Origin of the sequence: Bradyrhizobium sp. 192 (genome assembly GCF_023100965.1) — a bacterium.
GTDB classification, from domain to species: domain Bacteria; phylum Pseudomonadota; class Alphaproteobacteria; order Rhizobiales; family Xanthobacteraceae; genus Bradyrhizobium; species Bradyrhizobium symbiodeficiens.
Genome location: NZ_CP064690.1, coordinates 2,343,150 through 2,573,835 on the forward strand (window position 1 = coordinate 2,343,150; position 230,686 = coordinate 2,573,835).

Below are 230,686 nucleotides of genomic sequence, written 5' to 3' on the forward strand. Positions count from 1 at the left end.
CCGCATATTTTGATTCGGGGACGAGCGATGCGTGGCGGCCTGTTTTGGTTGAATGATAAGCAGTGGGCGCGGATAGAACCTCACCTGCCGACGGGACTGACCGGACCGGATCGGGACGACGATCGGCGCATTATCAGCGGCTTCATTCAGATGCTGCAATCGGGTGCGCGGTGGCGCGATTGTCCCCCTGAATACGGGCCTTACACGACGATCTACAATCGCTTCAATCGTTGGGCAAAGCGCGGACGATGGTGCGCGATCTTTGAAGCGCTGGCCAAGCCCGGCAAAGATGCCGTCGCGCTTTCGCTCGACTCGACCTCGATTAAAGCTCACCGGTGTGCCTCCGGCGGAAAAGGGGGGAGCACAATCAAGCAATCGGCCGCTCGCGAGGCGGCCGCACGACAAAACTCCATGCGCTGAGCGATGCCAGGCGGAACGACGATTACCCGCCCAAGGCGAAAGCGGTCGTCCCTGAGCGTCGACGGGCTGAGGCGGGATCGGGGCAGCAGCACGCCATGGATCGCGACGGCGGCGCCGATCTCGATGTGTGCACCCGGGGCCGCACCGACAGTCTTGATGAGCGGCGCGGCGCCGCCGGCGCACGATCCCTTCCGAAAGGGTCCGCGCTCGAGGCCGAAGATGGAAACCGGCCCAGGCGGCGGGCAGACGAACACGAGATCGCCGACGACGACTTGCCGACCGATTGGCACGCCTACCCGGTCTATTTGACGAACGAGAAGAAGCTGGCGCCACGCTCGGTGCAAGTGACCGTCGCGGCGCTTCGATTTCTCTACCGCGCCACGCTCGGCCTCGATTGGGATTTCGACCAGATCATTCAGTGCGCCAAAGGCGCCAAAGACACTGGCCTTCATTCTCAGCCCTGAGGAGGTGCTGCATCGCCAAGCCGACCGACCGTCAGCCCAAAACCGCCGCCGCATGACCGGCCCGTCCGTCACCAAAATTTGGCGATAGCTCATTTCCGGAGCCGGCTCTGCGATCGGGGTTGAAGTCTACGTAGCGTCAGGTTGTACAGTCCGAATCATACATGCGGTGAAGCTTCATGATCGGAAGGAGAGGCTTCAATGTCCTAAGAGCGCAGGTGCGTTTGAGTATTGATTGTGCAGGCACGGCCGGCTGGTTGTAGCTAATGTGAGGACATTGAACTGAAGACGAAGAGAGTTTGCAAGGGAACTTCTCAAACCCCGGACGCCTTCCAACAGCAATGGGGCGGCCCAGTTTCGATCGCGGTGTGGCCGCATGCCCTTCTTGCCTGGAAGGGGGGAGGCGGCACCATGGCTTTTTGGACCGTGCGAGTATTTGGTTTCGTTGGTTTAAGGTTTGGCGATAGCTCAGCTGTTGCCCAGGAATCCGGGGCGCTCTTCTGCGGCAATGCACGAGCTCGGAGCGCGCGCGATAACGGTCCCTTGTTGTTCAATTGGCGATCTTGACGTCTAGCTTTTCGCGCCGGTGTCGCTGCCAGGCGGCTTGAAGAGTCGTCTCATCTAGTAGGAGAGTGGTGTGGAACCGATCTATAACGATCCGGACTATTGGATGCGCTGGCACGCCGAGCTGCAGGAGCTGCAGAGTGCGCGGCAAGAGGCGGATCAAGCTGGCTTCGAGCAGCAATTGGGCGAGCTGCAACTCCGCTCTCCTGAGGAGAGTTCGGGGGGTAGTTCCCCCGACACTCCAGCCGCACGGTCGCATGAAAACATCCAGCGTACGGACGTTGGTGGTTCGATGCGAATGCCGCCAAGGTCCAATCTGCGGAGCAATGCGTTCAGCAGCGCGCGTCACAGCGTCGATGTTCCGCACGCTCATCTTGGTTCGGCTGCAAATAATTACCGGTCTGACTTGCGGGAGGGGCCATTCAGCAGCATGCGCTACGCAGCGCCCTCGGAGGAACAACCTACGGCGCGGACGAAGGACAACAAGCCCCGTGGACTGTTCTCTCGGGTCAAATCAGGACTAAGCAAAGTCTTTGGAGGAAGCCACCGTGAGAAGTGGTCCGGCGGCCCAGCGTTTGATGTCGTCTCCTCGGAGCTTCGCATGGACTTTGCAAAGCGCAGTCGTCCGTCCGAGGCAGACCTGGAGCTGATTGAAGAGTTCAAGACGGCATTGGGCAGCGCGAACCGTACCGCGAAGACGATCGATAATTATGTGATGGCTCTTCGAAAGTTCAGCGAATTCCTCCAACCCAAAGGCGTCACTCTGAACGACCTGCTTGGCAATGCTGAGCTGCTGACAGCCTATAAAGATGAATTTAATAAGGTGGCGAGCGCCAATAGCAGGCACCATGTGGGGCCAGCCTTGAATGCACTCCAGAATTTCCAGGCTGGAAATCCCATATCCGCCCCAGCCTGGGTGGGTACGCGAGCGCAACCGATGCACCCCGAGGACGAGCGGATGATCGGCCAGTTCGTGGAAAACGTCAAAAGCTACAGAGTTGCTCCCGATGGCACCAGAGGCCGCGGGACTGGAACGGTTCCCCCTGATACGATCAGGAACAATATGATAGCGCTCAACGGGTTTGCTCGTTGGCTCCGAGCGCAGAACAAGGATCCCCTGGCTCCTCGGGCGTTCAACGAGCCAAGGTCGCTCGCCGTCGACATCGACGAGTACGTCGAAGCTGGCGGCGATCATGATGATCGCCTCAGCGTGGCATTGTCTCATCTTCGCAGGATCGGGGCTGACGGGCTCCAAGCTGTCGGCGCCGGGCCCCGCCTGATGGGGCGCCAAACATTGGCGGCTCATCCGGAGGACGTCTCCATTATCGATGACTTTTTGACGGACGCTCTATCCAAGCTTGGATCCGACGCGACTCGCAAGGAGAAACACGACGCTTCGACGAAGGCGTCCAGCCTACGCTCTTTTAGTGATTGGCTTCGAAGAGAGGGCAGGCCGAGCATCATGGACCGCATCGAGGGCAATGCTGAGCAGCAGCGGTCATTGAGCGCAGATCATTCGGCGTACCAGAAAGCCACAAAGCCGGGCGCCCCACTCAATCTCTTTCGACAATACCTGGGTCTCGAGACCAGGCGACACAGACAACGACCTCGTGCTTATGACGACGACGCCAGCCTGATCGCGAGCCTGGCTAACGAAGAGCTGAGAAACCTCGACCCAGCTTCCGAACAGAGAAGAAAAATAATTCAACAGACTGCTTCGATCCGACGCAAGTTCAGTGATTGGCTCCGCACAGAGGGTAGGGAGAGCATCGCGAGTCGAATCAACGGCAATAGTGAGCAGCAGCGCTCGCTGGGCGCAGACCTCCGGGCTTTCAGGGAAGCCACAGGGAGAGTTGATAGCGTGGGTCTCAAGAAGCTCAAGCAGTATCTGCTACTCGTTGAGGCAAACAGAGCGCTGGGTGTGAGCTTCCCTGAGCAGAGGGCTGGGTCGAACTCAACCTCAACCTGGGCGCGAGATTTGCCGACTCCGCCGTCCGAAAGTGAGTGGCCGCCGCTGCTAGGTCCGTTTGGGCAGGCCGGCTTGCAGGAACCGGCTAGGTCGAGCTCGACCTGGTCCCCGCGCGTGCCGTCCGACTTCGATCCAAGTGAGTGGCCGGCGCCGCAAGGCCCGGTTGGACCGACCGGTTGGCAGGACCCGGCCGGCTCGAGCTTCACCTGGTCTCCACGAGTGCCGTCCGGCTTCGAGTGGCCAACTCCGGAGGGCGCGCCAGCTCGGTCCTCAGACATCTACCGCGATTTGACTTCTTTCGCTGATCTGCCGTCCACACCGCAGGAAATGCGTGACGACGCCCAGTCAAGGCCGGTGCTCAGCCCGACCGGCAGACCGCCGTTCTTCATCGGTCCATCAGGCAAGCCGCAAGAGCTCGAGGAGATCGGATATCTCGTCGGCGAGGATTGGCAGCATGGCTCACAGGCGGTGCCGGACTTCCTGCTCGATGTACTGGACAATAGAATGCTGTTGCCGAGTTCGCGAATGGCTCCCCAGCCGGTCTCTATCAACGGTGAGACCTACTCCATCGCATTGGGGCCGCGAGGACGCCGCGACGCCCAACTGATCCATCACCCTGGCCCATCCTCGGTTCCTGATGCCCGGATCGGCGCTTCGACGGCGAGTGCCTCTGCCGGCGACCGCAGCGGACGGGTGCTCGGAGCCAGGGAATGGCTGGGTGACGCGCATATCCAGCGGGACTACGAGCTCCTGTCGCAGGAGTTGCGGCAAAGCAATCCAAACCTCGCCGCCCGGACCCGGTTCGTCGATCCTCTCATCGCCTTTCAGGTGGGCCATGGTACGGAGGGCGACGCCCTGAACGCATTCCATCGCATTGTCAACGATCTGAATGGCAACGATACGGCCGACTTCCTGTTCTTGCCGGTGAGTGATGCGAGCGCTACGGACCTCCTTGACCGCGGCTCCCATTGGTCGTTTCTGCTGGTAGATCGCCGCGATCGCGACAGGCCGGTTGCCTATCACTACGACTCCTTAGAGCCATACAATGCCGGACCTGCAGAAACGCTCGCAGCGCGGGTGGGAGCCGATTTGCGAGATGCCCTCATACGCGAGCAGAGGAACGGCTATGATTGCGGTGTCTTTGTGGTCGATGGTACCCGGGAGCTGGTCAGACGGCTCGCGGGAAGACGGCAGGCAGATCTGAACCTCCTCAACCTCGTCGTCGACCGGCAGGCATTGCAAAACCGACTAAGGGGCTGATGTCGGCTTCAACTGAATAGCGCGCGCAGCTGGTTGAAGGGGTTGAAGTGCAACTTCGCCCCGATTGAAGGTCTGCAATCGGCCCGTTCGCAGAGCATGATGGTGTCTCACAACGAGAGCGGAGCCGGAGCTAGCCCGTCTTATTCGCCGGCGTGCTGAGAGGTTGGCGAGCGTGGCGTAAAGCGCTGATGCGGCGTAGGATGTCGTCCGTGAAGTTTCCCGCAACGCGCTGGTTCAAGCGTAGTGCGGCTGGCGGATGATGCACCGGAGCCTCTGCATCAGGGCCGCAAAAGCCGTTCGAACCAGCGCAGCAAAAGGTGGAAGTTGAAGCCGGCGGCGGCAAGGACGGGGTTGATTCGGTCGCGGGCGCGGCCCTTGAGGTGGTTGCGGCTCATGCGGTGTTCGGCCTTGAGGTGACCGATCACCGGCTCGACCGCGGCGCGGCGCTTCATCTCGCGGCGGATGGATGGTCTTGGTGACGCGGCGGACAGAGCTGACCCCGGTTGTTTGGACAGCGCCCCGCGGGATTTAAGTGGATTCCTGCCGGGTTATGCTGAACGCGGGGCCTTACGATTTTGTCGTTGCGTCGGGAGGGCGTAGCCCGACCAGAGCGACGACAAAATCGTCGGCGACGGTCATGCGACCATCACCATAGCTTGCGTGCCGAAGTAAGCCTCGTCGGGCGTGCGCCCGTCAAGGCTCGAGTGAGGGCCTCCCTGATTGTAGAAGGCCAGATACTTGGCAATTGACGCTCGCGCCTCGGACACGCTGTCGTAGGCGCGGAGATAAACTTCTTCGTATTTGACCGTGCGCCAGAGCCGCTCGACAAACACGTTGTCGCGCCAGGCGCCCTTGCCGTCCATGCTGATGGCGATCTTCGCGTCCAGCAGCACATCGGTGAACTCGAGGCGGGTGAACCTGGCTGCCCTGGTCCGTGTTGAAAATCTCGGGCCTGCCGTGCTTCGCCAACGCCTCCTGGACCGCTTCGACGCAGAAGGCCGCCTCCATTGTGATCGAGGCGCGATGGGCCAGGACCCGTCGGCTGAACACATCGACGACCGCCGCGAGATAGACGAAGCCACGCCGCATCGGAATGTAGGTGATGTCCATTGCCCACGCCTGGTCGGGCCCCTCGATCTTCAATCCGCGCAACAGGTACGGGTAGATCTTGTGACCCGGTGCCGGCTTGCTCGTGTTCGGGCGACGATAGACCGCCTCGATCCCCATGCGCTTCATCAGCGTCGCGATGTGGCGGCGACCGGCGTATACGCCCTCCCGCCGCAGCAACGATCGCAGCATACGCGCTCCCGCGAAGGGATAATCGAGATGCAGCTCATCGAGCCGACGCATCAAGGCAAGGTCCTCGGCCGAAACTGGCCGAGGTTCATAGTAGACCGTGCTGCGAGCCAGCTTCAGGACCTTCGCCTGGCGCACGATAGAAAGATCATGACCGCGGTCGATCATCGCTTTGCGCTCAGCAGGCCCGCCTTGGTGAGCGCGCCGGACAAAAAATCGTTTTCCAACGCCAGCTCGCTGATCTTGGCATGTAACGCCTTCAAATCGACCGGCGTCTCGGCCGATGCCTTGTCATGCCCAAACACGCCGGCGGCGCCTTCCAGGAGCTGGTTTTTCCAGATCGTGATCTGGTTCGGATGAACATCAACCAGTTGCGCCAGCTCCGCCAGCGTCTTGTCGCCTTTGACCGCAGCCAAAGCAACCTTCGCCTTGAATGCCGGAGAATGCGTCCGGCGGCTCTTCTTCGTCATCTTCGCTCCTGATTCGCGGCAAGAATCCTCGCCGCTGTCAGGCAGAAAATCCACTCAAGCTACTGTCCGAATTTGCGGAGCCAGCTCTCTTGCCGTGGGGCCGTCCGCGTAGCGCGGGGGGAAAGTGAACTGGATCCCATTGTCGGTGAGAACCGTGTGGATCTTGTAGGGGACAGCCGCGATCAGAGCTTCGAGGAAGGTCGAGGCCGAGGTCCTTCCCGTCTTCCTGACCAGTTGCACGAAGGCGACTTTGCTGGTGCGATCGATAGCGACATAGAGGTAGAGCTTGCCTTCAGCGGTCTGGAGCTCAGCAATGTCGATGTGGAAATAGCCGATCGGATAAGCCTCTAATTTTTTCTTCGGAGGCTTGCTGCCTCCGACCTCCGGCAATCGGCTGATCCCGTGGCGCTGGAGACAGCGATGCAGGGATGATCGCGTCAGATGCGGGATGGTCGGCTGGAGCGCATAGAGGCAATCGTCGAGCGGCAATAGCGTATGCCGCCGGAAAGCGACGATGATCGCCTCCTCCTCGATGGAAAGCACGGTCGATTTGGCTTCTTTGGGGCCTGTCGGGAGATCGGCGACGGTCTCGCGCTCCCTCCACTTCGCGACAGTCTTCTGGTTGATCCCATAGCGCTTGGCGAGCACTCTCAGGCTCTCTTGACTATTTTGTATTGCTCGACGGACCGCCTCCGTCGTCGTGGCGCAGCCGTGTAAAACTTGTCCCATAGCGCATCCTTCGAATCGTGCGATAAGAATGCACCATCAAAACTTGGGACTAAACTCCTAGGCCAGACGTGTTGCACCCCACAGTATTCCTCTGACGGGGCTCTCGAAGGTCGACCGCTGCTCTCATCGGCCGTGATTGGCTCAATGGCTACCCAGATCCATCACAGCTGGTGCGGAGCGTGCGGCTGCACCTGTTGCGTAGCATGGTTCCGATATTCCGATCCTGCCTTATTGAGGACGATCTGATGGCGTTAACGCCGGATGCTGATGGCCTATTCCAGTTCAGCATTTGAGTTCGAGAGTTCAAGTCCTCGTGCGGGTTTTCCGGGTAAAAGAGAGCACATGCCTATGAGGGACACGATGAAGCACATCAAACGGTCGTTGCGCGTGCTCGGTGGACTTGCTGTCGTCGTCGGCGTCTCTTCCGTGCTCGGATCGAACTATGTGCGATCGGAAGCCCTCAATGGCTTTGGCTCTGCAGCGACGGGCGGCCTTGGAGGCGAGGTAGTTCAGGTCAGATCAACCAAAGCTCTGAAGTATGAGTTGTGTCGTTCGTACAGCTTCGGGCGCTGCAATGACAATAGTCCGCGCGAGATTCAGGTAGCCGGAACCATAGACTTTACCGGTACGGAAGGGCAAGGCGAGGGGCAGGGTTGCCAATACGGCCGTGCTTGTTCGGCACCGTATAAAAGTGAGTCCCTTCTCCTTATAGATGGCAACGATGCGCATTGCGACGGCAAGGAGAAGACATTGGTCGGCTTCGACAGGGCCGGCAAGCACCCGCTGGAGATTGGCTCAAACAAGACGGTGATCGGCGTTGGCCCGAGCGCGACAATCAAAGGGAAGGGGCTGCGCCTAAATGGGGTCAGCAACGTCGTTATTCGCAACCTGACCATCAGTGATATCAATCAAGGCATGATATTTGCCGGCGATGCTATTGCAATTGCACGAGCCGACCTGGTTTGGATCGATCACAACCGGTTTCATAATATCGGGCGGCAGATGATTGCCGGCGGCCTTGGCCCTACGACGAATATTACGATTTCCTGGAACGACTTCGATGGCAGCGATACCTATTCCTCCTATTGTAACGGGGAGCACTATTGGAATCTCCTTTTTCTTGGTGTCCCGCAGACGATCACCATCGCAAATAACTATTTCCATGAGATCTCAGGGCGGGCGCCGCACATTGACGGTGCCCAGGCTATTATTCATCTCCTCAACAATTACTTCCACAACACGAATGCGCAACAGAGCGGCGGATTCTTCCATGCAGTGGATGCTGGACCATCTGTGCAAGTGCTGATCGAGGGCAACTACTTTGACAACATTGAAACACCTGTAAAGACTGGTAGTGGACATATCTTTGGCTTGTTGGGCAAATCCAGCCGGACCGTGCAGAACATCTGCCTTACCGTGCTCGGACGTCGGTGCATCGAGAACATCGCGAGCCCAGTGCCGCGGATCAATGGCTTTCGCCTGGATGAAGCCGTAGTTCAATCGTTTGGAGCTCTTCCAGGGTCATCTATTCCTCTTCCATTTCCAGCCGATGCTGTTTCGGCAGTGATCACGGCCAAGGCAGGTCCCGGACACCTTGAGAGCCGGTGATGGTCCGTTCGCAGAGGCGGCTCGAGACTGGCCGATTGCCGCAAACTGTTAAGCGGAGTGCGCATACTGGACGAGAACAGCGCGCAAGGCTGGCTGCCCGACGTTGCACGAGGACCGTATGGCCTTTCTCTTCGAGTGCCGAGCGGTACATTTTCTATCGACTATGCGCCCTATACCTTTCGCGGCCGGCCCGGGTGGGTTGGAAAGAGGGTGGGGGGTGGCATCGAGTTCCTGGCAAACTGTTCGACTCAAACCCGGTCCCGTACCTGAGGGACGTTCACAGCTCCGTTTTCCAACTGGCATGGTGCTTGCTCGAGAGTACCCGTAGCGCGAGGCTCGCCTACGAAACCTAGTCACACGCGCCCTAGTCCGCTTGAAGAATCCGCAAAGCTTGGAAATATTCGCAATGAAACAAACGGCTTCGACCGAGAGGGTCATTCCACTGACCGACGTCGTCAAGCGCGCAGCGCGCATCGGTGTTGAAATCGGAAATATTAAGCTCTCGGGTGATTTACCGAGCCAAACCATCGCTGAGATCACCAGCTTGCTGCTCGAACACAAGGTGATCTTCTTCCGCGATCAGGGGCATCTTGATGACGCGGAGCAGGAGCGATTTGCTGCTTGTTTGGGAAGGCTGGTGCCGCATCCGACACTCGGTACGGTCAATGGAACGGCCTCGATCATCGAGCTTGATTCCGCGCGCGGAGGTAGCCGGGCCGATGTATGGCACGCCGATGGAACCTTTCTCGCGGCGTATCCTAGACTTGCGGTGCTGCGAGCCATTGTGGTCCCATCGTCCGGTGGCGATACGATTTGGTCGAACGCTGTGGCCGCCTATCTGGATCTGCCGCGGCCGCTCCAACGGCTTGCCGACGAACTCTGGACCGTTCACAGCAACGCCTTCGACTACGCTGGGACCTGCCGTGTTCGCGAAATCGACCAGAAGCATTTTGATGAGGTCTTTACCAAAACGATCTATGAGACGGAGCACCCGGTGGTCCGTGTACATCCCGAGACCAGCGAGCGCGCCCTGGTGCTCGGCGATCTGGTGCAAAGGTTTATTGGTATCCCAAAACGCGACGGTCAGAAGCTGTTTGATCTATTCCAGTCTCATATCACGGCACCCGAAAACACCGTACGTTGGAGCTGGAAAGAAGGCGATGTCGCGATCTGGGATAACCGCGCAACGCAGCATTATGCGGTCAACGATTACGGTGACCAGCATCGCGTCGTTCATCGTGCCACAATCGATGGTGACGCGCCCGTCAGCGTCGACGGTCGAAGCAGTGTAACGCGCCTCAAGACGACGAAGCACCCGTCCACGAAGGTTGCCTAGCAAGGCTCGGCAAAATTCACCGATCATGCACTGCTCTTATCGCATGTTCGCGCGAATAGATGTTTGAGAAGAGAAGTGAACCCAGCAGAACGCCACGCACAATTGGATGGGAGGGCTAACGCGCCGCAGACTCGGGAGGCGACCTCCTTGCTGGAGTAAGATGCTAAAGCTCGTCTCGACCGACGAAAATGAGTCAGCATTCGAGTGGCGCAAGTCATCCGGCCGCGTCCGGTCGATTTGCCGCCGAAGGGGGGCACGTGTCCGCCGAGCTCGCGCATTGCCTTTCGGCCAGCGCCACGACCGTCGGACAGATATAGCGATTGCCGTAGTTGGGTAGCTTTGGCATCTGTGTCGCGGTTCCGCTTACCACACCTCTTCGGCGTGAACTAAGCTCCGAGGGCACGATTTCGGCCTGTCATGGCAGAGTACGAGCTCGGGCGCGATTCTGACGAGCTGCACCAGCAATCATCCGAAAGCAATGTCGCTGCCGCAAGCTCTGCACTCGATTGAACAAATGAGCATGGGAGATCATTCCGCGGCCGGAGGGTATAGCTCTTGCGCAAGTACGACGTCGGCCTATCGCTCGTAGACCGAAGCAGCAAAGGCTCTAACCTACCATTCCCAACAGCATGCTACGTTGGATATCAAGGCTCAATTTACGCGGTACCCGGCTTCGCGTCAGGAGCAAAGCGGATACCAAAATCGCCGTGATGGGTGGCCCATACCGTTGAAAAGGGCGAGTGGGACATCGACTACATGCCGCTCCGCGCAGTCCTCAGAGCCTAGAAGAATACCGACGTAGATACCAAGATATTCAGGGCGTGTCCTGTTTGCGGCGTGTAGGTAATGCTTGTCGGGTGATTGATGTACGTCAGTCCTACGGTTGTATATATCCCGGGCGCCAGATGCGCCGTATACAGTCCCGAAATTGCTGTGCTGTCCCGGTGCGCCAGCTGCTCTTTCGCCAATGCAGCGTCCACCGCGAAATCGCTCCAGATGGTGTTGTTGACAACAAGACTCATCTGATCAGTGGGCCGGCTGTCAAACAGGCCCTTCGCATACAGGCGAAGCTCGTAGTACTGACTAGCCCTATTTAGGTCAGGCGGAGCGTACATCACAGAGAACCCGCCATAGATTCCGCGAGATGCCGAGCCATGGACGGCAGACTGCCAGAATTGCCTATCCGCAGCTACATAGTAGACGCTGTTCGCCTTGGCCGTCGGTTGCGTCGGATGCTGTAGGTCCGTGTAGCTGCTGTTGTTAAAGCCCACGCCAGCCCGCAGCCAAGTCTCGGGTACGCCGGGAGTAGGCTTGTTCTTATAGCAAACTTCATCAAGCAAAAGAATGCCCGCGTCGCGCGTGCTCCAGTTCAAGCCAGTGGGATTTTCGCTTACATGCGTATATTGACCGGCTGGACTAAGCGAGCGCTGGATTGAGAGCTTGTTATATAAGCGATCGTCAAAATTGTACTTCAGATTAAGAGCCGGCGTTGGCGCCCAATTGTTGCTCATGCCTGCTTGGAACAGCATCTTCGACGACGGTCCAAAAACTTTTTCTCCGGCACCCGCAAACTCATGTTGGTTCCTGAGGTAACCCACTTTGAGTTCGATCTTCCTTTCGAACAACGTTTGATAGTAGGAAACTGCACTGATTCCCAGTCGGTCTGGCCCGGCGCTCTTCCATGTCCAATATTGATGCTCGGATCCCACGACGATCTGACCGTCTGGAATTCCAAACCGAGCGAGGTCATAGGTCACGATCATAGAGTTGACCGTACTAAATGTCGGATTCTGGCCGACATATTGTTGATTGGCGATGGTGCTTCTGGTGGCATTACCGACTTGATTGTTGACAAACGTGTTTAGGGTCCAGCCAGCGAATCCAATCCCGAAATCCGAAAGCTCGGATCTGACAGAAGCTGTATCCTGACCTATCGTGTCCGCAGGACCAGGCCCAGTGAACGCCGCACCTTTTTCGCGGAGCTTCTCGAATTTTGCGAATCGGTCAATCTGCTTTTGACTTCTGCTCTTGGCGGTGTCCACCTCACTGTCGGGCGTTGTACTAGACATAGCTGCTTTTGGCAGCGAGTTCCCAGAAAGGCGCGCCGCTGCTTTGGGCCGGGCGCTTCGGAAGGTTACAGCCGGATTCGCGATTGTTTGGCTTCTTGCCTCAGCGAGCTCATCGGGGCTGTGACTTCTAGGGCCAGAGTTATCACCACCTTCTGCCGCCGCCGAACTGCCGGCAAGACTAGCTATCAGGGAAAGGAGAATACGCCCTCTTGGCTTCGCACTTGGTCGAGAGATGAAAGCAACTACGCCAGCCGAGTATGCCCGCATGGATACTGGCGCTATACCGCAACGATGCATAGTGATTTCCACGTCCGTCGATTTGAATAAAGTGCACTTCCACCTGACGGCCTAGAGCGGTTCGCGATCCTTGTGCTCGGCGGTCTAGGTGACGCTTGAGGCCAGGCGGCATCTCTATGCCAACGAGACCCGCTCAGCCTTCCGCGCTATCACCCTGCTGGCGCAGCTTGACCAACGTGGTGGTACCCAGCGCGACACAACCCAGCCGCTCGATCGCTAATCGAATGCAAGCATCTGCTGCACCATGTCGACACGGAGAGTGGCCTGCTCGATGTGAGCGTTCGCTAGGATTGGCGGCCGGCGCACGGAGCCGAGGGATTCTCACGACAAATCCGCTGCCACGACGAAAAGCAATGTTCTTCAACAGAGAGCCGCCCAGTAGTTGAGCTCGCATAACAACACGCCGGACCCGAGAAACGCCGCCCGCAGCTCGGTCCATGGGATGAAGCACAGGCGAGCAGAAGGGGCTAACATCTTTTGACGCCCGTAAGCTCGCTGAGGCCGGCACAAGGCCTTGATTGGCTCTCATGGGAAGATGGAGAGCGCGATTGGAGGCGTTTTGATAGCTGCGGGACCAGACAGAACATCCATCAGCTCCATTGGATTTGCCGGAACTATATCGCATCGCGACTTCTTCCTTGATGTGGCCCGAGCGAGTTTCACCGGCACTGACTGGCATGTGTCCGTCATCTCCATCAATTGCTAGGTCTGGTAGTTGACCGGGCGCGGGACGTCGGCCGTCGCTGTGCGAATCGTAGGTATCGTGCCGCTCGGCGCGGACCGTCCCGGCGTCAGGGACGAACTCCGGTATGGCAGCATCGAGGGGGCAAGTCGGGAAGGTCGCTTCGATCCCGGTTGCGCGCGTGTCGCGCCGGCGCTGGTCCTTTTGTGCTCTTTGGTCTAGCTCATCGCGTCGACCAGTTGCTGCTCTGGATTGCACGCGGCGGTCCGTAGCGATCCCGGTCGAGCGGCGAGCATGCACATCAATACGATCCGTCGTGCATCCACGAAGCGCTCCTCTTTGCTGGGAGTTCGTATCCAGCGTAGACCGCAGGCTGATTGCGGTATCCCGGGCTGCCAGCGCTTGAGCCAGGTCGAGATATCTTCGTACATCCGGACGAACTCGATCAGGTTTTCGATACCGAAGTCGCTGAACGCCTAGATCTCATCTTCTCCGACGCGGTAGACCCAGATGAAGCCGTCCTCGATCGCCATTTTGTTGGCGACGTCCCGCAGCCAGTCGTCGTCCCGGTCGAGGTCCGCGGCCACACGGGCAATGGTGGTGATGTGATGAACTTTGTCGGTCGCGCCGTTTGAGCGGACAGCGTTGCAGTCGGGAACGTCCAATTCCCGGCAGCCAACTCGCCTAGCTGCTCTTCGCGGCTAGGGCCGGGTCGGCTCTCGTCGCGCAGCTGCACACGGAGTCCTTTATGAATTTGGCGCTGTACGTGAGTGCACCAGGTGAGCGAAATTCGTTACCCGGGCTTCTGGGCGCGTGACGGAACGTAATGCGTTCATACGATTAGCGCTCGTTGGCTGGTCTTAACAGAGCGGCGCGCCAAGATAAGCATCGAATGCGGCCGCCACAGCGCGAGCTAGAAAACGATGCTCCTGCCTCACGCGGATGAATCCCTTTTCCACCTCCACGATCCCATCCTCGACGAGCATTGCCAAGCGGGGTGAACCGAGGAACGGGACCGGGTCAAATCCATGAGTAATGCAAATTGCCGGCACGTCGACCTCGAAATCGCACATCAGCCGCTCGATGATTGCGGCCCGGACGTGGTCTTCGAGGCTGAGAGAGTAACCCTTTGCCGTCGCCAGACGGCCGGCTTTGATTTGGCCGCTGTAAGAACCCGCTGCAACTTCGTTCTGGACGTAACCGTCGCCAAGGCGGCCGATCGCCGACGGGCCGAAGCCGATGACTTTATGGCAGGTGTCGGCCGAGTAACCCAGTGAGTTCCGCCGCAGGCGACCGGCTTTCTGAGTCAGCGCGAGCTCATCGTCCGGCAAGGCGAAATGGTCGAGTCCGATTTGGCGGTAGCCCGCAGCAAGCAGTGTATTGGCCATCGCCGCGGCCTGTTCTGCACGGGCAGGGCTGTCTGGCAGCGTTGCCTCGTCGATCAGGCGCTGATTCTTCTTAAAGGAAGGAACGTGCGCGTAGCCGAATACCGCAAGCCGGTCTGGTCGCATGGCCACCGCCGTAGTCGCGGTCTGAACGCAGGACTGCACCGTCTGATTTGGCAGACCGTAGATGAGGTCGAAGTTGATGCGGATTACTCCATGCTGCCGCAGCATTTCGACAGCGCGCTCCGTTTGTGCCTCACTCTGAACGCGGTTAATGGCCTTTTGAACAATTGGATCGAAGCTCTGGACGCCCAGGCTCGCGCGGTTCACGCCGGCAGCCGCTAACGCTTCGGATGTGGCGAGCGTGAACGTGCGCGGGTCGATCTCAACAGCGATGGCGGCCGTTTTCGAAACCGCAAAGCGGCGGCGCAGAAGTTCCATCAGTACCCCGAACTGCGCGGGCTCGATGAGGGTCGGCGTTCCACCGCCGAAGTGCACGTCGCTCACAGGCAGCCGTTGCGGCACCTGCGCCGCGACCAACTCGATCTCCTTACGAAGAACCGCCAAATATTCTAGGATGGGTGAATCCCGGCGAGTGATGCTTCGAGCGAAGCCGCAATACCAGCAAATCGATCGACAGAACGGAACGTGGAAATAGAGCGACACGGACTCATTAACCGGCAGGCGCTGCAGCCATTTCTCAGAGGCTTCGGCGCCGACCACCGTGGAGAACTGGGCTACAGTTGGATAGATGGTGTACCAAGGAAGGCGAGCATCGCAATACTTTTCCAGGACCGAGGTCTGCAACGATTGTTATCCTATGTTTACGAAGTTTGTGGTCGCAAGCGAAGTCTTTTGCATTCCGTTTTGCCGATAGTAATCCGGAATGTCGCTAGACAATTGGAAGCTTGCGTGACGGCCGATCTGCTGACGAAACGCGGTGTGGGATAGCAAGCCGTTCCTCTCGAAGACAGAGAACAACTGCTGCAGGCGAGATACTCGAATCAACACGGCCACGGCGGAGCCCCAGATTCAACTCCGCTTCGCTAATCTCCGACGTTCGCCAACGAGACATCCACCGGGGCCGTTGACGCTGCTAGAGCTCGAACTGCTCCACGACCTGACTCTTGCGAGGTTCATCGAACAAAATTGATACATCGCCTCGCAATCTTCATCAACTGACCAGGTTTGGTAGTTGACTTCTGCCTGGCGTATTCCCCATCCACCCAGGGATCCTGCGCCGGCTCGGGGACATCCCGGTACGTAGTCGAACTTCACCAATGCGCGGATCGTCGGTGTCGCGCGGCGCCACGGCTGTTGGCGTGAGTGTGTTCTCGAGTTGGTATGGAAAAAGTAATGACCGGGTAGGCGAGCGAGACGTGATCGATGCAATTGAACAGCCGTTTCAGACTTGCCACCGGTTTTGCACAGATCGTCAAGGCATCTATGGTGGGTGGTGGTCGCCTTCGTGTGTCTGGGCACTGCAGGGGTTTATTTTTTTTGACCGACGTCAGACAATATATCGAGAGCTCGGCGGTCCGTGAAGTTGCTCCAAGGCTGAGCTTGTCACCGACGCCGGGGCGGTACCTGTCGGAGGTTCCATCCGGACAGGCTCACGGTCAAGCGGCTTCACCCGAGCTCGTGTACATCGTCGGGCACGGCGTGTGCAGAAACTTCCAAACACCGGCGCAAACCAGGACGTCGGCGCTTCCCCGAAGACGCATAGCCGATACTGAGGCTCAAGAACCAGAACGCATTCTTCAAATTCAGTGCATCCAGCCTCTTGAGATTGGATGAATCGACCTACGATCGAGCCTCCGCCGCGAACATTCTACTCGACGCCACTGTTCGTCCCATAGCCACAAAGCGCGTAAACCAACAAGCAAATCGTCCGAATGGACCAAGTACGGCGCATAGCCCGGGAGATCGCGGTGCGCCTGATAGTTCTACGCGGGATTCCTGACTGCCTCAGCTAGCATCGCGTAAAGCTGCCGCTTGCTCATTTCCTGAGGCTGGCTATCTAGCGCCTTTTGCGACAGCTTCTTTCCGACGCAATCGCGACCAGCCGCCATCGCCGTCGGCCCTCGCTTCGGGGCGGGTCTAATCTTGGGTTTTGCTGTTGGTGGCTTGTGACCTCGAGTGAGGCCCAACCGAGCTAGCCTGCCGCAAACTGCGTTGCGACTGCACTCGAGATGACGCGCGATCTGCGCGGCACTCTGTCCCGCGGCCCAGAGCTTTTCCAGCTGTGCCAATTCTCTTCTATTCCAGCGCATGGACGATACTTTAGTGCCAGTTGTGACGTCAGGTTAGTTTACTCTTCGTCCGGCTCGCGCACGATCGCCGGTTTGGTCTCCTGTTCATTCATTCTACGAAAGCCCGCATCGCGAGTAAGGAAAAACGAGTGTCCTTGGCACACCGCGCTCTCTTGTTAGTCCCTACCGTGATTAGGGTCCCACCTGCTCGCGCAATATAAGTAGTCGAGTGGCAACCGGGCGTGCCGCTGGGTGCCATCGCGGCGAGTGCTTGCGTCCTGATGTTGACTACCACAAAAGCGAGTTCGCGCGCCTCCCCAATCTTGATAGGGGAGCTTCGCTCGCCTTTCCACTATTCTTTATCGACGGGGGCCGAACCAAGTTCCCAAGTAACTTCGGCCGTAAGATAATTTCAGAGAGCTCTCGCGAAGCCGAGCCATGGACATGCGTCACACATTGTTACTGTACGGCCCAGCTCGTTGTGTTTCGACCGAGCTTCCATGCGAGTGCAAAATAGCGCATGAGCCGATCTTTCAAAATTTCACGCCAATGTCCGCGAGACAATCATGACAGCCTTATCGGCAGAGAACGCTTGCGAGGAGGCTGACATCTCGCTGAGCCACCTTGATGTAAGCGAGCCCAAGCGTTTTTAAGGTGATACCGTTTGGACTTGTTTCGAGCGGCTGCGAAGGGAAGATCCCGTCCATTATTGCGAAGGCAGCCCGTACGGTCCATATTGGTCGATAACAAAATACCGCGACATCGTAGGCGTGGATTCAAATCACACAATTTCCTCGTCAGAGCGAAGCGTCACAATTGTGGACCCGCCGCAGAAGTATTGGACTCCCAGTTTTATTAAGATGAGTCCTCCTGTCCATGCTCAGCAGCGTAAGACTGTCAGTCCGATCGCGGCATCGGAGAACCTGGCGAAGCTTGAAGGCTTGATCCGCTTGCGGGTTCAGAAGATATTGGACGGTTTGCCGCGCAATGATACCTTCAACTGGGTCGATAGAGTCTCCATCGAGTTGACGACCAAATGCTGGCCACGCTGTTCGACTTTCCATTTCAAGATCGACGGCTGCTGACCTACTGGTCGGACGTAGCCGCCTTGAGTCCACAAATGGGCCACCAGATCGACAGCTGGGAAAAGCGAAAGGCGGTGCTGTCCGAGTGCTTGGACTATTTCACACGGCTTTGGAGCGAACGGGAAAAATCCGAGCCGCGCGCTGACCTAATCTCTATGATAGCGCATTCACCGGCGACCCGAAACATGGAGCCATGTGAATTCCTGGGCAACCTCATTCTGCTGATTGCTGGAGGTAACGATACTACGCGCAACTCAATTACCGGGGCGTCTTGTTCATGAGTCAAAATCCGTCCCAACTGCGAAAACTCCGCGATGATGCTTCGCTAGTGCCCGGGGCGGTATCCGAGATTATACGATACCAAACGCCTAGCGCGCATATGCGCCGGACCGCTGTGGACGATTTCACGATAGGGCACAAGAAAATCAGGCGAGGCGATAAAGTTGTGATGTGGTACATCTCTGGCAACCGAGACGACGAGGTTATTGCTAGCCCCAACAGCTTCATCATCGATCGGGAAAATGTACGGCAGCATCTCTCTTTTGGCTTTGGGATTCATCGTTGCGTGGGTAGGCATCTTGCAGAGCTGCAGCTGAAAATCCCTGTGGCAGGAGATGCTGAAGCGATCTCTGGAGGTAACGGTGGTCGGCGAGCGAACCGGAGCGAGTTCAATCCAATTTTGGGCACGGTTATTCCGCACTGCCGGTGCAGATTCCAGGTTAGTCTCGGTTGCGAGCGACATTCAACACTGGTCATATCGTGCAGAACCGGTTAGGACCTCGTGGAGACCTGTTGTCTCGGTAAGTTCACCGGGGTTGCCTTGCGGGCTTCTGGGTGTTTTGACGATTGCCGGCAGGGCCACAGTGCCCGATCCGAGGGCCCCGGCAAGGCCTTTTTGGCGGTAGGCTGATCGCGCTTAAGCGGCGTGAGCGGCGCTCTGAGGCTGGTCGGTTGCCCAGATTGACGACCGGGTGCTGATGGAGGCTTGCCGTGAGGCCGCGTCGTGGAACCGACTCTTGAGGATCGCCGTCAACGTTTCGGCCGCGCAATCCGCAGGGAGAACCTCGATGCGCAAGTCCGCAAGGCGCTGGGCAAAAGCGGGCTGTCGCTGGCCGGCCTCGAGCCCGAGATCACCGAAGGCGTGCTGATCGAGGATGTCTTGCGCGCGAAGAAGACGATGCAATTGCTCAAGAGCCTCGGCATCCTGATCGCGCTGGACGACTTCGGGACCGGGTATTCCTCGTTGTCCTACCATCGAGGCCTTCCCTCTCGACTGGATCAAGATCTATCGGGCATTCGTTGGCTCGCTTGGACAGAACGAGCGATCGTTGGCCATCGTTCGCGCTGTTATCGGCTCGCTCAGGGTCTTGGCGTGCCGGTGCTTGCTGAAGGGATCGAAACGAAGGTCCAAATGTTGCTCCTTGTCCAGGAGGGCTGCGATGAGATGCAAGGCTACTTGATCGGACGCCCGCAGCGTCTTGCGGCGGAAAGTCGGTCCAAGCCGAGGGTCCCATCTCTCGTCCAGTCGGCCTCATGGGGGAGATTGCGGCGGGCTCGACAAAGCTGTCTTCAGGATTCGGCATTGAAGGACCCGGACTGAGATCCAGACCAGCGTCACTGGTGCGAGAGCTGCCAGCAGGCCGGTACCGCGAAAATCAGGATGATCTAGAGGACGTCAACATCCAGCGCCGCATTCGCCTGCGCGCACCGTAACGTCAGGCCGGCTGCTAGGCCACAACCTCATGGGAGAGGTCGAACCGGTTTGGTCGTTTGGGGCTTCAACTCCGCCGCAGCAGTTGGCACACGTTTTGGCAACTCTGATCCTCTTGGCCGGACACGCAGCCCGCGGCTTGATTGCGGCAAGAAAGGCCCGCCGAAATGCGTTCGGCGGGCCAAGTCGGAGAGGAGAAACGCGGCCGGGTGAAAGCGATCAGGCATCGAGATTGTGCAGGCGCTGGCGGTTGTGCAGTACGATCTGGCGGGCGCCGGAGAAGCCGAGTATGCGCTTTGCGTGAAGCTGCGAGAGCGCGCGCGACACGGTCTCGAGCGTGAGGCCGAGATAGTCGCCGATATCGCGCCGACACATCGGCAGTGCCATCATGCCGGCGACGGCGAGGCGGCGATCCATTTCGAGCAGGAAGGTTGCAACACGCTCCATCGCCGTCTTGCGCCCCAGCAGCAACATGTGATCTTCGGCGTGACGCAGCTCGCCCGCCGTCATGACCCAGAGCTTGCGCGCGACCTGTACGTCGGTGCTGGCGGACCTTTCGAGGCTGGCTCGCTCCACGAGGCGTATGCTGGTGGCGATAATCGCTTCGGCCGCAAGGCGATGCGTCTGGCCGGGTTCGAGGCCGAACACGTCACCGGGAAGATGGAACGCGCCGATCTGACGGCGGCCGTCGGAGAGCAGCTTGTAGCTGCGCACCGCGCCGGAGACGACCTGATAGACATATTCGGCGGGCTCGTCCTCGCCATAGATCTCCTCGTCCTTGCGATAGGAGAACTCGGTGGCAACGAGGCCGGCATGTCCGGCGATCGCGCCGAACTGTTCGGACACGGAACGCGCGGGAGCGATCTTACCGCCGATTTGGGTCTTAATCGCCTGGGTCTTGAGCGTCTGGGTCAGCATCTGCGCCATCTCCGTTGTGATGGTGCATTGGTACGCGGGATCGCGCGATCCGGAAATTTCGAGCGATATCTTAAGGAGGTTTACCTACGGAGAATCCCGTAGGTCAGTGGCCGCGCCTGTCCTGGATGGCGTGGCGGATGCATTTCGCCAGGTTTTCATCGAGGAGCGGCTTCAAAATCACGTCCTTGATCCCTGCCGCCGCTGCCTTTACCGAGATATTTCCGTCGGGATAGCCGGTGATCAGGATCACGGGCCTGTCGGCGTCGGATTGGCGCAGCCGCCAGGCCAACTCGATGCCATTGATGTCAGGCATCTTGTAGTCGATCACGTAGCAGTCCGCGCCGGGCGGGGTCGTCGCATTGAGCAGCGCCGGAGCGCTCCTGAAGGTCTGCACGGCAAAGCCCTCGGTTTCCAGCAGGAAGCGCAGGGATCCCAGCACCGCGGCATCGTCGTCGACCACGTAGACGGTGGGCTTTGCCGATGCGCCTGGGGGCCGCTGATGGGGCGAGCCGATCTCGATCATGCCTGCGTGGCTATCACAGGCCCGCACAAGTGCCTTGACCTGCCTCAATCCTTCAGCATGCCGGCGCGCATCGCCAGCCGGACCAGTTCCGAGAGGCTGTTGGCCTGCATCTTGGTCATCACATTGGCCCGGTAGACCTCGATCGTGCGCGGGCTGATGTCGTATTCGCGGGCGATCAGCTTATTGGAGAGACCTGCGATCAGCCCCTCCATGATCTGGTGCTCGCGCGGGCTCAACGAGGCCACACGGGCGGCCATATCCTGCGCGATAGCCTCGTTCTTGGCGACCGGTTCGGCCCGGCGGATCGCGGCCTCGATCATGGTGACGAGGCGGTCGTCCTCGAACGGCTTTTCCAGGAAGTCGACCGCACCAAGCTTCATCGCTTCGACTGCGAGCGGCACGTCGCCGTGACCGGTCATGATCACGATCGGGAACGGACTGTGCTGCGCCTTCATGCACTTGAGAAGCTCGATTCCGTCAACGCCCGGCATGCGGATGTCCGAGACTACGCAGCCGAAGGCGAGGCCGGGCAGGGCGCCGAGGAAGCCTTGCGCATTGTCGAATAGGGTGACGCCGAAGCCGCAGGAATCCAGCAGGAAGTTCAGCGAGTCCCGCATCGCCTCGTCGTCGTCGATGACGTAGACATGTCCCTTGGTTGTCATGAATCAGTTCTCGTCGGCTGCCGGGAGCGTGAAGCGGAATGTTGCGCCACCCGATGCGTTGCTCTCGGCCCACATGCGGCCGCCGTGAGCCTCGATGATGGAGCGGCTGATGGACAGTCCCACGCCCATGCCGGTCTCCTTGGTGGTGAAGAAGGTCTGAAACAGGTTTGAAATGACGTCGCCCTGGAAGCCGGACCCGCTGTCGGACACCTCCACTTCGATCACATCATCGGCGATGCGGCTGTTGGCAATAACGAGCTCGCGCCGCGGCGACTGCGCCATTGCTTCCAGCGCATTGCGAAACAGATTGACCAGGACTTGCTGGATCTGCACCCGGTCGGCGAGGACGAGATCGGCGTCCGGATCGAGCTTGAAGCGGAGCTGCACGTTCTGCTCGCGGGCGCCGGCAAGCCCAAGCGCGCCGGCTTCCTCGATCAGCTTGGACAGGCTCTCGACCCGCTTCTCGGACTCGCCGCGAGACACGAAGTCGCGTAAGCGCCGGATGATCTGGCCGGCGCGCAACGCCTGTTCGGCGGCGCGGTCCAGCGCGCTTTCGATCTTCCGTGTGTTCGGGTCGCTGCTGCCGGCGAGCAGCCGTCGCGAGCCCTTCATATAATTGCTGATCGCCGCCAGCGGCTGGTTGAGCTCGTGGGCGAGCGCAGAGGCCATCTCGCCCATCGCGGTCAGCCGCGAGACATGGACGAGCTCGGACTGCAATTCCTGGAGCCGCGCCTGGGTCTGTTGATGCTCGGTGAGGTCGCGGATGAATCCGGTGAAATAAGGCTCGGCGCCCGACTGCATCTCGCCGATCGCCAAATGCATCGGAAAGGTGGTTCCGTCGCGGCGCTTGCCTGTCACGATACGCCCGATGCCGATGATATGCGGATCTCCGGTGGTGCGGTAGCGCGCGATGTAGCCGTCGTGGCGGGTGCAGTCGGGCTCAGGCATCAGGATGCTGACGTTCTGGCCGATGGCCTCCTGCTCGGGCCAGCCGAACAGGCGCTCGGCCGCCGTGCTGAAGAGCTGGATGATGCCGTGGCCGTCGATGACGATCATTGCATCGGGAATGGTCTGGAGGATCGACTGGAGGTGAGTCTCGCGGGTGCGCAGTGCCTCCTCAACCTGTTTCTCCTCGTTGACGTCGAGAAAGATGCCGCTGAGATGGCGGGCGGCACCGGCGTCGTCCCGGATGAGACCTGCCCGGGCGCGAATCCAGCGCCCCAGGCCTGAGGCATTGGCAACTCTGAAGGATACGTCGAAGCCGCCGCCGTGGTCGACGACATGCTCGATCGCGCTCTCCAGGCGCGCGCGGTCCGCGGGACCGAGGCGCGAGAGAAGGAGTTCATAGCTCGCCGGTTGATTCCGTTCGATGCCGAGCAGCATTCTCGCGGTTTCCGACCACTCCAGCTCGCGCGTCCTGAGATCGAGATCCCAGGTGCCGACGCCAAAGCCTTCGATCCGGACGCCGAAATGCTCGCCGCGAGCGTCCTCTGGCGGATGCGTTACGCGGCTCAGCGACAAGCTACTGCTCCCATTCTCCCGCGGCGGGGTTCCGTGGCGGCAATTTCGCCCAAGGCCGGACCGGAGGCAAGTTCGGATGTCTGATCGGCGGATTTCTCCCAACTGGGCGCCGAAAATTGATCTACCTCATCCTGCCTTGCGTCGGCGCGGCTAGATATCCACAGCAACGTACTGCCCGGAGGCTCCCGATGACATATGCGACCGTGGTGGTCAGCCTGGCGCTCGATCAGCCCAACGAGGCACGTCTTCAGGTCGCGGGCGAACTCGCCGAGCGGTTCGAGGCGACCATTGTCGGCGTTGCCGCGGCGCAGTTCGCTCCGCCGCTCTATTTCGCAGATGGCGCCGAGGCCCTAGGGCTGATCGATCGGGAGCAGGCTTCCGTCAGGAACGCCTTGCCGAGCTGGAGGCGCAATTCCGCGCCGCGACGAAGGCGCGCGGCGGACACTCGGAATGGCGCAGCGCCCTGGATTTTCCCAGGCGGTTTGTCCTGGCGCAGGTGCGGTGCGCCGACATCGTCGTCAGCGGCGGATACAGCCCGCTTTCTCCGATGCCTTTTCGCTTGCAAGCCCGAAGGATCTGGTAATGCAGGCTGGCCGGCCGCTCCTGATGGTAACCGACGGAGTCAACTGGCTCGATCTGCGTAGCGTGCTCATAGTCTGGAAGGACACGCCCGAGGCACGGCGGGCGGTTGTCGATGCATTGCCGAGGCTGCGCAACGCGAAGGACATAACCATCGTCGAGCTTCCGGAAGACGCTGGCGACGGCTCGGCCGCGATGGGGCGCGTCACGGACGTTGCCGCATGGCTCGCTCGCCACGGCCTCGCTGCGATCGCGCGCATCCCGGAAGCCGCGAGAAACCAAACCGCCGCCGCGCAATTAGAGAAGATCGCCTATAACATCGGCGCCGGCTTGATCGTCGCAGGCGCATCATTCGCGCTTCCGCGAGCTGATCCTCGGCGGCGCCACGCATCATCTGATGACGCAATCGGCCCGCTGCGTGTTGCTGTCGCACTGACGGCTGGCGAACCCAGACCAATCGAGGAGGACGCGCGTGTACAAGTCTCTTGAACAGACCGTCGGCGGCTACATGATACGCAACGTACGGACGGCTCAGTGCGATCTCGACCTGCTCGAACTCAGCGAGATGTTCGAGCGCGACGATTTCAACTCCTATCCAGTCGAGGATGACGGGCAGGTGGTCGGCATCGTCACCAAATTCGACATCCTGAAGTGTTTCGCCTTCACGCCGAGCCAGATGCTGCCGCGCTATCCCGACCTGATGAGCCGCAAGATCGGCGACGTCATGACGCCCGAGTTCATCTATGTCAGCCCCGACACGAGGCTGACGCGCGTGCTCCAGATCATGGTCGAGCATCGCATCAGGAGCATCATCGTGCTCGACGGCGCACAGAAGCTGGTCGGCATCATCGCCCGCGAGGACGTCATCGCGGCGCTCAAGGCCACCGCGCGGGACTGATCCCGCGATTTCAAGCTCCGTGATTTTCCGGAGGCAATGCTTCGCGGTGTGCGCCGTGCCGTGCGCAAGCAATTGATACTACTCCCTGATCCGCATCGGTCTCACATCAACGGAAATCCAGCTAGCTTGATTTCAATCAATTCCCCGCGAGGGCGGATGTGGTTTCTGGCGGCGTGTTCTTTCAGAGAGAATCCGCATGAGCCAGCCCGCCCTCTCCAAATCCATGACGTCAGGTGAAAGCGGCCTGGCTGTCGTGTTCGCAGTCACCGCCTTCTTCTGCTTAATCGCCTCGGCCAAGGCGCTCGACGCGCCCTTCGCCTTCCACGCTGCGCTCAGCGCGGCCGCGAGCCTGGCCGCGGTGTTCTGCATCATCAACCGGTACTTCGATCGCGCGGCGGCGCTGCCGCCGGCGGAGATCAACGGCCGCCCCAACTACAACATGGGCCCGATCAAGTTTTCCTCCTTCATGGCGATGTTCTGGGGCATCGCGGGCTTCCTCGTCGGCCTGATCATCGCCTCGCAACTGGCCTGGCCGGCGCTGAACTTCGATCTGCCCTGGACCAGCTTCGGCCGTCTGCGTCCTCTGCACACCTCGGCGGTGATCTTCGCCTTTGGCGGCAACGTGCTGATCGCCACGTCCTTCTACGTCGTCCAGAAGAGCTGCCGCGTACGCCTTGCCGGCGATCTCGCGCCCTGGTTCGTGGTCGTCGGATACAACTTCTTCATCCTGATCGCAGGCACCGGCTATCTGCTCGGCGTCACCCAGTCCAAGGAATATGCGGAGCCGGAATGGTACGCCGATCTCTGGCTGACCATCGTCTGGGTCACCTATCTGCTGGTCTTCCTTGCCACCATCATCAAGCGCAAGGAACCGCACATCTTCGTCGCGAACTGGTTCTATCTCGCCTTCATCGTGACGATCGCGGTCCTGCATCTCGGCAACAATCCGGCCCTCCCGGTCTCGGTGTTCGGCTCAAAATCCTATGTCGCCTGGGGCGGCATCCAGGACGCCATGTTCCAGTGGTGGTACGGCCATAACGCGGTCGGCTTCTTCCTGACCGCCGGTTTCCTCGCCATCATGTACTACTTCATCCCGAAGCGCGCCGAGCGGCCGATCTATTCCTACCGTCTCTCGATCATCCACTTCTGGGCCCTGATCTTCCTCTATATCTGGGCCGGTCCGCATCACCTGCACTACACGGCGCTGCCGGATTGGACGCAGACGCTCGGCATGACCTTCTCGATCATGCTGTGGATGCCCTCCTGGGGCGGCATGATCAACGGCCTGATGACGCTGTCGGGCGCCTGGGACAAGCTGCGCACCGACCCCGTGCTGCGCATACTCGTCGTCTCCGTCGCCTTCTACGGCATGTCGACGTTCGAAGGCCCGATGATGTCGATCAAGGTCGTCAACTCGCTCAGCCATTACACCGACTGGACCATCGGTCACGTGCATTCCGGCGCGCTCGGCTGGGTCGGCTTCGTCTCCTTCGGCGCGCTCTACTGCCTGGTGCCGTGGGTCTGGAATCGCAAGGGACTCTACAGCCTGAAGCTCGTCAACTGGCACTTCTGGATCGCAACCCTCGGCATCGTTCTCTACATCTCGGCGATGTGGGTGTCCGGCATCCTCCAGGGCCTGATGTGGCGCGCCTACACCTCGCTCGGCTTCCTTGAATATTCCTTCATCGAGACCGTCGAGGCGATGCATCCCTTCTACATCATCCGCGCCGCCGGCGGCGCCCTGTTCCTGATCGGCGCGCTGATCATGGCCTATAATCTCTGGATGACGGTTCGCGTCGGCGAAGCGGAAGTCCAGAGGCCCGTCGCTCTTCAGCCGGCGGAATGAGGAGTTTTCCATGTCGTTCTGGACACGCCATCAAGTCTTCGAGAAGAACTCGATCATCCTGATCGTCGGCATCCTGCTGGTGATCGCGATCGGCGGTCTCGTCGAGATCACGCCGCTGTTCTACCTCAAGAGCACGATCGAGGCGGTCGACGGGGTGCGGCCCTATACGCCACTGGAGCTCGCAGGCCGCAACGTCTACGTCCGCGAAGGCTGTTATCTCTGCCACTCGCAGATGATCCGCCCCCTGCGCGACGAGGTCGAGCGCTACGGCCACTTCTCGCTCGCCGCCGAGAGCATGTTCGACCACCCGTTCCAGTGGGGCTCGAAGCGCACCGGTCCCGATCTTGCCCGCGTCGGCGCCAAATATTCCGACGACTGGCACGTCAACCATCTGACCAACCCGCGCGCCATCGTGCCGCAGTCGGTGATGCCGGGCTATCCGTTCCTCAGTCAGACCGAGGTCGATCCCGACACGATCGCCGACCACATGCGCACGCTGAGAACCGTCGGGGTGCCCTACAGCGACGATCAGATCGCGAGCGCCAGCGCCGATGTGAAGGCCCAGGCCGATCCGGATAATTCCGGCAGCGATGCCTTCAGCAAGCGCTACGTCAAGGCCGTCGTGCGCAATTTCGACGGCAAGACCGGCACGCCGACCGAAATGGACGCGCTGATCGCATATTTGCAGATGCTCGGCACGCTGGTCGACTTCAAGATCTACAACGATAAAGCCAATCTTCGCTGAGAAGGCATCAACGATGAAAGCCATCCTGACACTCGACAATCTTGCGTCCGGTCTCGTGACCACGATCTGGACGCCGGTCTTCATCGCGATCTTTCTCGCGATCATCGCCTACGCATTTTGGCCTCGCAACAAGGCCGCTTTCGACGAAGCGGCACACCTGCCGTTGCGGGAGGAGTGAGAGATCATGACCGATCATCATAGCGACATCGATTCCGTCACCGGCACGTCCACGACCGGGCACGAGTGGGACGGCATCAAGGAACTCAACACGCCGCTGCCGCGCTGGTGGGTAATCACCTTCTACCTCACCATCGTCTGGGCGATCGGCTACTGGCTCGTCTATCCGGCCTGGCCGCTGATCTCCAGCAACACCACGGGCATGTTCGGATACTCGTCCCGCGCCGACGTCGCAGTCGAGCTCGCAAACCTCGAGAAGATCCGCGGCGACAAGATGATGGCGCTGGGCGCGGCCTCGCTCGCCGACATCGAAAAGGATCCGGCCTTGCTGGCGCTCGCCCGCGCCAAGGGCAAGACGGTGTTCGGCGACAATTGCGCGCCGTGTCACGGCAGCGGCGGCGCCGGCGCGAAAGGCTATCCGAACCTGAACGACGATGACTGGCTGTGGGGCGGCACGCTCGACCAGATCATGCAGACCATCCAGTTCGGCGCGCGTTCCGGTCACGTCAAGGCGCATGAGGGCCAGATGCTCGCCTTCGGCAAGGACGGCGTGCTGAAGCCGGACGAGATCGTCACGGTCGCCAATTACGTGCGGTCGCTATCGGGCTTGCCAACCCGCAAGGGCTACGACGCGGCGAAGGGCGAAAAGATCTTCGCCGAGAATTGCGTCGCCTGCCATGGCGATGGCGGTAAGGGCAACCCCGAGATGGGCGCGCCGAACCTCACCGACAAGATCTGGCTCTATGGCTCGGACGAGGCGAGCCTGATCGAGACCATCAGCCTAGGCCGCGCCGGCGTTATGCCGGCCTGGGAGGGGCGGCTCGATCCGGCCACCATCAAGGCCATGGCGGTCTACGTCCACTCGCTGGGCGGTGGAAAATAGCCCATTGACGGAAGACGGGCGAACAAAACGCCCCCGTTTGCGCTGGATCAACTGACGCCGCGGCGTCGGGTCTAGGTTTAATCGCACCTTTGCGAGAAGCTTTTGACGATGAACAAGACCGTGAACCCGAACGACCTCACATCGGACGACGATTACGGGCCGCTCTACGCAGCCCGGAAGAAGGTCTATCCCCAGAGCGTCTCCGGCACCTTCCGCCGGATCAAATGGGGCCTGATGGCGTTCTGCCTCGGCATCTACTACTTCCTGCCCTTCGTGCGCTGGAACCGCGGTCTCGGCGCTCCGAGCCAGGCGGTGCTGATCGATCTGCCCAACAGCCGCTTCTACTTCTTTTTCATCGAGCTGTGGCCGCAGGAGGTCTACTACTTCACGGGCCTGTTGATCGTCGCCGCGGTGGCGCTGTTCCTGATGAACTCGGTCGGCGGCCGCATCTGGTGCGGCTATCTCTGTCCCCAGACGGTCTGGACCGACCTGTTCTACGCCGTCGAGCGCCTGATCGAAGGCGACCGGCGCGAGCGGATGAAGAAGGACAAATCGTCCGATCCGACGAGGCTCGAGCGCATCTCGGAGATCGTGCTCAAGCATTCGATCTGGCTCCTGATCGCCTGGTGGACGGGCGGCGCCTGGGTGCTCTATTTCAACGACGCGCCGACGCTGGTGAAGCAGCTCGTCACCTTCGAGGCGCCGATGATCGCCTATGCCTGGATCGGCATTCTCACCGCGATGACCTATGTGCTCGCCGGATTCATGCGCGAGCAGGTCTGCGTCTATATGTGCCCCTGGCCGCGGATCCAGGCGGCGCTCACCGACGAATGGGCGCTCAACGTCACCTACCGCTACGACCGCGGCGAGAAGCGCACCTCGGTCAAGAAGGCGATCGAGCTGCGCGCCATCGGTGAGCACGCTGGCGACTGCGTCGACTGCTATCAATGCGTCGCGGTCTGCCCGACCGGCATCGATATCCGCAACGGGCCGCAGCTCGAATGCATCCAGTGCGGCCTCTGCATCGATGCCTGCGACAACGTGATGACCAAGATCGGCCGTCCGAAGCGGCTGATCGGCTACGACAACGACATCAATATCCATCGCCGCCAGGAAGGCAAGGCGCCGGTCTACCGCATCGTCCGTCCCCGCACCGTCGCCTACAGCGCGATCATCGCGGCCGTCGGCGGCATCATGATCTACACCCTCGCGACCCGCAGCCTGCTCGACGTCAACGTGCTGCACGACCGCAATCCGGTCGCCGTCAGGCTCAGCGACGGCTCGATCCGCAACGCCTATACGGTGCGGCTGCTGAACAAGAGCGGTTATGACCGCGTCATCGCGATCGACGCGAACGGTCCGGCCAACGCGACCATTCACGTCACCGGCGTTGATTCCGTGACGCCGGACCGGCCGATGATCGTGATCCCCCGCGACTCCACCAGCGAGTTGCGGCTGCTCGTCACCGCGCCGGCGGACAGCAATCCAGAGAAGTCTATTCCCGTCCGCTTCCACGTCACCGATATCGGGCTCGGCGAGGCCGCGTCCGCCACCGACAATTTCGTCTCACCGTAAGTCCAGGAGACACCCATGGCATCCAAGCCGCTGACCGGGACCAAGGTGTTCCCGATGCTGGTCGCCTTCTTCGGCGTCGTGATCGGCGTCAACGTGACCATGATGAAGCTTGCGATCGCGACGCTGCCCGGCACCGACGTCGACAGCCCCTATGCCGCAGGCCTCATTTATGACCGCGAGATCTCGGCGGCGCAGGACCAAGCCGCGCGCAAATGGCAGGTTAACGCTCATATCGAGCGGCGCGCCGATGGCAATGCCGTGCTCCAGGTCGAAGCGCGCGACGCTGCCGGGCATCCGGTGAGCGGGTTGAAGTTCGGCGGCCGCCTGGAGCGGCCGACCGACAAGCGAGCTGATCTCGCGGTCGAGCTCTCGGAGGCCGGCATCGGCATCTATCGCGGCAATGCCGCCTCCGTCGCGCCCGGGCAATGGGACATGGTGATCGAGGGCGAATTGCGTGGCGCGCGCGTCTTCCTGTCACGCAACCGCGTCATTCTGAACTGAAGGATTTCGCCATGCAGATCACGCGGGACTTCTCGCACTACGTCCGGACCGCGGGCGAAGGCGTCCAGCACATCGATCTCGCGGTCGAGGGCGTTCACTGCGCCGGATGCATGGCCAAGATCGAGCGCGGACTGTCGGCGATTCCCGACGTCACGCTGGCGCGGGTGAACCTCACCGACCGGCGCGTCGCGCTGGAATGGAAGCAGGGCACGCTCGACCCAAGCCGTTTCATCGATCGGCTGGCAGAGCTTGGCTACAAGGCCTATCCTTACGAGACCGAGAGCGCGGAGGCGACGGAAGTTGCCGGTTCGCGCTTCCTGCTGCGCTGCCTTGGCGTCGCCGCCTTCGCCACCTTGAACGTGATGATGCTGTCGATCCCGGTGTGGTCCGGCAATGTCTCCGACATGTTGCCCGAGCAGCGCGACTTTTTCCACTGGCTGTCGGCGCTGATCGCGCTGCCGGCGGCAGCCTATGCGGGGCAGCCGTTCTTCCGCTCGGCCTGGCGCGCGCTATCGAACAAGACCACCAACATGGACGTGCCGATCTCGATCGGGGTGTGCCTTGCGCTCGGCATGTCCGTGGTCGAGACCATCCACCACGCCGAGCACGCCTATTTCGACGCGGCGATCATGCTGCTCACGTTTCTTTTGGTCGGCCGCTTCCTCGACCAGAACACGCGGCGGCGGACGCGCGCGGTCGCGGGCAATCTCGCCGCACTCAAGGCCGAGACCGCGGCCAAGTTCGTCGGGCCTGACGAGATTTCGCAGGTGCCGGTTGCGGCGATCCATCCCGGCGACATCGTGCTGCTGCGGCCCGGCGAGCGTTGCGCGGTCGACGGCACCGTGATCGAGGGACGCTCCGAGATCGACCAGAGCCTGATCACCGGCGAGACGCTCTATGTCACGGCCGGGCGGGGCACGCCGGTCTATGCGGGCTCGATGAACATCTCCGGCACGCTGCGGGTGCGGGTCTCGGCCGCCTCAGAAGCCACGCTGCTTGCCGAGATCACGCGGCTGCTCGACAACGCGCTCCAGGCGCGCTCGCGCTACATGCGGCTCGCGGATCGCGCCTCGCGGCTCTATGCGCCGGTGGTCCACGCGACCGCGCTTCTCACCGTCCTTGGATGGGTCATCGCCGGCGCGAGCTGGCATGATGCAATCGTGACCGGCGTTGCCGTGCTGATCATCACCTGTCCCTGCGCGCTCGGGCTTGCGATCCCGACGGTGCAGACGGTGGCCTCGGGCGCGATGTTCAAGTCGGGTGTGCTGCTCAATTCGGGCGACGCCATCGAGCGGCTGGCCGAAGCCGACCACATCATCTTCGACAAGACCGGCACGCTGACTCTGCCGGATCTCGCAGTCACGAATGCGGCCGAGATCTCCACTGATATCTTCGAGCTCGCCGGTCGCCTCGCGCTGTCGAGCAATCATGCGGTGGCCGCTGCGGTCGCGCAGGCCGCCGGCGCCAGATCGCCGATCGTCGGCGCGGTCGAGGAGGCCGGGCAGGGCGTGCGCGCTGTGGTCGAGGGCGTCGAGATTCGTCTTGGTCGTCCGTCCTTCTGCGGCGCCGAGGCGTTGGCCGGCGGCGTCAATCTCGACGCTGAAGCCTCCATCGTCGCTTTCAGCAAGGGAACGGAAAAATTCATCCTCTCGGTGCGCCAGGGGCTGCGTCCGGATGCGCAGGCCGTGATCGCGGCGCTGAAGGCGCGCAACATCGGCATCGAGATCCTCTCCGGCGACCGCGAGCCGGCGGTGAGGGCGGCCGCCCACGCGCTCGGCATCGCCGAGTGGCGCGCCGGCGTGACGCCGGCCGACAAGATCGCGCGGATCGAGGAGCTGAAACGGCGAGGCGCAAAAGTGCTGATGGTTGGCGACGGCATGAACGATGCACCCTCGCTCGCGGCGGCCCACGTCTCGATGTCGCCGATCTCGGCCGCGCATCTCAGCCAGGCGACCGCCGATCTCGTCTTCCTCGGCCGGCCGCTGGCGCCAGTCGTTGCCGCCATCGATTCCGCGCGCAAGGCGCTGCATTTGATGCGGCAAAACCTCTGGCTTGCGATCGGCTACAACGTCCTGGCGGTGCCGATCGCGATCAGCGGTGTCGTCACGCCCCTGATCGCGGCTGCCGCTATGAGCGGCTCGTCAATCCTGGTCATGCTGAATTCGCTGCGGGCACGCAGCGCCTCGCGGAAGATCGTGTGATGGAGATCCTGATCATTCTGGTCCCGCTGGCGCTGATGCTCGGTCTTGCCGGCCTCGCCGGCTTCCTCTGGTCGCTCCGGAGCGGCCAGTACGACGATCTCGACGGCGCAGCGTGGCGGGCGATTGCCGACGACGAGCCGCCGCAAGAGGCGCCGGCTAAGCGGTAAAGCGGTAGCTTTCCACACGAGGTGCGGCGGACTTCCAGTGAATGGGAGAGCATCCCTGTCGTCGTTGATGGAGGGTTGACCAGGTTTGTTATGACGGCAGGTTGTGTCACTGCATGGGGGCGTTGTTGCCAATCGAAGGCGGCGCAACTGAACGGACCGGCGGCGTGGCGGGAGTCCGACCTCCATGTCCGGCAAATGCTGGCGATGGCGCAGCACGATCTGGCGCGCTCCGGAGAAGCCGAGAAGGCCTTAGGCGTGAAGCTCTGACAGGGCTCGCGAGACCGTCTCCAGGATGAGGCCGAGATAGTCGCCGATGTCACGGCGGCACTCGGACGGCCATCAGGCCGGCGGCCGCGGTGCGGGATGTCCGTCTCGAGCAGGAAGGTCGCGATCCTCCATGGCGTTCTTGCGGCCGAGCAGCAGCATGTGGTCCTCCGCGTGCTTCAGCTCGCCGGCCGTCAGGGTCCAGAGCTTGCGCGCGACCTGACAGTCTGTATTGGCCGCCTTGTCCGGGCTCGCCCGGTTTACCAGGCGCACCGTGGTCTCGAGGATCGCTTCGGCCGCGATGCGGTGGGCCCTCGCCGAGATCTCCTCGTCCTTGCCGCTTGCGAATTCGCTGGCCACGAGCGCCGTCTGGCCGACCAGCCGCCGACCAGCCGCCGAACGCAGCGGACGGCGAGGGCGCGGAGCGAGTCGTGGAAGGCTGGGTGGTGTAGAGTGCGGGCGGAAGCATCGGCGATCTCCTTGCTGATGGGCGGAGGATGCGAGGCACCGCCACACGGTCAAATTCGGTGTCATCTCTGGTGGCCCTCCAGGCTGCTGCTGAGCGCTTGCATCGTTGGAGCGTTGAGGCAGTAGTCTTCGTAATCTCTGGTATCCACCCTGATCTCGACATCGTTGTTGCACTCAACCTTCCGGTCGCATTGGGTGCAGACCCGCTCGTCGCGCAGCACTGCCGGCTTCGATCGCGAAGACATCCTCGTGGTCGATGCCGAGAACCTTCAGTAACCCGGGCAATTTCGTCAGCCGCAAGCGTCCTTGACCACGCATCGAGGTCTGCAGGCGTAACGCGCAGATCGGCGCGATTCGTGCCGCAGTAGAGTTGATGCAACTCACGGAGTTCACGACGATGCCTCAGCCAGTTACCGAAAACATCCAGGAGGCCTTCAAGAATGGGATAAGTCTTCTCTGTTTTCTTCATGCCCAATACGCTCCCAATTCTGGTGTGATGCTTTCTTATTGAAGCCGGCCGGGGCCGCCGTTGCGCCAGCGCAATGTCCTTTGCGCGGACGTAGCTGGTCCGCCGCAATTGCAGTATTTCTCCCCCGGGCGTCCGGCCGTAGAGCACATTCAACCCAAAATCTCGGCCAGCGCCGTTGCCAGACCTTACCTCGATCCCCTACCGGGAGGCCCATCCTTCCTCTTGATCGGCGACGTAGGCAAGCTCCTGCCGCAACGGCCCGCTCGCCCGGCCGCCTCTCGAGGAAGCGAAAGCCGGCAGCCCGAGCACGAAAGACCTGGAGGGCCTCGTCGAACGCTTCGTCGTAGGAATCGATCCCACGACCGTGTGCATGAGTTCGTTCAGCACGTAGGCGCGAACGAGACTCCTCAACATAGTGAGGGCGTTCTCGGCGGCTTCGCCGAAGAGCCCGTAATTCGGCTAGGACGCCGATTATCAGCGTATGCAGGTTTTCACGAGCGTCGCGCCACTCGGAACAATCACGGCCGCGCTCCGGAAAAGCGCGGCGGATGGAGCCGGCCTTTCGAGCGCGTAGGAGCGTATCGCGTGAGCGACCAAGTTCAGCGCGTCTTCGACGATTTTTTACGCGAGCCTTCTGCGGCCGGCAGAAATTCCCGGTAGCCCTTGACGGCAAGGAAGCCGCGCATCTCGGCGAACGTTTCGCGCGGTCGCCTGTGCAGATCTCGACTTCCTGGGCAAGATCTTTCGCCAGCTCCCGGTCCCAGGCGCTCGAGAGCATTTCTTTCACGGAAGGGTCGCGAGAGTTTTGTGGCAGTCATCGTCCTCAACCTCCGAATGGTCATGCGTCGTGAACAGCACCACCGCGATGCCGACCACAGCACGGTCGCGGATATCGTCGCGACGGTGGACAGAACGCTCATTGCCCTGAGAGCGCCCGTTAGGCCCTCCTAGACCAATGGATAAACGCCACTGCAAAAAGGATCCTCCAATTCAAAGTAGACCAGCATTCCGGAGGTTCGTACTCCAACTGGTGGATCCAGTCCGGCCCTGAACCGCCAGGCAGAGCTCTAACATTCGGCTAGGCGTCGGGCCGCGGTTATGCGAGTCTTGCAGCATTTCGAGGCGTGTCGGAAACGGAGGGACCCGATGTGCGATCGTTAACTGCGTGTCTCTTTCGGCGTGGTTGGAATTGGGACGGGTAAAGTCCTCGGACACTCAAAGTGACATGTGCCAGTGAAAGTACGCTCCACGACTGGACCGTAGGTGAGCGTGTAGTCGTTTGCGAAGCGGCTGGACCGCGTCTGAGCGGCAAGCAAGGAGTCGTTCTCGGGTTCGGTGCTACGCGCAGCAGGCTTCGCGTGTTGCTCGACGGTTCCAGAGGGCCGATCACGTTGCACATCACCTTCGTGGACCCGGTCGTGCAGCACGATCGCGCTTGAGAATGGTGCTGCCTACAAGGGGAAAGTCCGCGCGGCGTAGCACAATCGCAGCGCGGAAGCGGAAATGCGCGCCATTCTGGAGGCCGCCGTGCGTCCCGAGAAGATCGGCCTCACCAATGCCGATGTCGAGGCACTTGAACATGGCCGCGACGCGCGTCTCGCTGAGCCGATGCGCTTCGAATGATCCTGCTCGATACGAATCTGGTCTCCGAGCGATGAAGTCCGAACCGCATCCATCGGTTCGTGACTGGCTCGACGCCCAGGGGCCCGAGACGCTGTTTTTCTCCAGCGTCACCATCGCCGAACTGTTGTTCGGCATCCGCGCGCTGCCGCGCGGGTCGGGAGAAAGAAGGCCCTTGGTCAGCACCTCGACCTTGCAGCCGAGAACGGCCTCCCAACGTCCGTTCTGAGGCTGACAGCGGAATGGCGTACTGCTTCTGCTGCTGGACATCGGCATGCTGATGCCGCCGAGGATGATGATCGAGATCACGCCGATCGCGATCGGTGCTGGTCAGCTTGATCGCTGATCATCATGCTGGTCATCCCGATCATGATCGCGCGCGCTTCGAGGTTAGCCCACGGGCGCCGGTCACGTCGGCATCTCGCCGTGCGATGGCTCGCAACGTGCGCGCGCGATTTGGTGGCACTGGGCTTTTTGCCGAGCCCTAGTCCGGCGCGATCCTCAACCGAGGTCCGCCAGTGCTTGGACTTCTCCCGGAAGGCTCTGCCGGGGCGGAGGCGGTTCACGACGACAACAGTCTGCCAGGAATGCGGCGAAGGGACCGACATCACCTTGTACGCTCGCGCTCTCGAGTGCCCGCATGTATTCGTCGCGTCTGCCGACGGGAATGATTGTCCAAGGCAGTCCTCCCGATGCCATCATGACATTCATGAGGAAGCGGCCCGTTCGGCCATTGCCGTCTGGAAGAGGGTGTATGAAGGTGAATATGAAGTGTCCGAGCACAGCTCTCACGCGCGGATCCTTCTCCTCCTTCAGGCAATCAAGAAAAGCCTCCATGGCGTCAGGTACCGATTCCCAAGCGACCGGTGTGTGTCCCGAGTTCCTGATGAAAACGAAGTGAGTTCGATAACCGGCGAGGTTTTTGGGCTTGATGATGCCGGCTTGAACTGAGGGCTGAAAGAGGGCCCGGTACCAGTCGAGGTGCTCTCGATCGGCGATCTCGGCGGCGTCCTCGCCGTTGAGCACGCGGGCCACCGCGCCACGGACCAGTTGGAACGCATCCCAGTAGCCCTTCGCGGCCATTGCATCCGTTTGTTTGCGATCTCCATCGCTGCCGTTGGGATCCCATTTCCCGGTCTTCACCTTCTCGATCAGTTCCTCCGTGACCGAGTAGCCTTCGATAGAAAGCGAGTGGTACGCGTCCGAGGTGTACCGTTCGTCGATCGCGGCCAGATATCCGTCATGATCGTTGATACGCCGCGGCTCAAGCTTGAAATTTGCTAACACCTTTTCGCGTATCTCCGCCCACATGAGACGGATTCGCGTCATGATTGGTGGCGTGGCCCGGCTTGGAAGCTGCATCGGTACCGGCGCTTTGAATGGATCGGCATCTTCCCTGACATCGTGCCCGCCCGCCGTCATCGCGGTGACGATATCGTCGGCGGCCCGCGTGTTGCCCAGCAGTCGGTACGCCCCGGCGATGCGCCCCGCCGCGGCCGCATGTCCGCCTTCCAGGAGGACTTTTAGGATTGCGCTGGCATTCCTCTGCGAACCGAGCAGGGCGATGACGTCGTTCTTCTGCGTCTGCCAGAAAGCTGGCGCGGCAGCGCAGATCGCCTCCGGCGCCGGAAAGGTCTGGACCCCGGCGGTCTTGACCGGGGTCACCAGCAGTTTGGTCGCCTTGTACAGATAAAGGGAGGTGCCATGGAGAAGGGGCTGGGTTTGGTTATTGGCGGTCGGTGCCGCGATCACGATCTGCTTCGGAACGTTGAGATTTTCTGCAAGTAGCGGGATTGAGCTTTCTGCCGAGAGGACCCAGTCACTCTTGAAGCGCTCGTTGCAGTAGGCGCGGCAAAACTCCCAGAACGACGAGTACCACGACGTGCTGTCGCCTGACCGCTCCTCGGGCCGCGTCATCAGCACCCATCCTTTGATGATCTCCTTCAGGAACCCGGCCTTCACCAGCCGTTCGCGGTGGGTGCGCGAAAGTTCGTCGCTCCGGAAGATTCGTCGATTTCCGCCGTTGCTGAGGGTCTTCAGCTCAGTGAGGGACTGGGCGAGTTTGTCGTGGAGAGTGGGCATGTTCCAGCTCGCGAGGTTCCGATAGTTTGATGTCCTGCGAATACAATAATATAACGCTGTTCAATATCAATAGTATTATGCTGGCGTTCTCAATAAAATTCAGTTGCGTAATTACAATAAATTATTGCAAGGCGCTTAGGCCGAGAAGCCGAGCTAGACCTGGCTAGAGCGCCTTCCGGTGGAAGGCCGACGTTAAGGTGCTTGTCTGGCTGAGAATGTGGCCGCCGATCGGCAAGGAACCCGGTTATGCCTACGCTTAGCGAGTCCTCCTGAACAACATCGACGCCCATCGGGCCGGATCCTGACGGGCGCGCCGACGTTCCGAGCCAGGCGCCATGGCCAGAGCGTTGCGGCGGGCCCGCGCAATTGACCCTTCTCCTCAAGGATTCAAAATCGAGCTGCGTCATCGAAGGCGAGAAGCCGCCGCAGGATCTTATCCAGCGGTGGGATAGGGTCATCGGCGAAGCAGGATGGACGCCGCTCGATGAGACGGTGTTCTTGCGCCTGCACCGCATTGTCATCGGTGATGAGCGTTTCGTGAAGCTCGGCTTTCGGAAGGAAGGCGGTTTCGTCGGTGAGCATGCCCACGAGACGCAGAGACCCATTCCCGACCATATCAGCGCGCCTCACGAAGATATCGCCTCCCTCGTCCACGGATTGATCGCGTTCGACCAGGCCTCGTCAATTGAGCTTGACCCCCGTTGTGGCTGCCGCCGTGCTGGCCTTCGGGTTCGTCTACATCCATCCATTCGAGGACGGCAATGGCCGCACCTGGCACGACGGATTCAATCCGGCGGCATCCACTTTCCGGTTTCAGCCGCCATCCTAAGACAAAATCGCCGAATACAAGGACGGATTAGAAAGCTATTCGAGTAGATTGCTGCCATGCGTCCAATGGCAGCCTACTCCACAGGGCAACGTCAAGGTCCTGAACGATACGGCTGACGTTTACCGCTTTTTCGATGCAACGCCGCACGCGGAGTTTCTGTACGAATGCGTGCAGAGGACCATCGAACAGGATCTTCCGAAGGAAATCCGGTTCTTGCGGAGCTTCGATACATTCCGGGCGGGCGTCGAAAACATGATCGACATGCCGGAGCGCACCCTCAACAATCTCTTTGGATTCTTGCAACAGAATGAAGGGCGACTCTCAAAGCGCGCCCGTGACAACGAATTCTCCCAATTAACGCCAGACGAAGTCAAAGATTGAGGAGCTTTATCAAACGGCCTTCTCGAACGACTCCGGAACAGCGAGCTGAGCCTCTGTCATCTTCATTGGATCATAGCCTGGATGTCGAATCAGAATCCTCTTCAGCGGCCGCCACAAAATATGATCCAAAGGCTCGCCGCGTACGTGAGTTTTGATCCTAGACGAGACCGACGAGATGGTCGATGCCCTCATCGTATTTTCCGACTACTCGTTGATCGTGCTCCAGAGCGAAAGCGATGAGTTCGAGAAGCTCTGCGCATTGCCGCCCCCTCACGTTCTATCCGATGAGGTGCAGGCTCAGACAGCCGAAGAAATCGACCGCATCAGGCGCATGGCGGCGGATGGTCCGCGCGTCCCGAACAGATGAAGACTCAGATCGCCGAAACGGAAGCAAGCATTGTGGCCTTTGCTGAACAAGCGAGGGCTGGGGAGACATTCGCGGAGCGCGATGAAGGACGGATTGGTCTCTCACAGGCCAAAGAGCGTTGAGTCAATGAGCGTGCCGCTCTGAACCGCGAGCTTCCAAGCCGACAGGTCGGGTATCGTCGATCGATCTGTGGAGCAGGGCTGCTCCCATGAGACCAGCCAAGCTGGCGACCGGCATTGAACAGGCCGATGCCGGATGCGCGGTTGCGGTCATTGAGGTTGCTGAAGCGATCATGGTGATCGACAGGAAAACGAAATGACCGATGCCCCGTACGCAGGAGCATCGGTAGGACACGGATATGGTCGGCGCCGGAGGCGATACGGGAGCTGGTGTCGGTGCTGGTGCAGGGTGGGGCCTACTGGGGGCCACCCGTATACTTGTCAACCGTCGACATGAGCGGCTTCGGGGTCGACAGATTGAACATCAACCCGAACCGACCTTCGGGACCAGTCTTGTCCGGCTCGTCGATCAGCTCGTAGAGATCGATCCACTCGATGAACGAATACTGAGAGAACTTCGCCAGCATCGCATCCAGGTTTGAGTTACAGGCCGACATCGAGGCAGACGTCGAGGTGTTGACGAACGTTGAGTCGTAGATCTCGGCGCCGTTCATCTCATTGATGGCGACTGGAACGCCGTAGCTCGACAGCTTTGTGAACAGGTTGAAATTGGGACGAACTCCGCCCCAGTAGTTCGTCGGGTCCACGCCGGCATGCTCGTAATAGTGATAGCCGAGCACATCGACCTTGACGCCATTCGCCTTCATGAAGTCGATGTAGCCGAACATCGTCGATGTGGTGCCGACGATGCGCCGAAGGTTTCTGCCGGTGTCGCGGCGTACCTGCTCGATCGCGTCCGACATTCCCCGCAAGAGATTGGCGAAGTCGGCCATCGACGGATATGCCGCGAACTCGGCAGAGGTCCACCCCTTGCCGAACAACGGAGAGCCGTTGGCATCACGGACGGTCAGATTGATCTCATTACCAAGTTCCCAGTCGCCGACTGAAGATGCGAACTGGCGAACAAACGCCAGGGTCCGATTGTAGCCCTGGGAGTAGATCGCAGCAGCTTCGCCGGCAGGATACTTGCCGGCATCGGTCTTGTCGCCCCACATTAGCGGAAGCGCCAGAACAGGTTCAAGAGTGACGCCATAGTTGGCGGCAAGGCCCACGATCGAGGTGAAGCGCGTCGCTACCCATGGATCAGTGTCAGCCGCCAGAGGAATGGTCAGGCGGTATCGCTTGAGTTTATGTGCGGCGAGCGTCTTGAAGACGTCCTCGTCATTGATCTGGCGGTACGCCCCGGAGGCAAACATGGAGTGGCCATTGACGCCGATTTGAACTGTCAAGTCTTGTTCCTTGATTGCGCGAGGAAAGAAGAGGACGCCCGACGTTTTGCAGCAGATCTGATTTCGGGCGCGGCGGGGTAAAGGAGGAGAAACCCCCGCCGCAGTCGGGCCTTAGCAGTCGGTCGGCGCTCTGTGTCGCCGCTCCCTATTCTGTACTGCGAGTATGGTTGTATTTTGGCCTACTCTCCCCTGAGGGAGTGGACTCCGCGGACGTCCGAGACTGAAGGGAGCGGCGCGCGCCAAGCCGGGGCTTCCGTTTATTGGCGCCAGGATTGGGAGCCTCGGCCATGAGGTAGCTCGGTTGTCTCAATCCCTTGTGATCGCCCCAGTTGAGCTTCTGATCGCTCCCCTCGCCGCATGAGTGGGGGCAGTCAATGAATTCACAAGTCCAAGAGAGGATGCCCGTGAAAACGCTTCAGGAATCCACTCTTGCCATCGCCATCGTGGCAAGCACACTTGCGATCGCGGTGCCAGCGTGTGCAAATTCCGCGGCTTCGGAATAACCGGAGCGCCGTTCCGGCTCAAAGCTGTCGAACCAGGGGGAACCCTCATGATTTCCGGCCATCGGAAGGCGGTCGCGCTCTTTTCCTCCTATGCAGCGACCGGGGACCACACGCGTCTCGTCAGCTTCGCGCGGACCGCTCTGCCCCGTTTGCGGCACCACCTCTCAATGGCGCGCCGCCTCTAAGCGGGATACTCCAAAAGGTCGTCTGGCCAGGTCGCGGATGCGCTTAGCGGCCGGCCGTCGATCTCGCTGCGGCGTGCCTGTCAGTGACTTCTTTCGCGACTGAGCAACGCCGATTTCCGTCCGCACAGCTGGGCAACGGCTGGGACGGCATCAGTGCTGGCCGGCTCAGACGAGCTTGGAACGAGTCCTTCTCTGATGTGTTTGCGGGAACCGATGGGACGGTGCGACAAAGCCAAAGGATACCGTTATGAGCAACAACGCGCGCGACATATGTCGGCCTTCGGCACCTGCAGGAAGCCAATGAACAACTCAAGCGACTGAAGGACTGCCTGCAGGCTTGTGGGGAGAGCACCTCCAGTGCCAAGACAACGGCGCTACCGGCGAGGGCAAACCTGCAGGCCATGGCGCATGCGATGGCTGGACGAAATTCTGAACAATACGTTTACCAACAATGCTTTCGAGCCCTTCGAAATCGCTGCTTATAAGTCTCTCCTGGCTCTCTGCCCCGCGACCGGAATGGATTCAGCGCGGCCGCCGCTCGAGGCGACATCGAAGGAAGAGGAGCGGATGGCCCAATGGATAGACGCAAACGTACGGTGGAGTATGTGGAGCACGAGCAACGTGAGGCCGCCTGATCTTGCAGGTAAAGCCGGCGCATCGCCTTTGGTCAGCGGTGCTGGCGATACCATGGTACGGAGGATTGCACTCGGGCAATTGCCCTTCCGGCATTTGGTTAACTTTGCGCCCGGTCGGAACGCGCTCTGGAGGAGCGCGTTCGTTCTGATGAGGCATAATTCCTGGTTAAGGAGGGAAACACAATGAGGCGGATCATGACCGAAATCACGGTTTTATCTCCAGCGGCATCCGGGCAAACGAACAAGCCAGATGTCTCATCTGCTCCGAGTGCGCAGAACTCCGGCGCCGGAATACCAGGTCAGCCGGGTAACAAGAACGGTCCTGCTGTCAAACCATGAGAGACGGTTGGCTCCAGCTCCGCGACAGACCAGCGCAATCCGACGGTTCAGGCGCAGGACCCATCTGACGTTAAAGGGTTGCCGGGAAGTAAGAGCGGCCCGCCTGCCAAGCAGCCGTCTCGCGACTAAGCGGATCTGAAGCAGGGGCCACGTCGCAGTATCTGGAGCGCGAATACTCTGGCCGGCATAGTGGTGCAGTCAGCTCGACCAGCAAGGCCCTGGCCGACCGGGTCAAGGAAGATACCCTCGAGAAGTGAAGGCCGAAAACCCTTGTCCGTTCCGGTCGACCTCGTCACCACCTCGGCCAGCGGGCTCGATCCGGATATTTCGCCGGAAAACTTCCGCGCCTTCGCCACCCGCGGCACCGGAATAGGGCGGCTCTTGCTGGGCGCTCCGGGTTAACGTTCTGGCCCTCAATCTGGCGCTGGATGCCGCGGCGTCCAAATGAGACCAGCTAGGCCGAGCCCAGTGTGAGGACTATCCAGTGTCAGGACTATATTGCCGTATGGTTTAAGCCGGCCACGATCATGAAAAAAGACCCGCGCCGGACGCGTTGCTGGAGGCCGCGCGGCGGGAGGGCGATCAAGCCGGAAAACTGAAGATCTTCGTCGGTGCCGCGCCCGGTGTCGGCAAGACCTATGAGATGCTGCAAAGCGCGAATGCAAGGCTGAAGGCGGGCATCGATGTCATCATCGGTGTGGTCGAAACCCACGGGCGGCCCGAGACCGAAGCGCTGCTGAAGGGGCTGGAAGTGCTGCCGCGCAAGCGGCTGAGCTACAAGGACCAGACGCTGGAGGAAATGGACCTGATCGCGCGCCGTCCGCAGATCGCCCTGTCGACGAACTCGCTCATACCAGCGCGCCGGGCAGCCGTCATCCCAAACGCTATCTCGATGTCGAGGAGTTGCTGTCCCGTGGCATCGACGTCTACACGGCGGTCAACGTCCAGCACATCGAAAGCCTCAATGACGTGGTCGCGCAGATCACGCATGTACGGATGCGCGAAACCGTACCGGACAAGATGTTCGACCGCGCCGACGCGATCGAGCTGATCGATCTCACGCCCGACGATCTGGAGCATTATTTCTCGCCGGGCAATCTGACCGCGCTGCGCGAGCTGGCGTTGCGCCGCACCGCCGAGCGGGTCGACGAGCAGTTGCTCACCCACATGCAGGCCAATGCCATTGCCGGTCCCTGAGCCGCGGGCGAGCGCATTTTGGTGTGCCTCAGCGAGGATCCGCGCGCCGCGGGCCTGGTGCGCTACACCAAGCGGCTGGCGGACCGGCTGCATGCGCCCTGGACCGCAGTCACCATCGAGACGCGGCGCAGCCTGCAACTGACCGACGGGCCGCGCGACCGATTGGGCCGACACGATGCGGTTGGCCGAATCGCTCGGCGGCGAGTCCATCACCATTCCCGGTGTCGGCCGCCGCATCGCCGATGATGTCGTTCAGTTCGCCCATGCCAATAACGTGACGCAGATCATCATCAGCAAGTCGGCGCGCCCATGGTGGTTCGAGCTGATGCGCGGTTCGGTGGTGCATGATCTGGTGCGGCGCGCCGCAATATCAGCGTCAATGTCATTGCCGGCGAGGAGCTCGCCGCCGAGCCTGTTCCAAAGAAAACGGTACGCAACGCGGAACGATCCAAACCGTTCGATCCAAAACCGTATTTGATGGTGCTGCTGGTCGTGGCCGTCGGCCTTGCGCCAGCGTCGCGGCCTCGCTGTGCTACAATTTCTTCTTCCTGCCGTCGATCTACACCTTCACGATCACCGAACCGACCAACGTCGCCGCCTTCTTCTTCTTCATGCTGATTGCGATCCTGGTCTCCAATTTCGCGGCGCGGGTCCGCACCCAGGCGGTTACGGCGATCGGCAGGCTCCGCACCACCGAATCGCTCTACGCCTTCAGCCGCAAGCTTGCGGGCACCGCGACGCTGGACGACGTGCTGTGGGCGACCGCCTATCAGACCGCGCTGATGCTGAAAGTACGCGTCGTGCTGCTGCTGCCGGAAGACGGCGTGCTCACGGTATCCGGCTATCCGCCTGAGGATGAACTCGACAGGGCCGACCTTGCAGCGGCGAACTGGACCTGGTCCAACGATCGCCCGGCCGAACGCGGCTCGGATACGCTGCCGGGCGCCAAGCGGCTGTTTTTGCCGACCGGCCGCGGGCTGATCGGCGTCATCGGCACCATCGTCGACTGCGTCGAGCGGCCCGACCTGGCGGCGGGCACCGAAGAACTCTCTAACGCGCTACAGACCGTGCGCGCCCTCGACGACCAAGCTCGTCGGGTTGACGACAGCTCGCGAGAACCAGTCGCTCGCTGGTATCCTCGGTTGCTGGCTGGAGAGCCGTCGCGAACACCTCTTCGTCGACGACGAGATGCTGAAGGATTTGAAACGGTCGGCACCGTCGTCGCCGAGCGCGGTGCTAGGCACGACGTCCCAGGCCGGCGAGGCTCATCCGGAATGGAACGTAGTGCTGCCTAGCGAATTCCTCCATCCTTCGTTCGAAGGTGGCTCTCCTGAAATGGCGCCATGATCTCGGTAGAACGCCTGGAGAAGCTTTCCAGTGAACTGTCATTCGAAGCCGCGACAATCGAACGCGTGGTCCGCCTCATAGACGTGCTCGACCGGCCCCACCAAGGACAGGGAGATCGGCCATCTCTTCGCTTTGAAAGGAGGTACGGCGCTCAACCTGTTCTATCTCGGTCTCGATCGTCTGTCGGTGGATATCGACTTGAACTACGTCGGTGCCGAAGATCGGAAAAAACGATGCTCGCCGACGAGGCGCTCATCATGAAAGCGTCTGCCGCTCCTTATGGGGAACTACGGCTACGAACTCTTCCGAACCCCGCGCGACGAACACGCCGGCGAAAAGTGGCGCTTCAGGTACGTTTCGGCCCATCGGCGGCCCGGCACGATCGAGGTCGACGTCAACTACATGTACCGCACGCCGTCGTGGATCTGCGCGAGAGCGCCGCCGGAAAAGGCGTCGCGATGGCCGCGCGCTGCGCATCGCGCGATCTCTACGACGCATGGCGCCTGCTGCACATCCGCGGGCTGGATTGGAAACAGGTCAAGCTCGCTACGCTCGCGATCGGGGCGGCCACACGGGACCTGAACTGGCGGACGGCCTCGCTGGACGGATATAGCTACGACACCAACGAACTCCGCGGAAAATTGCTGACCGTCGTGAAGAGCGACATGTTCGACAAGGACGGCCGCCCGAAGCCTGGTGCGAGCTCGTGCTGGCCGAATGGCAAGAACGACTGGCGCCCTTGTTCGAACATGATCGCGGCGAGATGTCGTTCCTTGATGCTCTCTACGAAGAGGGACGGATCGACGTCAGCAGTCTCCAAGGCGATGCCGCCGTCAAGCACGCGATAGAGAACTTCCCCGCGCTGCAATGGAAGGCTCTGAACATCAGGAATCACAACGCCGGTCTTCCGCGCTTGTGGGCAGGCTCCGACGTTACGCCAGAGGGAGAGTAGAATTTCTCCTTATTTGTCACACCAGGACGAAACGGGAGAGCGGGAGAACGGCGGCGGATGCCCGTTTCAGCCGTCAGCGGGTTCGTGCACCGTTAAACCGAGACGCCTCGCGTGATCGAGCAGATGCTCGACCGACGAGGACGCCCATTGCCAGCCGCCGCCCGGCGTCCGCTCCCAGGTGCCCCGGAAGAAGGCAAACGCCCGATCGTGCGCGTCGAACACCATCTCCTGGCTTTCGCGCAGATAGCACTGACGAAGAACATCCGGCTATGGCACAGCCGCATATGCGCCACCTTCACCGTCGCGTCACCCCGTTCAGAACAACGATCTCGTGGCTCCAGTGACTGGTAGGCTTCGCCCGGCGCGAAGATCAGCGGAACATACGGATCGCGGCGGCGCTGCCCCGCTCTTCCTCAATGGCCCGCACATGCCGCCAGACCGAGCTGTAGCTGCCGTCATAACCAAGATCACGAAGCTGCTCAAAAATCCGGATCAGCGTCAGCCGTTCCCGCGACGGCTTCGTCGCATTGGTCGCCAAAAGCCACTCAAGCTCATCGCGCCATGCACCCAGCCGAGGCAACGGCTGATGCTTGCGCACGTAGCGGAACTCCGTTTGCCCCGAACGCAGGACCTTGCGGACCACCTCCCGAGAGACCTTCAATTCCCGGCAGATCTGCTTGATGGATATGAACCAGCGAAAGCCGGCTCATCTTTGCAATCGGCTTCACAACCAACATCCAAAACAAATGCCTCCGATGAAACCGGAAGCAGTGTCACGCCCCTGCGTTAAGGGGGGCCCGTTTGGATGAAAACGACCCCTCAAGCAGGGTCCTTATTCCATGAAAAATCACACTGCGGTCCTATTGAGCGCCGAAACGGCAGGTCATGCCGGATGCCGAGCACCGCGCACAGGGGCTTCAACAATAGGGTGGAGAATTCCCATTTGCCGCTGCGAAAGCGGGAGCGGACGATGCAGGGCTTCCGTTCGCCGGGGAAGCCTGCAGCGCTTCGTCTCGATATTCTCAACCTTCCGTAATCTCTTCGTCCCAGCCAGCTCAAGACGCTCCTCAGATAAGGTGACAGCGCCCGATCGCAGGCCCAGGCGGCCTGACCTGCGGCCTTCGCCGGCCGGTGTAGGCCGCAGCCCGATTCATTAACGCTTGAGCCAGGTCTCGGATTTTCTTTATCGGTCCGGGAGAACGCCTCCGTCAGCCAATCGTCAGCCAGACGGTCTATCTAGGCCTGCCGCGCCTCATCAGCCTGAACCCAATGCAAACGCAGGAGTGCCAATCATCATGTATGGTCGAATTGGTGCCTCGTTCGATGTCCACTACGGTGGCGAAGCTGACGAAGCGAATCAGTCGGGAGCCACCGGGCAAACGGACGTAGGAAGCCAAAGATTCGCGAACCTGTTTGCCCGGATGCATTTGGCCGGAGTGGTTCTACCGGCAATTCATCTTCGCGTAGATGGACGAAGAACGGTCCCGGTGAAAGGCAGCGCGCAATCAAACCTCCACTCTGTCTCTGAAAAACTGAGGATAGCGAGTGCGGCGTGATGCGATCGCGTGCCAGTCTCGGCCGATCTTGGGCTGCTGGCGTGTACTTTGGCCAGGATCTAGGCCGCGCCGTCTCGGGTCCGGGCTGACCATGACGGTTGCCGAAAACATGCCGCAGGTTCCTCAGACCTCATGCCATGCGCCATCTGGGCGATTGCACTTATGGGCCAAAGCCTTGATACACCATGGCTGAGCGACATCAGCCCGCAACATCATAAGCAGCGATTCTCGCCTTTATCAGAGATGGAATATGACGGGCATTGGCCGATCTGGCAGATCGCGCATTGGGGATGCTGGAGCCGGATCGAGCAGTTCACGCTCGCACTCAAGCCTAGCCCCTGGGGAAGGCAGTCAATCGTTCGATTCCGTCGTGGAGCGGATGCGCTCTGGGCCCCAAGATAGAGGGACGCCCTCCGCTAGCATGGCGCGCGGTGCCGACGATGCCCTTGGCGACAGGTCTTCCGGTCCCTCCGTTGGCCCAGATCGAATCCTAGGCGCTGCGCCACGTGCAGTCACTGCGCGGCGGCGCGGCTTTCCCTCAGTGTCGGAGGGTGGAGACACAACGCCGGTCGCCAGCCAGCCGCCAACTTCGGGTGTGGCAGTCTCCATTTCCTCATCAGAGGAAGAAATCAACGCAACAAAGCGACACATGGATCGCCTGGTTGAGGAACTTGACGCTTGCCGTAATGCGGCCTTGCACGCCCAGAACTCGGAGGAGGCGCAAGAGCTGAGCGATCGGTTCATCAAAGCAGGTTCGGCAGTTCTGGAGTACTACGCGAGGCTGCGCCCGGCCGTGGCGCGGAGCATTCTGTCCGACGCTGAGGTCCGTCGATACCGCTATGCCGTGCTCGATGCGGCCCACCAATGCAACGCACTGGCCTCATCGACTATCGCCGCCTTGCAAGAGCGCAGAAAGAATTCGGCAGCCCTGTTCCAGCGGATTTTCGAATCCAACGCTACCCCCGACCAGCTGAGCCGAGTGGCTTCCAGTGTGGCGAAGGAGCATGCGGCTTGCATGGAGTGGTGGGGAAAGAAGCTGTTGCGCTCGGAACGGATGGTGTCCGTCTGCGAGGCCACCTCCAACTTGCCAAGCACGACGCCCGAGATGCGGAAGCCCGAAGAGGCCGCACTACGCCTGAATACCGGCTTGGTACTTCATGCGGGGTACATGCGTCTGCAATCGCGGATTGCGCTCGCGCAGCTTATGATTGAGTCTCAGGCGAGCACGTTTGAACCGGCCGTGAGGGACGCCCTCATGGGTGAGAACGGGGGGGTGCATCTGCTCGGGACCTTTGTCCAGGATGTTAATCCGGCATTCCTCTCGACGGAGGAAGCCGTTCTGCACAACGACGGAGCGGCACTCGACGCAGAGCACTGCACCGTTCTGGAAGGAGTCATGGAACGGCTTTCGGAATTTGCGTTGGCGTTGCACGACGACATCCTTGCCAAGCTAAGCGATAACCGAACAGGTGCCAGCCTGCCATTCGAACTGTTGGGCCAGATCGTAGACGACGCACGGATCACTGCGCACGAGGTCATGCACTTCCTGGCACTGCAGCTGAAAACGTCAGCCATCATTGCATCGCCTGCCGACGCTGGCGCTACGGTACCGGCCGACACTGCCGGCAAGGCAGCGGCGGCCAAAGGCACCGCTGCGCGCAGGGAGGGGAAAGGCAACCGCAAGCCGGCTGCTGATGCCGCGAGTTCGGCCGGGCGGCCCGAGCCGCAAGTCGCCGCGGGCGACAGCGACACCGCGCCGGCGGACAAGGTTCTCGTGCGCTCGGATCTAGGTACGAAGAAGCTTGTGAGCGCCAAGGAGGCGCATGCGAGTGCGTCGTCGGCGGCGGCACACTCGGCGGTCTGGCAGGCCCCGGCATCGACGGAGGCGTTGGCGCCACTGGTCAAGCGGTCGGACGAACTTTTGCAGTTCGATCTGGCTGGTCAGCAAAGGACCGTCTCGCAAGCGCGCCAGATGAAGCCCGAGGACGCCGATCACGTAGTGGGCATCGTGGTCGAGCGCCTGCAGACGCAGCCCGCCGAGATGCAGGCCTGTCTGGACCCGCTGGAAGAGCCTGGTCGACGCGGCCTGCTCACGCCTGCGCATGTGCACGAAGTGCACGAGAAAACAGTCCGGCTCAAGATGAAGTTGTCCGAGGCGCAGGGACTGGCGAAGGCGGCGAACCCGGAATCAAGTCTTGCCCCTGGGGAAGGCAGCCAATCATTCGATTCCGCCGAGCGGATGCACTCTGGGCCTCAAGATAGAAGGAAGTCCTTCGCTCGCATTGCGCGCGGTGCCGATGATGCCCTTGGCGACAGATCTTCCGGACCCTCCGTTGGCGCACATCGGATCCTGGGCGCTGCGCCAGGTGAAGCCACTGCACGACGGTGCGGTTTTCCCCCAGTGCCGGAGGGTGGAGCGCCAGGTCGAGAAGAAACCTTTTTAGGTTCTGATGACAAACCCTGGCTCGGCAATAAAGGATCCAGAAGCTCGCAACCAGACACGGTGCTACCCCATAGGCAAACGGAGTCCGACCCGGGTGCAGGACCGGGAAGGCGGCGTTTCGTCCATGTAGCCGAACAGAGCTTCAAGCGTGGATACTCGGAAAACCTACTTAATAACGCTTTACATGACATTTCCTTCGCTGGCGACATCACTAAATTCTCGTGCGCTGTGGTGGAGTATGACAGGAAGCTGCAGGGTCGAGCGGACCACGCAACATTCCTGCAAAAGGCCGCTTCCGAGTTCAAACGCGAATTTGTCCCAAGATGGGAACAAGATATCCGCGCCCGGAATACATGGGGGTACGCCACCTCATGCAACACCATGAGCCGGGAGGCTGGAGGTCAGGCAGGCGTGGAAGCGTGCAGGGCCATGGCAGCTCAGGTGTCGAGCCTCGGCAATGCACTAAACGACGTCGAAAGCAAAACGCTTTCCCTATTCGTATTGTCGTTCAGTCGATATCCCGGGGTGGCGGAATGTCGCAATGGAATGATCCGAATCGCCAGATTTTTTCGTGAGCAACGCGGAGCACTTTCGGAGCTCAACGCTCAAAGTCTCGCCCTGCTGGTCAACGGCTTCAGCAAGTGCCCGGAACAGGAGAACTCTCGTGAGGCCACAATAGCAGTTGCCGCTGAGATTCGACGCCGCGCTCCCGGGCTCTCTGATTTTGGTCCGCAGAGCCTGGCTATCGTGGTGAACGGTTTGAGCAAGTGGCCGGAAGAGGCGGAGTGTCACGGTGCTATAAGGGCAATTGCCAGCGAGGTCCGTCACCGCGCGGGCCGCCGCGACGTCTGGCTCTCTGACTTTGGTCCGCAGAACTTGGCTACCGTGGTGAACGGTTTGAGCAAGTGGCCGGGAGAGGCGGAGTGTCGCGGTGCAATGAGGGCAATCGCCGTCGAGGTCCGTCGGCGCGCGGGTCGCCGCGATGTCTGGCTCGCTGATTTTGATCCACAGGCGTTGGCGAACCTGGTGAACGGCTTCAGCAAGTGGCCGCAGGACTGTCGAGATGCTATAGTTCAAATCGCCGTCGAGGTCCGTTACCGCGCGGGCCGCCGCGATGTCGGGCTCTCTGATTTTGATCCACAGGCGTTGGCGAACTTGGTAAACGGCTTCAGCAAGTGGCCGCAGGACTGCCGAGACGCTATAGTTCAAATCGCCGACGAGGTCGTCCATCACCGCGGCGACCGGCTCTCCAATTTTACTCCCCAGCACTTGTCGAACCTCGTGAACGGCTTCAGCAGTTGGCCGGAGGGGGCGAAGTGCAACGACGCTATACTTGCAATCGCCGACGAGGTTCGTCGCCGCGCTGGCCGAGCGGACCGGCTCTCCAGTTTTACTCCCCAGCACTTGTCGAGCTTGGTGAACGGCTTCAGCAGGTGGCCGGAAAGGACAGACTGCCGCAGCGCTATAGTTGAAATAGCCGACGAGGTCCGTCGCCGCGCCGACCGGCTGTCTGGGTTTGATCCGCAGGGTCTGGCGAACCTGGTGAACGGTTTCAGCAAGTGGCCTGATGAGACGGGCTGTGGCGACGCCACGCTGGCGATCGCCGGTGAGGTCTGTCGCCGCGCCGACCGGCTATCTGGGTTTGATCCGCAGGGTCTGGCGAACCTGGTGAACGGTTTCAGCAAGTGGCCTGACGAGACGGGCTGTGGCGAAGCCACGCTGGCGATCGCCGGTGAGGTCTGTCGCCGCGCAGACCGGCTTTCTGGGTTTGATCCGCAGGGTCTGGCGAACCTGGTGAACGGTTTCAGCAAGTGGCCACAAGAGGAGAACTCACGTCACGCCACCGTTGTGATCGCCGGTGAGGTGCTTCGCCGCGCCGACCGGCTCTCCGATTTTACCTCTCAGCACCTAGCGAATCTGGTGAACGGCTTTAGCAAGTGCCCACAAGAGGAGAACTCACGTCAGGCCACCGTTGTAATCGCCCATGAGGTCCTTCGCGCCGACCGGCTGTCTGATTTCACTCCGCAGGGTCTAGCGAACCTGGTGAACGGTTTCAGCAAGTGGCTGCAAGAGCAGGACGCTCGCCAAGCCACAGTCGCGATTGCCAACGAGGTCTCTCGCCGTGACAACCGGCTCTCTGATTTTACTCCGCGGGAACTGGCGATCCTGGTGAACGGCTTTAGCAAGTGGCCGGAAGAGGCGGTGTGCCATGGGGCGATAATCGACATAGCGGGCAAACTCGGCTCGGGAGACCTCCGATTCGGAGCGTTCACCACAACTCAGCTCAGCATGATAGCCAATGCTCTCGGGCGAGGTGTCACGAGGGGAGAGGGCACTGGAGAGATCATACAGACCGCTCTGCTGAAGAATCGGCTGCACGGTATGGCCCACTACCTTCACTATGCCAGTGATCGCCTGGAGCAGACCCAGGTTCTGAACATCGCCATGATTTTCAAAGCGCTGGCTAAGGCTCAATTGTTTGACGATCTCGGTTTGCTCGCACGCACGGGGTTAGACCGGCTGGCGGAACTGCATCGTGCCCCTGGCTTTGCCGCTGAGAACGACCTCGAAACCATGGGTACTCTCTGCGTCGCTCTCCTGCCGCTGGCGCGCAGCCCGCACCTGCGCTGGCACCGGAGGCGGGCTTTAAACTTGCTGAACGACATTCAACCGATCGTCGAGCACAAGATCGAGGGGCATCTCAAAGCAAGCGATGCCGAGCGAGCCCGAGGGCCGTACTCGAGCCGTTGCCCCGCCTTGTCGATCTATCAAACGCTCAAGGCCCGTGCGGTTTTCGCGGCATTGTTCCGCCGGCCCTATATCGAAGGCAAGAAGTCCGATTTGCGGGTGAGGCAGGAAGAGCTGCAGCGCAAGACTAAGGAGATTTTGGACAAAACGGGCGGCCTCGTCGAAGGCGATCTTTCCAACATGAGCTGGAACCTGATGGCGGAGATCGCGGCGGAGAGTCCGGTCGATGCGCTGGACACGTTCTTGGCGCAGAATGCGGCGACGGTCCAGGCCCAACATCCAGCGTCCGTGTTCGACGTCCATCAGGTGTTGCGAACCATGGCCCACGAGCCCAGACCTCCGCAGGGTGACGCGGGACTTATGCAGTTGTCAGTGGTGGACATGCAGGGCCGGCCAGTGGCCACGGAGCCCGAGACACGCTATTCGATTTTTCATCGCCTGACCTCGGGGGTTTTGCCCGTCGTCGCGGTCCAGCTGCCAGGAAAGCCGAGCGCGTTCATGCTGGCGCGTACGGTCACCGTCCAGGGTGTGCCATACCGCATGGACCTGTTCGGCGGAAGCAAGTTAAAGCCGCCCAAAAAGCCCGTGTCGCAGATCGCCGGCCGCCTTCCAGGTGTGGCGAGGGCAGAGTCCTCCGGGGGAAAGCTGCTGGCGATTCCGTATGCCGAAACGGCGCCGGGCACAGCGTTCGAGCAGCTGTCACGTGCCTGGGCCCCTTTCAAAGAGGCATACTATTACACTCAGCGCAGGGGTTTTGCCGCGCCGCCGGCAATCAAGGACCTAGGTCCTCGGGACTACGCGCTGGAGGGCGCCTTCAAACTGTCGCTGCTGCCGGACCGTCCTGCCAGCGAGGAGCATCCCTTCAAGCTGACTGGGCCAGAAGGCCCGATCGCCTTGCGGCCGCATGATGGTTGCGGTTTTATCAAGGCCTCGCTGGCCAACCGTATGCCAGCTGTAAATCGCGCCCGCCGACAGGAAGGTCCTGATCGGGTGCCTGCCTTTGCTGAGGGAAGAAGAATGTCCGTTCCCGCATCGGCGCTGCAACACTATCCCCGAAGCGAGCCGGTGACCGATGAGGCGCGGGAGAAGGCCAAAACCTGGCTCGAGAGCAGACAAGGGCGAGAGTTGACGTCTGAAGAGTTGTTTCGCACCGTGACGGCCGGACACATCGACGGTCCCGGCGCGGTTGCCGTACCGTCCAGCGATGACTGTCTCCATGTGCCGACGCTCAAGAGCGAGACGTTGATGGGGGCGAGCGGCGTGCTGATCGGGCGCTCGCCCTACGACAAGCCCAATCTGCGCCCGTTTGCCGCCGAGCGAGTCAAGTCGGCCGTTGAGGGGGACGCGACCGCTGTGTTCCTCGAAAACTGCACAGCCATCCAATACAGCTTCAATGTCGCGCAGAAGTCGGGGAAGGAACTGGCGGGCGACGATCCGACTTTTTTTGCCAAAGGCATTCTGATGGTTGTGCCGGATAAGATGTGGCCGGCCGGCTACGCCGACCGTGGGCTGGTGTTGTCTGCCGAGGACGTCAAATGCCATTCGAGCTGGACCTCGAGCAAGGACCGCGCCAAGGTGGACACGCCGCTCGAGTGCGTCGGCATCCTGCAGGCTACCGAGGTGTTCGCTCCGGGCTCGTTGGTTGCCGTCCCGATCGGTGAACAGAAAAAACTTGACGGAGACTTCGACGGGGACACCGTCGTCATCGTCGGCGACCGGCCGCAGCTTTATGAGCATGTGCGCCAGTTCGATCGCAAGGAGCAAGCTCTCGGACTTCCGTCGCTGAAGCCGCCAAAGTCGCATACCCCGGCGCTTGAGGGCGACAATTACCAGTTCGGTCGCGCCCGCCAGATCCTCGCCGCCACGCAGGATGTCCTGGGAACCTATAGCTGCCTGCAGCGAAACTTTCTGGCTCAATCCCATGAAGCACAACGCTGGTTTGCCGAGCGTGCTGTCTTTGGCACCTATGAGGGCGTTCACCACGAGCTCAGGCGAGAGATCCGTCAGCTTTTGGGCCAGGAAGAGGTGAGTAGCCAAGATATCCAGAACACGTTTGCGAGAGCGAGGAGCGAGATTGAGGTCGCCAAACATCTGGTTGCTCGCGAAATGGCCGAGTTGCTCGTCGACAACCTAGCGGCATGGGCAGTGAAGCCGAATGAGCAACCCCTGCCCGAAATAATCGAAAGCTCGAACGCCGCAAACCCGAGCCTCAGCGCAAGGCTCTGCAACCTTTTCCCGGATCTGGCGGAGACCTATCCGGCAACGCCTCAGCCACGAGACCGCATCCAGCTTTTACTCGACCACTATCCTCCTCGCATCGATCCCCGCCCGGATGGTTACAATGCGGACGACCTCGTAAAAAGCGCAAACAACTTGCTGAGCCTCGGCATCAAGGTCGGCACCGACGCCTATAAATCCGATACTGGCGCCAACCTCTTTTTCCAGAAGAGCAGTCATCTTCAGCGGCTCCTCTACGAGACGCCGGGCTTGAAGTCCGTGCCCTACGTCAAGGGCGTGGCGGCGACCCTCGCCCGCGGAAGGTTTGATGTCGATGCGACCTTGGAGGATCTGAGGGACAACCCCACTCTGGCGGCTTCAATCATGGAGACCTCGATCAAACTCGCTGCGGAGCAGGGCATTTTGCGCAAACCGTCCGGCCTCCGGCCAGCCGCTGACGATGCTGACATGATCACGCTGACCCGCGAGCAGGCCTCAGAACGCGCTCAAAATGAGGCTGGCCGAGCTATAGCCGAAGAGAGGAAAATCACCGCAGCGGCACGCGAGGTTGCCGGAATCCTTGCGCAAGCCGGCATCGAGGTGAAGATGCCCCATCTGGAGCGCCGCTTGAAATCGCATGCCTCCATGACAGATCAGCTCACCGGAATGAGCATCCCACCCAGCAGCGCCCCACAGCTCTTCAGCAACGCGGTACGCCACGTCTTAGAAATTCCTGACAAGGATTTTACACGTGCCTTCAAGAAAGCCATGCTGGCCTTCGAGGAGCGGGACTACACCGAACGCCAGACAACCAACTGGTTCAGAATGCGCAGTCCGACTTTCGTCGGCATCAAGACAGTGCTCACCACGGCGGACTCTTATCGCTTCGAAGTGGAGTTCCACACGCCAGGCAGCTATCAAGCCAAGCTTGCCAATCACGACAGCTATAAAATTCTCGGCAGGCTGCGGCGGCAATCAAGGGAGGATGCTTTGGAGCAAGCTCAGGCCGAGAAACTGGTGCAGCGGACGAGAGAGGTTTGCACAGAGATTGCGATCCCCGACGGCGCCCTGGGCATACCCCACTGGGGAGCCGAAGGAGATCGTAAGGACGGTGCCGCTGCGGCATTTGGATTGCGAGCTTTCGATGAATCAAGAATGCCCGAGATCGCCAGGTCAACGGAGGCAAGAGAGATTATCGCGGCGACTTGTTCACACCGCGCAAAACCAGGGTGAGCCGCAGCTCCCCTGTGCGGTTCTGACCGGAATGGTATCGCCGATGTGCGGAAGCGAACAGAACAGCCATTTTGCCTGTGAGTAAGCTCGCGCTCGCTTGGCCCTTCTAAGGTTCAAGCGCCTCCAGCGGCCTCGGCCTCCACGCCCCCAAAAGTCCCCATGGCCGAGGCCGTCTTTAAGGCTACCGATGGCCCCATGGCGCCGATGGACCCTTCGACATTCAAATGGAAAGTTCCGAACCTCGGCGCCGAGCCGGCCACAGACGCCTCAAACGAACCGCGGCTCGACGTCCGACAACCGAAACGAACGCTATGGCTGCACCAGTCCTCTCCGGCCGCCTTAAGGAAGCTCTGCAAGTCGTAGGAAGTTTGCGAACAGTACGTCCCCTTGTGGGGTGAGTATCGACTCTGGATGGAACTGCACGCCATATGTTGGTTGATCGCGATGGGCGAGGGCCATGAGTTCCGCATCATCCGAGCGTGCTGTCACCGTCAGGTGACGGGCAGATGAAGGATCCAATTCGACGATAAGCGAATGGTAGCGCCCCACACGAAGTGGAGACGGTAGTTCTTTGAAAAGCCCGCCGCCTTCATGTGTGACATACGAGGACCGACCGTGCATAGGACGACGGGCGCGCGTTACGCGTGCGCCGAACACCGTCCCAATGCACCGGTGTCCGAGACAAATCCCGAGAATTGGCACCTGACCCGAAAGTTCACGAACGACGGCTGTCGATATTCCAGCCTCAATTGGAGTGCACGGACCGGGGGAGATGACAACCGCGCGGGGCCTGAGGTCAGCAAGTTCGCTCACGTCCATCGCGTCGTTCCGGACGACACGTGTTGCTGCACCAAGCTTGCGAAAATATCGCGCAATGTTGAAGACGAAAGAGTCGTAGTTGTCGATAATGACAATCAAGATGCACCGGCGTCTTCAGCAATGAATGCGCGAAAATGCGCTCTGCCTTTGCAAGGCTCTCCTCATATTCGGCGGCCGGATCGGACATTGCTGTTATCCCGGCCTGCATGGAAGACGGCCTGGCCGTCGCCGATCGTTACGGTGCGAATGGCAATATTTACATCCATATGTCCATTGAATCCTATGTAGCCTATGGCCCCGCAATACACCTCTCGCGCCACACGCTCGATATCCAAGATAATTTCCATCGAGCGTACCTTGGGAGCTCCGGTAACTGAGCCGCCGGGAAAGCAGGCCCTAAGTAGGCCTACGGCATCCTCTCCGTGTGCTAGCTCACCCGTAACGACGGACACGAGATGGTGCAGTGAGGCATAGGACTCGAGATTGCATAAGGACGGGACGTGGACTGATTCAGGCGTGCAAACGCGCGAGAGATCATTGCGCAGGAGGTCGAGGATCATGGTGTTCTCGGCGCGGTCTTTCTCCGAATGTACCAGCGTCTCAGCGCGACGCCGGCCTTCCTCGCAATCAGCAAAACGCGCCACCGTCCCCTTGATAGGTCGCGTTTCGACCTGTCGCCCGTCAAACTTTAGGAAACGCTCGGGCGAGCTCGATGCAATGGTGAGCTTGCCATACCGAAGAAGGGCGGCAAAGGGAGCCGGATTCATTTTCCGCAGCTGACAATAGAAGGCTATCGGATCGAACGAGTTCGCCAGGCGAGCGCTGAAGCGCTGCGCAATGTTGACCTGGAAGGCGTCACCCGACAGAATGAGATCAATCACGCGCTGTACCGCCGCGATGTATCCCTGGCGACTGAAGTTTGAATGCCATGAGCCGGCCTCGCCTGGTTTAAAATCAGGAGGAGGGGCTGAGACTGTAAGCAGCCCAGCAAATCCTTCGGCTCTTTGGCGAGCTCTCTCACGCCGGCGAACTGGATCCTGCTCCGGCCACCCGGTAGAAAGGATCCAGCATCTATCATGGCGATGATCGAAGCTTATCACGACGTCGTAAAGATGTAGGAGTGCCTGAGGCAAGCGATGCCCCCGATGGTCGGCACCGGCAATCGCTCCAGTGTCCTGTTCAGCTCGTATCCAAAAAAGCCGGCGGCGCCGCCCTGGAATGCCCGGAGATCGGCGCGATGTATTTGCGGATAGTTGGCTAGCAGAGCGCGAAGTGCCGCCCACGGATCGCCCACAATGGACTCTCCGTTGCAAATACCTCTCCCGTCCGCGATGATGTAAGTGCTGAAGGGATCGCACGTCACATACGAGTACTGCCCGAGCACCGCGTGTCTCGATGCGCTATCCAGGAACGTGAGGTGCCTCCGATGCGCGAGGCGTCGCATGGCTATGAGGGCTCATTCCACTGCAGTTCCAATACATGCATTAGTCTGTCGCTCAGCGATACATGGCCGATTGTAATCCCGTCCGGCGAAGGCGTGCTTCATGGGCACCCAAAACCCCCTACTTGCCTGCCAGGTTAATTACGCCCGCGGGTAGGGCCTGCCAAATGGCTCCGCATCTGTTGACATGCTGTAATCGGCCGCGAGACGTAGCTCTCGGAGCGGTCTTACCTGCCGGATCGACTCCTGGTGAAGCCCGTGCGCCTTATAGGCTACGAGTTCGACTTCGTCGTCGAATTCACCGTAGACGATCACGTCAATTTCGTTGCCAAGCCGGTCACTCTTGCGGTTGCGAGCGACCTCAAGCCGGCGTGCGTGCGGGATTTTGGCGAGTACGGAAAGGCCGTCGACTATTTTGTCGACATGCGCCTTATCTTTTGCGGTGAAGAATACGATGTGTCGAATCATAGATGACCGTCGGTAATCGCGAACTGCGGTTTGACTTCGCCCAAAGCGACAGATGCCTCATCGCAAAGTCTGCAAGCCTCGGGCAGCCGTTCAGATGCCACTGCAGGGCAGGCGCCCTGCACCATCGCGGTGGCGGGTGTTTAGCTAGCTGTTCTTCCTCCGCTATTACACAAGGTAGACAATCTCTGAGACGAAATTCTGCATCGAAGTAAGGAACCGCCTGATCATAGTCGCTAGGACAACTTCAGTAGATGCTTCCGTCGACGGTCATTAGCTTCGCGCGGATCTCGTGCATGAAACGGTCTCACTTGCAGGATCGGCGCATAAGAACTGCAGCAAAATGCGCTCCTTCGTTGAACACAGGCAGGGTCACCAAACAGAAGGGGGAAGGCCGCCGCCAGCCCCTGAAGCGATGACATCGACGCGTGACTTCAAGGTTGATTCCGCTCTTCGGCTGATCACCGCAGAGAGATGATCGTGAAACGACTTTCAATCGCGGAACGTGGCGATAGTCTTAGCCATACATGTCGCCTGGGAGGAGCTTATCGTTTCGGCGCTGCTCGTCGCGAAGCAACGAAGAAAGGTAGTACCTGGTGTACACGCTTGCCTGGAGGCGCTTCCAACGCGCAGCTGCATCGCGCCGGAAGGCTGCGCTGCCTTCCGGAAAGTCGCTGAAATGCTGCTCCGCCTTCGCCAAGTTTTGGGAAAAATGGCCGCCCGAGGTGCCGCGGTTCTGATCGAGCACTCCTAGACGGCCTTCACTTGGACCGCGTTGCTGGCATGGGCGTGAGAGCCCAACGCGCTGGTACATCGGTGGATGCGATTGCCCAGGGAAGCGCGGCTGCCATCTGCTTGACATCAATACAAGTAATTCGATGGTCTATCCTTAAGCAAAGCCTAGCGGAGGCAAGACATGCGCTATCTGCTGTTTATCGCTGCTAGCACTTCCCATGCCACTTGGCTTTGTCTCGCCTTCGGGTGTACGTCCTGCGACACGCTTGGCAGGACGCTCATTGTCTGCAAGGACGTATCTGGGGGGATCCTGGCAGTTGCCAGTTCTCGTTCGGGGATGGACGCCTATTGCGGTATCGACCCGAGACATACGCATTGGCGCGGCGGGTAGAACGATCGCGCTGACAACCAGTACAAGACGCCACGAAAAGACGCACAAGGGAAATGCGGGGTGTTGTTACGAAATCGTGTCTTCGACGAATAGTAGTGGCCTTTGAACGTGTGCAGCAGAAGCTGCTGACCTCGCAATGGCGGCCGCCGCTTAGATTGCGACCGCACTACTGCGCCTTAACCGCGCTTAGCCCTTTTTGCATCGCATGACTTGGCTGGCCGTGTCAAACTGTCGACTCTTCGATGGCCTGACGCTTGGGTTGCCACGGCTACTGCGAATTGAGCAGCAAGCGGACGGCAAGCGCACCGGCGCCTCAGGTCAGCGACGCCTCTAAGCGGCTCGCCTGACAAGTCTGTACGGTCGGGTTATCCACACGCCATCGAATTAGCGGCGGCAGACGCGCGTCTGCATAGCTTTCATGATCTGCTGCGCTGGAAAGCACTCCCATGCTTGCATTTGACGAAGGCGCGGCAGTCACTCCGAGCTCGTTTGAAGGATTTCACCGCGGAATTACGCGCAACGCAATTTTCGGCCGACAGGCAGGGGTTCATCGAACGAATCGATCGCGATATGCCGCTACAACAGAGGGTGAGCGCGAGGCCTGTTTCGGGAGCTGGAAAGTGCCAAGTATCCCGGGGAAGGGATTGCAGCAGGGCATGGTACGCAATTTCTATCAGCTCTGTATGGGGAAGTATGCCGGAGCGTTGATGCAGCGCAGCAGGTGTGAGCGGCAACAAATCCTCTGGCTGCAGTTCAACTTGATGAGGCTCGGAAAAGAACTCGCTCCGGTAGAGTATTGCCTCCCTGGGCAGAGCCAGCCAGTCCGACATGCAAGAGATGCGGTTAAGACAACGCGCAGGCAAATTGCCAGAATGATCGCATCGGCGCGCCCTGAGGCCCAGCGTGACGCAAGGCGCTTCCAAATGACAATTTGAATCTGGGAGTTCTTGCTTGATGGTCGCGCGACCATTGGAGTGTTTATGCACGCGCCTGCTACTTTGGAGGCGTATGTTTCCCTTTCATGGTTGACGAGTTTTCACTCGTCCGCCATAGAAAAAGGGTGGTCCCCCGGGATGCGCGCAATACTCAACTGCTTCGGTCGCAAGAATCGGATTACCGTTCGCCTAGCATATTCGGTGACGCGGGGACTTCGGGAGGGCGGTGGCTTCAAAATCGTAGGCGAGACAGGTGAGATTAAATTGTATCGCTTCCAGCTCCGAAATCGACCTGAGGCCATCTGACGGAACGGATCGAAAATGAGCCACGCTTCGGAAGTATCAGTTGAGCGGATCACGATTCCAATCCTGCAGCGGTGGAAGCAGGAGCGGCGGCGTGTCGTCATGACCACCGCCTACGATGCGGTTACTGCAGGCATCGCTGACCCCATCGTCGACATCATTCTTGTCGGCGACAGTGTTGGCAACGTCTGCCTCGGATTCGACAACACGTTGCCTGTCAGCGTGGCGATGATGAATCATCATCTCGAGGCTGTTGCGCGCACAAGGCCCCGTGCCCTGCTCGTGGCCGATATGCCGTTTCTCAGCTTTCACCTCAGTCCGGAGGAGACGATACGCAACGCCGGAGGATTCCTGCAGCGAGGTGCAGATGCAGTGAAACTCGAGGGCGGGGCCAAGCGCGTGGAAATTGTGCGCGCCCTGGTCGATTGCGAAATTCCCGTCATGGGCCATCTCGGCCTCACCCCGCAGAGCGTCAATATCATGGGCGGATTCAAGGTGCAGGGCCGGAAAGCCGATGACGCTTTGCGGCTGCTTGATGACGCTCACCGTCTGCAGGAGGCCGGATGCTTCGCGTTGGTGCTTGAAGGCATTCCGGCCGAGCTCGCCCAGCGAGCGACCGAATCGCTGTCGATACCAACTATTGGAATAGGCGCGGGTCCCGGGTGCTCGGGCCAAGTGCTCGTATTCCATGACGTGCTGGGGCTGACCGAAAGTCGTCGGGCCAAATTCGTTCGCGCCTATGCAGATGGTTTTCAGCTGTTGCAGGAGGCGCTGTCGCGCTGGGCTACCGATGTCCGCAGTGGAGCGTTCCCGGCGCCGCAAGAGTCCTATCGGCTTCCTGAAAGCCTGGGTGACATCATCGCAAACTGGGCTCCTCCTAAGACAACCTGATGTAAGGTGCTACGATGCAGACGATTACGACGGTCGCTGAGCTTCGTCGTGAACTGGCGAAGGCTTGCAGCGCGGGCAAACGCGTCGGGCTCGTGCCGACAATGGGCTATTTGCACGAGGGCCATCTGGCCCTGGTCAAGGCGAGCCGAGCGCAATGCGACGTCACCGTCGTTAGCATCTTCGTCAATCCGACGCAGTTCGGACCAAACGAGGATCTCAGCAGCTATCCTCGCGATTTCCTGCGCGATGAAAAATTGTGCCGCGATGCCGGTGTTGCGATTGTCTTCGCGCCGGGTGCACGGGAAGTCTATCCGGCTCAATTCGAGACCTTCGTCGAACCGGGCGAATTGGCGAAGCCACTATGCGGGGCTTTTAGGCCTGGGCATTTTCGCGGCGTCGCAACCGTGGTATGCAAGCTGTTCAACATGGTGCGTCCGGACGTCGTGTTTTTCGGGCAAAAGGATTTTCAGCAATGCGCGGTCGTGCGTCGCATGGCAACTGATCTAAATCTTCCGATCGAGATCGTCACCGTGCCAACCGTTCGGGAACCGGACGGGCTCGCGATGAGCAGTCGCAATCGGAATCTGAGCGGGGAAGAACGTCGGCGAGCCGTTGCCATCAGTCGTGGGCTGTTCGCCGCGGCGGATGAGTTCCGCTCAGGAGTGCGGGAGGTGGACAAGCTGATTGCGATCGCGGAGCGGCATCTTGAGACCGTTGATCGGCTGCAATACCTTGAACTTGTCGATGGTGATACGCTCAAGCGCGCCACGAGTCCGCTGCGGCTTCCGGCGGCGCTCTGTGCCGCAGCCTACGTCGGTTCGACCCGGCTGATCGACAACGTACTGCTCGCGTTGCCAACTCTGTAGCGCAATTCAGAACCAAATCGACAAACTGTGTTCTTCTTATCCGTTTCGGCGGTCTCGCCGGTGTAACACTGGAAGTTCCGACGCGGCTGCCCCTCGCGCTTCGCCGCGGCAAGAGTTCTAGCCGGGGTAGATCGAAGTGGTCGAAACTAATGCGCGCGTAGCCCGCATCGACCGGGGGCTTGCGCAATCAATTCCGACTGAAGATGACGCGCGACTGTCTGGGGCAGCGCGTATTCGCCGATCTTGCACTGATCCTTCTTGAAGGAGAGAACATGCGCGTAACGGAACACCGACACGCGATCCGGACGGAGTTCGATGCATTTGGCGCACCGGATCTAGCACTACAGTTGCAATTTTCGGGTGGTTCTGAATCTATGGGCCACCATCATTCGGGATTTGATGATTGGTGGAGCGTCGGTCGAAGATGCGCGACGCTGTGGGCTTCTTTGTTGCGGCAGACCGAGCAACGGATTCGTCCGCTGTTTACGTAGGAGCGGGTCGCGATCTCGGCGGGGCAGCTTTCTCGATGGAATGTTGGGCAACGAGCGCATCCCTCCCGCACACGGACAAGAATCAATGCCGGTCCATGTGCACAGCCAATTCGATGAAGAAGTCGTCAATGGCGAGCCGTGACGGGGGGCGTTGACAAAGACGATGGGTCTAGCAGGCACACAAGCCTCTGCGTACCTTCTATGATCAACTGTTTATGTCGGCGTCTACATCGCGATGTCGGTTGCCACAAGCTCAGGCTACGCAAGCCCAGAGTAACAGGGTTGCAAACCAATCGCCTCGCATTAAGGCCGATTGCGATCGGCGGACAATTTCATCTCGTCGTCAGCTTTGCGACTGAGCCATATTGATTTGTCGCGGATATGACTACGGAAGGCGAGGCCGCATTGGCGCGCTGAAGGGCGTCACGGAATCGCAATACGCGGCCGTGCTCCTTCAGTGCGCGACCGCGCTCATCAATCAGCAAGTATCAAGCTTGTTGAGAGCCCCCGACGCTCCATGCCTAGCCGGCACAGTTGCCCGATCGTATCGAGTCGTCACGTGCGTTTTCGCGGTGGCATCGTATTTGCAATCAAAGATGTTGTCGCGGATCGAACTAGAACAGTGACGACCGACGCGATCCGATATCACGCGCTGAACCGTCCGGCATGGCGGATTGCGCCAACAAACGATGTCCTCTCGACCGCCGAACCTGCGCACTCTCTGTCGCTCGGGAGTCCGTCGTTGGTACAGCGCCCGCAGGTCGTCTATCAATAGGGTCCCTGTCATGGCGTCTGCTGGTCAACCATCCTCTCGGTTAGCAACGCGTCTTGCATTCTTCGTTCCCGGGGTTGGCTTCGGGGCCTGGGCTCCGCTCGTACCATTTGCGAAAGACCGGCTGGCGGCCGATGACGGCGTGCTTGGCCTACTACTGCTCTGCCTGGGTGCTGGATCCATCATCGCGATGCTTCTGACCAGTGTTTTGAGCGCCCGCTACGGCGTCAGGCTGATCATTCTTGTGGGTGGGCTTAGTCTCGCGATCGTCCTGCCGTGCCTCACGACAGCTAGCAAGTTGGCGCTCGGCGTCGCGCTATTCGCCTTAGGCGCCTCGATAGGCTCGATTAGCGTGGCCGCGAACATTCATGCGATGGAGGTGGAGCGCACGGCGGAGTGCCCGCTGATGTCCAGCTTCCACGCTCAATTCAGCATCGGGGGACTTGTGGGGTCTGCAGCCATGACCGCTTTTCTCTCGCTGCAGATTGACGCATTTGTTTCGGCTGTGGTCTGCTCGGGATTGATAGTGATCGCGATCATGCTGGCGTGGCCGCGATTGGTACCAACGGCGCAGGCGGACCAGGGACCGTCGTTCGTTCTGCCGCGTTCCATCGTGCTCCTTCTAGCCGTGATTGCGGCGATCGCCTTCCTTATCGAAGGCGCGATGCTCGATTGGGCTGCCTTGTTGGTCGTCGGCGCTGGTCTTGCTCCAAAGACGCAGGGCGGCTTAGCGTATGTACTGTTCTCCATAGCCATGACGGTGGGACGCCTTGCTGGCGACGCCGTCGTCGAACGGGCGGGGGACCGCGCGACACTTATGTTCGGAAGTCTACTGGCCTTGGCAGGTTTCGGAGCTCTGCTGGCGGCACCGGCGGCCGTCATCGCCATGATCGGCTTGCTGCTCATTGGTCTTGGCCTATCGAATGTCGCCCCGATTCTGTTCCGGCGCGCCGGCACGCAGGAGGCGATGCCCGTTGGTCCGGCGATTGCCGCGATCATGACGGTGGGTTATGCCGGAATTCTCATTGGGCCAGCTGGTATCGGCTTACTGGCCAAGTACGTGGGACTGCCGGCCGCATTTGGGGTCCTAGCCGGGCTCATGTGCCTCGTCGGGCTCTTGGCGCCGATCGCGACGGCGAACACACGGTGAATGCGTTTGAAACGTGAAAGAGCGGCACCCGCGCGCAAGAGAAGCTCCGATCGTGTCTTGTCTCTGATCGAGACGGCAATGAGTTGGCTAGCTGATATCTGCCTGGCGCCGATGATCAGCTACTTTTTGCTGGTCCCAAAGCGGTGCGCTTCTCCGGTAGTGCTTCAGGCCCGGCGATTGGTGGTCCGCGTTCTTACAGAGATCTGCCTTCATGCCTACGATAGGTCGCTTGATGCGCTTGCTGTTCGCCCAATCGTTTCATCCCAGGCTTCTATGCCTATGTGAATCCGCGCTTTCGGCTGCTCGCAAGCTCGAGCGTTCAACCCAATTGCCCAAAGCGGACGTTCGCCGAGCAGGCGTTGATACCTCACGGACTTCGAAATACCGGTATCTGGTATCTCGCAGCCCCTGGACAGGTTTGTGCGGTGGCCTTAATCAATCGAATTCTGCAAGCCCGGTCGATTTGATCATTCTTTCTCGGGACTATCCCGACGTTCGAAGCCGAGACAACCTCGCCAGTGCGGGCGGTGCTCGATAGGGTCGACGAGAGTGAGAAGGACCACGAAATCGGCCTTCGTACGGATCTCGCATGGAAGAGTCTCGAAGTCGGCACCAGAAGAGAAAGCTGGATTGACGCGTACACGACGTGAAGATATTGCAGTTTTTGGTCGGCACGCTTTCTCATGGGCATGGTTGGGTCACTTCGTTCCCTTAGGATGGTGCCACGCTTATCGCAAACCCTGCAGATGAACCGCTCCTTACAACGCGGACGTGTGTCTCTCGCGCCATAATGTTGCTCCGAACGGAGCAAGCCGCGTACCAACTCTTAAAACCAAAGGGTGCAGGCGTGGCCCCTTCTCGGCGCTTCTCCTTGAGCTTGAACGACGGCTGAAAGAAGTTGACGTAGAGTTGCCGCCGAATAGAGGCGGCCCATCACGTGCGCCGTGTCGAGGCCAACGAAGCGGCCGTAGCCCATCAAGCGACGCACAACGCACCATTCTTCTGCTCGACGAAGGCCTGACCGTTCTTGTTGTAGGCACGCGAGCGCGTCACCCCGAGCTTCGGTTGGCGCACCGCGGCGCGAAGACCTCGTTCATGAACCTGCTGTCGTTGTCGAAGTCCACACCGCGTAGAAGCCAGCGGAACCGGCTCTGTGCGTGTTTCATAGCCTCGACAACCAGCGAGCCATCCCGCCTCACCAACGGCAGGCACTCCGTCCAGCCCGTCGCGAATCGGCCATCGTCATGGTCTGGATGAACGATCCCGCCACCGACGTGCCGCCAGGGGCGGCCATGTCGACCTCGCAGAAGCCCGGCCGCGGGCTGTCCAATTAAACGTCCGGTTCGGAACTTCCCGCCGGATGACGCTCATCATACGGCGCGTCTCAACAACATCGATGCGAAAGCGTGGCTCGCCGACGCCTTCGCGCGCATCGCGGACATGCCACAGAGCTGCCTACACCAGTTGCTGCCGTGGAATTAGACGTCGCTCACGTCGACGTCCTCCGCTCAGCGCACGTCAACAGAGTCAATTTCGTCTTCACCATTGGTCGCGTGGCAAAGGACCTCGGCGAGGACGAGGACTGGCTCTGGGATGTGGCCAACGGAGTGGACCCGGTGGGCGGCGTCATCTCGGTTTACAGCATAGGTAACGACGGCGTCATGGCGTTCACCGACTCGGCTAACCTGATGGAGCTCATCAGGATGCACAGGGGAACCGAACCCCTCAGGCGTACTGTCCCCGGCTTATCTCGGACGGATACAGTTCAACCAGCTGCACGCGCTATTCAGTTGAAGCCGACTTCACCCACTTAGCCGGTTTCGCAGTGCCTGCCGATCGACGACGAGGTAGAGGAGGCTCAGATCTGCGTGCCGTCTTCCCGCGAGCCGTCTGACCAGCGCCCGGGTACCGTCGACCACAAACACTCCGCAATCATAGCCGTTCCCCTGCTGGCGCATGGGGGCATCTCGCAAATCGGCTCCCACCCGCGCTGCGAGCTTTGCTGCAGGTGTGGCATTGTATGCCTTGGCGGAGTCGTAGTATGCCTTGGCGGAGTCGTAATGATAGGCGACCGGCCTGTCGCGATCGCGGCGATCTACCAGCAGCAACGACCAATGGGATCCGCGGGCATGAAGGTTCGTAGCGCTCGCATCACTCACCGGCAAGAACAGGAAGTCGGCCGTATCGTTGCCATTCCGATCGTTGACAATGCGATGGAATGCGTCCAGGGCGTCGCCGTCCGTACCATGGCCCACCTGAAAGGCGATGAGAGGATCGACGAACCGGGTCCGGGCGGCGAGGTTTGGATTGTTTTGCTGCAACTCCTGCGACAGCAGCTCGTAGTCCCGCTGGATATGCGCATCACCCAGCCATTCCTCGGCTCCGAGCACCCGTCCGCTGCGGTCGCCGGCAGAGGCACTCGCCCTCGAAGCGCCGATCCGGGCATCAGGAACTGAGGATGGGCCAGGGTGATGGATCAGTTGGGCGTCGCGGCGTCCTCGCGGCCCCAACGCAATGGAGTAGGTCTCACCGTTGATAGAGACCGGCTGGGGAGCCATTTGCGAACTCGGCAGCAGCATTTTATTGTCCAGTACATCGAGCAGGAAGTCTGGCACCGCCTGTGTGCCATGCTGCCAATCCTCGCCGACGAGATATCCGATATCCTCGAGCTCTTGCGGCGTGCCTGATGAACCGATGAAGAACGGCGGTCTGCCGGCAGGGCTGAGCACCGGCCTTGACTGGGCGTCGTCACGCATTTCCTGCGGTGTGGACGGCAGATCAGTGAAAGAAGCCAAACCGTGGTAGATGTCTGAGGACCGAGCTGGCGCGCCCTCTGGAGTTGGCCACTCGAAGTCGGACGGCACTCGTGGAGACCAGGTTAAGCTCGAGCCGGCCAGGTCCTGCCAACCCGGTCCAACCGGGCCTTGCGCTGCCGGCCACTCACTTGGATCAAAGTCGGACGGCACGTGCGGGGACCAGGTCGAGCTCGACCTGGCCGGTTCCTGCAAGCCAGCCTGCCCAAACGGATCTAGCAGCGGCGGCCACTCACTTTCGGACGGCGGCGTCGGCAAATCTCGCACCCAGGTTGAGGTTGAGTTCGAGCTAGCCCTCTGCTCAGGGAAGGTCACACCCAGCCCTCTGTTTGCCTCAACGAGTTGCAGATACTGCCTGAGCTTCCTGAGACTCAGGCCAAGTTTCCCTTTGGCTTCCGTGAAAGCCCGGTGGTCTGCGTCCAGCGAGCGCCGCTGCTCACTATTGCCGTTGATTCGGCTCGCGATGCTTTCCCTACCCTCTGTGCGGAGCCAATTACTGAAATTGCGTTGGGCCGAAGCAGTATTACGAATTGTTTTTCTTCTCTGTTCGGAAGCTGGGTCGAGGTTTCTCAGCTCTTCCTTGGCCAGGCTCTCGATCAGGCTGGCGTCATCGTCATAAGCACGAAGTCCTTGTTGGGGCTCGAGACCCAGGTATTGTCGAAGGAGATCGAGTGGGGGTGTCTGCTTTGTGGCTTTGCTGTACGCCGCATAATCTGCGCTCAATGACGACTGCTGCTTAGCATTGCCCTCGATACGGTCCATGATGCTCGGCCTGCCCTCTCTTTGAAGCCAATCACTAAAAGAGCGTAGCCTGGAAGCCCTCGCCGAAGCGCAGATTTTCTCCTTGCGAGTCGCGTCGGATCCAAGCTTGGATAGAGCGTCCGTCAAAAAGTCACTGATCGTGGAGACGTCCTTCGGATGAGCCGACAATGTTTCGCGCCCCATCAGGCGGGGCCCGGCACCGACAGCTTGGAGCCCGTCAGCCCCGATCCTCCGGAGATGAGACAATGCCGCGCTGAGGCGGTCACGATCATCGCCGCCAGCTTCGAAGTACTCGTGGATGTCGTCGGCGAGCGACATTGGCTCATTGAATGCCCGAGGAGCCAGGGGCTCCTTGTTCTGCGCTCGGAGCCAACGAGCAAACGCGTTGAGCGCCTGCACATTGCCCTTGATCGTTGCAAGCGGGACCTTTCCAGTCCCGCGGCCTCTGGTACCATCGGGATCTACTCTGTAGTCTTTGACGTTTTCCACGAACTGGCGGATCATCCGCTCGTCTTGGGGGTGCATCGGTTGCTCTCGCGTACCCACCCCAGCTGGAGCGGATATGGGATTTCCAGCCTGGAAATTCTGGAGTGTATCCAAGGCTCCGCCCACATAGTTCCTGCTATTGGCGCTCGCCACCTTCTTAAATTCATCTTTATAGGCTGTCAGCAGATCAGCATTGCCAAGCAGGTCGTTCAGAGTGACGCCTTTGGGTTGGAGGAATTCGCTGAACATTCGAAGAGCCATCACATAATTCTCGATCGTCTTCGTCTTACGGTTCGCGCTGCCCAATGCCGTCTTGAACTCTTCAATCAGCGCTAGGTCTGCTTCGGACGGGCGACTGCGCTTTGCAAAGTCGATGCGAAGCTCCGAGTAGACGTCATCAGAGGCTGGGCCGCCGGACAACTTCTCACGGTGGTTTCCTCCAAAGACTTTGCTTAACCCTGATTTGACCCGAGAGAACAGTCCACGCGGCTTGTTGTCCTTCGTCCGCGCCGTAGGTTGTTCCTCCGAGGGCGCTGCGTAACGCATGCTGCTGAATGGCCTGTCCTGCAAGTCAGACCGGTAATTATTTGCAGCCGAGCCAAGATGAGCGTGCGGAACATCGACACTGTGACGCGTGCTGCTGAACGAATTGTCCCGCAGGTTGGACCTTGGCCGCATTCGCATCGAACCACCAACGTCCGTACGCTGGATGTTTTCATGCGACCGTGCGGCTGAACTGTCGGGGGAACTAACCCCGGAACTCTCCTCAGGAGAGCGGAGTTGCAGCTCGCCCAATTGCTGCTCGAAGCCAGCTTGATCCGCAGGGTCGACGTCGGCCTCTTGCCCCGCACGCTGCAACGCCTGCTGCTCGGCGTACCAGCGCATCCAAGAGTTCGGATCGTTATAGATCGGTTCCACACGACTCTCCTAAGATGAGAAGATTCTTCATAGCTGCCCCGGAGCCACACTCCGGCGCATTGACCACAGAGACTCCGGCTTCAAAAAGCCGGACGTCAAGATCGCCAAATTGAACAAAAAGGGACTGTTATCGCGCGTCGCTCCGAGCTCGTGCATTACTCACACCTGCCCGGTCTTGGCTGCTGCAGAAAAGCGCCCCGGCTCCTGGGCAACAGGTGACCGCTCGCCAAACCTCAAAACGATCCAGGAGAAACGAAACCCAAATACTCGCACGACTCAAAAAGCCACGGTGTTGCCGCCCCTCCTTCCGGGACATCGCATGCGGCACATCGGCGACCGACATTGGGCCGCCCCACTGCTGTTGGAAGGCGACCGGGTTTCAATACTTGGACTGCAAGCTCTGCTTCCTCTTCAGATCACCGTCCTCACATTCGCTACAACCAACCGAGCCTCTCCGAGTGATCATGAAGCTTCAGAGAAGGCCGTATGTATGATTCAGACTGTACAACCTGACGCTACGTAGACTTCAAGCCCCCATCGCTGTCGCGTCGAGCCTGCTTGGGTTTTCATACCCGTTTCACGATGCGGCAAATCCTCTCAGCTTGGTGATCTACCCCGCTTTCGAGCGCCTTAATTGCGCGAGGCGCGCCGCCGCCGATGAATACCAAAGACGTGTTGGCAGCGGCGTAAGCGCGAAGCTTTGGCCGTTCAGGCTTGGAAGTTCAGGGCATGAGAGTATCGATCTGAGAGATCGGCCAGCGCCGCGCGATCCCTTCGAGAGTTTGCGTGAGCCAGGAGTGCGGGTCGAGGTCGTTCATCTTCGTTGGTCTGCAGCAGCGTGGCGATGGTGGCCCAGGTCCGGCCACCATGGCTGCCCGCGAAGAGCGCGTTTTTTTCCTGTGATGGTTGGTGGCCGGATTGCGCGCTCGACGGTGTTGGAGTCGAGCTTGATGCGACCGTCGCTTAGGAAGCGCTCGAGAGCGGTGCGCCTGGATGTGGCACACGGATCGGCCTCAAGCGTGTAGGGCATCATGGGCGATCGTCCCGGTCGGAAGCCATACGAGGATGGCAAGAAGTCGGTTGAAATGTTCCTGAATGCTGTGCTGTGCCTGCCTCACGTAATTTGCTCCCCAGTGGGATGGGACTGCGGGCGCGATAATGAGGCAACTGAGCATGGCGATTCGGAGAGAGCTGACGGGCGCTGTGGGGCAGCGCTACAGAGAGGCGAGCCGCGCGGAGAAGCGCGAATGCTGGACCAGTTTGTGCTTGTGACGGGCTTGCATCGAAAGCATGCGATGCGCCTGCTCCGAGGCGAGATGAGGCAATCCTCGGTTCGGCGCACCCGTCGCCGGATTACGAGGAAGCTGAGCGAAATGCGCTGGTAGTGCTTTGTGAGGCATCCGACCGGATCTGCGGCAAGAGGCTGAAAGCGCTGCTGCCGCTCCTGATCGAGTCGATGGAACGCAACGGTCACATGGGCCTGGCTCCTGAAATCCGTGCGAAGCTACTGGCGGGGAGCGCGTCCACGATCGATAGGGCGCTGGGCAAGATCCGAGAGGAAGGTGGACGCCAGCGGCGCCGCCCGGTGGCGAGCGCAGAGCGACGGAATCCCGGTACGGACGTCCGCCGGCTGGAAGTATCCGGCGCCGGGGTTAGTCGAAGCCGATCTGGTCGCTCACAGTGGGCCCTCGGCGCGCGCCGGTTTTATACAGACGCTGGTGCTCACGGATATTGCGACCTGTTGGACGGAGTGTGCGCCGTTGCTGGTGCGCGAGCAAACGCTCCTGAGCACCGTGACGACAAAAGTTCGCCGACAGCTGCCGCTCTCGCTGCACGGCATGTGAGCAGATGAACATCGAGTTCACGCGTTGCCGACCCTACCGCAAGAACGACCAGGCGTTTGTCGAACAGAAGAACGGAGCCGTGGTCCGACGCATCATCGGTTATCGGCGGTTTGAAGGACTTGAGGCGGCTGCGTGAGCTATCACCCAAAGTTGGTGACGGCGGGAATCGGAAAAGCGGCATATCGTGGGGGTGCTTGACGCCTCCACTTCTCCACCGAAGGAGCGATATGCTGTGTCCACGATAACGTCATCCATCTGATTCAACCAGGCAACTTCGACGATCAACTCACAGAAGTCTTGCGCAATGGGGCGCGTGCCCTGCTTTCCCAGGCGGTCGAGGCCGAGGTTGCAGACTTTCTCGGCCAGGATGCCGATTTGAAGACCCGGGACGGCCACCAGTCGTCCGCCACGGTCACCTGCCGGAGCGCGAGGTGATGACCGGCATCGGTCCGGTCGCCGTCCGCCAGCCGCGTGTACGCGATCGCGAAGCGGACGCCGCCGATCCTGGCCGCATCCGGTTCTCGCCGTCGATCCTGCCGCCCTTACAGCCGTCGTTCAAGCTGATAGCGCGATGGCGCACGCGTCCGTAAATCTAATAGTGGCACCGACGCCGCCGCATAAGCGGCTGACAGCTAACCCACATACCTCCGATGCGGTTCTGGCCCGACTGCAGGAAATCTGCTTCAGCTTGGACCCGGTCGCGTTGCTGCGTAACATTCGGTCTGCGCAGCAACGTCTGGCCGACCTTGCCGACGTGAAGTCGTCGGGCGATTCCATTACTGCGGCCCCGCCCATCGACTTCTTCCTCGCCAGCTTGCGAACGGCTTGGAAGAGGGCGCATCTCGACGGACGGACCGTCCGATCCTCAAAGCGAAGCGAGGTCGTCGTCCCCCTGATCCGCTCGTTCAGGCGACCCCACAGCTGCAGGAGTGGTTCAAGGCCGAGCCGTGGCGAAACGGCGCCGAGCTCCTGATAAGGCTGCAGGCGGAATATCTGCTATCCGGATAAGTTGCTGCGAACGCTTCAGCGCCGCGTCAAATCCTGGCGCAGCGAGGAGGCAAGCGCGCTGCTGTTTGGATCGGCAGATCATCCAGGGCGGTTCGACGAGGAGGGAGGCCGGTCGTTGCGCAACCCGGCCAGCTGCGGGATGGTCACCAGGAAACCTGAGAGATCCCGTTGGTGTCCACATGGAAAGCCCGCGCGGAGCACCGGCGTTAACAACGCTCCTGGCCCGATGTCCGGCGCGGCGGCGTCTCAAACGGATGGTTCAGAAAATGAGCAGGAAGAAAGAACGACGCCTACTGACGTTGATGCGCGGATCGCAACAGCAGCGGCAGCGCAGGAAGCTCTATTCCTTCCATGCGCCCGAGGTCGAGTACATCCGCAAAGGCAAGGCGGCAGCGCCTTACGAGTTCGGCGTCAAGGCCTCGATCGTCACCACCAACGGCCGCGCGCCGGGCGGCCAGTTCGTGGTGCACGCTCGCGCACTGCCCGGTAATCGCTATGACGGACACTCGCTCGGCACCATCATCGAGGTGACGGAAACGCTAACCAGCTGCGCGGTCGAGCGCGCTTATGTCGACAAGGGCTATCGCGGCCGCAACACCGATAGACCGCGCAGCGTCTTCATCTCCGGGCAGAAACGGGGCGTCTTCGGCGTCATCGAGCGCGAGCTCCGGCGCCGTTCAGCCATCGAGCCCATCATTGGCCACATGAGAGCGACTGTCACCTCGGCCGCTGCCATCCCAAGGGTCGTCAGAGCGACGCCAGCAACGTCATCCTCACCGCCGTCGGCCACAACCTCCGCCGCGTGATCGCCTGGCTGAGGGATTTGCTGACATCAATCCTGATCATCCTCTGGCAAGCAGGTGTCCGGTCGGAGGCGCTCAAACTGCCTTCTTAGCGGCGACGATTCCACGATGCTTGGCGGCAGCGAGTCAGTCCGAGCCTGATGAGATTTCCGCCGATCAAGCTAGCTTGGCTCCGAAGCCGCCGCACACAAGCTTGTCGAGATCGCATCTGGCATTAAGCCGGTTCAGGACGGGCCACATCGCACCGGTCAACACGTCCGTCCTTAAGGTCGGCGGCAGCGGCGCAGAGCTTAGCGCCGGGATCAGAGCGCATGGTTGCTGTGGCTCAATTCGCTCGACATCTCTATCACTTCGGACCGGCCCGATGGTGAACATTGGTGCCTTGTTACAAAGCACCTCGCGGATCCAGTCGAATTGTCGGTTTCGCTCGGCTGAGGCTTGACCTTTGCCGCAGCTGTCCGTTTGCCTGCGCTCCTTGCTCCACCGCCTGCCCAAACATGAATGCCAGCGGATCTGGGCATTACATAAAGTCACCATCCTCTTCGGAATCTGCTGCAACCTCCGTATCACTATCGACCTTGGAGAGATAAAGCTGAGATTTAGTTGCGCGCTGCCATTCACCGAGGCTGTTTTTTGTCCACTGGGCGGACTGAGTGGGGTCAAGTACCATGTCGTCCTCGTCCACTTCAACGAAGCCCATTGTCTCTGCGCGGGCCTTCGCTTCTGCATTAGCAGGACGCCAGTTCACCAATGGTCGTTCGCCGTCTTGCCGAAGCTGATGTTCGAGCAGAATATCGCCGGCGTTCGCGACAAGCGGATGAGCAACCTGAAAATCAACAATTGAGGTGACTTCACTTCGTCCAGGGAACTGTTCTCGCCACTTATCGCTTTCGAACTCAGTCATGTTGAATCCGGCCTCCGTTCTTTGGAGGCCGACGCTCACATTTCCTAATTGGTAGCTGTAATATCGGGCGTCTTCTGAATCTCTTCTGATACCGTATTCCTTAGCGACCTCTGCTGTGCGCTTAGCTCTTGCGGATACAAATTCCGAGTACTCGTGTGGATTGTTGGCGATGCGGTTGATTGCGTCGCCATGAAAGGTCCTCACTTCTGTCCTGAAGGTAGCTCTGTCGATCTCGACCACAGGAGGTTTTCGAACGAGGGAATAACTCGGTTGCGAAGGTGAGCTGCCAGCGGACTCCTGCAATCGCGTTCTAGCGAACGCATCCGCGAAGCCCTGGCTTTCGGCACCCGCTTCCTCAGCGTTTGCTGCCCGATGATATCTTTCTTCGGCCGGAATATCGGGCCAATTGTTAACTCGACCGTACATGACGACTGCACCTGGATCATACGTCTTGCATTGCTTCAGGTCGTTAGACCTTACCCGATTGATAGACAGCTTAGCTGTCCGTAAGCTGACGCCAGCGCATAAAGGGAAAATCCGACCCCTTTGGGCAGCTCGACCGCGTATCGTCGAGGCGTTGCGCGATGCAGGCTTCCACGTTATCCACCCAGCACGAGGCGAGGAGGTGCTGGACTGGTGCAAGCGGCACGTCGCAAGGGGAACATGATGCGGGGCACTCGGACCCGCCGAGGCGTCGAGCTCGCCGCGAGGAAAGCGACTTCCACCGCCGCCCGAGCGTCTCGTGCGCTGGATGGCTTGCTCGACCTGGTGGCACTCCCAGTCCGAGGCAGCGAACTGCACGCAGTGTCGACTGGATGGTGGGCGCGTGGCGCGCAACGCGATCGCGAGAGTGACTCCGGATGACGTCGCCTACTACGTGGCACTGCCGTTCGACGAGCGCCTGAACGGCGGTTGGCGTAGGAAGGGGCGCGCCGTGCTCGAACTCATGGAAGCTCCGCCTTCCGAAGCCGAGTCGAGAAGACAGGCAGCCGGAGCTGAGCCATCGACTACCACGCCCGCGGCTCGTCTTCCGGTCTCGAGCCAGCTCTGCTGGATCAGTGGCGGACGACGGTCTGGCCGCCGGCGAAGTGGTAGATTACCTGAGCGCAAACGCAGCTCTTGTGCTCGCCGAAGCGCTCTCGCGGAAGCCGCGCACTGCTCGTGGCGATCGCCTTCGCGGCCAAGATGGCTGGGACGATTTGGGCCATGGCCACCCGGAAGGTGGATTATCGGAACCCAGCGCAGGCAGTGACGGCATCATGACGAATGCAGCACGAAATAGCCTGACGTTGGTGAAGGGTGTGAGAAGGGGACGACCCTAATGGGCGGAACGATCGAACAGATCTGGATCAGGAAAACCAGTTAGAGCTGAAGAGCCGAGGTGCTCGGAGATGAGAATTGGACTTGATCCGCGGATCACCGTACCGGCCAGCGGCTTCTGAGGACGCCGTAAAGGAAGGCCTGACAGAAGAGCGCATCGTCCACACGCCGAACGGGTCAGAAACTTCTTGCATCACGGGCGGCAACGACAGAAGGCTCTACACGAAGTACCGTCAGCCCGCCAGTGGCCGCCGCCAAGGCGTCGTTTAGTCCGTCAACCGCGTATCGGACCCAGAACAACCCCGCCTACCATCGCAGAAGAAGGGTGGCGCGGCCGTCGCCGGCCGGACCGGTTGGCCGATGTGTTTTGAGTCAGAAGTGGTGCCGATGCTCGAGGCAGCCCGATATCACCGATGCGCAGTGGCTGCAGCGGCTCCATTCGTTTGGGCTGTCGCGAGCCAGCTTTCGGCCCAAAGGACAGATTGCGGAGCTGCGAGCCTACGTGCGCCAGCGCGAGCGTCTGATTGGGTACGCGGCCTCCCACATCAAGCATATGCACAAGGCCTTGACGGAGATAATCTTCAACTCCACCAGATCTCGCCGACATCACCGGCGCCACCGGCTGCGCCTCATCCGCGCGATCCTGAGGCGCTGGCGTGCTTGCGCCATTACAGTTGCCACGCTAGCGCGGAGACGATCGTGAACGCGCTCACCGGAAGCTATCGCGCCGAGCGTCTGTTTGCGCTCGAGCAGGCACTTGCGCTTTAGGACGCCTACCACGAGAAAGCATCTGTCTGCGACGCCCCGGATCGAAGCCGTGTTGAAGGCGCGTCGGAATCGAACCGATCAGGCGAACGCTCTAGCTTACGAACGTCCGCGTGGCGCTGTTCCGTTGCTCGGAAAGGACATCACCACGCTCGACGGCCTCGGTCCTTACCTCTCGCTGAAGCTGATCGCTGAATGGGGCGACGACCTCTCCTCGTGGCGAAGTGCAAAGCATTTTACCTCCTGGCTGGGACTGGCGCCGAACGACAAGGTCTCCGGCGGCAGAATGCTCTCGTCCCGAACGCGCGGATCCGGCGGTAGGGCGGCGGCAATTCTGCGCCTTGCTGCCGTAACCGTGGGCCGTACAGACACCGCGCTCGGCGGCTTTTACAGGCGACTTTCATCGCGCGTGGGGTGCGCCTCGAGTGCAGCGCGCGTTCTTCCGCCGCTTGCCGAGCGGCGGCTTCGCCCTGATGACGTGGCACATACCGACTTTCTCGAGGCCGTACTGTCGAGCGGCGCAGAAGTTGCAAGCGTCCGTCCCTGAAAAGGTAGATACGAATCGCACCTTACCCGCAACTGGCCTTTCAGGCCACCTTCTGAGACGACGGCGGCGTAGCGACCTAACTCGGAACGCCTGCGGCCTGCATGGGCTCGGTAAGGCGTGCCTTCAGGTCGTCCAAATGGTCCTCGGCATAGGACTGCACTTTCGAGATCGCCGTATCGAGGCCGAACTGCACGGTCTGTTCGAGCATCTCCTTTGCGAGGCCCTCGCGCAGCGCGAATTTGACCTCGGGCCCAGCAACAAAGCTAATGGCCTGCCCCGCAAGATTAAGGCCAACCTCTTTCAGAGCCTGTTTCATATCACCTCCGCTAATGCCCGTATGCAGAAGGCTCAATGCTTGCGACTCGAGCTCGAGCACCATCGATATGCCATCGGCCAACTCGCCCAGTCCCGGAATGACGCCGAGCAGGCCTACTGCCGTGGCCTCCCAGTCGAGCACCTTCGAGCCCACCTTGGCTACGTCATCGACCGCATGCATGAGGACCCCGCCATTCTTCTTCGGAGACGCGACATCGGGTTGGTCGGATACCCCCATCAACATGTCTGTGACTGCATTTTGTTCAGCGGCGGTCTTGGGGACATGGGTCTTGATCTGCTGAACGGTATGGTTCGCAGGTGACATGTTGCTATAGAAGTGCCTGAAGTCGTTGTTGCTGATATTACCGGAGTCGACCGTATGCCCGCCGCCTAAATCGAAGAACTCCTGATGGGTCTTGTAGCCCGTAATCGAATTGTTTAGCAAACGGAACAAGATCGGGTCCGAGAGCAGTTGCGATGCCGCTTCTCGTATCTTCGGGTCGAGAGTCTTGTCCTCGACCATACTCGCCAACTTGTGTCGTGTCAGGTCACCGTCCCCGAAGAAGGCGTTCTGATTCTTGTTGATCGTGTCGAGCGTGTTCAGCTCGCTTTGCGTGGAATTCATCGACGAGGAGGCGACTTGCAAGAAGTCTTCCTTGTGGATTTTATCAGTCGCACCACCGCACAACTGCTCCCAGGCGTCCGGGTGCTCGAGGAAGTGTTGAGCCGCCGCGATCAGCTGAGGCGGACACTTACCAGTGTCGGCTTTGCCGTCGACGATCCGCTTGAAATCGTCCAGGCTCAAATTCTTGGGCAGGTAGTCAGAATACTTGTAAAGCTCGCGCAATGCATCATTCAACGTCATGACCGATGCTTGTCCATTCGAGGTGCCGTCGGATGGAATATAGTTCTGCTCGTAGCTTTGCGCTTGCTGCTCCTGGAATGTAGCAACCTGCGAATGGCTGGCGGAAAACTCTGACAGATCCTTGGCCTTGATCTTGCCGCCGCAGCGGCCGTCCCCTTGGGAGCCAATCGCATAGAAGAGCTCTGGATCGCGTCGCAATCCTTCGATCGCCTCCTTCAGATCCGGGGGCGTCGACGGATCGCTGGCCTTGGCTGCCAGCGAGTCCCAGCTGAGTGGGCATTGGTCCTTATGCCGGTTCAGCACTGCCACGATCTGCAACTCGGCATTGGTGAGCGTGCCGCCGTTCCACGTGATCCTAGAGCTTGGCACCGGAGTGCTCGGTACGTCAGGCGATGGAGCAGCCGTCGACGATGCGTCTGCACCAGGGGTGTCGACCGAAGAGGAATCGACCGAGGAGGAATCGACCGAGGAAGAAAAAACCGGATCCTTCATCACCGCCTCGATCGCCGCCTTCGAGTGCGCTGACAACTGGTCCAGCGAATCCTGCGGGATCTGTCGTTCTGATTGCAGCAGATCCGGTGGCGTGGAGGGAACGTCGGATTTCTCTTCCCGCGAGCAGATGGACACCATCGCCTCGAACATCGAAGGTTCGCCTTCCCGAATCTGGCCGGGGGTCTGCGCGGATGATCCCAAGGCCGACGAAGCCCCCGGAACAAGCCCGAACAGAGCTGGATCTGCACTGGCGGGCAGCGAAACGCTGTTGAGCTGCATTAGGTTCATTTCCATTCCATTGCGGTAAATACTTGGCATCGACATCGTAAGATCGAGGCTTTCACGTTAAGGGGGCGAGCTTTCGAGAAGCTGACGACTTTTAGACGGAGCAGGACGAGCCAATGTCGGTCGTCTTAACATCCCGGAGAGGCGTCATCGTGCTCATGAAACTCATCTCCGGCTCAGAGCATGTGCAGGCACGACGCTGCTCTGACGCTTTCGCAAAGCAGGTGCCTGCGGTCGTCAGTCCCGAGTGACGATCGCTGTGGGGCCACGAAACAACATCACCACCGATTCCCGCGGTAGCATTTCCAACTGCGCGCGGTTTTGCCTCTGACTTGCCATCACACCATTGCTGATCGAGCAATGTGATGAGGTGCGTTGGGCCGGCGCCGCGATCTGGCGCTCGTCGGCATTATGTAGAGATTGAAAGTGGGGCCGAGAAATTCGCGCGGTGGCAGTCGCGGCATGTACCTGCGAATGCGCGCTCTCAGCTGGGTTCACTTGACGATAGTGAGGTTGTTCTCATTCTCGTCAGCTTCTCGACAGCTAGTCCCAGTAGCGTGAGCAATGTGAATCGCTCGGTGGTGATACCACCGTTTTGGCGGAACTGAAGTGAGAGGCACCAGATGGCCGGGGCAATCGAAGGCGTGATCCATACCAATTCTGACACTGGCAGCTCGCAGTCGGTAGCTGATCGTCAGAAGTTCGAATCGGCGTTCGGTTCGGTTCTTGCCAACGTCGCGATGCAGGCGATGGAGCGAAACATGTCAAATCTTCGCGAAGCTATAGCTGAAACAGAAGAGGATACCTGACGCCGGTTCTTCGACGTCAGTGGAGTGTTGCCATTGATGGCAGCAAAAAAATGGAAGGTGAAGCGATATGACCAAAACAAGCTCTACTAGCCCTTCTACTGGTGGTGTCCACGACTCCCATGATAACAAGAATGCTAGCAAGACTGATAACAAGACTGATACCAAGTCCGCGGGTCCCGGCGTCGGTAACTCGTCGACCGATAACGTTGGTGGGACGGGTACTTTCGAGAAACTGATCGACGACTTGAAGGCGGTTAACCAGCAGGCCATGGTGCAGGACCTAAAGTTGCGTGCACTGACGACCGAGCTCTCGAGTGAGAGGAAGGCGGCCAGCGAGCGCGTCAACGGATAAACGGTGAAAGGCGGGGCGAATCGTCGCTCCGCCTTTCCCGTCATAGTGGTGCGGCCTAGGAATGAGTCGTGCGACCAATCCCCCTGCCGTGCTCCTCATAGTTCGGAGAATTGTCCGTGAATGAGGCCGCCTCCTTACATTTCGAGGTACTGTCGGGACCGTATGCCGGGCTAAGCGGGAAGGCTGCTGTCGGAACGAGCCTTATCGGTAGCGGCCTCGACGCGGATATGGTTTTCGTCGAACAAGGGCTTGAGCCGCATCACCTACGTGTCACCCTAGTTGGCAATTCAATCGAGCTTGAGGCGCTTGCAGCCGTAAGCACCCCAGAGGGCGACGGGGATATTGCCGCAGGTGAACGTGTTGTTCTTTTTCTTCCTGCCGTCATTCGTGCGGGCGCCATGTCTATTCGCTGGTCGATGCAGAATGCGATTGAGGCTCGGTCGATCAGCCTCTCGCGCGTTTGGATCTCAGCTCTCGCCCTCGTGCTCCTCAGCTTTCTTGGCGTAGGCAGTCTCTCGACGATTTTCTTCAAAGCCAGCGGAAGTGCACCGACCGGCATTGCTCCGCCTGCCGCAGAGCTTGTACCCAAGCTGGGTATGAATCGGCCTGACGATCGGCGAGCTCAGGCTGCGGCCGAAGTGCTGAAACAGGAAATTGATAAGGCGGGCCTGCTCGATATCAGGGTTGGTTCGGGGCCGGGTTTTGTTAGCGCTGAGGGAAAAGTCACGCCTGCAACCGTTGCGAAATGGCAGGAGCTCCAGCAATGGTTCGATGGTCGTACATACGGTGCGGTGACACTGGTGAACGGAGTGATCGTCAAGGAGGAAAAGCAGCCATCCTCAATCGCGATCGAAGCTGTTTCGCGCGGACCCCAGCCCTATCTCTTTGTCGGTGGGCAGAAGTATTTCGTCGGCGCTCTCTTGGCCGACGGATGGGCGGTCACTCGAATCGAGGATGGGCGTGTGCTGCTAAGCCGCAATGGCCGCGTTGTTGCCGTTCCGTATTAGGGTTTCCGGGCCCGAAGGAAGGATAAGGAGATCGTCATGTCAAAGGTGTCCCGCTACGATGTCGGGCCTGGCACTGCTTCGCAGAGACTCAGCGAGCACCATCATCAACCAGTGATAGGGCCGACCATCCAACCCAATAAAGGTGAGACGGACGGTGCTCGTGCAAACGGCGAGAAGGAGCTGGCGTCGATCTGGGGCGAGCTGAACACGCGCTATATGCCGCTGGATCTAGCGATCGAAGCCGCATCGGAGGCCAAAGATATTGATGCAGTCGGGCGTGTCAGTCTCAACGAGATGCGCACTCGCATTTATGAGCTCGAGCAACGCGCTGGGATGGCATCGCTCTACGGGCGCGATATCGCGCACGATCTACTCTCCTTCGTCACGCCAAGCCTTCGTCATCCGGACATGCTGCGGGCGGAGCGGTATAGCATTGTTCTGGAAGGTCTCGTCCATAAGCTGGCGGCCGCGCCTGCGGATCCGATAGCTGGGGGCGGTATCGTCGTCCTACGGCAGGGACTGCACTGGCTAGCGCTGCTCCGCCGGAATCGGAATAGCTTGATCGAAGCCTAACAATGTTCAACTCCGATGGAGCGCAACGGACGACCAACGTTTCCAAATCCGATAACGACTCGCTGAGTTCCGGGCAGGAGCGCGATTTGCTCTGTACACTTTCGTATCTTCACCTTGCATGTGGGCAGAGCGCAGAATGCGTGGCTCTCTTACGACTCATCGTCGGCAAGGACTCGCGAGACGTCGATCTATTACGGATTCTCGCCTATGCCCTCATCTTGGAAGGTCTCGGAGGTGAGGCGTTGCAGGTCATAGATAGGCTGAACACACTTGATGACGAACCCTCGGCGCGTATCTCTTTGATGCTGTTGCGTAGCCACGCTCTGCGGCGGGCCGGCCTCATAGACGAGGCGCTCGCCGCTTTCCAACGCTATGTCTCGTTGCGTGACGGCACTGGCCTGATCAATCAACGATCGGAAGGTCCCCATGACCAGCGTCCTGCGTAAGATCATTGCGCGCGCGTCGGCCAGCTCCGATTTGATGGTCGCGTTGATGCTGCTTCTGACGGTCGGCATGATGATCATGCCGATCCCGATAGTGGCGATCGATACGCTCGTCGGCTTCAATCTGGGCTTCGCCATATTGCTGCTGATGGTCGCTCTCTATATTAGCACTCCACTTGATTTCTCGTCCTTGCCAGGCGTCATTCTGATTTCCACGGTATTCCGTCTGGCGCTCACCGTATCAACGACGCGGCTGATCTTGGCTGAGGGGGATGCGGGCAGCATCATTCGCACGTTCGGTGATTTCGTCATATCGGGGAATATCGTCGTTGGTATTGTCATATTTTTAGTCGTGACCATGGTGCAGTTCATCGTCGTGGCCAAGGGGGCTGAACGCGTGGCGGAGGTGGCGGCGCGGTTCACGCTCGATGCTCTGCCAGGCAAGCAGATGGGAATCGATGCGGAATTGCGCAATGGCCATATCGATCAGAACGAAGCCCGCAGCCGGCGCGCTACATTGGAGAAAGAAAGCCAGCTTTACGGGGCTATGGATGGCGCCATGAAATTCGTAAAGGGCGACGCCATCGCAGGATTGGTGGTTATCTGCGTCAACATGCTGGGCGGGATCACCATCGGCCTGCTCTCCAAGGGCATGTCTTTCCAGGCGGCGCTGCATCAATATACCCTGCTGACCATAGGTGATGCGTTAATCTCACAAATTCCCTCGCTGCTGCTCTCGATTACAGCTGCGACAATCATCACTCGTGTAAATGGGGTCGTAAGGCTCAATCTTGGGACCGACATCGTTAACCAGCTCACAGCAAACTCGCACGCATTGCGGCTGTCTGCCTGCGTCCTCGTTGTAATGGGGGCTATTCCGGGTTTTCCGCTCCCTGTCTTTCTCGTCTTGGCTGCAGTCTTTGCGGCAGCGAGCTTTGCCGACGGTGGGACCCAAAGCGGCAAGAAAAGCGCTGATGTCTCTCGCCCGGCTCCCACAGAGTCTAACAAGGAAATCGTGCCTGCGGAGGCGCTTCCCATCGCGTTGTTCCTTGCGTCAAGTCTGACAGGGGCGATCGACAAAGAAGAATTGCAACAGCACATTGCACGCGTTTCGGGACTGATCTCGTCTGATCTCGGCATCACAATTCCGCGCATCCCCATCGAGGTCGACGAGCGCTTGCCAGACCTGCAGTACAGGGTGGATGTCGAGGGCGTGCCCGTCGAGCAGGAGTTAATTGATCCAACCCAGCTCGCACTCCACGACGATCCGGCCAACATTGAATTGAGTGGCATCCCGTTTCGGCATGACCGGGAGACGGATCAAATCTGGATTGAACAGAGCAATGCACCGGCTCTCAAAGCAGCCGGCATCGGGCACCACCGTCCCATTGAAATCCTGGCCTTGCGCGTCCATTCGGCGTTGACCCGCTATGCACAGTGCTTGGTGGGTATCCAGGAGACGCGCCAGTTGCTGGGCCGCATGGAGACGGAATATTCCGATCTGGTCAAGGAGGTGTTGCGTACGACGCCGATCCCTAAAGTAGCCGACGTCTTGCGGCGCCTCCTGGAGGAGGGTATTCCGATCCGGAACACACGACTGGTTCTGGAGGCATTGGCCGAATGGAGCGGACGTGAACAAAACGTCGTCTTGCTCACGGAACATGTTCGCTCCGGTCTGAGACGGCAAATCTGCCATCGGTATGCCAACGCACACCGCGTCGTGCCGGTCTTTGTCATCGAACGTCAAACCGAGGATATCGTGCGCAGCGCGGTTCGAGAGACTGCCAAAGGACCCTACTTGGTTTTGAGCGACGGGCAAAGCGAGGCGCTGCTCTCAAAAATGCGTCACATCCATTCGAACGTAGTTCGGGCGCAGATCAAGCCGGTTATCCTTGCTTCGATGGATATTCGACGCTTTGTCCGCGGCTTTCTCACCCGTAATGGGATCGATCTTGCTGTTCTATCCTATCAGGACCTTGCCTCGGACTTCACAATCCAGCCTGTTGGATCCATTACACTCGCAGCTGCAAAGGACGACGACGCCCCGTCCGAGGAACTCAGCAACACGCTCCTTGCGCCCGATTCACAGGCGCAGCAGTCAATTTAAGAAGGACCGCATGAATTCACCTCGTAAGGCAGCGCGGTGGCGCTTGGGTTCATTTTGTCTGCTTTCGTGCTCGGCTCTCTTCGCCACTCTGGGGCTCTGCAGTTGCGCTAGCTGGGATAGACCAGCTCTTCAAATGCAAGAGCGGCCGGCGCCAAAGTTGCTCGGCGCCAAAGATATCGATCCAGCTATGCGCGAACGCATTGAGTGCGCGATCGGCCGGACTCCTGACCAGGAGCTTTGCGCGACGCGTTGAAGCAAAAAAGCTCGGAAGATCAACGCAGCGGATCGGTCTTGCGTGTCGATGCGAAAGCGCCTCGCATTGATTGCTCGTCAACGTCTGCCTGGACCTGCGACCTATATGCGCTCAAGACTAAATGCGTTAACTTGAGAACGTGGGACGCTTCGTGAGCCACAACCGCAATACAAGCAATCGCGTCAGCGCAGCGTATTCCGATTGCGCGGACCAAATCACGTTGTCCGCAACGATCGGTGCACGATATCGCGCAATGCAAGCACCCGCCCGCTGCGCTGGCGCTGCCGCCCTACACAAGCGACCCGGGCATACCTAATAGTAGCGGACGTATTGGTTCTGTTGTCTCTTGCTCGAGGTCTCGCCGGCCGGCTATCACGCCTGGCGCGAGCGTCCGGACAGAGCACGCACGACGACCAATGCTGCGCTCTCGACTGATATCTCATCAGGACAGCGGCGCTCGGGGACGGCAACCCACGGGTCTATGCCGCGCTGCGGGCACAAGGACCTGGCGCCAGCCCTGGCCGGATCGAATGCCTAATGCATCGGCAAGGCATCGGCGCCATGATGGCCCGGCCGCACCGCGTTGCCGACAGCCGTCATGGCCTGCCGATCGCGCCAAACCTCATCGATCGCAACTTTAGGGCCGCAGCAGCGAACCGGATCTGGCTCGCCGAAATCACTTACGTTTCGACTGCAGATGGCTGTTGTACCTGGTGGCGATCATGGACCTCTGTCAACGGGCAGCGAACTTTCCGTGAGAATGTCCAGATTTCCCTGGGTGACGGCGATTGTGCTTCGGGGATCAGCCGCTAAGTCATTGGTCCTTCCAGGCGGGCGGCCGCGGCGCTTGGGCTGCGGCGGGTTGGCGAGCGGACGTTTTCCGCGACGAGAGCGGCGTGCTGGCGGAGCCGATAGCTCGATCCCTCGATGTGATAACAATTGCGTGGGGAAGCAGTCCATCAAGCACTGCTGTGGCCAGTTTGAATTGAGGATCATCGCGCCCTTGTCATAGCGGGCGTCTTCCAACTGGAAGAACAGATTGCCGCCGCCAGGCGCGACCGGGAGGTAACCGATTTCGTCGACGACAAGGAGGGAGGCGCGGGCGAGGAACCGCAGGTGCTCGCGCACGGTGGTCGTCACGATGTCCGCGATCGTGGCGAACGCGACGCTCTTTCCCGCCTTCACGGCCTCGACCGCGAGTGCCGGCGTGAGATCGCTCTTGCCGGTGTCGCAAGCAGATGAATTTCAATTGGGCAAGCGCCAGAATGCGATTGCGATGGAGCTGGAATGCGAAGTCGAAGCCAGCGAGCCTTTTTGACCGTGGTCAGGCGAGACATTCTCAGCGCGGTGCTGACACCGCGACTGTCGCGCACGGGCAGCTCCTCGATAAGCGTTTCGAGCGCCTCAATCCAGGTGACTTCACCCTCTTTCAATCCGCCGCAGCGTGGTGTCCAGCATTCTGAGCGCACCTGGCATGTTGAGTGCGACTAGGCCTTTCTTGACGCTGTCGATCGCTGCCGGCTGCGCGTGGATGGTTATGGCCGGCCTTCCGATTGGGGGAGGCGCTTGCGACACCTCGGTAACACCCAGCGACCGCCTTGGCATGTGATCGCCGGCCCGATCGACGAGGGCTTCGGATACGCCTGGTCGCGACCTAGACCGGTTGACCGCCTGTCGATGCTCGGGCGCGACGCGAGTTCGCCGGCGGCCTTCTCTAGAACGGGATGGACGGCAACGATTGCGCTTGATCGAGAATGGGATTACATCGGGCAATTGCTGCACCTCGACACTGCGCCGCGTATGGTCGGGTATGCTGTAATAGTTCCCACTGATCCACACGAGCCCGTCGTGGCTGACACGGGTGGCGTTCGGCATTGGACTGGACCCCCGATCGGCATCCAAAAGGGGCTCTGACTCATGTGTGGAACGGCCCGGGCTGCAAGATCGTTCTCTGGTCGAACAAGGGATGACGGTGCGGTCATATATTCGACCTGTAAACGCGGCGCCCGGCCGCTGGCCACGATGATATCCGCGGAAGCAATCGGCCAATCAATTTCTCGCGCTCGAAGCGCAGTAAGCCAGGCGGTCTGATTGCGACCGGGAATGTCGTCATTCGGGGTTCATCCAGATTTGCACCTTGCCTCCTCGGCAGCTTTCTTCTTCCGCCGGAGACTTCTTAAGATTAGGCTTCAGCATTGCACGCGACGCATGATAGATGCCGCCTCTGACCAGCAAGGCCCATATGGTGCGCGCAAGCTATTGGCGAACTCCACCGCTATGAGCTTGACGGCCCGTCTTTGCAGCATGGTCCGAATCCAGAGCGGGGCTTTCGAGCCTCGCTTGCCAAGCTTGATGATTGAGGTCGCACCAACGATCAAGTGCGTCCGTAGTTGCCGATTTTCAGGCTTTGATACTGCCCCGAGCCTTTCTTTCCCGCCGCTCGACTGTGCCCTCGGTGTTAACCCGTCCAAGCCGCAAAATGCGGTGCAGTCGCAAAACCGGGGCCATTCAAGACTGCTGTCCGAACGCCAGCGCCGCTACCAGTGCCTTCTCCGAGCGCTGATAGCGTTGAACAGCTTGGTCGAGAACCGCCCCTGACGGTCCTGCGGCACCTTCACCCGGGGTGATCAGCGAGCGGGTATAGTAGCCGGAGCGATAGCCCAGCCGCGCCTCGCCCAGCGCCTCCGCCATCGTGGCTTCGAGAGCTTCCTGCACCGCACCCCGGATTAGCGGTTTCAGGATCCCTTTCCGACGCAATAAGCTGTTTGACGGTAGAGCCATCCGTCCTAATCTTCGTCACGGTCTTGGTGGCCTTGCTCCGCTAGGGGCGGTGATCTTCGCAAGCACCGGATTTACTATGACCGCTTCAGCCGCTAGCTTTTGCAGAACCTCCCGCACACTACCACCGGATATCCCGGTACTGGTGGACAAGGTCGCGCAGCGACAATTCTCGTGTTCTGGAGCCGATTTACGACACGTTCGTCTCGCCCTGCTTGTGCGGCGTCTGATCAGACGATCGGTCCAGCCTCCTTGCACACCCCGCGTAACGGCTGATTGAGCGGTATCATCTTGGGCCCGGCCCTTGCGCAGGCAAGGTACCCTCCTGACGCGGCAGGTCTGAAGAGTACGGGGCTTCAGTTCGCCCATCCCGAACGATCGTCGCGGAGGCGCCGCGATATAACATCAGCACAGATTCCCGAGACGGCATCTCGATGGAGCGAGGTCGCGCCTGCGCCTCCGCCACGAGACCATTGAGCGTCTGATCCACGAGTGCGATGAAGCGTGGTGGACCGGACGCAAGGACTAGGCCATTTCCCGGAGCCGATCTCATGATGTAGCGTTCGTCGGAAATGGCGAGCGCATCGAGGGTTGCCTTGAGCGCGTCGCAGCTGATTGAAGTTAGCAGAAGCAGACGAGTTTGCGCTTCCTTTGCGGTAGAGACGTAAAGCACGAGCCCATCGTAATACCATTGAAGATTGTAGACTTGAGTCAGATGATCAAGGAACTCGCGCGGTGGCAGGTCCGGCATGTGCCCGCGAATCCGACCCTTCACCTCGGCGCTGATGGTGACTTTAATATTGAGGTTGTTGCCGAATTCCTGCAGCGCGGCAGAAAGCTCCTGATCCAGAACCGTATATCGATAAGGGGTCGAGGGCAGCGACAGGGGAGCGCCGCGCGCGATCTGTGTTCCGCCGGAAACGAAAACGGCGACACACAGAACTCCGTTCAAAACGTGCGGGATTATGGATCGGATGAGCATTCATGGTTCTCTTTGACTTAAACTAACAGGAGTACGTTCGGTACGTGAACGCGAAACGTGATCTTTAGATGGCGATGTGCGGGCGAACTCGTCAGCTTGTCGTCAGCTGGCCTGTCTAGGACATTGAGCCGCTAATCGGCTTGAACGGCTGGTCGTATCACATCTCGATGAGAGCGAGTCTTTCCATGATGATGTTAGGCGCTGCGCCGATCTCTCACAATCTAGAAGGCCTGTCCAAGGCCTGTTCGGCAACAGCGGTCGACGAGCAGGTCCAGTTTCAGCAGAGTCTCTTGCAAGCGGCTTCGGTTCAAGACCTTGCGCCTCCAGTAACGGGAGCGGCGGCGGTTCCGCCGACATCCGAGGTATCGCGTGCAACAACACAGGCGAGCCCGCTGGGCGATCGCATCCTCCAGAATCTTTCTGCGATGTATCCGGTCAATGCAGTTCCAAAAGGTGCGGAGACCGGGTCGACGTCGGAGCCCCTTTTGCTGCAACCGGGCAAAGCGGAAGCAGGTGTGCCGGGCGCCCCCAGTGGCGCAGGTGACTTCGAGGCGATGTTGGCGAATCTGAAGGATGTTTCTGACAGCGTCATCCAGGCAACACTCATTTCAAATGGCATCGGTAGCCTCGGTTCATCTCTGAATAAGCTGATATCGGCGGGCTGAGTGGGGCGAATGATTGGTTTAATCGATCGCGAAAGCGATCAGGCGCGCCCATTCCGCAAGCGGCTTCAACTTGTGGCTCTGCTGCCGCTCCTGCTTGCCCTGGTTGGTTGCAAAGCCGATCTCTACACGAAAGTTCAGGAGCGTGAGGCCAATGAGATGCTTGCGGTCCTCCTCAAGAACGGGGTCGATGCCCTCCGCGTTGCTGCTAAGGACGGGACTATCACGATCCAGGTCGAGCAGACTCAGATTGCTTCCGCAATCGACCTGCTGAATGGCGAAGGGTTGCCGCGCCACGCTTTCAAGAGTCTAGGCGAAGTGTTCAGCGCGGCGGGTCTGATTGCTTCGCCAATCGAGGAGCGCGCCCGTTACGTCTATGCGCTGAGCGAGGAATTATCTCGCACGATCAGTGATATCGATGGTGTCCTCTCGGCGCGCGTCCACGTTGTTCTGCCAAAGAACGACCTGTTGCGACGTGACACCACGCCATCTTCGGCGTCGGTTTTCATCCGACATGACTCGAGGGCAAATCTCTCAATCTTGCTGCCGCAGATTAAAATGCTCGTCGCTAACAGCATCGAGGGCTTATCCTATGACAAGGTGGCTGTTGTTTTCGTCTCAGTCGAGCGGCCCGCACTAGAGCCGCGACCGGCGGCTGCGGCTGGTCTCGCCCAAGCATCTGGAGTCATTTCGACGCCATTGGTTGCGGTTGGCATGGGTCTCGGCGGGTCTGTATTCGGCGTGCTGTCCTGCGTCTTGCTGAGCGCTCGTGGGCGTCAGCGCAGGCAATCATCTCAGAAAGTTAGCGCTGTTGGTGGGCGCTCGGCTGTCTCTGCTATGGAGATGATTCGCAAAGCGATTAAGCCTAATGCGGCGTAGTGTGGTATCCGACATGACGAGACCGAATCCGTCTGCCGAGCGGCATGATCCGCTGAAACTAGCCTCTGTAGGTATTCGTAAGCTTGCTGCCACGATTCATCCGACCCGCCTTGCCGCGCGACTTGACGCGAACCTCTCGTCCGCGACGTTGGTGCGACTGCAGAAGAGTCCTAGGCTGCAGATAAGACTGCAAGCGTTGCTGCTTGAAGATGAAATGGGCTTGAACGGAGGTGACTTCGGGCCAGACCTTCTCCTCGGGCATGATCCGAGCAGGGCTGCCCTCCTCGCCGGCGGCATTTGGCATGCCCGTTCGCTGACAAGGCTGGTTTCAAAGCATGATGTCGCCGTTCTGGTCGAGCACGTCGGCACCGAGGTGCTGGCTTTCGGGATCCGACATGCAGCGCATGCGGTTTCGACCAGATTAATTGCTGATCCTCAACAACTCGCGCTAGGGATTGAAGACGATGGACATGCCTGCCTCGGCGCTTGGCTCGATGAAGCGTCAACGCTTGATTGCCGCCGCGTGCTTCTACGCCTAGCTGTCGGAACGGCCGCCGACAATCCGGCGACTGAACACCGCGATGCCGCGGGCCAATTGTTTTCGCCGGTGTTGGCCCATTTGGCGAGGGAGGCCCCAGCGGGATGACAGACGACGAAACTGCGCCGCCCGTCGCTCCGCACATCCGCCCCCTTGGGCCACTCATAGCGGCGAGGGATCTCGAGATTTGGCACAGCGCCTTCGAGGCGCGTGCCGTGGCCGAGCGCAATCTGAAGCGCGTTCGCGGCTGGGCGCGCAGAGCTTATCAGAAGGAGCGTGCGCGCGGCCATGCTGAGGGGGTGAGGGCCGGCGCCGAGGAAATGGCACAGCTAGTCGCGCAGGCTGCCTCGGAAGTGGCACGACGAAAGGCCGTTTTGGAGCAGGAACTGTCAGCGCTCGTGATGGACATCGTAACTGATCTACTGGGCGATTTCGATCCCGGCGAGATGTTGGTGAGGACGGTTCGTCACACGATTTCGCACAGATATGGCGGGCCGAAACTGTCCCTTCATGCGTCCCCCATGGATGCTGATGCGCTTACGCGCGAATTTGCTGCCTGCGACGGACGGGAGGACCGGCCGGAAGTCCGAATTATTCCGGACCCGGCGCTGTCAGCGAACGAATGCGTGCTGTGGAGCGAATTTGGCAATATCCATCTCGGACTTGACGCGCAGCTCCGCGCATTGCGTTTGGGGCTTGGGTTAGATCATGAGGCAGACGAATAGTGACGGCGCCGAGACCAGACCATAACTGTCCTGATGGAGATGGGACTCTGCACGCGGCGCTGGCGCGTCTGCGAACTACGGCAAGCCATGTGGACACGCGTGCCGTACGCGGGCGGATCACGCGTGCGATCGGCACGTTGATCCATGCAGTTTTGCCGGATGCTTGTATTGGAGAAGTTTGTGTGCTCAAGGATCCGCGCACCGGATGGTCGCTTGAGGCCGAGGTGATCGGTCTGTTGCAGGACGGCGTATTGCTGACGCCGATCGGTGACCTGCAAGGCATGTCCGGCCGCGCAGAAGTCGTTGCCACTGGCCGAATGCACGAAGTGCCGGTCGGCCCCAATTTGCTTGGCCGGGTGATCGACAGCTTCGGCCGTCCACTCGATGGCAAGGGCGCAGTCAAAGCCATGGAGACGCGCCCGCTGCGCGGCAAAGCGCCAAATCCAATGACGAGGTGCATCATCGCTCGCCCTCTGCCACTCGGTGTTCGCGTCTTGGATGGTCTTCTGACATGCGGCGAGGGCCAACGCATCGGCATTTATGGAGAGCCTGGTGGCGGCAAGTCGACGTTACTGTCGCAGATCGTAAAGGGCGCGGTCGCTGACGTGACCGTGGTTGCGCTGATAGGCGAGCGTGGACGCGAAGTGCGTGAATTCATCGAGCGGCATCTTGGGGAGACTGCCCTCCGCCGCACGGTCGTCGTCGTTGAGACCTCCGATCGCTCAGCGACGGAGCGGGCGCAATGTGCTTATACGGCAACCGCGCTCGCCGAATATTTTCGCGATCAAGGCCTGCGCGTCGTTCTGATGATGGATTCATTGACGCGATTTAGCCGCGCTATGCGGGAGATCGGGCTTGCTGCCGGTGAGCCACCGACTCGCCGGGGCTTTCCTCCCTCTGTCTTTGCAATGTTGCCAGGTTTGCTGGAGCGCGCTGGTATGAGTGAGCGTGGCTCAATCACCGCCTTCTATACCGTGCTTGTGGAAGGTGACGGCACGGGCGATCCAATCGCGGAGGAAACGCGTGGCATTCTCGATGGCCATATCGTTCTTTCACGCTCTCTCGCGGCGCGGGCGCATTTCCCCGCCATCGACGTACTGTCGAGCCGCAGCCGCGTCATGGATGCCGTCGTATCTGCACCGCATCGCAAGGCAGCATCCCTCTTCCGTGATCTTATCTCCCGTCATGCAGAGGCCGAATTTTTAATCAAGGTTGGCGAATACAAGCAAGGCAGCGATCCGCTGACGGACCGAGCTGTCGCTTCGATCGATGATCTGCGCGAGTTTTTACGCCAGGGTGAAAACGATGCGTCCACTTTTGAGGAAACCGTCACATGGATGTGCCGTCTGACCGCATGAGTTGCATACACGTTTCGAGCTTGCGGCAAGTGAAGGATATGCGCGAGCGTAGTGCTCGTAGTGAGTTGTCCAATATGGAAGCCAAGCGTCATATCGCGACCTCGGCCGCGGAGCACGCATGGCAGGAACTTGGAATTGCTGAAAAGCATCATACAGAGGCCCAGGCGGAGGTTTACCAGCAGTTGATGTCGGTCGGTACCTTGTCCGTCGTTGAACTCGATCATTGCCAGCTCACCCTTGAGAGGCTAGCGATTGAGATCACCTCGAAACGCCGCACACTTGAGGAGGCGCGTATCACTCAAAAGCAGGCCGAGACAGCGGCATCCGAGAGGCGTGCGCACTGGGCGAAGCGTTCCGCAGCGACTCATAAATGGCGACAAATCGAGACCGACGTCCGGCGTGCGGCCGATACCCATTCGGAAGTAACAGCCGAGCTAGAGGCTGATGATGAAGTCTTGCTTCGCCATGGGAGGGGTTTGCCCACGCTGGTGGCGGGCGGTTCAATTTGATGACCGCTAGTCCAGTTGGGAACCAAATGCGCTGCCCTGTACAGTCGCCTCCTGCAACTCGCGCGAACGCATACGCGAAGTACGAGCCGAGCCAGCGTCTAACCCAGAGTCTCGTCTCATGGCTCAACAGAAACGTGCGGCCCTCCGCCTCTTTGCGGAGTAACCTTTGCGACAAGCCGCTATCGGTGCGACTGGAACGACTTGTGTGGCAGGAGGAACCTCCGGCTCTGTCGATGCTCGATTGCGTTTGGCGCCTCGGCGATGATGCGCTCGTGTTGTCGATACCGCATGCGCTTGCGGAGGTCTTGATCTCGACAGTACAGAGTGGCCTAGCTTTACTTTCCGAGCCAAGTCGTTCGCTGGTTCTCGAACTTGCACTTGAACCGTTGCTCGCGCACCTGGAGACTGAGACAGAGCAGCAACTGCGACTCCTTCATGTTGGAAAGGCCGAGAAGAACGGGCCTCATATCGAACTCGACATCATCTACGGTCCGGTCAGGGGCAAAGGTCGCCTATTTCTTTTCTCGCCTCTTGACGGACCGATACCGCCGGCGTTCCGCGCCTTAGGCGAGCTGCTCGGCCAATTGCCGCGACATTTGTGTGAGGTCCCCGCACAGCTACCCGTTACAGTTGCAGGAGAGATCGGCTCCCTCCGGGCGTCAGCCGCGCTTCTTCGCAAAACACGTAAGGGCGACGCTTTGTTGCCGGATGTAATGCCATTCGCCCGCGGTCAGATCATCCTCACTGCCGGCCCGTTATGGGCCGCGGCAGATGTCACTGGCAACCGCCTGATCCTGCACGGACCGTTTCGCTTGCGGCCGCGCCCTCTGGAGTATGCGCATATGACGACACTGCCCGGTTTACAGCAGCCGCCTTCCGAAGCCGATCTCGACGATATTGAGATTTCGCTTGTCTTTGAATGCGGCCGCTGGCCCATCACGCTGGGAGCCCTGAGAAGCATCAGCGAAGGATATGTCTTCGAACTTGGCCGGCCGGTCGACGGCCCGGTCGATATCCTAGCAAACGGCGTACGTATCGGGAGTGGCGACATAGTACGTATTGGAGACGAGCTCGGCGTTAGACTGCGTGGCGGGTTAGCGGGCAATGACTAACATTGAACCAGCGATACTGCCGCTTCTTGCGGTCACGGCCGCGCTCGGCTTGTTGGTCTTCGCTGTCGTCACGACCACGGCGTTCGTAAAGGTATCTGTCGTTCTCTTCCTCGTTCGCAATGCGCTTGGGACCCAATCAATTCCACCGAACATCGTTCTATACGGCGCAGCATTGATGCTCACCGCCTTCACGAGCGCCCCGGTCTTTGAGCAGAGCTACAATAGAGTCGCCGATCTGCAGCTCCGCTATCAAACGCTCGAGGATTGGGTAGCCGCTGCGAAAGTGGGGCAGGAGCCGCTGCGAGGCTATCTCAAGAACTTCACCAATGAAGAACAGCGAGGCTTCTTCCTGTCCTCGACCGAGCGTGTCTGGCCGGAAGAGATGCGCGGCAGAGCGACAGTCGATGATTTTGTCATTCTCGTCCCATCTTTTCTAATCTCAGAACTCAAGCGTGCCTTCGAAATCGGGTTTTTACTATACCTTCCGTTTATCACTATCGATCTGATCGTAACGACCATTCTGATGGCCATGGGCATGTCAATGGTGTCTCCGACAGTGATCTCAGTTCCTTTCAAGCTGTTTCTGTTCGTGGCGATTGACGGCTGGTCGCGGCTTATGCACGGGCTGGTGCTGAGCTATACAACACCTGGAGGGTGAGCATGGATGAGGCCACTATTCTCCCTTTTATGAGCCGATCACTGGTGCTTTTCATGACCTGGGTTCTGCCTCCGCTCATTGCAGCGGCGGTCGCCGAAACCATCATCGGCATCATCCAGGCGGCAACGCAGATCCAGGATCAGACATTGCCACTGACTGTGAAGCTTTTGGTCATTGTTGGGATTATAGGTTTGTTTGCTCCGGTGCTGAGCGCCCCGCTCATCGAACAAGCCAAGCAGATCTTTACTGATTTTCCCGCGCTCACGACGGGCTACTAGCAGCAGCCGTCATGTATGATCTGTCAACCGCCGACACGCAAAGTCTGATCCAGGCGACTATCGAACTCGTCGTTGCTGCCGGCCTTGGTGCGGCCCGCCCCGTGGGCATCATGCTGGTGCTTCCGGTATTTACGCGTCCGCAGATCGGCGGCCTGATCCGCGGTTGCCTTGCCGTCGCGCTCGAACTACCATACTTGGCGCACATCGCCGATGGCCTGAAGGAGCTAGATCCGGACACTCGTCTGCTCAAGATCGCGCTACTCGGTCTTAAGGAGACGTGTGTCGGCCTACTGATCGGCGCCCTCCTCAGTATTCCCCTCTGGAGTCTTCAGGCCGTCGGCGAGTTCATCGACGCGCAACGGGGCATCAGCAGCGTGGTCACTCCCGCCGATCCCGCGACACGCAGTCAGGCTTCGGCGACGGGACTTCTTATCGGGACCACCGCGACCACGATCTTCGTCGTATCGGGGGGCCTGCAAACCATGATCAGCGGGCTTTACGGCAGCTATCTGGTTTGGCCGGCTTATCAGCTTGGACCCACGCTGAGCATGCAAGGGACGCTGGAGTTGTGGGGCGTGCTCGACAGCATCATACGTACCGCCGTCCTGGTCTCTGGACCTGTGGTAGCTTTCCTCTTGCTGGCCGACATATCAGCGCTTCTGCTCGGGCGCTTTGCGCCGCAATTCAACCCGCGGGACCTATCGTTGACGATCAAGAATATAGGTTTTGCGATCGTCATGGTGACTTATACGCTCTACCTCATCGAATACATGCAAGCGGAAATCATGCAGTCGAGCCGAGAGCTGGAGAGGCTTGAGAGGAAACTGAAGTGAGCGACACGAGCGAAGAGAAAACGCTCGCCCCCACTGAAAAGAAGCTAAGCGACTCGCGCAAGAAAGGCATGGTTCCGCATAGCACGGATCTAGTCAGGGGCCTCAGCGCGTGCGCCGGTCTCGGTTATGTCTGGTTAGAAGCGAGTTCCATCTACGACAAATGTCGTGAAGCGCTCATGCTGACTGACAAGCTGCTTGATAAGCCGTTCAATATTGCGGTCGATCTTGCGCTCGGCGTCTTGCCCGAACTTGCACTGGGAATTGTTGGCCCGCTTCTTGGGAGTATGGTCACCTGCGCAATTCTGACGACGGTCCTAGCCAATGGTGGATTAGTGTTCTCCTCCGAGCCGATGACGCCGAAATTCGAGAACATTGATCCCATCAACGGACTGAAGCGCATCGCCTCTTTGCGTTCCCTCATCGAGCTTGGCAAGACCTTGTTCAAGGTCTTCTGCCTCGGCGCGATCTTTGTCCTGGTCGTTGTCGGCGCGTGGAAGACACTGGTCTATCTGCCGGTTTGCGGCACGGGCTGCTTCGAGTTCGTGTTCATTCAAGTGAAACTGTTGATCGGGATTGCAAGTGGTGCATTTCTTATCGGCGGATTGGTCGATCTCCTCATCCAGCGTTGGTTGTTCTTGCGCGGCATGCGCATGACTAAGAGCGATATGAAGCGCGAGGACAAGGAGCAGCAAGGCAATCCGGAGGTCAAACGCGAACACCGACGCCTTCGGCGGGAGCAGGCGAGCGAGTCTCCTCTCGGCGTGAGTCGCGCGACATTGATCTTGACTGGGCGCGAGCTGCTGGTCGGGGTACGCTACATCCGTGGCGAAACGGGCGTCCCGGTCCTGGTTTGCCGCGGCGACGGGGAGGCGGCTTCACGGCTCTTTGATGAAGCGAGGCGCCTTCGTCTCAGTATCGTCGAAGATCACGTCCTGGTCCGTGAGCTAATCCGCAACACTAGCCTTGGCAATTCCATTCCTGTCCAGTACTTCGAGGCTGTCGCAAAAGCACTCTTTGCCGCCGGCCAAGTCTAGTTCGTGTTGTGAATGAGGTCGCATCGAATGACTGATGTTCTCGCTATCGAGAGGGCTGCACGGTCTGGGTGCCGGCAGACGTGGGATCTGACGGCAGCTTGTTGTTAGCCATACCCAAGTTGCTGTTATTGCCGGTCGCGAAGGTTTTGTATGTGGCAACGGGAATGGCCGCACGATTGCCATCACTCGGCACAACGGCCTGATTGTCAATCAAGTCGCGCGGATCGTTGACCATGCCGGCCAAGTTGTTGCGGATCGAGCAGCCAAGCGTCGGATCGAAAGAATTGTCGTTCACTGAAGGGCCGACGATCGCAATCGACGGACAAACGGGAGGGCGCGCCTCGTACGTAATCGCCTCGATTCGGGCGGCAGAGCCATCACGCCTATCGATGAATGGACCGTACAGGCGGATGTTGTGAGCGTCGACGCCCACTGCGCGGGCCTCAGCTGCTATCTGCGCCCCGAGCTGACGTGAGCCGACGATATCAAGATGGAGCGTGTCGTACCGACCGCGACTGGTACTCGCTATGAAGTAACGCAGACGCTGCCGTTCGGGCCCTCCAAGGGTCTGTAACAGTAAGACGTTCTTCTCTTGTTCAACCAGGATCGCTTGCGCGGTCGGCTCGAGGTAAGTCGGCGCGGTGCTTGCGCAGCCACCTAGACTGGCCGTCAGACCGATGAAGGGGCGCACGAATCGTAATCTCATTGGTCGATCCTCATTCGATGGTGTGGCCGGTGCCCCTTGTCGCGCCTGGTACGCTTATCGGGGGAGCACCGCGAACAGGCGAGCGCGTTGCCAATGTGTTCGTCAGACTGCGCGCGAGGTCTGAGGGCGGAGCGATGCGGTCGGTGGGCGCACTCATCTGCTTCGAGTTCGATCTTGGCCGCACGACGTAAGGCGTGACGATGATCACGAGTTCCGTCTCATCCTGTTGAAATGACGATGAGCGAAATAGCGCACCAAGAATCGGAACGTCGCCGAGCCAAGGGAAAGTCGTGATCTCAGTGCTGAAGTTGCGCCGGATAAGCCCACCAATTGCAAAGCTCTGGCCGCTGGCGAGCTCGACAACCGTGTTTGCACGCCGGGTGGAGAGAGCCGGCACGGAGATGCCGTTGATGTTGACAGCACCTTGTGACGATAGTTCGCTGACTTCAGGCTTCACGCGGATGTTGATCTGATTGTTACTGAGAACGGTCGGCACAAACTCCAGGCTGACGCCGAAGTGACGGAACTCGACAGAGACCTGCCGATTGTCCTGCAACACCGGAATGGGAAATTCGCCGCCGGCGAGGAAGCTGGCGGATTCGCCTGACATTGCGGTGAGGTTCGGTTCAGCAAGTACGGAAGCGAGGCGCTCGTGAGCCAGTGCATCGAGCATAGCGCTGACGTTCACATGGCCAGTGTTGACCCCCATCTTCGCCGTACCGCCGCCCTGCGCCGCGCCGTATCCACCACCACTGCCACTGACCAAGCCGAGAGTGAAAGGGCCAGCTTGCCCGGAAGCGGAGAGGTTGACGCCGAGCTCCTTCATGGCGCTCCGCGAGACCTCCGCCACCCGCACGCTCAGATTCACCTGCAATGACCCCGCCACCTGAATCTTGTTGACGACGAGCGCACCAGACCCAAGAAACTGCTCGGTCACTTTCATCGCTATATCGACGATCTCCGCATTGGGCGCCGTACCGCTAAGGATGGCCCCACGCGGGGTGTAGCTTACCTGGATGGGATAGTCGCCGACCTGGGCTTTCAGCGTGGCGCGCAGATCCTCGATCGGCTGGGTGACGACAACACGCAGCTCAGCGAGAGCCTCCCCGGCCTCGTTCAGTGCGAACAAGGTGGTCCGACCGGATTTTTTGCCGAAAACAAAGATGGTCCTGTTCGAAGGTGCCTGATAGTCCGCGACCGTAGGATCTGCGACAAAGATGCTCGCGGCTGGCGCTGGCAGGTGAATCGTCTTACCTAGCGAAGAGGAAAGGGTCAGGGTTGCGCTAATGCCGTCGGCAGCCGTACGCTGCGGCCCACTTCCATCATCCCGCTTGATCTGAGCTACGGCCGCAGCCGGGAATAGCAGGATGACCACGCACAAAAGCTGCCAAAGACAAGGAAGAAATGTGGACGAAAGGCCGTTGGCGGCGATCGATCCTCGAGTGACGCCAGCATGCTTGTCAAGAATGATGCTCAAGATGGTCTTTTCTTTCAAGTTCAATTAACTACGCGGTCGATGCCGCGCCTTTCAATTCAAGGACGTAGCCGATCCCGCGCGCGGTTTTGATCCGTAGCGTCGCACCGGACCGACTCAAATGACCGCGCAAACGATAGATTCCGACCTCAAGCGCATTGGTTGAGACCTCGTCGTCAAATGCATAGAGGCTATCTTCCAATGACGCACGAGCCACGGTGCGGCCGGCGCGGCTGAGCAGATGTTCGAGAATGCACACCTCGCGGCGGGCAATTTTCAGTGGTCGACCATTGACCGTCGCTTGCCGACCGATCGAATCGAATCGTAGATTGCCAAAGGTAACAATGGGGGCCGTCATTTGCGTTGACCGGCGCAGAGTAGCGCGCATTCGTGCGATGAGTTCATCAGTAGATACGGGCTTGGGCAGGAAGTCGTCCGCACCGCCATTAAATAGCGCTATCCGCCTACCGAGCTCATTGAAGTTACTCATCATCACGGCAGGCATCGAATGTCCGTCACGTCTCAACTGCTTCAGCCAATCCAAGCCGTCTCCATCCGGTAGAACCAACTCGAGCAAGAGAATGTCATAGCTGGCGCAAGAAAAAGCGGCGGCGGCCTCGTCCAGGGTGCACGCTACGTCAACGGCAAAACCGCAATCGGAGAGCGCATCTTGTACAACGCGCGCAGGGTCCCTCTCATGATCAACGAGTAGCGTTCGCATTCCAGGACCTCATATCAAGTCACGCCAAGACACCCACCACGTCACGCCACCCCCGAGCGGAATTGAACAGTCCGGCCTCCGCGTAAGCATTGGAATCCGGAATAGACGAAGAGCTGCGGTACTGGCGAATCGCATATTGGATCGGGATTCCATTGTGAGCTCGACTGGCGTTGTTCACTGTCTCACGTGGCGCGCGTGAATCTTGGTGACGTCGAATGTGCTCTTTCCATCGGGGCGTAGGCGGCAATCAATACAATGCATCGATAGGCGGGCAGCACCCGCTCAGCGCCGGAACAATCGCGGCAGTTGTCGCCGACATCGTGAAGTCGAGATGATTGCCGAGAACACATTGATTGGTGAAATCGATGGTTTGGTTCGATGCATTCACATGGCGGATTAGTGACAATGCCGTTCCATGGTCTGGATTTAAATCTCCTCATCACGATCGATGCTTCCGATGGCGAGCGCAGCCGCACGGCCGCAGGTTTGATGGGGGAGCAGCGATGATATGCGATTTGCATCGCGGCCCTCAATTTGCAAAGCCTCACACGCCGGCAGGCGTTCCGTGCTTGAGCAACGAACTTCCTCATTCGGCCAAAAAGGTGAGCCTCCTTCGTGCTCCGATCACCGGAGCGACAGTGATGGCCAAGCGCGGCTACGCTCAGCTGGAGAACGCCATAACGAGGCCGTCCTGCCGCGCCTTCCTATTTTTGACTTTTATAAAATCACCGAGACGCTTTGGAAAGAACTGCTCAACGGCCGGACAATCCAAAGACGGGGGGTGACATGAACTTGGCCGCACCGGGCAAAACCGTGCCTACAATCCGATCGCGGTGTCCATGATCACGTACTCATCGCAGCTTTGCCGACAGCAAACCTACGACGTTGCGTGATGCACGGCGCTTTCCCTACCCGGCAGCACATGAAGTGTGAAATCAATTCTTTGGATAGATTGCATTCACATCCTGGATAGTGACAAGACCTCTGAGGTCTGTGTCTCAGTCTCCTAGTCGCACCTGATGCTCTGATGACCGAACGCAATCTGTCGCTGACAGCTCTGGTAGGGTGAGCGATGATTTTGGTGATTTTGCATGACGGCGTCTTCCTGCAAGGCTCACATTGGGCACCGACTCTTCTGGACTAGCAAACCCAGTCATGGTCACTCGCCCAGCAATGTCGGTTTGGCTCCATCCGGACGTGAGAAAAATGTTGTTCTGATCGACATTCTACGTCTGATCAGAATGTGCAGCATCTCGCAATCGGTGGGCGACTTGCTCAGGAAATCGCATGGTGCATGACCGCGCGTCTGCAAGTTGTCCCGTCTGAGCCGAAGCGCCCCGGTCCTAGAGAGCTTGACGGCCAATAAGTCTTCCGCAGAGTGCTTGGCCGGCGCATTGGAGCGCGGACAGCTGCTTTGGTCACGTTGTGGTCAGCTAAGCTGTATATCCTCCTGACAAAGCTTGCCGCGCACGAGCTCAATCGCGTGCACTTTGCCAATGCGGGAGCGATCTGATGTATGGGCAGAATCGGTGGATCCGTTTTGCGGAACGGTTGCCGGCCTGGAGCGAGGTGGGTCGTCGTCGACGGGCGCGTCGCCATACTCCTTGCGTTCCAATCCGCCCATTATCAAGATCGTCGACCGAGAATCTGTTCATGCGCAAAGTGAAGAGAGTTTTGTCCAGTGACATCATGCACATCGCCAGTAACCCGCAGGAGCACTCGGATTTTGTCGGAGAAAGCCGAGCGGGCTGCAACTGCCGGTGAAGGCTATTCCAGTACTTACGGTGATCCGGATAAGCCCGCGCGATTTTTCAGCTATCAGGTCGGGTGACGAAACTGTGAGCCGGAGGCTCAGTCCGGATCGAGGGAGACCAGTTTCGCCGACAGTTCGGGCGTAACGTTATCACGTCCCTGCTAGATGTACGCAGTACTCATCCGCTCGACGAGTGCGCGGGCGATATCCTGCTGGAGCATGAACTGCGAATGGACGGCGATCATCCGTTGGTCTTATCACGTCCTGGCATAGGAGGTATGGAACCCCGTCTACGGAAATGGGTTTTGTTCATGGCGGGTCGCAAAAAATGGGTGCTTGATCCTCAACAGCATCCCAAAGTGTGGACGGAGAACGAGAACGACCAGTAGCACCGAGTAGACAGCCCTACAAAGTATCTTTCCAAAGTCGAGGATAGCGATGGTCAAGAGAGCTGCGAGACGGATTTCGTCTGACGATGATCCCTCGTATTACCTGGAGCGCGCTGTTCGAAGATTGGCTGTGGGACAAGGCGATTCGGAATGATGAAGGCGGCTGGAACCGACTGGTATTTCGCTATTGCAGGGGCCGATTCAGTAGTGAACTTGAAGGAAGCGCTCGCGCCGGATAGTGCTCGTCGCGCGTGACAGATGCCCGGTTTCGAACGTCAAGTTTGACTTCCTGGCTACCGCTTCCGGCCGCGACGGGCAAAGAACTCACAAAACGCCTCAGCATTTTGCAGTTTTCTGCCTCGGCTCAGCGCTTCGGCGGTGAAGTTTATGCGGGTGCCTCCGAAAACGACCCATGTGTCAATGGTGACATCGCTCGGCAGCTCAATCCACTCCTGCGGCCGGGGATTGTATATTTCGGTCGATTCAGGCGGGCGCCTCTGTGGCAATCCTTCGATACGTCAATCAGACAATCGAGGCTTGGATGATGCGGAGGTCCAAACGCTTTATGGGTCGCAAGGCCAAGACCGGCCGCGTTCTCGAACGGCTATCTCGCGAACGTCCCGGGTTTTTGCACAATGGAAGGTCGGCATACCCAGCTCGTTCGCCTAATGGGAGCCCAGTGACGCGAGAGTCTCACGTGGGGATCCATGAGAGCCCGGCAGTGAGATTCCGCCGGCCTACTCGCCAAGCCGTCTGCCCGGATGTGTGAGGGCAAAGCCAAATGGCCTAGCTACTCGACCACGATCCACGGCGATGTGGGTTTCCTGTGCAACCGGAAAAACGCCCTTCGTCAGCTACTCGTCAGCCAGTCTGTCTATCCAGACAGGCTGCGCATTCTCGACTTGATTGGAGATGGAATATGACGGGCATTGGCCGATCTGGAAGATCGCGCACTGCAGATGCTGGAGCCGGATCGAGCAGTTCACGCTCGCACTCAAGTCTAGCCCCTGGGGAAGGCAGTCAATCGTTCGATTCCGTCGTGGAGCGGATGCGCTCTGGGCCCCAAGATAGAGGGACGCCCTCCGCTAGCACGGCGCGCGGTGCCGACGATGCCCTTGGCGACAGGTCTTCCGGTCCCTCCGTTGGCCCAGATCGAATCCTAGGCGCTGCGGCACGTGCAGCCGCTGCGCCACGTGGAGCCACTGCGCGGCGGCGCGGCTTTCCCTCAGTGTCCGAGGGTGGAGACACGGCGCCGGTCGCCAGCCAGCCGCCAACTTCCGGTGTGGCAGTCCCTATTTCCTCGTCAGAGGAAGAAATCAACGCAACAAGGCGACACATGGACCGCCTGCGTGAGGACTATGCCGCTTGCCGTCAGCCGGGCGAGGATGCCGAGCTGAAGGAGGCGCTAGAGCTGAGCGATCGATTCGTCAAAGCAGGCTCGGCAGTTCTGGAGTACTACGCGAGCCTGCGCCCGGCCGTGGCGCCGAGCATTCTGTCCGACGCCGAGGCTGGTCAATACTGCTATGCCGTGCTCCAGGCGGGGCGTCAGGGCAACATGGTGGCCTCGGCGATTATCCTCGCCTTAGAAGAGCGCAGACAGGTATCGGCAGGCCTGTTCCAGCGGATTTCGAAATCCAACGCTACCCCCGACCAGCTGAGCCGAGTGGCTTCCAGTATGGTGAAGGACCATGTGCCTGTCATCGAGTGGTGGCGAAAGAAGCTGTTGCGCTCGGAACGGATGCAGTCCGCCTGCGAGACCACTGCCAACTTGCCAAGCACGACGCCCGAGATGCGGAAGGCCAACGAAGCCGCACTACGCCTGCACACCGGCTCGGCACTTTATGATGGGTGCTTGTATCTGGAATCGCGGATTAAGCTCGCGAAGCTTCTGATTGAGTCTCAGGCGAGCACGTTTGAACCAGCCGTGAGGGACGCCCTCATGGATGAGAACGGGCGGGTGCGTCTGCTCGGGACCTATATCCAGGATGCTTTTCCGGCATTCGTCTCGACGTACAAAGCCGTTCTGAACAAGGACGGAGAGCCACTCGACGCAGAGCACTGCACCGTTCTGGAAGGAGTCATGGAACGGCATTCGGAATTTGCCTCAGAGGTGGAACGTATCGTTGCCAGGCTAAGGGATGCTAGAACGGATGCCGACCTTCCATTGGAACAGTTGGACCAGATCGTGGAAGGTGCATGGGTCACCGCGCACCAAGTCACGCGACTTTTGGCAGTGCAGCCAAAGAGGCAAGTGGAGCCGCCTGCCCAGACTGCGATATCGGAAAAGACCGACTTAGCGGCTGAGAACCACGCGCCGCGCAGGAAGGGGAAAGGCAAGCGCGCACCGGCCGCACGCGAGGGGAGTTCAACGGCCGGGCTGCGCGAGCCGCAGCTCGCTAGGCCCGACGCTGCCACAGCCTCTACTGCCAAGGTTATCGTACTCTCGGATCTGGGTACGAAGAAACTCGCGAGTGCGGAGGAGGCACGCGCGAGGGCGTCATCATCGGCGACCGGGCACCTGGCGATGTGGCAGGCTCCGCCCTCCAGGAACGCACTGACGGGACTACTCAAGCGATTGGACGAGCTGCTGCAGTTCGATCTGCCGGCTCAGCAAAGCGCCGTCTCGCAAGCGCGCCAGATGAAGCCTGAGGACGCCGACCACGTCGTGGATCTCGTCCTTAAGCGCCTGGAGACGCAGACCGCCGAGATTAAGAACTGTGTAGCCGCGCTGGAGGAGCCCCGCCGACATGGCCTACTCACGCATGCGCAATTGCCTGAAGTGCACGGAAAAATAGTCCGGCTTAAGACGATGTTGTCCGAGGTTCAGGGACAGGCAAACTCGTTGAACGCACGAAAGGCGGCGATCACGATCGATTGCATGAAGACGTACGCGTTTCCGTCGCAGAAGTACCTTGAACAATTGCAGGCGGCCGAAGAACTTGCGTCTGTGGATCCACCCCGCGCCTTGAAGAGCGAGCCAGCGACGCTGTTCGAGGTCAAGCTGCAGCCCAAGGCGCTGCGCAGTGGTAGGATGCCAAATCCGATGTGGGTGCACATCCATACCAAGCTGCCGGTACATGCCTGGCAGTTGGCCACGCTGGGCGGCGCCGACTTCGCCGCTTGCCACGTGAAGTCCAATGAACAGCGCGGCTACAATCGGCAATGGCAGAGCGCTCGAGCCGCCACGGGGCACGAGAACGTTGTGATCCACCGCGGCAAGCTCACGCCTGCGTTCTGTAAGTCGTTGTTGAGCATCGTCCCATGCGACTCCCTTCGCGAGGCGGAGCATGCGTCGATGCAGTTCGCGCGCCTCAGGATGTAGTTACCTGAGTGTCTCACGCCAGAGCGTCGCTGTGGTGACACCATCAAGCAGACCGTTATCAACGAGAGGAAATCCTCGATGAAATCGAAGCCGGCGCGGGCTCCTCGAACAGATCGACAACGGGTCCGACTGAAATTCGATCGGGAGCGTGGAGACCCCGACTTCCGTTCGCTTGAAAAACAGCATCGCGGCCCTTGTCGCCGCGCTTGCGATGGCCGGGTCCGAATAGCCTAGGATCCGGCTATGCTTCAGATCGTGAATGAAGCAGTTTTGCGCATTTGTGTTCGAGATCCCATCGCCGATCGCTTCGTAAGTGTCTGCGGCGCCGTGCTTAGCGCCCTACTGTCAATCGGCGTTCGACTGGGGCTCTGACTCACTTTTGATGAAGTTCAAGCGCCGGCTCGTGTTGGTTTCACAAAGGAATCAATATGATGCAGCGAGCCCTACGTCCGTCGGCTCTGGTCCCTCACGGGTTTGACGTGGAAAGCGCCTTTTGTGATGGCGCTACGACCGTGATCACCGTGCGTCCCACGAGCGGGACGAGTCTCTGTCCCGGATGCGGGACCAGTTCTGGGCGGATCCATAGCCGATATCAGCGGCGCCTAACCGATCTGCCGCTTGCGGGGCGGCAGGTTCGCTTGGTGGTCGTGGCGCGCCGCTTCCGCTGCGTTACTGCTCTCTGCGGTCGGCGTATTTTCACCGAGCGCTTCGATGACGGCGCTCTAGCACCGTGGGCGCGGCGAACGACCCGGCTCGATCTGATCGTCCATCACCTTGGCCTCGCCTTGGGTGGCCGCCCAGCGGCGAGTTTTGCCCGTCGACTTATGCTGCCCGTGAGCAACGACACGTTGCTTCGGGTGGTTAGAAGGCGCGGGTGTCCACCCTTTGCTGCGCCGAGCGTTATCGGCATCGACGATTGGGCCTGGCGGCGCAATCAGCGGTATGGAACTATCATCTGCGACCTCGAGCGGCGACGACCGATCACTCTCTTACCCGACAGAGAGCCAGCCACTGCGCAGGCCTGGCTCGCGGGGCAACCACAGATCGCTGTGGTCGCGCGCGACCGCGGCGGCGGTTACGCCCTTGCTGCGGCCAAGGCACTCCCGCACGCCACCCAGGTCGCCGACCGTTGGCACCTCATGGAGAACGCCAGCCACGCCTTCCTGGATGCGGTTCGCAAATCCATGCGCCAGGTCCGCATCGCGGTCGGCTCCGCCACCATAAATCCCAACTTATTGACCGCCGCCGAGCGCATTCAATATGAGGGTTATCTTCGGCGAGAAGACACCAACGCGGCAATCCTCAAACAGGCTGAGACGGGCGTCTCCATAAAGGAGATCGTACGGCTCACCGGCCATAGCCGGGGCCTCATCCGCAGGGTATTGCGAGGTCAGCGATCCGACGTGTTCAGGGTGCGCGAAAGCTCGCTCGAGCACTACCTGCCATGGCTCGATGTTCCGTGGGCCGCTGGTAATTGTAATGGCGCCGACCTGTGGCGTTGCCTCAAGGCGCAGGGATTTAGAGGCTCGGTGCGAGTCGTTACCGAATGGGCGACACGCCGTCGGCGTGCCGAAATGCCCGATGCTCAGAGCCTGCAGCGCGTACCGTCCGCGAGAACTATCGCCCGCCTGATGACCAATGGCCGCGATACACTATCAAGGTCAGAGACCGTCACCATTGCGGCGATCGAGCAAGGCGTTCCTCTTCTGGTGGAAGCTCGAGAGATCATAGCCGCTTTCCATGCGATGATCCGCAAGAAGTGCGGCGCGGCAATCAGGATGGAAGTGCAGCGTCAATCAGGATGAGAGAGCTTCGCCGGGCTCGTGACGCAGGGAGGGCGTAGCCCGACCGGAGTTACGAGCCCGGCGACGGCGCGATCCGACCGGACCGCGCCGTCTGGTGATCGCGGCTGGCCGGTGATGGATGGTTCTTCTCGCCAAAGAGGAATCACCCGTTGCCAGGCTGCCATGTCACCGATCACCAGATGAGGCTCTACATGAAGTTCCGTCAAACCAATTCGCCGCCAGAGGCGGCCGCGAAGGCGTCGTTCAGTTCGTCGACCGCTTATCGGCTCGAGAAGGATCTGCGCCTTCCGTCGCAAAAGAAGTCACCGCGGCAAAGGCGCCGGCCGGATCCCTTGGCCAACGTCTTCGGCCTGGAGGTCGTGCCGATGCTGAAGGCGGCTCCCGGCGTGCGGCCCGTGGCCATCTTCGAGGAGATGCTCCGACGCCATCCTGAGCTGGGGGCTGGAATCCGCCGCACGCTCGAGCGCCGGATCCGCGCCTGGCGGGCGATCCACGGCGAGGAGCAGGAGGTCATCTTCCGCCAGACCCACGAAGTGGGCCAGGTCGGCCTGTCCGACTTCACCGATATGGGCGAGCTTGGGGTCGCCATCGCTGGCGTGCCGCTCGATCATCGCCTGTATCACTTCCGGTTGGCCTATTGCGGGTTTGAACACGCCCATGTCGTGCTCGGTGGCGAGAGCTTCGTCGCATTGGCCGAAGGGCTGCAGAATGCCCTATGGTCGCTCGGTGGGGCACCGCGGGAGCATCGGACCGACAGCCTGTCGGCCGCCTTCTGCAATCTCGATCGCAATGCGAGGGACGATCTGACCAGGCGGTACGAGGACCTCTGCGCCCACTACGGCATGCGGCCTTCCCGCAACAATCGCGGCATCGCCCACGAGAACGGGGCGATCGAAAGCTCGCATGGCCATCTCAAGCGGACGATCGCCGATGCGCTGCTGTTGCGCGGCACTGCCGACTTCGATGATCTCGCCGCCTATCGCGGCTTCATCGACGAGATCGTCAGCCGCCGCAATGCCCGCAACGCCAAGCGGATCGACCACGAGCGCGCCACCCTGCAGGCGTTGCCAGATCGCCGCACCTCGGACTACGAGGAGGTGATTGTCCGCGTGACGTCAAGCGGCGGCTTCACCTTGCGCAAGGTGTTTTACACCGTGCCGTCGCGTTTGATCGGGCACCAACTGCGGGTGCGCCTTTACGACGATCGTCTCGACGTGTTCGTCGGCGGCACCCATCTCGTCACCCTGCCGCGTGGGCGGCCGCATCCCAACGGCAAGCACGACCAGGTCGTCGATTATCGGCACGTGATCCATTCCTTGCGGCGCAAGCCAATGGCGCTGCTCAATCTCGTCTACCGTGATCGGCTGTTCCCGCGCGATGCCTATCGCCGAACCTTCGATTGCTTGCGCGAACGGCTGCCGGACAGGAAAGCCTGCCGGATCATGGTCGATCTGCTCGTACTGGCCCATGAGCGCGGCTGCGAGGCCGAACTCGCCGATCAGCTCGCGACCGAGCTTGATGCCGGCCGACTGCCCGACCTCAACCGGCTGCGCGCTTACTTCTCTCCCGATCCGGCCTGCGTGCCGCACGTCGTGGTGCAGCTCGCACCGCTCGCCACCTATGAGTGCCTCATCGGTGCCGGCGAGATCGGAGGTGCCGCATGAGCACGGCCAACACCATTGACACCGCGCGCCTCAATCTATTGCTCAACGAGTTGCGGCTGCCAGCCATCAAGGTGCTGTGGCCGCAATTTGCCGAGCAGTCCGACAAGGAAGGCTGGCCGGCGGCCCGCTTCCTCGCCACCATTGCCGAGCACGAGATCGCCGAACGCGGCCGCCGCCGCGTCGAGCGCCATCTCGTCGAGGCGCGGCTGCCCGCTGGAAAGACCTTCGACAACTTCGACTTCGAGGCTGTGCCGATGATCTCCAAGGCACAGGTGACCGCGCTCGCCGCCGGCGATGGTTGGCTCGGCAAGGGCGCCAATCTGCTGCTGTTCGGCCCGCCCGGCGGCGGCAAGAGTCACTTGGCGGCAGCCATCGGCCTGGCCCTTATCGAGAACGGATGGCGCGTCCTCTTCACCCGCACCACCGATCTCGTCCAGAAGCTCCAGGTGGCGCGGCGCGAGCTCAATCTCGAGGCCGCCATTAACCGCCTCGATCGCTTCGACCTCCTGATCTGCGATGATCTTGCCTACGTCACCAAGGACCAGGCCGAGACCAGCGTGCTGTTCGAGCTCATCAGCGCTCGCTACGAGCGGCGTTCCATGCTGATCACCGCCAATCAGCCCTTTGGAGAGTGGAACAGGGTCTTCCCGGATCCTGCTATGACGCTCGCCGCCATCGATCGCCTCGTTCACCACGCCACCATCGTCGAGATGAACGTCGAAAGCTATCGCAGGCGCACCGCGCTCGAGCGGAAGCGTGGTCCAGGGCGACCATCCTCGCACGCGACACCAAAAACACTCGCTGATTGACGCTCCGCGACAATCAGAGCGAACAAAACTCTTGCGCGCGACAATCATCGCGGCAATCATCACCTCGCCGCGACACCCACTCGCCATCCTGATTGTCGCGCGCTTCCCATCCAGATTGTCGCGCTATAGCAAGAAGGCTCCCATAGAGCTTGAACCATGGTTGGAACGGGCACGCGCAAGCCTCGTAATGTCTTTCGCCAACGGCGTCATCAAGGACAAGGCCGCCGTCAGCGCAGCGATCACAACGTCCTGGTCCAACGGACAGACCGAGGGCCAGATCACCAAGCTTAAACTGGTGAAGCGCCAAATGTACGGACGCGCCAAGCTCGACTTGCTGCAGGCTCGACTAATCGGTGCCACATGACCAGTGCTGCACCAAAATTGCGTCAGAGCCCTTATTCCATGCCGAAACACAATTCGTCGAGATATCGAGAACCAGGTCCGCAGTCTAATCAAAGAATACGGCTTGCTCTTCCCACGCGCGATCGGACTGCGGTTTCGCAATCAGGTCTGCGAGCTATTGGGCAAGGATCATCAGCTCCTCGGTGTGATCGCGCCGCTTCTGTCGATCCATGAGCAGATCTGCAAGCAGCAAAGCAAGTTCGACGACGAAGTCCGCCAATTGGCGAAGTCGGATGAGACGACGCGCCGCCTAATGACGGTTCCTGGTGTCGGCGTGGTGACCGCGTTGACCTTCCGCCATACGATCGACGACCCATCGCGCTTCCGATCGGCATCAAGCGTCGGCGCCTATTTGGGTCTTACGCCTCGACGCAACCAGTCTGGCGAAACTGACATCAATGGCAAGATATCACGATGGGGCGACCGTCTTCTCCGAACTTACCTGTACGAGGCGGCGACCGTCCTGCTTTATCGAACAAAGAAATGGTCCTCTCTCAAGGCTTGGGGCATGAAACTCGCCAAGCGGATTGGCATGCGAAAGGCAAAGGTCGCCATCGTGCGCAAAATCGCCCTCGTTCTTCACTGTATCTGGGTCGATGGCACATCTTTCGACTGGGGCCAGGCGAAGGAAGCCTCATCCGATCATGTAAAGTTCCTGGTCCGGTCTGCCGGACTGGCGATGTCCCGCTGGGACGGTGTTGTGGCGACCTCGTTCATTCGGCTGGTGGCGGCTTGACTGTACTCCGCTGCAGACGTTGAGGCGCCCGACCCGGACATCATCATGAGGCGCTCCGCGACCTCGGAAAGGACCATGACCCCAGCGAAGACATCAACAACCCCGGGCGATCCAATGCCTGGCCGGCAAAGCACGTATTAGCCGCGCCCGCGCCGTCTCCGCAACCCGGACCAGCTCCGACGGCGCGAGCACTACCACTGTGCCGTGGGCGAGTTCAGAAATGTAAGCTTGACAACAAACTGCAATTAAAGGGCCGAATGACAGATTACAGATCAGCGGTGCCCACGTCCAGCGAATGACCCAGGCGTATCCACGTCCCGCGGCCACCCTTTCGGCTGCTCACTCCGACCGCCCGGCCGGGTGTTTCAATCCTCAGGTTCAAATGGAATTTCCTGTCGATCCCATCAGCCCGACCAAGCTGTTCGTGGCCATCAATCAGTGTCATCAGTGAACACTCATGTCGGCAGCCTCGCCGGCGCTTCGTCTGGCCCAACATACTTCTAGAGAGGGAGTGATCGTAAGCGTGGATCACACAATGAGAGCCGAGTCTGTTGTTCCGAACATCGACCGCTACGATCCCCGACCGCGCCCGCCGTCTCCCCTCGCGACCTGCGTTGGCGCGGCCGGCTGCAGCGTGAGGCCGTGTTCCCCGAGAACTTGGCGCGTCAGCGCGCCATTGATCTCGCGGGCGATCTCGTCGCGGATCTTGGCCCCGAGCTGCCGCTCGGCGTCAGCGTCGCCGTTCAGATGAAGATCAGTGAGCCGTTCCGTCAGTCGGCTCTCGAACTCCTCACCCATCGCATCGACGAGCCGATCCTGCATCTCTGCATGAGCTTCGGGCGCGATGCGGCGCAGCACCGTGTCCCAGGGTTGCCAGCTCGTTGCCAGATAGTCGGCGAATTCCGCCGCCTCCTTGCTTCGCACGACGGCCTCGGCGGTGGCAAGGTCATGTTCGTCCACGTGAGCCACACCGAAGTAGCGCATGGCTGGGGCGATGTGCTTCAGGTCCAGCCGGTCGCGCAGTTTGACTTGATATGCGAGATAGACCTCGATCTCGTCGACGAACCGGAGCGAGCTGACCTTGTCTCGGGCTATCCCGTCCAGCACGCCCAAACGGAACATGACCCGGCCTTGTTCGACGAGCTTGTCGAGGCGCCCGTCGTAGGCTCCCTCCTCGACATCAGCGTTCAGCCGTGCGGTCTGCATGTCGTTCCAAGCCAAAGTGATGCGATCCTGGCAGCTCGCGCTTGCTCCAATGGCCGACTGGAAGTACTGGGCGCGCAATCCCGGCCTGATCGCCGCCTGCCGCAGATCGTCTGCCACTCCCACCCGGAACTCGGAATTGCTAGAGTTCACCGTGTCCAGTAGCCTATCGAGGAAGCGAGCGTATTCTTTAGCACCCGGCTCTTCTGCGAAGGCTCGCCAGAGCGCTGCTGTGTTCGGTTCGTTTGGGAGCCAAGCCGCGACCGCCTCGCACAGAGGCCGCGCTTGATCTTGCGCCGCCCCGTCATGCACCGAGAAGAAGATCTGCGGTCCGGCATAGTCCTGGCTATTCAAGGTTGACGCCAAGTTCGTTAGCACCCGCTCCGGCAGCGGATTATTTTCTAGCTGAACGCGGCATTCCGAGCCGAGCTGCGTCGGCAACGTCTCGGGCAGGCTGGTCAGTTGGTTGTTCCTGAGGTCGAGCCGACGGAGCCCAGCCGGGAAGGCGGCAGGCAGACTGGTCACTTGGTTGTTGCTGGCCTCGAGCTGCTGAAGCGTTGGTGGCAGGGTATCGGTCAGACTGGTCAGCCGATTGTTGCTGAGGTTGAGCCGACGGAGCCCAGCTGGCAAGGCTTCGGGCAGATCGGTCACTTGGTTGTTGCTGGCGTCGAGCTGCTGAAGCGTTGCTGGTAGGGTATCGGTCAGACTGGTCAACCGATTGTTGCTGAGGTTGAGCCGACGGAGCCCAGCCGGGAAGGCGGCAGGCAGGCCGCTCACCCGGTTGCCGCTGACATTAAGATCTTGAAGTCCGGCCGGAAAAGCGTCGGACAGGCTGGTCAGCAGGTTGTTGCTGGCGTCGAGCCAGAGGAGGTTGGCCTGGCCCTCGATCGACAAACTACTCAGCCGATTGTGCATGATAGAGAGCCCCTGCATCTCTGGCGGCAGGACGGGCAAAGTGGTTAGCGCCAGAGATGCCAGATTCAGCGGCACGTGTACATCAGCCACTTCCTGCCAGGCTCTCACTCGGCTTACTGCCTCTCGCCGATCCTCCTGTTCGCCCTGTCCCGGTTCGGCGACCCAGCTTTCCAGCTGTCCTTGAGCCGGGGAAGGGCCGGTGGCCACCCTCAAGGCTTCGACCCACTGTGCTGCAGCCTGAGTGAGACCGCACAGGCAGCTTTGCCGGTGCCCACGTTCGGAAGTTTCGGAATCAATGCGGGCGCTTCGCTGGGTCTGTTCTGTATGCATAATTCTTCTTCTAAATGAAGGAAGTGGCGCCGGAGCGGCGGTTCTCTACCTTGATCGCCATCGCTACTGAGTGAGTACCGAGACATGATAAAGCAGGCTCCAAGACCGGGCTTGCCAACCTAGGACCGCCCGAACACGCTACCCATTCGTTCGCGGTCAGATGCAGCCGATCATAGTACGTTCGCGAAATTTGAGTCGTCCAATTGGTTGACATCCATCAAGGGCACATCCCATTCTCCTCCGCAGATCAAACTGGATCTGGCGGTCCAGGCAGCGGCGTCTCACCATAGCAGGCTTAGCTGTCCATGAGCTGACGAGCCGCAGGACAAGACGCCAGTGTGCCGACGGCCCTATCAATGGAGCCGCATCCATTCACTCGCGCAACGTCCCCTGCTGACGACATCCGATGCCATTCGTCGACCGAAAATCCGCATAGTTCTCGCGGATCAGATCGAGTGTTTGATTACATCCTGGGTTTCGGCCCGAGCGACAGCGGTAAGACCCATGTCGCGGTGGCTGTCGGACATGCCCTTATCGCGGTCGACGGTCTCGTCCAAAAGCCACCTGCTCGGCGCGATTTGTCGCGACCCACGCTCCTCTCGCCTCGACGGCTTCGATTGTCTAATCCTTGACCAGTAGGAACTCGATGCGGCCGAGACTCGGATCGATAACCAGCTCGGTTCTCTTGGTCGATTAGCCGTCACCTAAATGCAATGCGATCAGCTGCCCGTCGCCGGGGTTATGGTCCTTTCCGAGATCGCCAGCGCCTCATGATGATGTCCGGATCGGGTGGGTCATCCTCTGCAATGGCGGGCGGGCGAGCTCGCCACCAGTCGATTGACCGAGGTCGACCACCGTCTCAGCGGGACATCGCCGGCCCGGCGGACCGGGCCAGAAACTTGCAAATTAAGGCCGGGCCGGCGCGTGGCCCCAGTCAAACGACATGCCGTCGACGGAAATGCAGTGGAGGATCACAGAGATATTGTGCGCAATGGCGACGTTGCCTTTTCATACCGACACGCTTCGCGAGCTTTATTCCCAAGGCCTTCCGCGTTTCGCTGATGGTGAGCGGCGATTTCAGCGATGGTGAGCAGGCATTTCGCGCGATCGGCCGCGCCTTTGAGCTGATCTGCCGGCGCGTCAAACTTTTGTGAAATGCTCGGGCGAACTCGATGCAATGGTGAGCTTGCCATACCGAAGAAGGTCGGCAAAGGGAGCCGAATTCATTTTCCGCAGCTGACAATAGAAGGCTATCAGATCGAACGAGTTCGCCAGGCGAGCGCTGAAGCGCTGCGCAATGTTGACCTGGAAGGCGTCACCCGACAGATCAATCACGCGTGTGACGGCCTGGCCTGGTGTAAAGGAGGGGGCTGAGACTGTAACCAGCCCAACAAATTCTTCGACTGTTCGGCGAGCTCTCTCACGCCGGCGAACCGGATCCTGCTCCGGCCACCCGGTAGAAAGGACCAGCATTTGTCATGGCGGTAATCCAAGCTTATCACGCCTCGTAAAGATATAGGAGTGCCTGAGGCAAGCGATGCCTCCCGACGGTATCGTTCCAGCGTCCTGTTCAGCTCCTAGCCAAAAAAAGCCGGCGGCGCCGCCCTGGAATGCCGGGAGATCGGCGCGACGGCCTTTCCGTTCTCGCCAAAATCCCGCACGCACGCCGGCTTGAGCTCGCTCGCAAGCGCAAGAGTGACCGGCTTGGCAACGAAATTGACGTGATCGTCTGCGGTGAATTCGACGACGAAGTCGAACTCGAAGCCTATAAAGCGCACGAGCTTTACCAGGAGTCGATCCGGCAGTAGCTCTCGGAGCGGACTGACCTGAGCGAAGTCAATCCGCAACTTCGCGATGAGCTTTGAGTAGATGCTTCCGTGGAGGTCATTAGCTTCGCGCGGATCGACGCTCGACGACTGGGGCAGAAGACACTCGATGTGCAGGAGATCGAGTGCGGCAACGCGGAAGAAGCTCACTTCAGCTTGGCTCTGCCGGGGAGGCAAACCAACCGATCGAAGTCTGGTGTGGCCCACGGCGGCTCGGTCGCTTTGAGCCAGAGCGAAGGTAAGCGAGACCGCTGCCGCCCCTCATTCTTGACCTTGGCCGAGCGTCGCCTTCATCAAGGCGAGCAACACATCAGCCAGCAAGAGACGGTGATAACCTAAACGTCGATCGTTATGGCTGCACGATGTGCCATCGCGGATGGGTGACGAGTACCGCGGATACGCACGGGCAAATGAGAACCCGTTAGCCCTACGTCGCTGGCGGGTTTTTCTTTAGGGACGCAGCCGAAGTCCTGCTGCTCGGCAGAGTGATAGCTTACCGCCTGAGAAGGACTAAAGGCAGAGCGAAACAGTGCAGGAACGTCGCAGGACAAGAGCGCGTCGAGACAAACGAGGTCGCCTACACTGGTTGGGTGGGGGAGAACATCGAACGGTCGTACGATGACCAGCCGAGCCGTTCTGTAGACCTCGCACCATCATTGGTGCCCCTATTGTGCCCCCGCCTTTTTGGGGCACATACTTGGAGAACATCGCCGCTAAGTGGCTGATCTAACCAGGTTAATGGTGGGCGCACAAGGGATCGAACCTTGGACCTCTCCCGTGTGAAGGGAACGCTCTCCCGCTGAGCTATGCGCCCGGGACCATCATGCAGACGGCCGGACCTTCCTGGCCGGCCGGCGCATTGGAGCCCGCGATTTAGAAGTGCAGGCTTGAGGTGTCAAGTTTTCAGGCGCCGCTGGGGCTGGAAAACCTTGGTCCCGGTCGCGCAATTCGCTGGCCCGGCCGGATTTCGGGCCGCTTACGCGCCCTGCTGGCGGGCGCGGGAGGCGTGGGCCTGCAGCGCCCGGATCCGCTCCGCCAGCGTTCCGCCGCCCTCGGGCAGGCTCGGCGCGCCATTGCTCGCGGCGTCGTTGGCCGGGCGGGGCGCCGGCTTCGGCGGCTGGCCGGCCTCGGCCGCCAGCAGCGCCTCGATCGGCGAGTTCGGGCCTTCGAGCTGCATCGCGAGCTTTGCCACCTCGGCGGCGATGTCGTTGATGCGCTCGCGCAAGAGCGCATTCTCCATGCGCTCGGTCGCCCAGGAGCTTTCCGCCTGCTGCTGGATCGCGTTGATGTCGCGCTGCAGCTTGGCGCGCTCGTCGCGGGTGGTGCGCAACTGCTCCTCCAGCGCGGTCCTTTCGGCGCGCAGCGCCTCCGCGGCGGCCGACGATTTGCCTCCGCTCAAGGCCGCGATCTCGACGCGCAGCTCCTTGATGGTGCGCTCGTCGCCGTCATGGAGCTGGCGGAGCTGATTGTTCTCATACTCGCGCTCGGCCAGCAGCTTGCCCTGCGTGGCGAGCCGCCCTTCGAGATCGGCGACGCGGCCGGACAGCATCTCGGCTTCCTTCACCTGTCCGATCAACTGGCGATCAAGCTCGGTGACGCGCTGGCTCAGATTCTCGACCCGGCCGCGGGCATCGCCGAGCTCGCGCGAGGCGGTCTCCGATTCCAGACGTTCCTGCGCGAGCCGCGCCTGGGTCTCCGCGAATTCCTTCTCGGCGTCGCCGACGCGGTTCTTCAATTCCTCGATCTGCGCGCGCACGGCGAGCAGCTCGACCTGGCGGCTCTCCGCCATCATCGAGCGGTCGGAGAGCTCAGTGTTGATCTTGGCGAGCTCGGCCTGCTTGTCAGCCAGCGCGATCTCGGCCTCGCGCAAGGATGCGGTCTTGGCGTTGAATTCCTCTTCGGTGGCGCGGAGCTGCTCCTTCACCGCCTTCTCGCGCGCCTCCAGCGCGAAGATCGTGGCGTTCTTCTCGCCGAGCTCGATCTTCATGCGGTTGATGGCGTCGCTCTTCTTGCCGAGCTCGGCGAGCTGGCTCGTGGTCTTGTTCTTGAGCTGGTCGACGCTCATCTCGAGCCGCCGCGCCGACATGGCGAATTCGGCGCGAAGCTGGTCCTTGTCGGCCTGGATCTCCGCCATCGACAGCGGCGTTGCGGCCTCGAGCCGGCGCGTGGTCAGGCGCACGGCGCGGTTATGCACCAGCGGCACGATCGCGAGCCCGCACAGCATCGACAGCAGGAAACCGATCGCCAGGTACATGATCGGTTCGACCATGGGCCAGAACTCCCAAGCTTAAGGAAAAATTCACCAACGACCATGCCATGGCGGGCCGGCAAAAAGCCAGCCCCGCTCTGTCGTTAACCTTGATCGTACCCGGATGGAGGAGAGCAGCCTAGAATGGGTTCCAGGTCGCTCGCGGCGTGAATTTGAGATAGCCGATATTGGCACCCAGCCGCAGGCCGAGCCCGGAGCGGATCGGCACCAGCACGATGTTGTTGGCGGTGAGCGCCGTCATGCCGAAGCCGCCGATGATGTAGGCCGAGCCGTCGAGGCCGGCGAAGCGCTGGTAGATCGCGTTGGTGGCGGGCAGGTTGTAAACCAGCGTCATGGTGCGCGCGCCGTCGCCGCCCCAGTCGAAGCCGAGCGAGGGACCCTGCCAGTAGACGCGCAGATCGCCGGCGTTCTTGGTGTAGAGCGTGCCCTCGCCGTAACGAAGCCCGGCGACGAACGCGCCGGAGCCTTCCTCACCAAGGATGTAGCCGTTCGGCAGGCCCCATTGGCTGACCGCCTTCTCGATGATCGAGGCGAGGCCGCGCGAGACGTTGCCGAAGAAGCGGTGCCCGGCGCCGACCAACTCGTCCGGCCCGTAGGTGCTGGGCGACGGGGTCCGCTGCGGCGGCGGCAGATCGGGCGGCGGCGCCGTCTGGGCCGAGGCCGGCACGATCCAGCCGACCATCGCGGCAAGCGCGAGCGCAGCAAGGCGTGATGCGAAAGTCATAAAAGAACCCCTGGTACCGAAACCGGTCGCTTCCTTAACCTGACGCCAACAGGCGCGGCTCTAGGTTGCGCCGGATGTCCCCTCGACTCGGATGTTATCCGCAGCAACTATGACGGCACAACGGCAGGAAGATAGCCCTTTGCGCCCCGGAATCGCCTTGATCGGCCTCCTCGTCTGCCTGCTGTCGGGCATAGGGATCACCGCCCCGGTGCGGCCGGCCGGGGCCGCCACCACCGAGCGGGTCGTCGTCAACCGCTTCTCCGGCATTGCCATCGAGGGTTTCGACCCCGTCGCCTATTTCGTCGAGGGCACCGCCATGCAGGGCACGGCGGAGTTCGAGGCGAACCTCTGGGGCGCGGTCTGGCGCTTTCGCAACGAGGGCAACCGCGCCTCCTTCCTGGCCCATCCGGAAATCTACGGGCCGCAATTCGGCGGCTACGATCCCGCCGATATCGCCCGTGGGGTGACCATCGCCGGCAATCCCCGCTTCTTCGCCATCGTGGCGCAGCGGCTCTATTTGTTCAGCCGGGAAGCCAATCGCGACGCCTTCGCCGCCAACCCCGAGCGGTTCCTCTATGAAGTCGGCAAGCGCTGGCGGGCGCTTTACGAACAGCTGGGTCAGTAGCGGCTTTTTAGAGTCTCGCCGCCTCCGGGTCGCCCCAGGCGATGAACTCCGGGATGATGAAGCCGCTGGCGTGCCGCTCGCCGAAACGGAGCTCGCCGCCCTTGCCGTCGGTCACCCGGCCGCCGGCCGCGGTCACGACCGCGGCACCGGCCCCGACGTCCCATTCACAAGTGGGCCCGAAGCGGGGGTAGATGTCGGCGCTGCCTTCCGCGATCCGGCCGAATTTCACGGCCGAGCCGACCGTCCGTCTGACGGCGTTGGGCCTGTTGCCGATGAACGCCTCGCTCCTGGGATCGCCGTGCGAGCGGCTCACCGCCGCGATCCATGGCTCCCCTTGCGCCGGCAGTTTGCGGGTGTGGATCGGCTCGGCCGCGCCGATGGTAGCGCCGTCAAACCTCACCCGCTCGGCGCCACGGCCGACGATGCCGCGCCAGAGCAGGCCGAGCGCGGGCGCGGCGACGATGCCCAGCAGCGGCACGCCTGATGTCACCAAAGCGAGGTTGACGGTGAATTCGTCGCGGCCGGCGACGAACTCCTTGGTGCCGTCGAGCGGGTCGATCAGGAAGAAGCTGCCCTCGAACGATGGGGAGGCAAGCTCGGTTCGCTCTTCCGACAGCGTCGGGATATCGTTCGCGAGCCGGGCGAGGCCCTCCGCGATGATATGGTCGGCGGCAAGGTCGGCCTCGGTTACCGGCGAGCCGTCCTGCTTGCCGTCGATCCGCATCGCCGCGCGGTTGACGCCGAGGATCGCCTCGCCCGCCTTCACCACCAGCGCGGTGAGCGGCTCCATCAATCGGGATGCGGCCTCGGCGTCGATGATCCTCACCTGTGTGCCTCATTCGTCGGCAAGTCTGGAACTGGCAAGTCTGGAATCCGCAAGTCTCGCCTCCTCGGTTGATTCGCCCGCAGCCCTTTATGGCCGCTTCGAACCTATCGCAAGCTAGCTGCCACGGGCTGGCGAATGTTAGAACCCGCAGCATCCGTCAAGCATGCGTGATTCGCGGCGTCCAGCGCCGTGCAATTTCAGGAACCCTCCAGGACCCCTTTATATGTCTGACGCCTCTTCGCCCGCGACCGCCACTGCTCCCGATATGCTCGAACTCGCAGCGCTGCTGTGCTCGCGGGTCTGTCACGATCTCATCAGCCCCGTCGGCGCCATCGTCAACGGGCTCGAAGTGCTCGACGATGATCCCAAGCCGGAAGATCGCGAATTCGCGCTCGACCTGATTCGCAAGAGCGCCAAGACCGCCTCCGCCCGGCTCCAATTCTGCCGTCTCGCCTTCGGCGCCGCCGGCTCCTCCGGCGCGCAGATCGATCTCGGCGATGCCCAGACCATGGCGCGCGGTCACATCGAGGACGGCAAGTGCTCGATCACCTGGAACCTGCCGCGGCTCCTGCTGCCGAAGAACCGCGTCAAGCTGCTGCTCAACATGCTGGTCGTGTCCCAGCACACCATCCCGCGCGGCGGCACGCTGACGATCGACCCGATCGGCGAGGGCGAGACGATGAGCTTTCGCATCACCGCGACCGGACATAACGCGCGCCTGCCGCAGAACATCTCCGAGCTCTTGAGCGGCGAGCGCGGCCCTGCCGCGGACGCGCATGCGATCCAGCCTTATTATACGCGGCTGCTGGCACAGGCCTGCGGGCTCACCGTGACGCTCAAGCCGGAAGGCGAAGCCATCATCATTACCGCTTCGTAAACGCGCGCAGCGCTCGGCGTCTTAATCAAATCTTTACGAGGCGCTTCGGCTTGTCCGGAGCGCCTTGTCTTTTTGTTGGTTCCGTTCTTTTGCACATACTCAACCAATATTAAACGCTTTACGGTGAAGCTGGCCCCATTCCGAATAGGCGCATCACAATTCGTGCGCGCCCTCCCTGTATGAAGGCCTGTTTTCATGGATGATCTGTTGCGGGAGTTTTTGACGGAGACCAGCGAGAGCCTGGACACCGTGGACAATCAGCTGGTGAAGTTCGAGCAGGAGCCGAACAACGCCAAGATCCTGGATAACATCTTCCGCCTGGTCCACACCATCAAGGGCACTTGCGGCTTCCTCGGATTGCCGCGGCTGGAAGCGCTGGCGCATGCCGGCGAGACCCTGATGAGCAAATTCCGCGACGGCATGCCGGTGACGGCGGACGCAGTGTCGCTGATTCTGGCTTCGATCGACCGGATCAAGGAGATCCTGGCCGGTCTCGAGGCGACCGAAGCCGAGCCCGAGGGCAACGACCGCGATCTCATCGACCAGCTGGAAGCGATGGTCGAGCGGGGCATGGCGGCTATGTCAGCGTCGGCGCAGCCGATCGCGTCAGGCTCGGCGCAGCCGATGCCGGCCGCTGCAGCCGCTGCTCCCGTGGCCGAGGCCCCGCCGCTGGTGCCGGAAGCGCCGGCCGCTGCGCCTGCGCCCGCAAAGGAGATGACAACGGGCACGCTGATCGACCAGACGCTGGAGCGTCCGCTGCGTCCGGGCGAAGTCTCGCTCGACGAGCTCGAGCGCGCCTTCCGCGAGACCCCGATCGAAGCGGCGGAGCCCGTCGCCGAAGTCAAGGCCGAGCCCGCCGCTGAAGCACCGGCGCCGGTTGCCAGGGTCGTCAAGGACGCCAAGGCGTCCAAGGAGAAGGCCGTCGCCAAGAAGTCGGTGGCAGATGAGACCGGCGGCGAAGGCGCCAGCATCGCCAACCAGTCGATCCGCGTCAACGTGGATACGCTGGAGCATCTGATGACCATGGTCTCCGAGCTGGTGCTGACCCGCAACCAGCTGCTGGAGATCTCCCGCCGCAACGAGGACACCGAGTTCAAGGTGCCGTTGCAGCGCCTCTCCAACGTCACCGCCGAGCTGCAGGAAGGCGTCATGAAGACGCGCATGCAGCCGATCGGCAATGCCTGGCAGAAGCTGCCCCGCATCGTCCGCGACCTCTCGAGCGAACTCGGCAAGCAGATCGAACTGGAGATGCACGGCGCCGACACCGAGCTCGACCGCCAGGTGCTCGATCTGATCAAGGACCCGCTCACCCACATGGTGCGCAACTCCGCCGATCATGGCCTGGAGACCCCCGCCGAGCGCCTCGCCTCCGGCAAGGGCGAGCAGGGCACCATCCGCCTGTCCGCCTATCACGAGGGCGGCCACATCATCATCTGCATCGCCGACAACGGCCGCGGCCTCAACACCGACAAGATCAAGGCCAAGGCGATCTCCTCAGGCCTCGTCACCGAGGCCGAGCTCGAGAAGATGAGCGAAGCCCAGATCCACAAGTTCATCTTCGCGCCCGGCTTCTCGACCGCCGCCGCCATCACCTCGGTCTCCGGCCGCGGCGTCGGCATGGACGTGGTGCGCACCAATATCGACCAGATCGGCGGCACCATCGACATCAAGTCGGTGGCCGGCGAGGGCTCCTCCGTCACCATCAAGATCCCGCTGACGCTGGCGATCGTCTCGGCCCTGATCGTCGAAGCCGCCGGTGATCGCTTCGCGATCCCGCAGCTCTCGGTGGTCGAGCTGGTCCGTGCCCGCGCCAACAGCGAGCACCGCATCGAGCGCATCAAGGACACCGCGGTGCTGCGCCTGCGCAACAAGCTCTTGCCGCTGATCCACCTCAAGAAGCTCCTCAAGATCGACGACGGCGCGGCCTCCGATCCCGAGAACGGCTTCATCGTGGTGACCCAGGTCGGCAGCCAGACCTTCGGCATCGTCGTCGACGGCGTGTTCCACACCGAAGAGATCGTGGTCAAGCCGATGTCGACCAAGCTGCGTCACATCGACATGTTCTCCGGCAACACCATCCTGGGCGATGGCGCGGTCATCATGATCATCGATCCCAACGGCATCGCGAAAGCGCTCGGCGCCGCCGGCTCCTCGGCCCACGACATGGGTGACGAGAACGGCGCCCATCACATCGGCTCGGGCGAGCAGACCACTTCGCTGCTGGTGTTCCGCGCCGGCTCGTCGCAGCCCAAGGCGGTCCCGCTCGGCCTCGTCACGCGCCTGGAAGAGCTCCCCGCCGACAAGATCGAGTTCTCCAACGGCCGCTACATGGTGCAGTATCGCGAGCAGCTGATGCCGCTCATTGCCATGGACGGCGTCACCATCGCCAGCCAGGGCGCCCAGCCGATCCTGGTGTTCGCCGACGACGGCCGCTCCATGGGCCTCGTCGTCGACGAGATCATCGACATCGTCGAGGAACGGCTCAACATCGAGGTCGGCGGCTCCGCTTCCGGCATCCTGGGCTCGGCCGTGATCAAGGGCCAGGCCACCGAGGTGATCGACGTCGGCCACTTCCTGCCGATGGCGTTCTCCGACTGGTTCACCCGCAAGGAGATGAAGCCGTCGCTGCACTCGCAGTCGGTGCTGCTGGTCGACGATTCCGCGTTCTTCCGCAACATGCTGGCGCCCGTCCTCAAGGCGGCCGGCTACCGCGTCCGCACCGCCCCGACCGCGCAGGAGGGCCTCGCGGCACTGCGCGCGCAGACCTTCGACGTGGTGCTGACCGACATCGAGATGCCCGACATGAACGGGTTCGAGTTCGCCGAGACCATCCGCTCGGACAACAATCTGGGCTCGATGCCGATCATCGGTCTGTCGGCGCTGGTGTCGCCGGCGGCGATCGAGCGCGGCCGTCAGGCCGGCTTCCATGACTATGTCGCCAAGTTCGACCGTCCCGGTCTGATCGCGGCGCTGAAGGAACAGACCGCGAGCGCTGCCGGCGCCTCCGATCTGAGCCGGGCGGCGGCGTAACGGACAGGATCAGGAGACACCCAACATGACCAGCAAGAGCAAGACCCAATCCGCCGAAGGCGCCATGGTCGAATACGTCACCGCGATGATCGGCGGCCAGCTGTTCGGCCTGCCGATCTCCCGCGTCCAGGACGTGTTCATGCCCGAACGCGTCACCCGCGTGCCCCTGTCCTCGCGCGAGATCGCGGGCGTGCTGAACCTGCGCGGCCGCATCGTCACCGTGGTCGACATGCGCGCCCGTCTCGGCCTGCCGCAGCCCGAGGACGGCAAGGTGCCGATGGCGGTCGGCGTCGATTTGCGCGGTGAATCCTACGGCCTGCTGATCGACCAGATCGGCGAAGTGCTGCGCCTGCCCGAGGCCGGCATGGAGGAAAACCCCGTCAACCTCGACCCGCGCATGGCCAAGCTCGCCGGCGGCGTCCACCGTCTCGACGGCCAGCTCATGGTCGTCCTCGACGTCGATCGCGTCCTCGAGCTCGCGCCCGAGATGATGGCGGCCTGATACGGCGGCATCGCTGCCGACGGACTTGCAATTGGAAGCGTCCCCCACAGGGGGAGGGAAGCAGAGGTTCACATGCGAACTTGTCTCGTCGTTGATGATTCCAGCGTCATCCGCAAGGTTGCGCGCCGGATCCTGGAGGGCCTCGACTTCCAGATCCTCGAAGCTGAGGACGGTGAGAAGGCGCTGGAGGCCTGCAAGCGCGGCCTGCCCGATGCGGTGCTGCTCGACTGGAACATGCCCGTGATGGACGGCTACGAGTTCCTCGGCCATCTCAGGCGGATGCCCGGCGGCGATCAGCCCAAGGTGGTGTTCTGCACCACCGAGAACGACGTCGCGCATATCGCGCGCGCGCTGCATGCCGGCGCCAACGAGTACATCATGAAGCCCTTCGACAAGGACATCGTGACGGCGAAATTCCAGGAAGTCGGACTTATCTGAGCCTTCGCCGGAGGCTGGAACGGATCCTTCGGTGCCTGTTTTCAACTGTATCCTTTCAGTCTGAGTTGGTGAGTAATGAGTGTTGCGTTCGCAGGAAACTCCGCCACGACGGGCTCGCGCGAAGCTGGGCCGCTTCGGGTGATGATCGTCGACGACTCCGTCGTCATCCGCGGTCTGATCTCGCGCTGGGTCGGGGCCGAGCACGACATGGAGGTCGCAGCCTCGCTGCGGACCGGGCTGGAAGCGGTCAACCAGATCGAACGCATCAACCCCGACGTTGCCGTGCTCGACATCGAGATGCCCGAGCTCGACGGCATCTCGGCGCTGCCGAAGCTGCTGGCGAAGAAACGTGATCTCATCATCATCATGGCCTCGACGCTGACCCGTCGTAACGCGGAGATCAGCTTCAAGGCGCTGTCGCTCGGCGCGGCCGATTACATCCCGAAGCCGGAATCGACACGCGAAGTGTCGGCCGCGGATATCTTTCATCACGACCTGATCGAGAAAATCCGCCATCTTGGCGCGCGGCTGCGGCGCAGGCCCGCGGTCGCTAGCCCGCCGCTGGCCCCCGCGAGCCCGGCTCCGGCCCAGCGCAGTCCCGCTGCGCGGCCTGCCGCGCCGGCCCCGTCCGCGCCGGCCCCGTCCGCGCCGGCCCCGTCCCTGTACCCGCAATCGGCATCGGGGATCACCACGCGTCCGTTCTCGTCGCAGGCCCCCAAGGTGCTGCTGATCGGCTCCTCGACCGGCGGTCCGCAGGCGCTGATGGCGCTCGTCACCGAGCTCGGCCCGGTGATCGACCGCGTCCCCGTGCTGATCACCCAGCACATGCCGCCGACCTTCACAACCATCCTTGCCGAGCATCTGGCGCGTTCGAGCCGCCGGCCGGCAGCCGAGGCGGTCGACGGCGAGCCGGTGAAGCCGGGACGCATCTATCTCGCCCCCGGCGGCAAGCACATGCGCGTGGCGCGCAGCGGCGTTGACACCGTGATCGCGCTCGACGACGGCCCCGCCGTCAATTTCTGCAAGCCCGCGGTCGATCCGCTCTTCACCTCCGCCATCGACATCTGGCACGGCGCCATCCTCTCCGTGATCCTGACCGGAATGGGTTCGGACGGCATGCGCGGCGGCAAGGACATCGTCGCCGCCGGCGGCAACGTCATTGCGCAGGACGAAGCCTCCAGCGTGGTCTGGGGCATGCCGGGCGCAGCGGCCAATGCGGGCATCTGCGCGGCGATCCTGCCGCTCAACCAGATCGGCGCCAAGGTCAACCGCCTGTTCGCGGGAGATCGCACGTGACACCCACCGATTACGACTATCTCCGCAAGTTCCTGAAAGAGCGCTCCGGCCTCGATCTGTCGCCCGACAAGCAGTATTTGGTCGAGAGCCGGCTGTTGCCGCTGGCGCGCAAGGCGAGCCTTCCCGGCATTCCCGATCTCGTGCTGAAGATCAGGAACGGCGACGGCCGGCTTGCGACCGACGTGGTCGAAGCGATGACCACCAACGAGACCTTCTTCTATCGCGACAAGATCCCGTTCGATCATTTGCGTGAGACCATCCTGCCGGGCCTGATCCAGGCGCGCGCGCCGCGCAGATCACTTCGCATCTGGTCGGCGGCCTCGTCGACGGGGCAGGAGCCCTATTCGATCGCGATGTGCGTGAAGGAGATGGGCGCCGCCCTCGCCGGCTGGCGCATCGAGATCGTCGCCACCGATCTGTCGCAGGAGGTGCTGGAGAAATCCAAGGCCGGCCTTTACAGCCAGTTCGAGGTGCAGCGCGGCCTGCCGATCCAGCATCTGATGAAGTACTTCACGCAAATCGGCGAGGTCTGGCAGCTCAATGCCGACATCCGCGCGATGGTGCAGTTTCGTCAGCTCAATCTGCTGCAGGACTTCTCCCATCTCGGCACGTTCGACGTGATCTTCTGCCGCAACGTGCTGATCTATTTCGACCAGGACACCAAGGCGGTGATCTTCGAACGCATGGCGAAGTGCATGGAGGCCGACGGCACGCTGCTGCTCGGCGCTGCCGAATCCGTCGTCGGCATCACCGACGCGTTCCGCCCCATCGCGGACCGCCGCGGTCTCTACCAGCTCAACCCCGCGCGCTCCGGCCGCCCGATGGGCGGCTTGATGCCGCCGTCGTTGAAGGTCGCCGCGGCGCGGTGAGCTCTCACTCTGTCATTGCGGGCTCGCGACGATGTCGCGCCCCGGAATGACAGCTCACAAAATCGCATGCGGCAGAAACCGCGAGCGGTTGCCGGTGATCGGGCTCTCGTCCTCGCGGATCGACAGGCCGCACGGCGCGTGGTTCACCAGCCAGCTTCCGACCACCGGATAAAACCCCGAAAAGTTCGGCAGCGGCGAGAGCGCCTGCCGCACGAAACCTTCGGCGCCGTAGGGACCAGCCTGCTCGTCGAGCGGCATGCCGCCGGACACCAGCGTGACGTTGGCGCCTTCGCGCGACAGCAGCGGCTTGCGCACATACGAGGTGCCGAGCTCCGCTGCCCGCGAATCGTCCTCGAAGAACGCCGGCAGCAGGTTTGGATGGTTCGGAAACATCTCCCACAGCAGCGGCAAAATGCCCTTGTTGGACAGCACCGCCTTCCACGGCGGCTCGATCCAGCGCGTCGGCGCGTCCTTGAGCTTTGCACCGAAGGAATCGTGGAACATCCACTCCCAGGGATAGAGCTTGAAGGCGAGCGCGATGTCGGCCTCGTCGAGATCGACGAAACCGCCTGGCTCGTCGCGCCAGCCGATCTGCCCGATGTCGAGCAGCCTGGTTGGAAGCCCGGCCTGGCGCGCGGTGTCTTCGAGATAGGCCAGCGTTCCGGCGTCCTCGGCGTTGTCGGTGGTGCCGGTGAGATGAACGTGACGGCCGGCTGCAATCTCCTTCCACGCCGTGATCAATCGCTCATGGATGGAGTTGAACTGATCGGCGCGCATCGGGACGATGCGGCGCTCGATCGCCTGCTCGAGCCAGGTCCATTGAAACACGGCGGCCTCGAAGATCGAGGTCGGCGTGTCCGCGTTGTATTCGAGCAGCTTTGCCGGCGACTTGCCGTCGAACTTCAGGTCGAGCCGGCCGTAGAGGCTGCGGTCGTCGCGCTGCCAGCTCTCGGCGATCAGGCTCCAGAACGGTTCCGGAATCTGCAGGCGCCGCAGGTGCCGCTCGTCGCCGATCACGCGGCCGGCGAGCTCCAGGCACATCGCCTCGATCTCGCCGGTCGGTGTCTCGATGCCGCGCTCGATCTCGTCCAGCGTGAAGCCGTAATAGGCGCGCTCGTCCCAATAGCGTTCGCCGTCGATGGTGTGGAAAGCGAAGCCGCATTGCGCCGCGGTCTCCCGCCAGTCGTCGCGTTCCAGGCAATTGATGCGCTGCATGGATCAACCGCCGCCCGAGAAGCCGTGCCCGAACGAGCCGAAGCCGCCGCGGCTGACGCTGCTGTGGCCGGAATCGGACGACGTTGCCGAGGAGGAATGGCTCGAGGAATCGCCGCCGAAGAAGCTCGACCGCGACGACCAGCGCGAGCTGCCGCCTGACGAACTGCTGCTGCCTGTGCAGGTCGTGGTCGTCTGCCCCGGCACGGCGCCGGGCGTGGGCTCGCAAGTCTGCCGCGGCATCAGCGTGTAGGCGGTGGTGCCGACCGCGAGCGTGCCCATCACCAGCAGCGCGACATGGCCGGAGCGCTTCGTCGGCGGTCGCGGAGGCGGCGGCTCGGCGACCGGCCGGCGCTTGCCGAACTGCTTTTGGGACGGTTTGTCGGCCATCTCAGTAGATCATGCAGGCGGCATTGAGCAGGCCCGCCGCGAGCGAGGACAGCCCGAGCCAGATCGCGGGCGCAAGCTCTCCGGCGGCGATCCGCGCCGACAGGTTCGGCACCGGCACTCTCACGAGAAAGAACACGATGACCTGCACGATCAGCGCGATCGTCGCCCAGATCAGGCAGTCCAGCACATTGGCCGAATGCGCGATGGCGCTGACCAGCGGCGCCACGAAGCCGAGCAGGCTGAGGCCGAGCGCGATTGCGGCGGCCGGCTCGTTGTCGCGGATCAGCTGAAACTCGTTATGCGCGGTGATGCGGGTGTAGACGAACAGATACGCCACGATCGCGATCAGCCCGGTGCAGAAATAGACCAGGAAGGCGGGCAGGCCGGCCAGTGATTGCAGGATCATCGTTCCCCCATCGTGCAGCGACCATTCGTCGGCGGGAGGAGGATAGCGGTTCAAACGTTAAGCGAGGGATGAGGCGTCCCCCCAAAAACAAAACCCCGCCATTTGCGGCGGGGTCCAGGCTGGGAGGAGCAAGCCGGGAGGCTTGCGACGTAAACCCAGAAGAATCAGGCGGGAATGCGCTCTTCCTGCTCGTGCGGCTCGCGCAGCACGTAGCCGCGGCCCCACACGGTCTCGATGAAGTTGCGGCCCTCGGACGCGTTGGCCAGCTTCTTGCGGAGCTTGCAGATGAAGACGTCGATGATCTTCAGCTCGGGCTCGTCCATGCCGCCATAGAGGTGGTTGAGGAACATTTCCTTGGTGAGGGTGGTACCCTTGCGGAGCGAGAGCAGCTCCAGCATCTGGTATTCCTTGCCGGTCAGGTGCACGCGCTGGCCGCCGACTTCCACCGTCTTGGTGTCGAGGTTGACGACGAGATCGCCGGTCTGGATGACCGACTGGGCGTGACCCTTGGAGCGGCGCACGATCGCGTGGATGCGGGCTACCAGCTCGTCCTTGTGGAAGGGCTTGGTCATGTAGTCGTCGGCGCCGACGCCGAGACCCTTGACCTTGTCCTCGATGCCGGCGAGGCCGGAGAGGATCAGAATCGGTGTCTTGATCTTGGAGACCCGGAGCTGCTTGAGCACGTCGTAACCGGACATGTCGGGCAGGTTGAGGTCGAGAAGGATAATGTCGTAATCGTATAATTTACCGAGATCGACGCCTTCTTCCCCCAAATCGGTCGTGTAGACGTTGAAGCTCTCAGACTTCAACATCAGCTCGATCGACTGCGCGACGGCGCTGTCATCTTCAATCAGCAAAACGCGCATGCCAGTTCCCCATAGTCGCCGCTCCTGGGCGTCAGGTCGGCCGCATTCGCGGCACTCAACAAAACGCCTTTGAACAACTGATTCGGATCCTGACAACAGATGGTTAACAAATCCTGATTCTGGAACGCAAGTCCCCCCGGTGCAATTTTTGTCGAATCGCCCTAAGGTATTGCGCGTGAAGCAGCTTTCGTCACCCAGCTCCGTTCAAGTTCCACTTTAAGAGACGGGCCTAACCGACTCCCGCGACTCAGCCTTCTTCTGAAGGGGAGTCACGCTCAGTCACAAAGACAGTGACGCAATGATTAATGATGCGGGTAAACACGGAGTTAAGCTCCGTTCAGAAATATGGCGAAACTTAAGGTTTTCACCGTGAAGTCCTGGGCATCGCAAAGGGCGACCCTGGGAATGAGCAAGGCGCGCCCGTTAATGAAGGTCCACCGATGAAGGCTTTGGCCGAACAGATCGGCGACATCGACGGCGTCAATATTTACGGCCGTGTGGTCGGCGTTCGCGGCCTGATGGTCGAGGTGGCCGGCCCGATCCATGCGATGTCGGTCGGCGCGCGGCTGGTGATCGAGACCGGCGCCAACCGTTCGATCCCCTGCGAGGTGATCGGCTTCTCCGGCAACAATGCCGTCGTGATGCCGTTCGCCGGCCTCGACGGCGTGCGCCGCGGCTGTAAGGCCGTGATCGCCAACGCCGCCAATCAAGTGCGGCCCTGCGAGGCCTGGCTCGGCCGCGTCGTCAACGCGCTGGGCGAGCCGATCGACGGCAAGGGACCGCTGCCGCAAGGCGCTTCGCCGATGCCGTTCCGCAATGCGCCGCCGCCGGCGCATTCGCGCAAGCGTGTCGGCGCCCCGCTCGATCTCGGCGTGCGCGCGATGAACACCTTCCTCACCTGCTGCCGCGGCCAGCGCATGGGCATCTTCGCAGGGTCCGGCGTCGGCAAATCGGTGCTGCTGTCGATGCTCGCGCGCAACGTCGATGCCGACGTCAGCGTGATCGGGCTGATCGGCGAACGTGGTCGCGAGGTTCAGGAATTCCTGCAGGACGACCTCGGCGAGGAGGGCCTCGCCCGTTCCGTCGTGGTGGTCGCAACGTCGGACGAGCCGGCGCTGATGCGCCGTCAGGCGGCGTATCTGACGCTCGCGGTCGCCGAATATTTTCGCGACGAAGAAAAGGACGTGCTCTGCCTGATGGATTCGGTGACGCGCTTTGCCATGGCCCAGCGCGAGATCGGCCTGTCCGCCGGCGAGCCGCCGACCGCCAAGGGCTACACCCCGACGGTCTTCACCGAGCTGCCGAAGCTCCTGGAGCGCGCCGGACCGGGCCTCGGCGAGGGCGCCATCACCGCGATCTTCACGGTGCTGGTCGACGGCGACGACCACAACGAGCCGATCGCGGACGCCGTCCGCGGCATCCTGGACGGCCACATCGTGATGCAGCGCTCGATCGCCGAGCGCGGCCGCTATCCCGCCATCAACATCCTCAAATCCGTCTCCCGTACCATGCCGAAATCGGCCGATCCGGAGTTCTGGCCCGTCATCCAGAAGGCGCGGGCGGTGATGGCGACCTATGCCGACATGGAGGAATTGATCCGGCTCGGCGCCTACCGGGCCGGCTCCAGCCCCGAGGTCGACGAGGCGATCCGCCTGCACGAGCCGCTGGAGGCGTTCCTGCGCCAACGCAAGGACGAGAAAGCATCACTCGCGGACGGCTATGGCCAATTGGCTCATATCCTCGGTAATTTGGAAACGGAACGCTAACTTTGTCCGGTCATCATCCCATCCCACAGAGTAGCAGAGCCGGTCTTGGCCCAAGTCTTGGCCCCAGTTGGGCCAGTGGGGTGACCGGTATCGTCCCACGTGCAGCGCGGGGACTTCTGGGGAGTACGAGTCGATGAAGTCACGAGATACCCTCATTCGCTTGAAGAAGTTTCAGGTCGACGAGAAGCGCCGCCGGGTCACCCAGATCGAGACCATGATCGCCGACTTCCAGCGGATGTCGACCGATCTCGAGCGCGAGATCACGACCGAGCAGGAGCGGGCCGGGATCAACGATCCCTCGCACTTCGCCTATCCGACCTATGCCAAGGCCGCGATCCAGCGCCGCGAGAACCTGACCCGCTCCGCCGACGAGCTCAAGGGCCAGCTCGACGAAGCCAAGGCCGCGCTGGCCGAAGCCTTCGAGGAACTCAAGAAGGTCGAGCTCCTCGACGAACGCGACCAGGCCCGCGAACGCGCCGAAGAGAACGCCCGCGAGCAGGCCGACCTCGACAGCATCGGCCTGATGCGCGCCCGCATCGGCGCTGTCGCCTGACGACAGAGCCAGCGGCCAAACCGCCTGAGAATTGGTGAAACCCGGACCCGCAAGGTCCGGGTTTTCGCGTGTGCTGTCCACAGTGTGGCGCCGCCCCCCTTGGTGGTCGGCTTGGCCGCGCGCTATGGTAGCGAAGTGCCGGGGCCTGCGCCGAACGCGATGGCCCGCGTATCGGGGGGCTGAATGCTGACGCCAGCTGAGCTGGTCGGGTTGATCGAGGCGGTGGCGAAGGGCGATCAGGCCGCGTTCGAGCGCCTCTACGCCGCCACGCGCGCGAAACTCTATGGCGTCGTGCTCCGTATCTTGCGCCGACAGGATCTCGCAGAGGAGGTCATTCAGGAGACTTACGTCAAGATCTGGAACGGCGCCGGCGGGTTCAATCCGGCGCTGGCGTCGCCGATCACGTGGATGGCCTCGATTGCGCGCAACCGCGCGATCGACATCGTGCGCAAGAAGACGGAAATCTCCATCGAGGAGGAGCCGCAGGCGATGGAGGTGGCGGCCGACAGCCCCGATCCGCTGGCGCGCCGGGAGATGACCGAGGAGTTGAAGCGGCTGCTGGAATGCATCGGCCGGCTCGAGCCGGACCGTCAGCGGCTGGTGCTTCTCGCCTATTACAACGGCTGGAGCCGCGAGCAATTGGCGGAGAAATTCGCCGCTCCCGTCAACACGGTGAAGACGTGGCTGCGGCGCAGCATGCTGGATATCCGGGAGTGCCTCGGACTATGAGGGTTTATACTGTGAAGGTGGTTCTGGACCGCAATTGATGGCCTACACGGAGGACCATATCGCGCTCGCCGCGGAATATGCGCTCGGCACCCTCGATTCCGATGAGCGCGCGCAGGTCGAGACCATGATGGCGGTGGACCCGGCGTTCGCCGACATCGTGCAGGCCTGGGCCTATCGGCTCGGCGCCCTCAACCAGATGGTCGGCTCGGTCGAGCCGCGTCCGGTCGTGTGGGAGAACATCAGGTCCGAGATCGCGCGCACGGCGCTCGCACAGCAGCCGCCCAGTCTGGCCGACGACGTACCCCCGCCGATCCCGTCCGTCGAAGCCGCGCCGCCGCAGGCACCGTCGGAGCAGGGACCGCAACCGGAGCCGCCGCCTGCCGAAGCAGAGCAGCCCGAGCCGATGCGCTCCGGATCCGATGCCATTGGCGACATCGCGCCGGTGTTCATGCCGCAGGTCCACGCGCCCGATCCTCATGTCGTCCGCACGCCGCAGGTGCCGATCGCCGACGACAGCAACGTGATTGATCTCGAGAGCCGCGTGAAGCGCTGGCGCTCGATCGCATCCGCGGTCGGCGCGCTCGCGGCCGCGCTGCTGGTGACGCTGTCGCTCCAGATATTCCTGCCCGACGCCCTGCCGGGGGCGTTGCGTCCCGCACCGCGCATTCGGACGGTGGAAGTGAAAACGCCGGCCGCGCCGCTCACCGCAGCGGCGCAATATGTCGCGCTGCTGCAGGGCCAGGCCGGCGGCCCCGCCTTCATCCTCACCATCGACGGCGCGACCAAGAACTTTACCGTGCGCAAGGTCGGAGCGACGCCGGAGCCCGGCAAGAGCTTCGAGCTCTGGCTGATCTCCGACAAGCTGCCGCGCCCGCGCTCGCTCGGCGTGATCGGCGCCAGTGATTTCACCGCGCGACCGCTGCTCGCCTCCTATGATTCCGAGGTCGTCAACGGCGCGACCTACGCCGTCACCGTCGAGCAGGCCGGCGGTTCGCCGGACGGCCGGCCGACCTCGTCCCCGGTGTTTTCCGGCAAGCTGATCGAGACGGTGCCGCCGTCCCAGCCGCAGGCGCCGGCGCCGGCGAAGAAATAGGTTTTTGTAGCCCTGATGGAGCGCAGTCTCTTCGCCCCACCCGGGCTACGAGGCCGCGTTCCTGTCGCCACGGTCCATCCCGCCGTCGCATCCCGACAAATCCCCCTGAATCCGCCCCCGATTTGAACCTTGCCGCCATTCGGGGCGTCAAATCCCCGGAATTGGAAGTCGGCGCCGCCGATTGTGGAGCCGCGGAAGGGCCAGAGATCACATGGATGCAGCCAGAACGCCGGGCATCTTCGTTCACCAATACACCGGACTGCCGCAAGGCCCGGCGTTCGAACATTGGCGCGAGCGGGCCTTCGGCACCTGCGGCCTCGATGTGGGGCCGAGCCGTGGCGACAGCATCGATTGCCGGCTCCAGGTCAGCGTGGTCGACAACATCGCGCTCGCCATTCCCGAAGGCGCCTCCGCGCAATATTCCCGCAGCCAGAGCCACCTTGCCGACGGCAGCGACGACCTCGTGCTGATCGCCGCGCATGCCGGCCTCGTTCGTGTCGGGCAGAACAGCCATACCGTGGAGCTTGCGCCCGCGCAGATGGTGCTGGTCGACATGGCCATCACCGGCACCGTCGGCCACACCGACGAAGACCGCTTCACCACCATCCGCATGCCGCGCCGCGCGCTGCTCGACATCCATCCGCGCGCCGAGGACAAGCTGTCGCAAGTGCTCTCGGACGGTGCGGTCGCCGAGACCATCTTCCGCTACCATGGGCTCGCCGCCAATCACGCGCCGCATCTCGACGCGGTCGGCCAGCGCCTGACCGCGCAGCATATGGTCGATCTCGTCGGCCTCCTGCTCGGCACCGATGCCGAGCATGCAAGCCTTGCCCGCGGCCGTGGCCATGCGGCGGCGCGCCTCGACCTGATGCGCGCCGATGTGATGGCCGCCCTCGGCCACAACGATCTCTGCCTGTCCGAGATTGCGACGCGCTCGGGCCTGAGCCCGCGCCAGGCGCAACGCCTGTTCGAGCAGGCCGGCACCACCTTCACCGAATTCGTGCTCGAGCAGCGCCTGCTGCAGGCGCGAAAACTGCTCGGCGATCCCCGCGCCAGGACGCGCAAGATCAGCGACATCGCGCATTCCTCGGGCTTTTCCGACCTGTCCTATTTCAACCGCGCCTTCCGCAAGCGCTTCGGCGCGACGCCGTCGGAACTGCGCGAGGCGTGAGCCGCGACTTGCGCAGCGGCGCGTCGCCGGCGCAGTTGGCCGATCCGGCCGAATGAGCTACCCTGCCTGGGCGGGCAGACCGCAGGATTTTCTTGGAAAGCATAGTTCACGGACATGGCGCGTATTGTCGTGCTCGGCGGCGGATTTGCAGGCCTGTGGGCGGCCATCGGGGCCGCGCGCAAGCGCGAAGAGATCGGCGCGGGCCGCGACATCGAGATCTGCGTGATCGATCGCAATCCCTATCACAACATCCGGGTGCGTAATTACGAGGTCGATCTCAGCGAGGTCGCGATCCCGCTGCAGCAGCTGCTCGATCCCGTCGGCGTCAGTCACGGGATCGGCGAGGTCGAAGCCATCGATCCGGCGCGGCGCGAGATTTCGCTGGTCACGAGCGGGGGCGATGAGACGCTCTCCTACGATCGGCTGGTGCTGGCGCTCGGCAGCGAAGTGATGCGTCCCGACATTCCCGGCCTTGTCGAGCATGCGTTCGACGTCGACACCTATGCTGCGGCGTTGCGCCTCGAGGATCATCTCGTCTCGCTCGGACGCAGCGCGCCCACGCCGGGGCGTTCGACGGTCGTGGTGGTCGGCGCCGGCTTCACCGGCATCGAGGTTGCGGCCGAGATGCCCGAAAGACTGGCGCGGGCGGGCATCGCCGGCAGCCGCCGCATCATCCTGGTCGATCCCAATCCCGCGGTCGGCGCCAGCATCGGCGCGCATGCGCGTCCCGTCATCGAGACGGCCTTGGCCGCGCTCAAGGTCGAGACACGTCTCGGTGTGCGCGTCGTCTCGGTCGAGGCGGCCGGCCTGCGCCTGAGCTCGGGCGAATTCATCCCGGCGCAGACGGTGATCTGGTGTGCCGGGATGCGTGCGAGCTCCCTGGCGGCCGGCTTTCCCGACGCACGCGACCGGCTCGGGCGGCTCCTGGTCGATCCCTTCATGCGAGTTGCGGATGTCGGCGGCGTGTTTGCGGCCGGCGACGTTGCTTCGAGCGTGGTCGATGGCTTGCATCCGACCGTGATGTCCTGCCAGTTCGCCCGCCCCATGGGCCGCTTCGCCGGCCACAATGTGGTCGCCGATCTCGCGGGCCTGCCGCTACTCCCGCTGCGGATCGACTGGTACGTGACCGTGCTCGATCTCGGCGGCTGGGGCGCGCTCTATACCGAAGGGTGGAATCGCGAGGTCCGCGCCACCGGCGCGGCCGCGAAGGCGACCAAGGAGATCATCAACCGCAAGCGCATCTATCCGCCGCTCAGCGGCAGCAAGGACGAGCTGTTTGCCGCAGCCGCGCCGACCGTGCAGGCGCCGCCGCCGACCTATGGGGTGCCGCGGCGTTGAACTGGGCCGTGCAGCCGTCGATCAAACGAAGCGATGAATGCGACGAAAGCAATGTCCGCTTTGTCAACAACGCGACCGTCTGCAGCGTACCGATTGCCATTGTCCGTCCGCTTCGGGCCTCTTAGTCGACTTGGGCGCGCGCTCCCGCGATGTCGGCGAATGGACCGATTTTGTTGCAAAAGTCGGCTGCAATGGATTTGGCCGCTGGGCCTTTCGTTGAGCCGCGCTCTGAAGCGTTGGCCCTGACGCATTTTACGCAACTTCGACGCTACGCTACGCGATGCGCAGAGCCTGAGCCGGTGGCGGTCGTGCGACCAGCGATGCAAATCGCCTCAGATTCTGGGCGATGGCGGCTAGAACAAACTCATCCTGGGCACCTTGCGGGCCGCGCAATCGGAGCCGACCAAGCTTCAGGATGCGCTTCAAGTGTGCGAACCTCATCTCGATCTTCTTGCGCTGACGCCGAGAGAGCTCGAGGCCCTCGGTGCCAGCGAACGACCGGGCAACGTCTCGGGCATGCTCATGGATATCGCGCGGGATCTTGCGTGATGGTTCCTTTGGGCAGCACTGCGGCTTGAGCGGGCATACATCGCAGTCGAGCTTGCTTGCACGATACAGAAGGGTCTTGCCCTCGTGCACGGTACCGCTCGTCCCAAGCCGCTTACCACCCGGGCAGTGGTAAACGTCGCCGATCGGGTCATATCGAAAGTCGCTCCGCGAGAAAGTGCCATCATCCCGCTTCGACTTATCGAACACAGGGATATGTGGCGCGATGCCCTTCTCCTCGACCAGCCAGTTCAGCATTGGAGCCGCTCCGTAAGCGGTATCCCCGACAAGTCGCTCTGGCTTGAGACCGAAGCGCTCCTCGGTCCGTTCGATCATGGTCTTTGCTGCACCGACCTCGGCCTGGCGAATGGCGCGGGAGGCCTCGACATCAACGATGACGCCGAACTTCACGTCGATGAGATAGTTGTCGGAGTACGCGAAGAATGCCGGCCCCTTGTGAGCGCCGGTCCACTGCGCTGCCGGCTCGGATGGCGAGACAAATTTCGGGATGACATCGCTGGCGGCTCCCCACGCCGGATCGTCGAGGGTTGCCAAATACTCCTTCACCGCGCGGCTAGAGCATTTTCCAACCTGTCGGAATCGGTAGGGGATTCCCTTGCGAGGCAAATTGTGATTCACCCTGAGGGCTGGTGATGGAGGCCAGCCCCCATGGCTAAACCGCTGTCGCCGGACCTTCGCATTCGTATTATTCGGGCTGTGGAAGATGAAGGCATGAGCCGTCGGGGCGCCGCTGTTCGGTTCGGCGTGGCGCCCTCGACAGCGATCGAACTGGTTGGCGAGTGGCGAAGGACCGGCGCCTGTGAGGCGGGAACGCAGGGCGGAGACCGGCGTTCAGCTCGGATCGAGGGTCACGCTGCGGAGATCCTCTCCCTGGTCAAGGTTACGCCTGACATGACGCTGGCCGAGATCGCTGACCATCTCTTCAAAGTCCACGGCGAGCGTTTCGTGCCGAGCGTGATCTGGCGATTCTTCGATCGTCGCAACATCACGTTCAAAAAAAACATCGCACGCCAGCGAGCAGGATCGGCCGGACGTGGCCGCTGAACGCGCAGCGTGGAAGGCGTCTCAGCCTGAGATCGGCATCCATCGGTTGGTGTTCATCGACGAGACGGGGGCTTCGACCAAAATGGCGCGGCGCTACGGCCGTTCGCCGTACGGCCAGCGCTGTGTCGCAGCGCTTCCGCATGGTCATTGGAAGACGACGACATTCGTCGGCGCGCTTAGAGCGACCGGTATGACCGCGCCGATGGTCCTCGACGGCCCCATGGATGGTCCGGCGTTCGAGGCTTACGTGACGCAAGTCCTGGTACCGACACTCAAGCCCGGCGACATCGTGGTGATGGACAATCTCGCAGCACACAAGCGGACCGAGATCGCCATCGCAATCGACGCGGCGGGCGCTCAGCTCCTCTATCTCCCGCCTTATTCGCCCGACCTCAATCCGATCGAAATGGCCTTCGCAAAGCTCAAAGCCGCCCTGCGAAAGGCCGCCGCCAGATCAATCCAGGCTTTGGACAATGCTATCGCCCTCACCACAGCCGCCTTCACCGCCCAAGAGTGCCTGAACTTCTTCGCCGCGGCAGGTTATGATCGCGCCTGATCAGAATCTGCTCTAGACCTGGCCGGATCGCGATCCCTGCGCCAATCGTGACCTGCGATCGAGCGCTCCTTGTTCGCGTCGGCCGCATCAGGCTCGCATCGACTGCAAATCCTTCGCCACCAACCAGACCGGCGGCAATGCATGTCTCGACAATCCGTTCGAACACGCGGCGGAGAACATCTCCATCGCGGAAGCGCCCGTTGCGGGCGCGCGAGAACGCCGAATGATCCGGGACAGCGTCCTCGATACCGAGCTTGCAGAACCAGCGATAGGGCGAGGTTCACCTGCACTTCACGGCAGATCAGCCGTTCTGAGCAGATCGCAAAGACATACCCCGCGACCAGCATCCGGATCATTAGTTCCGGATCGATCGACGGGCGCCCCATCGACGAATAGTGAGATGCTAGTTCACCGCGAAGCCAGGACAGATCGAGAGCAGCATCGATCTTCCGCACCAAATGATCTTCAGGAACCGCGTCGCCAAGACAAAACTCGTAGAACAGTTGACCTTGGTCACTCTTCAGACGGCCCATCATGGATCGACCTCGCCGAGATTCGCGTCAACACAACGGAATCACGCTTCGTGACTTGTCTCAACCGACTTTTGCAACAAAATCGGACCCAAAGCGGACGTTTCACATGGCGCTCAAGTCCTTGATTGAGACATGGTGTCCCACGTCTCGGGCGCAGTCAGCGGGCGGTATGGACTAGCGACGTCCTGACCGCTTGAGTTCGGCGACCTGAAGCTTCTCCCCAGCCAACTTCCCCCCGGCGAGCAGGCTGCTGCAATACCACCAGGCACCAGTGCTATTCCCACCCAAAAACAGCACGGTGTTCTGGCACTCAGCATAGGTTTTGTAGTTGTGTACGTTTCTGCACGTTGCCGAAAAAGGAGGCGGAACCCCCCCCGACGCCGAGCATCCATTCCAGGGTTGGTTGCCGTACTTGAAACTTGTTTGACAACCATCGTTGCAATTGTTGGAGATATTCTCAAGCGCAGCAAGCTTCGACATGATTGAACCCGGTCGCGCCAAGATCGCACCTGCCGAAGCCGATCGCGTTTCAGCGGCTGGCGATCTCCGGCGAGATGCAATCGGGCTTGCCACCCGCTTCGGCGTATGCGGTCTTGCCGCTTGCATCGGCGCATCAACCGTGACGGCAGGAAGCTGCGTGGCGGAGCCTGTTGCGGTTTGCGACACTGCCGTGCCGCACGCGCCGCACAACAATGCAGTTGAAAGGATAGCGACAGCTGAGGGCGCGGCAAGGCTTGATGACATTCTCACTACCGTTCTCCCAAATCCGGACATAAATGCCCTCCCGGTGCGGACACCGTACCACGTTGGCAAGGCGGCATGTTCTTGTCCGAGTCCATCGACATCGCTTTCTCCCAAGAGGAGAAGCATCACTGGAGGTGTCCGATGTATCTCGCGAATTTCCGCATGGGTCTGTTTTGAAATTTTCTATGTCGGTCCGGCGGGACGATACATTACGTTACAAAATAGGATGTCGCTTGCTTCGCTTGCGGCGAGTTCTTCTATTCGCTCGTCTATCGACCGGACCGGCAATGTCAATCGAGAAGGAGCTTCCGGCATCAATCCACTGGGAGGCACAGAATATATGGTCTCACGCTATCCGCTCTCAGTCCGAGGCACGCTATCTCCTTGTCGGAAAGGGGGCGCTGGGCGGTCCTTTTGTCTTCCTGAACGATACCCGGATAGCGCAGGATAGCCTCTTCCGCGTCACCAGCCTCAAGCGTTCCAACCGCAAAGAATCTGGGATCAGGCTCCCCTTCCGGCTCCAAGCGGACCTCGACGAGCCAACCACATTTTGCAAGTCCCGTTACTCCCGATCCATCTCCACACGACTGTGCTCCCAGACCGACTTTGCTGGGTTTCGGATGTGAGTTTTGGGGACTTGGCATCGGCATCGGTACGGCCACAAGCCGCCAGCTATTCTCTACGGGTTCAACGCCAGGTTAGCGTTGCTGTCTCAGGGCGGGACGGCGTTCTTGGCCGAAAAATTTGGCTTGGTTTGGCAAGCCCAGCATGTCCTTGTCCGGGTCCATCGACATCGCTTTCTCCCAAAAAGCGTCACTGGAAGTGTCTGATGTATCTCGCGAATTTCCGCATGTGACCTTTTTGAAATTTTCCATGTCGAGCCCGCAAGGCTATACATTATGTTACAAATAGGATGTGTCGCTTGCCTCGCGGTTGGGTACTCTGGTGTGCATGGGTAATTCGAACCACATTCTCGTCGTCGACGATGATCTGGGTTTGCGCGAGCTGCTGGACCGATACTTTGCCGGCAACGGCTATCGGGTCACGACGGTGGCCAACGGCCGGCAGATGCGCGAGGTTTTGGCAAACCACCGAGTCGATCTGATAGTGCTTGACCTCATGCTGCCGGGGGATGACGGCCTCACGCTCTGCCGCAACCTGCGCGCAAACCAGCCCTATGACATTCCGATCCTGATGCTGACGGCGCGCGGTGACGAAGCAGACCGCATCGTCGGCCTTGAGATGGGGGCGGACGACTATCTCACCAAGCCGTTTGCCCCGCGCGAGCTGCTCGCACGAATCCGCTCGGTTTTGCGCCGGGCGGAGATGCTGCCCCGCAACCTTGCGGCATCGGAGACAGCCCGCCTCCTGCGGTTCGGCGAATGGAAGCTCGATACGGCCGGGCGTTTCCTGGTCAACACCGACGGGATCGCGGTCTCGTTGAGCGGCGCCGAATATCGATTGTTGCGCGTGTTTCTCGATCACCCTCAACATGTCCTTAATCGCGATCAACTGCTGGACCTGACGCAAGGCCGTGAGGCCGAAGTGTTCGATCGGTCGATAGACCTTCTTGTCAGCCGCCTTCGCCAGCGATTGCGCGACGACGCCCGGGAGCCGTCCTACATTAAGACGGTGCGCAGCGAAGGCTACGTCTTTGCAGCATCCGTCGAAGCCTTGCCGGAGCCGTCATGAGCGCCGGTTTTCGGCGTATGGCGGCGCGTCTTTGGCCGGCCTCCCTGTTCGGCCGGCTGGCGATCATCTTGTTTTCCGGCCTTGTGGCTGCACACGTGTTGGCCTTCGTTTTGATTGTCCTCGACCGCATCGCCATCGAAAACGAGCTAGGAAGCAAATTTGCTGCGGCGGACATCGCGGACGCGGTCGCTATCCTCGACTACGTCGCGCCTGAAGAAAGACCCGGCTGGCTCGACCGTCTCTCTCGACGCCATTTCCGATACTTTCTCGGAGAAAGGGGAGAGATAGAACCGAACCCATCATCCAAACGACTACAAGGTAACATCGGGCGTTTGCGGGCCGCGCTGGGACCCGCCCACGACGCGAACTTTGTCTACTTCGACCCACCGCAGCGACTGCGACGGGGCATACGCATCCACTTGAAGGACGGCAGCCCGCTGACACTCGTGCTCTTTCCGGAGCGGGAAATCATTTCGCCCTGGTTGCCGGCGGCGCTCGCCGTTCAACTCTGCATTATCGCATTCTTCGTCTGGCTGGCCGTTAAGCTCGCGACGCAACCGCTGGCGCGCCTCGAGTGCGCGGCCAACAGTCTGGGCCCGGATTTGCGCGGAGAGCCGCTCCCAGAGGATGGTCCGAAGGAAGTGGCGCGCGCCGCTACCGCGCTCAACGCCATGCAGCGACGCATTGCCGAGCAGGTCACGGAACGGATCCAGATTCTGGCGGCAATCTCGCACGATCTTCAGACTCCGATCACGCGCATGCGGCTGCGCGCTGATTTCCTGGGTGACAGCGATGCCAAGGAAAAGCTGCAAGGCGACCTGCGGGAAATGCAGACGCTCGTCAAGCAGGGCCTGGCCCTGGCGCAGGAGTACGACGGCATTGGCCCAGGGGCCAACGCGCATATCCCCGTCGAAGCTTCGCGGAAGGCGTCATGAACGCCCGTTTTCGGCGTATGGCGGCGCGTCTTTGGCCGGACTCACTGTTCCGCCGACTGGCGATCATCCTGTTCGCCGGTCTCGTCGCTGCACATATGCTATCCTTTGGTTTGGTCGCCCTTAATGTCTTCGGCCCCAGCGACGAGGTAGGGGATGACTATTTCATGAGGTCCATCGCGACCGCGGTCGCTATCCTCGACCGGGTCAAGCCCGAAGAAAGACCCACCTGGCTCGACCGCTTCGCTCGACCTAACTATAGGTACGTTCTCAGAGATGGGGGAGAGGTAGAAGCGGCGCCACCCAAACGACGACAAGAGAATCTGGCGCGTTTGAGGGCCATGCTGGGGGCCGACCACGACGCGAACACTGTCTTCTATCTCGATCCACTGAATCGACAGCAACTGGGCTGGCTCATTCACCTGAAGGACGGCAGCCCGATGATGCTCCAATTCGTCGCACCGTGGACGGTCATTTCGCCCTTGTTGCCGACGTTCATGTCACCCTGGTTGCCCACGGCGCTCGCCGTTCAACTCTGTCTTCTCGCCTTCTTCACTTGGGTTGCCGTGAAGCTCGCGACGCGGCCGCTGGCGCGCCTTGAGCGCGCGGCCAACAGCCTGGGCTCGGATTTGCGCGGTGAGCCGCTCCCGGAGGATGGTCCAAAGGAAGTGGCGCGCGCCGCTACCGCATTCAACGCCATGCAGCGACGCATTGCCGAGCAGGCTGTGGAGCGGATCCAGATTCTGGCGGGGATCTCGCGCCGTCTTCAGAATCCGATCACGCGCATGTGGCTGCGCGCTGATTTCCTGGGTGACAGCGACGCCAGGGAAAAACTGCAGGGCGACCTTCAGGAAATGCAGACGCTCGTCAAGCAGGGGCTTGCCTTGGCCCGCGGACGCGACGAGATCGGCAAGCAGCTGTGCCAGACCGACCTGTATGCCCTTATCGACAGCCTCGTCTGCGACTATGCCGACGCCGGAAAATCCCTTCGCTTCTCCGGGGAACGCGGGGTGACGGTTCTGACGCACCCGCAGGCCTTGCGCCGCATCATGATCAACTTGATCGATAACGGGCTGAAATTCGGCGAGGATGTCGAAGTCGCCATCGATGCGCAACGGTCGAACGGCATCACGATCACGGTATCGGACCGGGGGCCCGGTATTCCCGACGAGCATCTGAAGTCGGTATTCTTGCCGTTTTATCGGGTAGAGGCTTCGCGCAGTCGCGAAACCGGTGGCACCGGGCTTGGCCTTGCCATCGCCCAGCAACTCGCCAGCGCGCTTCGCGGAACGCTCACGCTCGTCAATCGCGACGGCGGTGGACTGGAGGCGCGCCTCGAATTTTCGAGTGGATGATGGCATGGTGCCATTGATTTGCCCGAACGGGCAAAACACGCCATGGGTCGGTCAACGCACGCCGCGAAAAATATTCAACTTTACCGAAATTCGGAAATGGCGTATGCGTCGTTTCAACCCGGCCCAAGGAAGAGGGGCGTATCGCGATCGTCACGAACGCGGGCCGGGCGGCGGTGGACGCTGATGGCATCGGCGCGAAGGGTTTTGCAGGGCGGGCAACCGTGAGCAAGGCCGTCGCGCACACGACCGGTGTGATCGGCGTACGGCAAAATCGTGTGGTCCTGGCGCCCGGGGTCTGTGCGCCAAGTGTTGCGGTGATGTGTATTGCTCAACCGGGCAAGCGCATCAGTCATCCGCAAGGCGACGGGGGCAATAGCGCAACGCTCCCCGGGGAGAGAACGACATAAGCCGTAAAGCCACTGCGCAGGGAAGGCCGGGCTGTCCTGGCTACACCTGTATGCCGCTGTGCAGATTCTTGTTACGCAGAATTCGCACAGTGGACCGCGGGTGCCAGCCGGCGCCCGGTCTTCCCTGCGCCCTCTTTCAATGGAGGGTGAAGAGATGAAGCAAAGCTCGGGCGAAATCCGCCGCGAGGCTGCAATCCCATGTCAGTCAATCCCACGTCAGTCATTCACCACCGCTCTCGTGCCCCGGACGCAGCGCAGCGCCTCTTTGGCGGTGCGCTGCAGAGCCCGGGGCTCACGCATCAACGAGTGCCGTGGCTTCCTGGGTCCCGCTCTGCGCAGCAGCGCTTGCCCGCTGCAGCGCGTCCGGGACACAGGGAAGACAGTAATGGGCTTGATGAATTTGAACTGGATGACGAACTCGGGCTCGGAACCCGGACCCTCAGATCCGCCTAGGAAACGGCTTCGGCTCGGGACGCAAGAGGCGTTCCCGCGCTGCTTCCAACTCCTGCTCTGCCTTCCATAAATCGATCAACGGACGGATGATCTGCCACTGTCGCTCTGTCATTGCTGGCTCCTCCTTTGGTCTGATGGGCCGAGTGCAACTGGGGGACACTCCAAGCAAAAACTCAAGCTTCACGGCGATCCTCGCCGATCTTGGAATCGATGGATTCGCCTATCGCAGTGCTCGGCGAGACTAGAATCGAGGTTTCTGGATGATGACCAACTCCGCGCCTGGCGCGCGTTGTCGCTGCGGGCAACCGAATAGTCAGGCGAACGAAGATTGAAGCCGCGGACGACGTTCAACGAGGTCACATTTGAAATTGGGCTCTCCAAGTCTCGTGCCCCGGGCGCAGCGGCATCCCCCCCGGCGATGCGAAGCATCGTCCGGTGCAGTGCACCGCAGAACCGGGTCGACGCGTCAGCATGCCGTCGGGCTTCCTTGGTCCCGGCTCTGCGCATCAACGCTGAAGTCGCGTTGCAGCGCGTCCGGGACACGAGAGAGGGGCGCGGCACGCCACATACTGCGCCATTGCGAGCCTGAGGTGTGTGCAACTCAAATGAATCGCAACCCCAGACATGAGAAAGCGCCCGTGGGGGGCGGGCGCTTTCTGTAGTCGACTTGGGGTTGGGGTCGTCTACATATCCACGTGGCGACTTTGGGGGGCTGATAAAGAGCCGCGTGAATTCAAAAAACTCATGTCTCCTTAGCGAACGAGCGAAGTGTCCGCGCTGGTGATGGTGACCGGCTTGCCGGCCTTCATGACGCGGGCGGTCTGGGTGAGGCCTTCATCCGAACTCGTCGTGCGCGCGGTGATGCCAAGGCCCGCAACCGCGATGCCGGCAACGAGGGCCACGACCACGATCTTCAGGTGGGTCGAGCGATCTGCGCTGTAAATCGAGTGGTTCATGGAAGGCTCCTGCCGCCATCTACCCGAAGTAGTCGCTACCCTGTTCGGGCAGGTTCATGCTTCCGGTGCCCAACAACCTAGTATTGGGCGGATTCGTTCCCAAGAGGCTGTCACAAGAGCGTGATAGAACGTGAAAGGTCGCGATCAAAAGCGGCCCCTCATCGTGCATTTTTACAATTATTTCAAAGCGATAATGTGCGCGTCAGGGGTCTTATGAGGCGTTGTTCCACAAGGCGCCCGGAACTCAGAAACCATTTGCCTGTGGCCGAAAAACACACGGCTTCTTAAGGCAAATCAGATGCTTCCGACCGTTTTCAACCTCGCCCTGGGGTGGATCTCGGCCTGCGACAGCACCGTCGTCTGGGCCCGGAACCGCTCCACCAGGGAGCGGACGAAGGGACGAATTGCCGCAGAGGTGACCAGCACCGGCGCCTCGCCTTCGCGGGCGGCACGCTCGAACGCCTCGCGCACGCCGGTCATGAACTCCGACAGTTTCGAGGGCTGCATCGCAAGGCTGCGCTCCTCGCCCTGGCCGATGATGGATTCGGCAAAGGCCTGCTCCCACCGCGCCGACAGCGCGATCAGCGGCAGATAGCCGGCATAGGAGGTGTTCTGCGCGCAGATCTGCCGCGCCAGGCGGGCGCGGACGTGCTCGACCATGGTGGCGGGATTGCGCGAGAAGGCGAGCGAGTCCGCGATGCCTTCGAGGATCGTCGAGAGATCGCGGATCGAGATGCGCTCGGCGAGCAGCAGCTGCAACACGCGCTGGATGCCGGAGACCGTGACCTGCCCGGGCACGATGTCCTTGACCAGCTCGCTCTGCTCCTTCGGCAGCTCCTTGAGCAGCTTCTGCACCTCGCCATAGGACAACAGGTCCGACATGTTGGCCTTGAGCAACTCGGTGAGGTGGGTCGAGAGCACGGTAGCGGCGTCGACGACGGTGTAGCCCTTGAGCGAGGCCTCCTCCTTAAGGCTGGCGTCGACCCAGGTCGCGGGCAGGCCGAAGGTCGGCTCGGTGGTGTGGATGCCGGGCACCTGCACCTGGCTCCCGCCGGGGTCCATCACCATGAACTGGTTCGGCCAGATCTTGCCGGTGCCGGCGTCGACCTCCTTGATCTTGATGATGTAGGTGTTGGCCTCGAGCTGGACGTTGTCGAGGATGCGCACCGCCGGCATCACGAAGCCCATCTCGATCGCGAGCGAGCGGCGCAGCGCCTTGATCTGCTCGGTGAGGCGATCGGTGCCGTCGGGGCCGTTGACCAGCGGCAGCAGGGCGTAGCCGAGCTCGACCTTGAGGTCGTCGATCTTGAGCGCCGCGGAGATCGGCTCCTCGGTCGCGGCGGAGCCCGGCGCACCCGGCATTCCCGCAGCGGGCGCGGTCTTCGCGACTTCGACGGCCCTGGCGGTCGCCCGGTTGCGGTTGCGCGCGTTCCAGGCCAACGCGCCGGCGCCGACGCCGAGCCCCAGGAAGGGGAGCGTCGGGATGCCCGGCAGCGCCGCCAGCACCAGCATGACCGCCGCGGACATCGCGAGGGCCTGCGGATAGCCCGAGAACTGCTTCATCAGCGCCTTGTCGGCGGCGCCGGAGACGCCAGCCTTGGAGACGAGCAGGCCGGCCGCGGTCGAGACGATCAGCGCCGGCACCTGGGTGACGAGGCCGTCACCGACCGTCAGCAGCGTATAGCTGCGCCCGGCGTCGGCGAAGGACATGCCCTGCTGCGCGACGCCGATGATCATGCCGCCGACGACGTTGATGAAGACGATCAAAAGGCCCGCGATGGCATCGCCGCGGACGAACTTCGAGGCACCGTCCATGGCGCCGAAGAAGCCGCTCTCGTCCTCCAGCTCCTTGCGGCGATGCTTGGCGACCGCCTCGTCGATCAGGCCGGCGGAGAGGTCGGCGTCGATCGCCATCTGCTTGCCGGGCATGGCATCGAGGTGGAAGCGCGCGGCGACTTCGGCGATACGACCCGAACCCTTGGTGATGACGACGAAGTTGACGATGATCAGGATGGCGAAGACGATGATGCCGATGACGAAATTGCCGCCCATCACGAAGTTGCCGAAGGCTTCGATGACGTGACCGGCGGCCGCCGTGCCCTCGTGCCCGTGCGACAGGATCAGCCGGGTCGAGGCCATGTTGAGCGACAGGCGCAGCATGGTCGAGATCAGCAGGACGGTCGGGAAGGCGGAGAATTCGAGCGGCGCCTGGATGAACAGCGAGGTCATCAGGATCAGGATCGAGAGCGTGATCGAGATCGCGAGGAACAGGTCCAGCACGATCGCGGGCAGCGGCAGGATCAGCACCACCAGGATGGTGAGGACGCCGAGCGCCAGCGCGATATCGCCGCGCTTGAGGATGGCCACGACCTCGGCAAGGGTCGGGAAGCCGGCGTTCGTGCTGCCTACGCCCTGTCCCGCGGTGACGTCGACCATGGTAGCTGCTCCCCCGCGCGACTGCCGTCCGCGCGCCCCAATTGTCTGCGCGGCGGCCGAAGGGCCGCCGTTCCGAAAGTGAGGCACCGCACTGGCGTCCACGGGGTTCCTCCCGTTTTACGCGGCTGACGACACTCGACTTCACCCGGCAATTCTTGCCGGGTGTATGGTTAGCAAAGGGTTAACGCGGGGGTGGAAGAGCGGCGGACCGGGGCGTTTCGGGGCTCTCAGGCCGTCATTCCGGGGCGCCCGAAGGGCGAACCCGGAATCAATCGGGCGGCAGCAGAGTTGGAGAGATGGATTCTCAGATGCGCAATTGCGCATCATAGCTCGCGCCAAGAGGCGCGCCCCGGCATGACAGGGGAGGCTATTTCGCCTTGTCGATCCTGGTCACCGTATAGCCCGAAGCCGCCTCCTCGGCCTCGAAGGTCACCTTGTCGCCGACCTTCACCTGCTTGAGCATCGCGGGGTCCTTGACGCGGTAGACCATGGTCATGGGGTCCTCCATGCCGAGGCTCCTGGCCGGCCCGTGCTTGAGTGTGATCTTGCCGGCGCCTTCGTCGATTTTCTTGACCTCGCCGCTGATCGCGGCAGCCCCGGCCGCCGGCGCTTCAGTCGCAATGCTCAACGTCAGCGCCAGCGCAGCGATGATACGGATGATGCGGTTCATGGGAGGCTCCTTATCGTGACGTCACGGTGACGTGGCCGACCATGCCGTAGTCGCGATGGTCGGGAATGAGGCAGGAAAATTCGAACGTGCCGGGCTTGCTGAACTTCCAGAGAATCTCGGCCGTCTTGTTCGGGGCGAGCCTGACACCATTGGGATCGTCATGCTCCATGTGCGGATGCTTCTTCATCTCCACCGCATGCGCGAGATTCTCCTTCGGCGTGGCGAGCAGGAATTCATGGTCTTCCTTGCCGACGTTGCGGAGCACGAAGCGGATCTGTTCGCCGCGCTTGACCTCGATCCTGGCCGGTGCGTAGTCCATCTCGTTCAGCAGGATCTCGATGGTGCGCGCCGGCTTGTTGGGGTCGCCGGGCTCGCCGGCCGAAAAGGTCGCGTGCCCGTGCTTGTCGTGCGCGAGGGCGGGCACGATCGATAGCGCAGCCAGCGCGAGGCCGAGCCTGATGGTCTTCATCGTCATCTCCGGTTGGTGTTTCATCGAAACGCTCACATCTTCATCTTGTGCGTCGGCTTGCCCGGCTGCTGCCGCGCCGGCTCCGCGGCCGGAGGCGTGACCTCGTAGGCGACGGTGCCTTTCGGGAATTGATAGGGGCCGGGATCGCGATAATCGTCGCGCGCGAGGTCCTCGCGGATCTTCATCACCGTGAACATGCCGCCCATCTCGATCGGTCCGAACTGGCCGGTGCCGGTCATCATCGGCAGCGTGTTGTCGGGCGCGGGCATCTCCATGTTGCCCATCGCCATGCCGGTCGAGCCCATTGCCATCGCATCGGGCGCGAGCTTGCCGACGGCCTTGGCGAGATCCTTGCGCGACACGCCGATCAGGTTGCGCACCGCATGCCCCATCGCGTTCATGGTGTGATGGGATTTGTGGCAGTGGAACGCCCAGTCGCCGGGATTGTCGGCGAGCACGTCGAAGACGCGCACTGCGCCCACGGGCACATCGGTCGTCGTCTCCGGATATTGCGCGCTCTCCGGAATCCAGCCGCCGTCGGTGCAGGTCACCGCGAAGCTGTGGCCGTGCAGATGGATCGGATGGTTGGTCATGCTGAGATTGCCGATGCGCACGCGCACTCTGTCGCCGAGGCGCACCGGCAAAGGATCGATGCCGGGGAACACCCGCGCATTCCAGGTCCACATGTTGAAGTCGGTCATCTCGTTGACCTGCGGCAGGTAAGTGCCGGGATCGACGCGATAGGTGCTCATCACGAAGACGAATTCGCGATCGACCGGCCGGAAGTTCGGATCGCGCGGATGCACGACGACCATGCCCATCATGCCCATCGCCATCTGCACCATCTCGTCGGAATGCGGGTGGTACATGAAGGTGCCGCTCTTCCTCATCTCGAACTCGTAGACGAAGGTCTTGCCCGGCTGGATGTGCGGCTGCGTCAGCCCGCCGACACCGTCCATGCCGCTCGGGATGATCATGCCGTGCCAGTGCACGGTGGTGTATTCGGGCAGTCGGTTGGTGACGAAGATGCGGACCTTGTCGCCCTCGACCGCCTCGATCGTCGGGCCCGGCGACTGGCCGTTGTAGCCCCACAGATTCACCTTCATGCCCTCGGCGAATTCGCGCACCACGGGCTCGGCGACGAGATGGAATTCCTTCCAGTCGCCGTTCATGCGGAATGGCAGCGACCAGCCGTTCAGGGTGACCACGGGGCGATAGTCCGGTCCGCTGACGGGATGCAGCGGCGGCTGCATCACCACCTTGTCCATATGCGGGGCTTCCGGGATAGATGCCGCCTGCACGCGGCCCTGGACCGCGGATGCGCCGACGAGCGCGGCGGTGCCTAAAAATCCTCTGCGGGAAAACATTGCGGTCTCCATGTCAGTGGCCGGCATCGGCAGGCGCTGCCGCGGCGATGGTGGTGGAATTGTCGCCGCCAGGCGTCAGCGCGGCGCCGCCGTTGACGGCGGTCTGCAGGTCGGACTGGGCGAGGAAGAATCGCTGCCGCGCGTCGATCGCGCCGCGCAGCGAGGCCAGCCGCTGCCGCGCCTCGGTGAGCAGCGCGAAGATGTCGACCTGCATGCTGGAGAAGCGGAGTTGCATCTCCTCGGTGATGATCTTGCGCAAGGGGATGATCTCGCGCTGATAGTGGCTGGCGATGTCGTAAGCCGAGCGATAGACACGATAAGCATCGCGCGCCTCCGAGCGAACGTTCACGGCGCGCTCGGTCAAGCGGTTGAAGGCGAGGTTGTAGGTCTCGGCGGCCTGCCGCACCCGCACTTCGCCGCCGTCGAAGATCGGGATCTGGAACTGGACGTCGAAGCCGCGCTCGCGGAAAGGCGCGCCTTCCGGGTCCTGCGTGCGGCGCGAGATGCCGGCAAGGTCGAGCAGCGTCACGAAGCGCGTCGCCTCGGTGAGGTTCAGCGACTTCGCCAGCGCATTCAGCTCCAGCCGGGCGATCTGCAGATCGATGCGATGGGCCACCGCATCGGCCTCGATCGAGGGCAGGGCCTGCGGCCGGCGCGGCAGCGGCGGCAATTGATTGGGCAGGCGGAAGCCGAGGCCGCCGTCCCACAATCCCATCAGGCGTGCGAGCCGTTCGCGCGCACTCGCCGCCATCTGCCTTGCGGTGGCGAGGTCGGCGGTCGTCTCGGCGTAAAACACCTGTTCGCGGGCCTGGTCGAGCTTGTTGAGCGAGCCGGTCTCGCCGAGCTTGACGGCGAGCTGTGCGGTCGATTCCGCCGTTGCCTTCGCATCCGTCAGCAGCGCCACCATCTCGTTGCCGGCGACAGCGCGCCAGTAGGCACGGCGGACGTCGGCGGCGAGCCGCAGCGTCGCCAGCGCCGCGCGTAACTGGGCCTGGCGAAAACGCTCGCGGGCAATGTCGGAGCGGAACGGCAGGGTGGCGAGCGCGAGGATGTCGCCGACCACCTGGCGCTCGATCTCGCTGGCGCCGTTGCCCGAGATCCGCGAGATCGAGAACACCGGGTTGGGCGGCAGGCTCTGCTCGACCAGATCGGTCTCGGCCAGCGCCAGCTCGTTATAGGCGGCCTGCAATCCCTTGTTGTTGAGCAGTGCGATCTGCACGGCGGTCTCTACGCTCAACGTGCGCGAGAGCAGTTGGCGGACACGTTCATCGACTGCGCCCGCCCCATCGGCCGTTCGCACGAATGCCACGTCCTTGTTGATGCTCTGGCTCGTCAGTTCGGAGACCGCACTCATGCCGCTGTCGGGCGAAAACGTGGCGCAGCCGGAGACGCTGACCGCGGTGAGGACGAGGAGACCTCGCGCAAAATGGTGTGCCATGGCGCGCTCCTACCGGTCTTGCTTCGGCTGCGGCGTGACGGCGTCGTTGCGGTCGCGCCATGGCGCCGGCGTTGCGGGCCGCAGGCTGGTGTAGGGCGCGATGGTCGACCGATAGCCGAGAGGGGCGACCTTTGCCGAGGGATCGGCGGGATCGGCGCCGGCGACTTGCGTCGTTGCCGGCATGCAGCCAGCGAGCGCCAGCGCGATCACGGCCAGCAGAAGCCAGTCAAATCGAAAATGTCGTCCACCCACCGCGGACGCGGCGGCGGACTTCGCCCCGAAAAACGCAAGCATGATTCATCCCTGATCTGGACACCACAGGTTCGCGCGCGCAAAAGCGCGCTCGGCCCGAAATCGTCGTGTCAGATCAGGCGATGGGGGGACGGTAATGCAGGGGCGGCGCCGTGCTGTGCAGGCTGGCCACGATTTCTGCCGCACAGGCGGAGACGGGCGCGGCCGGCTTGGCGACGGTGGGAAGATCGGCCGGCAGCGCGCTCACGCACATCATGGCGCAGCACGGCCTGGCTGTGCCCTTGCCGCCATGATGATGCGAAGCGGGCGCGTCCTGCGCGGCGGCCTGGTGATGCGCGTGTGCCCCCGCATGATCGTGCGAGACGCCGTCGTGCATGTGTCCGCCCGGCATCTGGTGATGGACCGGCACGAGGTCGGCCAGCAAGGTCTCATCGAGACACGGCGCAGGGCCACTGCCCCAAGCGAGGCTTGCCGCCGGCGCGAGCACGCAGAACAGGTAGGCGAGGGCAATGATCCGCCCCACCTTGATCCGCATCGCTCGTGTCAGTTGCAGCAACATTCCGCCAGCATGTATTCCGCGCGGCAATTTGCACACGCGGATTGCAAACTAACGGCAAATCGTGCATTCGCCAAGCTGCTTCTTACCGCAGTGCACCGCGCATGCCCAATATCACGCCACGATGCTTGACCCCTTGAGCATCCGCGGGCCATGGTCCGGCCCGTGCACGCGCCAAATCACTCAGAACAAACGCCTGAAACATTCAGCCCTGATTCCCGTCAGGCCTGGATACGGCTCGTGCTTGCGCTGCTGATCGGCTCGATCGGCGGCGTCGGCATGTGGGCGATCGTGGTGATGATTCCCGCGGTGCAGACCGAATTCTCCGCCACCCGCGGCGCGGTCTCGCTGGCCTTTACCCTCATGATGTTCGGCTTCGGGCTCGGCGGCGTGATCGCCGGCAAGATCACCGACCGCTTCGGCATCGTGCCGGCGATGGCGATCAGCATCGCCTTCCTCGGCGTCGCCAATGTGCTCGCGGGGCTGTCGACCCAGCTCTGGCAGTTCGTGGCGGCGTATTTCCTGATCGGGCTTGGGACGTCCGCGACCTTCGCGCCGCTGATGGCGGAGGCCTCGCACTGGTTCGAGCGCTATCGCGGCCTTGCCGTGACCATCGTCGCCAGCGGTAATTATTTCGCCGGCACGATGTGGCCCCCGATCGTGAACTGGGGCATGCAGGAGGTCGGCTGGCGCCACACCCATATCGGCATCGGCCTCGTCTGCGTCGTCCTGATGACGATCCTGGTGCTGGTGCTGCGCGCGCAGATAGGCCACGACAAGGTTCACGACCACGCCAATGCGCCGCCGCCGCGCGTCGATCTCAAGCTCTCGACCAACACTCTGACGGTGCTGCTCTCGATCGCCGCCATTTCCTGCTGCGTCGCCATGGCGATGCCGCAGGTGCATATCGTCGCCTATTGCGGCGATCTCGGCTACGGCGTGGCGCGCGGTGCCGAGATGCTGTCGCTGATGATGGCCTGCGGCATCGTCAGCCGCATCGGCTCGGGCTTCCTCGCCGACAAGATCGGCGGCATCCGCACCCTGCTGATCGGGGCGCTGGCGCAGGGCTTTGCGCTTGTGTTCTATCTGTTCTTCGACAGCCTCGCCTCGCTCTATCTCATCTCCGCGATGTTCGGCCTGTTCCAGGGCGGCATCGTGCCGAGCTACGCCATCATCGTGCGCGAGGCGATGCCGGCGCGGGAAGCCGCAACGCGCGTCGGCATCGTGATCTTCGCCTCCGTGTTCGGCATGTCGTTCGGCGGCTGGGTGTCGGGCGTCATCTTCGATGCCACCGGCTCGTATGCCGCAGCGTTCGCGAACGGCGTGGCGTGGAATGCCGTCAACATCAGCATCGTCCTGACGCTGTTGATCCGCTCGCGGATGAGTGCGACGAAAGCCGGGCCGGGCTTTGCGACCTAAACCGCCTGTCCCGCCTTCAGCAGCGTGCAGCCGGTGATCTTGTAACTGCCGTCCGGCTGTTGCTCGAGCGTATACAGCGCTTCCCAGGCCTCGCCATTGGCGTCGATGATGTGGACGCGCTGCGCGATCGAGCTGCCCTCGATCTTGCTCTCGCCGAACTCGAAACTCTTGTGGCGGTAGACCGGCGCGTAACCGCTCTGCACCATGGACATGAAGATGTCGGGTGCGGGGAAGATCTCCCTGATCGCCGGTGCGGCATGGGAATAGGCGGCGCTCGCATCGTCGCGGACGAAGGCCTGCTCCTGGGCGCGGATGACGCCCTGTGCCGCCGCGACATCGTTGGCTGCGCGTGCGGAGGCGCCACCCAGCAGCGCAAATATCAGGACAAGGAGCACACGCATGGCAAAACCTCGCTTGGGTCGTCCCGGTCCAGCAAGGATATCGCCATGCGGATGTTCGGGCAAACGGCCTAGAGCATTTTCCAACCTGTCGGAATCGGTAGGGGATTCCCTTGGGAGGCAAATCGTGATTCACCCTGAGGGCTGGTGATGGAGGCCAGCCCCCATGGCTAAACCGCTGTCGCCGGACCTTCGCATTCGTATTATTCGGGCTGTGGAAGATGAAGGCATGAGCCGTCGGGGCGCCGCTGTTCGGTTCGGCGTGGCGCCCTCGACAGCGATCGAACTGGTTGGCGAGTGGCGAAGGACCGGCGCCTGTGAGGCGGGAACGCAGGGCGGAGACCGGCGTTCAGCTCGGATCGAGGGTCACGCTGCGGAGATCCTCTCCCTGGTCAAGGTTACGCCTGACATGACGCTGGCCGAGATCGCTGACCATCTCTTCAAAGTCCACGGCGAGCGTTTCGTGCCGAGCGTGATCTGGCGATTCTTCGATCGTCGCAACATCACGTTCAAAAAAAACATCGCACGCCAGCGAGCAGGATCGGCCGGACGTGGCCGCTGAACGCGCAGCGTGGAAGGCGTCTCAGCCTGAGATCGGCATCCATCGGTTGGTGTTCATCGACGAGACGGGGGCTTCGACCAAAATGGCGCGGCGCTACGGCCGTTCGCCGTACGGCCAGCGCTGCGTCGCCGCGATCCCGCATGGTCATTGGAAGACGACGACCTTCGTCGGCGCGCTTAGAGCGACCGGTATGACCGCGCCGATGGTCCTCGACGGCCCCATGGATGGTCCGGCGTTCGAGGCTTACGTGACGCAAGTCCTGGTACCGACACTCAAGCCCGGCGACATCGTGGTGATGGACAATCTCGCAGCACACAAGCGGACCGAGATCGCCATCGCAATCGACGCGGCGGGCGCTCAGCTCCTCTATCTCCCGCCTTATTCGCCCGACCTCAATCCGATCGAAATGGCCTTCGCAAAGCTCAAAGCCGCCCTGCGAAAGGCCGCCGCCAGATCAATCCAGGCTTTGGACAATGCTATCGCCCTCACCACAGCCGCCTTCACCGCCCAAGAGTGCCTGAACTTCTTCGCCGCGGCAGGTTATGATCGCGCCTGATCAGAATCTGCTCTAGTGTGACAGCGGGTCGAGGAAGGGCGTGTCGACCGCGCTGACATAGAAAATCACGACCCTGGTCTCCCCGGTTGTCCGATTGTAGCCGGTCATCGCCACGTTCGGCGGTTCCACCAATGCCTCGCCGGCCTTGACCGTCAGCGGCGGCTTGCCTTCGAGTTCGAGTGTGAAGGCGCCTTCCAGCACGTAGACGGTCACCGGAAAGCGGTGGGTATGATAGACCGTCTTGTCGCCCGGCTTGAACGACGCGGTCATCACCCGCACGGACTGCTTCTCGTCCTTCGGCAAGCCTTCAACCACTTGTTGAAGCACCAGATTCGGTTTGGCGACACCCTGTGTCCCATGGTCCTGCGCGGTGGCAGCGGCCGACCATCCCAGAACGATTACGGCGCCGAGAGCGAAATGGGGGCGCATTTAAAATCTCCATTGAAAAGTTGCTGAAGGCATCAGCCTAGGTGCCGTCGTTCAGGCCCGGCAGCCGCAACATTGCGGCCGGCGGCCGCAGAAGTGCATAATCGCTCCATGTTCGACTGGAACGACCTCAAATTTTTCCTGGCGGTCGCGCGGCACGGCAGCACCATTGCCGCCGGCAAGGCGCTCGGCCTCAGCCAGTCGACCGTGCACCGGCGGCTCGAGGAGCTGGAGCGGAGGCTCGGCCGCGCGCTGGTGACGCGTCAGCCGAGCGGCTATCGTCTCACCGAGTTCGGTCACATCATGCTGCCCTATGCCGAGCGGGTCGAAACCACCATCGACGACTTCCGCCGTCGGACGGCTGACGCGGAGCAAGACATGAAGGGCGTGATCCGCGTCACCTGTCCCGAGCCGGTCGTGGCCCGGCTCATCCAATCCGGGCTCATCGGTGACTTTCACACGCTGCATCCTTCGTTGCGGGTCGAATTCGTAATGAGCGACGGCTATCTCGACCTGTCGAAGGGCGAGGTCGACATCGCTTTTCGCTCGGGCGATACCGACGACGAGCTGGTCGGGCGCAAGATCGCCGAGTCGATCTGGGCGGTTCACGCCAGCCGTGACTATCTTGACCGGCACGGCAGCCCGGATCGTGTCGAGGACCTCACGCCTCATTTGCTGGTCGGGCTGGATGAATCCCTTGCCAAGCATCGCGCGGTCAAATGGCTGAAGGAGGTCGCGCCCAATGCCCAGATGGCTGCGCGCGTCAACAGCGTGCTTGGCCTCGTTTCCGCGATCAAGTCCGGCGTCGGCGTCGGTCCGCTTCCCGTCGCGCTCGGCGATGCCGAAGCCGATCTCGTGCGCGTCCTTGGCCCGATTCCGGAATTGACGCGAAGCTGGCGCATCCTGACGCATCCCGATCTCAGGCGTGTGCCGCGGATCGCCGCTTTCTTCGACTTCATCGTGCATCACCGCGAGGCACTGAGGCCGATCCTGACAGGGTGACGCTATCGCTTCAGCTTTGCAGCCGGTTTGGCGGGCTTGGCGGCAGCGCGTACCCTGGCTTTCATGACAGGCTGCATCCGCAAGCCGTCCACGAACACGTCGAGCATGCGCAGCACCGAGGATTGCCAGCCGGGCTGATCGTGCATGTAGCACATGCCGATCAGGGCCCTGAGCAGGTCTTCCGGGCTGACATCGGCCCGCATCTGGCCGGCCTCCACCGCGCGCGCGAGCAGCGAGCCGATCGCCTTGGTCAGTCGGTCCATCGAGAACGCCGCGAGCTCCGACGAGCTCTGATAAGTCAGCGCCAGCGCGGCCGACATGCCTTTTTTCGTAGCAACGAATTCGACCGCGGAGCGCAGCCAGCGGCGGAGCGCGTCGACCGGGTCCTGGGCGCTTCGCAGATGCTCGGCAAGCTCGCTGAGCTGCTCGACCTCGCGCCGGTACACCGCCTCGAATAGATCCTCGCGTGTGGGGAAATGCCGATAGAGTGTGCCGATGCCGACCCCGGCGCGTTTTGCCACCGCCTCCAGGCTGGCCTCCGGGCCGCCCGCGTTGAACACGGTTTTCGCGGCCTCGAGCACACGCTCGCGATTGCGCACGGCGTCGGCGCGGGGCTTCCGGGTCTGGTCGGCGTGGTCGTCCATGCGAGCAATGTAGATCACGAATTGGTTAGATTGAACCCTTGTTGAACCCTGCCGGACTGCATCGCGTTGGTGGCGCACGGGCTTTTGACGAATTCCAAATATTTCTCGGCGGCCCTTGTTAAGCGGAGGGTGCCTCCGTATCTTCGACTGGATGTTGGCCGGCTTCTGCCTGGCCAGCATATCGACGGCGGCCACGGCGGTGGCGCGCTGCGCGATCACTCATGTCCAAATCTGATCGGAGCCTTGTATGAACCACTCCATCAGCCTCACCGTGAACGGTGCGCGGCGCGACTTCGTCCTCGACGATCCGCGCGTCACGCTGCTCGATCTCTTGCGTGAGCGCCTTCATCTCACCGGAACCAAGAAGGGATGCGATCGCGGCCAATGCGGCGCCTGCACCATCCTGGTCGACGGCAAGCGCATCAACTCCTGCCTCGCGCTCGCGATCAGTCATGACGGCGCCGACATCCTCACCATCGAGGGTGTCGCGCGCGGCGACCAGTTGCACCCGGTGCAGGCCGCCTTCATCGCCCATGACGGATTTCAGTGCGGCTTCTGTACGCCCGGCCAGGTCATGAGCGCGATCGGCATGATTCAGGAGGCGCAGGCCGGCAACGATCCCGAGCGCATCCGCGAATGCATGAGCGGCAATCTGTGCCGCTGCGGCGCCTATGCCGGCATCGTCGATGCCGTGCTCGAGGCGCAAGGACAGATGGACGAAACCAACCAGAGGCGCTCGGCATGAAACGGTTCGATTATGTCAGGCCCGCCACCGTCACTGAAGCGGTTGCTGCAGCGGCCCAGCCGGGCGCCGTCTATCTCGCCGCCGGCACCAATCTGCTCGATCTGATGAAGGGCAATATCAGCCGTCCGGATCGTCTGGTCGACGTCACGCATATCGAGGGACTTGACGCGATCGAGCGCCTCGCCGACGGGTCGTTGCGCATCGGCGCGCTCGTCAGCAATGCCGATCTCGCGCATGATGCGGACTTCGCAAGGTCCTATCCCGCCGTCGCCGAAGCCCTTCTCTCCGGGGCATCCGCGCAGTTGCGCAATGCCGCGACTGTCGGCGGCAATCTCCTGCAACGGACGCGCTGTGCGTATTTCTACGACACCGCCAGCCGCTGCAACAAGCGCAAGGCCGGCAGCGGCTGCGACGCCCGCGGCGGCGAGAACCGCACGCACGCCGTGCTCGGCTGGAGCGAGAGCTGCATTGCCACCCATCCCTCCGATTTCTGCGTCCCGCTGGTCGCGCTCGGTGCCGTCGTCGAGATCGAGGGCCGGGGTGGCCGGCGCGAGATCGCGCTCGACGAGCTGCATCGCCTGCCCGGCGATACGCCCGAGCGGGAGTCCGCGCTCGAGCCCGGCGATCTCATCGTCGCGGTTCGCCTGCCGAAGGCCGCGCGTGAATTTGCCTCGCATGCGCGCTACCTCAAGGTTCGCGAGCGCACCTCCTACGCCTTCGCGATGGTCTCGGCCGCTGCTGCGTTGCGGATCGAGAACGGCAGGATCGCGGAAGCACGGCTTGCGCTCGGCGGCGTCGCCGCAAAGCCTTGGCGTGCCCGCGCTGCGGAGGACGTGCTCAAGGGCGTCGCGCCCACGGCCGATGCCTTCCAGGAAGCCGCCTGGCGTGCGCTCACCGACGCAAAGCCGTCCGGCGACAACGCCTTCAAGATCGAGCTCGCACGCCGCATCGTCGTGCGCGCGCTGACCCTCGCTGCCGCCGGCACGCCCGCGCGCCTGCCCGCACTGCCGGCCTCTCCCTTTGCCTCGACATCAGGAGCCATCCATGCCTGAGCTCAACCTGACCAGCGCGCCCGCCCATTTGCGGCACGGCTCGAACATCGGCCAGCCGCTGACCCGCCGTGACGGCGTCCTCAAGGTCACGGGGCAGGCGACCTATGCCGCCGACAATCATCCGCCCGGCATGCTGTTCGCCGTGATCGCCGTGGCCGGCATCGCGCATGGCCGCGTGACCTCGCTCGATGTCGCCGCCGCAAAACGCCATCCCGGCGTCGTCGATGTCATGACACCGGACCACAAGCCGCAGCTTGCGATCGACCCGGAGATCAAGACCAATCCGTTCGTGTTCCGGATGGAGGTGCTGCAGAGCAACGAGGTGCGCTACGCCAATCAGCCGATCGCGGTCGTGATCGCCGAGACGCTTGAAGCTGCGACGGAAGGTGCGGTGCTGCTGGCGCCGCGTTACGAGACGCTGCCCGCGCTGGTCGGCCTCGATGCCGGCGAGGGTTATGTGCCACCGGTCGTCGGCGTCGGCAACCCCACCGAAAATCACCGCGGCGATGTCGAGGCGGGCCTTGCCTCGGCCGAAAAGCAGATCGACGCGACCTACGAGACGCCGCCGCAATATCACAACGCCATGGAGCCGCATGCGATCGTGGCTCACTGGGATGGCGACAATCTGCAGATCGACATGCCGACCCAGGGCCTGATGCTGTCGCTGGCGCGCGTCGCCGAGCTGTTCGGCATCGCCCACGACAAGATTCACATCCGCAGCCCCTTCCTCGGCGGTGGCTTCGGCTCCAAGGGATTGATGGCGGGGCCGCCGGTGCTCGGCATCATGGCGGCCAAGCTGGTCGGCAAGCCGGTCAAGCTGGTGCTGCGCCGCGAGCAGATGTATGGCCCGGTCGGCCATCGCGCGCCGACGCGCCAGCGCCTGCGCATCGGCGCCGACGGAGAGGGACGTCTGACCGCGCTCGATCACCATGCGCGGACCGTGTCGAGCACGTTCGACGATTTCTACGAGCCCGCGGCCGATGCCTCGCACACGCTCTATGCGGCGCCCGCGATCCGCACCTCCCACGATGCCGTACGCGTCAACACCGGCACGCCGCTGTTCATGCGCGCACCGGGCGAGGCGACCGGCTCGATCGCGTTGGAGAGCGCGATCGACGAGATGGCCTGGGCCTGCGGCATCGATCCGCTCGCCTTTCGCCTGAAGAACTACGCCGAAATCGAGCCGATCACGGGGAAGCCGTTCTCGTCGAAGGCGCTGCGAGCCTGTTACGACCAGGGCGCGGCGCGCTTCGGCTGGACGAAGCGTCCGTTGCAGCCGCGGCAGATGCGCGACGATGCCGGACTGCTGGTGGGCTGGGGCATGGGCACGGCGACCTTCCCGGCGCTGATGTTCCAGGCCGAAGCGCGCGCGGCGATCCGCCGCGACGGCTCGGGCGTGATGGAGATCGGTGCACACGACATGGGGCAGGGTGCCTGGACGGCACTGGCCCAGATCGCCGCCGACGCCGTCGGCCTCGATATCGACCGCGTCGCGTTCAAGGCCGGTACGTCCGATTTGCCCGATGCCGGCATTGCCGGCGGCTCGGCGCACACGGCAACCGCGGGTGCGGCGATCCACAGCGCCGGCGCGGCCGTGATCGCGAAGCTCGCCGATCTCGCCACCGGCGACGAGCGATCACCGCTGTTCGGCGCCGGCAATACCGGCGTGATTGCGCGCGACGGCCGGTTGATCCGGCGCGACGACGAGAGCCGCGGCGAGAGCTACGCCGAGATCCTCGCGCGAGCCGGCGTCGCCGAAGTCGAGGCGCGCGGTACCGGCGCGCCGAACCCTGCGGCGATGCAGGAATATGCGATGCATGCCCATGGCGCGGTGTTTGCGGAGGTGAAGGTCGATCCCGAGCTCGGCCAGGTCCGTGTCAGCCGCATGGTCGGGGCCTTTGCGGCCGGGCGGATCGTCAACCCGCGCATGGTGCAAAGCCAGCTCTTCGGCGGCATGATCTGGGGCCTATCCTTTGCGCTGCACGAGGAGGCCGTCACCGACAAGCGTAGCGGGCGGATCATGAACGCCGATCTCGGCGAGTACCATGTCCCCGTGAATGCCGATGTGCCGCCGCTCGACGTCATCACCGTCGAGGAGCACGACCCGCACGTCAACGCGCTCGGCATCAAGGGCGTCGGCGAGATCGGCATCACCGGCAGTGCCGGTGCGGTCGCGAACGCGGTCTGGCATGCGACCGGCGTGCGGGTGCGCAAATTTCCGATCCGGATCGAGGAGTTGCTGACGCAGCGTTGAGGCGGCAGGCGGGCGAGGCCTGCTCGCTCCGCGGCGGCCGATCAGTTCATCATCCTGCGGAGAGTCTTGATCTGCTCTCTCTGCGCTTCGATGTATTTCGCGATGGCCTTGCGCAGCTCGCGCGAATGGAGCTTGTCGGTGTCGCGCTGGACTTCGTCGAGCGCGGCTTCCGCATTGGCGAGTGTGGTCTTCATGCGCGAGCCCTGTTACGAAGCGGCCCCGGAGTGCCTAGGAGCCCGGGGCCATAACCTCAGCACCTCTAAGCCAGGCTGCTCGGCTACGGTTCGTAATATATAGAGGTCCGGCGCGCAGAAATTGAGATGGCTCAACCACCGTAAGATACCGGTGGCCGCCCGTAACTTTCCGGATGTGACTGATCGTGCTTCAGAACGTTGGCGGCGTGCAGGCCGAAATCACCTCGCAGGGCTTGCCGCCGACGCAGCGGAAGCGGTGTGGGCGGCGGCTCTCGAAATAATAGGCGTCGCCGGGATTGAGGATGCGCCGCTCGTCCTCGACGGTGACTTCGAGCTTGCCCGAGATCACGATGCCGCCTTCCTCGCCGTCATGGACGAGGTGGACGCGCCCGGTGTCGCTGCCGGGCTCGTAGCACTCCTTCAGGATCTGCAGGCTGCGGCCGAACAGATTGTCGCCGACCTGGCGATACGAGATCGGCTTCTTGCCGACTTCGGTCAGCTCCTCGGCGCGATAGAAGATCTTGCGCCGCGACTCCGGCTCCAGCGCGAAGAACTCGGCGAGCCCCATTGGGATGCCGTCGAGGATGCGCTTGAGGGCGCCGACCGACGGGTTCATCTGGTTGGATTCGATCAGCGAGATCGTCGAATTGGTGACCCCGGCGCGCTTGGCGAGCTCGCGCTGCGACAGCTTGTGGTGCGCCCGGATGAATCGCAGCCGTCCACCGATGTCGACGCTCATACCCCTGGTCCCTGTTGCAGGTGTTGCGGATCGCGCAAATATGGACCGGCAGCCCCAGTAAAATCAATGGCTTGCAGGTTGCGAGAAAAGGACTTGTTGCGGTTCTGAAGCCGTGCCTCTGCTATCCAGTCAGCAAAGGAGCGCGGCCGTGACCCTTCATCAGATTCCGAACACTATCAAGACCGACTCGTTCTGGATGCCGTTCACGGCCAACCGGCAGTTCAAGAAGGCGCCGCGGCTGTTCTCGTCGGCCGAGGGCATGCACTACACCACCGTCGACGGCCGCAAGGTGATCGACGGCTCCGCCGGCCTGTGGTGCGTCAATGCCGGCCATGGCCGCAAGCAGATCGCCGCCGCGGTCGAGCGCCAGCTCATGACGCTGGACTTCGCGCCGTCTTTCCAGATGGGCCATCCGCTGGCGTTCGACTTCGCCGAGCGGCTCGCCGAGATCGCGCCGAAGGGCCTCGACCGCATCTTCTTCACCAATTCCGGCTCCGAGTCGGTCGACACCGCGCTGAAGATCGCGCTCGCCTATCACCGTGCCAACGGCCAGGCGAGCCGCACCCGTCTGATCGGCCGCGAGCGCGGCTATCACGGCGTCGGCTTCGGCGGCACCTCGGTCGGCGGGATGGTCGCCAATCGCCGCGCCTTCACGACCCTGCTGCCAGGCGTCGACCATATTCGCCACACTCACGATCTCACCCGCAACGCCTTCGCCAAGGACCAGCCCGAGCATGGCGCCGAGCTCGCCGACGATCTCGAGCGTCTGGTGGCCCTGCACGGTGCCGAGACCATCGCCGCCGTCATCGTCGAGCCGGTGCCGGGTTCGACCGCGGTGCTGCCGCCGCCGAAGGGCTATCTGCAGCGCCTGCGCGAGATCTGCGACAAGCACGGCATTCTGCTGATCTTCGACGAGGTCATCACCGGCTTCGGACGTCTCGGCACGCCGTTCGCCGCCAATTTCTTTGGCGTCACGCCTGATATGATGACGACCGCCAAGGGCATCACCAACGGCACCATTCCCTGCGGCGCGGTGTTTGCGCATCGCAAGGTGCATGACGCCATGATGATCGGCCCGGAAAACGTCATGGAGCTGTTCCACGGCTACACCTATTCGGCGCATCCCACCGCCTGCGCCGCCGGTATCGCGACGCTCGACATCTACAAGGACGAGGGCCTGCTGACGCGCGGTGCCTCGATTGCCGAATATTGGCGCGATGCGCTGCATTCGCTGAAAGGCCTGCCCAACGTCATCGACATCCGCAATTGCGGGCTGATGGGCGCGGTCGAGCTCTCGCCGCGCGACGGCGCGGTCGGTGCGCGTGGCTACGACGTCATGGTCGACTGCTTCAATCGCGGGCTCTACTTCCGCATGAGCGGCGACTCGTTCGCGCTGTCGCCGCCCCTCATCGTCGAGAAGAGCCACATCGACGATATCGTCTCGATCCTGGGTGACGCCATCAAGCGGGTGGCCTGATAATTGCTCTCGCCGTTGCGAGTTGTTTCCTTGCAGCGGCGAGCGTGATGCCGCGGGAGTTTGACCAAGCGTGAAAGTTCTGATCCTCGGCAGCGGTGTCATCGGTGTCACCTCTGCCTACTACCTTGCGCGTGCCGGCCATGAGGTGACGGTCGTCGACCGCCAGCCCGAGCCGGCACTGGAGACGTCTTTTGCCAATGCCGGCGAAGTCTCGCCCGGCTATTCCTCTCCCTGGGCCGGGCCCGGCGTGCCGGTGAAGGCGGTGAAGTGGCTCCTGATGAAGCACGGCCCGCTGGTGATCCGGCCGAAGCTCGATCCCGTGATGTGGGTCTGGCTGCTCAAGATGCTGCGCAACTGCACCAGCGCGCGTTATGCGGTCAACAAGAGCCGGATGATCCCGATCGCGGAATACAGTCGCGATTCCCTGCGCGACCTGCGCCGTGACATCGGCATTCAGTATGACGAGCGCTCGCAAGGCACGCTGCAGCTGTTCCGTTACCAGGCGCAGCTCGACGGCACGGCTGAGGACATCGCCGTGCTCAAGCAATATGGAGTGCCCTACGAGACGTTGAGCCGCGAAGGCTGCATCGCGGTCGAGCCTGCGCTCGCAGGCGTGAAGGAAAAATTCGTCGGCGGGCTCCGCCTGCCGCAGGACGAGACCGGCGACTGCCACATGTTCACGCAGGCGCTGGCCAAGCATGCCGAGGCGCTAGGCGTCCGCTTCATGTTCAACACCGGCATCGATCGCATCGTCACCGAGGGCGCGCGCGTCAGCGGTGTCGCGACCAGTGCCGGGATGTTGCAGGCCGACGTTTACGTGCTCGCGCTCGGCAGCTATTCGTCGCAGATGGCCGCGCCGCTCGGCGTTTCGCTGCCGGTCTATCCAGTGAAGGGCTATTCGATTACGGTGCCGATCAAGGACGCCTCCGGCGCGCCGGAATCCACCGTGATGGACGAGAGCTACAAGGTCGCGATCACCCGTCTCGGCGATCGCATCCGCGTCGGCGGTACCGCCGAAATCTCGGGCTTCTCGACCAGGCTCTATGATGCGCGCCGCGCCACGCTGGATCATTCGCTGACCGACCTGTTTCCGCGCGGCGGCGATCTCTCCAAGGCGACGTTCTGGAGCGGCCTGCGTCCGATGACGCCGGACGGCCCGCCCGTGATCGGTCCGACACCATACGCCAATCTCCACCTCAACACCGGCCACGGCACGCTCGGCTGGACTATGTCCTGCGGCTCGGCGCGCGTGCTCGCCGACATGCTGTCGGGCAAGAAGCCGGACATCGACGTCAGCGCGCTGACGGTGGACCGGTACAATCACCGATTCGGGTGATTGATGCTGTCATTCCGCGGCGATGCGAAGCATCGAACCCGGAATCTCGAGATTCCGGGTTCGCCTCTTCGACGCCCCCCGGAATGACGGCAACAGAGCTACCCCGCCCCCGTCACGCAATTCACCCACAGCACCACGGCCTTCGCGTCCTCGGCCGGATTTGAAAACCGGTGCGGCCTTCGGCTCGCAAAGCGAAAGCTGTCGCCGGTCTTCAGCGACCACGTCTCGCTGTCCACTGTCAGCAGCATCTCGCCTTCGAGCACGAGGCCGGCTTCCTCGCCGTCATGGGTGTAGAGCTCGTCGCCGGTGGAGCCGCCGGGCTCCAGATGCACCAGGAACAGATTGAGCTTGTTGTCGGCGTTGGCCGGGCTCAGCAATTGCTTCGACACGCCGGTGCGCCAGAGCTTCAGCTCGGGCCGCTGCAGCCCGCGCGTCACCACCTGGTCGGAGGTGCCGTCGGCGCTCGGGCTCGCGCCGAACAATGCGGCGATGCCGACGCCGAGCACGTCGGCGAGCGTCGCCAGCACGCGAAGCGACGGCGACGACAGGCCGCGCTCGATCTGGCTGAGGAAACCGATCGATAGTGAGGTGCGCGCCGCGACTGTCTCCAGCGAAAATTTCCTGACACGCCTGAGATCGCGGATGCGGCGGCCGACGGCGACGTCCATTGCCGGCTCCGCCGGCTTCGCGCCAGCCTTGTTCTTCTTCACCGCTTTCGCGGCGGCCGGTTTGCGCATTCTCTTGCCACCGCTCACGTCAAACCGCTTCCTTCATGTGCATGAAAACCACTTGCATCACCCACGAAAGTGTGACCAAATTTTCATATTGGTGAAAATAGGCCGAAACGGCTCGGCCCGCAACGTCTGCGATGACGACATTTGCGGGGCGCCGCATCGGCCGGACCCAAAGGGGAATGCGATGGCGTTGAAGCGTTTTGGTCTGGCCGCGGTCGCGGCGCTCGCAATTGCAGCCGTGGCGCCGGCCTCGGCGCAACAGGTGCTGAAGGTCGGCTCGACGCCGACGGGCATTCCCTTCACCTTCCTCGACACCAAGACCAACACCATCCAGGGCATCATGGTCGATCTCGTCACGGAAGTGGGCAAGGATGCCGGCTTCAACGTGCAGATCGAGCCGATGCAGTTCTCGGCGCTGATCCCGTCGCTGACGTCGAGCAAGATCGACATCATCGCGGCCGCGATGTTCATCACGGCGCCGCGCAAGGAGGTCGTCGACTTCTCCGATCCGATCTACACCTACGGCGAGGGCCTGGTGGTTCCGAAGGCCGACACCAAGGCCTATGCCACGCAGGACGATCTGAAGGGCGAGACGGTCGGCGCGCAGGTCGGCACCGCCTTCGTCGATGCGCTGAAGAAGTCCGGGCTGTTCGCCGACGTCAAGGCCTACGATACCATCCCCGACATCCTGCGCGACGTGAACACCGGCCGCCTCAAGGCCGGCTACGCCGACTATCCGATCCTCGCCTACAATCTGAAGCAGGGCGGCTTCCCCGAGGTTCGTCTCGTCGACGGCTACAAGCCCGTCACCGTCGGCTCGGTCGGCATCGGCGTGCGCAAGGGCGAGGCCGCGCTACTCGGCAAGATCAACGCGTCGCTGGCGAAGCTCAAGGCCAACGGCACCATCGACAAGATCCTCGGCAAATGGGGCCTGAAGGCTCAGGGCTGATCGGAAGCGCCGGATCGATGAAGGCTCTTTAGTGAAGGCTTGCCGATGAAAGGCTTCTGGCACGACGCCGTCGAGTTCTTTCCGATCCTGATGAGCGGCGTCGTGCTGACGATCGTCGTCACCATCGGCTCGCTGCTGCTATCGACGGTGCTCGGCCTGATCTGGGCGATGATGCGGGTCTCCGGCATCAAGGCGTTGTCGCTGCTCAGCGCCAGCCTGATCAACGTGATCCGCGGCATCCCGATCATCGTGCTGTTGTTCTACCTCTACTTCGTGATGCCCGATCTCGGCGTCACGCTGTCGGCGCTGCAAGCCGCGATCCTCGGGCTCGGCATCGCCTATTCGGCCTATCAGGCCGAGAATTTCCGCGCCGGCATCGAGGCGATCGACAAGGGCCAGATCGAGGCGGCGCAGTCGATCGGCATGGGCTGGTGGCTGACCATGCGCCGCGTGGTGTTGCCGCAAGCCGTGCGGATCGTGCTACCGCCCTACGGCAACGTCATGATCATGATGCTGAAGGATTCCTCGCAGGCCTCGACCATCACGGTCGCCGAGCTCGCGCTTCAAGGCAAGCTGATCGCGTCCTCGACCTTCAAGAACACCAACGTGTTCACGATGGTGGCGCTGATGTATCTCACCATGAGCATCCCGCTGATCCTGCTGGTTCGTCATTTCGAGAAGCGGGCCGGCAAGAAATGATCGAGCTCAACGACGTCCACAAGAGCTTTGGCGCGAACGAGGTGCTCAAGGGCATCACGGCGTCCGTACAGAAGGGCGAGGTGGTCTGCGTCATCGGCCCTTCTGGCTCGGGCAAGTCGACGATCCTGCGCTGCATCAACGGGCTCGAAAGCTACGACCGCGGCGAGATCAGCGTCGAAGGTCTGAAGGTCGATCGCGATGCGCCATCGATCGTGAAGGTTCGCACCCAGGTCTCGATGGTGTTCCAGCGCTTCAACCTGTTTCCGCACCGCACGGCGCTCGAAAACGTCATCGAGGGGCCGCTCTACGTCAAGAAGGAATCCCGCGCGCAGGCGCTCGAGCGCGGCCGCGCGCTGCTTGCGCAGGTGGGGCTCGCGGAAAAGGCCGACGCGCATCCGCCCCAGCTCTCCGGCGGGCAGCAGCAGCGCGTCGCGATCGCGCGAGCGCTCGCGATGCAGCCCAAGGCGATCCTGTTTGACGAGCCGACCTCGGCGCTCGACCCTGAACTGGTCGGCGACGTGCTCGGTGTGATGCGCAAGCTCGCCGACGACGGCATGACCATGGTGGTCGTCACCCACGAGATGGGCTTTGCCCGCGACGTTGCCGACCGTGTGCTGTTCATCGACGGCGGAATCATCGTCGAGCAGGGGCCGGCCAAGGCGCTGCTCAACCAACCCCAGCATCCGCGCACGCAGGATTTCTTGCGGCGCGTGCTGCATCCGCTCTGACCGGTTCTCGATATGACGCGCCTGCCTCTGCCGCCCTCGCTCTATGCCGACACCGCCGTCGCGCCGGTCGCCACGCCGCCGCTCGATGTCGACAGGAATGTCGCCGTCGCGATCATCGGCGGCGGCTACACAGGCCTCTCCACCGCGTTGCATCTGGCCGAGCAGGGCGTCGACGCGCTGGTGCTGGAGGCGCAGGAGCCGGGTTGGGGCGCATCCGGCAACAATGGCGGCCACACCAATCCCGGACTGAAGCACGACCCTGATCAGATCGAGGCCGATTTCGGCGCGGACCTCGGCCGCCGCATGATCGCGTTCTCCTACGGCACCACGAATTTCACGCACGAGCTGATCCGCCGCTATCAGATCCCGTGCGAGGCGCGCCAGAACGGGACGCTGCGTGCGGCCTACAACGAGGCCAGTGCCGCCGCGATCGAGACGACGGCGCAGCAATGCATCCGCCGCGGCATGCCGGTGACCTATCTGAACCGCGAGCAGCTCCGCGAGATGACCGGCACCGACCGCTACATCGGCGCCATGCTGGACGCGCGCGGCGGCGATCTGCATCCGCTCAGCTACGCCCGCGGTCTCGCGCGTGCGGCGATCTCGGCCGGCGCGAAGGTGCATGGCGAGACGCCGGCGCTGTCGCTGCGCCGTGAGGGCTCGCGCTGGCGCATCGAGACGCCGCGGGCGGTGGTGCATGCCGACAAGGTCCTGCTCGCCACCAACGGCTTTACCGACGATCTCTGGCCGGCGCTCCGCCGCACCATCGTGCCGGTGTTCTCCTCGATCGCCGCCACGGCGCCGCTCTCCGACGCGGTGGCCCGCTCCATCATGCCGACGCGTCCCGTGCTCTACGAGAGCGGTCACATCACGGTCTATTACCGCATCGATCAGAACAACCGTCTGTTGATGGGCGGCCGCGGCCCGATGCGCTGGATCAAGTCGCCGCACGACGTCGCCTATCTCATGCGGTATGCAGAGCGGCTATGGCCGCAGCTCAGGGGCGTCTCCTGGACGCACGGCTGGAACAGCCGCCTCGCCATCACCGGGGATCACTATCCCCATGTGCATGAGCCGGCCGAAAACATCCTGATCTCGCTCGGCTGCAACGGCCGCGGCGTCGCGCTCGCGACCGCGATGGGGGCGCAGCTGGCGCGACGGCTGATCGGCGGCGCCAGGGCCGAGATCGACATGCCCATCACCGGCATCAAGCCGATCCCGATGCATGCGTTCTGGCCGGTGGGTGTGACGACCGCCGTGATCGCGGGGCGGGTGCGGGACCGGTTGGGGATTTAGCGCGCGATTGGATCATCGTCGCTGCTAGGAAGCAGGCGCGCTCCCTCTCCCGCTTGCGGGAGAGGTAAAGCAGCGCCCGTGGTCGGACCGAGTTTCCCGAATATTCAGCCTTCCGTCACCGCATCCGCCCAGGGATGGAAGATCTCGACCGCGCCGGAATTGACGGCGCCGTCGCGCATCACCACGCTCGGGCAAGCGAATTTCTGCGGCAAAGCCTGCACGCGGGTCTCTTCATAGTCGAAGCGCGCGGCAAGGGCTTTGCGGACGTCCTCCGGCAGGCGAGCATCGCCGATCACCACCGCGCCTTCGCTGGCGTCGATGCGCGGCTGGTGGATGGCGGCATCGAGATCCATGCCGAAATCCATCGCAAAGGAGACCAGCTGCATCACCGATGGCAGGATGCGGCGGCCGCCGGAGGCGCCGACAGCGAGCCGCTTGCCGTCCTTCGTCTCTGCGATGACGGGCGTGTAGTTGCAGAGGCAGCGCTTGCCGGGCGCGAGCGAATTGGTGGTGCCCGGCGTCGGATCGAACCACATGATGCCGTTGTTCATCGCGATGCCGGTGTGCGGCGTCACATATCTCGAGCCGAACGACGACAGCAGCGTCTGCGTCACCGCCGCGATGTTGCCGTGGCGGTCGACCACGGAGAAATGCGTGGTGCAGGCGGGCGCCAGATATTCGGCACCGAGCGAGCGTTTGCCGTCGGCATCGCCCATGTCCTTGAGCCGCTCGCGGAAGGCCGCCTGCAGAGCGAGGGCATATTCGACATAGGCGGCCGCGTCCGGCGCACTTCCCGGCTTCAGGCTCTGCTGCAACAGGCGCAGCGCGTGTGCCATGGTGGGGCCGGCCGTGAGCTCGGGCGTCGCATACACCTTGCCGTCGCGATACGGGATCGCCAGCGGCTCGCGCAAATGCGCGCGGAAGGCGGCGAGGTCCTCGACCGACAGCGAACCGCCATCGGCCTTGATGTCGGAGGCGATGCTCCTGGCGAGATCGCCCTGGTAGAAATCGCGCGGTCCGGCCTCGGCGAGATGCGACAGCGTCGCTTTCAGCGTGTCCTGCGGCAGTCGCGTCTCGGCCTTGATGCCCCATGGCGCGCTCGGTGGCAGCCCGTCCTTCAGGAACGCCGCCGCGCTGGCGGGATAGCGCCTGAGATCGGCGGCCGAGCCGGAGATCGTCCCCGTGGTCCACCAATCGACAAGCAGGCCTTCGCCGGCAAGCGTGGCTGCCGGCGTGACCAGATCCTTCCAGGGCATCTTGGCGTAGCGGCGATGCGCCTCTTCCATCCCGGCGACGACGCCGGGCACCGCGATCGAACCGGGGCCGTGGATGTTGCGATCGTCCTTCACCCGCGGCCAGGGGAAGAGATCGGAGGCCGCGCCGGCGCCGCTGAGCGGATAATCGGCAGCGCGCAGACTCTGCGGCGCGGACATGCCGTAGTCGATCACCTCGGTGCGATTTTCCTTGGCGCGGTAGAGCACCATCGCACCGCCGCCGCCGATACCGCTGTTCCAGGGCTCCAGCACGTTCAGGGCCATGGTGGTCGCCACGACGGCGTCCACGCAGTCGCCGCCCGCCGCCAGCACCTGCGCGCCCACTTCGGCCGCCCGCCGCGACTGCGAGGCGACGATGCCGCCCTTGGATGTGACGGCGGGTTTGCGGACGGTTTGGTTGAGGCTGAACTGATGAGGCATGATGTCGTCTTGATCTCTGTTGTTTTGGCATTGCCGTGCTGGCGCGAAAGCTCAGCATTGGCGGGCGTTGCGAAGGATGGCACATTGCCGCCAACGAGAAAATCCAAAGGGAGGCGCGACATGGCTGGTGTGAAACAGGCGCGGGATGGCACGGTCGGAATCCTGACGCTGGACGAGCCGGCGAGCCTGAACGCGATGACGCCGGACCTGCTCGGCGCGCTCGCCGCCGCCATCGGCGAGATGTCGCAGGACGAGGGTATTCGAGCCCTGATCCTCACCGGCGCGGGGCGCGGCTTTTGCTCAGGACAGAATTTGAAGGCGTCGGAAGCGCTGGGTGAGGATATTGCGGCCGGCGTCATGCGGTTCTACTGGCCCGCCTTCGAGGCGCTGCGCGAATGCCGCGTGCCCGTTGTCGTCGCCGTCAACGGCGTGGCGGCCGGCGGCGGCTTCAGCCTGGCGATGGCGGGCGACATGATCGTCGCGGCGCGGTCGGCGAGCTTCATCCAGGTGTTCAGCCGCATCGCGCTGGTGCCGGATCTCGGCTCGACCTGGCTGCTGCCGCGGCTGATCGGCCGCCAGCGCGCGCTCGAGCTGATGTTGCTGAACGAGCCGCTGACGGCCGAACACGCCCAAGAGATCGGCCTGGTGCGGCAGGTCGTCGACGACGCGAAGCTGATGGAGGAAGCGCTGACGTTGGCGCGGCGTCTGGCCGAGGGCCCGACGCGCGCCTTGGTGGCAACGCGCCTGCTCGTCGAGGAGAGCGAGCATGCGACCTACGAGGCTCAGTTCCGCAGGGAAATCGAGCTTCAGGCGGTGGTCCGCAAGAGCGCCGACGCGATCGAGGGGCGCAACGCTTTTGTCGAGAAACGCACGGCGAAGTTTACGGGGAAGTGAGTTTGGGGGCGCTTGCCCTACTCGTCATGCCCGGGCTTGTCCTGGCTTGTCCCGGGCATCCACGTCTTTGACCCACGTCCAAAAACGTAGATGGCCGGGACAAGCCCGGCCATGACGACGGAGGTCAAAGCGACGAACCCGCGCTTAGAGCGAGCGGTTCAGCCGGCTGGCCTGATACTTTGCGCGCCATTTGGGGCCCGGCCCGCGCATATAGTGCAGCTCGGGGCGGTAGGGGTTGCCGGCGACCCGGATCAGCGTCTGCCATTTGGCGGCGACGAAGCTCAGCGGCTGGCGGAACAGGCTTAGTGACGCGATCAACATGGCATCACCTCAATGCGGCTTGCCGAGCATGGCGGTGAAGGGCAGATCGAAAATCTCTTCGCCGTCGTCGTCGCTGACGTGGATCACCCAGTCGCGCCAGTCTTCGTTGCTGGGCGTCAGGATCATCGACCGCATGATTTGGGAGGCGCGGTCGCGCGCCTCGGTGAGATTGGAGACGGCGGCGCCGTAGCGGTCGATCAGCGTGCCCTCAGTGTTGGAGCAGTGAAAATAGACCTGGACCATATGCGCCTCCTGGCGGCAGCAACTTGGATGGCAATTCGATACCACCCGAAGCCTTCGTGAAACATTCGGGTCGATCCCGGTGAGGGAATCTACGGAGATTGGTCGGCCCAGAGGTCGTTAGAGGTTTAATCACAGACGAGTGATGTTCGACTGGACTGCGTTCGGGCGGCATGGAACAGCTTTTCGCGGGAAGTCTGAGGAGATGCCGTGAGCTACTTCACATCCAGGCGCGAACGCCGAAGCTTGCGCGCATGTGCAGGGATCTTGGCGGCGCTGCTTGGGCTCACCGCTGCGGCGGCGTCGGAGCCGCTCCGCCGCAGCGGCTATGCGATCGGCGCGGAAACCTGCGGCAGCGGCGATCTCGCTTTTCCCAGGATCCAGATCGACATGAAGGCCGGATTTTGCGCCGGCCTCGTCGCCAGCGAAGAGGATCGCCTCAAATTTCCGCGTGCGATCGTCCAGGTGCCCGGCCGCGAGCTGTTCGTGGTGGCCGACATGGGCGGCTGGGGCCACAGTGATGGACGGCTGCTGCTGCTCGATCCGCGCGCGGTCCCGGGGCAGCGGTTCAAGGAATTGCTGACCGGCATCGAATATCCGTTCGGCCTGGCGATCGGGCCGGACAGGAAGCTGTACGCCTCGACCGCCGAGACAATCTTCCGCTTCGATCCGCTCGCCGACAATCCGCGCGGCACGGTCGAGACCATCATCCGTCACATGCCGGGCCGCCGGATCACGCTGCCCGACGGCACAAAGGTCGAGGAAAGCGCACATCCGCTCAAGCAGTTCGTCTTCGACAAAAACGGGCGGCTCTTCGTCAATGTCGGCTCGCACAGCGACGACTGCGTCACGCCGGCGCCGATCAGAAAGCCTTGTGCCGCGGCCGAGGGAGCGTTCGCAATGGCGTCGATCTGGCTATTCACACCGCCAGCGAGCGGCGTTTTTCCGGCATTGACACCGAAGGATCCTCATCCGCCGCACGTCGTCTATGCCAGGGGCTTGCGCAACTCGATGGCGATGGCGCTGCATCCGAATTTTCCCGATGCCGGCTACGCCTTCCTGCAAGGCGAGAACAGCCGCGACTTGCCGGATATCTTCAAGCCGAACGAGGAGATCAACGCGATCGAGCCGGGCAGGCATTATGGCTGGCCCTATTGCTACGATCTGTCGACGCCGAGCCCGGAATTCAGAAACGTGCTTCAAGGCGGGGTCTACAAATCGCTCTGCACCGCCAACGCCCTCTACAAGCCGCCGCTCTCGCTGGTGCCGCCGCACGGCGTGCCGCTCGCGATGCTCTATTATCACGGCAATAAATTCCCGGAGCTGGAGGGCAAGCTGCTGGTCGGTCTCCACGGCTATCGTCCGACCGGCAGCCGTGTCCTCGTCTATGATGTCGACGACCATGGTTTCCCCAAGCCTTCCCCGGCGCCGGTGCGTTACCGCGTCAGCTGCGCCGCCGATCCGGCGCGCAGCTTTCAGACCGGCACCGGCGAGGTCGCCGCCGCGCCGTTTGATGAGCTGATCGCAGGCTGGCACCGCGTCAACGGCGCGCGGCCGCAAGGTGCGCCCGTCGGCATGATCGTTGCCGAGGATGGCGCGATCTGGCTGGTCGATGACAAGAACCAGACGGTGATCCGCATCGATCGTGCCGCGGGTGATCCGCCGCCACCGCTGCCGTGCGATATGCGCAGCCAGGCGATGATCGACCAACTCGAGGCTTTCGTCGCTGGGGATGCGCAGAACAACGCCCGGCTGATCACGCTGCGCAAAGGCCTCGTCGAGAAGCATTGCCTCGGCTGCCATTCGGATTTTGGTTTGAAGGGCGGCCTATCGGAGGCGGAGAAGGACGCGGCGGTGCTCCGCTTCATGCTTTCGCAGGACGGCTGGATCTATCCCGGCGATCCCGGCGCCGGTAGATTGCGCACGCGGCTGCGCGGTCTCGGCGCCGGGAAGCTGATGCCGCCGGGCGGCGAGGGCCTGCCGAAGGCCGAGCCCGGCTACGCGCGGCTGCTCGACACCATGGATGTGCTCGTCGCGACAATGGTTCCGGGCACACGGATGCGGATCAAGCCGGGACCACCGCAGCGCAAGTTCTTCGGCAAAACCAGCAAGGAATGCGGCGAAATACCGGCTGCGAAGGTCGTGGTCGTGACACAAAGGAACGCTGTAGACAAACCCGGCTTCAGCCGATTCTTCCGGCCGGCCGATCCCTATCTGAATGGCGAGTGCAGCGACGGCGATGGCTATTACATCCGGCAGGAATTTCTGGTGCCTGTGCAGTAGCGTCCTCATCGTCGTTGCGACGGCGTCCGCCCGAGCAGAGACGAAGCTGTTCGAGAGCGCGCAGATGACGCCTCCCGGCGAATACACTCATGGCATCGAGGGTCCCGCGGCTGACCTCGAGGGCAATTTGTTCGTGGTCAATCTCGGCAAGCCCGGCACCATCGGTCGGCTGCCCGCCGGTGGCACCGCGTCGGAGCCGTTCACGGTGCTGCCCGAGGGCAGTGTCGGCAACGCCATCCGTTTCGATCGCAGCGGCACCATGTTCATCGCCGACTACAAGAAGCACAACATCTTCGCGATCGCGAAGGGGACGAGCGAGCCGTCTCTCTGGTTTCACTCCGACGAGATGAACCAGCCCAACGACATCACGATCGCGCGCGAGGGCACGATCTATGCGAGCGATCCGAACTGGAAGGGCCGGGAAGGCCATATCTGGCGGATCGCGAAGGCCGCCGACGGTACGGTACAGGGACAGATCATGTCGGCGCCGCGTGCGATGGGCACCACCAACGGCATCGATCTCAGCCCCGACGGCAAGACGCTCTATGTCGGGGAATCCAGCAACGGCCAGATCTGGTCCTATGCGATCAACGGCAGCGAGCTCTCTGCCGCAAAACTCGTCAAGGCGTTTCAGCCCGACACCGTCGACGGACTGCGCACCGATATTGCCGGCCGGCTCTATGTCGCGCGCATTCTCAAGGGCACGATCGCGCTGATGAAGCCGAATGGCGCGGTCGAGCGGGAGATCGCGCTGAAGGCCAAGGAGCCGACCAATCTCGCCTTCGGCGGCAGCGACGGCAAGACGGTCTTCGTCACCCAGCGCCAGGGCGGCTTCATCGAGTCCTTCCGCACCGATCAGCCGGGTCGCGAGCATTGCCTGCAGCGCGGGCGCTGCTGAGCCCCGATCTGCTTCCGTCGCAGGGCGAGACGGCATTCTTCTTGCTTGCATCTGGCCGCCGCAGCGATCAAGACGTCTGTGGCACCGCCTGAACAGCATGCAAGCACGGAGTGTTTGAGTGAAAGCCGTCCATACCGAACTGCACCGCAGCCACGATCCGCAATTCTTCCTGGTCCGCGGTGTCGTCAAGCGCACCACCGAGCAGCCGGAGCGCGCCGACCGCCTGCTCAAGGGCTTGAAGGACGGCAAGCACCAGCTGGTCGATCCGACCACATTCGGGCAGGGGCCTCGCGCGCGCATTCACAGTCCGGAATATCTGTCGTTCCTGAGCGAAGCCTGGGACGCCTGGACCGCGCTCGGCGATTCCGGTCCGGAGATGATCGGCAACATTCATCCGGTGCGCCATGCCGCGACCTATCCGACCCATATCGTAGGCCGACTCGGCTGGCATACCGCCGACACCGCGGCGCCGATCGGCCCGGGCACCTGGGCTGCGGCCTGCGCAGCGACCGACGTTGCGGCCACGGCCGCGCAGATGGTGATGGATGGCGAGGATGCGGTCTATGCGCTCTGCCGTCCGCCCGGTCATCACGCCTATCGCGACATGGCCGGTGGCTTCTGCTTCCTCAACAACAGCGCGATCGCTGCCGCGCATCTGCGGCAGAAGCACGAGCGCGTCGTGATTCTCGACGTCGACGTCCATCACGGCAACGGCACCCAAGGCATCTTCTACGCCCGGCCCGACGTCTACACAGTGTCGATCCACGCCGATCCCGTTGCCTACTATCCTTATGTGTGGGGCTATGCGCATGAGCGCGGCGAGGGACCCGGCCTCGGCACCAATCTCAACATCCCGCTCGCGATCGGTACCGGCGATGACGGCTACATCCAGGCGATGGACGTCGCGCGCAAGGCGATCGAGTCCTTTGCCCCCGGCGCGCTCGTGATCGCGCTCGGCTTGGATGCCTCCGAGCACGATCCGCTCAAGGGCCTCGCCGTGACCACGCCGGGCTTCCGCCGCATCGGCCAGGCCATCGCCAGGATGGGCCTGCCGACCGTGTTCGTGCAGGAGGGCGGTTATCTCTCGGATATTCTGGGGGCGAACCTGACCTCGGTGCTGGCGGGATTCGAAGAGGCGCGGTGAGGCCGCGTCCGCGGCGGCGTCATTCAGCCGCTTCCTGGAGCGGCCAGGCATTGCGGCTGATGGGAAGGCCACCGTCCGAGCGGGAGCCGTCGGCGATCGCGAGGCGATGCGAGGGCGAGGGCGAGCACAGCGAGAAGCGCCAGCCGTCGGGATCGTCGGCGATATCGGGCTTGAAGCTGATCTCGATGGCCTCGTGCGAGACCTGCATCGCGAAGGCGTCGAGCGGCAAATTGAGTCCAAAGCCCCTGGCCTTCAGATAGGCTTCCTTGAGTGTCCAATAGTCGAAGAAGCGCTCGGTCGCAGCCGGCTCCGGCAGTGCGCGCAGCGTTTCGATCTCCTCTGGCGCAAAGAAGCGAAGCGCGGTGGACAGCGGGGCCACCCGCCGCGACACGGTTTCGACGTCGACGCCGACGGATTCATGCCGCGACACGACGCAGGCGACGCAGCCGTCGGCGTGGGACAGGCTGAAGTGCAGTGCGCTCGATGTCACGGGCGCTGCGACAAACGGCCGCCCGTAGCGGCCGGCTGCAAAGGACCAGTCGGACGGCGCGACGTTGGAGGCGATCTGCGACAGCGCCAGGCGCAGCATCGCGTGCGCGAAAATATATTGCCGTCGATGCCGCTCGAACATGAAGCGATCGGCACGGATCCGTTCATCGACCGAGAGCAGCCGCCGGCACTCCTCGACCGCGCCCGGCGTATCAATGGATTCGATCAATCCGACAAAGAGTTCAATTCTGTCGTTCGCCATCAATTGGGCCTTTAGCGCCAGGCCCGGGGGCAAATCCCCGGTCCCGACGGAAGAAACAACTGAGCAAGAATCAACCACGCAGACCGCTTCTAGCGATCCACCGGGGCGAATTCTTGTCGATTTTCAGGCCGGTTTACAGGCGCAAGCTTGTGCGAGACCCCAAGCTCGACCCGCGAGCGGCCCATCTTTCGAAAAGTGAAGCCTGACGATTCCTGCGCGCCGCGGCCGATGAAGCCTACTTCTTCTCGGCAACCAGTATTTTTGGGAGACCCTTGCGATCCTCGTCGCCCAACGATGTACTCTTGAAAAATTCAATCACACCCATAACGATCCCCCAGTCCAAAATATTCGTCCAAATCAAAACGCAGGAACAATCTTGCGCGGTAGCGCCAAATAATCAAGCTGCAACTGGGTCATTCACAGCTTTGGCGAGTGAGCCCCGTAATCATCCGCGATGGCCGAGAGCTCCGTCGCTCCAGCCGAGCGTGGTCCGAACGGTGTCGCCGGATGGCTAACGCATCGTTTCATTTTACCTTGATTGCGAATGCACGTATCCAACGCATGCCGACGCCGCTATGAGTACGGCCTGATGGCCATTTGAGCGCGCCCATGCATTCCGTTGCCCTGCTGACTGCCAGCTATGCCAAGGATATCGAACGCTTTTCGCTGCTCAGCGAGAGCATCGACACCTGGCTCACGGGATACACGCGGCATTATGTTCTCGTTAACGATGAGGATTTGCCGCTGTTCGCGCGGTTCGCGTCCGACATGCGGGTCATCGTTCCGGCCTCGCGCTACTTGCCGAAATGGCTGTTCGCGCTGCCGCCGGCGCTCCAGTTCATCAGCAAGCGGCGGGTCTGGCTGTCGCTGCTGTCGTCGCCGGTGCATGGCTGGCACATTCAGCAGATCCTCAAGATCGCCGGCGTCCTCAACGCGCCCGAGCAGCGCGTCTGCATCCTGGATTCGGACAATCTGTTCTTCCGCGAATTCGACGTCGGCCAATATGCCGGCGCCGAGAAGACGCCGCTGTTCGTCACTCCGAAGGACATCGGCGCCGATCACCCCTTGCATGGGTTGTGGCTGCGCACCGTCGATCAGCTTCTCGGCATCAAGGAGCGCTCGTTCCCTGCCGACGATTACGTCGGCAACGCGCTGGTCTGGGACAAGGGCACCGCGCGTGCGATGACCGATGCCATCAAGTCGGCGACCGGCTTGAACTGGGTTCTGGCGCTGTGCCGGAAGAAGAAGTTCTCGGAATATCTGATGTACGGCCATTTCGTCGCGAACTCGTCCGCGCATCTGGCCGCCCACCGGGTCACCGAGGACAGCATCGCGGTCTCGCATTGGGACGACACGCCGCTCGACCGTCCGGCCATCGAAGCGCTGATGCGCGCCGCGAGGCCCGAGCAGGTCGCGCTCTGCATCCAGTCCTATTCGTCGACCTCGGTCGATGACATCCGCGACGTGTTCCGGCTCAGCTCGCGCGATCGCCGCGCTCCGAGCCTTGCACCCGACCATATCGACGACGCGGCCGAGTTCGAGTTAAAGGCGCGCAGCTAAGCTCGCGCCTTCACGCGTCCTTTGTGAACTTGCTGATCACGTCCATGAACGGCTTCGGTTTGAACTCGCCGTCGAGCGGCAGCGGGCGGTTCGGCTGCTTGTCCGCGCGGGCAAAGGTGCCGTTGATCCAGCTGTAGCGGTCCGAGAGGCCCCAGGTCAGGATCGAGCGGACCGGTCCGCTGGTCGAGATCGCCGTCAGCAGGTCATTGACGCGCTTGGCGACGATGGCGTCGCGCTCCGCCGGATTGCCCGTCAGCTTCTGGTCGTCGACGTCGAGCTCGGTGACATAGACCTCAAGGCCCCACGAGCGCAGCTCGGTTACGAACTCGGCCAGCCCATGGGTGTCGATCTCGAGCTCGGCATGGAGGTGCGATTGCAGCCCCACGGCGTGAAGCGGAACGCCCTGGTCGAGCAGATCCATGATCAGGTGACGATAAGCCGCGCGCTTGGCAATGAAGGAGTCCTTGGCAGACTCGATGTCATATTCGTTGATCGCGAGCTTGACGAAGGGATCGGCTGCAGCCGCCGTGCGGAAGGCCAGCGGAATCCAGCTCTGGCCGAGATGCTGGGTCCAGAACGTGTCGCGCCGGTCCTTCGGACTGCGGGGATTGTCCGGGATCGGCTCGTTGACGACGTCCCAAGACGTCAGCTTGTCCTTGTAGTAGGAGACGACGGTGCCGATGTGGTCGACGTAGGCGCGCTCGACGCCGCGGGTATCCTTGATTTGCTTGGTCCAGTCCGGAATGTCGTGATACCAGGCCAGCGCGTGGCCGCGCATCGTCAGGTCGTTGTCCCGCGCAAAATCCAGGATGGCATCGGCGCGCTCGAAATTGAACGTATGCGCATTCGGCCGCAGCATCGGCCATTTCAGCTCGAGCACCGGGACGACCTGGGTGCAATAGGTGCTGATGGCTTCGCCGAGCCTGGGATCGGCTTGCAGGTCCCAGAGCGTGGCCGCTGCGCCGAACCCCTGATGGCGCTGCGCCAGTTTCGCCGCCGGCGCCGCCGACACGGATGCGCTTGCCGCGAGTGCTGCGGCGCCGCCGAGGAGGAATTCGCGTCTGTCGAGCCTGGTCACGGCAGTCCTTTTTCTAACCAACGCACCATCGTACCAAGCGTCGCCCCTCGACGCCGGGGTTTCGTCTCGTGGGGTTAACTTCCACCGTCTGCAGGTCATGGTTTCCTTCCATGATCGCGCCTTGCCGTTAGGGGAAGGGCAAATTTAACGCTAACGCGCGAAAGCGGCTTCAGAGCTTCATTCGCCGCCCGATCTGCAGACTTATGTGACACTCTTGAGCGATGCTGCGGCGCATTCGCTCGCCCCGCCAAGGCGCCCCCTTTCAAGGCCGATCCATGAACGGCCGTCACACTCGCAAGACCGCCGCCGGTCCCGTGCTCGCATGCTGAACCGCCATTTCTCGATTTATCTCGTCGCCTACATCCTGCCTGCGGCGGTGGGCTTCTTCGCGGTCACGGCCTATACGCGGCTGCTGACGCCGTCCGAGTACGGCGTCTATGTCGTGGGCATCAGCCTCGCCGGCATTCTGGGCGCGATCTTCTTCGCCTGGATCAAGCTGTCGGTGTCGCGCTATCAGGCGATGTCGTCGGAGGTGGATTTTCGCGGTACGGCGATGGTGGCTTTCGGGCTCACCGTCGCGGTGCTCTGCGCCACGACCCCGCTGGTCTTCCTGTTCCGCAGCGACCTCAGTGTCGAACTGCTGCTCGCCAGCATGTTCGTCGCGATCATGGCCAATGCGGTCGATGTCGGTCAGGAGTTCGAGCGCGCCAAATTGCGTCCCTACCGGTTTGCCGCGATCTCGATCGTGCGCAGTGTGTCGAGCGTCGGCTTCGGTCTGCTCGGCATCTGGCTCGGCTGGGGTGGGTTGGGGCTGCTCGCAGCGTTCGGCCTGGGATCGCTCACCGGCGTCATCCTGAACCTCGTCGGCGACCGCACCAAAATTGCGCGCTTCGAGCGCAGCCAGTTCATGCAGCTGGCCCGCTACGGCTTGCCGCTGACGCTGGCCGGGCTCTCCGTTGCCGTCTATTCGGCCTGCGACCGGCTGATCGTTGCCTATCTGCTCGGCAAGGATGCCGCCGGCATCTTCGGCGTCGCCGCAGACCTGCCGCGCCAGTTCATGGTCATGATCGCATCCAGCGTCGCCGCGGCCACCGTGCCGCTGGTGTTCCGGTCATTGTCCGAGAATAACAAGGAGACGACGCGGGAGCGGCTGACCGAAAGCCTCGAGCTGTTGCTCGTCGTCGTCACGCCCGTTGCGATCTGGCTCGCGCTTGCAGCGGATCAGGTCGCCGGCACGCTCGTCGGCGTTGACTTCCGCGCCGGTGTGTCGGCGCTGCTGCCGACCCTGGTGCTCGCCCGCTTCTTCGGTATCGCCAATCAGTTCTACGTGCAGATCAGCTTCCAGCTCGCCGAGCGGCCCTTCATGCTGGCGGCGCAATCCTTCCTCACCCTGGTGCTGAGCGTGGCGTTGATGTTCGCGCTGGTCGGAAGCTACGGTCTCCTTGGTGCCGCGCTGGCGACGCTCGCGACCGAGGCGATCGGCTTCCTCGTCGCAATCGTGCTGATGCACCGGGCTCACCCCGTGCCGTTCGATTTCAACCGGCTCGCCGGCATCGCAATATCGGCTGCGGCGATGGCGGGAACGATCCTGCTGGCGCGATCGCAAACCGGCGGCACCGGCCTCATGGCACTGATCGTCGTGAGCCTTGCGGGCGGTTGCGCCTATGCCGCCGTGGCGTGGCTTCTCAATGTCGCCCAGGTGCGGACGCTGTCACTGCGCGTCTTGCGGAACTTCAACCGGAAGGCGCTGGGCGTGTAGCGAAGATGCCCGCCGAGCGAGATGCCAGCCGAGGCGGGCGGGGTTCGAGGCGGAAGAGAACTCTCCTCGAGAGCAATATTGACCAGTAACTTCGGACCCGGCGGTCCATGCTGGCCTTATCACCGCCCCTCATCGGCAATCTTCGGTGACTGAGAGTGCTGTAGTGCTCTCGCCTGATCCGCGGTGCACCGCATGCATTTGCAACATTCGCACACACACAGTTCTCCACCTGCATCAGCCCGAGGTCCGCACTGTCGTTGGTGCCGCGAACCAATGAGCTTGTGGAGGATCCCCGGTCTATCCGCCTTCGAGATCGGAACATTCGGGTGCGCCGGGTGCCAACGAGCTTACTCCGCCGCAATCGAAACAGATCCGATGACATCGGCCGCCGTTCTCTGGATGGACCGCCAAGGTTTGCGGCCACCGACTTGAGCGAGTCCCCCAAATGGAAGATCTGGAAGACTACATCCATCGCGAAAACCTCAAAATCTTCAAGCGGGAGATCGGTCTGGAAAGAGACGCCGTCCGGCGGCGATGGCTCTTGAAGCGTCTGGCCGAGGAAGAAGCGAAGGGCCGGGCCGCGACTTGGCAGGCGGCCGCCGGGAGTACCTCCCCAGGGGCCCCAAAGGGGGAATGTTTGGTGAGCGATACGTACTCAATACCCGAGGAAACCGTGCCGGCGTCGTGAACGGCGCGTCGATTTTTGATCTCTCGGGCAAGAAAGTTTACGATCTTCGGGGGAACAGCATCTACCGCCTCTCGGGGAGTTGGTCGGCCATACGCTCGGCGCTTTGGGCTCCGACAAGCATCTGGATCGCGACGGCGAAGCGCTGCTAACGGCCCCGGGATCGCCGGAGCCTGAAGAGCCTGGAATCGTCCTGCGCCGCAAAGGCAGCCATCCGCCACCTTTGCGGAAGCAAGACGCCTGCGCCGGATCATCTCCGACACCCCGTCCGATCGCCTCAAGAAGAGGTGATCTGTCGTCCCTGGCGGGGCCCGGTCGACCAGAAATCTATTTCAGCGGCGACCGCACCCTGGTCGCAGCATCGTAGACCAGGATCTGCAGCATCGGGAATCTGCCGAGCAACTCGGTGCCGGCTGCCCGCGCAGCCGCTTCGCTTTCATGACGGGTCTTGAAGTGGCCGTCGACGATAAGCGAGAAGCCATCGGCCGGGGCTACATCGGCTCTTTGAATCGTTCTCGGCTCGATCTCTTCGACTTGCATGGTCGGCCTTTTCATGAGGTGCCTTCAATCGTTGCAGGAGATGGCTCGAGGCCCTCGCCTTCTGTCGCTTCAGTCGTCCCTCACGATCTCCGGCTTGTCGTACAAGACCGCGTTCAGGAGGGAACTGTGAACCTCGATCTTGCCGTTGTAGGAGATGAAGCCGAGCTTGCGAAACTTGTTCATGAAAAAGGTGACGCGGGATCGGGTTGTCCCGATCATCTCCGCGAGCGTCTCCTGGCTGACCTTCGCCGAGATGGGTTGAGTGGCGCCGTCCGTGCCAAAATTCGCCAGCAGCAGCAGACGCGCAAGCCGCTTCTCGCTCGAATTGAACAATTGGTCGATCAGATCTTCTTCGATGCGGCTGTTTCGACTGAGCAGATACGCCATGAACAATTCGGAGAACTTTGGTTCGGCCCTGAGTACGACGAGCATCGCTGATTTCGCGATCGACGTGATCAGACATTGCTCCATGGCCACCGTCGTCGAAATCCGCAAGGGATGGCCATTCAGGCTAGCCCTCGCCGAAGAATTGTCCGGGCTCAATGATTCCGACCACGGCCTCCTTGCCCTGTTCGGAGACAACGAGAACCTTGATCCGGCCTTTTTGAAGGTAGAAAACAGCATCCGCGGCGTCGCCTTGCGAGAACACGACCTGGTTCTTGTCGAACTTCAATATGGCTTTGCCCTGGCCGACCTTGGCGAGGAAGAGTTTTGGATCGAACGCGCTTTTCGCCGCCTTTGGCATGATGTCGTTAAAACCTGATGTGAGAGTTCGAGCCTAGCAGGGCTTGGCGGGGCAAGTTAGGCAAATCTCGGTTCCGCCTCGGGCTCGCCCCTGATCCTGATCCCTATCGGGCAATTTCGCGGCAGCTTCGGCCGGTCGCCAGGCGACTTGCGTGCGCTCAATGCCGCAGCACATTCTGGTGCCGGCCCTTCATGAGCGCGGCGTCCAGCTCCGTCTGGCTGATCGCGTAGGACTGGATCAGCAGTTGCGAGGCAGACCTCGCGGGCATTTGATGCAGCGTCTCCACGCGCCGATAGGCGATTTTCGACAACCCTTCGATCTGCTCTTCATCGGTGAGGACGACATATTCACCGGAGGCGATCGCCCTCCACATCCCGAAGGACGAACGGATTGGCTAACGAAACGGTGGTCCGCGTTGTTCTGATGGCTGCTACCTTACGCGCTCTGCCTCGCGGCTATTTGGTCGATCTCATCGGATCGTCAAGGGATATCTTGCGAATGTTCCCGCACTTGGAGCACTCGAAGATTCTAAGATCGGGTCCGTCACGAGACGCCCCGACGTGGATCAGCATCATACGGCTCTGGCAGGCCGGGCACAGCGGTCGTGGTATCGGAATCAACGTCGGTTCTGGACGACTATAGACCTCGGACATTTGAAGGTACTCCCCATATGGCGGGGGATGCTGGATCCGAAGCCGCCGCCGATGACAGCCGATTCCGGCCGCGTGGCGGCAAGCATGCCGCGCCATGCTATCCGCCTCTGTTCAATATTGCTCACATTGTCGGAATCGCCGGCAATGAGATCCGCGCGATACGTCGTCCGCACCACGCCACGATTGCCGTCCTATTTTCTTGCCGCGGAAAGCTCCTGGAAGGGTTCAGGCAGCCGCTTTATTTCATGGCCCGGGCGGGAGCCATGTTCGGTTGCGCTTGATAAACGGAGGTCATTCTGCTCATAAGAGGCTGAAATTGCGCTGCAACACGCGCAAAAGAACCCATCGACTAAAGTCGATGGCCAGCGAGGAAACGAAAAGAATGCGCAAGCTCACTTTGGCCATTGCCGTGATTGCCCCGATGCTCGGCCAGGCCGCCTCGGCCGAGGACACCATCAAGATCGGCTACATCGATCCGCTCTCCGGCGGCGGTGCCAGCGTCGGCGAGGGTGGCCTGAAGACCTTTCAGTATCTGACCGACGAGATGAACGCCAAGGGCGGCATCCTCGGCAAGAAGATCGAGATCGTCGGTCTCGATAACAAGACGAATCCGCAGGAAAGCCTGGTGCAGGCCCAGAAGGCGATCGACTCGGGGGTCCGCTTCATTACGCAGGGCAACGGTTCGTCGGTCGCCGCGGCGCTCTCGGACTTCGTCACCAAGAACAACACGCGCAATCCCGGCAAGGAAGTCCTGTATTTCAACTACGCCGCCGTCGATCCGAGCCTGACCAACGACAAGTGCAGCTATTGGCATTTCCGCTGGGATGCGGGCTCCGACATCAAGATGGAAGCGCTCACCAACTACATGAAGGGCACCCCGTCGATCAAAAAGGTGTACCTGATCAACCAGGATTATTCTTTCGGCCAGTCGGTGCGCACCGATGCGCGCAAGATGCTGGGCGCCAAGCGTCCTGACGTCCAGATCGTCGGCGACGAACTGCATCCGCTGCTCAAGATCACCGACTTCTCGCCCTACATCGCCAAGATCAAGGCCTCCGGGGCCGACAGTGTCGTCACCGGCAATTGGGGCCAGGACATCGCGCTGCTGCTCAAGGCCGCGGCCGACGCGGGCCTGAAGGTCAACTGGTACACTTATTATGCCGGCGGCGCCGGTGGCCCGACCGCGATCAAGCAGACGGGCCTCGACCACCAGGTCTTCCAGATCACCGAAGGCTTCGCGAACTCAGGCAACCAGTCGGCGATGGACTTCGAAAAGACGTTCCGTGCCAAGGTCGGCCTCTCGCTGTGGTATCCGCGTGCGGTCAACGAGATGCGCATGTTCAAGGCGGCAGCCGAGAAGGCCAATTCGATCGATCCCGTGAAGGTCGCGGCGGCGCTCGAGGACCTGAAGTTCGAGGTTCTCGACGGCGGCCAGGGCGTCATGCGCAAGGACGACCATCAGTTCTTCCAGCCGATCTACATCTCCTCCTTCGGCAAGCTCGCCGCCAACGAGCCGTTCGACGAGGAAAACACCGGCTGGGGCTGGCATCTGGTCTCCAAGGTCGACACCGCGCAGGCGATGGTCTCCACGACCTGCAAGATGACGCGGCCGTAATCACCTGGCCTATCGCTCTCCCGCGGCCGTCACCGGTCGCGGGAAGGCGGCGGGCGGAAGGCCTTTGATTGGACGACATTCACCCGGGGCCATCAGGCCCCGGCCAGAGACGAGTGCGCTGTGCTTGAACTCATTGTCATTTCGACCCTGAACGGCGTGCTGTTCGGCATGCTGCTCTTCCTGCTGTCGAGCGGGCTCACCGTCATCTTCAGCATGATGGGCGTGCTCAACTTCGCCCATGCCAGCTTCTACATGCTCGGCGCCTTCTTCGGCTTCCAGCTCACCAAATGGATCGGCTTCTGGCCGGCGCTGGTGCTGGCGCCGTTGCTGGTCGGCGCCATCGGCATGGCCGTGGAGCGCTACGGCCTGCGCAACACCCACAAGCACGGCCATGTCGCAGAACTGCTGCTGACGTTCGGCCTCGCGTTTGCGATCGAAGAGATCGTGTCGATGATCTGGGGCAAGAGCCCGGTCGACTACCGCGTGCCGACCCTGCTCGACTTCCCGGCTTTCACGATCTTCTCGACCAATTATCCCGCCTACAAGCTCTTCATGCTGGCCGTCTCGATCGTGATCTTCGTCGCGCTGCTGATCGTGCTCAAGCGCACCCGCGTCGGCCTGATCGTGCAGGCGGCCCTGACGCATCCGCATATGGTTGGCCATCTCGGCCACAATGTCGGGCGCGTGTTCATGGCGGTGTTCGGCGTCGGCAGCGCGCTCGCGGGCCTTGCCGGTGTCATTGCCGGTCCTGCGCTGGTGACACAGTCCGACATGGCCGCGGCGCTCGGCCCGATCCTGTTCGTGGTGATCGTGTTCGGCGGGCTCGGCTCTTTGCCTGGCGCTTTCATTGCCTCGCTCGTCATCGGCCTGGTGCAGACTTTTGCGGTGGCGCTTGACGGCTCGCTCGCGAGTGCCTTCGGCCCGCTCGATCCGTCGGCTGGGCCCTCCGTTCTCACCGACATCTGGAACGTCACCATCGCCCAGGTCGCGCCGATCGTGCCTTATCTGCTGCTGGTGATCATTCTGATCGTACGCCCCATGGGCCTGATGGGGACACGCGAGTCATGAACGCCAAGGTGACCCCGAGCTCGACTTCGACATCGAAGACTGCCGGCAAGCCTGCCGGCGACGGCCTGCGCTTCTACGGCGTCTGGCTGCTCGGCATCGCCGCGCTGATCGGCCTGCCGATGGTCTTCTCCTCCGGCGGCTCGCTGACAACGTTCAGCCTGATCGGCATCGCGATCGTCTTTGCGCTGTCCTACAACATCCTGCTCGGCCAGACCGGCCTGCTGTCGTTCGGTCATGCCGTGCATTACGGCCTTGGCGGCTTCGCCGCCTGCCACATGATGAATGCGGTCGTCGCGCACAAATGGCCGATCCCGCTGCCGTTCATCCCGCTATTCGGGGGGCTCGGCGGCCTCGTGTTCGCAATCATCATCGGCTGGGTGATGACCAAGCGTGCCGGCACCGTGTTCGCGATGATCTCGCTCGGCATCGGTGAATTGGTGGCGTCGTCCTCGCTGATCCTGCGCTCGGTGTTCGGCGGCGAATCCGGCATCACCACGGACCGCACCGCGCTGCCGAAGATATTCGGCTGGTCGTTCGGCCCGCAGCTTCAGGTCTATTACCTCATCGCGTTCTGGCTGGTGTTGTCGGCGATCGCGATGTACGCGCTGACCCGCACGCCGCTCGGGCGGATCAGCAACGCCGTCCGCGACAATCCTGAACGCGTCCAGTTCATCGGCTACGATCCCCACGTCGTCCGCTATCTCGCCTTCTGCTTTGCCGGCTTCTTCGCCGGTGTTGCCGGTGGACTGGCCGCGATCAATTTCGAGATCGCGAACTCCGCCTATCTCGGCGCGATCCAGTCGGGCCTCGTGCTGTTCTCGACCTTCATCGGCGGCACCGCCTATTTCTTCGGGCCGATCCTGGGCGCGATCCTGGTGACCTACCTGCAGCTCGGGCTGACCAGCGTCACCAGCGTCTGGCAGCTCTATTTCGGCATCATCTTCATCGGCATCGTGATGTTCTCGCCCGGCGGCATTGCCGGCCTCCTGATGATGCACCGGCCGCTGGTTCGCGCGGGTACGCTTCGGACGGTGATTCCGTCCTATCTCGTCGCCATCGTGCCGACGCTGGCGCTGGCCTGCGGCGTCATCCTGACCATCGAGACGGTTGCGCGCTATTCCGGGGGCGAGGCCATCAACCTGTTCGGCGTCGGCTTCAAGCCGCAATCGCTGGTGACATGGATCGTCGCTGCGGTTCTCTTGGTCGGCGGCGGTTTCGTCGCACGGCTGGCCTGGGGGCGGATCGCGGAGGCGTGGGACAGGGCTGCGACGGTCGCCCGTGACCGGGGGTATCTGGCATGAGCGTAGCGGTATCTGAGAATCGCGCGGCAGCCATCGAAGTCCGCGCCGTCGAAAAGCGCTTCGGCAATGTCGGCATCATCCGCGACCTCAATCTGAGCGTCGCGCAGGGTGAGCGTCACGCCGTCATCGGCCCGAACGGTGCCGGCAAGTCGACGACGTTCAACCTGATCAGCGGTCATATCAAGCCGACCTCGGGTGAGGTGAAGCTGAACGGCGAGGTGATCTCGGGCTTGCAGCCGTTCGAGATCAATCGGCGCGGCCTGTCGCGCTCGTTCCAGGTCACGAATGTGTTCGCGCGGATGTCGGTCTGGGAGAACGTGCGCTGCGCCGTGCTGTGGGCGACCGGGCATCGCTATGCCTTCTGGAAGAGCGTCGACAGCCTGCCCGAAGTGCGCGAGCGCACCGCGAAGATCCTGGACGACATCCATCTTACCCATCGGCGCGACGTTCCGGCCGGTCTTCTGACCTATGCCGAGCAGCGCGAGCTCGAGATCGGCATCACCATCGCGAGCGGTGCGACCGTCATCATGCTGGACGAGCCGACCGCCGGCATGAGCAACGCCGAAACGGAGCGCGCCGTGGCGCTGATCCGGCGGCTGACCGAGGGCAAGACCCTCGTCATCGTCGAGCACGACATGAGCGTCGTATTCGGCCTCGCCGATCGCATCTCGGTTCTGGTCTACGGCCACATCATCGCATCAGGCACGCCGGAAGAGATCCGGCGCGACCCGAAGGTCAAGGAAGCCTATCTCGGCGAGGAGGCACACTGATGCTCGAGGTCAGGGATCTCCACGCCTATTACGGCAAGAGCCACATCCTTCAGGGCGTCGATCTCGACGTTGCCGCGGGTGAAGTCGTAAGCCTGCTCGGCCGCAACGGCGTCGGGCGCTCGACGACGGTCAAGGCCATCATGGGCGAGGTGGCCCCGCAGGGGACGATCCGCTTCAAGGGCAAGGACATCGTCGGGCTGCCGAGCCACAAGATCGCGCGGCTCGGGCTCGGCTATGTGCCCGAACATCGCGACATCTTTCCGAGCCTCACGGTTCGTCAGAACCTCCTGCTCGGCATCAAGGATACGCGCCGCCCCGGCAAGTGGCGGCTGCAGGACATGCTCGACATGTTCCCCAATCTCGCCGCGCGCGCCGATACGGCCGCGGGCGTGCTGTCCGGCGGCGAAAAGCAGATGTTGACGACGTGCCGGACGCTGATGGGGGATCCTGACCTCATCATGATCGACGAACCCACCGAAGGCCTCGCGCCGCTGATCGTCCAGCAGGTCGGCGATCTCATCGCGCGGATCGCACAAGCGGGCGTTGCCATTCTGCTGGTCGAGCAGAAGCTGTCGATCGCGATGCGCATCTCCAAGCGTGTCTACATCATGGGCCACGGCCGCGTCGTGTTCGAGGGCACGCCCGACGAACTCAAGGCAAATGCCGCCGTGCGGCAGGAATGGCTCGAGGTCTGACGCTCACATCCACGTGACGTGCGCGCACCCTATGACCGCTGCGCGATGCGCATACGCATCTGAATTCTTCGCTACATCTCCCGCGCCCTATTCAGGCTATCGTCGCGTTCGCCGGCATCGCAGTCGATGCGGCCGATGATAACCAACAACAGAAGTGGAGGACGTTGACGACGGCCTGCGGGCACGCGCGTCGATGCACTCTGCCAGGGAAGGAGATGCCGGGCATGCCGGGAAAACAACTGGTCCGTGGAGCTGTTGCTCTATTTGCAGTCCTGAGCGCCACTCCGGCCGCGATTGCCGGAAACTACGACACCGGCGCGACCGATACGTCGGTCAAGCTCGGCCAGACCATGCCGTACTCGGGGCCGGCCTCCGCCTATTCCGCGATCGGCCGCGCTGAGATCGCTTACTTCAAGATGCTCAACGACAAGGGCGGCATCAACGGCCGCAAGGTCGAACTGCTCAGCATGGACGACGGCTACTCGCCCGCGAAGACGGTCGAGCAGGTCAGGCGGCTCGCCGAGAGCGACGAGGTGCTGGCGATGTTCTCGATGCTCGGCACCGGCCCGAACATCGCCGCCCAGAAATATCTCAACGCCAAGAAGATCCCGCAGCTGTTCCCGTCGAGCGGCGCCAGCCGCTGGAACGATCCGCAGCATTTCCCCTGGACCACCGGCTCGCAGCCGACCTACCGGACCGAGGGACGAATCTACGCCAAGTGGATCCTGGCGAACAAGCCAAACGCGAAGATCGCGGTCATCACGCCGAACGAGGATCCCGGCCGCGACTATCTCGCCGGCTTCAAGGAGGGACTCGGCGAACACGTCAACCAGATCGTATCGGAAGCCGTCTACGAGACGACGGACCCGACGGTCGATTCCCAGATCGTCAAGTTCAAGGCCGCCGGCGCCGACGTCGTGTTCAACGAGTGCACGCCGAAATTCGCGGCCCAAGCGATCAAGAAAATCGCCGAGCTCGGCTGGAAGCCGCAGATCATCCTTCCCGCCGTCTCGAATTCCGTTGGTTCCGTGCTGGTGCCAGCCGGGCTCGACAATTCCCTCGGTATCGTCACCGGCGCCTTCCTGAAGGATCCCGGCGATCCGCGCTGGGAGAATGACGCCGGCATGAAGGCCTGGCGCGAGTGGATGAAGACCTATAATTCCGGAGCCGATCCCGCCGACATCTTCAACGTGACCGGCTACACCATGGCGCAGATCATGGAGCTGGTGCTGCAACGGGCCGGCAACGATCTGACGGGCGCGAACCTGATGAAGCAGACGCAGTCTTTCAAGGACGTCGAGCTGCCGATGCTGCTGCCGGGCATCAGGCTCAACACCTCGGCCGAGCAGGTGACGCCGATCCGCCAATTGCAGATGGCGCGCTTCAACGGAAAATCCTGGGAGCTGTTCGGCGACGTGATCGGCGAGTAGGATCGACGTCTCGCGACCGGCGGGCAGGGCGCCAGCCTTGCCCGCCCGGAATTGCTCCACTCGATCTTCCTCCAGCGGCAGTGAAACGACGATGACAGCAACCGGTCCCCTCAGCGGCATCCGTGTTCTCGATCTGACGAGCGTGCTGTTCGGTCCCTATGCCGCGCAAATGCTCGGCGATTGGGGCGCCGAAATCATCAAGGTCGAGCCGCCCGCGGGCGACACCTGGCGCTACACCGGCGTGTTCCGAAACCGCGGCATGAGCGGCCAGTTCATGGCGGTCAATCGCAATAAGCGCAGCCTCGCGCTCGACCTGAAGCATCCGGACGGCAAGGCGGCGCTGGCGAGGCTGATCCCGACCGTCGATGCGCTCGTCACCAATGTGCGGCCGGCGGCGATGGCCCGGCTCGGCTTCGGCTACGAGGCCTGCGCAAAGCTCAATCCGCGGCTGATCTATGCCGCGGCAACCGGCTTCGGCCAGGACGGGCCGTGGGCCGCGCGCCCCGCCTTCGACGAGATCATCCAGGCCGCCTCCGGCCTCGCATCGTCGATCGGTTCGGACGAGGAACCGGCCTTCGTCCCGAGCCTGATCGGCGACAAGATCTGTGCGATGGCGATGGTCGGCGCCGTCTCTGCAGCCTTGTTCCGGCGCGAGCGAACCGGACAGGGCCAGATGGTCGAGGTGCCGATGCTGGAAACCATCGCCGGCTTCAACAGCATCGAGATGCTTGGCGGCCACGCCTTCGATCCGCCGATCGGCCCGACCGGCTACAAGCGGATGAAGAACCGGCGCCCGGTGAAGACGAAGGACGGCTGGCTGACCATGCTGCCTTACTCCGGGGACAACTGGTGCGCCTTCTTCGAAGCCGTCGGACGCCCTGAATTGAGCGACGAACTCGGCGTGCGCGATCCCGTGCTTCGCTCCCAGAACATCGACAAGATCTACGACCGCATGAGCGAGATCGGGCCAACCCGCACCACCGCGGAGTGGGAGCAACTGCTGCTGCGGCTCGACGTGCCGCACACGGCATTCGCCAAGCTCACCGAGATCGGCGAGCAGCCGCATCTCGCCGCTGTCGGTTTGTTTGCGGAGATCGATCATCCCACCGAAGGCCGGATCAGGCAGGCACGCCCCGCGACGAAGTTCTCGGAAAGCCCGGCCGGCATCCATCGCATGGCGCCGCACCTCGGCGAGCACTCGCGGGAGGTGTTGCGCGAAGCGGGTTTGAGCGATGCTGAAATTCAGGCGGCCATCGACAGCAAGGCGGTTGGCGTCGCGTAGTGCGCCGTTCAGGAACCGGGCTTGCGACGCAATTCTCTGTGATCGGTATCACATGCTGCCACCCCAGGTGGAGCTAGCATGGCTCCGTTCATCTTCGCCCCGGATATGGCAATGACCGCCATCGACCTTGCCTTCGTTTTGCACAATTGGGTTTTGCCACGGCTCTCATCTGCGTGCTCCTCAGCCTTACTGTGTTCGCAGTGCTGCTGGTCATGGAGCATGAGACGGTCGGTCAAGCCGCCGTGCGTGCTCTGCCTCTCATGCTATTTGCGCTCTTCGGCCTTTTCGGCGCTGCAATGACGCGGCTTATCGGGCGCCGAGCCCGTTGACTGGACATTGTGCCGCAGCGATTCGTGACCAGCCTCAGGCCAGCCCGGGCTCGAGGCCACCTTCCGCCTGCGCGAGCCCTCGTATATGAGAGGTTTGCCCGCCGAACCGTCCCGAAATCGCCGGATAAGGAACGCAAGGTGGCTGCGATTTCTTAATCCAAAGATCGCAATCTGATCGATAAGAGCGCGGACTGGTACTGGACCGGGGTATGGCATGAAAGACCTGATGACGACGGCGCAATCCTCCACGGCGATCCGGCGTTGCCGGCCCCCCGGACGTGTTGCGCTCGCCGCGGTCGCCGTCCTGACAGTGCTGACCGCCAGCGCCGAAGCGGCCAAGCAGGCACGCCAGCCGGCCGAGGCGGTCGCACAGCGGCAGGCCGGCGAGCCGATCATGGCGATCGTGTCGATCAAGAGCCAGCAGGTCACCTTCTACGACGCCGATGGCTGGATCCTGCGCGCGCCGGTGTCGACCGGCACTACGGGGCGCGAGACGCCGGCCGGCGTCTTCGCCATCGTCGAGAAGGACAAGGACCACCGCTCGACCATGTATGACGATGCCTGGATGCCGAACATGCAGCGCATCACTTGGAACGGCATCGCGCTGCATGGCGGACCGCTGCCCGGCTATGCCGCCTCGCACGGCTGCGTGCGCATGCCGTTCGGCTTCGCCGAGGGCCTGTTCGACAAGACGTATATCGGGATGCGGGTGATCATCTCGCCCCACGATACGGCCCCGACCGAATTCTCTCACCCTTCGCTCTTCGTACCGAAGCCGGAGGCCATCGCGGCCGCGCCCGGCCGAGCCGACAAGCTTTCCGCGGAAGCCGAGCAGGCGACCCAGGCTGCCGCCGAGACCAAAAAGGCTGCGGCCGCGGCTGCGAAGGAGGCGGCTTCGCTGCCTGCGTCTCTGCGCAAACTGGAACAGCAGAAGGCCAGGGCCGACGCCGAACTCGCCTTCACCGACAAGAAGATTGCTGCCGCCAAGTCCGATCAGGCGCGTGCGCAGGCCGAGGAGCTGAAGCTGAAGGTCGCCACCAAGGCCGCCGACGCTGCGTCGGCGCTCGATGCCGCCAAGGCCGCCGCGCAGTCGAAGCGCGACGCCGTGGCCGCGACGAAGGACGCCGCCAAGGCCGCTGCAGTCCTGAAGACCGAGGCCGTCAAGGCCGCGACCGACGCGAAGCTGGCGGGTGAGCCTGTCTCGGTCTACATCAGCCGCTCGACGCAGAAGCTCTATGTGCGGCGAAACACGCACAAGCCGGCGCCCGACGGCGGCGGCGAAGTGTTCGACACCAGCATCGAAGTCCCCGTCACGATCCGCAATCCCGAGCAGCCGCTCGGCACGCATATCTTCACGGCGATGGCGAAGTCCGATACGGGCCTGCGCTGGAGCGTGGTCACGATCGAAAACGGCGACGAGGCCCGCGATGCGCTCGACCGCATCACGATCCCGCAGGACGTCTGGGATCGCATCGGGCCGACCGCGTTGCCGCGCTCCTCGATCATCATCTCGGACGAGCCGCTGAGCGCCGAGACCAATTACCGTACCGAGTTCGTCGCGGTGTTGAGCGACCAGCCGCAAGGCGGCTTCATCACGCGCAAGCCGACCGCACCTGCCATGATCGCCAGCGATGACGGCTGGGACAATGGCGGGAACGGCTTCGGCTTCTTCTACCAGCGTGACCCCTACGTACAGCCGGCCAATCCGCGCCGGCAGCGCGGCCAGTACCAATATTATCAGTCGACGCAGCCGATGCAGCGAAGCTGGTGGTAACTGCGCGCCCGCTGCGGCGGGCCGAGGTCGTCTCTACGGCCGCGCTTCGATCACGATCGCCTGGATCTTGCCGTCGACCGCTCCGGATCCATGCAGGGTTCGGAGCGTCTCGGCAACGAGGTCGGTCGCAGCCTGAAGCTTGCTGGCATCTCTCGCCTCGATCTCGCTGCGCAGCGGCGTCCCCTGACACAGGGCGAGCGCGACATATTCGGGAGAGGGCGCGCGGCTCGTTTCGGATCGCGTCTCGATCGAGACGTCGCGAAAGCCTGCGCGTTCGAGATCACTCTTGATGAGGCTCTTGTCGTAGTAGCCGTGCGGCGTGCGAACCATGAAACGCGGCGGATCGTCGGGGAACACCTTGGCGAGGGCGATTGTCGCCTCGTGGGTGACCACATTGTCCTCGATGCGGTCCCAGACGTTAAACACGAACGTGCCATCCGGCTTCAGGACGCGCTTGACCTCTCCGTAAGCCTTGACGCGGTCCGGAAAGAACATCGCGCCGAATTGGCAGCAGACCACGTCGAACTCGGCGTCAGCGAAGGGCAGGGCCATGGCGTCCGCCTGTCGCCAGGTGATGCGATCGTCGTTGGCCTGGCGCTGGGCGGCAACGGCGAGCATGGGCTCGTTGAGGTCGGTCGCTACATAACGAACGCCGGGCGGCAGTGCCGCGGCCACGGCGCGCGTCACGGCGCCGGTGCCCGCGGCGATCTCCAGCAGCACGGCGGGAACGCGGGCGGCGACGCGCTTCGCGATGTCCTCCGCATAGACGGAGAAGATCATCGGCACGAGATACTCGTCGTAGATTCTCGGAATCGAGCCGGCGAAAACCTTGTCAGTGTTGGACATGATGGCCTCGCTGAAGGTTCGGACACGGGGTGCATGTTAGCACGGTTTTCGGGCGAGCCAGCAACCGCGCGAACTCCACCGGCCTCCGATCCTACGACCTCGCCCCGCCCACCTCGCGGATCGGCCGCGTCCCGTCCCAGTTCGACGCGGCCTGCCGGACTTTCTCGAAGAACGGCCCCTTGGTGCCGCTGATGTCCGAGATCTCGATCACCGTGCCCGGATGGGCCTGGGTGTCGAAATAGGCAAAGCGCCCCATGTCGCCGCCGATCTGGCCCTCATGGCCGATCCGATAGCCGAGCCCGATCGCCTTGTCGTAGAGCGCCTGGTAGTCGTGGCTCCAGTAGGACATGTGCTGGAGGCCCTCGTGGCCAGCATCGAGGAACTCCTTGTACAGCGAGGGCGCATCGTTGCGCTGCTGGATCAGCTCGATCTGGAGATCGCCGGAATTGGCGAGCGCGATGCTCATCTCGACCGCGGAGTCCTGGCCGCGATGGCGGAACCAGTCGGTCTTGACCCGGTCCATGTAGTACCAGGGGCCGACACCCATCACCTCGATCCAGTGCTTCATCGCGGCGTGGATGTCCCGCACCACATATCCGTTCTGGCGCACCGCGCCGAAGATGCGGCTCATGTCCGCGCTCCTGTTCTCTGCCTATTCACGCGGGACCTCACTTAACCTCGATGCCTGCGTCCTTGGCAACCTGCTTCCAGGCTACGATGTCTCGGGCGTTGATGTCGCGCTGTTCCTCGCCGGGGACGAATTGCGGCGTAATGCCGAGCTTCAGCAGCTTCTCCTTGACCTCGGCATCGCCGAGCGCGTCCTTCAGCGCCGCCGACAATTTTTGCGCAACCGGCGGTGCGAGGCCCGCGGGCGCATACATCGCCCAGGACAGGCTACGGTCGAACGGCACGCCTTGCTCCCGGTAGCTGGCGACATCGGGCAGGCTCGGCGAACGCTCGCCACAGGCGGCCAGCGCCTTGATCGAGCCGTCCTTCACCAGCGGCGTTGCGGTGGCCACGTCGAGCGTTGCAAGGGAGATGTGGCCGCCGAGCAGGTCGCCGGCCAGTTTTGCGATGCCGTTGAAAGGTACGTGGTCCATCTTGATGCCGGTCTGCTGCATCAGGATCTCCGCGCAGAATTGGCCGGTCGAGCCGACGCCCCAGCTGCCGTACTGGATCGGCCCGCCCTTCTTGGCCATTGCGATCAGGCCCTTGATGTCGTTGGCCGCAAAATCCTTGGTTGCCACCAGGATGATCGAGGAGACGCCGACGCGACCGATCGTCGTAAAATCCTTGATCGAATCATAGGGCAGTTTCGGATAGATCGCCGGCGCCAGCACATGGGTGGTCATGCCGCCGACGGTGATGGTGTAGCCGTCATTTGGCGATGTCGCGACCATCTGCGTGCCGAGCGTGCCTGCTGCTCCCGTGTGGTTCTCGATGTAGATGCTTTGTCCGAGCGTCTTGCCCATCTTGTCGGCGAGCAGCCGGCCGACCACGTCACCCCCGCCGCCCGCCGCATAGGGCAGCAGCATCTTGATTTTATGCGTGGGGTAGACGGCGGGATCCTCGGCGTGTGACGGCAGGGCCGCCGACAACAATGCAAGAAGAGAAAGCGTGACGGTGCGCAGCATCATGATGGCAGTCCCTAATCTTCGAAACGAAACCTGAAGGCATCGCCGTGCCTGATAACGCGGCCTGCGGTCGGTGCCGGAAAATGGCCGGTGAGCAGATAGCTCGGCGTATCCGCGAGTTCTTCCAGCAGCGCCATGCGCGTTGCGAGCGCCGCGGCCGGATCGACGTCGGCGGCATTGGAGAGCCAAGGTGCTGCGCACTGGATCGGATGGTGGATGACGTCGCCCGACAGCACCGCACGATCGTTCCCGCCGGTGAGGTGGATCTGCATGTTGCCGGCGGTGTGCCCAGGTGCCGGCGCAAAGCGCAAGGCCGCGTCGCGATCGCTGAACAGGCGATGATCGGTCTCGACGAATTCGGCAAGGCCCGCCGCCACCACCGGCAGCACGGAATCCTCGAACGAGCCGTGGTTCACCGGAATCTTCGGCGCGGAATTGTGCGCCGCCTCGAAGTGCCGGTATTCTTCGCGGCCCATCAGATAGCGCGCATTGGGGAAGGTCGGCACCCAGCGGCCGTCGAGGAGGCGCGTGTTCCAGCCGACGTGATCGACATGCAGATGCGTGCACATCACGAAATCGACCTGTTCGGGCGCAACGCCCAGCGCCTGCAAGTTCTCCAGGTAGGGCTGATCGAGGTTGTTCCACGCCGGCACTCGCGGGCGGGGCTTGTGATTGCCGCAGCAGGTGTCGACGATCGCGGTCCAGCGCGGCGTGCGCACCAGATAGGAGTGGTGGCTGAGGATGAAGCGGCCGGTCTCCGGCTCGATGTAGCGGTGGTCGAGCCAGCTGCGATTCTCCACAATCACCGCGTCGGTGACGTTGGCGAACAGCCAGTTCTTCTCGAAGGCAAGCGCGGGGATCTCGCTGACGAGATCGACCCGCATGCTGCCGATCGTCACCTGCCGCATCGGCTTAGTTTTTCAGGAGGTCACCGAACGGCACCCAGCGCGTGCCGTCGAAACGGATCAGCTGAAGGCTCGTCATCGGCGTAAAGTGCTCGGGCGAATTGTTCACCGCCGTGCCGTTGATCAGCATCGGCAGCTTCACGTCCTTCATGGTCGTGGCCTGCTTCATTACATTGGCGCGGGTGAGGTCGTTGCCGGAGGCCTTCAGTACCGTCACCAGCGTCTGCGCGATGGTGTAGCCGTAGACGTTGAGCCAGTCGCTCTTGTTGGCGTCCGGCATGTACTTGTCCATGAAGGCCAGCCATTCCCGGTAGCCGGGGTCATCCTTGTTGGCGGGATCGGTGGCGTCCTTCAGATATTGGCTGGAGATGACGCCGGTGGAATTGTCCTTGCCAGCCGGCTCCAGCACGCCGCTGATCGAGGCCGAGACGTTGGAGATGATCGTCGTCGGCTTCCACCCGATCTCGCCGATCTTGCGGATCGCCTGCGCCGCGAATTTCGGCGTTGCCGCGACCAGAACCACGTCGGAGCCCGCGGTCTTCAACTGCAGGATCTGGGTATCGACTGTCGGGGCCGAAGTCTCATAGGCTGCGCGTGCGACGATCGCTTCGCCGCTGCCGAGGCCTTCTTCCAGCGCCTTCAGATAGTCCTTGCCGAGGTCGTCGTTCTGGTAGAGCACGCCGATCTTCGCATTGGCATGGCTCGCCTTGATGTATTTTGCGTAGGCGATGGCCTCGTCGCGATAGGTCGGCTGCCAGCCGACGGTCCATGGGAAATTCTTGGGATCGTCCCACTTCGCCGCGCCCGAACCCAGGAAAAGCTGCGGCACCTTGCGGTCGTTGAGATATTTGTGCACGGCACTGTTGGTCGGCGTGCCGACGCCGCCGAAGATCAGCAGCACGTCCTCGCTCTCGACCAGCCGCCGGGTCTGCTCCACCGTCTTGGGCGGGCTGTAGGCATCGTCGGCGATGATCATCTGGACGCGCCGGCCGTTGACGCCGCCGTCGTCGTTCACTTTCCGGAAATAGGCTTCCGCGGATTTCGCGATCTGCGCGAAGGCCGAGACCGGGCCGCTCAGCGGCGCCGTCGTGCCGATCTTGATGGTCTTGTCGTCGGCGCCGGGATCGTACTTGCTTTGGGCAGAGGCGGCGCTGTTTGCGAGCAGCGGCAACAGGATGCAGGCCGCACGAAGGATGGCAAAACGCGCCATGACGTCATCTCCCCAAAAATTGCCCTCCGCCTCTCGAGGAGCGGAGTTGAAACGCGAGAACATCGCCCGCGAGCGGGCTTGCGGGCCGCGACCGCCCTTGCCACACTGGCAAACGAACGATCGTTCGTACGGTTGACTAGCGAACGATCGTTCGTTAGTCAAGTCGTCATGGCTCTTCATACCTCCAGCGCGGCGGAACCGGCTGCGCCCACGACCCGCGAGCGCATCCTCACCGAGGCGCTCGATCTGTTCGCGCAGAGTGGCTATGGCGGCGCCTCGATGCGCGAGCTGGCGCGCCGCGTCGGCATCCGCGAGAGCAGCCTCTACAACCACTTCGCCGGCAAGGCCGCGATCCTGGAAGCGATCGTCAGCGAGCACGGCCCGGCGAGTTCGGCGAGCCGCTTGGAAGAGCCGCGCTACAAGCAGCTCGCGCGCCAGCCCGCGGCGTTCTGCCGCCAGTTCGCGCTCGACCTCGTCGAGCAATGGTCCGACCCGCGTGAGCATCAGTTCCAGAAGGTGATCACGGCGGAGCGTAACCGCGTGCCCGGCATCCGCGCCAAGTTCGCCGATCATTTTTACGCGCGCGAGCAGAGCATGATGACGGATTATTTCCGCGGCTTTGTGCTCGCCGGCCTGGTCAAGACCCCGGATCCGCGCGAGACCGCGCGGCTCTTCGCGGCAGGTCTGATCTACATCCGCCTCGAGCATTACGTGATGGGCGCAGCACCTTCGCCGCGGCCGAAGGTGATCGAAGCCATCGAGCGTTATCTCGCCTTCTTCCTGTCGCTGATCGCGGCAGGCGAGGATACCGACAATAAGAAACGAAAGCCCAAGGGAGAAACGCGTGGCAAGGCTGCCCCTGATTGATCCGGAGACGACGAGCGGCGACATCCGCGCCTCGTTCGACCGCATGCCGGTCAAGCTCAACATCTTCCGCATGATGGCCCATGCCGAGGCCAACATGATCCCGGCGATGCGGCTCGGCAATTCGATCCTGCACAAGCAGAAGCTCTCGGCGGTCAACCGCGAGCTGCTGATCCTGCAGGCCGCCCAGTTGGAGGGCGGTGCCTATGAATGGCGCCAGCACGTGCCGATCGCACTCGGCGTCGGCTGCACGCAAGGACAGGTCGACGCGGTCGAGCGCGGCGAGTACGACGCCGCCGCTCTGAACGAGGCCGAGCGCGCGCTGCTGAACTTCGGGCGCGAGGTGGTCGAGAACGTCCGCGTGCCCGAGGCGACCTTCGCCGCCGCTCGCGCGCATTTCAGCGACCAGGAGATCGTGGAATCGATCGTCGCGCTCGGCTTCTACATGATGATGGCACGCCTGACCGAGGCGACCGAAACCGATCTCGATCCCGCCGCCGGGATGACGGTCTATGACGGCGGCAAGAAGCCGGTTGGTTGAGATGGCGGAAGCCGAGAGCAAGCCGGAACGCTATGTTCGTCCGCCCAGCGCGGAATCGCTCGGTGAGGCGCCGGGCAGGAGTCGCCTGACGGGCCGTCGCATCCTCATCGTCGGCGGCGGCCAGCGCGTGTTCGATGCCGAAACGGATCCGATCGGCAACGGCCGCGCCATGAGCATTCTGTGCGCGCGCGAGGGGGCGAAAGTCGCGGTTGCGGATATCAACCACACCTCCGCGCAGCAGACCGCCAAGCACATCACCAAAGAAGGCGGCGAGGCTTTTGCCATCGCGGCCGATGTCAAGTCGGAGACAGACGTGCAACGCATGATCGAGCAGGCGCATCGCGCCATGGGCGGCCTCGACGGCATGGTGCTGAACATCGGCACGTTCGGCAAGACCGGGCTCGACAACGTCAGTCCGGAGGAATGGAACAGGATCTACGACGTCAATGTCCGCGGGCCCATGCTGTGCTGCCGCGCCGCGCTGCCGAAATTCGACAATGGCGGCGCCATCGTTTTCATCTCCTCGATCGCCGCGCTGAAAGCGGGATCGCAGATGGCGGTATACGATTCATCGAAAGCCGCGCTTGGCGGTCTGATGCGCAACATCGCCCATCTCGGCTCGCGCCGCGGCATTCGCGCCAATCTCGTCTATCCCGGCCTCGTCGACACCCCGAACGGCCGCGAAGCGGGCGCCGGCCGCCCCAACCGCGGCAAGGGCCACGTCCCGTTCGGTCGCCAGGCCACGGCCTGGGAGATCGCCTATGCCGTGCTGTTCTTCCTGTCCGACGAAAGCGTCTACGTTACCGCGCAGACGCTCGCGGTCGATAGCGGGTTGAGTGGAATGTGAGGGGCTGACGGCGGTTTGTGTGGGTAAAAGCCGAATTTCTATCGCTCGTGTGATCGCGCGCGACAGACGAGGTGGTCGAGCGAGATGTTGCCCGGTCCATAAGCCATGATGCCGAGCGCCATCGCGGCCCAGGTGAGGTGGATCGGCCAGCCGTCGGGCACCGTGAGTTCGACGATGATCGTCATGAACAGGAGTCCGAGCGCTGCGAAGCGTGTACCGAGGCCCAGCACCAGCAGGACCGGAAACACGATCTCGCCGCAGCCTGAGAGGAACGCCATCACCGTCGGCGCCGGGAAGTGATAGGGGCCGCCCGGCAAATGCAGCATGAATTCGTCGCTGAACAGCGTCACCGCGGTGTCGTTGAGCCTGAGGAAGCCGGCCCATTTGAGCATGCCCGAGCGCCAGAACGGTACTGCCAAGGCGAGGCGCAATACGAGCTGGACGAGCGAAGGCGTGGCGAGAACCTGCGCCAGTCGATTGGCCTTGTCGACGAGCAACCAGGGCGAGGGCAGGCCTTTGCCGGCGGTCATGCGTTGGTCCGTGATCATGATGGGTCTCCGCAAGCGAGCGAGATGAAGGCGCCGGCTTCGATCAGTCCGGCGATGTTGGCGGCGATGTCGAATTCGGGCGCGGCGTCCAGCGCCGCCGCCGCCGCCTTGCCGAGCGGCCGTCCCGAGATCAGGTGATTTGCGAAGACCGCCCCGCCTGGCGGAAGGCGGCGCACGGCGACGTCGAAATCGGGCCGGGTGATCAGGGCATCCTCAGGCGTCGAGGCATCGATGTGCGGAAGCGACGCACCGTCGCGGTGGGCCGCAAAGATCGTCACGGCCGCGTATGGTGACCGCAGGCATCGCGCGGCGGGATGCGCAACGAACACCAGATCGGCCAACCGATCGGGCGTCACCGCCGACAGCTGCTCCGCCGACAGCGGGGCGGCGTCGGCGGCATGGTAGCAGTCGAGCCAGGCCCGTTCGATGCGCGCGACGTCGGCGAGCCAGGGCACCTCTTGCGCATGCTCATAGGCTTGGATGAACTGCGGAAAGTCGCGGCCGTACTCGAACAGCAGCGGCGAGGTCGGTGGATTGCCGCGAACATGGAAGCGCGCCATGGCGCGGAAGAAATCGACGCCGGTGATGCGCTGCACGGCCGGATAGACGGCGGCCAGCGCGTCGATCAGGCTGACGGTGACGTTGTTGCGGTAGACGTCGTAGCGCCGGCCGGCGGCCTTGCCGTTAGGGCCGGTCACGATCGCCGGCGTGCTGCGCGCCGGATCCAGCAGCGCCGGCGCGAACGCAGCAGCAAATGACAGACCGGGGTCAGGCAGCATGACGCTCTCCAGCCGGCGCAACGGAGAGATGACGGTCGAGGATCGCCTGTGCGGCAAAGGCTTCGGCTTGCAGCACCGGCCAGTCCGGAATATTGCTGTCCCATTCGATCAACGTCGGCACCGCGCCGCGGCGTCCGATGACGATCTCGTAGAGCTTCCAGACGGCGTCCGCGACCGGACCGTCATGGCTGTCGATCAACAGCAGCTCGCCTTCGTCGTCGGCCTGCTCGGCATGGCCCGCAAGATGAACTTCCTCGACGCGCGACAGCGGGAAATCGGAGAGATAGTCGAGCGCCGAATAGCTGTGATTGGTGGCTGACACGAACACGTTGTTGACGTCGAGCAGCAGTCCACAGCCGGTGCGCTCGGCAATGGCGCGGATGAACTCGGTCTCGCGCATCGCGGATTCGCGGAAGGCGACATAGGTCGACGGGTTCTCCAGCAGCAGCGGACGGCGGATCGCCTCCTGCACCTGGTTGATGTGGTCGCAGACGCAAGCCAGCGTCGCTTCGGTATAGGGCAGCGGCAACAGATCGTTGAAGAAGCTGGTCTCATGGGTCGACCATGCCAGATGCTCGGACACCAGCGCCGGCTGGTAGCGCGCGACCAGGCCGCGGAAGCGGGCCAGATGCGCCTTGTCGAGCGGCCGGGGTCCGCCGATCGACATGCAGACGCCATGCAGCGACAGCGGATGGTCGCGGCGGATCGCTTCCAGCGCGCGATGCGGTGGACCTCCGTCTCCCATGTAGTTCTCGGCGTGGACTTCGAAGAAGCCACGCCGAGGTCCTGCCTTGAGGATATCAGGCAGATGCTCGGGCTTGAAGCTGGTCCCGGCAACGCCGCCGATGGGCGTCGAGAAGCGGAGCGGCATCGCTGCTGATCGGGTCGGCTTGATCACCGTGCTCATCGTGCTGCTCCGTTCGTGCTTGCTGGCGAGGTCGCGCCGGCGGTTAAACCGGTTTCAGCGAACCCTTCTTGCCGCCCGGCAGCTCGATGCTGGTGCAAGTGCCGCCCTGCACGAACTTCCAGGCGTTGCCCTGGAAATCGACGGTCGAGGTGCCCTGGCAGGTCGTGCCCGGTCCCGCCGCGCAGTCGTTCTGGCCCTTCAGCGCGACGCCGAAGCACTTCTCCTTCTTGGCGGCGATGGCGGCCTCGCCCTCGGCCTTGGTCAGCGGGGCGGCGACGGCGAGGGTCGCGAGCGCGGTCGAGACCGCTCCGGCGAGGACGAGCGAAGTGACGGCATGTTTGGCAGACATCGAGATTCTCCTGTTCGAGATGGCATCGCCTGCAGGCGATGCGCGCACGGTCCCCTTCGCTGCGCGCGCAGCGGGCGTTACGGCCAAGCTGCTCACGAATCCGTGAGACCGATGGGGTCGGGCGCACCGCCGGTGCGCTTGGGCGGGTATTTGCGGCCAAGCGTCGCCTCGAGGCCAATGCCTAGGGCCTATCGAGCGGTAGCCACCGGGCATTGGCGGCGTGCGTCTCTTTCCTGCCAGAGGTAACGGGGGAGCGCCGGCGACGTAGAGCAATGTCAGTGGCTCCATGACCGGCAGGCGAAGACAGCGATGAAGGTTGATCCCGAACGACGGCTTCATGCGATCGCTGGGCTGACGGTCAGCATTCGCCTGGCGGTGTCCACGCTGGTCCTGGCGACGATCCTGCTGACGGCCGCGCTCTCCAGCCTGTTGTGGTGGCGTACGGCGGAGGCGACCAGCCGGCAGCTCGCCGCGACCATCAACGAGCAGATCGTGGCGGCGGTGCGCAAGGAGGTATCGGCCATCGTCGACGAGGCCCGCGCCGCGCACACCGCGATCCGCACGCTGTTCCTGCAGAACGTGCTCGACACCCGCGAGGCCGACAAGCGGGAGTTCGTGTTTCTCTCGCAACTGCAGTCGCAGGCGACGATCTCCTGGGTCGCCTTCGGCTGGCCCGACGGCTCTTTTTTCGCCGCGCACAAGCTCGGCGACCGCCGCCTGGAGATGATGGAGATCTCGCTGAGCGATCATCCGGGCCAGCGGCGGGTCGACGAATACGACGTGGTGCCCGGCGACATCGAATTCGCCAATCGCCGTTTCGAGCCGAGCGGATTCCACGTCGCCGATCAGTCCTGGTTCAAGGCGGGGCTGACCGCAGATGGTCCGCAATGGTTCAGGGTAACGAACCACGCGACCGGCGAGCGGCCGTCGATCGCCTTCGTGGGGCCGATCGACGTCTATCAGGAGCGACAAGGCGTTCTGGCCGTCATCATCGAATATACGAGGCTCGCGCGATTCCTGTCGCAGCTCGAGGTCGGGCGCACGGGGACTGCTTTCATCGTCGATGGCAGTGGCGAGCTCGTCGCGGCGCCGGACAAGGAGGCCGACGAGCTGCATCCGGCGCGCGGCGACACGACGCTGCTGCCGCTCGCGCGCGCAGCGCTCGACAAGGCGGGCGAGGCCGGCCGCAAGGGGGCCTGGCGCAGCCGGCTGACGTCGGGCGGCGCGGCCTACGAGGTTGCGCTGACGCCGCTGCCGTTTCCCGGCTGGTTGCTCGCCACCGTGATCCCGGAGGCCGAATTTCTCGGGCCGGTCGAGACGACATTGCACCGCCTGATCTTCGGCCTCGCCATCGGCGCCGTGCTTGCCGCGCTGGCCTCGGCGATGCTGGCGCGGTCCGTCATCGCTGCGCCGCTGTCGCGCGTCGTCGGCGAACTTCGTCATGTCGAAGCCTTCGCGCTGGAGCAGGTCCGCCGCCACCCCTCCCGGCTCAAGGAAATCGCGAGCCTGTCCGGTGCGATCGCCGAGATGGCCGCCGGACTTTCCGCTTTCCGCAAATTCATCCCTGCCGATCTGGTCCGCGACCTGCTGCGCCAGGGCGTCCAGGCGAGGCCCGGCGGCACTGTCCAGGAGCTCAGCGTGATGTTCATCGACATTGCCGGCTTCACCGGGCTGTCCGAGCGGCTGGGCGATCGCGTGGTGCCGCTGCTGTCGCGCTACCTCGACATCACCTCGGAGATCATCGTCGCCAATGGCGGCACCATCGACAAGTTCATCGGCGACGCCGTGATGGCGTTCTGGGGTGCACCGCAGCCGCAAGGTGATCACGCCGCGCGATGCTGCCGTGCCGCGCTCGCCTGCCGCAGGGCGATCGAGGAGTCCGGTTTGGCCGACGATCTCGGCCAGCCGCTCCAGATCCGGATCGGCGTCAATTCCGGCCGCATGCTGGTCGGCAATATCGGCTCGGAGCTGCGGCTGAACTACACCGTGATCGGCGATGTCGTGAACGTCGCCAGCCGGCTCGAAGGCGCCAACAAATCCTATGGCACGCAGATCCTGATCGGCGAGGCGACCGAACGTCTGGCGCGCGGCGCCGTCGTCACGCGCGAGGTCGACAGCATCGCGGTCTACGGACGGGAAGAGGGACTTTCCGTCCACGAGCTGATCGGGATCGTGGGCGAGGGCGGCATCGATGGGGAGACCGCCGGCTGGATCGCTGACTACGCGCGCGGCCTTGCCCGCTATCGCGCGCGGCGGTTCGCCGATGCGCTCGCCGACTTCGAGACCGTGCTGAAACGCCGCTGCCACGATCGTCCCGCCGAGTTGATGCGCGAGCGCTGCCTGGAGCTCGCTGAAGCCGCGCCCGATGTCGCCTGGCAGGCCGTGGCGGCACTGACTTCGAAATAGCGGCACGGCTCACGCGATCGTTCGATCAAACGGGTTGGCAAAGTCGACTTGTCACGCGCATGATAGGCGAGTGACATCCGCCCTTATCGTTTCCGGACGACCTAGAGACATGAAAACCACGTTGCTCAGACCTGAAGACTATACCCGCTCGCCGTGGAAGAACGGCGGCGGCATCTTCACCGATATCGCCGACGCTCATCGCGCCGACGCAGCGGTGAAGGATTGGAGCAGCCTGCTCTGGCGCTTTGCGAGTACGCCGATCGTCGCGCCCGGTCCCTTCTCTCATATGCCGGGCATCGACCGCTTGCAGATGGTGGTCGGTGGGCGCGGGCTGGTGCTCAAGGCCCCGGGGCAGGAATTCGACGAGCGTGAACCTTTCACGACAGTGCGCTTCACCGGCGAGCTCGAGATCGTCACGGAGCTTGAGGCGGGGCCGGTCGAGGTCGTCAACCTCATGGCGCGGCGCGGTGCGGTGGAGATCGAACTCGAAGCGCTCAAGGAGCCGGGCGATCGACCGTTGCCTGCCGGCACACATCTGGTTTACGCACCACACGGCGATTGCCGCATCCGCCTCGATGGTGAGGATTTTTCCATTCCCGGCAACGGCACGCTCAGGATCGAATTGCCCGAGGCATCGAAGCTCGTGCTGGTTTCGGGCATGGTGGTGCTGGGGTCGATCCGGATCGTCGGCTAAGGGAGCGACAACCCCGACAACCCGATGCGCACAATCCATGCAACTGGCCAGGTTGACGCGGCGGAGCCGGGGCACGATATCTGCCCTGGCAGACCACAGTTCGAGGGGCACGATATGAACGCGCAAGACAACCACGCCCCAACGCCAGCCGATAGCGTCATCGACTGGCTGACCAACGGCACGCGCGATGAGCGCTTCATCGACAGCATCTTCGCGCAGATGTGCATCCGCCTGCAGCAGGCGGGCATTCCGCTCAAGCGGGCCACGCTTCACGTCCAGATCAATCATCCGCAATGGCTCGGGGCCCGGATGATATGGTCCGACGGTATGCTGGGGGCCGAGATCGCGCGGGTGGATTACGATGTCCGCGAGCGGTCCGAGTTTATCGGAAGTCCCGCCAGCGAGATCATTGAGGGTGCCGCCGAGCTGCGAGAGAATCTGGAACAAGATCCCTCGCTTGGCCGCAAGCACGCCCTTTACGACGAGATGCGGGTCAGCGGCCTGACCGACTATGTCGCCTGGCCGCTATACCACACGCTCGGCAAGCAGCACGTCGTCACTTTCGCCACCGATCGGTCCGGCGGTTTCGATCCCGCGCATATCTCCGCGCTCCGGAAGATGCTGCCGGTACTGGCGCTGGTCAGTGAGATCCGCATCAAGAACCGGCTGGCGCGAACCCTGCTGGAGACCTATGTCGGCTCCCACGCCGGCGAGCTCATCCTGGCCGGTGCAACCAGACGCGGCACCGGCACGACGGTGCGCGCCGCGATCATGATCTGCGACCTCAGGGACTTCACCAAGATCTCCGACAATTGGCCGCGCGACGACGTCATCGATCTGCTCAACGACTATTTCGATGCGATGTCGGAGCCGATCGCGCGGCACGGCGGCGAGATCCTGAAATTCATCGGCGATGGCCTGCTTGCCATCTTCCCGCTTCAGGCGCCTGACGCCTGCGCGAACCTGCTGCATGCCGTGACCGAAGCCCGTCAGGCCATGGCCGCCTTGAACGTGCGCAACAGCGCGACCGGCCGGGCGCCGCTGAACTACGGCATCGGTGTCCATGTCGGCGACGTTATGTACGGCAATATCGGCTCGACCACCCGGCTCGACTTCACCGTGATCGGCCCTGCCGTCAACATGGCCTCGCGTCTCGAGGCGCTCACCAAGCAGCTGGGACGGCCGGTGCTGCTGTCGCGCGACTTCGCGGAGCTGGTGGAGGGGAAGTTCGAGCTGGAGCGCGTCGGCAAGCACGAAGTGCGCGGCTTCAGCGATCCGATCGAGCTGTTCGCGTATCACGGGTGAAGCGCAGACGCGGTCGGTCGCTGATGTCGATCGTCGGCAACTACTGTTTTGATCCGCTCCAGGTTCCGGTGCATCCGTCGGATCGTCGGAACGTCCCGGAGCCGCTGCGGCCTGAAAACCGCCCTGACATGGTCCAGGTCAGGCTTCCGGCGGCTCCGGTGCCGTAGGTTGCGCCATTCGGACTGACCCGACCGGTGCCGTATTGCCCCACCATTCTGCCGCTGGTGACGACCACCGTGTCGGTGGAGCCGGCGCAGGTTGCGCCGACACTGGTCAGAACCCATGCGCCGTCAAAATTGCCACTCCCGCCGCTTCTTTGCGGCGCGCGGCTCGGTTCGTCGTTCGCTGGCTTGCCGCGGCGTGCGGGCCTTGAAGGCTCGGTCGCAGGAGGCGACCCGCGTGAGCCGGATAGCGACTTCTCGTCGTTGCCGATGCTGCCGCCGGCGCTTCCCGACTGTGCATGCACCATGTCAGGCACAGCGATAACCGCGAGTGCGGCGGACAACAGCGCGGCTTCACGACAATATCGAAATTGGTTTTGCATATCGCATTGGTTTCAAATGAGCGGGTATCGAAGATCGGTCCCGGCAGCCTGCGCCGCGTCAAACATGCCGCAAGATTTGCCGTTCTCGGCGCACGCGTCAAGCGCCGCGTCGTCCGCTCCGCGGCTTGGTTCGCTGCGGATCGTATTGCCAACGCGGCAGTGGCCCACTACGCTTTGCCTCCGGTAGCCCAAGGTCCTTCGATTGCCCGCAGCGACATGCCAAAATTCCTTCGCATTGGAGTCCATCAGTCCAACGTATCCGGCTACACGTCGAAGGCGTGGTGTGTCCGGCGGGTTGGTTCAGCGGTTTTCCTGAAGTGGGGCGCCGTGGAAGTGCAGGGCGCCGGCGATGGGCGAAGGGTCTACTGGACGCGACTGCCGCAGGAGAAGACAGTTCGCTGCCGCACGACGCAGCGCGCGCAGGACTACGCCAAAGCCGCCATCGCCCGGCGCCGCAACCATCGCTACGAACCGCTGGCCGGACCGATCGCGCTCCGGCGCCGATCCGCCGAGCTGAGCGCGGAGCTCAAGCAGGCACTCGCCACCATCCTGATCGTCGATATCGTCGGCTCCACCGCAAAGGCGGCGAAGCTCGGCGATGCGCGTTGGACCAAGGTCATGGGCCACTATTACGCGGCGGTGCGCAAGGAGCTGAAGAGTACGCGCGGCAAGGAAGTGGTGACCACCGGCGACGGCGTGCTGGCGACATTCAAGGCGCCGGCTTCCGGCATCCGCTGTGCGACCGCGATCCAGAGGGCCGTGCGTACGCTGGGACTCGAGATCAGGGTGGGCCTGCATGCCGGCGAATACAGTGTGAGCGGGGGCGAGATGGTCGGTCTCGCGTTTCACATCGGCACGCGCGTCGCCGCCAAGGCGCGGGCCGGCGAGGTCCTGGTCTCGAGTGCGGTCAGGGACCTGATGGCGCAGTCGGAGATCCGGTTCAGGGACCACGGCATGCATCAGCTCAAAGGCGTGCCGGCGCGATGGCGGTTGTACCGGTTGGAGGATTGAAGGGGACCGCCGCCTATCCGCTCGCACCGGTCCGGTCGCATTTCGGGCATCGGCCGTCCGCGGCGAACGCGAGTTGGTGGCCGATCTCTTCCCTGAGAGCGTTCGCCTCGAAGGTCGTGCCGTCGCTCCTGAGCATTCGCTTGGCGCGTTCGTAAGCGTGGCTCTCGGCAGCGTCGTCGCCCACGCGGATGATCACCTCGGCGTGGAAAGGACAGACCGTGGTCGCGCGCGTCGTCTCGAGCGCGTAGCGCACCGCCGCGGAGAGGTCATCGAGGTTAACGGACATCATGGCTGCTCTCCTGATCGAGGCGGTCCCGATGTTGGACTGTCGGCGGCGGTGTTCGTGCCCTGCGGCTGCGTCGGGCCGGTCAGGCAACGTCAATCGGCGCCCGGTTTCCAGGGAAGCATCGAGGCCTAGAAGCCGCTCTTCCGGAGCGGTGGCCGCGATCGGTTGCCCCTGTCTTCGAAGCGGCGCCCGGAGTGCCTAGGAGTCCGGGCTCCGCTTCGTTCGGCACCGGAGCGATATCGCACCCGATGCCACACAGACCCTAGGCGCAGGCGGGCCGTTCGCATTGACCCATCGCAAACATAGGAAAGGCCCTTAAGGGATCGTCCGCAATTTCGCCCGCCGCGGTTCCGGTGCATGAGAGAAGCATGCAGCGCCAGATCCTATTCAGGTGCCCCAGCACCGGCATGAACGTCCAGCATCGGATCGATGACGAGCGGCCCGAGAATTGCGAGCCGGCGGACAGCTATGTGCCCGTGAGGTGCCCGGCCTGCATGTCGCTGCACTTCGCCAACAGCACCACCGGCAAGCTGTTGAACGAGCGAGACCGGGAGTTCGTGCTGCCCCGTTCCGCCTGATCTGTCTGCGTCGACTGTGCCGCGAAGTGGCGGGCGGGCGGCCGTCAGTGGATCGCCGCGTACATGATGGCTTCCTCCGTCGCCTCCAGCGCGGAAAACTCCTCGACCACCTTGCCTTGCCTGCACACCAGGATGCGGTCCGACAGCGCCATGATCTCGGGCAAATAGGAGGAGATCACCACCACCGCCTTGCCCTTGTCGGCCAGCGAATTGATCAACTCGTGAATCTCGACGATGGCTCCGACGTCGACGCCTCGCGTCGGCTCGTCGAAGATGATCAGCTCCGGATCCTGGACCAGCGATTTGGCGATCACGACCTTCTGCTGGTTGCCGCCGGACAATTCGACGACCTTGGCCTCGTCGCCGATGGCACGCACCTTGAGCCGCTCGATCCAGGACTTTCCGGTCGCCGTGCTCTCACGTCGTGACAGCCAGGCGCGTCCTTTCGGAAACTTGGCGAGCAGGCCGAGATAGATATTGCGCGCAATGGACGCGGTCTCGAAGAACCCTTCGACTTTACGATCTTCGGTGACGTAGGCGATGCCGGCCTGCACCGCCGGCGCGGGCACGCGGTAGCGGACCGGCTTGTCGCCGAGGATCACCTCGCCGCCGTGGAAGAAGTCGCGCTTCATGACGCCTGCGACGATCTTGAACGTCTCGGTACGCCCGGCGCCGACGAGACCGAAGACACCGGTGATCTGGCCCGCGAACACCGACAGCGAATTGTTCTTCACCATCGGCGCCATCTTCAGGTTCTGCACCGTCAGCACCCGCTTGCCCGAGGTGCGCACCTGCGCCTTGCGCGCGCCGTAGAGCGTGTTGGAGAGGTCCCGCCCCACCATCGCCTGGACGATGCGCGCCCGGTCGAAGCGGGAAGCATCGTCGGTCACGACATGCCTGCCGTCGCGCAGCACGGTGATGCGGTCGGCAAGCAACAACGCCTCTTCGAGGGCGTGCGAGATGAAGATGATGGAGACCCCGCGCTTCTTCAGGTCCTTGACGAGGTCGAAGAAGTATTTCTTCTCCTCCGGCGTCAGCGTTGCCGTCGGCTCGTCGAAGATGATGACCTTGGCCTTGTGCAGGACGGCGCGGGCGATCTCGACCATCTGCTTCTTGGCGGCGCCGAGGCCGCCGACCGTCGCGGTGGGCGTCACGTCGAAGTTGAGCGATTGCAGGAATTGCTGGGCCGCGATGTAGATGCCGCGCAGGCGGTTGTAGAATTTCTCCTGACCGAGAAACAGGTTCTGCGCCACCGTCATCGTCGGCACCAGGCTGTTCTCCTGGAACACCATGGCAATGCCAAGGTTGCGCGCCTCCAGCGGGGTCTTCAGAGTAACGTCGGCCCCGTCGACCGTCATGGCACCGGAGGTCAGCGTCACGACGCCGGCCATGACCTTGGTCAGCGTCGATTTTCCCGCGCCGTTTTCGCCGACCAGGGCGTGGATTTCGCCGCGCCGCAGGTCGAAATCGACGCCTTCGATCGCGGGCACGCCGGCGTAGAGCTTGGTCGCCTTCGACAGCGACAGGACGAGGTCGTTCATGCGCGGGCCTCCTCGCCGAGGGATGCCAGCGGCAGCCTGATGACGCGGCCGGGGCCCTTTGCGATCATGACGAGGTGGTCGCCGACTTCGACGGCGGCGACGATGCCGTGGTTGACGCCATCGGCCCGGCTGTGGAGCGAATAGCGCGGCAGGCCGTCGGCTCCGAGCCGGATGACGAGACCGTATGACCGCGGCGGCGCCCAGGGCTTCATCACGCCCATGGTCTTGATGTGGGCGCCCTGCAGCGGCTCCTTGAAGGAATTGCCGGAGCGCAGGCGCGGCGCGACCCAGAATTCCGGGGCGATCTCGGCGATCATGCGGCGGCGATAGGCCGGCTCGCGCAGCACGAACTCGACCAGTTGGGTGCGTGCGGTGAAGGCGGTGAGCCAGAAGCCGCCGCCGCGCGCCGGCGAAAGCCGCGACGGATAGACGGGGAGGTGACGGAGCAGATCCTTGCGGCTCCCATCCGGCGCGATCGAAACCAGACGATGCCGCCAGCTTTCGCTGACGAGCACGTTGCCGTCGCTCGCGATGGCGCCGAACGCGTAGCCCAATCCGCCGGCAAGCTGCGTGATCGCGCCCGACTTGGGATCGAGCCGCAGTACCCGGCCGGTCTTGCCGAGCTCCATCAGATCGCGGGCCCAGTCGCCGGCATCGTGCAACGACGATCCGTCGGTTGCGATCAACGTCCCGTCGCTCGCGGGAGCCAGCGCATTGACGGCGTGCAGCCCTTGCGTGAAGGCGGCCCTGGGCGCCTCGACCGCGGCGTTGTCGTAGAGTCGGACCTCGGTGCCGCCAAGCGCGACGGCGAGGCCTCCATTGGGCAAGGACGCCAGCGCGGAGATCGGCCGCTCGAAGGTTCGAACCGTCGTTGTCGAACGTCCGGTCAAGCGTGTCAGCCGGGCGCCGTCGGCAATGAGCAGCGAACTGCCGTCCGCGGCGAGATCCTCCGGCGCGTCGCATGCGAGCAGGATCTCCGCCTGCTCGAGCGCCTGGTTCGGCTTCAATGCCCCGTCGAACGATGGGACGGTGATGGCTGCCTCGCCCCGGCCGAGAAAACGGTTGGCGAATTCGCTGATGGCGGCGATCACGACGGCTTCCCCCAGCGCTTGTCGTACTGCACGAAGTCGGGATCGGCATTGTCGAGCTTGAAGCGGCCGATCCGGTTGTTGGCGATGCCGCCGAGATAGAGATAGCCGCGATGCTCGCGCATCGATGTGATCATGGGATGGTTGAGCCCCTTGAGGTCCCAGAACGATTCCAGGATCTTGCCCTTCTCGTTGAACTTGACGACGCAGCCGGTGTTGATGTTCGGGAACAGCCATTCGTCGACCGGCACCCGCTTGGCCATGCGCCGGCGGAAGCCCGGCATCTTCCAGGCGAGATCCAGCGACGGGCTGCGCATGCCGACCAGCGCCAGCCAGTAATTGCCGTCCGAGGCGAGGTTGATGTTGTCAGGATAGCCCGGCAGATTGTCCATGACGATCTCGACGTCACCCTTCTTCGGGCCGGCGAACCAGTAGCGCTTGATCGAGCAGCCGAACGTCTCCGCGAAAAGGATTGATTGCCCGTCACTGGCGACCGCGACGCCATTTGGGAATTTGAGGCCGCGCAGCGCGGTATGGGTGGTACCGGTCTTGGTGTCGTAGCAGATGATGCGGCCATTGCCGCGCGCCTCCAGCCCGTCGACCGGCCACTCGTCCATCTCGTAGCGCACGGTGGCCTCGGAGAAGAAGATCAGGCCGTCGTCAGTGATGTCGAGATCGTCGGCGAGCCGCAGGCGGCTGTCGTCGTTCACGGAATAGAGGCTGCGGTTGGTCTCGTCCGTGGCTTTCTCCACGGTGCCGTCGGGCGTGATGCGATACAGCCCCATGCCGCCGATGCAGACGTAGAGATTGTCCTGCTTGTCGAACGCCATGCCGAGCGGCTGGCCGCCGATATGGGCGAACACCTCCATCCGTTCGTAATCGGGTGGGAAGAATCGGATGATGTCGCCGTGACGGGATCCGGCATAGAGCACGTCGTTGCGGTCGAGGATGACGTCCTCGGGCGCCTCGATCCGGCCGAGCCCGATCAGCGAGACGTCGCGCAGCTTGTCGTTCTGCTCGAACGGCCCGCCGCTGCCGATCTCGGTCGGCGGCGGAGGCGGTAGCGCGTGATAGGTCGGGGCGACATAGACCTTGCTGATGATGCGGGTGCGGTTCTTCTGCCAGCGGATGTCGACCATCGCCGCCGCCAGCAGGATGCTCGCCAGCGCCATGCGGTTGACGCCGCCGCGCGCGTTCATGGCGGTCAGCCCGTTGGTGACGAGGAGTACGATCAGCACGCCGACCATGGACTTGACCACCGAGCCCTTGCCGCCGCCGAGCGTGATGCCGCCGAGCACGGTCGCGGTCAGCACGATCACCTCCAGGCCGACGCCGATATCGCCGCCGACCGTGCCGAGCCGTGCGGCGAAGAACAGCGCGCCGATGCTGGTCAGCACGCCGCTCGCGACATAGCAGAGCGCGATGGTGCGACGGACCGGAATGCCGGAATTGTAGGCCGAGCGCCGCGAGCCGCCGATCGCGGTGATGTGCCAGCCCGGCCGCAACCGCGTCAGGAAGACGTGACCGAAGATCGCGATCACGATGTAGACCAGCGCGACGCTGGGGATTCCGAACACGCTGCCGCCGCCGATGAAATCCCAGGAGGGAATGTCCGGGAAGGCCGACGCGATCGCGTTGGAATAGCGCTGGATCAGGAGATCATAGGCCGAGCGGTAGATGATCAGTGTGATCAGCGTGGTGATGAAGGCGCGCAGCCTGAGATATCCGATCAGCACGCCGTTCACGGCGCCGAGTAGCCCGCCGACGATCATGGTGACCACCACCACTGCGGGGACCGGCCAGTTGAGCACGTCGAGCAGATAGAGCGCGCAGAAATCCGTCAGTGCGAAGATCGACCCGACCGAGAGATCGATGCCGCCGACGATGACGACCAGCGCCATGCCGAGGCCGATGAAGCCGATCTCGCCGGCCTGCCGCGCGGTGTCGGCGAGGCTCGCAGGCGACAGGAAGTGCTCGAGCGAGCGGCTGAGTGCGAAGCCGATGATCAGCAGCAGGATCACCGGGATGGCGGTTTCGGTCCATCGTTTGGACAGGATCTCGCCGAGGAGATGGTCCGGCCAGTAGCGGTATCGGAGCCTCGTCAGTGTCTCGCGCATCTGCCTTCCGCTGATTCCATGAGCAAGGTTGCGCGTTCCGCGACCCGAAGGTGCGGAACGCGCAGCTTCAGTGTGCGATCACTTCTTGAGATCGGAGAGATTCCAGCAGGTCATCTGGTTGTCGGCGTTCTCCCTGGTGATCGGAATCAGCGTGGTGTATTCCGAACCCTTGACCGAGCCCGCCTTGACGCCCGACGACAGCAGCCATTTGATGGTGCCGGCCATCTGGGCTGCCTGCGTCGGCACGTCGTAGCTCATGTCGAGATCGAACGAACCGTTCTTGACGAGCTCGCAGGCGCCCTTGCGCTCGCCGCCGCCCGACGTCGCCAGGAACACCTTGCCGGTCAGGCCGGCTTCCTTGATCGCGGCGGCGGTGCCGATGTCCATGCCGTCCCAGAAGCCGACGATGCCGCAGAGATCCGGGTTCTGCTTCAGCACCGTCTGGGTGATCGCCTTGGCCTTGGCGGCATCCCAATCCGCGGCCTGGCTGGAGACGACCTTGATTTCGGGATGCTTGGCGAGGACGTTCTCGACGCCCTTGAGCGTGTAGGCACTGGCCGCCGCCGAGAGCGCGCCCTGGATGATGGCGATCTTGTTCGACTTGCCCTGGCAGGCCTTCACCACGCCTTCGGTCTGCCGCTCGCCGATCTCGATCCAGTTGGCGCCGACGAAAGCCGAACTGCGATAGGCCGAGCCCATGTTGATCTGGATGACGTAGATGCCCTCGTTCTCGGCGCGCTGCAGCAGCTTGGCGTAGGTCTGCACGTCGGGATTGTGGATCACCATCACCGCCGGCTTCTCCGAGATCAGCGAGGTCACGGCTTGCGCGCCGGCATTGGTGTTCCAGTTGGGATCGCGGATCACGAACTTGACGCCGTACGGCTCGAGCTCCTTCTTGAGGCCGGCGTACCAGCCTTCGGTCAGGTCGAAGTTCATCGCGACCGGCACGTAGGCGACGGTCTTGCCGGCAAGCGCTTCCCGGAACGGCTTCTGGAACGGCTCGTCGAGGCCCTGCTGGGCGAGGGCCGGAGCCGCGACGGCTGAAATCGCCAATGCGGCGATACTTCCAAGCGCGAACTTATGAACGCTGGCCATTGTCTTCCTCCTTGTTGGATACGCGTTTTTTCAGGCAGATCAGATGTCGCCCTGTTGGGCCGTTTCTTCGTTTCGTGGATTGAGCAGGGTGTCGGTGATGACGGCGATCAGGAGCACGAGGCCCTTGATGAGGTTCTGGCCGGCATAGGGGACGTTGAGGATCGTCATTCCGTTCAGCATCGTGCCGATCAGCAGCGTGCCGATGATGACGTTGACGACCCCGCCGCGCCCGCCCGACAGGCCGATGCCGCCGAGCACGACGACGAGGATGACGTCGTAGATCAGCGTCGAATTGAAGATCCGGGTCGGCATGGAGTTGACGGACGCCGCCAGCACCAGGCCGGCAAAGCAGCCGATCAGCGCCGCGAGGACGTATTGCAGCACGATGACCGGCCGCGACGGGATGCCGGTGACGCGCGCCGCGAACGGGTTGTCGCCGATCGCGTAGATGTAGGCGCCCCAGCGCGTCTGGCGCAGCAGCACGAAGACCACGACGCAGGCGATCGCGAACATGACGATCGAGGTGGGAATGCCGAGGATGCTGCCCTGACCGAGCCGCTCGAAGCCGGCCATGCCGTCGCTCCATTGCACGACGTCGAGCTGGAAGAGGGCGGCTTGGCCGAGACCGGCGACGAACAGGCCGGTCGCCAGCGTCGCGAACAAGGGCGGCACTTCCGCATAGGCGATCAGCCAGCCGTTGACGAGACCGACCGCGATCGCCAGCAGGCCGGCGGCGAGCAGCGAGGCCGGCAGCGAATGGCCGTTCTGCACCATCTGCAGCACGAGGCCGGCGGGGACCGCGAGTGCCGCGATCAGCGACAGGTCGATGCCGCGGCCGATCACGACGATCGCCATGGCCAGGCCGAGGATGCCGAGCACTGCCACGTTCTGCAGCAATGTCAGCATGTTGTCGGCGGAGAGAAAGCCGTTGAGGAAGACCGAGAAGGTCAGGAAGAGTGCCGCGAAGACCGCAAACACGATCTCCTGTTGGCTGACCCGAACGCGCTTCATCGCCTGCCTTCCCTGGGATCGGCATCGCGCGTGCGGGATCGCCGTCTCGGCGCGCGCTTGCCTCCCCCCGTCCCAAGTTTGTTTTGCGCTTGATAGGCGAGAGAGCTCACGCTGACTTGCGTCAACGCGCAAACCTTTTGCGCTGGCGCGCAAAGAGTCTTGCGCGAAGCTGACAGGAACCTAAAATCCGCCGGCAGTTTTTGTGCGCTGCACAGATATGTCTCGACGTGACGGGCCGCCGATGGATCTCGTGTTTACGACCGAGGAGCTGGACCCTGCCAAGCGCTTTGCCGCCTGGCAGGATGCCATCTGCGACCACTACGTTCATGTCGACGTGAACGCGGTGAAGCCGGCCGACTATCAGGGCTTTATCCGCGAGGCGCAATTTGGCCCCGTCACGATGAGCGACGTCTTCCTGTCGGAGCAGCGGATATCGCGGCGCGAGCGGCACATCGCAAAGCTCGACAAGGATTGTTACTACGTCCAGTTTCTGCAAGCCGGCAGCATGGACGTCCTTCAGGCCGGCCAGACGCTGGTGACCAGCCCGGGCATCGGCGCGATCTTTTCGGCCTCCGATGCCTACGATCTGGAGTGCTCGAACCAATTCCGCTCATTGTATCTGGAGATCCCGCGCAAGGAGTTTTCGTCGCGCTTCGCCGAAGGCAAGATGCCGTCGGCGGCAACGATCGCGACCGGGCGGGGCCTGGGGCGGATCGCCGCCGAATTCTGCGCGCTGCTCGCCGCGGAGGCCTCGAGCCTGGAGGAGACGGCGCGAGGCCGGCTCGGTCACGAGCTGATGGATGTGCTGGCGCTCGCGCTGGACATGGGCGACAAGGACGAATTCTCCGAGGACGCCACGGCGCGGAATGCGCGCCTGCGCTCCGTCAAGGCCTGGATCGAGGAGCACCTGACCGATCCGGATTTGTCGCTGGAGAAGATCGCCAGGAGCAACGGCGTCTCGCTCCGGCATCTGCATTATTTGTTTCGGTCGACCGAGATGTCGGTGTCCGAATGGATCCTGAACCGCCGCCTGCAGCGTTGCTACGACGCGCTGATGCGCCCCGAGCTGCGCGCGCTCTCGGTGACAGAAATCGCCTATCGGCTGGGCTTCAGCAGCTCATCGCATTTCAGCACGGTGTTTCGCAGGAAGTTCGGCCACAGCCCGTCCGAGCTGCGCCGGCGGCAGGCGACGTCGATCGAGTAGGAGGGGGGCGAAAAAGCGCAGGCTGTCGCGTCACGCCGACCAGCGGTCCTGTTCTTCCCGGTGCGCCTGTTCGTTCAGCCGGTCGGCCAGGTCGTCCGCGATCTCTTCGGACTCGGCCGAAGCCACCGGCTCGCCCTTGTGCGTCCTGAGCTTGTCCTTGTCGGCTTCGATCGGGAAGTCGTCAGGTGTCAGTCCGGTATCCTTGGCGGTAGGCTTATTCATGGCGCGCCTCGCGGAGTTCCAGTCTCTTGGGGAACAACGCGCGTGAAGGCCGATTGTTGCGGTGAAGCTGAAATCCCGGCCGGAGACCCGGGCCGAAATGCGCATGACCCCGCCGCAACCAAGGACCTCATCCTGAGGGCCCGCCGCAGGCGGGCGTCTCGAAGGATGCGCCGCGGGCGAGCTATCGATCCTGCGCTACCCGTCTGGGTCGAGCTACTTCTCGACCGCCCCCGTCCAGTCCTTGAAGCCGCCGAGATTGAAGACTTTCTCGTAGCCCATGTCCTTCAGCAATTTGCCGGCCAGCGCCGACCTGCCGCCGGACGCGCAATAGAGGATGACGGACTTGGTCCTGTCGAACGCCTTGTCGTGCGACGGCAGCTCCGGATCCGCGCGAAACTCCAGCATCCCCCGCGAGACATGAACGGCGCCCGCGATCTTGCCGCTGGCCGCGACCTCCGGCGCATCGCGCACGTCGACGACCAGCGTGTTGCCGGCTTTGATCATCGCTGCGGCCTCGTCCGACGTGATCTTGGGGACCGCCGCGTTCGCGGCTTCGATCATTTGCTTGACGCTAATTGGCATGCGGTGTCTCCGTTCGTGCTTTCGGGTGGAAGATAGCACAGTGGCCGGTCCTTGCCTCATCCGATCGGAGAAGCTCTCAGCGCTGAAAAGAACCCTCCGTGCCGGACCGGCAGAGCAAAATCATTCCTCCGCCGCGGCGTTCAACTGTTGTCGATGTTTGCCCTCGGGGGACCGACCCCATTGGTGTGGGTTGCGCGGTTTCAGGCCGCAGGTGCCGGCCGGCTCGGCGCCGCCGCATCAAGACCTACCCCAACATATCGATCACGAGCAACGAGCCGGTCGTGAACAATCCGGCAGCCGGCACCCACATCGGAACGACGAATACGCCGGCAGGAGGAACCGATTCAGCTGCCTTGATCCGGAGCAGCGCCAGATTGACCAGGGCAAAGATGCCGAGCGTCAATCGCGAGGTCCACTCCGCCAGGCCCGTCAGCGGAACGCCGAGCGCAAGGATCAGGATGGCGCCGACCGCGAACAGGGTGGCGACAATGGGCGTGCCGGTTCTCGCGCTCACGCGGCCGAGAAATGCGGGAAGGCTACCCTGGTCGGCAAGGCCATACAGCACGCGTCCGATCATGATCATGTGAACGATGATACCGTTGATCGTCGCGACGATCGCGATGGCGCCCAACACCTGCAGAGGAAGACCCGTCAGCCGCTGAAATACCAGCGCGAGCGGCGCGGGGGAACGCGCGAGCTCGGCGGGAGGCACCGCGACGACGGCGATCCAGACGACGCCGGCGTAAAGAAGCGCGGTCGCGCCGAGCGTGATGAGGAGCGCCCAGGGCAACGTCCGCAGAGGATTCTTCATCTCCTCGGAAATGTTGACCAGGTGCTCGAAGCCGATGAACGCAAACACTGCGAGCAGCGAAGTTTGTGCGATCCCGGTCCATGCGCCGGTCTCGCCGGCCGAAGGCCAGAGTTCAGGGAGCCGCGAGACCAGCGAGCCGCCATTGAACAAGCCGGCCGCGAGGATGAGGATCAGTCCTCCGATCTCGATGACCGTCATCAGCCCGGCAAAGCTGATGGACTGAACTGCGGACAGGCAAGCGACGGCTCCCATCGCGAGCACGACGCCGGCGATGATCCACGCGGGAGAGAGCGGCAGGAAGACACCGATGTAACCGGCGCTGCCGACGCTGATCGTGGCGCCTGAAATCGTTGCCGCCGCCACGACGAGCAGTCCTGTGGCAACGCTGAGCCATTTCCGGTGGAAGGCGGCCTGGACGTAAGCCGCCTCGCTTGCCGCGACCGGCAGTCGCGTGCCCAATTCGGCAAAGGTCCCTGCGGTCATGCCCATCACGACCGCAGCGGCGAGGAACGCGAGAGGCGCGTGCATGCCGCTGCGCGCCGCTGCCGCCCCGACAAGGACGTAGATTCCGGCGCCGATCGTGACGCCCAGCCCATAGAGCACCGCATGCGTCAACGTCAGCGAGCGGATCAGCTTCGGCCGTTCTTGATTGGTCATTTTCTCAGGTTGCCGGAGGGGCCCGTGAGAGTCGAGGTGGCTTGTTTGTCATGGCGGCGAGAGCAGTGCTTGATGCCGATCAATGGGCTGGCTGTCGGCGATGGCGATGTCTAGCCGAATAGTCGGCGAGGCCCGCGCGGCGTCAGGGGCCGAGAGGTCATCAACCCCTCAGCGCACGCCCGTGCCTTTGCAGCGTTGGCACTTCACCACCTTGTCGCCCTTCTTGAGCAGGCCCTTGCCCTCGCAATTCTTGCATTTCTGCTTCTTCTTGATGTTCGGGCCTTTTTCATTGGTCATGAAAGTCTCCTGCCCCGAGAGGGCGGTTGTGTGCGGGGGCTCGGCGGAACGGCCAATATGGTCCGATATGCGCTGCGGGTCCATGCGCCGCGGGTTCATCTGCACGTCCGGAACCGCACAAATCCGTCGACATTCGCGTCCCGCAGGACCACGGTGCCTGCCATGACGCGGATGGCAAAGCTCCGTCGTGACGCGAAGGGTGGACCAGTCTTGACGGTACCGCGTGATCAGTAGGTGCCGATCGGCGCACACGTCAGCGCCCGGTTTGCGGGCTCGGTTGGCATGACCGCGCTCTGGTGGCAGACAGGCGTGATCTATCAGATCTACCCGCGCTCCTTTCAGGACAGCAATGGCGACGGCATCGGCGACCTCCAGGGGATCGCGCAGCGGCTTGACTATCTCGCAGGCCTCGGCATCGACGCGATCTGGATCTCGCCCATCTCACCATCGCCGATGGTCGATTTCGGTTACGACGTCGCCGATTATTGCGACATCGATCCATGCTTCGGCACCTTGGCGGATTTCGACGAACTGCTGAGGCAGGCGCATCGGCGCGGGCTCAAGGTGCTGCTCGACTTCGTGCCCAACCACACCTCCGACCAGCATCCATGGTTCGTCGAGAGCCGCGCTGCGAGAGACAATCCGAAAAGAGACTGGTACATCTGGCGCGATGCCGCCGCGGACGGCGGCGCGCCCAACAACTGGATCAGCGATTTCGGCGGCTCGGCCTGGCAATGGGACGCGGTCACCGGGCAATATTACTATCACGCCTTCCTGAAGGAGCAGCCGGATCTCAACTGGCGTCATCCCGATGTGCAGGCGGCGATGTTCGACGTGATGCGGTTCTGGTTCGACCGCGGCGTCGATGGCTTCCGCATCGATGTTCTCTGGCACATGGTGAAGGCGGCGGACTTCCCGGACAATCCGCCCAACCCGGACTATCGCCCCGGCATGGGCGAGATGCACCGCCTGCTGCAACGCCACTCGACGGACCAGCCCGAGGTGCACGGCATTGCCTCAGGGATGCGCGAGGTCGCCGACAGCTACGGCGCAAGAGGACTGGGCGAGCGGGTGCTGATCGGCGAGATCTATTTGCCGGTCGACCGTCTCATGCACTATTACGGCCGTGAACGCCCGGGCGTGCATCTGCCGTTCAATTTCCAGCTCATCGACATGAAGTGGGACGCGCGCACCCTTGCGGCGGCCATCACCGATTATGAGGCCGCGCTTCCGCTAGCCGGCTGGCCGAACTGGGTGCTCGGCAACCACGACCGTCCCCGCGTCGCCACCCGGCTGGGGCAGGCTCAGGCCCGCGTCGCGGCGGTTCTGCTGCTGACGCTGCGCGGGACGCCCACGCTCTATTACGGCGACGAACTCGGCTTGAGCGACGTCCGAATCGAACCCGCGCAGGTGAAGGACCCGCGCGAGTTGCGTGAGCCCGGGTTGGGGTTGGGCCGCGATCCCGTGCGCACGCCGATGCCGTGGGACGGCAGCGACAACGCGGGTTTCAGCACGGCCAAACCGTGGCTGCCGCTCCATGCCGACTGGCGGACGCGCAATGTGGCCGGGATGACGGACGACCCGCGCTCCATCCTGACGCTGTATCGTCGCCTGCTTGCGCTCAGGCGCGATCATCCGGCCTTGTCGATCGGCGACTTCGCCCTGGTGACTGTCGAGGACGAGCTCCTGGTCTACGCGCGCCGGCACGAGTCGCAGCGCTTGCTGGTGTCGCTCAATTTCGGGGAACGGCCGCACCGTCTGCAATTGCCGGAGTGGGCGCGCGGGAGCCGGCCGCTCCTGTCCACGCACGAGGATACGCCGCTGGCCGAAGACGACGCTCTCCTGCTACGGTCGCATGAAGCTGTCGTGCTCGAGGCTCGATAGCTGAATTCAGAAGAGGATGGTCGTTTGCGCATTGCCATGCTGGCGCCGATCTCCTGGCGGACACCGCCGCGCCACTACGGGCCCTGGGAGCAGGTCACCAGTCTCCTGACCGAGGCGCTGGTGGCGCGCGGCGTCGATGTCACCCTGTTCGCCACGCTGGACAGCAGCACGTCAGGTCGTCTCGATGGAGTCTGCCCGGCGCCCTATTCCGAAGATCCCGCGATCGACGCGAAGGTGTGGGAGATGCTCCACGTCGCCCATGTGTTCGAGCAGGCCGGACAATTCGACCTGATCCACAACCAGGCCGATTTCGTCCCGCACGCGTTCTCGCGGCTGGTCGACACACCAATGGTGACGACCATCCACGGCTTCTCGTCGGACCGCATCTGGCCGGCCTACAAGCGCTACGAGGATCGCGTCCACTATGTCGCGATCAGCGAGGCCGATCGCCATCCGGACCTGCGCTATGCCGCAACCATCCACCACGGCATCCCGCTTGCAGACTTTCCATTCGATCCGCATGGCGGCGAAGACCTGCTGTTCTTCGGCCGCATCCATCCGGACAAGGGCGCCGCCGAGGCGATCACGGCGGCCCGTCGATCGGGACGGAAACTGGTCATGGCCGGCATCGTCCAGGACCAGGCCTACCACGATGCGCAGGTCGCCCCCGAACTCGACGGCCGCACAATCGTCTATCTCGGCCCGGTCGGCGGCGCGGCGCGCGCGACAACGCTGGGCTCCGCGCGCGCGCTGCTCCACCTCATCAATTTCGACGAGCCGTTCGGCCTGTCGGTGGTGGAAGCGCTGGCCTGCGGAACGCCGGTCATCGCCCGCAACCGCGGATCGATGCGCGAGCTGATCGACGACGGCGTGACCGGCTTCCTGGTCGACAGCCTCGACGAAGCGGTCGATGCGATCGCCCGCATCGACCAGATCGATCGCGCCGCCTGCCGCGCCGCGGTGTCTGAGCGTTTCACGGTGGACCGGATGGCGGATCGGTATCTGGGATTGTATCGGGAGATATTGGGGTGAGAGGTCGATGTCATCAGACTATGTTCGTATTTGATTCGGTTTGGCGATCCTCTATTAGATGCGATCTAAGGTTTTAGTTGCCGCAGGAGATATACTTGGCCGACACCGAGGTCAGTTGGGAGGACTTCAAAAAAGAAGCTGCATCGCTTGCAGATAGAGCGCGTGACGAGGGTTCGATAGTCCTGTTTCGAGGTCAAGCTTCAAGTGAGTGGCGATTACAAACCACTCTAGAACGAAGCGGCCTGTTAGAAGAAGTGGCTGATTATTATCGGACGGCTTTACGTGTGAAGCCTGAGGTTGAGGCATACACGGGTCTAACGTGGAGCGACGAACCATCAATTTACGAAATCGAGCGCGATGTGTTGGCTGGTTACGACACCTTCAGTTCAGTCATGCTACGCGGCTCGTTGCCCCATTACTCATATCTGGCCTATTTGAGGCACCACGGCTTTCCGTCCCCACTCCTAGATTGGAGTGCATCGGCGATGGTGGCTGCATTCTTTGCATTTCGAGGTGCCGACGCTGAAAACGTAGCGATCTACGCCTTTCGAGAACGGGACGCTAGTGGCATGAAAACAGGCGGAAGCGATGAACCCGTGATAAGACTTCTTGGCCCTTACGTCGCAGCTCCAAAGCGTCACTTTGCTCAACGCTCGTATTATACGGTATGTACGCAGTGGCAGGAAGTCAGTCCGTACTTTCTTGAGCATACGAATGTTTGCAAGCCATTCGATCCGAAAGCAGATTTTCAACAAGATATTCTCTTCAAGTTCGTCCTGTCCAACAGTCAGCGACGTGAAGTAATAAGAGAGTTGGCCGAGTACAATTTGAGCGCCTACACTCTCTTTGGTTCAGAAGAGGGGCTTATGGAAAGCTTAGCCATGCGCGCAGAGTTTGACTGAACGTCAATCCAGCCAAAAGAGCACCAATGGCGCTTCGGCCTACGCAGATTTCAGCGAGCCATCCGTTGCATTTTCTTCATGGGCTCTCAAACCCGCGAGGCGGTCGGAGTCGTTGCGTGCACTGTCACCGCAATCCCGAGTGCAAGGATGAGCTCAAGCATCTTTCGGCGAAAGCGGAGGTCTCTGAAAAGCTTATTCTCGTTATTGCCGCCAAAACGGTGCGGCGATTCAAGCAGGTGTGGTTAGATCAGAAGAAAACGCCTCCGCTGGACAAAAAAGTGGTCAGTATCGTCGATGCCATGCAGCATCGATTTCCTATTTACATAGAGCTCTGATGTCGAACAGGACCGCAATACCCGATCGAGCCACGACAGCCCGCCTGCGGCACCTGATTACATCAGTCATCTCCGGTCATAAATCATACTCAGTGCCGAATATCTGCGCACAGTACGGCCTAGCGGCGGGAACTGAAGAAGAAGCCTTTCGCAGCAAGTTTAAATATGTGGTTGCCCGCCTGGAGTCGCTCCCGGCGGCGGAAGTCCTCAGGGTCGCCCGCGCCGTGCAGAATGAAGAAGGCGATGCTGATCTCGGTGAGGCCTTGACCAAGCTCGAAGAGCAAGGCGGCCAGCAAATCACACCGCTGACGCGCCAACGCATCGTTGCGGAGATCCACGCCGTGCCTTTGTCGGGCAATATGGATGAAATCGAGTTTCTCAAGAAGCTCTGGCCGATCGACAAGATGAACCCGCCGCGCTTTAGCGGAGAAGCGACGATGGAGGATTATATCTTCCGTCACCGTATCAGAAACTTCGACATGTCGAATACGGATGTTCTGGAACTGCTCGGCATCAAGGAGTGCTCGCAGAAGCATTTTTTCAGATTGCTGGAGGCCATGCTAGATCCGCTTTGCCGCGACCTTCCGGAGCAGGCAGATCTTGTAACGCGCTTGAACCGCCATCTTTTCCACGACGGGTATTGTGTCGATGAAGTTCGCCGTATGTCGGGTGCGCCTGTATATGCGGTTCGTCTGCTGACTAAGCCTGGCACGACACCCGCCGACGACGAAATATCAAAAGCGCTCATGGCCTTTAACCCCGGCGAAATTCATGCGCGCTGGCAAGAGGCCCTGACGCGCCGCGCGTCCGATCCGCGTGCCGCCATAACATCTGCCCGGACACTGCTCGAAGACACCTGCAAATGGATTCTCCACGAGGCTAACGAGACGTTCAAAGATGACGACGATCTTCCGGCGCTATATCGCCGGTTGGCCAAAGTACTTAAGCTTGCGCCTGACGATCACACGGAGCAAGTCTTCAAACAGATTCTCGGAAGCTGTCAATCGATCGTCGAGTCAATCGGTGCGATTAGGAACAAGCTTGGTGACGCTCATAGCCAAGGGCCTCTGAGAGCCAAGCCACAGCCACGCCATGCTCAGCTGGCAGTCAATCTCGCGGGTACCATGGCCACGTTTCTGATCGCAACCTGGGAGACAAGGAAGCCCGATTGGCCGTCCTGATTCTAGGGCGTAATGCCGGAGCTACCTGTCGGGCACCTTTTTATTTGCATTGGCTCATTTTGCACGGGCCCGGTGCGCCGCTTAAATGCAGGCTGTAATTTTCTTCCAGTGAGTGCTTTATCAGGATCAACAACTTGTCGTATGCTTACGACATGGATTGACCAGCTCCTGATAACGATCGAACATGAGACCGCCCCGAGGGCGGATGACCTTGGCGAATTGTTCCTTGCGCTTGCGCGCGACTACAACGACATGACCAAAGGACGTGTGCTGGTCGTCTCCAGCATCCATCAAGGTTCGATCTGGGCGACCCTTACCGATTGAGCTCTGGTAGCAGTGCCCTACCTGAAAGATGCCGTCGAGATCGCAAAGGGCACCAAGGCGCTCGCCGACTTCGGCAAGCTGTTGAGGGAGCAGATTAACCGAGCGAAGTCCCCGGAGGCTAAGAAAGGTCAGCCGCGAAGGCGCAAGAAAAATGGCCAGCGATCTGTGGAAGCGTCCGCTTCGCTTGCCCTTCGCGGCATCGGCTTGCCTAGCCGAAGCTCGCGAAGCGAGCGAAGGCTGGTGGGCCCGGCAGGACTCGAACCTGCAACCAGACCGTTATGAGCGGCCGGCTCTAACCATTGAGCTACGGGCCCCGCCGCGAGCGGCTCGCGGGAACGCGTGGCCGGCAACGGTGCGCGGTTCGTTTACAGGGATGGCGGCGGGGGTGCAATGCTGGCACTTAGTGGATGGAAACACCGGCGCAGCAGACCTGTCAGTTTTGAATACCCGAAATTGGCGATGATGCCCTTCTAGTCCTGTTTTGCCCGACGGGTCAAATCGCCTCCCGCCAAGGCTCGTTTTTCGATTCCGTAACCCCTTGTGATCGCTTGATCTTTCTACTGTGCATGGGGTTGTTTTCGCAAATTTTGATGGGAGGGGTCTTCCGATCCCCTCCGATGTCGCGTTGGCGCGATGCCGGCTTGCGGCAGTTCCCCCGGCTTCAGTCCACCGAGACCCCGGCGAACGCCACCACCTTGCGCCACTTCTCGGTCTCGTCGGTGACCAGCTTGCCGAACTCGGCCGGCGTCATCGGCTTGGGGATGCCGCCGATCTCGGCCAGCTTTGCCACCAGCTTCGGATCCTTCAGCGCTTCGCCGACGGCCTTGTTGATGATCTCGATCGCCTCGGGAGGCGTGCCCTTCGGCGCGGAGATGCCGTAGAAGCCGACCGATTCGAAGCCCGGCACGGTCTCGGCGATCGCGGGCACGTCGGGCACGATCGGCCAGCGCTGCGGCGAGGTGACGCCGAGCGCGCGGACAGTGCCGCCTTTCACCTGCTCCAGCGCGGAGGGCAGATTGTCGAAGATCAGCTGCACCTTGTTGGAGATGATGTCGGGGAAGGCGATCGCCGATCCGCGATAGGGCACGTGCACCATGTCGCATTTGGTCATCACCTTGAACAGCTCGGCCGACATGTGCACCGAGGTGCCGTTGCCGGAGGAGGCAAAGGAGATCTTGCCGGGGTTGGCCTTGCAATAGTCGACGAACTCCTGGACCGTCTTGGCCGGGAACGCGTTGGAGACGACCAGCATGTTGGTGAGCTGCATGATGCTCGCCACCGGCACGGTATCGCGGATGAAATCGAACGGAAGCTTCTTGTAGAGCGAGGTCGAGATCGCGTTGTTGGGCGCGACGAACAGCAGCGTGTAGCCGTCGGGCGGCGAATTGATCGCCGCGGCGGCGGCGATGTTGCCGCCGGAGCCGGTGCGGTTCTCGACGATGACCTGCTGGCCGAGCCGGTCCGACAGCCACTGCGCCATGATCCGCGCCACGATGTCGACCGGGCCGCCGGCGGAAAAGCCGATCAGCCAGTGGATGGGACGGTCGGGATAGGCGGCGGAGGCAGGAGGGGTAGCGCTGAAAAGACCTAACAGGACTGCAAGCCCGAAAACACCGTGACGCAAAATTCGCAACATGACGCCTCCCATTGTTCTATTGTCGTTGAGGGGCATGCTTTCACAAAATCGGGCCGCTGCCTACTTCGCCGCACGTCGGTGTTGACGCAGCCCCGCCGGGAATGACCATGAGATTCGCGATCATCCTTCTTGCTGCAGTGCTGCTCGCAAGCCCCGCTGCCGCTCAAACCGGAGGCACGGCCATCTCGACCACGACGATCAGCTTGGGCACCGCGACATCCGGCGGCGGCTTCCCGCTCTACGGCAACGCGTTTGCGGAGGTGATGAACGCGGCCGATCCGCAGATCGCCATCGCGCCCCGCAACACCAAGGGCAGCAACGAGAACATTCCCCTGCTGGAGAAGGGCGAGCTCGATCTCGCGCTGGTTGCGGGCGAGCCGGCCTATGAGGCGTTTGCCGGCATCGGCCGCGCGCCGGTACGATTGAAGATACTGACGGCGATCTATTCCAACCCCGGCATGTTCGTGGTGCGCGCCGACAGTCCCTACAGGACGATCCGCGATCTCGTGGGACAGCCCGTTGCGTTCGGCGCCAGGGGCTCGGGCCTGCCGATCCTGGCGCGCTACGTGCTGGATGGGCTCGGCCTGAAGCAGGACGAAGACTTCAAGGCGGTCTATCTCGACCGCGCCGGCGACGGCCCCGCGATGGTCGAGGACGGCCGCGTCGCCGCGCTCTGGGGCGCCGGCATCGGCTGGCCCGGCTTTGCCGCGGTCGCATCGAGCGCGTCAGGCGCGCGCTTCATTGCCCCCAGCGTGGACGAGATGACGCGCATCCGCGCCAAGCATGCGTTCCTGAAGCCGCTCTTGGTGCCCGCAGGCAGCTATCCGAAGCAGGACGCGCCGATCGCTTCGCTCGGCTCCTGGAGCTTCGTGCTGACCCGCGAGGATCTGCCCGACGATGTCGCCTATCGCCTGGCGAAGACGCTGCATGGTGTCGAGGCGGTTTTTTGCAGGAAGCTCGCCCAGGCCTGCGAGACCACGGCGTCGAACACCGTCGAGGCGGCGCCGAGGCCGGACCTGATCC

185 protein-coding genes, 2 tRNA genes and 25 pseudogenes (1 of these 212 running past the window's edge) are annotated in these 230,686 nt (G+C 62.2%); 125 read left to right on the forward strand and 87 right to left on the reverse strand.

Annotation, left to right across the window (positions count from 1 at the left end; translation table 11 throughout):
- Window positions 1-6: 6 nt before the first annotated feature.
- The 3 genes and pseudogenes from IVB24_RS10640 to IVB24_RS10650 all read left to right on the forward strand — a co-directional run.
- Window positions 7-425 (forward strand): annotated as a pseudogene (locus tag IVB24_RS10640) (IS5 family transposase); the annotation flags it as partial.
- Between the two features lie 90 nt (window positions 426-515).
- On the forward strand, window positions 516-884 hold the full coding sequence (locus tag IVB24_RS10645) for a hypothetical protein (protein ID WP_026233973.1): 369 nt from the start codon (window positions 516-518) through the stop codon (window positions 882-884).
- A gap of 1,162 nt (window positions 885-2,046) precedes the next feature.
- Window positions 2,047-4,674 (forward strand): Ulp1 family isopeptidase, encoded by a 2,628-nt coding sequence (locus tag IVB24_RS10650; RefSeq protein ID WP_247282781.1) that lies wholly within the window; start codon window positions 2,047-2,049, stop codon window positions 4,672-4,674.
- A gap of 278 nt (window positions 4,675-4,952) precedes the next feature.
- On the opposite strand, the pseudogene IVB24_RS10655 reads toward IVB24_RS10650, so the two are convergent.
- From IVB24_RS10655 to IVB24_RS10665, 3 pseudogenes are all read right to left on the reverse strand, one after another.
- Window positions 4,953-5,138 (reverse strand): annotated as a pseudogene (locus tag IVB24_RS10655) (transposase); the annotation flags it as partial.
- 171 nt (window positions 5,139-5,309) lie between these two features.
- A pseudogene (locus tag IVB24_RS10660) lies at window positions 5,310-6,440 on the reverse strand (IS3 family transposase).
- A gap of 123 nt (window positions 6,441-6,563) precedes the next feature.
- A pseudogene (locus IVB24_RS10665) lies at window positions 6,564-7,169 on the reverse strand (DDE-type integrase/transposase/recombinase); the annotation flags it as partial.
- Window positions 7,170-7,529: 360 nt separating this feature from the next.
- On the opposite strand from IVB24_RS10665, the gene IVB24_RS10670 reads away from it, so the two are divergent.
- Both IVB24_RS10670 and IVB24_RS10675 read left to right on the forward strand, forming a co-directional pair.
- Window positions 7,530-8,777, forward strand: a complete 1,248-nt coding sequence (locus tag IVB24_RS10670; protein WP_247376876.1) for a right-handed parallel beta-helix repeat-containing protein — start codon at window positions 7,530-7,532, stop codon at window positions 8,775-8,777.
- Between the two features lie 406 nt (window positions 8,778-9,183).
- Window positions 9,184-10,113 (forward strand): TauD/TfdA family dioxygenase, encoded by a 930-nt coding sequence (locus tag IVB24_RS10675; protein WP_247342271.1) that lies wholly within the window; start codon window positions 9,184-9,186, stop codon window positions 10,111-10,113.
- A 782-nt stretch (window positions 10,114-10,895) separates the two neighbouring features.
- On the opposite strand, the gene IVB24_RS10680 is transcribed toward IVB24_RS10675, so the two are convergent.
- From IVB24_RS10680 to IVB24_RS10695, 4 genes are all read right to left on the reverse strand, one after another.
- On the reverse strand, window positions 10,896-12,155 hold the full coding sequence (locus IVB24_RS10680; protein ID WP_247772852.1) for a carbohydrate porin: 1,260 nt from the start codon (window positions 12,153-12,155) through the stop codon (window positions 10,896-10,898).
- A 1,482-nt stretch (window positions 12,156-13,637) separates the two neighbouring features.
- On the reverse strand, window positions 13,638-13,826 hold the full coding sequence (locus tag IVB24_RS10685; protein WP_247342263.1) for a hypothetical protein: 189 nt from the start codon (window positions 13,824-13,826) through the stop codon (window positions 13,638-13,640).
- 195 nt (window positions 13,827-14,021) lie between these two features.
- Entirely contained in the window at window positions 14,022-15,353 is a 1,332-nt protein-coding gene (hemN, locus tag IVB24_RS10690) for an oxygen-independent coproporphyrinogen III oxidase (protein ID WP_247342258.1), read from the reverse strand.
- Between the two features lie 1,139 nt (window positions 15,354-16,492).
- Window positions 16,493-16,819, reverse strand: a complete 327-nt coding sequence (locus IVB24_RS10695; protein WP_247342255.1) for a GcrA family cell cycle regulator — start codon at window positions 16,817-16,819, stop codon at window positions 16,493-16,495.
- A gap of 545 nt (window positions 16,820-17,364) precedes the next feature.
- On the opposite strand from IVB24_RS10695, the pseudogene IVB24_RS10700 reads away from it, so the two are divergent.
- Together IVB24_RS10700 and IVB24_RS10705 are read left to right on the forward strand one after the other, a co-directional pair.
- Window positions 17,365-18,606: pseudogene (locus IVB24_RS10700) on the forward strand (cytochrome P450).
- A 280-nt stretch (window positions 18,607-18,886) separates the two neighbouring features.
- Window positions 18,887-19,483, forward strand: a complete 597-nt coding sequence (locus IVB24_RS10705) for an EAL domain-containing protein (protein WP_247342251.1) — start codon at window positions 18,887-18,889, stop codon at window positions 19,481-19,483.
- A gap of 330 nt (window positions 19,484-19,813) precedes the next feature.
- Here the strand turns inward: IVB24_RS10705 and IVB24_RS10710 are convergent, their stop codons facing one another.
- The 4 genes from IVB24_RS10710 to fixL all read right to left on the reverse strand — a co-directional run bounded on the left by IVB24_RS10710 (window position 19,814) and on the right by fixL (window position 23,218).
- Window positions 19,814-20,512, reverse strand: coding sequence for a helix-turn-helix domain-containing protein (locus IVB24_RS10710; protein ID WP_247342248.1), 699 nt, complete (start codon window positions 20,510-20,512; stop codon window positions 19,814-19,816).
- Between the two features lie 103 nt (window positions 20,513-20,615).
- Entirely contained in the window at window positions 20,616-21,035 is a 420-nt protein-coding gene (locus IVB24_RS10715) for a response regulator (RefSeq protein WP_247342246.1), read from the reverse strand.
- 44 nt (window positions 21,036-21,079) lie between these two features.
- Window positions 21,080-21,697 carry a response regulator FixJ gene (gene fixJ / locus IVB24_RS10720; RefSeq protein WP_247342243.1) on the reverse strand — a complete coding sequence of 206 codons (618 nt, stop codon included), beginning with the start codon at window positions 21,695-21,697 and terminating at the stop codon, window positions 21,080-21,082.
- Window positions 21,698-21,700: 3 nt separating this feature from the next.
- Window positions 21,701-23,218, reverse strand: a complete 1,518-nt coding sequence (fixL, locus tag IVB24_RS10725) for a sensor protein FixL (RefSeq protein ID WP_247342240.1) — start codon at window positions 23,216-23,218, stop codon at window positions 21,701-21,703.
- A 188-nt stretch (window positions 23,219-23,406) separates the two neighbouring features.
- On the opposite strand from fixL, the pseudogene IVB24_RS10730 reads away from it, so the two are divergent.
- The 10 genes and pseudogenes from IVB24_RS10730 (at window position 23,407) to ccoS (ending at window position 32,790) form a co-directional block, all read left to right on the forward strand.
- Window positions 23,407-24,233 (forward strand): annotated as a pseudogene (locus IVB24_RS10730) (universal stress protein).
- A 36-nt stretch (window positions 24,234-24,269) separates the two neighbouring features.
- Window positions 24,270-24,695, forward strand: a complete 426-nt coding sequence (locus tag IVB24_RS10735) for a CBS domain-containing protein (protein ID WP_247342236.1) — start codon at window positions 24,270-24,272, stop codon at window positions 24,693-24,695.
- 196 nt (window positions 24,696-24,891) lie between these two features.
- Window positions 24,892-26,541 (forward strand): cytochrome-c oxidase, cbb3-type subunit I, encoded by a 1,650-nt coding sequence (gene ccoN, locus IVB24_RS10740; protein ID WP_247342233.1) that lies wholly within the window; start codon window positions 24,892-24,894, stop codon window positions 26,539-26,541.
- A gap of 10 nt (window positions 26,542-26,551) precedes the next feature.
- Entirely contained in the window at window positions 26,552-27,286 is a 735-nt protein-coding gene (ccoO, locus tag IVB24_RS10745) for a cytochrome-c oxidase, cbb3-type subunit II (protein ID WP_247363280.1), read from the forward strand.
- Window positions 27,287-27,299: 13 nt separating this feature from the next.
- Window positions 27,300-27,464, forward strand: a complete 165-nt coding sequence (locus IVB24_RS10750) for a cbb3-type cytochrome c oxidase subunit 3 (protein ID WP_247363281.1) — start codon at window positions 27,300-27,302, stop codon at window positions 27,462-27,464.
- Window positions 27,465-27,470: 6 nt separating this feature from the next.
- Window positions 27,471-28,346 (forward strand): cytochrome-c oxidase, cbb3-type subunit III, encoded by an 876-nt coding sequence (ccoP, locus tag IVB24_RS10755; protein ID WP_247363282.1) that lies wholly within the window; start codon window positions 27,471-27,473, stop codon window positions 28,344-28,346.
- A gap of 108 nt (window positions 28,347-28,454) precedes the next feature.
- Window positions 28,455-29,921 (forward strand): cytochrome c oxidase accessory protein CcoG, encoded by a 1,467-nt coding sequence (ccoG, locus tag IVB24_RS10760; protein ID WP_247363283.1) that lies wholly within the window; start codon window positions 28,455-28,457, stop codon window positions 29,919-29,921.
- A 15-nt stretch (window positions 29,922-29,936) separates the two neighbouring features.
- Complete coding sequence (locus IVB24_RS10765; protein WP_247363284.1) at window positions 29,937-30,422, forward strand: FixH family protein; 486 nt, start codon at window positions 29,937-29,939, stop codon at window positions 30,420-30,422.
- Between the two features lie 11 nt (window positions 30,423-30,433).
- A complete protein-coding gene (locus IVB24_RS10770) occupies window positions 30,434-32,623 on the forward strand; it encodes a cation-translocating P-type ATPase (RefSeq protein ID WP_247363285.1) in 2,190 nt (729 codons plus the stop codon).
- A complete protein-coding gene (ccoS, locus tag IVB24_RS10775) occupies window positions 32,623-32,790 on the forward strand; it encodes a cbb3-type cytochrome oxidase assembly protein CcoS (RefSeq protein WP_247342297.1) in 168 nt (55 codons plus the stop codon). Before IVB24_RS10770 ends, ccoS begins: the two co-directional genes overlap by 1 nt.
- 180 nt (window positions 32,791-32,970) lie before the next feature.
- Here ccoS and IVB24_RS10780 read toward each other — a convergent pair.
- Window positions 32,971-33,363, reverse strand: a pseudogene (locus tag IVB24_RS10780) (helix-turn-helix domain-containing protein); the annotation flags it as partial.
- Window positions 33,364-35,419: 2,056 nt separating this feature from the next.
- Here IVB24_RS10780 and IVB24_RS10790 point away from each other — a divergent pair.
- Both IVB24_RS10790 and IVB24_RS10795 read left to right on the forward strand, forming a co-directional pair.
- A pseudogene (locus IVB24_RS10790) lies at window positions 35,420-35,614 on the forward strand (hypothetical protein).
- A gap of 31 nt (window positions 35,615-35,645) precedes the next feature.
- Window positions 35,646-35,840, forward strand: coding sequence for a hypothetical protein (locus tag IVB24_RS10795; protein ID WP_345946931.1), 195 nt, complete (start codon window positions 35,646-35,648; stop codon window positions 35,838-35,840).
- A gap of 272 nt (window positions 35,841-36,112) precedes the next feature.
- Here IVB24_RS10795 and IVB24_RS10800 read toward each other — a convergent pair whose 3' ends face one another.
- Together IVB24_RS10800 and IVB24_RS10805 are read right to left on the reverse strand one after the other, a co-directional pair.
- Window positions 36,113-37,693 carry a Fic family protein gene (locus IVB24_RS10800; RefSeq protein WP_247772853.1) on the reverse strand — a complete coding sequence of 527 codons (1,581 nt, stop codon included), beginning with the start codon at window positions 37,691-37,693 and terminating at the stop codon, window positions 36,113-36,115.
- Window positions 37,694-38,080: 387 nt separating this feature from the next.
- Window positions 38,081-38,281 carry a hypothetical protein gene (locus IVB24_RS10805; RefSeq protein ID WP_247772854.1) on the reverse strand — a complete coding sequence of 67 codons (201 nt, stop codon included), beginning with the start codon at window positions 38,279-38,281 and terminating at the stop codon, window positions 38,081-38,083.
- A gap of 127 nt (window positions 38,282-38,408) precedes the next feature.
- Between IVB24_RS10805 and IVB24_RS10810 the strand changes: the two genes are divergently transcribed.
- The 3 genes from IVB24_RS10810 (at window position 38,409) to IVB24_RS10820 (ending at window position 39,270) form a co-directional block, all read left to right on the forward strand.
- A complete protein-coding gene (locus tag IVB24_RS10810; protein ID WP_247774068.1) occupies window positions 38,409-38,522 on the forward strand; it encodes a Fic family protein in 114 nt (37 codons plus the stop codon).
- 48 nt (window positions 38,523-38,570) lie between these two features.
- Window positions 38,571-38,903 (forward strand): hypothetical protein, encoded by a 333-nt coding sequence (locus tag IVB24_RS10815; protein ID WP_247772855.1) that lies wholly within the window; start codon window positions 38,571-38,573, stop codon window positions 38,901-38,903.
- A gap of 175 nt (window positions 38,904-39,078) precedes the next feature.
- On the forward strand, window positions 39,079-39,270 hold the full coding sequence (locus IVB24_RS10820; protein WP_247342204.1) for a hypothetical protein: 192 nt from the start codon (window positions 39,079-39,081) through the stop codon (window positions 39,268-39,270).
- 415 nt (window positions 39,271-39,685) lie between these two features.
- On the opposite strand, the gene IVB24_RS10825 is transcribed toward IVB24_RS10820, so the two are convergent.
- The gene (locus tag IVB24_RS10825; protein ID WP_247772856.1) at window positions 39,686-40,678 is read right to left on the reverse strand and encodes a hypothetical protein; all 993 of its coding nucleotides are present in this window, start codon (window positions 40,676-40,678) and stop codon (window positions 39,686-39,688) included.
- Window positions 40,679-41,774: 1,096 nt separating this feature from the next.
- On the opposite strand from IVB24_RS10825, the gene IVB24_RS10830 reads away from it, so the two are divergent.
- The 6 genes and pseudogenes from IVB24_RS10830 to IVB24_RS10855 all read left to right on the forward strand — a co-directional run bounded on the left by IVB24_RS10830 (window position 41,775) and on the right by IVB24_RS10855 (window position 45,732).
- Window positions 41,775-42,188: a DUF892 family protein gene (locus tag IVB24_RS10830; protein ID WP_247772857.1), complete on the forward strand. Its 414-nt coding sequence runs from the start codon at window positions 41,775-41,777 to the stop codon at window positions 42,186-42,188.
- 8 nt (window positions 42,189-42,196) lie between these two features.
- Window positions 42,197-42,469 (forward strand): annotated as a pseudogene (locus tag IVB24_RS10835) (hypothetical protein).
- A 77-nt stretch (window positions 42,470-42,546) separates the two neighbouring features.
- Window positions 42,547-42,788: pseudogene (locus IVB24_RS10840) on the forward strand (potassium-transporting ATPase subunit C); the annotation flags it as partial.
- Between the two features lie 105 nt (window positions 42,789-42,893).
- Window positions 42,894-44,532 (forward strand): annotated as a pseudogene (locus tag IVB24_RS10845) (DUF4118 domain-containing protein); the annotation flags it as partial.
- 466 nt (window positions 44,533-44,998) lie between these two features.
- Window positions 44,999-45,094 (forward strand): annotated as a pseudogene (locus tag IVB24_RS10850) (nucleotidyl transferase AbiEii/AbiGii toxin family protein); the annotation flags it as partial.
- Window positions 45,095-45,117: 23 nt separating this feature from the next.
- Window positions 45,118-45,732 (forward strand): hypothetical protein, encoded by a 615-nt coding sequence (locus IVB24_RS10855; protein WP_247772858.1) that lies wholly within the window; start codon window positions 45,118-45,120, stop codon window positions 45,730-45,732.
- Window positions 45,733-46,013: 281 nt separating this feature from the next.
- Here IVB24_RS10855 and IVB24_RS10860 read toward each other — a convergent pair.
- Window positions 46,014-46,573, reverse strand: a pseudogene (locus IVB24_RS10860) (IS21 family transposase); the annotation flags it as partial.
- A gap of 115 nt (window positions 46,574-46,688) precedes the next feature.
- Between IVB24_RS10860 and IVB24_RS10865 the strand changes: the two are divergent.
- Both IVB24_RS10865 and xopAD read left to right on the forward strand, forming a co-directional pair.
- Window positions 46,689-46,885, forward strand: a pseudogene (locus tag IVB24_RS10865) (DDE-type integrase/transposase/recombinase); the annotation flags it as partial.
- Between the two features lie 1,156 nt (window positions 46,886-48,041).
- On the forward strand, window positions 48,042-56,033 hold the full coding sequence (gene xopAD, locus IVB24_RS10870) for a XopAD/skwp family type III secretion system effector (RefSeq protein ID WP_247772859.1): 7,992 nt from the start codon (window positions 48,042-48,044) through the stop codon (window positions 56,031-56,033).
- A gap of 339 nt (window positions 56,034-56,372) precedes the next feature.
- Here the strand turns inward: xopAD and IVB24_RS10875 are convergent, their stop codons facing one another.
- From IVB24_RS10875 to IVB24_RS10895, 5 genes are all read right to left on the reverse strand, one after another.
- Window positions 56,373-56,951, reverse strand: coding sequence for an aminodeoxychorismate/anthranilate synthase component II (locus IVB24_RS10875; protein WP_247350635.1), 579 nt, complete (start codon window positions 56,949-56,951; stop codon window positions 56,373-56,375).
- 62 nt (window positions 56,952-57,013) lie between these two features.
- On the reverse strand, window positions 57,014-57,733 hold the full coding sequence (locus IVB24_RS10880) for an anthranilate synthase component I family protein (protein WP_247350633.1): 720 nt from the start codon (window positions 57,731-57,733) through the stop codon (window positions 57,014-57,016).
- Window positions 57,734-57,948: 215 nt separating this feature from the next.
- Window positions 57,949-58,296 (reverse strand): hypothetical protein, encoded by a 348-nt coding sequence (locus IVB24_RS10885; protein WP_247350630.1) that lies wholly within the window; start codon window positions 58,294-58,296, stop codon window positions 57,949-57,951.
- 138 nt (window positions 58,297-58,434) lie between these two features.
- On the reverse strand, window positions 58,435-58,761 hold the full coding sequence (locus tag IVB24_RS10890; RefSeq protein ID WP_247350628.1) for a Dabb family protein: 327 nt from the start codon (window positions 58,759-58,761) through the stop codon (window positions 58,435-58,437).
- Window positions 58,762-59,275: 514 nt separating this feature from the next.
- On the reverse strand, window positions 59,276-59,506 hold the full coding sequence (locus tag IVB24_RS10895; protein ID WP_247350627.1) for a hypothetical protein: 231 nt from the start codon (window positions 59,504-59,506) through the stop codon (window positions 59,276-59,278).
- A gap of 1,634 nt (window positions 59,507-61,140) precedes the next feature.
- Here IVB24_RS10895 and panB point away from each other — a divergent pair.
- The 5 genes and pseudogenes from panB to IVB24_RS10925 all read left to right on the forward strand — a co-directional run.
- Complete coding sequence (gene panB, locus IVB24_RS10905; protein ID WP_247350624.1) at window positions 61,141-62,013, forward strand: 3-methyl-2-oxobutanoate hydroxymethyltransferase; 873 nt, start codon at window positions 61,141-61,143, stop codon at window positions 62,011-62,013.
- 14 nt (window positions 62,014-62,027) lie between these two features.
- Entirely contained in the window at window positions 62,028-62,879 is an 852-nt protein-coding gene (gene panC, locus IVB24_RS10910) for a pantoate--beta-alanine ligase (protein ID WP_247350622.1), read from the forward strand.
- A gap of 179 nt (window positions 62,880-63,058) precedes the next feature.
- Entirely contained in the window at window positions 63,059-63,370 is a 312-nt protein-coding gene (locus IVB24_RS10915; protein WP_247350619.1) for a hypothetical protein, read from the forward strand.
- Window positions 63,371-64,155: 785 nt separating this feature from the next.
- Window positions 64,156-65,292 carry an MFS transporter gene (locus IVB24_RS10920; protein WP_247350616.1) on the forward strand — a complete coding sequence of 379 codons (1,137 nt, stop codon included), beginning with the start codon at window positions 64,156-64,158 and terminating at the stop codon, window positions 65,290-65,292.
- Window positions 65,293-66,666: 1,374 nt separating this feature from the next.
- Window positions 66,667-66,774 (forward strand): annotated as a pseudogene (locus IVB24_RS10925) (transposase domain-containing protein); the annotation flags it as partial.
- Window positions 66,775-67,094: 320 nt separating this feature from the next.
- Here the strand turns inward: IVB24_RS10925 and IVB24_RS10935 are convergent.
- Entirely contained in the window at window positions 67,095-70,271 is a 3,177-nt protein-coding gene (locus IVB24_RS10935) for a Ulp1 family isopeptidase (RefSeq protein WP_346771366.1), read from the reverse strand.
- A 722-nt stretch (window positions 70,272-70,993) separates the two neighbouring features.
- Window positions 70,994-71,271 (reverse strand): annotated as a pseudogene (locus tag IVB24_RS10940) (transposase); the annotation flags it as partial.
- Window positions 71,272-71,429: 158 nt separating this feature from the next.
- On the opposite strand from IVB24_RS10940, the pseudogene IVB24_RS10945 reads away from it, so the two are divergent.
- From IVB24_RS10945 to IVB24_RS10960, 4 pseudogenes are all read left to right on the forward strand, one after another.
- Window positions 71,430-72,245, forward strand: a pseudogene (locus IVB24_RS10945) (ISNCY family transposase); the annotation flags it as partial.
- A gap of 54 nt (window positions 72,246-72,299) precedes the next feature.
- Window positions 72,300-72,657: pseudogene (locus IVB24_RS10950) on the forward strand (IS256 family transposase); the annotation flags it as partial.
- Between the two features lie 3 nt (window positions 72,658-72,660).
- Window positions 72,661-73,196, forward strand: a pseudogene (locus tag IVB24_RS10955) (ISNCY family transposase); the annotation flags it as partial.
- A 163-nt stretch (window positions 73,197-73,359) separates the two neighbouring features.
- Window positions 73,360-74,018 (forward strand): annotated as a pseudogene (locus IVB24_RS10960) (IS5/IS1182 family transposase); the annotation flags it as partial.
- Window positions 74,019-74,446: 428 nt separating this feature from the next.
- Here the strand turns inward: IVB24_RS10960 and IVB24_RS10965 are convergent.
- Window positions 74,447-75,070 (reverse strand): effector protein NopP, encoded by a 624-nt coding sequence (locus IVB24_RS10965; protein ID WP_276578230.1) that lies wholly within the window; start codon window positions 75,068-75,070, stop codon window positions 74,447-74,449.
- 1,897 nt (window positions 75,071-76,967) lie between these two features.
- On the opposite strand from IVB24_RS10965, the gene IVB24_RS10970 reads away from it, so the two are divergent.
- Window positions 76,968-77,462, forward strand: coding sequence for an IS110 family transposase (locus IVB24_RS10970; RefSeq protein WP_247359458.1), 495 nt, complete (start codon window positions 76,968-76,970; stop codon window positions 77,460-77,462).
- A gap of 76 nt (window positions 77,463-77,538) precedes the next feature.
- Here IVB24_RS10970 and IVB24_RS10975 read toward each other — a convergent pair whose 3' ends face one another.
- Window positions 77,539-79,413, reverse strand: a complete 1,875-nt coding sequence (locus tag IVB24_RS10975) for an HrpF/NolX family T3SS translocon protein (protein WP_247446201.1) — start codon at window positions 79,411-79,413, stop codon at window positions 77,539-77,541.
- Window positions 79,414-80,042: 629 nt separating this feature from the next.
- Here IVB24_RS10975 and IVB24_RS10980 point away from each other — a divergent pair.
- The 6 genes from IVB24_RS10980 (at window position 80,043) to sctV (ending at window position 84,710) form a co-directional block, all read left to right on the forward strand.
- Complete coding sequence (locus IVB24_RS10980) at window positions 80,043-80,228, forward strand: hypothetical protein (RefSeq protein WP_247290861.1); 186 nt, start codon at window positions 80,043-80,045, stop codon at window positions 80,226-80,228.
- Window positions 80,229-80,295: 67 nt separating this feature from the next.
- Complete coding sequence (locus IVB24_RS10985; protein WP_247359460.1) at window positions 80,296-80,580, forward strand: hypothetical protein; 285 nt, start codon at window positions 80,296-80,298, stop codon at window positions 80,578-80,580.
- A 116-nt stretch (window positions 80,581-80,696) separates the two neighbouring features.
- Entirely contained in the window at window positions 80,697-81,587 is an 891-nt protein-coding gene (locus tag IVB24_RS10990; RefSeq protein ID WP_247359461.1) for an FHA domain-containing protein, read from the forward strand.
- Window positions 81,588-81,623: 36 nt separating this feature from the next.
- The gene (locus IVB24_RS10995; RefSeq protein ID WP_247446188.1) at window positions 81,624-82,160 is read left to right on the forward strand and encodes a hypothetical protein; all 537 of its coding nucleotides are present in this window, start codon (window positions 81,624-81,626) and stop codon (window positions 82,158-82,160) included.
- A gap of 2 nt (window positions 82,161-82,162) precedes the next feature.
- On the forward strand, window positions 82,163-82,606 hold the full coding sequence (locus tag IVB24_RS11000) for a hypothetical protein (RefSeq protein ID WP_018458377.1): 444 nt from the start codon (window positions 82,163-82,165) through the stop codon (window positions 82,604-82,606).
- Entirely contained in the window at window positions 82,587-84,710 is a 2,124-nt protein-coding gene (gene sctV / locus IVB24_RS11005) for a type III secretion system export apparatus subunit SctV (RefSeq protein ID WP_247446187.1), read from the forward strand. Before IVB24_RS11000 ends, sctV begins: the two co-directional genes overlap by 20 nt.
- A 973-nt stretch (window positions 84,711-85,683) precedes the next feature.
- Here sctV and IVB24_RS40125 read toward each other — a convergent pair.
- Complete coding sequence (locus tag IVB24_RS40125) at window positions 85,684-86,148, reverse strand: ATP-binding protein (RefSeq protein ID WP_276011502.1); 465 nt, start codon at window positions 86,146-86,148, stop codon at window positions 85,684-85,686.
- On the opposite strand from IVB24_RS40125, the gene IVB24_RS40130 reads away from it, so the two are divergent.
- A complete protein-coding gene (locus tag IVB24_RS40130) occupies window positions 86,105-86,281 on the forward strand; it encodes a hypothetical protein (RefSeq protein WP_276578304.1) in 177 nt (58 codons plus the stop codon). The two genes, IVB24_RS40125 and IVB24_RS40130, sit on opposite strands and share 44 nt — an antisense overlap.
- 871 nt (window positions 86,282-87,152) lie before the next feature.
- Here IVB24_RS40130 and IVB24_RS11015 read toward each other — a convergent pair.
- From IVB24_RS11015 to IVB24_RS11025, 3 genes are all read right to left on the reverse strand, one after another.
- Window positions 87,153-87,434, reverse strand: a complete 282-nt coding sequence (locus IVB24_RS11015) for a transposase (protein ID WP_247359464.1) — start codon at window positions 87,432-87,434, stop codon at window positions 87,153-87,155.
- Window positions 87,435-87,471: 37 nt separating this feature from the next.
- Window positions 87,472-87,744, reverse strand: coding sequence for a transposase (locus IVB24_RS11020; RefSeq protein ID WP_247368945.1), 273 nt, complete (start codon window positions 87,742-87,744; stop codon window positions 87,472-87,474).
- 283 nt (window positions 87,745-88,027) lie between these two features.
- Window positions 88,028-88,723 carry a nodulation protein NolW gene (locus IVB24_RS11025; protein WP_247344785.1) on the reverse strand — a complete coding sequence of 232 codons (696 nt, stop codon included), beginning with the start codon at window positions 88,721-88,723 and terminating at the stop codon, window positions 88,028-88,030.
- 185 nt (window positions 88,724-88,908) lie between these two features.
- Between IVB24_RS11025 and IVB24_RS11030 the strand changes: the two genes are divergently transcribed.
- The 11 genes from IVB24_RS11030 to IVB24_RS11080 all read left to right on the forward strand — a co-directional run bounded on the left by IVB24_RS11030 (window position 88,909) and on the right by IVB24_RS11080 (window position 97,309).
- Window positions 88,909-89,388 carry a nodulation protein NolB gene (locus IVB24_RS11030; RefSeq protein WP_247402497.1) on the forward strand — a complete coding sequence of 160 codons (480 nt, stop codon included), beginning with the start codon at window positions 88,909-88,911 and terminating at the stop codon, window positions 89,386-89,388.
- 9 nt (window positions 89,389-89,397) lie between these two features.
- Window positions 89,398-90,264 carry a type III secretion inner membrane ring lipoprotein SctJ gene (sctJ, locus tag IVB24_RS11035; protein ID WP_247399041.1) on the forward strand — a complete coding sequence of 289 codons (867 nt, stop codon included), beginning with the start codon at window positions 89,398-89,400 and terminating at the stop codon, window positions 90,262-90,264.
- A gap of 13 nt (window positions 90,265-90,277) precedes the next feature.
- The gene (locus tag IVB24_RS11040; protein WP_247344782.1) at window positions 90,278-90,910 is read left to right on the forward strand and encodes a nodulation protein NolU; all 633 of its coding nucleotides are present in this window, start codon (window positions 90,278-90,280) and stop codon (window positions 90,908-90,910) included.
- Window positions 90,907-91,527 carry a type III secretion system stator protein SctL gene (gene sctL, locus IVB24_RS11045; protein WP_247402499.1) on the forward strand — a complete coding sequence of 207 codons (621 nt, stop codon included), beginning with the start codon at window positions 90,907-90,909 and terminating at the stop codon, window positions 91,525-91,527. Before IVB24_RS11040 ends, sctL begins: the two co-directional genes overlap by 4 nt.
- An 89-nt stretch (window positions 91,528-91,616) precedes the next feature.
- Window positions 91,617-92,885, forward strand: coding sequence for a type III secretion system ATPase SctN (sctN, locus tag IVB24_RS11050; protein WP_276011503.1), 1,269 nt, complete (start codon window positions 91,617-91,619; stop codon window positions 92,883-92,885).
- Entirely contained in the window at window positions 92,861-93,394 is a 534-nt protein-coding gene (locus IVB24_RS11055) for a hypothetical protein (protein WP_247344780.1), read from the forward strand. Before sctN ends, IVB24_RS11055 begins: the two co-directional genes overlap by 25 nt.
- Window positions 93,395-93,420: 26 nt before the next feature.
- Window positions 93,421-94,506, forward strand: coding sequence for a type III secretion system cytoplasmic ring protein SctQ (gene sctQ, locus IVB24_RS11060; protein WP_247402502.1), 1,086 nt, complete (start codon window positions 93,421-93,423; stop codon window positions 94,504-94,506).
- Entirely contained in the window at window positions 94,499-95,164 is a 666-nt protein-coding gene (sctR, locus tag IVB24_RS11065; protein WP_247402506.1) for a type III secretion system export apparatus subunit SctR, read from the forward strand. Before sctQ ends, sctR begins: the two co-directional genes overlap by 8 nt.
- A 2-nt stretch (window positions 95,165-95,166) precedes the next feature.
- Window positions 95,167-95,442 carry an EscS/YscS/HrcS family type III secretion system export apparatus protein gene (locus IVB24_RS11070; protein WP_018458364.1) on the forward strand — a complete coding sequence of 92 codons (276 nt, stop codon included), beginning with the start codon at window positions 95,167-95,169 and terminating at the stop codon, window positions 95,440-95,442.
- A gap of 11 nt (window positions 95,443-95,453) precedes the next feature.
- On the forward strand, window positions 95,454-96,275 hold the full coding sequence (gene sctT, locus IVB24_RS11075; protein ID WP_247446186.1) for a type III secretion system export apparatus subunit SctT: 822 nt from the start codon (window positions 95,454-95,456) through the stop codon (window positions 96,273-96,275).
- Window positions 96,272-97,309, forward strand: a complete 1,038-nt coding sequence (locus tag IVB24_RS11080; RefSeq protein WP_247402511.1) for an EscU/YscU/HrcU family type III secretion system export apparatus switch protein — start codon at window positions 96,272-96,274, stop codon at window positions 97,307-97,309. The genes sctT and IVB24_RS11080 overlap by 4 nt, the downstream gene beginning before the upstream one ends.
- Before the next feature lie 43 nt (window positions 97,310-97,352).
- Here IVB24_RS11080 and IVB24_RS11085 read toward each other — a convergent pair whose 3' ends face one another.
- The 3 genes from IVB24_RS11085 to IVB24_RS11095 all read right to left on the reverse strand — a co-directional run bounded on the left by IVB24_RS11085 (window position 97,353) and on the right by IVB24_RS11095 (window position 100,210).
- Window positions 97,353-98,015 carry a CpaD family pilus assembly lipoprotein gene (locus IVB24_RS11085; RefSeq protein WP_247772860.1) on the reverse strand — a complete coding sequence of 221 codons (663 nt, stop codon included), beginning with the start codon at window positions 98,013-98,015 and terminating at the stop codon, window positions 97,353-97,355.
- A 10-nt stretch (window positions 98,016-98,025) separates the two neighbouring features.
- On the reverse strand, window positions 98,026-99,447 hold the full coding sequence (locus tag IVB24_RS11090) for a type II and III secretion system protein family protein (protein WP_247282082.1): 1,422 nt from the start codon (window positions 99,445-99,447) through the stop codon (window positions 98,026-98,028).
- A 73-nt stretch (window positions 99,448-99,520) separates the two neighbouring features.
- Window positions 99,521-100,210: a response regulator transcription factor gene (locus IVB24_RS11095; RefSeq protein WP_018458359.1), complete on the reverse strand. Its 690-nt coding sequence runs from the start codon at window positions 100,208-100,210 to the stop codon at window positions 99,521-99,523.
- Window positions 100,211-103,271: 3,061 nt separating this feature from the next.
- Here IVB24_RS11095 and IVB24_RS11100 point away from each other — a divergent pair.
- From IVB24_RS11100 to IVB24_RS11125, 6 genes and pseudogenes are all read left to right on the forward strand, one after another.
- A complete protein-coding gene (locus IVB24_RS11100; protein WP_346771367.1) occupies window positions 103,272-105,674 on the forward strand; it encodes a hypothetical protein in 2,403 nt (800 codons plus the stop codon).
- A gap of 431 nt (window positions 105,675-106,105) precedes the next feature.
- Window positions 106,106-107,434: pseudogene (locus IVB24_RS11105) on the forward strand (ISL3 family transposase); the annotation flags it as partial.
- A 224-nt stretch (window positions 107,435-107,658) separates the two neighbouring features.
- Entirely contained in the window at window positions 107,659-109,143 is a 1,485-nt protein-coding gene (istA, locus tag IVB24_RS11110) for an IS21 family transposase (protein WP_247768157.1), read from the forward strand.
- Window positions 109,140-109,952: an IS21-like element ISBj11 family helper ATPase IstB gene (gene istB / locus IVB24_RS11115; RefSeq protein ID WP_247300139.1), complete on the forward strand. Its 813-nt coding sequence runs from the start codon at window positions 109,140-109,142 to the stop codon at window positions 109,950-109,952. Before istA ends, istB begins: the two co-directional genes overlap by 4 nt.
- Before the next feature lie 148 nt (window positions 109,953-110,100).
- Window positions 110,101-110,316 (forward strand): annotated as a pseudogene (locus IVB24_RS11120) (transposase); the annotation flags it as partial.
- A 3-nt stretch (window positions 110,317-110,319) separates the two neighbouring features.
- The gene (locus tag IVB24_RS11125) at window positions 110,320-111,090 is read left to right on the forward strand and encodes an IS110 family transposase (RefSeq protein ID WP_247446260.1); all 771 of its coding nucleotides are present in this window, start codon (window positions 110,320-110,322) and stop codon (window positions 111,088-111,090) included.
- Window positions 111,091-111,660: 570 nt separating this feature from the next.
- On the opposite strand, the gene IVB24_RS11130 is transcribed toward IVB24_RS11125, so the two are convergent.
- On the reverse strand, window positions 111,661-113,283 hold the full coding sequence (locus IVB24_RS11130) for an NEL-type E3 ubiquitin ligase domain-containing protein (RefSeq protein WP_346771368.1): 1,623 nt from the start codon (window positions 113,281-113,283) through the stop codon (window positions 111,661-111,663).
- Between the two features lie 1,395 nt (window positions 113,284-114,678).
- On the reverse strand, window positions 114,679-114,873 hold the full coding sequence (locus IVB24_RS11135; RefSeq protein WP_247300651.1) for a chorismate-binding protein: 195 nt from the start codon (window positions 114,871-114,873) through the stop codon (window positions 114,679-114,681).
- A 275-nt stretch (window positions 114,874-115,148) separates the two neighbouring features.
- Here IVB24_RS11135 and IVB24_RS11140 point away from each other — a divergent pair, with 275 nt between their 5' ends.
- Window positions 115,149-115,346 carry a Dabb family protein gene (locus IVB24_RS11140; protein WP_247446259.1) on the forward strand — a complete coding sequence of 66 codons (198 nt, stop codon included), beginning with the start codon at window positions 115,149-115,151 and terminating at the stop codon, window positions 115,344-115,346.
- A gap of 69 nt (window positions 115,347-115,415) precedes the next feature.
- Window positions 115,416-115,703 carry a hypothetical protein gene (locus IVB24_RS11145; RefSeq protein WP_247446258.1) on the forward strand — a complete coding sequence of 96 codons (288 nt, stop codon included), beginning with the start codon at window positions 115,416-115,418 and terminating at the stop codon, window positions 115,701-115,703.
- A gap of 400 nt (window positions 115,704-116,103) precedes the next feature.
- Here the strand turns inward: IVB24_RS11145 and IVB24_RS11150 are convergent.
- The 3 genes from IVB24_RS11150 to IVB24_RS11160 form a co-directional block, all read right to left on the reverse strand.
- Window positions 116,104-116,178 (reverse strand) — tRNA-Val (locus IVB24_RS11150).
- A gap of 162 nt (window positions 116,179-116,340) precedes the next feature.
- The gene (locus IVB24_RS11155; RefSeq protein ID WP_247772862.1) at window positions 116,341-117,633 is read right to left on the reverse strand and encodes a hypothetical protein; all 1,293 of its coding nucleotides are present in this window, start codon (window positions 117,631-117,633) and stop codon (window positions 116,341-116,343) included.
- 118 nt (window positions 117,634-117,751) lie between these two features.
- On the reverse strand, window positions 117,752-118,357 hold the full coding sequence (locus tag IVB24_RS11160) for a DUF1134 domain-containing protein (RefSeq protein WP_094972831.1): 606 nt from the start codon (window positions 118,355-118,357) through the stop codon (window positions 117,752-117,754).
- 139 nt (window positions 118,358-118,496) lie between these two features.
- Between IVB24_RS11160 and IVB24_RS11165 the strand changes: the two genes are divergently transcribed.
- Window positions 118,497-118,982, forward strand: coding sequence for a YHS domain-containing (seleno)protein (locus tag IVB24_RS11165; RefSeq protein WP_247772863.1), 486 nt, complete (start codon window positions 118,497-118,499; stop codon window positions 118,980-118,982).
- A gap of 7 nt (window positions 118,983-118,989) precedes the next feature.
- Here IVB24_RS11165 and IVB24_RS11170 read toward each other — a convergent pair whose 3' ends face one another.
- Complete coding sequence (locus tag IVB24_RS11170; protein ID WP_247774070.1) at window positions 118,990-119,772, reverse strand: 3'(2'),5'-bisphosphate nucleotidase CysQ; 783 nt, start codon at window positions 119,770-119,772, stop codon at window positions 118,990-118,992.
- Window positions 119,773-120,031: 259 nt separating this feature from the next.
- Between IVB24_RS11170 and IVB24_RS11175 the strand changes: the two genes are divergently transcribed.
- The 6 genes from IVB24_RS11175 (at window position 120,032) to IVB24_RS11200 (ending at window position 126,820) form a co-directional block, all read left to right on the forward strand.
- Window positions 120,032-120,685: a histidine phosphotransferase family protein gene (locus tag IVB24_RS11175; protein WP_162308381.1), complete on the forward strand. Its 654-nt coding sequence runs from the start codon at window positions 120,032-120,034 to the stop codon at window positions 120,683-120,685.
- 195 nt (window positions 120,686-120,880) lie between these two features.
- Window positions 120,881-123,715, forward strand: a complete 2,835-nt coding sequence (locus IVB24_RS11180; RefSeq protein WP_247772864.1) for a hybrid sensor histidine kinase/response regulator — start codon at window positions 120,881-120,883, stop codon at window positions 123,713-123,715.
- Window positions 123,716-123,740: 25 nt separating this feature from the next.
- Complete coding sequence (locus tag IVB24_RS11185; RefSeq protein ID WP_094973647.1) at window positions 123,741-124,217, forward strand: chemotaxis protein CheW; 477 nt, start codon at window positions 123,741-123,743, stop codon at window positions 124,215-124,217.
- Between the two features lie 72 nt (window positions 124,218-124,289).
- Window positions 124,290-124,655: a response regulator gene (locus tag IVB24_RS11190; RefSeq protein WP_007600538.1), complete on the forward strand. Its 366-nt coding sequence runs from the start codon at window positions 124,290-124,292 to the stop codon at window positions 124,653-124,655.
- A gap of 75 nt (window positions 124,656-124,730) precedes the next feature.
- Entirely contained in the window at window positions 124,731-125,951 is a 1,221-nt protein-coding gene (locus IVB24_RS11195) for a chemotaxis response regulator protein-glutamate methylesterase (protein WP_247772865.1), read from the forward strand.
- Window positions 125,948-126,820 (forward strand): protein-glutamate O-methyltransferase CheR, encoded by an 873-nt coding sequence (locus IVB24_RS11200; protein ID WP_247772866.1) that lies wholly within the window; start codon window positions 125,948-125,950, stop codon window positions 126,818-126,820. The genes IVB24_RS11195 and IVB24_RS11200 overlap by 4 nt, the downstream gene beginning before the upstream one ends.
- A gap of 54 nt (window positions 126,821-126,874) precedes the next feature.
- On the opposite strand, the gene IVB24_RS11205 is transcribed toward IVB24_RS11200, so the two are convergent.
- The 4 genes from IVB24_RS11205 to IVB24_RS11220 all read right to left on the reverse strand — a co-directional run bounded on the left by IVB24_RS11205 (window position 126,875) and on the right by IVB24_RS11220 (window position 129,694).
- The gene (locus tag IVB24_RS11205) at window positions 126,875-128,035 is read right to left on the reverse strand and encodes a glutathionylspermidine synthase family protein (protein ID WP_247772867.1); all 1,161 of its coding nucleotides are present in this window, start codon (window positions 128,033-128,035) and stop codon (window positions 126,875-126,877) included.
- A gap of 3 nt (window positions 128,036-128,038) precedes the next feature.
- On the reverse strand, window positions 128,039-128,422 hold the full coding sequence (locus IVB24_RS11210) for a hypothetical protein (protein WP_094973655.1): 384 nt from the start codon (window positions 128,420-128,422) through the stop codon (window positions 128,039-128,041).
- A gap of 1 nt (window position 128,423) precedes the next feature.
- Window positions 128,424-128,828, reverse strand: coding sequence for a DUF350 domain-containing protein (locus tag IVB24_RS11215; protein WP_094973792.1), 405 nt, complete (start codon window positions 128,826-128,828; stop codon window positions 128,424-128,426).
- A 164-nt stretch (window positions 128,829-128,992) separates the two neighbouring features.
- A complete protein-coding gene (locus tag IVB24_RS11220; protein ID WP_015688285.1) occupies window positions 128,993-129,694 on the reverse strand; it encodes a response regulator transcription factor in 702 nt (233 codons plus the stop codon).
- Between the two features lie 440 nt (window positions 129,695-130,134).
- Between IVB24_RS11220 and fliI the strand changes: the two genes are divergently transcribed.
- The 6 genes from fliI (at window position 130,135) to IVB24_RS11250 (ending at window position 136,344) form a co-directional block, all read left to right on the forward strand.
- Window positions 130,135-131,460, forward strand: a complete 1,326-nt coding sequence (fliI, locus tag IVB24_RS11225) for a flagellar protein export ATPase FliI (protein WP_247772868.1) — start codon at window positions 130,135-130,137, stop codon at window positions 131,458-131,460.
- 133 nt (window positions 131,461-131,593) lie between these two features.
- Window positions 131,594-132,013 carry a flagellar export protein FliJ gene (fliJ, locus tag IVB24_RS11230; protein ID WP_008138882.1) on the forward strand — a complete coding sequence of 140 codons (420 nt, stop codon included), beginning with the start codon at window positions 131,594-131,596 and terminating at the stop codon, window positions 132,011-132,013.
- Window positions 132,014-132,196: 183 nt separating this feature from the next.
- A complete protein-coding gene (locus IVB24_RS11235; protein ID WP_094973657.1) occupies window positions 132,197-132,742 on the forward strand; it encodes a sigma-70 family RNA polymerase sigma factor in 546 nt (181 codons plus the stop codon).
- 37 nt (window positions 132,743-132,779) lie between these two features.
- Window positions 132,780-133,835, forward strand: a complete 1,056-nt coding sequence (locus IVB24_RS11240; RefSeq protein WP_247772869.1) for an anti-sigma factor — start codon at window positions 132,780-132,782, stop codon at window positions 133,833-133,835.
- Window positions 133,836-134,046: 211 nt separating this feature from the next.
- The gene (locus IVB24_RS11245; protein WP_247772870.1) at window positions 134,047-135,006 is read left to right on the forward strand and encodes an AraC family transcriptional regulator; all 960 of its coding nucleotides are present in this window, start codon (window positions 134,047-134,049) and stop codon (window positions 135,004-135,006) included.
- Between the two features lie 114 nt (window positions 135,007-135,120).
- Window positions 135,121-136,344 carry an NAD(P)/FAD-dependent oxidoreductase gene (locus IVB24_RS11250; protein WP_247772871.1) on the forward strand — a complete coding sequence of 408 codons (1,224 nt, stop codon included), beginning with the start codon at window positions 135,121-135,123 and terminating at the stop codon, window positions 136,342-136,344.
- 273 nt (window positions 136,345-136,617) lie between these two features.
- Here the strand turns inward: IVB24_RS11250 and IVB24_RS11255 are convergent.
- A pseudogene (locus IVB24_RS11255) lies at window positions 136,618-137,475 on the reverse strand (transposase); the annotation flags it as partial.
- Window positions 137,476-137,559: 84 nt separating this feature from the next.
- Between IVB24_RS11255 and IVB24_RS11260 the strand changes: the two are divergent.
- A protein-coding gene (locus IVB24_RS11260; RefSeq protein WP_247771507.1) for an IS630 family transposase occupies window positions 137,560-138,511 on the forward strand; the annotation gives its coding sequence in 2 pieces (ribosomal slippage) (window positions 137,560-137,900 and window positions 137,899-138,511; 954 coding nt in all).
- 56 nt (window positions 138,512-138,567) lie between these two features.
- On the opposite strand, the pseudogene IVB24_RS11265 reads toward IVB24_RS11260, so the two are convergent.
- Window positions 138,568-139,047 (reverse strand): annotated as a pseudogene (locus IVB24_RS11265) (transposase); the annotation flags it as partial.
- A gap of 1,692 nt (window positions 139,048-140,739) precedes the next feature.
- Here IVB24_RS11265 and IVB24_RS11270 point away from each other — a divergent pair.
- Genes IVB24_RS11270 through IVB24_RS11280 form a run of 3 tightly spaced genes read left to right on the forward strand, consistent with a single transcriptional unit; the run spans window position 140,740 to window position 143,767 of the window.
- On the forward strand, window positions 140,740-141,480 hold the full coding sequence (locus tag IVB24_RS11270; protein WP_247772872.1) for a response regulator: 741 nt from the start codon (window positions 140,740-140,742) through the stop codon (window positions 141,478-141,480).
- Window positions 141,477-142,415, forward strand: a complete 939-nt coding sequence (locus IVB24_RS11275; RefSeq protein WP_247772873.1) for a histidine kinase dimerization/phospho-acceptor domain-containing protein — start codon at window positions 141,477-141,479, stop codon at window positions 142,413-142,415. The genes IVB24_RS11270 and IVB24_RS11275 overlap by 4 nt, the downstream gene beginning before the upstream one ends.
- The gene (locus IVB24_RS11280; protein WP_247772874.1) at window positions 142,412-143,767 is read left to right on the forward strand and encodes a HAMP domain-containing sensor histidine kinase; all 1,356 of its coding nucleotides are present in this window, start codon (window positions 142,412-142,414) and stop codon (window positions 143,765-143,767) included. Before IVB24_RS11275 ends, IVB24_RS11280 begins: the two co-directional genes overlap by 4 nt.
- A 1,612-nt stretch (window positions 143,768-145,379) precedes the next feature.
- On the opposite strand, the gene IVB24_RS11285 is transcribed toward IVB24_RS11280, so the two are convergent.
- From IVB24_RS11285 to IVB24_RS11320, 8 genes are all read right to left on the reverse strand, one after another.
- Complete coding sequence (locus tag IVB24_RS11285; RefSeq protein WP_094973661.1) at window positions 145,380-145,583, reverse strand: hypothetical protein; 204 nt, start codon at window positions 145,581-145,583, stop codon at window positions 145,380-145,382.
- A 294-nt stretch (window positions 145,584-145,877) separates the two neighbouring features.
- Window positions 145,878-148,019, reverse strand: coding sequence for a flagellar biosynthesis protein FlhA (gene flhA / locus IVB24_RS11290; protein ID WP_247772875.1), 2,142 nt, complete (start codon window positions 148,017-148,019; stop codon window positions 145,878-145,880).
- A 367-nt stretch (window positions 148,020-148,386) separates the two neighbouring features.
- Window positions 148,387-148,689, reverse strand: a complete 303-nt coding sequence (locus IVB24_RS11295) for a copper-binding protein (RefSeq protein ID WP_166466976.1) — start codon at window positions 148,687-148,689, stop codon at window positions 148,387-148,389.
- Window positions 148,690-148,699: 10 nt separating this feature from the next.
- Window positions 148,700-149,158 (reverse strand): cupredoxin family protein, encoded by a 459-nt coding sequence (locus IVB24_RS11300; RefSeq protein ID WP_247774071.1) that lies wholly within the window; start codon window positions 149,156-149,158, stop codon window positions 148,700-148,702.
- A gap of 32 nt (window positions 149,159-149,190) precedes the next feature.
- A complete protein-coding gene (locus tag IVB24_RS11305) occupies window positions 149,191-150,525 on the reverse strand; it encodes a copper oxidase (RefSeq protein WP_247772876.1) in 1,335 nt (444 codons plus the stop codon).
- Window positions 150,526-150,538: 13 nt separating this feature from the next.
- Entirely contained in the window at window positions 150,539-151,963 is a 1,425-nt protein-coding gene (locus IVB24_RS11310) for a TolC family protein (protein WP_247772877.1), read from the reverse strand.
- A 9-nt stretch (window positions 151,964-151,972) separates the two neighbouring features.
- The gene (locus IVB24_RS11315; RefSeq protein ID WP_247772878.1) at window positions 151,973-152,257 is read right to left on the reverse strand and encodes a hypothetical protein; all 285 of its coding nucleotides are present in this window, start codon (window positions 152,255-152,257) and stop codon (window positions 151,973-151,975) included.
- Between the two features lie 73 nt (window positions 152,258-152,330).
- Window positions 152,331-152,774 (reverse strand): hypothetical protein, encoded by a 444-nt coding sequence (locus IVB24_RS11320; RefSeq protein WP_247772879.1) that lies wholly within the window; start codon window positions 152,772-152,774, stop codon window positions 152,331-152,333.
- A 150-nt stretch (window positions 152,775-152,924) separates the two neighbouring features.
- On the opposite strand from IVB24_RS11320, the gene IVB24_RS11325 reads away from it, so the two are divergent.
- Entirely contained in the window at window positions 152,925-154,190 is a 1,266-nt protein-coding gene (locus tag IVB24_RS11325) for an MFS transporter (RefSeq protein ID WP_140483195.1), read from the forward strand.
- Here IVB24_RS11325 and IVB24_RS11330 read toward each other — a convergent pair.
- The gene (locus IVB24_RS11330; protein ID WP_247772880.1) at window positions 154,187-154,591 is read right to left on the reverse strand and encodes a DUF4864 domain-containing protein; all 405 of its coding nucleotides are present in this window, start codon (window positions 154,589-154,591) and stop codon (window positions 154,187-154,189) included. The two genes, IVB24_RS11325 and IVB24_RS11330, sit on opposite strands and share 4 nt — an antisense overlap.
- 163 nt (window positions 154,592-154,754) lie before the next feature.
- Here IVB24_RS11330 and IVB24_RS11335 point away from each other — a divergent pair.
- A protein-coding gene (locus IVB24_RS11335) for an IS630 family transposase (protein WP_247768038.1) occupies window positions 154,755-155,706 on the forward strand; the annotation gives its coding sequence in 2 pieces (ribosomal slippage) (window positions 154,755-155,095 and window positions 155,094-155,706; 954 coding nt in all).
- Window positions 155,707-155,718: 12 nt separating this feature from the next.
- On the opposite strand, the gene IVB24_RS11340 is transcribed toward IVB24_RS11335, so the two are convergent.
- Window positions 155,719-156,135 carry a cupin domain-containing protein gene (locus IVB24_RS11340; RefSeq protein WP_247772881.1) on the reverse strand — a complete coding sequence of 139 codons (417 nt, stop codon included), beginning with the start codon at window positions 156,133-156,135 and terminating at the stop codon, window positions 155,719-155,721.
- 108 nt (window positions 156,136-156,243) lie between these two features.
- Between IVB24_RS11340 and IVB24_RS11345 the strand changes: the two genes are divergently transcribed.
- The gene (locus IVB24_RS11345; RefSeq protein WP_247772882.1) at window positions 156,244-157,134 is read left to right on the forward strand and encodes a LysR family transcriptional regulator; all 891 of its coding nucleotides are present in this window, start codon (window positions 156,244-156,246) and stop codon (window positions 157,132-157,134) included.
- Window positions 157,135-157,136: 2 nt separating this feature from the next.
- Here IVB24_RS11345 and IVB24_RS11350 read toward each other — a convergent pair whose 3' ends face one another.
- Window positions 157,137-157,778 (reverse strand): TetR/AcrR family transcriptional regulator, encoded by a 642-nt coding sequence (locus IVB24_RS11350; RefSeq protein WP_247774072.1) that lies wholly within the window; start codon window positions 157,776-157,778, stop codon window positions 157,137-157,139.
- 247 nt (window positions 157,779-158,025) lie between these two features.
- Here IVB24_RS11350 and IVB24_RS11355 point away from each other — a divergent pair, with 247 nt between their 5' ends.
- The 3 genes from IVB24_RS11355 to IVB24_RS11365 are packed head-to-tail and all read left to right on the forward strand — an operon-like array spanning window position 158,026 to window position 161,829.
- Window positions 158,026-158,523 (forward strand): 2Fe-2S iron-sulfur cluster-binding protein, encoded by a 498-nt coding sequence (locus IVB24_RS11355; protein WP_247772883.1) that lies wholly within the window; start codon window positions 158,026-158,028, stop codon window positions 158,521-158,523.
- Window positions 158,520-159,575: a xanthine dehydrogenase family protein subunit M gene (locus IVB24_RS11360; protein ID WP_247772884.1), complete on the forward strand. Its 1,056-nt coding sequence runs from the start codon at window positions 158,520-158,522 to the stop codon at window positions 159,573-159,575. The genes IVB24_RS11355 and IVB24_RS11360 overlap by 4 nt, the downstream gene beginning before the upstream one ends.
- Window positions 159,568-161,829 carry a xanthine dehydrogenase family protein molybdopterin-binding subunit gene (locus IVB24_RS11365; RefSeq protein ID WP_247772885.1) on the forward strand — a complete coding sequence of 754 codons (2,262 nt, stop codon included), beginning with the start codon at window positions 159,568-159,570 and terminating at the stop codon, window positions 161,827-161,829. Before IVB24_RS11360 ends, IVB24_RS11365 begins: the two co-directional genes overlap by 8 nt.
- 41 nt (window positions 161,830-161,870) lie before the next feature.
- Here the strand turns inward: IVB24_RS11365 and IVB24_RS11370 are convergent, their stop codons facing one another.
- Both IVB24_RS11370 and IVB24_RS11375 read right to left on the reverse strand, forming a co-directional pair.
- Window positions 161,871-162,023: a hypothetical protein gene (locus tag IVB24_RS11370; protein ID WP_162848624.1), complete on the reverse strand. Its 153-nt coding sequence runs from the start codon at window positions 162,021-162,023 to the stop codon at window positions 161,871-161,873.
- Window positions 162,024-162,213: 190 nt separating this feature from the next.
- Window positions 162,214-162,762: a cupin domain-containing protein gene (locus IVB24_RS11375; protein ID WP_094973674.1), complete on the reverse strand. Its 549-nt coding sequence runs from the start codon at window positions 162,760-162,762 to the stop codon at window positions 162,214-162,216.
- A 148-nt stretch (window positions 162,763-162,910) separates the two neighbouring features.
- Here IVB24_RS11375 and IVB24_RS11380 point away from each other — a divergent pair, with 148 nt between their 5' ends.
- On the forward strand, window positions 162,911-164,239 hold the full coding sequence (locus IVB24_RS11380) for an aspartate aminotransferase family protein (protein WP_162308383.1): 1,329 nt from the start codon (window positions 162,911-162,913) through the stop codon (window positions 164,237-164,239).
- 70 nt (window positions 164,240-164,309) lie between these two features.
- Entirely contained in the window at window positions 164,310-165,575 is a 1,266-nt protein-coding gene (locus IVB24_RS11385; protein ID WP_247772886.1) for a D-amino acid dehydrogenase, read from the forward strand.
- Window positions 165,576-165,673: 98 nt separating this feature from the next.
- Here IVB24_RS11385 and IVB24_RS11390 read toward each other — a convergent pair whose 3' ends face one another.
- A complete protein-coding gene (locus IVB24_RS11390) occupies window positions 165,674-166,312 on the reverse strand; it encodes an XRE family transcriptional regulator (protein ID WP_247772887.1) in 639 nt (212 codons plus the stop codon).
- Window positions 166,313-166,493: 181 nt separating this feature from the next.
- On the opposite strand from IVB24_RS11390, the gene IVB24_RS11395 reads away from it, so the two are divergent.
- The 4 genes from IVB24_RS11395 to IVB24_RS11410 are packed head-to-tail and all read left to right on the forward strand — an operon-like array spanning window position 166,494 to window position 169,981.
- Window positions 166,494-167,258, forward strand: a complete 765-nt coding sequence (locus IVB24_RS11395) for an ABC transporter substrate-binding protein (RefSeq protein WP_247772888.1) — start codon at window positions 166,494-166,496, stop codon at window positions 167,256-167,258.
- Window positions 167,259-167,303: 45 nt separating this feature from the next.
- Window positions 167,304-167,957 carry an amino acid ABC transporter permease gene (locus tag IVB24_RS11400; RefSeq protein WP_094895200.1) on the forward strand — a complete coding sequence of 218 codons (654 nt, stop codon included), beginning with the start codon at window positions 167,304-167,306 and terminating at the stop codon, window positions 167,955-167,957.
- On the forward strand, window positions 167,954-168,685 hold the full coding sequence (locus tag IVB24_RS11405; RefSeq protein ID WP_094973679.1) for an amino acid ABC transporter ATP-binding protein: 732 nt from the start codon (window positions 167,954-167,956) through the stop codon (window positions 168,683-168,685). Before IVB24_RS11400 ends, IVB24_RS11405 begins: the two co-directional genes overlap by 4 nt.
- A gap of 12 nt (window positions 168,686-168,697) precedes the next feature.
- Complete coding sequence (locus IVB24_RS11410; protein WP_247772889.1) at window positions 168,698-169,981, forward strand: FAD-binding oxidoreductase; 1,284 nt, start codon at window positions 168,698-168,700, stop codon at window positions 169,979-169,981.
- A gap of 104 nt (window positions 169,982-170,085) precedes the next feature.
- On the opposite strand, the gene IVB24_RS11415 is transcribed toward IVB24_RS11410, so the two are convergent.
- On the reverse strand, window positions 170,086-171,675 hold the full coding sequence (locus tag IVB24_RS11415) for a gamma-glutamyltransferase (RefSeq protein WP_247772890.1): 1,590 nt from the start codon (window positions 171,673-171,675) through the stop codon (window positions 170,086-170,088).
- 120 nt (window positions 171,676-171,795) lie between these two features.
- Here IVB24_RS11415 and IVB24_RS11420 point away from each other — a divergent pair, with 120 nt between their 5' ends.
- Entirely contained in the window at window positions 171,796-172,569 is a 774-nt protein-coding gene (locus IVB24_RS11420) for an enoyl-CoA hydratase-related protein (protein ID WP_247772891.1), read from the forward strand.
- 144 nt (window positions 172,570-172,713) lie between these two features.
- Here the strand turns inward: IVB24_RS11420 and IVB24_RS11425 are convergent, their stop codons facing one another.
- Both IVB24_RS11425 and IVB24_RS11430 read right to left on the reverse strand, forming a co-directional pair.
- Window positions 172,714-172,890 carry a hypothetical protein gene (locus IVB24_RS11425; RefSeq protein ID WP_162848625.1) on the reverse strand — a complete coding sequence of 59 codons (177 nt, stop codon included), beginning with the start codon at window positions 172,888-172,890 and terminating at the stop codon, window positions 172,714-172,716.
- A gap of 9 nt (window positions 172,891-172,899) precedes the next feature.
- Window positions 172,900-173,133 (reverse strand): hypothetical protein, encoded by a 234-nt coding sequence (locus IVB24_RS11430; protein WP_094973683.1) that lies wholly within the window; start codon window positions 173,131-173,133, stop codon window positions 172,900-172,902.
- Window positions 173,134-173,340: 207 nt separating this feature from the next.
- On the opposite strand from IVB24_RS11430, the gene IVB24_RS11435 reads away from it, so the two are divergent.
- From IVB24_RS11435 to IVB24_RS11445, 3 genes are all read left to right on the forward strand, one after another.
- On the forward strand, window positions 173,341-175,413 hold the full coding sequence (locus IVB24_RS11435) for a PQQ-dependent sugar dehydrogenase (protein ID WP_247772892.1): 2,073 nt from the start codon (window positions 173,341-173,343) through the stop codon (window positions 175,411-175,413).
- Window positions 175,370-176,311: an SMP-30/gluconolactonase/LRE family protein gene (locus IVB24_RS11440; RefSeq protein WP_247772893.1), complete on the forward strand. Its 942-nt coding sequence runs from the start codon at window positions 175,370-175,372 to the stop codon at window positions 176,309-176,311. The genes IVB24_RS11435 and IVB24_RS11440 overlap by 44 nt, the downstream gene beginning before the upstream one ends.
- Window positions 176,312-176,429: 118 nt before the next feature.
- Complete coding sequence (locus IVB24_RS11445; protein WP_140477399.1) at window positions 176,430-177,455, forward strand: histone deacetylase family protein; 1,026 nt, start codon at window positions 176,430-176,432, stop codon at window positions 177,453-177,455.
- 19 nt (window positions 177,456-177,474) lie between these two features.
- Here IVB24_RS11445 and IVB24_RS11450 read toward each other — a convergent pair whose 3' ends face one another.
- Complete coding sequence (locus IVB24_RS11450) at window positions 177,475-178,206, reverse strand: 4'-phosphopantetheinyl transferase superfamily protein (RefSeq protein WP_247772894.1); 732 nt, start codon at window positions 178,204-178,206, stop codon at window positions 177,475-177,477.
- A 609-nt stretch (window positions 178,207-178,815) separates the two neighbouring features.
- Between IVB24_RS11450 and IVB24_RS11455 the strand changes: the two genes are divergently transcribed.
- Complete coding sequence (locus IVB24_RS11455) at window positions 178,816-179,766, forward strand: DUF6492 family protein (protein ID WP_247772895.1); 951 nt, start codon at window positions 178,816-178,818, stop codon at window positions 179,764-179,766.
- A gap of 10 nt (window positions 179,767-179,776) precedes the next feature.
- Here IVB24_RS11455 and IVB24_RS11460 read toward each other — a convergent pair whose 3' ends face one another.
- Window positions 179,777-180,844, reverse strand: a complete 1,068-nt coding sequence (locus IVB24_RS11460; protein WP_247772896.1) for an endo-1,4-beta-xylanase — start codon at window positions 180,842-180,844, stop codon at window positions 179,777-179,779.
- Between the two features lie 322 nt (window positions 180,845-181,166).
- Here IVB24_RS11460 and IVB24_RS11465 point away from each other — a divergent pair, with 322 nt between their 5' ends.
- Both IVB24_RS11465 and IVB24_RS11470 read left to right on the forward strand, forming a co-directional pair.
- Entirely contained in the window at window positions 181,167-182,603 is a 1,437-nt protein-coding gene (locus tag IVB24_RS11465) for an oligosaccharide flippase family protein (RefSeq protein ID WP_247772897.1), read from the forward strand.
- Window positions 182,604-183,048: 445 nt separating this feature from the next.
- Window positions 183,049-183,291 carry a hypothetical protein gene (locus IVB24_RS11470; RefSeq protein ID WP_155526011.1) on the forward strand — a complete coding sequence of 81 codons (243 nt, stop codon included), beginning with the start codon at window positions 183,049-183,051 and terminating at the stop codon, window positions 183,289-183,291.
- Between the two features lie 324 nt (window positions 183,292-183,615).
- Here IVB24_RS11470 and IVB24_RS11475 read toward each other — a convergent pair whose 3' ends face one another.
- From IVB24_RS11475 to IVB24_RS11485, 3 genes and pseudogenes are all read right to left on the reverse strand, one after another.
- Window positions 183,616-183,828: a hypothetical protein gene (locus IVB24_RS11475; RefSeq protein ID WP_334249265.1), complete on the reverse strand. Its 213-nt coding sequence runs from the start codon at window positions 183,826-183,828 to the stop codon at window positions 183,616-183,618.
- A 69-nt stretch (window positions 183,829-183,897) separates the two neighbouring features.
- Window positions 183,898-184,573, reverse strand: a pseudogene (locus IVB24_RS11480) (Crp/Fnr family transcriptional regulator).
- Window positions 184,574-184,730: 157 nt separating this feature from the next.
- Window positions 184,731-184,946 carry a hypothetical protein gene (locus tag IVB24_RS11485; RefSeq protein WP_247772898.1) on the reverse strand — a complete coding sequence of 72 codons (216 nt, stop codon included), beginning with the start codon at window positions 184,944-184,946 and terminating at the stop codon, window positions 184,731-184,733.
- Window positions 184,947-185,608: 662 nt separating this feature from the next.
- Here IVB24_RS11485 and IVB24_RS11490 point away from each other — a divergent pair.
- From IVB24_RS11490 to IVB24_RS11525, 8 genes are all read left to right on the forward strand, one after another.
- Window positions 185,609-186,841, forward strand: a complete 1,233-nt coding sequence (locus IVB24_RS11490; protein ID WP_247772899.1) for a branched-chain amino acid ABC transporter substrate-binding protein — start codon at window positions 185,609-185,611, stop codon at window positions 186,839-186,841.
- A gap of 120 nt (window positions 186,842-186,961) precedes the next feature.
- Window positions 186,962-187,909, forward strand: a complete 948-nt coding sequence (locus IVB24_RS11495; protein WP_094973694.1) for a branched-chain amino acid ABC transporter permease — start codon at window positions 186,962-186,964, stop codon at window positions 187,907-187,909.
- The gene (locus tag IVB24_RS11500) at window positions 187,906-189,210 is read left to right on the forward strand and encodes a branched-chain amino acid ABC transporter permease (protein ID WP_247772900.1); all 1,305 of its coding nucleotides are present in this window, start codon (window positions 187,906-187,908) and stop codon (window positions 189,208-189,210) included. The genes IVB24_RS11495 and IVB24_RS11500 overlap by 4 nt, the downstream gene beginning before the upstream one ends.
- A complete protein-coding gene (locus tag IVB24_RS11505; protein WP_247772901.1) occupies window positions 189,207-189,980 on the forward strand; it encodes an ABC transporter ATP-binding protein in 774 nt (257 codons plus the stop codon). The genes IVB24_RS11500 and IVB24_RS11505 overlap by 4 nt, the downstream gene beginning before the upstream one ends.
- Window positions 189,980-190,675 (forward strand): ABC transporter ATP-binding protein, encoded by a 696-nt coding sequence (locus tag IVB24_RS11510; RefSeq protein ID WP_094973697.1) that lies wholly within the window; start codon window positions 189,980-189,982, stop codon window positions 190,673-190,675. The genes IVB24_RS11505 and IVB24_RS11510 overlap by 1 nt, the downstream gene beginning before the upstream one ends.
- A gap of 224 nt (window positions 190,676-190,899) precedes the next feature.
- Entirely contained in the window at window positions 190,900-192,105 is a 1,206-nt protein-coding gene (locus IVB24_RS11515) for an ABC transporter substrate-binding protein (protein ID WP_247772902.1), read from the forward strand.
- Window positions 192,106-192,196: 91 nt separating this feature from the next.
- The gene (locus IVB24_RS11520) at window positions 192,197-193,387 is read left to right on the forward strand and encodes a CoA transferase (RefSeq protein ID WP_094973698.1); all 1,191 of its coding nucleotides are present in this window, start codon (window positions 192,197-192,199) and stop codon (window positions 193,385-193,387) included.
- 543 nt (window positions 193,388-193,930) lie between these two features.
- Window positions 193,931-195,490 carry a L,D-transpeptidase gene (locus tag IVB24_RS11525; RefSeq protein ID WP_247772903.1) on the forward strand — a complete coding sequence of 520 codons (1,560 nt, stop codon included), beginning with the start codon at window positions 193,931-193,933 and terminating at the stop codon, window positions 195,488-195,490.
- 33 nt (window positions 195,491-195,523) lie between these two features.
- On the opposite strand, the gene IVB24_RS11530 is transcribed toward IVB24_RS11525, so the two are convergent.
- From IVB24_RS11530 to IVB24_RS11550, 5 genes are all read right to left on the reverse strand, one after another.
- Entirely contained in the window at window positions 195,524-196,336 is an 813-nt protein-coding gene (locus IVB24_RS11530) for a class I SAM-dependent methyltransferase (protein WP_247772904.1), read from the reverse strand.
- A gap of 91 nt (window positions 196,337-196,427) precedes the next feature.
- Window positions 196,428-196,967 carry a VOC family protein gene (locus tag IVB24_RS11535; RefSeq protein WP_247772905.1) on the reverse strand — a complete coding sequence of 180 codons (540 nt, stop codon included), beginning with the start codon at window positions 196,965-196,967 and terminating at the stop codon, window positions 196,428-196,430.
- A gap of 37 nt (window positions 196,968-197,004) precedes the next feature.
- A complete protein-coding gene (locus tag IVB24_RS11540; RefSeq protein WP_247772906.1) occupies window positions 197,005-197,973 on the reverse strand; it encodes a tripartite tricarboxylate transporter substrate binding protein in 969 nt (322 codons plus the stop codon).
- Window positions 197,974-197,984: 11 nt separating this feature from the next.
- Entirely contained in the window at window positions 197,985-198,878 is an 894-nt protein-coding gene (locus IVB24_RS11545) for an MBL fold metallo-hydrolase (protein WP_247772907.1), read from the reverse strand.
- A gap of 4 nt (window positions 198,879-198,882) precedes the next feature.
- Window positions 198,883-200,085, reverse strand: coding sequence for an ABC transporter substrate-binding protein (locus tag IVB24_RS11550; protein WP_247772908.1), 1,203 nt, complete (start codon window positions 200,083-200,085; stop codon window positions 198,883-198,885).
- Between the two features lie 168 nt (window positions 200,086-200,253).
- Here IVB24_RS11550 and IVB24_RS11555 point away from each other — a divergent pair, with 168 nt between their 5' ends.
- The 3 genes from IVB24_RS11555 to IVB24_RS11565 are packed head-to-tail and all read left to right on the forward strand — an operon-like array spanning window position 200,254 to window position 202,337.
- A complete protein-coding gene (locus IVB24_RS11555) occupies window positions 200,254-200,952 on the forward strand; it encodes a TetR/AcrR family transcriptional regulator (RefSeq protein ID WP_247772909.1) in 699 nt (232 codons plus the stop codon).
- On the forward strand, window positions 200,930-201,490 hold the full coding sequence (locus IVB24_RS11560; protein ID WP_166466947.1) for a carboxymuconolactone decarboxylase family protein: 561 nt from the start codon (window positions 200,930-200,932) through the stop codon (window positions 201,488-201,490). Before IVB24_RS11555 ends, IVB24_RS11560 begins: the two co-directional genes overlap by 23 nt.
- Window position 201,491: 1 nt before the next feature.
- Complete coding sequence (locus IVB24_RS11565) at window positions 201,492-202,337, forward strand: SDR family oxidoreductase (RefSeq protein ID WP_247774073.1); 846 nt, start codon at window positions 201,492-201,494, stop codon at window positions 202,335-202,337.
- A gap of 38 nt (window positions 202,338-202,375) precedes the next feature.
- On the opposite strand, the gene IVB24_RS11570 is transcribed toward IVB24_RS11565, so the two are convergent.
- The 4 genes from IVB24_RS11570 to IVB24_RS11585 are packed head-to-tail and all read right to left on the reverse strand — an operon-like array spanning window position 202,376 to window position 204,920.
- Window positions 202,376-202,885 carry a DoxX family protein gene (locus IVB24_RS11570; RefSeq protein ID WP_247772910.1) on the reverse strand — a complete coding sequence of 170 codons (510 nt, stop codon included), beginning with the start codon at window positions 202,883-202,885 and terminating at the stop codon, window positions 202,376-202,378.
- Window positions 202,882-203,664 (reverse strand): DNA-binding domain-containing protein, encoded by a 783-nt coding sequence (locus IVB24_RS11575; RefSeq protein ID WP_247772911.1) that lies wholly within the window; start codon window positions 203,662-203,664, stop codon window positions 202,882-202,884. Before IVB24_RS11575 ends, IVB24_RS11570 begins: the two co-directional genes overlap by 4 nt.
- Entirely contained in the window at window positions 203,654-204,571 is a 918-nt protein-coding gene (locus tag IVB24_RS11580) for a DUF692 domain-containing protein (protein ID WP_247772912.1), read from the reverse strand. Before IVB24_RS11580 ends, IVB24_RS11575 begins: the two co-directional genes overlap by 11 nt.
- A 43-nt stretch (window positions 204,572-204,614) precedes the next feature.
- A complete protein-coding gene (locus IVB24_RS11585; protein ID WP_247772913.1) occupies window positions 204,615-204,920 on the reverse strand; it encodes a DUF2282 domain-containing protein in 306 nt (101 codons plus the stop codon).
- A gap of 309 nt (window positions 204,921-205,229) precedes the next feature.
- On the opposite strand from IVB24_RS11585, the gene IVB24_RS11590 reads away from it, so the two are divergent.
- The 4 genes from IVB24_RS11590 to IVB24_RS11610 all read left to right on the forward strand — a co-directional run bounded on the left by IVB24_RS11590 (window position 205,230) and on the right by IVB24_RS11610 (window position 210,880).
- Window positions 205,230-207,326 (forward strand): adenylate/guanylate cyclase domain-containing protein, encoded by a 2,097-nt coding sequence (locus IVB24_RS11590; RefSeq protein WP_247772914.1) that lies wholly within the window; start codon window positions 205,230-205,232, stop codon window positions 207,324-207,326.
- Window positions 207,327-207,435: 109 nt separating this feature from the next.
- Window positions 207,436-208,020 (forward strand): HutD family protein, encoded by a 585-nt coding sequence (locus IVB24_RS11595; RefSeq protein ID WP_247772915.1) that lies wholly within the window; start codon window positions 207,436-207,438, stop codon window positions 208,018-208,020.
- A 114-nt stretch (window positions 208,021-208,134) separates the two neighbouring features.
- Window positions 208,135-209,325: an adenylate/guanylate cyclase domain-containing protein gene (locus tag IVB24_RS11600; RefSeq protein ID WP_247772916.1), complete on the forward strand. Its 1,191-nt coding sequence runs from the start codon at window positions 208,135-208,137 to the stop codon at window positions 209,323-209,325.
- A gap of 760 nt (window positions 209,326-210,085) precedes the next feature.
- Window positions 210,086-210,880 (forward strand): adenylate/guanylate cyclase domain-containing protein, encoded by a 795-nt coding sequence (locus IVB24_RS11610; RefSeq protein ID WP_247772918.1) that lies wholly within the window; start codon window positions 210,086-210,088, stop codon window positions 210,878-210,880.
- A 13-nt stretch (window positions 210,881-210,893) separates the two neighbouring features.
- On the opposite strand, the gene IVB24_RS11615 is transcribed toward IVB24_RS11610, so the two are convergent.
- Window positions 210,894-211,169, reverse strand: coding sequence for a hypothetical protein (locus IVB24_RS11615; RefSeq protein ID WP_140477422.1), 276 nt, complete (start codon window positions 211,167-211,169; stop codon window positions 210,894-210,896).
- A 365-nt stretch (window positions 211,170-211,534) separates the two neighbouring features.
- On the opposite strand from IVB24_RS11615, the gene IVB24_RS11620 reads away from it, so the two are divergent.
- On the forward strand, window positions 211,535-211,744 hold the full coding sequence (locus tag IVB24_RS11620) for a hypothetical protein (protein WP_247772919.1): 210 nt from the start codon (window positions 211,535-211,537) through the stop codon (window positions 211,742-211,744).
- 44 nt (window positions 211,745-211,788) lie between these two features.
- On the opposite strand, the gene IVB24_RS11625 is transcribed toward IVB24_RS11620, so the two are convergent.
- The 5 genes from IVB24_RS11625 to IVB24_RS11645 all read right to left on the reverse strand — a co-directional run bounded on the left by IVB24_RS11625 (window position 211,789) and on the right by IVB24_RS11645 (window position 218,596).
- The gene (locus IVB24_RS11625) at window positions 211,789-213,285 is read right to left on the reverse strand and encodes a sugar ABC transporter ATP-binding protein (RefSeq protein ID WP_247772920.1); all 1,497 of its coding nucleotides are present in this window, start codon (window positions 213,283-213,285) and stop codon (window positions 211,789-211,791) included.
- On the reverse strand, window positions 213,282-214,376 hold the full coding sequence (locus tag IVB24_RS11630) for a hypothetical protein (RefSeq protein WP_247772921.1): 1,095 nt from the start codon (window positions 214,374-214,376) through the stop codon (window positions 213,282-213,284). The genes IVB24_RS11625 and IVB24_RS11630 overlap by 4 nt, the downstream gene beginning before the upstream one ends.
- Window positions 214,373-216,490 carry an SMP-30/gluconolactonase/LRE family protein gene (locus IVB24_RS11635; protein WP_247772922.1) on the reverse strand — a complete coding sequence of 706 codons (2,118 nt, stop codon included), beginning with the start codon at window positions 216,488-216,490 and terminating at the stop codon, window positions 214,373-214,375. Before IVB24_RS11635 ends, IVB24_RS11630 begins: the two co-directional genes overlap by 4 nt.
- Window positions 216,491-216,568: 78 nt before the next feature.
- Complete coding sequence (locus tag IVB24_RS11640; protein ID WP_247772923.1) at window positions 216,569-217,585, reverse strand: sugar ABC transporter substrate-binding protein; 1,017 nt, start codon at window positions 217,583-217,585, stop codon at window positions 216,569-216,571.
- A 39-nt stretch (window positions 217,586-217,624) separates the two neighbouring features.
- Complete coding sequence (locus IVB24_RS11645; RefSeq protein ID WP_094973719.1) at window positions 217,625-218,596, reverse strand: ABC transporter permease; 972 nt, start codon at window positions 218,594-218,596, stop codon at window positions 217,625-217,627.
- Between the two features lie 241 nt (window positions 218,597-218,837).
- Here IVB24_RS11645 and IVB24_RS11650 point away from each other — a divergent pair, with 241 nt between their 5' ends.
- Window positions 218,838-219,800, forward strand: coding sequence for a helix-turn-helix domain-containing protein (locus IVB24_RS11650; protein ID WP_247772924.1), 963 nt, complete (start codon window positions 218,838-218,840; stop codon window positions 219,798-219,800).
- 30 nt (window positions 219,801-219,830) lie between these two features.
- Here the strand turns inward: IVB24_RS11650 and IVB24_RS11655 are convergent, their stop codons facing one another.
- The 4 genes from IVB24_RS11655 to IVB24_RS40040 form a co-directional block, all read right to left on the reverse strand.
- The gene (locus IVB24_RS11655; protein WP_094973721.1) at window positions 219,831-220,022 is read right to left on the reverse strand and encodes a hypothetical protein; all 192 of its coding nucleotides are present in this window, start codon (window positions 220,020-220,022) and stop codon (window positions 219,831-219,833) included.
- A gap of 213 nt (window positions 220,023-220,235) precedes the next feature.
- Window positions 220,236-220,604 carry a rhodanese-like domain-containing protein gene (locus IVB24_RS11660; protein WP_247772925.1) on the reverse strand — a complete coding sequence of 123 codons (369 nt, stop codon included), beginning with the start codon at window positions 220,602-220,604 and terminating at the stop codon, window positions 220,236-220,238.
- Between the two features lie 244 nt (window positions 220,605-220,848).
- Window positions 220,849-222,072 (reverse strand): amino acid permease, encoded by a 1,224-nt coding sequence (locus tag IVB24_RS11665; protein WP_247772926.1) that lies wholly within the window; start codon window positions 222,070-222,072, stop codon window positions 220,849-220,851.
- Window positions 222,073-222,240: 168 nt separating this feature from the next.
- Window positions 222,241-222,369 (reverse strand): hypothetical protein, encoded by a 129-nt coding sequence (locus IVB24_RS40040; RefSeq protein WP_018455653.1) that lies wholly within the window; start codon window positions 222,367-222,369, stop codon window positions 222,241-222,243.
- A gap of 282 nt (window positions 222,370-222,651) precedes the next feature.
- On the opposite strand from IVB24_RS40040, the gene IVB24_RS11670 reads away from it, so the two are divergent.
- From IVB24_RS11670 to IVB24_RS11690, 5 genes are all read left to right on the forward strand, one after another.
- Window positions 222,652-224,253 (forward strand): alpha-amylase family glycosyl hydrolase, encoded by a 1,602-nt coding sequence (locus IVB24_RS11670; RefSeq protein ID WP_247774074.1) that lies wholly within the window; start codon window positions 222,652-222,654, stop codon window positions 224,251-224,253.
- A 24-nt stretch (window positions 224,254-224,277) separates the two neighbouring features.
- Window positions 224,278-225,285, forward strand: a complete 1,008-nt coding sequence (locus IVB24_RS11675; protein WP_247772927.1) for a glycosyltransferase family 4 protein — start codon at window positions 224,278-224,280, stop codon at window positions 225,283-225,285.
- Window positions 225,286-225,380: 95 nt separating this feature from the next.
- A complete protein-coding gene (locus IVB24_RS11680) occupies window positions 225,381-226,187 on the forward strand; it encodes an FRG domain-containing protein (protein ID WP_247772928.1) in 807 nt (268 codons plus the stop codon).
- 116 nt (window positions 226,188-226,303) lie between these two features.
- Window positions 226,304-226,522, forward strand: coding sequence for a hypothetical protein (locus tag IVB24_RS11685; RefSeq protein WP_247772929.1), 219 nt, complete (start codon window positions 226,304-226,306; stop codon window positions 226,520-226,522).
- Window positions 226,522-227,703 (forward strand): abortive infection family protein, encoded by a 1,182-nt coding sequence (locus IVB24_RS11690; protein WP_247772930.1) that lies wholly within the window; start codon window positions 226,522-226,524, stop codon window positions 227,701-227,703. Before IVB24_RS11685 ends, IVB24_RS11690 begins: the two co-directional genes overlap by 1 nt.
- A 562-nt stretch (window positions 227,704-228,265) precedes the next feature.
- Here the strand turns inward: IVB24_RS11690 and IVB24_RS11695 are convergent.
- Window positions 228,266-228,341: transfer RNA gene (locus IVB24_RS11695), tRNA-Ile, on the reverse strand.
- 347 nt (window positions 228,342-228,688) lie between these two features.
- Entirely contained in the window at window positions 228,689-229,663 is a 975-nt protein-coding gene (locus IVB24_RS11700) for a tripartite tricarboxylate transporter substrate binding protein (RefSeq protein ID WP_247772931.1), read from the reverse strand.
- A gap of 107 nt (window positions 229,664-229,770) precedes the next feature.
- On the opposite strand from IVB24_RS11700, the gene IVB24_RS11705 reads away from it, so the two are divergent.
- On the forward strand, window positions 229,771-230,686 hold the 5' portion of the coding sequence (locus IVB24_RS11705) for a TAXI family TRAP transporter solute-binding subunit (protein WP_247772932.1). 47 nt of this gene lie beyond the right edge of the window; 916 of the gene's 963 nt are visible here — the first part of the coding sequence; it begins with the start codon at window positions 229,771-229,773; the stop codon falls past the right edge of the window.

Bases quoted from the DNA above. Each gene is read 5' to 3' on its own strand.
- IVB24_RS10645 (WP_026233973.1), top strand. From the start codon at position 516: ATGGATCGCGACGGCGGCGCCGATCTCGATGTGTGCACCCGGGGCCGC.
- IVB24_RS10650 (WP_247282781.1), top strand. From the start codon at position 2,047: ATGGACTTTGCAAAGCGCAGTCGTCCGTCCGAGGCAGACCTGGAGCTG.
- IVB24_RS10670 (WP_247376876.1), top strand. From the start codon at position 7,530: ATGAAGCACATCAAACGGTCGTTGCGCGTGCTCGGTGGACTTGCTGTC.
- IVB24_RS10675 (WP_247342271.1), top strand. From the start codon at position 9,184: ATGAAACAAACGGCTTCGACCGAGAGGGTCATTCCACTGACCGACGTC.
- IVB24_RS10695 (WP_247342255.1), bottom strand. From the start codon at position 16,819: ATGCGCTGGAATAGAAGAGAATTGGCACAGCTGGAAAAGCTCTGGGCC.
- IVB24_RS10710 (WP_247342248.1), bottom strand. From the start codon at position 20,512: ATGCTGACCCAGACGCTCAAGACCCAGGCGATTAAGACCCAAATCGGC.
- IVB24_RS10715 (WP_247342246.1), bottom strand. From the start codon at position 21,035: ATGATCGAGATCGGCTCGCCCCATCAGCGGCCCCCAGGCGCATCGGCA.
- fixJ (WP_247342243.1), bottom strand. From the start codon at position 21,697: ATGACAACCAAGGGACATGTCTACGTCATCGACGACGACGAGGCGATG.
- ccoN (WP_247342233.1), top strand. From the start codon at position 24,892: ATGAGCCAGCCCGCCCTCTCCAAATCCATGACGTCAGGTGAAAGCGGC.
- ccoO (WP_247363280.1), top strand. From the start codon at position 26,552: ATGTCGTTCTGGACACGCCATCAAGTCTTCGAGAAGAACTCGATCATC.
- IVB24_RS10750 (WP_247363281.1), top strand. From the start codon at position 27,300: ATGAAAGCCATCCTGACACTCGACAATCTTGCGTCCGGTCTCGTGACC.
- ccoP (WP_247363282.1), top strand. From the start codon at position 27,471: ATGACCGATCATCATAGCGACATCGATTCCGTCACCGGCACGTCCACG.
- ccoG (WP_247363283.1), top strand. From the start codon at position 28,455: ATGAACAAGACCGTGAACCCGAACGACCTCACATCGGACGACGATTAC.
- IVB24_RS10765 (WP_247363284.1), top strand. From the start codon at position 29,937: ATGGCATCCAAGCCGCTGACCGGGACCAAGGTGTTCCCGATGCTGGTC.
- IVB24_RS10770 (WP_247363285.1), top strand. From the start codon at position 30,434: ATGCAGATCACGCGGGACTTCTCGCACTACGTCCGGACCGCGGGCGAA.
- ccoS (WP_247342297.1), top strand. From the start codon at position 32,623: ATGGAGATCCTGATCATTCTGGTCCCGCTGGCGCTGATGCTCGGTCTT.
- IVB24_RS10795 (WP_345946931.1), top strand. From the start codon at position 35,646: ATGAAGTCCGAACCGCATCCATCGGTTCGTGACTGGCTCGACGCCCAG.
- IVB24_RS10800 (WP_247772853.1), bottom strand. From the start codon at position 37,693: ATGCCCACTCTCCACGACAAACTCGCCCAGTCCCTCACTGAGCTGAAG.
- IVB24_RS10820 (WP_247342204.1), top strand. From the start codon at position 39,079: ATGGTCGATGCCCTCATCGTATTTTCCGACTACTCGTTGATCGTGCTC.
- IVB24_RS10830 (WP_247772857.1), top strand. From the start codon at position 41,775: ATGCGATGGCTGGACGAAATTCTGAACAATACGTTTACCAACAATGCT.
- IVB24_RS10855 (WP_247772858.1), top strand. From the start codon at position 45,118: ATGCTCGCCGACGAGGCGCTCATCATGAAAGCGTCTGCCGCTCCTTAT.
- xopAD (WP_247772859.1), top strand. From the start codon at position 48,042: ATGGATCGCCTGGTTGAGGAACTTGACGCTTGCCGTAATGCGGCCTTG.
- IVB24_RS10885 (WP_247350630.1), bottom strand. From the start codon at position 58,296: ATGCGACGCCTCGCGCATCGGAGGCACCTCACGTTCCTGGATAGCGCA.
- IVB24_RS10890 (WP_247350628.1), bottom strand. From the start codon at position 58,761: ATGATTCGACACATCGTATTCTTCACCGCAAAAGATAAGGCGCATGTC.
- panB (WP_247350624.1), top strand. From the start codon at position 61,141: ATGAGCCACGCTTCGGAAGTATCAGTTGAGCGGATCACGATTCCAATC.
- panC (WP_247350622.1), top strand. From the start codon at position 62,028: ATGCAGACGATTACGACGGTCGCTGAGCTTCGTCGTGAACTGGCGAAG.
- IVB24_RS10920 (WP_247350616.1), top strand. From the start codon at position 64,156: ATGGCGTCTGCTGGTCAACCATCCTCTCGGTTAGCAACGCGTCTTGCA.
- IVB24_RS10975 (WP_247446201.1), bottom strand. From the start codon at position 79,413: ATGCAGCTCAACAGCGTTTCGCTGCCCGCCAGTGCAGATCCAGCTCTG.
- IVB24_RS10980 (WP_247290861.1), top strand. From the start codon at position 80,043: ATGGCCGGGGCAATCGAAGGCGTGATCCATACCAATTCTGACACTGGC.
- IVB24_RS10985 (WP_247359460.1), top strand. From the start codon at position 80,296: ATGACCAAAACAAGCTCTACTAGCCCTTCTACTGGTGGTGTCCACGAC.
- IVB24_RS10995 (WP_247446188.1), top strand. From the start codon at position 81,624: ATGTCAAAGGTGTCCCGCTACGATGTCGGGCCTGGCACTGCTTCGCAG.
- IVB24_RS11000 (WP_018458377.1), top strand. From the start codon at position 82,163: ATGTTCAACTCCGATGGAGCGCAACGGACGACCAACGTTTCCAAATCC.
- sctV (WP_247446187.1), top strand. From the start codon at position 82,587: ATGACCAGCGTCCTGCGTAAGATCATTGCGCGCGCGTCGGCCAGCTCC.
- IVB24_RS40130 (WP_276578304.1), top strand. From the start codon at position 86,105: ATGTCCGCGATCGTGGCGAACGCGACGCTCTTTCCCGCCTTCACGGCC.
- IVB24_RS11020 (WP_247368945.1), bottom strand. From the start codon at position 87,744: ATGGCTCTACCGTCAAACAGCTTATTGCGTCGGAAAGGGATCCTGAAA.
- IVB24_RS11025 (WP_247344785.1), bottom strand. From the start codon at position 88,723: ATGCTCATCCGATCCATAATCCCGCACGTTTTGAACGGAGTTCTGTGT.
- IVB24_RS11030 (WP_247402497.1), top strand. From the start codon at position 88,909: ATGATGATGTTAGGCGCTGCGCCGATCTCTCACAATCTAGAAGGCCTG.
- sctJ (WP_247399041.1), top strand. From the start codon at position 89,398: ATGATTGGTTTAATCGATCGCGAAAGCGATCAGGCGCGCCCATTCCGC.
- IVB24_RS11040 (WP_247344782.1), top strand. From the start codon at position 90,278: ATGACGAGACCGAATCCGTCTGCCGAGCGGCATGATCCGCTGAAACTA.
- sctL (WP_247402499.1), top strand. From the start codon at position 90,907: ATGACAGACGACGAAACTGCGCCGCCCGTCGCTCCGCACATCCGCCCC.
- IVB24_RS11055 (WP_247344780.1), top strand. From the start codon at position 92,861: ATGGATGTGCCGTCTGACCGCATGAGTTGCATACACGTTTCGAGCTTG.
- sctQ (WP_247402502.1), top strand. From the start codon at position 93,421: ATGCGCTGCCCTGTACAGTCGCCTCCTGCAACTCGCGCGAACGCATAC.
- sctR (WP_247402506.1), top strand. From the start codon at position 94,499: ATGACTAACATTGAACCAGCGATACTGCCGCTTCTTGCGGTCACGGCC.
- IVB24_RS11070 (WP_018458364.1), top strand. From the start codon at position 95,167: ATGGATGAGGCCACTATTCTCCCTTTTATGAGCCGATCACTGGTGCTT.
- sctT (WP_247446186.1), top strand. From the start codon at position 95,454: ATGTATGATCTGTCAACCGCCGACACGCAAAGTCTGATCCAGGCGACT.
- IVB24_RS11085 (WP_247772860.1), bottom strand. From the start codon at position 98,015: ATGAGATTACGATTCGTGCGCCCCTTCATCGGTCTGACGGCCAGTCTA.
- IVB24_RS11095 (WP_018458359.1), bottom strand. From the start codon at position 100,210: ATGCGAACGCTACTCGTTGATCATGAGAGGGACCCTGCGCGCGTTGTA.
- IVB24_RS11100 (WP_346771367.1), top strand. From the start codon at position 103,272: ATGACGGGCATTGGCCGATCTGGAAGATCGCGCACTGCAGATGCTGGA.
- istA (WP_247768157.1), top strand. From the start codon at position 107,659: ATGAGGCTCTACATGAAGTTCCGTCAAACCAATTCGCCGCCAGAGGCG.
- istB (WP_247300139.1), top strand. From the start codon at position 109,140: ATGAGCACGGCCAACACCATTGACACCGCGCGCCTCAATCTATTGCTC.
- IVB24_RS11140 (WP_247446259.1), top strand. From the start codon at position 115,149: ATGCCGGGAGATCGGCGCGACGGCCTTTCCGTTCTCGCCAAAATCCCG.
- IVB24_RS11155 (WP_247772862.1), bottom strand. From the start codon at position 117,633: ATGGTCGAACCGATCATGTACCTGGCGATCGGTTTCCTGCTGTCGATG.
- IVB24_RS11160 (WP_094972831.1), bottom strand. From the start codon at position 118,357: ATGACTTTCGCATCACGCCTTGCTGCGCTCGCGCTTGCCGCGATGGTC.
- IVB24_RS11170 (WP_247774070.1), bottom strand. From the start codon at position 119,772: ATGGAGCCGCTCACCGCGCTGGTGGTGAAGGCGGGCGAGGCGATCCTC.
- IVB24_RS11175 (WP_162308381.1), top strand. From the start codon at position 120,032: ATGTCTGACGCCTCTTCGCCCGCGACCGCCACTGCTCCCGATATGCTC.
- IVB24_RS11180 (WP_247772864.1), top strand. From the start codon at position 120,881: ATGGATGATCTGTTGCGGGAGTTTTTGACGGAGACCAGCGAGAGCCTG.
- IVB24_RS11185 (WP_094973647.1), top strand. From the start codon at position 123,741: ATGACCAGCAAGAGCAAGACCCAATCCGCCGAAGGCGCCATGGTCGAA.
- IVB24_RS11190 (WP_007600538.1), top strand. From the start codon at position 124,290: ATGCGAACTTGTCTCGTCGTTGATGATTCCAGCGTCATCCGCAAGGTT.
- IVB24_RS11195 (WP_247772865.1), top strand. From the start codon at position 124,731: ATGAGTGTTGCGTTCGCAGGAAACTCCGCCACGACGGGCTCGCGCGAA.
- IVB24_RS11205 (WP_247772867.1), bottom strand. From the start codon at position 128,035: ATGCAGCGCATCAATTGCCTGGAACGCGACGACTGGCGGGAGACCGCG.
- IVB24_RS11210 (WP_094973655.1), bottom strand. From the start codon at position 128,422: ATGGCCGACAAACCGTCCCAAAAGCAGTTCGGCAAGCGCCGGCCGGTC.
- IVB24_RS11215 (WP_094973792.1), bottom strand. From the start codon at position 128,828: ATGATCCTGCAATCACTGGCCGGCCTGCCCGCCTTCCTGGTCTATTTC.
- IVB24_RS11220 (WP_015688285.1), bottom strand. From the start codon at position 129,694: ATGCGCGTTTTGCTGATTGAAGATGACAGCGCCGTCGCGCAGTCGATC.
- fliI (WP_247772868.1), top strand. From the start codon at position 130,135: ATGAAGGCTTTGGCCGAACAGATCGGCGACATCGACGGCGTCAATATT.
- fliJ (WP_008138882.1), top strand. From the start codon at position 131,594: ATGAAGTCACGAGATACCCTCATTCGCTTGAAGAAGTTTCAGGTCGAC.
- IVB24_RS11235 (WP_094973657.1), top strand. From the start codon at position 132,197: ATGCTGACGCCAGCTGAGCTGGTCGGGTTGATCGAGGCGGTGGCGAAG.
- IVB24_RS11240 (WP_247772869.1), top strand. From the start codon at position 132,780: ATGGCCTACACGGAGGACCATATCGCGCTCGCCGCGGAATATGCGCTC.
- IVB24_RS11245 (WP_247772870.1), top strand. From the start codon at position 134,047: ATGGATGCAGCCAGAACGCCGGGCATCTTCGTTCACCAATACACCGGA.
- IVB24_RS11250 (WP_247772871.1), top strand. From the start codon at position 135,121: ATGGCGCGTATTGTCGTGCTCGGCGGCGGATTTGCAGGCCTGTGGGCG.
- IVB24_RS11270 (WP_247772872.1), top strand. From the start codon at position 140,740: ATGGGTAATTCGAACCACATTCTCGTCGTCGACGATGATCTGGGTTTG.
- IVB24_RS11275 (WP_247772873.1), top strand. From the start codon at position 141,477: ATGAGCGCCGGTTTTCGGCGTATGGCGGCGCGTCTTTGGCCGGCCTCC.
- IVB24_RS11280 (WP_247772874.1), top strand. From the start codon at position 142,412: ATGAACGCCCGTTTTCGGCGTATGGCGGCGCGTCTTTGGCCGGACTCA.
- IVB24_RS11285 (WP_094973661.1), bottom strand. From the start codon at position 145,583: ATGAACCACTCGATTTACAGCGCAGATCGCTCGACCCACCTGAAGATC.
- flhA (WP_247772875.1), bottom strand. From the start codon at position 148,019: ATGGTCGACGTCACCGCGGGACAGGGCGTAGGCAGCACGAACGCCGGC.
- IVB24_RS11295 (WP_166466976.1), bottom strand. From the start codon at position 148,689: ATGAACCGCATCATCCGTATCATCGCTGCGCTGGCGCTGACGTTGAGC.
- IVB24_RS11300 (WP_247774071.1), bottom strand. From the start codon at position 149,158: ATGAAGACCATCAGGCTCGGCCTCGCGCTGGCTGCGCTATCGATCGTG.
- IVB24_RS11305 (WP_247772876.1), bottom strand. From the start codon at position 150,525: ATGTTTTCCCGCAGAGGATTTTTAGGCACCGCCGCGCTCGTCGGCGCA.
- IVB24_RS11310 (WP_247772877.1), bottom strand. From the start codon at position 151,963: ATGGCACACCATTTTGCGCGAGGTCTCCTCGTCCTCACCGCGGTCAGC.
- IVB24_RS11315 (WP_247772878.1), bottom strand. From the start codon at position 152,257: ATGCTTGCGTTTTTCGGGGCGAAGTCCGCCGCCGCGTCCGCGGTGGGT.
- IVB24_RS11320 (WP_247772879.1), bottom strand. From the start codon at position 152,774: ATGTTGCTGCAACTGACACGAGCGATGCGGATCAAGGTGGGGCGGATC.
- IVB24_RS11325 (WP_140483195.1), top strand. From the start codon at position 152,925: ATGGTCCGGCCCGTGCACGCGCCAAATCACTCAGAACAAACGCCTGAA.
- IVB24_RS11330 (WP_247772880.1), bottom strand. From the start codon at position 154,591: ATGCGTGTGCTCCTTGTCCTGATATTTGCGCTGCTGGGTGGCGCCTCC.
- IVB24_RS11340 (WP_247772881.1), bottom strand. From the start codon at position 156,135: ATGCGCCCCCATTTCGCTCTCGGCGCCGTAATCGTTCTGGGATGGTCG.
- IVB24_RS11345 (WP_247772882.1), top strand. From the start codon at position 156,244: ATGTTCGACTGGAACGACCTCAAATTTTTCCTGGCGGTCGCGCGGCAC.
- IVB24_RS11350 (WP_247774072.1), bottom strand. From the start codon at position 157,778: ATGGACGACCACGCCGACCAGACCCGGAAGCCCCGCGCCGACGCCGTG.
- IVB24_RS11355 (WP_247772883.1), top strand. From the start codon at position 158,026: ATGAACCACTCCATCAGCCTCACCGTGAACGGTGCGCGGCGCGACTTC.
- IVB24_RS11360 (WP_247772884.1), top strand. From the start codon at position 158,520: ATGAAACGGTTCGATTATGTCAGGCCCGCCACCGTCACTGAAGCGGTT.
- IVB24_RS11365 (WP_247772885.1), top strand. From the start codon at position 159,568: ATGCCTGAGCTCAACCTGACCAGCGCGCCCGCCCATTTGCGGCACGGC.
- IVB24_RS11370 (WP_162848624.1), bottom strand. From the start codon at position 162,023: ATGAAGACCACACTCGCCAATGCGGAAGCCGCGCTCGACGAAGTCCAG.
- IVB24_RS11375 (WP_094973674.1), bottom strand. From the start codon at position 162,762: ATGAGCGTCGACATCGGTGGACGGCTGCGATTCATCCGGGCGCACCAC.
- IVB24_RS11390 (WP_247772887.1), bottom strand. From the start codon at position 166,312: ATGCGCAAACCGGCCGCCGCGAAAGCGGTGAAGAAGAACAAGGCTGGC.
- IVB24_RS11395 (WP_247772888.1), top strand. From the start codon at position 166,494: ATGGCGTTGAAGCGTTTTGGTCTGGCCGCGGTCGCGGCGCTCGCAATT.
- IVB24_RS11400 (WP_094895200.1), top strand. From the start codon at position 167,304: ATGAAAGGCTTCTGGCACGACGCCGTCGAGTTCTTTCCGATCCTGATG.
- IVB24_RS11405 (WP_094973679.1), top strand. From the start codon at position 167,954: ATGATCGAGCTCAACGACGTCCACAAGAGCTTTGGCGCGAACGAGGTG.
- IVB24_RS11410 (WP_247772889.1), top strand. From the start codon at position 168,698: ATGACGCGCCTGCCTCTGCCGCCCTCGCTCTATGCCGACACCGCCGTC.
- IVB24_RS11415 (WP_247772890.1), bottom strand. From the start codon at position 171,675: ATGCCTCATCAGTTCAGCCTCAACCAAACCGTCCGCAAACCCGCCGTC.
- IVB24_RS11420 (WP_247772891.1), top strand. From the start codon at position 171,796: ATGGCTGGTGTGAAACAGGCGCGGGATGGCACGGTCGGAATCCTGACG.
- IVB24_RS11425 (WP_162848625.1), bottom strand. From the start codon at position 172,890: ATGTTGATCGCGTCACTAAGCCTGTTCCGCCAGCCGCTGAGCTTCGTC.
- IVB24_RS11430 (WP_094973683.1), bottom strand. From the start codon at position 173,133: ATGGTCCAGGTCTATTTTCACTGCTCCAACACTGAGGGCACGCTGATC.
- IVB24_RS11440 (WP_247772893.1), top strand. From the start codon at position 175,370: ATGGCTATTACATCCGGCAGGAATTTCTGGTGCCTGTGCAGTAGCGTC.
- IVB24_RS11450 (WP_247772894.1), bottom strand. From the start codon at position 178,206: ATGGCGAACGACAGAATTGAACTCTTTGTCGGATTGATCGAATCCATT.
- IVB24_RS11455 (WP_247772895.1), top strand. From the start codon at position 178,816: ATGCATTCCGTTGCCCTGCTGACTGCCAGCTATGCCAAGGATATCGAA.
- IVB24_RS11465 (WP_247772897.1), top strand. From the start codon at position 181,167: ATGCTGAACCGCCATTTCTCGATTTATCTCGTCGCCTACATCCTGCCT.
- IVB24_RS11470 (WP_155526011.1), top strand. From the start codon at position 183,049: ATGGAAGATCTGGAAGACTACATCCATCGCGAAAACCTCAAAATCTTC.
- IVB24_RS11475 (WP_334249265.1), bottom strand. From the start codon at position 183,828: ATGCAAGTCGAAGAGATCGAGCCGAGAACGATTCAAAGAGCCGATGTA.
- IVB24_RS11485 (WP_247772898.1), bottom strand. From the start codon at position 184,946: ATGTGGAGGGCGATCGCCTCCGGTGAATATGTCGTCCTCACCGATGAA.
- IVB24_RS11490 (WP_247772899.1), top strand. From the start codon at position 185,609: ATGCGCAAGCTCACTTTGGCCATTGCCGTGATTGCCCCGATGCTCGGC.
- IVB24_RS11500 (WP_247772900.1), top strand. From the start codon at position 187,906: ATGAACGCCAAGGTGACCCCGAGCTCGACTTCGACATCGAAGACTGCC.
- IVB24_RS11505 (WP_247772901.1), top strand. From the start codon at position 189,207: ATGAGCGTAGCGGTATCTGAGAATCGCGCGGCAGCCATCGAAGTCCGC.
- IVB24_RS11510 (WP_094973697.1), top strand. From the start codon at position 189,980: ATGCTCGAGGTCAGGGATCTCCACGCCTATTACGGCAAGAGCCACATC.
- IVB24_RS11515 (WP_247772902.1), top strand. From the start codon at position 190,900: ATGCCGGGAAAACAACTGGTCCGTGGAGCTGTTGCTCTATTTGCAGTC.
- IVB24_RS11520 (WP_094973698.1), top strand. From the start codon at position 192,197: ATGACAGCAACCGGTCCCCTCAGCGGCATCCGTGTTCTCGATCTGACG.
- IVB24_RS11525 (WP_247772903.1), top strand. From the start codon at position 193,931: ATGAAAGACCTGATGACGACGGCGCAATCCTCCACGGCGATCCGGCGT.
- IVB24_RS11530 (WP_247772904.1), bottom strand. From the start codon at position 196,336: ATGTCCAACACTGACAAGGTTTTCGCCGGCTCGATTCCGAGAATCTAC.
- IVB24_RS11535 (WP_247772905.1), bottom strand. From the start codon at position 196,967: ATGAGCCGCATCTTCGGCGCGGTGCGCCAGAACGGATATGTGGTGCGG.
- IVB24_RS11540 (WP_247772906.1), bottom strand. From the start codon at position 197,973: ATGATGCTGCGCACCGTCACGCTTTCTCTTCTTGCATTGTTGTCGGCG.
- IVB24_RS11545 (WP_247772907.1), bottom strand. From the start codon at position 198,878: ATGCGGCAGGTGACGATCGGCAGCATGCGGGTCGATCTCGTCAGCGAG.
- IVB24_RS11550 (WP_247772908.1), bottom strand. From the start codon at position 200,085: ATGGCGCGTTTTGCCATCCTTCGTGCGGCCTGCATCCTGTTGCCGCTG.
- IVB24_RS11555 (WP_247772909.1), top strand. From the start codon at position 200,254: ATGGCTCTTCATACCTCCAGCGCGGCGGAACCGGCTGCGCCCACGACC.
- IVB24_RS11565 (WP_247774073.1), top strand. From the start codon at position 201,492: ATGGCGGAAGCCGAGAGCAAGCCGGAACGCTATGTTCGTCCGCCCAGC.
- IVB24_RS11570 (WP_247772910.1), bottom strand. From the start codon at position 202,885: ATGATCACGGACCAACGCATGACCGCCGGCAAAGGCCTGCCCTCGCCC.
- IVB24_RS11575 (WP_247772911.1), bottom strand. From the start codon at position 203,664: ATGCTGCCTGACCCCGGTCTGTCATTTGCTGCTGCGTTCGCGCCGGCG.
- IVB24_RS11580 (WP_247772912.1), bottom strand. From the start codon at position 204,571: ATGAGCACGGTGATCAAGCCGACCCGATCAGCAGCGATGCCGCTCCGC.
- IVB24_RS11585 (WP_247772913.1), bottom strand. From the start codon at position 204,920: ATGTCTGCCAAACATGCCGTCACTTCGCTCGTCCTCGCCGGAGCGGTC.
- IVB24_RS11590 (WP_247772914.1), top strand. From the start codon at position 205,230: ATGAAGGTTGATCCCGAACGACGGCTTCATGCGATCGCTGGGCTGACG.
- IVB24_RS11595 (WP_247772915.1), top strand. From the start codon at position 207,436: ATGAAAACCACGTTGCTCAGACCTGAAGACTATACCCGCTCGCCGTGG.
- IVB24_RS11600 (WP_247772916.1), top strand. From the start codon at position 208,135: ATGAACGCGCAAGACAACCACGCCCCAACGCCAGCCGATAGCGTCATC.
- IVB24_RS11610 (WP_247772918.1), top strand. From the start codon at position 210,086: ATGCCAAAATTCCTTCGCATTGGAGTCCATCAGTCCAACGTATCCGGC.
- IVB24_RS11615 (WP_140477422.1), bottom strand. From the start codon at position 211,169: ATGATGTCCGTTAACCTCGATGACCTCTCCGCGGCGGTGCGCTACGCG.
- IVB24_RS11620 (WP_247772919.1), top strand. From the start codon at position 211,535: ATGCAGCGCCAGATCCTATTCAGGTGCCCCAGCACCGGCATGAACGTC.
- IVB24_RS11625 (WP_247772920.1), bottom strand. From the start codon at position 213,285: ATGAACGACCTCGTCCTGTCGCTGTCGAAGGCGACCAAGCTCTACGCC.
- IVB24_RS11635 (WP_247772922.1), bottom strand. From the start codon at position 216,490: ATGCGCGAGACACTGACGAGGCTCCGATACCGCTACTGGCCGGACCAT.
- IVB24_RS11640 (WP_247772923.1), bottom strand. From the start codon at position 217,585: ATGGCCAGCGTTCATAAGTTCGCGCTTGGAAGTATCGCCGCATTGGCG.
- IVB24_RS11645 (WP_094973719.1), bottom strand. From the start codon at position 218,596: ATGAAGCGCGTTCGGGTCAGCCAACAGGAGATCGTGTTTGCGGTCTTC.
- IVB24_RS11650 (WP_247772924.1), top strand. From the start codon at position 218,838: ATGGATCTCGTGTTTACGACCGAGGAGCTGGACCCTGCCAAGCGCTTT.
- IVB24_RS11655 (WP_094973721.1), bottom strand. From the start codon at position 220,022: ATGAATAAGCCTACCGCCAAGGATACCGGACTGACACCTGACGACTTC.
- IVB24_RS11660 (WP_247772925.1), bottom strand. From the start codon at position 220,604: ATGCCAATTAGCGTCAAGCAAATGATCGAAGCCGCGAACGCGGCGGTC.
- IVB24_RS11665 (WP_247772926.1), bottom strand. From the start codon at position 222,072: ATGACCAATCAAGAACGGCCGAAGCTGATCCGCTCGCTGACGTTGACG.
- IVB24_RS40040 (WP_018455653.1), bottom strand. From the start codon at position 222,369: ATGACCAATGAAAAAGGCCCGAACATCAAGAAGAAGCAGAAATGCAAG.
- IVB24_RS11670 (WP_247774074.1), top strand. From the start codon at position 222,652: ATGACCGCGCTCTGGTGGCAGACAGGCGTGATCTATCAGATCTACCCG.
- IVB24_RS11690 (WP_247772930.1), top strand. From the start codon at position 226,522: ATGTCGAACAGGACCGCAATACCCGATCGAGCCACGACAGCCCGCCTG.
- IVB24_RS11700 (WP_247772931.1), bottom strand. From the start codon at position 229,663: ATGTTGCGAATTTTGCGTCACGGTGTTTTCGGGCTTGCAGTCCTGTTA.